This is a genomic window from Sphingobacterium anhuiense (assembly GCF_042686355.1).
GTDB lineage: Bacteria > Bacteroidota > Bacteroidia > Sphingobacteriales > Sphingobacteriaceae > Sphingobacterium > Sphingobacterium anhuiense.
Map to the genome: position 1 here is coordinate 403,701 of NZ_JBHUPE010000004.1, position 230,686 is coordinate 634,386.

Sequence of the window (230,686 nt, forward strand, 5' to 3'; positions counted from 1 at the left end):
CATATTCCCATGGTTCATTCAACACGCACCGCGCTACTGTCAATGCTGGTTATATCGGCGACAACGGATTTACCATGGAGCTAAATGCTTATCAAAATTACTCGGACAATAATTACTGGGTGGACGTAGATCTGGTTGACAAACCCACAGGACAATACATTCCGACCCGCGTACGTCGATTTCATGACAATTACAAAAATAAAATGGTCAACTTCAACATTGGCTGGTCTAATAAATCCTGGGCTGATCAATTATTGTTCGGTATTAATATTGGAGATAATAGGGCTGATATTCAAACCGGAAATCGTATGTATGAAGTATACGGTGAAAGATTCAAGAGGGGAAATTTGTTGCAACCGACCATTCAATATAAAAAGAATAATTTTTTGGTATCAGGGTTGGATATATCATTAAGAGCTAACTATGACTTTGGAGAAGAAACCCTGGTAGATACAGTTTTTAAAAGGTACTTTTGGGATGGAAGCTGGGAGTACAAAGCCAAACCTGAAGATGTAGGTGGTGAACGAAGTCGACAATTTGACAAATACAAAAACAATAGAGGCAATGCCGCACTCAATCTGAAATATACAATCAATGAACATAATCACCTCTTTTTCAACAATACGCTCAAGACAGCAAATAGAAAGACAAAAAGCGAATTAGATCCTGACAATCCGATATACGATCAATCGTCAATTACCAATAACAATATTGCTTCTCTAGGCTTTTACAATAATGCTATAGAGAAACTGGACTACAGTATTTTTGTCAAATACTTTTATCAGCAAGTAAAAGGTTATCAATCGCCTACACCAGGTGAGTATTTACCATTAAATGCCAATCGAAATCTTTTTGGCTATGGCATGGCGACTTCTTATCATCTGAAGCCCACTATACAACTCAAGCTATCATACGAAAAGGCTTACCGCATACCCGAGCTCAACGAACTCTTTGGCAATGTTGACGCTTTGGAAGGAAATCAAAATTTAAAACCGGAAAGTTCTCACAATATCAATCTCGGCATTAACTATCTGTTTACGCTGCACGAAAAAAACGCCTTTAACCTAAATGGTGGTGTGATCTATAGAAAAGCAATGGACTTCATCCGTCTTTCCAATAGCAACACAGATTTCAATGGAATAATGCGTCAGGTATCCGAAAACATTCGTGATGTAAACAATATAGGATTTGACTTTGACCTTCGTTATTCTTTCGACAAAAAGCTTTTTATCGGTGGGAATTTCACTTATCAAAATCTGCGTAATGGAACTCAACGTGAACCTGGTAAAGAGGAAATCAGTGTCTTTTATAAAGACCGTATTCCAAATATTCCTTATCTGTATGGTTCTGCGGAAATATCCTACATGATGAAGGATCTTTTCATCAAGCAGTCGGCACTAAGCATAGGTTATAGCTTATTTTACGTTAACTCCTTCTATCTGAGATGGCCTTCCGCTGGTGCTGCAGACAAGGAAGTCATACCTACCCAAGTATCTCATGATGCCAATATAACGTATTCGTTCCATAATGGGCGCTATAATATTGGACTTGATGTGCGTAACCTCACCGATGCCACACTATACGATAATTATATGTTGCAGAAACCGAGTAGAAACTTTAATGTCAAATTCAGATATGTTCTTAACAACTTAAAATAAATTATATGAAAATAACTTTACACTCCTCCATGGCAGCTCTAGGAGCAGCCATGATGTTACTGGGTTCATGCAGTAAAAGCAAAGATTCAGGTACAATCGATTTAGGAAATGGTACAAATACAGGTAAATCCAAATATGTTTTTGTCGTATTTTCAGATGGTTCTGGCGGGGAGGCATCGCGTTATATCATTAGCGCTGATGATATCAAAAGTGGAGAGATCAGTGTCAAGAACAATGGTGTAGAAACAAATGCTTATTCATTCCTTGCACAAAACAACACGCTATTCGGTATCACCTATGCTGACCAGGGCCCTACGCAACCCTATAAACTTGATGAAACGGGTGTACTTCGGAAATATGGTAATCAGGTCAATACCGAATTTACAGGAGCTTATACCAAAATTGGTACAGAAGCCTATGTCGGTATTTCTGTTGCAAGGTCTTTAGAAAGTCCAGTTGCGACGCTTTATAAATTTGATGCCAAAAAGTTGATGCTGGCTGGTAGAAATTCTGTTAATCTGGCCAAAATAACAGGAAACGGTGAGATGGCAAATTTCAACGGTCTTTTTGAAGTAAACGATAAGATCTATATGCCCTTTAATTGTTCACCAGGAGTAACGGGGCAAGTAACTAAATATGTGGACAGTACCTGGATTGCCGTATTTAATAAAGCAGATATGGCTTATCAAAAAGTAATCCGCGATGGCAGAATGGGACCAATCGGAAACTGGTTTGGTATGCAAGGTGTGCAGCAAATTGAGAATGGTGATGTATATGCATGGTCTACTTCGGCAGGAATAACAGGTAAACCTTCAACTAAACCTTCTGCAATTATCAAGATAAATGCTACAACAGATCAAGTTGATCCAAGTTACTACTTTGACGTACAAGCAAAAACCGGTAAGAAAATTGCCCGTGGTACACATATCAAAAATGGAAAATTTCTAATGAGCTTCTACCAGACTGAAGTGACTGGCGGTGTAAGTGGCGGTATTGTCAACTTGGCAATAGTAGATGTTATCAATAAATCTGTGACCAATGTTACAGGAATACCCAATCATGCTCAGATGCCTTACGAGAATAAAACTTTTATAGAAGAGGACGGAAAAACAGCTTATTATGTCTTAAAAGACGATAGTAAAGTATTATATTCTTACACAATTGATACCGAAAAAGCAACAGCTACAAGAGGTGTAAAGTTTACAGGAATACAGGATGTAACTTCTATCTCAAAATTGAAATATTAGTTTTTTAAAATTTATAGAACCGTTTGGGATCACCAAGCGGTTTTTTTTGTTTTTGTTATTTTGCACATTTTTCTTTGTAACGCTGGCAATTATATTGACATGATTTATTTAACAATTAGCGGTCTAATAGGTTCTCCAACAATGCTTATTACGCCATCAGATGAAATTGTTAAATCATTAATGTATGATGTCCTTGGAGCAACACTTGTGGAGCTGGCATGAGCATGATATATATATTTATACCCGCCATTAGCACTTACAAATGGAGCCCCATGACCTGTACCGAGCAATCCTGATGCTGAGGGATGGTCTCTCCTTAGGATGGGGTTGCCACTATATTTCTTCCAAGGACCTTTGGGTGAACTGGCTGTTGCATAGCCTACGGCGTAATCCTGGCTTTCAAAATGATTGGCAGAGTAAAGTAGATAGTACGTATTGCCTCGTTTTAAGATCGATGGCCCTTCTACGACTGTAGCTTGTTTCTTCTCCCATGGTTCACTTGCGCTTACACATTTTGTAAGCGTTTCTGCTTTTATACTTTGTAAATCATTGTTCATCTCAGCCATCCAAATGACATTTCCATCCGTAAATCTGACATAAAATAAATATGGAGTACCGTCATCATCGATAAAAAGAGAAGTGTCAATTCCTTTTTCATGGGCAATAATAGGCTTCTTTTCTTCTTGAATAAAAGGTCCTTCGGGGCTTGAGGAAGAAGCAACACAAATATGCTCATCAACGGAATAGAACATATAAAACTTTTTTTGAGCGCTTACATAATAGACTTCTGGTGCCCAGAACCATCGTGTTCCCCAAGAGTCTTTAGGGGAAAGTGCTAAATTTTTATTACGCTTCCAATGTTTTAGATCATCGGAAATATAAACTTCGAAACCATCTATGCGGGTGCCATATGCGTAGTATTTGCCATTATGGAATAACACGTAAGGATCTGCGATAGGTAGCTTGTTTTCGATCATTCTAATAGACTTATCATCATTGGCATTACAATATAATGACAGGATAAAAAATAAACATACAATGGGTATGAAGCGAGAAAGAATGTTTGTCATAATTTTCATTTTTTTGAATTCAAATCTTTTGAAGGATTGACCATAAATTCAAATACCGATGAATCTGTTGAGCATTTTGCTCATGCATGATACAAATTGGAATAATTTTGAATAAAATGGGCAATGTTATGTAAACTTTAATTTACATTTTTACGTGATATAGATTTGTAATTGGGCTTCAATACAATTATAAACAAAAAAAATAAAATTTATAAATAAAAAGAGAAATTACAGAGCCTGAGGTAAATAGTCTATCGGTAGATTTGAAAAGCGTAAACTTAGTACTTGGGCCCATTTTGGCAGATCCCACAGTTATAAGAGATGAGCAAAGCGACTATTTGTCTATGGAACTGAAGACAATTGCGGAGATGATAATGGGAATCGATTGATGCCTATCTAAAGATCGGACGATCTGGTTCATTTGGCCGAGGTGGGCACTGTATTTAAAAATTAATTGAAATATGATTACTAAAAATTTATGTTTATCCTTATTGATTGGTTGCTGGTTGTTGTTATTCTCCACCTCAAAAGCCCAGTCAAATAATCCACTTGATGTTGCTTTTGGTGACCCATTTGTACTTTATGATGAAGAAACAGATGCTTATTATATGTATGGCACTGGTGGAGTAGAGAATGGTTTTGTAGCCTACTCTTCTAAGGATCTGAAAAAATGGGAGAATAGGGGGACAGTATATACCGCTCAGCAAGATAAAAGCTGGGGGACGAAAGATTTTTGGGCCCCAGAAGTATATAAGCGTGGAGGAAAATATTATCTATTTTATAGTGCCCATTGGAAAGAAAACCCGAATGATGAATTAGAAAATTATCGTATTGGTATCGCAACCTCAACCAATCCTACAGGTCCATTTATTGATTTAACAGGTCGTCCGTTATTTGACCCGGGATACCCCATTATTGACGGTAATGTGTACTTCGCTGAAGATGGACGTTTGTACCTTTACTATTCCAGGTGTTGTTATAAAAATCCAGTTCAATCGGAGATTGCAGCTTGGGCAAAGCAACAGGGTATGTTTGATGAAATAGAAGAAAGCTGGATATATGGAGTAGAGCTAGCTTCAGATTTTTCGCATGTAATTGGAGAACCAAAATTGTTGTTACGCCCTCCTGTCTCAAGGGATGATAAACAATCAGAATGGGAGAGTAGATCTGTGACTTCAGGTGAAGTGAATAGAAGATGGACAGAAGGATCTTATCTATTTAAGCATAACAATCTCTATTACATGATGTATTCTGCAAATCATTTCGGAGGAGAGAATTATGCTGTTGGCTATGCAACAGCATCACATCCACTTGGCCCATTCGAAAAGTCTGCAACAAACCCTATATTACAAAAAAACATATCCAATGGAGGTATTGTATCAGGAACCGGTCACAACAGTCTTTTGAGAGATAAAGAAGGCAAAGTGTGGTGTGTATATCATGCCCGCACGACTAAAACAGGCAGTCAGCGCTTGGTCTTTTTAGATGAACTGAAAATTTTACCTAACGGTCAACTTATAGTGGACGGCCCAACTGTCAAACCTTAATAAAGATGATGTTTTCAGTTTTTATTCAAAAATGGCAAAATCACCACTTTATTCCGATTTATTTTTGGGTATTTGATATAACAGAACTATTGCCCAAACCTGTAATGCTGTCTGTAGTAAACTGATAATTCCTACAATTGGAGTTCGGGTGATAGTTAAAAGGATAAAGGGAATATATATTATTCCAAAAATCATACAGACTAATAAAATATATTTTGCACCATTACTTCCTTTGTTAATCATATAAGCAATTCCAAACATGAACCCCAAAACAATAATTGCAACAAAAATGGAGAAGAATGAAAAAGGTAGGTCAGGAAATAATATCATATTTACAATCCCCAGTGTCGCTGATATGTAAATTAAGTTTGCCGCTTTTTTGTGATTTTCATGAATGATAATTTTATCTTCTTCAGACTTCTTTTCAATCATCAATGTAATTCTTTCCGTATCTTCAGGAGTAAAAATCCTACCCCGTAATTTCAAAATTTCGTATGCAAATTGACTTGCTTGTGGTACAAATTTGTTGTTCTCTTGAAGATAATACTCTAATTCTTGGTCAGTTTTAGCTTCTAAAACTTTTCTTTTTACACTCATTATTAAATTATTGATACTATTTTTACCTTGTTCTATTCAATTCGTTGTTACCTTGTATTCCATCAATTGCCTCAAAAACTTCATTTTGATTTATTTCATCGGACCATCCTAAACAGGCTAATTCTGTTCTAATTTCATGCTCATCTTTTCCTTTGATAATGAGATAATATGCAAATTCTGTCACTTCTTGTGGTACTCGTTTTATGAGATAATTGATTAAGAATCTTGTCAAAAATAAGTATCCAAATATGAACGATAAATATAGTTGAATTACCCAACTTATGATAAGTCCGATGCTTCCAACATTTAAGTCTTTTATGGTAAGTCCTTGTTGCAGTCTTATTTTTACAAATTCAAAAAAACCTATTCTTTCAAAATTGTTCTCAACCAAAATGATATTATACTCAAAAATTTGCTTACCTATAAAAGTAATAAATACTGATAAAATGAGTATATTTTTCAATTTAGTTAAATTCGTATAATTTCCAAGTTTAATACCTTGTTTTATTGAAAATGCTAAAGCAAGCCCAACTAAGAATTCAAATAAAAAAATTATGTATTTACCTGATATTGAAATCTTAGCTAATAGGAAGGCCAAAATTATGGAAGCTAAAATAGCGATTGCAAATACAAATATAATAGTTTGCTTTTTTACATTCTTAGGATTAGGTAGTTCTTTTGGGATTTGGTAGTGGTCCCAATTTTCGATAGATTCTTGTTCTTTTTCTAATTGTTTTAAATCTTCTCGATTATAATTTTTTTCAATATCTTGAAATACGAGCATAAATAAATGCACCCTTTTTGAATTTCGGCCATTATCCCACATTTCGTTTCCTAGAGATTCGCTTTTGATCGTTACAGTTCCGTAGCTATAGGAGATAATTATAGATTCTGTGTATTGTGTGAATCCTAAACTTTTTACTTTTCGTTTGGCTTCAATAGCATGTTCATCAATGTATATGATATCCCATTCAAGTTTTTCGAAGACAAGATTCGTAATCGCAAAAAAAGCTTTTTCCGAAAGATATGTTTGAAAATCTGATTCATATTTGGGCGTAAATCCAAATTTATGTTTTTTGATTATCTGTCTTTCTAATTCTTTAAGTTCCGGCGTCATTATTTTGTTTCCTTTTTAGGAATATTTAAGTTGTTATATAATATAATGAAGTTTTCTGCTATTCTCTTTTTTGAACTTCGTATGGCAATTAAAGATAAATATTTTTAAGAAAACAACCATTTATTTTTTAGTGAATTATGCCCGGATTAGGTTGCCGATCTTACATATGATTTATCATACAACTTATTTTAAATAACAAAGGATTAATCATCATATTTGAGAGATAATTTTATTTTTAGCAGGAGATCACTATGTCTTTGTTATTGACAAAGGGCTACAGCAGAATAACCCCATTCCGGGTTCAACCACTTAACCTCCCAATTTCCACTATTCACCGAGTTTTTAGTGGGTTTAGTCTAATTGCTATAGGGTAGGAACGATTTACACCCTACTTTTGAATCAACAAACAAATAGAAATGTAAAGCAGGCATCAGGGTTTGAGTTGATGGATGTGGGGCTGATGCAACTTAATAACAATATAACATAAAGACATTATGAAAACTTTAGCAAAAACATTAGCAGCAGCAGCCTTGATCGCAGTATCAACATTTACGATGGCAGCAGCTAAACCAGTAGGAGACAACTCTAAGAAAGCAGTCCTTAATTTATCTACAGCAGATCTAGCCATTGACCACTACGTAGCGGTTATGACCGAAGGACAATCGGCAGGATTAGAGCAGTTGTTTACATCAGATTTTAAACAGAAAGTTCATGCGTCAGAGGATAAGACCAACAGCCGCTCAGAAGTAATTTCATTCTTGAAAAAGCAGAAAGGCGAGCAGCTGAACTGTAAAACAAGTACCACTATCGTTGAACAGTCGGGTGACTATATGATTGCAAAATTAACCCAACAATTTGAAGGATTTACCAAGACCGATTTAGTTACCTTGGTCAATGATGGTGGCAACTGGAAAGTATCCCAATCCATCAACACGTATAAGTAAGTAAAGTAAATTTCATATGTTTAGTCAAAGCCACATCGAGAGATGTGGCTTTTCTTTTTACAATCCCAAAATGATATTTGAGGCTCATTAAATGTTGATATATTTTAAAATATTAAGAGCCCATTTAGATTTAAATAGGCTCTTAATCTCAGTAGCGAAAAAATAAGGTAATTACCCTATGAAAGAGTTTTTAATTTCCTCTATATGTTGAATAACCAAAAGGAGATAGCGTAATAGGTACATGGTAATGTTCATTGTCCACAAGTTCAAAAACAACCTCTATAAATGGGTAGAATGATTTATTTCCTAGAGACTTAAAGTACGGGCTGGTATGAAATGTTAATTTATAAATACCTGTGTTATCTTTTCCGTCCTGTTTTAAAAAGTCTTTTATTCGACCATTACTATCCGTATTTTTTTCTTCTACCATAGTCCAGGTGTCATTCTTGTTCATTTTCGACAATGTAATTTTAACATTCGTAGCAGGTTTACCAGTGGTGATGTCTAAAATATGACTTGAAAGTTGAAACTTAGTTTCTTGAGCTAGACTCACTTGCATTATACCGATGAAGACTAAAATTATAAGCGTTATTTTTTTCATTTTGAATGATGTTTCGTTATTTATATTAAAATTGAGATTTTGTATTTATTGTGCAGAAAGAAGATGATTTTTATTACTCCAAACGAGCATCTAACGGTAGATCCCTATGGAACCAAAAAACTAAAAATTTAGTCTTTCTGGATAAAGGGACTATCCGTTCGGTCATGCTTTACCCATACTAATTTAGACGTGTCATAACCAATTTCTGTTGCAATTTTTAGAAACTTCGTTTTAACCGATTCAGGAATCTCTTTTGTTCTTGATAAAATCCAGAGATAATTTAAATTTTTACCTGCTACCAATGCATATTTATAGCCATCATCCATTGAAACCACATTATACCCCGAATAAAAAGGACCAAAAAAACTTACTTTTAATGCCGCTATATCTTTATTTCCTCTAAATTTTGCAATTCCTTCGGCTTTTTTCCATTCTTTCTTTATAAAATTATATCCACTGTTCAATACCTTTACATTTCCTTTTTCGTTCAAGCTGTACTGAGCCGAAACGTTGTCTAGATCTTTTTCAAAACGAAAATCAAAACGTGCTATTTCGTACCAGATTCCTAAATATTTATTGACATCAAAGTTTTCAATTGCCTTTGTATTTTTTGGAATTGAAGCACAGGAATTAAAAAGTATAGCTGTTAAAGAAAGAATAAAGATTAGAGTCTTAGTATTCATTTTCATTTTTTTTAAATTTTGTAAAAAAATAAATAACCAATAAAAACTGGGTGTAGCCATATACAGCATCTTCGATCGGTATTGTTAATATGCGTACGCCTAAAAAATCACCGGGGTTGTAATTCACAATAGGAGATTCCAATCCAAATCCAGTCAGTACTCCATTGACTGGAAGAAAGCCAAGCATCAAAATGCTGAATACGAAAGAAGCTTTGGTAATCCACTCTGCTCGTGCAATGAAATGTAGATAAATCAAGGTTATAATTGTCGCTATTGCAGTTACTAAAGTATAGATCTTATCATAATGCCGCAAAGCGATCACCGAACAAACAATAATGCTTACAAAAACGATTATATTATTAAAACCTGCAAGTCTGTCTAGATTGAAAAATTTATCAAAACAGAAATACGTAAATGCACAAGAAAACGGAATACAGATAAAGAATAACCACTCTTCGATAGGTAAGCCGGCGACGACAATTCCAAGGGTGTAATCCGTGTTGAACCACCAAACACCTTTAGAGGTAAACCAAACATCCCAAGCGATAAATGGAATAGCAACCAACAGAGCAGCCTTTAAGAATGCTCCAAAGTGGCGGTTGAACAGAATTCGCTTATCAAAAGAAGCGATCAGACAAATGATGATGGTAAAAAATAAAATTAAAGAATACGTATATGTTATCATTTTTTATCCGGATTAAAATACATTTGAAAATATTTGAAGGGCACATATAAAAAACCAAAACATTCCCCATGATGTTTCGTCGTATGCTTGTGATGTTGCTTGTGCGCTCTACGGAGAGCCAAGAAATAAGCATTTTGAGTTTTGGTCAAGAATTTAATCCGCTGATGGATAAAAATATCATGAATAAAAAAATAAGCCATACCGTACAGCATGATGCCCAATCCGATATAAAACAGATAATTAAACTCTTTTAGTGAACCATAATACATTAAAATAATCGTGGGTATCGCGAATATGACGAAGAAGTAATCATTTTTTTCAAGTGGACCATCATTGCTGTGATCGTGATGATCCTTATGTAGCACCCACAAAAAACCATGCATGATGTATTTATGGATAATCCAGGTTGCCCCCTCCATCAGTACAAAAACGATCATTGTTATTAAAAAATTCATGCTATTATTTTTTGGTGTTAAACATTTTTTCTAATACAACATATCGGAAATTAAAAATATCAGTTAATTTCTTTCTTACGAAAATCCGATGTGCGATATCCCCCAATATACCAAATGGTAATTCATAATCTACAGTGTCCTTTACCAAGACCCCGCTACTATTTGGGATAAATTCATGAAAATGGCTCCAATATTTATAAGGACCTCTTTCTTGAAAATCAGTAAAACTCTGATTTAACTCAACTTGACTGATTCTGGTTCGCCATTTTAATGGAATTTTAAATATAGGCGAAACAATATAATTTATGATCATTCCTTCAAAAATATCCTGATGATCATCCGTAGAAATGATCTCAAATCGCATATCTTCCGGTGTTATTTTCGACAAGTTAAACGGAGAAGAAAAAAAATGCCAAGCAGTTTCGATATCACAATTTAATTGTTGTTCTCTATATAATTGATGTCTCATCTTCTAGTTTTTTAAAAGCGTATCTATATTTTTTCTCAAAATCCCTAAGCTAATCATTTTTCTATGTTCCATTATTAATATTTTATCTTCCATTATTTTTGATTTATACCCTAAAAAAGACGGTATATTTTTTTGAATAGAGAGACGGATAAATCTTAATTCTATATTATTCGGTTCAAGGGATATTGCGCGCTCAATATTTTTCTTTCCTTTGTTAAATGTTCTAAGTTTATCTATTGGATTAAAAACATGATTTGCCCATATCGCTTGAAGCCCGCCCAGGTACGCCAATTGAGTAGGAGATATGTTTTTTAATGTCCTTAATTCCCTTATAGTATTTTCACATAACTTTTTATCCGCTACAGTCTTATTATAATTTTCACGTATTCCTGTCATAACAGGATTCTTAAAGCCTGTCAGAAAACATAGCGAGAGTAGAAGTAAGGAAATAGTTCTCATCATAAGTAAGCAGTTTTATATCTCACATAGCTTTTAAATGCTACATAAGCTTTTTCAGAATTTGCAATTCGCACCCTACTGTTCAATATGTCTTCAGAAGATTTTCTCTTGATCTTTTTAAATAAAGACAGATAATATTTATAGGCAAGATAAACACCAAACATAGCAGAGTTTGGAAGTTTTTTTATTCCCATCAATGCTTCATTAAATTCTTGTTCAATTTCATTTTCAATCTCAATTTTCGCTTGATTATCAAATATTTCCATGTCAATGTTGGGGAAATAAGTACGGCCTAAAATCTGATAATCATCTTTTAAATCCCTTAAGAAATTAATTTTCTGAAAAGCAGAACCCAATTTCATCGCATAAGGTTTCAGTTTTTCATAATATGCTCGATCACCATTTGTAAATACCTGCAGACACATTAATCCCACGACTTCAGCTGAGCCAAAAATGTATTCCTTATAACGTTCAGAATTATAATCAATTTTGTGAAGATCCATTTCCATACTATGTAAAAATTGGCTGATTAGTTTTCTGTCAATTGAATACTGATGAACTACCTGTTGAAAAGATTGTAAAATCGGATTTAGTGAAATTCTTTCCTCCAATGCATGATCTGTTTCTTCTTTTAATCTATTCAAAAGTTTCGCTTTATCGTATCCATGAAAACTATCTACAATTTCATCAGCCAGCCTTACGTATCCATATATAGCATAAATCGCATTGCGAATGGAAGGACTGAGCGCTAAAATGCCTAGCGAAAAACTTGTACTATACTTTTGTGTTGTAATTTTACTTACGGTGAAAGAAAGTTCGTCGAATAGTTGTTTCATATAGGTTAGTTTTTAGCGTTAATAATTTCATTAGATACAATTTTACCGGAAATAATAGATGGAGGTACTCCAGGACCGGGAACGGTCAATTGACCAGTATAGAACAAATTTTTAATTTTTTTGTTTCTTATTTTAGGTTTTAAAACAGCGGTTTGCCCCAGTGTATTTGCCAGCCCATAAGCATTACCACCATAGGCATTATAGTCTGAAATAAAATCTTGCACACAATAACTTCTTTTATATTCAATCATTGACATGAGATTACGAATGCCCAGATGATTTTCCAGTCTTGTCATCATTTCTGCTAAGTATTTTTCTCTTACTGTTTCTTCATCATTAATTCCAGTAGCCAAAGGCATCAGCAGAAATACATTCTCTTTACCATTAGGAGCGACGCCTTCGTCAGTTTTGGATGGACAGCATACATAGAATAGCGGTTTCTCTGGCCATTTTTTATCTTCGTATATACAATCAATGTGTTCGTCCAGGTCATTCTCAAAGAAAAGCGTATGATGCTTCAGATGAGGAAGAGTCTGGTTAATACCCAAATAGTAGATTAAGCTTGAAGGAGCAAATACTCTATTTTTCCAGTACTCTTCAGTATAATTTCTATCCTCTTTATTAAGGAGTGTCTCCGTATGATGATAATCTGAAGAGGCAACTACCGTGTCAAAATCGAGAATATTTCCATTGACAGTTAGAGAAATAACACTTCCGTTTTCAGTATTGATGCTTTCAACAATATTATTGAAATGAAAAGTTGCACCTTGTTTTTCAGCTACTTGCTTCATCCCTAATACCAACTGGTAAAATCCACCTACCGGATAATGTGTCCCCAGGGCATAACCGCCATAATTCATCAAACTATATAGGGCCGGAATATTTTTTGGTGAAGCACCCAAAAATATGACCGGAAATTCCATTAAAGTCCTTAGCTTTTCGTTCTTAAAATATTTAGCAACATAGTTTCGGAAATTTGATAGCAGATCTAATTTTAAGGCGCTTTTAGCTATTTTAGGAGAGATAAATTCTGCCCAGCTGTGGCACGGCTTATTCACAAAATCCTGCATCCCCACCTCATACTTAAATTTGGCAGATTTCATAAATTTTTCCAATTGCAATCCTGCACCTACTTCAATTTTTTCAAACAAGATTTTTAATTCATCTAAATTTTCAGGTACCGCAATTTTATCATCGGCGAAAATCATTTCAAACTGTGGATTCAATGAAATTAGCTCAAAGAAATCAGTAGTTTTAGATCCAAAATCAGTAAAAAAATTATCGATAATATCAGGCATCCAATACCAACTTGGTCCCATATCAAAGACATAACCTTCCTCAGTTTTAAGTTGTCGTGCCCTTCCTCCCGGCTGATCATGTTTTTCAAAAACATGAACTTCATTTCCAGCTTTTGCCAAATAAGCAGCAGCAGATAAACCTGAAAAACCCGAACCGATAACAGCTATTTTTTTCTTCATTACTTTTTTTCTTTTAAGACTTCAGTCAATAAATATTCAGATTCGATATTTTTATCGTAGATCGGCATATGAAATTCATTGAGCTTATTGAGCAATCTTATTAATTCCATTTTTTCGTTATCTGTTAAATCACCTGTCACAATCTCACTAGCTTTTCTTATCTTTTCCATTTGCTGTTCTAAAACAGCTAAGCCTTTATCGTTTATTTTCAAATATTTACTTCTTTTATCAATCTCAGAGTTTGTTTGATCTACCCAACCTTTTGTAATTAAACGGTTTATTATTTGCATGCCCGCAGGTTTATCATGAACATTTTTTTTAATTAAATCCATTTTGATCATTTCTCCGAAATCTTTCAAGTTAATCAGATAAATAAAATCTTCTTGAGTAGAAAACTCGGAACCGAAAATGGCAGACTTCGAGTAACTCTTAGCGTACCTATTTAAATGCACGATCAACGTATTAATGACACTTGCTGCACTACGGCCATTTTCTTTTCCCTCCCAATAGAGATCATTTTGTTTATCGCCATGACTATAATTAGCAGCGATCCACTTCTTAAAACCTTCAATATTAGATTCATACTTTATATATAAAGAGTTCTCTAGCTCAAATTGTTCTAGAAGTGTCAAAACATTTTTTACCATATCGTATTTCATATCCATATTTAAGGTATATAAATGTACTAATATTTATTTAATAAAGTATAGTATTATACTTGTATAATTTTTTAAAAATATTCTAAATCTCATATATATAGTTTTATCGAAAATATCGAGAGACGATCTATATAGGTTTCAACTACTTATAAATAAGATGTTTATATGTTTCGATCACCATATGTAGTCTATGATATTATTGATTTTATAGGATGGTTGGAAAAGTTATTTTGGAAACCTATTCATATTATATTAATAAAGAACATTTCTTTCCAATCAAAAAAAAGATTCACCTAGCCATTTCCGCTATTCACCGAGTTATTAGTTAGTTTAGTCCAATTGCCATAGGGTAGGAAAGATTTACACCCTACTTTTGAATCAACAAATAAATAGAACTGCAACGCAGGCATCAGGGTTTGAGTTGGTGGATGTGGTGCTGATGCAACTTAATAACAATATAACATAAAGACATTATGAATACATTAGCAAAAACATTCGCAGCAGCAGCCTTGATCGCCGTATCAATATTTACGATGGCAGCGGGAAGACCAATAGTAGAAAACTCTAAAAATGCAGTTGTCAATCTATCCACAGCAGATCTAGCCATTGATCATTACGTAGCCGTTATGACCGAAGGACAGTCGGCAGGAGTGGAGCAGTTGTTCACTTCAGATTTTAAACAAAAAGTTCATGCGTCAGAGGATAACACCAACAGTCGTTCAGAAGTAATTTCATTCTTGAAAAAGCAAAAAGGGGAGCAGTTGAACTGTAAAACAAGCACCACTATCGTTGAACAGTCGGGTGACTATATGGTAGCAAAAGTAACCCAACAATTTGAAGGATTTACCAAGACCAATTTAGTTACCTTGGTCAATGATGGTGGCAACTGGAAAGTATCCCAATCCATCAACTCGTATAAGTAATTTATTGTTTAATCATATGATTAGTAAAGGCCACATCGAGCGATGTGGCTTTTCTTTTTTCCTGGTGTATCTGGACCGATTTACCTACAATTATGGATCAGTGGATGTATCTCATGAAGCACTTGGATGCGAATGAAGCTCTCCCTAACTAATTGGATAAAAAACGTTGTCTCCTATGTTTCATCCATGAGTTTGTTTTTAAAGGTGGATGAGATAACTCAAAAATTCAATTCATATTTGAATTTTTTCTAAGTTTAAAGTAGGAGAACTGGCAAAACGAATGCCTGAGGAACGGATGTCATACATATCCATTATAAATTGCAAGCGCGATTATATCAACACATTGGCATACCCAAAAAAAGAAGGCTATTATTTACACAACAGATTTCAGTTATATTTTGCTCAATTATTTTGTTTTCCTAAAAACGATTCAAGCTCTGCTACAATCCGTTTAGATTGAGTATGATGTAGATAATGAGAACCGGGCAATAAGATTAGTTTTCCCTTATCCACGCTGTTGACTTGCTCTTGGTGCAGTTCTGTCCAGCCTTTGACAGCTGAGTTTTCGTCTGCAAATAATAGTACCGGCAAATGCTTTGGGAAAGCTGGTTTTTGAGCTTCTTTAAAACTAGTACTCAATGATGTCGCTTCTCTGTTCAAAGTATTGTTTCCGGTTACTTTCATCGTAATCATGTGTTGCTGTTCAAAACGGTGTACTTCTGATTCGTCTTGAGGTTTTTCGTCTCCAAAAAACTTTAAAAATGCACGTATTACACCTGCTTTGGCTAAAAAATCCAAAGGAGCCGAATTATAACCCGGCCACGGTTGTGTTGGCACACTGGTATCAATACCTACAAAAGCGGTTGCTTTATCTGGATATTTGTTGATGTATGCTAAGCTGTAAAGCCCGGCAATGGAATGCCCCATTAATATAAAATGATTTAGATTTAGGTGCTTCACCACTTCGTGGATTTCTTCCGTCATATTATTCAAACTGCGTTCACGATTTGTTTCACTGCTCAATCCATAACCAAAAGGTTCAATCGTGATCACTGTATATTTTTTGTCTAATTCTCTGATTAATGGTTCAAAATCCAATCTTGGGCTTGCCGTTCCAAATCCGGTGAGTAACACAATCGTGTCTGCACCGTGTCCATCTATTGTCGTATTCATTGTACCGTCAAAAACTTTTATTTTTTGACCATAATCTTCAATTTTATCAGCTTCACTCCGTAAATTGATTTGATGAATCACAAATGTCGCCATGAGTAGGATAGCGATTATCACTACAATTCCAATGATTGTTTTCAAGAATATTTTTGATATTCTCTTTATGAACGAAGGATGTTTTTTATCCATTTTTTTTTAATTTCGGTATGTGCACGATAAGATAGGTTAATTTCTGTAAATCCTTAATATCATTCAAGATTGATTATTCTTTTGCTCCCTACAAAAATCATTTCATCACTTTTATCAGTATATGGATTTAATTGCCAATCTCCATACACATGTTTAACACTTAATCCTGCTTGATCAAGTAATGAGTCGATTTCTTCTTTCTTAGGGAAAGATATCTGAGAAGAAGCCACCCATCTTTTATCAGAATGCAAAATCTCATAAAAAGTTTGGTATGTTATAATTTCACCTTTCGCTTCCCAATCATTCCATGCTTTTATGATTCCGTAATTAGGATGTTTAAAATATCGAATCGAGTCTTTTTCTCCCCACGTAGTCCATTCTTTCACTAATGGATTTCGACTATCAAAAACGAAAGTTCCATCATCTTTTAAATGATTCTCGATATTTTTCAAGAGTTTTAAACGATCATTTTCAGTTAACAGCGTCTGGAAACTATGACCCGACAAAAAAATGAAATCAAACTGCTTATCAAATGAAAATGATGAAGCACTAGCGTGAATCCAATTGACGTTTGATGTTTTTTCCTTAGCTATCGTTAACATCTCTAGAGATATATCCAACGCGTATATTTCTTTACATCTATGGATAAGCTCGCTTGCTAATGTACCTGTGCCGCAGCCTATATCTAAAACACTATCATCTATGTTTACGAAACTACTTATCACATCATAACTCTCTAACCATGGATTATCATAGTCATAGAATTGCACCAAATTTGAATCCTGGTATAATTTATCAATCATTCTATTTTAATTTACAGAGCCTAAAATCAAATTTTGAAGCAAACATAAGATATATTTACACAAATGTAGCATTAGGAAAACAAAGCCGCATCTTCGCGACTTATTCGCATGCCTTTCGGGATGACTTCCGGAAATCTCAACCAAAAGTATACCATTTGCCTACTGCTTAGGTATAGGGGACGTATAGGACGAGCTTCAAACAATATCAATTAATGCAATATAAACAAGGGAAATTCCATCTGAAAACTTTATTCTTCTATCACTTTTGATATTCGTTATTTAAAACCCGAGGAATCTTTCAAATGAATAAGTGGTTGAAAGATCTGGTTATATAGCAGGCTTTTGAATTCCGATGTAGAATAGGACCTTTTCTATCTATGTGGCATAGAGAATTGAAAGTTGTAGCATAGTTATGTTAGCCATGAATATCTATGCCAAGGTCTAACAGAAAGACGCTGGTTGAATTAATAGAAATTATAACGTTGCAATACATATTAGCGAATCCATATCGTATTTAGATCATTCCTGTTTCTTTCATTACGTACCCTTAGGGTCAACAAATAAAGATCCTCCAGGTCACTGACAAATTTAACAGGAGATACAGAAATCGTCATAATATTGCTGATATCGACAAAAGTCGTATTCGGATCAGTTTGAATTATTTTATTTTCGATCTGAAAGATAATTCGATCTGATTTCACATTTGTATAATTCTTTCTAAGATCAGCTAAAGTAATAAATTCTGGTTTATAATGAGCGGTTAATCCTATTCTTATAACTTGTTTTTCCTTATTTACTTCTACAGTCTCTATACTATCGGTAATAAGCGTTAGCATGCTTTCACTGGAATACTGCTTACCTAAAACCTCTATGTTAAGGAAGTTTCTATCTTTAAGATCTGCATAAATTACTTTCGGGACTTTGTCTGTACTACGATATTGATTTGTCGAAGTTTGGCCATAAGACAAACTTATTCCAAAAGATAACAGAAGAGTAGATAAAAATATATTTTTCATTTTTGTTTATTACAGTATAACCCTAAACTATTAAACAAGGTGTAGACTTGCAAATAAAATCGACTTTATTTCGTATGAAAATCTAATTCATATTTGGTTGTAAACACTTCACCTAGCTATTTCCACCATTCACCGAGTTTTTAGTTGGTTTAGTCTAATTGCCATAGGGTAGGGACGAATTACACCCTACTTTTGAATCAACAATTAAGAACAACTAAGAACAATAAACTAACAATATAACATAAAGACATTATGAAAACTATAGCAAAAACATTCGCAGCAGCAGCCTTGATCGTAATATCTACATTCACGATGGCAGCAGGCAAACCAGTAGGTGATAACTCTAAAAAAACGGTCGTTAATCTATCCACAGCAGATCTCGCCATTGATCATTACGTAACGCTTATGACCGAAGGGGAGTCGGCAGGAGTAGAGCAGTTGTTTACATCAGATTTTAAACAGAAAGTTCATGCGTCGGAGGATAAGACCAACAGCCGTTCAGAAGTAATTACATTTTTGAAAAAGCAAAAAGGCGAGCAGTTAAATTGTAAAACAAGCACTACAATTGTTGAACAGTCAGATGAATATATGATTGCAAAAGTAGCCCAACAATTTGAAGGTTTTACAAAGACCGATCTAATCACCTTGGTCAATGACGGAGGCAACTGGAAAGTATCTCAATCCATCATCACGTATAAGTAAGTTAAGTTAAATCATATGTTTAGTAAAAGCCACATCGTAAGATGTGGCTTTATCTGTTATTACCCTCAGTGTACATAGTCCCCAATCTGTTCGGAGTTGAGGACAATATGTTTCTACCTCCTTGTTAAGAATTTTGTTTTTGTAACCATTTTAAAATGGCTTGTGTAGTTTCCTCTGGCTTTTCTTGTTGAATCCAATGACCACAATCTAGACTGACAACATCCAGATTAGGAACGATATTTTTTAGGTTTTCAGACTTTGGAATCGTGTCCAGATCACCATATATCATAAGAGTCGGCTGATGAATGATTGGTGTTACATCCGCCATGAAGTGCCAGTTTCTATCCATGTTTCTATACCAATTTATACCTCCTGTAAATCCTGAAGATTCAAAGGCAGAAATGAACACCGAGAGTTCATTGTCGTTCATCAAAGGTTCGCCAAGCGGTTTTTCCGCCCTTGCCAGATTAATCATCAGCATTCCTGGCTCAGGTGGTGCGGGAGGTGTGTTCTTGCGGAATAGGTTACGAAGGAACTGAGCTGTGTTTTCATTCATAATCGCATCTGCTACTCCAGGTTGTCTATTGAAATGAACAAAATAGAAGTCTGCTCCAAAGATGGCTTCCATAAACTCGATCCATGGCTTTTCTCCACGATCTTGATAAGGCAAAGCCAAGTTTATGACTTTATTAACCCGATCAGGATGCAATAGTGCTAGATTCCAAACCACATTTGCCCCCCAGTCATGACCCACAAATGTAGCATCTTTATATCCATAATGGTCGAGCAGTGCAATAAGGTCACCAGTCAAATGTTCAATATCATAATCAGTAACTTCAGTCGGACGTGATGAATTACCATAGCCACGTTGATTTGGGACAATGACATGATAGCCAGCTTCGACAAGGGCCGGGATCTGATAACGCCATGAATATGCATGCTCTGGAAATCCGTGACATAGAACAATAGGTTTCGCTGAATTTTGTTGACCTACTTCAAATACTTCCAGAACTACTCCATTAACTGAAATCATAGTAGGTTTTGGAAATTCGATTGCATTAAATCCCGTATTAATTACATTTGTCATTTGTATATCTTTTTAAATATGAATTAATGACGCAAATGTATACGTGAAAAGTGACAGCGTTATGTCAGGAGTCTAAAATAAATGATAGTTATCAAAACACTCTTGTCGGATCATTTTGTGAGGTTCAAATTTGTCAATAAGCATTTAAATTTAATTGCTAAAAATATTAGTTTTAATATCTTTTATTTTGTATCTTTACTATAGTAACCTTATTATAAGTAGTTTATTATGAGTAAATCTTCCAGCCGTGTTGATGATCAGCTATGGAAGTCTATTTTAGAACAGACTTTTGCGCATTTCTTAGAATTTTTTTTTGAAAATGCCGCAGGTATATTCGATCTGAGTAAACCTTTTGATTATTTAGATAAGGAGTTTGAGTCTCTATTTCCTCCAGAGCCCAACGGCAAGGGAGTACGTTTTGTAGATAAGTTGGTCAAAGTATATCTTAAAGATGGTGGTGAGCAGTTTGTGCTATGCCATATCGAGGTGCAGTCCAGTAGAGGCAAGGGAGATCTTGCAGAACGCATGTTTCGATATTACTATAAAATATCCGATAAGTATCAAGTTCCAATCTCTGCCATTGCTATCCTTGCCGACGATAACCGAAGTTACTACCCCTCTGTTTATGTTAAGGAATTTATGGGCACCATTCTTCATTACCGTTTTAATAGTTACAAGGTATTGCATCAAGATGAGGTTGCATTACGCTCAAATAAAAACCCGTTTTCAGTTGTGGTTCTTACGACATTATTAGCTATCACGAATAAAAATATCAGTGATGATAAGTTGAAGGATATTAAGCATGATCTTTATGAACAGATGATGAGTCGTAAAATGGATAAGAGTACGCGTCAGGGTCTCTATAATTTTTTAACGTATTACGTAGGCTTTGAAAATCAGGGGACTTTAACTATATTTGAGTCAGAAATTGAAAAAAAATTAGGAAGGAGTAGTATAATGGGAACTCAAGAATATTTATTAGATAAAGCAGAGAAGCAAGGTATTGAAAAGGGTATGGAGAAAGGTGAACGTGAAAAAGCTATTTCAATTGCATTAGAATTTAAGAAAATGGGTTTACCTGTAGCAGATATTGCTAAGGGTACCGGACTTTCCATAGAAGAGATCGAAAAACTGAAATAGAACATCGTTCTAAAATATACAGAACCGCTTGGATGACCAAGCGGTTTTTTTTGCATTAATATGGACGTGCCAATTTTTCCATCTTGTTCAAAGTTATCGTTGTAAGAAATATAAATAAAACGGTTAATCCTGTTTTCGTCGCTATAAATTTAATAAACACTAGTATTAATTTGATTTAAGATTAGTAAATTTATGCTGTAAACCAATTATTTCCTTTTTATGCAAAAATTAGCATTAACATTCTTGTTGACCTTGGTAGGTTTTGCGAGCTTTTCACAGGTTCCCAAGAACATACAGGGATTCTGGCAATTCCATGTAAATAAACCTGGCGACTGGAATGGTTTTCATATCGGTGACGATTATGTAGAATACTACTATACACTGTATCAAGTTGAAAAGATAAAAGCACAAGGTGATCAGCTACATATCGATCTTGTAAATGGTCAAAATCGCCTCACATTAACGGTATTAAATTCGTTAAATTCCGACAATAGTAAGTTTTCGTTTAGCAACCGAAAAGATACTTTATCCTGTAGACACTTTGAATCGGATCCGGATATTATACCTACAGAAATCAATCAAAATACCCTATATGCTACCGGATGGGTTAGTCAAAAGAGTAACGATAAATTAGAAATTAAAGATAATCAGCTACTTTTCAACGGTAAAACCTGGGATATTGTGTGGCTAGGAAAATACCCTATAACAGGTGAATACAGAATGTTAGCTAAGTATAATGAGCAACATGGCCTGTTCTATTTAAATAAAACACAAAACAATCTTAAAATTGTATACAATGCCAAATCAGCTTTATATCATAAGGAAGGACCCCATAAATTGCTATCTACACTGTATGGTAATTGGTATAACACGACGACAAGCGACTGGGAGTATGGTTTTTATGAAGATTTTGCGATCATTAAAGGTGATTTTTTTGATTACAGTAGCGTTGACCAACAGAAGGACGAAATTAAGCTAGGCTTGATTTCAAGAAACAATAATAAAATTACTCTTACAGCAAGGCAAGAAAAAGGCGCATTATTTCTAAAGTCAGGCAAGAGTAAAGTTACAAAATTACTTCCTGTACAGGAAACACTTGTGACAAGTACCACTCCTGATCATCGTTTATTTAATGATACAGAATTCAAAAAAAGAGACACGACCGTCGTCACTGGTTATTTAAGAAATAACCTATCAAATGCTCCCTTTAAAATCAGTATTCGCAACTGGCTAAGCGGAGAAAATGAAGATTATTTTAGTGATCTGGATAGTCTCGGAAGATTTGAAGTTAAACTACCGATGTCCAATAGCGCACAAGTTTATATAGATTGGCAAAGAAGTACTATACAGACTGTACTTGAGCCAGGTAAAAAATACACGCTCTTTTATGATTTAGATACCAAACAATTGTTATTTGCTGGTGCAGATGTTCGTGTTCAGAATGAACTAACAGCATACAGTCGTTTTATAGATGCTTATTCACAGGAATTTAGAATTACATCAGCGATAGCTAGAGAAAAATACATGTATGAACGTAAACTTAAGGGGGATGAATTTCTTACTTACGAAATGAAAAAATTAGATAGTTTAAGACAAGTTGACGCTCTTTTTTTTAAAAAACAACCAGCACTTTCAGACAGAGCCAAATATTTTATTGAACAATCTTCAAATTATCAGATTGCCTTCGATCTCATGCAAAAGAAATATTCATTAGACCGCAAGACGAAGGAACAATTTTCGACACTATATATGACGAAAGTTAAAGAAAATTTTTACGATAATAATCTTAAACCTAGAAGTCTTCTTAACGATAACGGCACATTCTTAAATGATTATATCAACTATATACAAGAAACAGACTCTACTTATGAAGCTGCTGTGTACCATAATGAGGTAATTGACTATCTGATCGTTAATGAAAAAATAACGCCTAGCCCAGATATAGTCTTATATTCAAAGTTAGTCAGTAATAGAAACCGGGATAATCAAGATGAACTAATACTAAGTGAGCTTATCCAGAAAGATTCGACCATTCAGAAAAGGTATATGTTAATGGCTGATGAATATCAAGAGATCATCAACGAAAGAACTTTATTAAACCTCTATGTTACAAATCCTTTGCAATATTATGTCAAAAATTTAAGCCCAGATTTGCGGGATCTTTATCATACACAAAATATAATCAGACACTTTAAATCTACACCGGTCCCATATAGTGCAGAAACATTGTTTGAGATCACTAGTCCTATAAGCAATGCATACTTTGTTAACGAGATTAAGGAAAAAAATGATAAACTATCAAAGCTGGCAAATATTTCATTACAATATGAAGAAAATTTAAAAAGAACGGAGCATCTCAAAGCATCCAAAGATGCTGATAAATTACTGGCAGAGATTCTAGCGCCGCATAAAGGTAAAGTTGTATACATTGATTTTTGGGGAACCTGGTGTGGACCATGTGTTGCAGAGATGGAACATGCTCCAGCAGCAAAAAAGGCATTAGAGGGAAAAGATGTTGTGTTTATCTATTTTGCAAACAGAACACCAAAAGCTGCATGGCAAAACTTTATCAAACTTAAAAAACTGGAAGGCAAAAATGTATTCCACTATAACCTAGAAGATGAACAGCAATAACTGATAGAAACCAGACTGGGGATCAATAGCTTTCCTTCCTATCTATTATTGAATAAGAACGGTAATTTTGTCAATATGAAAGCACCACGACCTAGTGAGAAGAATGATTTAGTAACAGCTGTAGACAAATTATTGACAGATTGATAGTCCGTTGCCAATTGCATAATAATGTCAATAAAAAAGTGTCAAAAGGTATAAGCTTTTAAACATGCCCCAAAAATTTAGACCCCATTTGGGGCATGTCTGTTATTTAACTGCCAAGGTTATTTTTCTTCTACCACCAAACCTAAAATAGATCTTGGTATCTATTTTAGATTTGAGCACTTTGACTGCTTTCAATGCAATAAAACTCTGTTTTATAGCATTGATCAATTTCTTCATTATGCTGTAAATAGGAGAGTCCTTTAAACACTTAATCAATTTAGTTTTAGATACCTTCTTTTCAAATCCAATCTGCTCTTACTTAGCACAAGGTTTATCAATTTTTCAATCTATTCCTCTTCAATTTAGAATCACAAAAAATTGTATATTTAATAAGAAATCACACACATATGGATCGTTTATTTATCATATTAAGTTTTGTATTGGTATTTTCTACCACTGCAATAAAGGCTGAGCTCTGTCCTGAACATAACCTATTTTCTTACGGCGCTGATACCCTGAGTAATAATATGAAAAACTACCTTATAAAATCAGCAATTTCGGATGGTTTAGATAAAGACCATATAAAAATTTCAACCGATAGCTGGGGTAATATTACTGTTTCAGATCAGTGGTCTAAAAATATCAAATACAAGCAAGACTATTCTGGCAATCTTACGAAAGTGACTAATGGTTCTGAAATCCGTATTAAGGAAGATTATTCAGGCAATATCGTGGTAATAAAAGATCATGCTACTCAGACCACAGTAAGTAAAAATACAATCGGTAATTTAGAGATAAGTGACGAAAATGGGAATCGTACAACAGTATCAAAAGATATTATGGGTAATGTAAATATTCGTGACGACAAAGGGAATAATACGATAGTATCAAAAGATATCATGGGTAATATAAATATTCGTGATGACAAAGGAAATCATAAGAAAATAAGCACTGATATTTTAGGTGGAAAAACAATTTCTGATGATAAGGGTAATCGTATATCCTTAAAAAAAGATATATTCGGAAATTATGATGCTAGTGACAGTAATGGAAATAGGGCAACTATAAAAAAAGATATTTTTGGAAAGATAGTAATTGATGATCCCGAAGGGATTTTAGGTAATGTAGGACTTTTAATTATGGAAGACTTATTTAAAGATTAATTTCAATTCCCTATTGAAACGGAATACTCTAAATGAGAATTTAAAAAGAACTGCTTAACTTATACTGTTGATTTTATTTGCAAATCCAGTTTGACCTGCATTGACAAACTTTAATATCTATGCATTTTGCAAGGATAAAGCAACAAAAAACATAAATCCGAACCTTATATCAGATGAAACGAATTAAGAAGTTACTAAAGAGATCGGCAGTACTAAAGGGCAGTTTATAAACTTTTATAACATATATAACAATATGGGAGCATTTGCGAAATTCGGTGCATATATCGCGGTGAAATGGGTAATTTTTTATATCTATCTTTTTTTAGAAGGTAATTCCAAATGGGATTTTGGAAGGATTAACTGTGAAGGGTTTTTCTTGGCGGTATTTATGTTGCTTTCTCTTCCAATACTTGAAGTAGTCTTATTGTTTCTTCCTGTAAGATTGTTTTTTCGACAAAGTAAGTGGACTAGACTACTGATCTTATTTTGTGTTTTTAGCTTAGAGTTTGCTTTAGGATGGTATGCAACCAATCAAGAATTGGAAACTTGGATGCTCGTTAAAATAAGCTTGAGTATATTGTTATTTCTACTATTTTACAGGAAGCAATTCATCAGCTAATAAAGTTGGAAATCTCAAATTAAGCAGTTTCGGTAAATTTTGTCTAACCCTAAATCTACAAATGTCTTATTTTCTTGCAAATACCTGTACGAAGTATTCATTTAAAAGCCCTTTCTTTTCCGAATATTGGTCTAAAATAAGTTTAGCTACTTTTGGCTTCAAATCTTCATATTCGAGCTTTTCTTTTTGCGTCGGTTTCTCATAACTACCGAGCATAATCATTTTGAAAATTAAATTTTGAGGATTTATTTCAGTAGCTTTTTTCAGTAAATTTTTACCTACTTCTTCAAGTTCTTCATAGTCTCCAAATTCATGCGGAAAGATCGAAATTGTATAACCTGCAATAAGATTAAATTCAGCTATGTGTTCAAAATTATCAAGCCCATATTGTAATTCTTTTTTTAACTCTTTATGCAGCTCTTCGTCTTCTAAGGTTGAAAAAATTCCATCTAAATCCTCAAGCATTGACCAAAGAAAAAAGAAGTAATGTTTCCAATACTCAAAATTAAGCGGTTCTGATTTTAGAAGTGTTTTGTAAAGAGAAAATGCCTCATCAAATTTTTGATCTGATTCAAGGATGAAAATTTCTTTTAGAGGCTGTTCCATGTTCTTTTACTCCTCCTTCAATATTCTTATAAGAATTTCATGTTGTTCTTGTACTAGTTAGTCAGTTTTGTTTGAGAACGTATTTATAGAATTTAAACTGTAAAAAGCAATACCGTTATTGGGATATTCTTTCAGGATTTGTTCATAAAGATCCTTTGCTTTTTCAGCTTCATTCGTTTGCGAATAGCAGAAAGCCATATTGCAAAGAGCCATTTCTCTGTAAGACATTTTTGCGGTACTCAGTAGGGTGATCGCGCGGTACTTATCTACCCAATTATATCGTGTAAAAAAATCGACACTATTATTGAAATATTCTAATGCAGTCTTGAAATCATTTTTTTTGATAGCTTTCATTCCCTTATTTTGACTAGCGGGGATTATTTGTTGTAAGGAAATCGATAATACAAAAAAAATAATAGAACCGATATAAATGCCATTAAATTGGAATAATACAACAAATATAGCCATAAAAATAATCCATACTAAGATGATGATTAGAAACGCTAACCATGATATTGGTCTAACCAAAGGTACTTTTGCACTCATTTTATCAATTTATAATGTAGGTAATTAGTTTCATAAATCTACTAAAAACTGATCAATGATTTAAGATATTAGATCAAGAATAATTTTTAGGTCTTAATAAATGTTAGCAGCAGAGGGGTTGATTGTTTTCACCTACCCATTTCCACCATTCACCGAGTTTTTAGTTGGTTTAGTCTAATTGCCATAGGGTAGGGACGAATTACACCCTACTTTTGAATCAACAACTAAGAACAATAAACTAACAATATAACATAAAGAAATTATGAACACTTTAGCAAAAACATTCGCAGCAGCAGCTTTGATCGCCGTATCAACATTCACGATGGCAGCAGGCAAACCAGAGGTATCAAACGCTAAAAAAGCAGTAATCAATCTATCAACGGCAGATCTCGCCATTGATCATTACGTAGCGGTTATGACAGAGGGGCAGTCGGCAGGAGTAGAGCAGTTGTTCACTTCAGATTTTAAACAGAATGTTCATGCATCAGCAGATAAAACGAACAGCCGTTCAGAAGTTATTTCATTCTTGAAAAAGCAAAAAGGCGAGCAGTTAAATTGTAAAACAAGCACTACAATTGTTGAGCAATCCAATGATTATATGATTGCAAAAGTAGCCCAACAATTTGAAGGTTTTACAAAGACCGATCTAATCACCTTGGTCAATGACGGAGGCAACTGGAAAGTATCTCAATCCATCAACACGTATAAGTAAGTTAAGTTAAATCATATGTTTAGTTAAAGCCACATCGTAAGATGTGGCTTTGTCTGTTATTATCCTCAGACGCGCTGGACAATAGCACGCGATTACCATATGGAGCTACTACAAACGGGAGGTATTTTTATTTTTAACAAGGATATAATTACTGCTTGTTTCATCTCTTATGACCGTATAATTTTTATTTAATTGTAATGACCAACCGTCTCCCTCTATTAATTGGCCATTTATTTTTGTAGGAATACTGATAGATATTTTATTCCAATTAGGGAACATTAAAGCACCATTATTTACTTCAAGAACCCCCCAGTTATCTGTTACTCTCATATTCGGATAAACTGTTCCTTTATCACCGATTGGAAGTATATTGCGTGGGTCAAAAGAAATATTCATATTTTCAAAACCTATTTCAAAATGTGGTTGCTCTATAAATTTAGAGTTATATTCTGCTATTCTTATTTTTATTTTTGCCTCTCTTATTTCTTCTTCCTGAATAATTTCTTCGCCGTTATATTCTTTAAAAATTTTCACAACAGTAGCTTTTAAAGCAGTAGGTATCTTAATATTTAAATTTTCAATAAAAAAATCTGTTAGGTTATTATCAGCAGATATTTTTTGATTCCAATATTTATCCTTTTTACGTAGAAAATTACCATATATAGGAGTAGTATTATAAGCAAAAGACCGCACATAGGTAGGATTTTTGATAAAAGTATTTACACTATTGACAAAATGCTGTTTTGCCGTTTCTTTATTTCTATTGCTAATCATAAAACCTGTATATTCTGCAAGACCCTCGTTAAGTTCGAGTTGATTTTCAGTGTCATAAGATTCGGGGAAAATAGCATTTCTATACTTTCTAAAAATAAAGGCATTGGTTAAATGCTTGCTTTGCTCTTTCTGTGTATTAGAAAGAATCGCTTTCTTGAGAGCTTCCAATTCCAACCGTAAATATATTCTTCCATCTTTCAGATCCAGATGGTTACTTTCTTTGTTATATTGGGTAAATCCCAAAGAAATCTGCACTGTATGAAAAAGCTCGTGAGCTAATAAGTTGATTCTGTCATATCTATCTTTAGACAGAGGAAGCATTATCATTGCCCAAGTTTTGCCATTCCATTGCATTGAGGTATTTGCAATATTAATGCTGTCGGGTAATGTACCAACATAAATATCTTTTTGTAGCTTTAAAGTATTCTTAATATCAGGCTCATTACTGTATAGTAGGCGATTTTCAGGATTAACTAATAAAATACTTCCATATAAATCTCTATTCCATAATTTTACTCCTTGTTTTGTTACATATTTAATTTCTTTGAAATAATTGGAGATACTGTCTATATTTTCAACTTTAGACTGTTGTGCAAATGCTATTGAAATATGGATTAAACATACGATGACCGTAAACACCTTTTTCATAATCTGGCTATAATTTTATAAGATAACTAAAACAAAATTAAACAAATATTTAAACCATTTTTTGGATTGGTCTGAATTCTTATAATTATTCTTTGTTTATGCATTTCTTTTTAAGATCTGCTCCCAGAATGACAATTTTTAGCAAGAGTTCTTTCATTTCTATGCTATTTATTGGATAAAGCATAGAAGCATTGTAACGAGAAAGGTGAGCGTCAAAAAGCTATTTCAATTGCATTAGAATTTAAGAGAATGGGTGTACCTGTAGAGCAAATTGCTAAGGATACCGGACTTTCCATAGAAGAGATCGAAAAACTGAAATAGCACATTGTTCTAAAATATACAGAACCGTTTGGGATCACCAAGCGGTTTTTTTTGTGCCTTTGTTATTGACAAGTGGACGACAGCAGAATAACCCCATTCCAGGTTCAACCACTTCACCTAGCCATTTCCACCATTCACCGAGTTTTTAGTTGGTTTAGTCTAATTGTCATAGGGTAGGGACGAATTACACCCTACTTTTGAATCAACAATTAAGAACAACTAAGAACAATAAACTAACAATATAACATAAAGACATTATGAACCATCATGAGTACATTGGTAATTAGTTGCAGAATTTATACTCATGATAGCCTTATCACCTTTAAATAACAAATTATCTAGATAAAAAACTATAGCAAAAACATTCGCAGCAGCAGCCTTGATCGCAGTATCAACATTCACTATGGCAGCAGGCAAACTAGCAGGAGATGACTCTAAAAAAGCGGTCGTTAATCTATCCACAGCAGATCTAGCCATTGACCATTACGTTGCAGTTATGACCGAAGGGCAGTCGGCAGGAGTAGAGCAGTTGTTTACATCAGATTTTAAACAGAAAGTACATGCCTCAAAAAATAGGATCAATACTCGTTCAGAAGTTATCTCCTTCTTGAAAAAACAAAAAGGAGAGCAGTTGAACTGTAAAACAAGCACTACCATTGTTGAGCAGTCGGGTGACTACATGGTGGCAAAAGTAACCCAACAATTTCAAGGGTTTACCAAGACCGATCTAGTGACTTTGGTCAATGACGGTGGTAACTGGAAAGTATCCCAATCCATCAACACGTATAAGTAAGTTAAGTTTGAATGTATATGTTTAGTCAGAGCCACATCGTGAGATGTGGCTTTTCTTTTTTCTATAGCATGTCTAAAGATTGATCCAAGTTGTGCTAGCCGACAACAAACGATTACAAACGACTACAAACGTTTAATAACCGACTAATATTTTTAGTTTTTATCATATTTGGTTTATATTAATTATTAAAGTAAATCCTAAAATTATGGTAGCACATGCAGAACCCGTATTTATTGATCCGACCACCGATGAAGGATTCAAGCGGTTATTCGGAGACAAAGTCAACCTGATCAACTTTCTCAACATCATCTTTCGTGGTCGAAAGATCATCACAGATCTTACTTATCGGGATACCGAGCGTATCGGAGCAACCGAAGAGATCGGTAAAGTTATCTTTGATCTTGTAGTCCAGATCAGTACAGGAGAAGATATCATCATCGAGATGCAGACGAGTACACATACCAACCTGAAACAACGTATGCTGTACTATGCCAGCAAGGTCATTTCAGACACAGCACCCAAAGGAAACCGCAAAGCCTGGGGTTATGCCATTCCGGAGGTTTACACCATTGTCCTGATGGATGGTTTTCATATGCCGGGAGGTGATCATAAAACCTATTTTCACGATACCTGCCTGTGTAATAGAGATTCAGGCCAAATTTTTTACGAGGGTTTGGGGTTTATCTATTTAGAAATTATTAACTTTGTTAAAAGCGAAACTGAGGTTGAAGACGAACTGGACAAAGTATTCTTTATGCTCAAGAATATGTCTACTTTAAAGACCTTGCCAAGGATTATGAAATCGGAAGTATTTCAACGCTTCTTTCAGTTGGCCAGCTACGCAAAATTGACAAAGGAGGAACGGACTATGTATGATATTAGTTTAAAACGTAAATGGGATGCCGAAGCAGTGCGGATGTACCAACAGGAACAAGTTGAAGGACTAGAAAAGCAATTGGAAGAAGCTAAAAAAGAAGCTAAAAAAGCATCATTAGTAGCTAAAGCTGAAGGACTTGCTGAAGGAAAAGCTGAAGGCGAACACAATAAAGCCATTGAAACAGCTTTGAGGTTTAAAGAGATGGGTTTACCTCTAGAGCAAATCGCTAAGGGTACCGGACTTTCAATAGAAGAGATCGAAAAACTGAAGTAGAAGAGTGTTCTAAAATATACAGAACCGCTTGGGATGCCAAGCGGTTTTTTTTGGCATATTCACTCCATATCCGTTTTTTGTTGGCGAAGGCTTCGTGAAATGTCTACTCTGCGCCTAAGTAGGATCATTCCGAATAAGGGGTGAAGCAAACCCCGAATAAAGGATTAATAATACCTAGAGTCTGGGTTTTTGAATACTAAAAAATCAGTTAAAATAACTAAGTATCAGATAAACACAATTTTCACTAAATATTCTAGTGGTTCTTTAAATAAAGATTAAAAGTTATGGAAAATATTTTTGAGAAAAAAACTTTCAATTGGATTGTTATCGTATTTTGTGTCCAATTTTTTTGTTTAAATATTCTTCTGGGAGATTTTAGCGGTATAAACGATGGTATTACGAGAATTGGTTTTCCTTTTGTTTTTTTTCAGGATACAGGAGGGAAATGTGAAAATTGTGAAAATCTAAAATGGTTTAACATAATTTATCTTCTTAGTGATGTTATCCTTTGTTTAATATTAGCAATTGTTATGGTTATGGGAGTGAAACGAATTACTAAAAAATAAATAAGAGAGCTAAGAAGTAAAAAACTTTACAATGCTCCTTAAATTGCGAGGATGTTGTCTCAGTAAGTCGATAACTATTTTAATAAAGGTAGACGGGGTAAATCAAATTGGGTTATAAGAAATAATACAATTTATTACAAAGCTTAAAATTAATTGATCATGGAGTTTTTAAATTCGGACTCACATTTATCGCTACTATATCATAAAGCCAAAGAAAGCTTCGAAAAGTGTATTCGAAATGATGAAAATCAATTTTTGAAAGATGAATTAAGCATGCCTTTTGATGATATTGTGGTAATTGAGAAAGATATAAAAATTGTATTTTCGAAAAGAGTTTTCGAGGAGTATAATATTGAGGTCTGTTAACTGTTGTATGCAGGTAATAATGAAGTTGGCAGATACCTATATATTGAAAATGATAACAATGAAGCGATTGATGATAGTTTAGTTTTATATTAGATTACAATTAAGAGTAGAAATCCAAAGCGTGAAGGTTTCAGAAGGAGTTAATCAACATGAACAGTTTGAAAGTAATCGAAGAAACAGAAAACTACATTTATTTTTACAAGTTTGAAGTAGATACCTTGGCTATAGATAAAATTACTGGAAAAATTCTTGTGGAAGAATATGATACTGATCATATTTTTTATGAGTGTGCTCAAAATGACGCTCTATTTTTAAAAGCTCGGGAAAGCTACTTCGTTTTGCCGGGTAAGAAAATTTCCTGTCCAAATAATTTTAACACAGCCGTACCTGTTAAATCGCTTATAAAACTTTAGTACATATGAAGATTGGTAGAACATTATTTTGGTTTAAAGATGGAGATGAACAATTAATCAATCTTACAAATGATTTTTTTGGTTTAGGTTTTTTATTAAACAGACTTCTAAATGAAAAGTATGACGGAAAAAAAATTAAATTTATTAATATTGATTTTTTGACAAAAAATACTTTTAAACTTTACCCAATTCTTCCTAAAGAAGCACCCTATTATTACAATGGACATTTAAGATACTACGGGGTATTTGATTTGCACGTATTTGAAAGTTTTAGTTATGAGGAACAGTATAATTTTGTGTGGGAAAAAGCCCATAAATATTTGATTGAAGCGGCTAAGAGTAATAAAAACCCAAAACTATTAGAATCTGCCAATTATGCTTACAAAAAAGGATTAGAAATAGAATTGAATCCTGATTTTAGAGTGATTGATGTATTCATCCCAATAGATGGAAAAGAAGTGAGAGCTTCTATTTGGATTTTATTTCAAAAGGATGGAATGGTTGCAAAATTCACGTTACAAAGTTCTGAAAACTTAATTTTTGAAGAGGTGTTAGATAAAACGGAAAAAGGAGTGGAAATCTTCCTTGAGATGTATAAATCCATTGCGATTGAGAACGATAATATCGTAATTAAAGTGCGTAAAGATATCGCATCTTTACCAGTAAAGATACCATTATCAAAAATAATTATTTAACAACAGGAAAGTGATCAAATATTAATTTCAGGTATTATGATAAGATTTTTGAAAGAATTAAGAAATTTTAAGTTCATTAATCATTATATCTTTCATTATATTTTTTATAAGAAATTCAATTTTGCACTAGTTTTAACAGCTATTCTAACAGCAATCTTTGTCTCGTGCAATACTAAGAACCGTGGTGATTGGCAATTATCAGATATGCGTAAAGACACCCTGTTTGTTGCAGAAACTAATGTAAGTGATGCCACTACTTTGATTCTTGAAATTGATGGACATACAGATGACTCAATAAAAGTACATGGAACCTCAATCGCTGGCGGAGATATTAAAAAGGAACTGAAAGTTGATTGGTACAATCCAAAAGTTGCAGTTCAGTTTCAGGCTTATCTAGCAAAAAAGGGAAGTCTAAAGATCAAATACTATGTGCCTACAAACTACTAGTTCACAACACCTTGTTATGTGCTGTTTTTATTGTTATTCATCACTTGGTTTGGGCATATCGTCATACGGATATTCATAACCGTAATCGTCTTCCCATTCCTTTTTAACAATGTCGCCAAAAATTACTTGACGAACTTCATAGTCCTTCGTGTCCATTGTCCCAACGAAAATTCTTTGATGTTCTGGAACTGCTTCATATGCATATTTTAATTCATCTCGTAATTTTTTTGTTGGATTTTGTTTGTATTCGTCAAATATTCTCGCACATTTGGCAATACTATTTTCTCTGCCATTTAGTTCATTGAACTTGTCATTCAACTCGCTCACTTTAGATTTAATGTCGGCGCCACACCCCGAAACAACCTTAAAAGAACCTAAATTCAAAATTGTAACGATTTCTCCAATTTTCAAATCTGTTGTTAGTGTTTCATTTTCAATAAGCATATCTAAGTCTTCAAATTTGTAGATTTTCTTTTTTGGTAAATTCGTTATCTCGATGTTGCCACTCTTCTAAATAGATAATTCTGCCAAATAAGTTTTATTGTCTTCATTTCTGTAGAAGAAATCAAATTTTTCTCCATTAATCCTTTTAGGAAGAAAGGATTTCGGGTCGTCAAAATGATAAGGTTTTGGTGTAGGCAAAAAATGTTTTGCAACATTTACTTTACCTACCATTTTGGAACTATCGCCATGATAGTTGTGTAAATTTTCAAGTTTCGGATTAAGTTGTTTTACCAGTGAATAAACATAATTATACAGGGTTTCTTTAGTGTGTTTCCACTCGCCTTGTTCAATATTCCAATGACCTAAACCGTAAATAGAAATTACTTCTCCGTCCGGAATTGAAGTGACGACCCAACCTTCATTTAACTTGTCTTTGAAAATTGATAAGTCAACCATTTCCCAACAAGAAATAAGTCCGTCACTATACACTTGCAAGGCAGTAAAATGATATTGCATATTGTGTATAATTCCTGGAATAGAAAATCCTTCAATAACTTCTGTCCTTGTTATCGTTGTCAAATCGGCTGGTGCTGTCTTGTTGGACTTGAATATTTTGTCAAACAGTTTCATTTGTTGTAGGGTGTCGTTTTCAAATAGTACATAACGTTTTTCAGCTTGGCGAAATGTCGGAAATCGAAGCACAAAACTTCAGATGGATACAATTTTTCAATTGAAGAACTGAACTTAGCACTAAAACTACCATTTTGCCAAACTGATGTTAGCGGTATTTTTATTCAATTCGGTCTGTGTTGTATTTTTGTTTAAAATCTCTTATAGATTTCTTCTTATCATCATTGTTAAAGATAAGATTATCTTTATTGAAAAATTTATGTTTCAATTCGTTACGTTCTCTTGTTTTTTCATACTCAAATTCCTTATCGTAGATTTTGTCTGAACCAAAGTAAATTCTGTCTTCGTGAAAATAAAAAAGTCCCCAATTTAGTGTTTCATCAAATATTATTAAGTCGTCAGCAAAAAATAATCCTTTCCAATATTTAATTACCATCTTCCAAGTCAGTGTTACAGATCGTCCACTTCTGTCGCTGTCAATAAATACAAATTTGTTGAAGGGAATAGGTTTTGAATAAAGCCATTTTTTAATTTCATGTTCACAGTTTTCTGTTACTTCAAATTCTTCAATTTTTTTAAAGTATTTTTCATTAAGTGGTTTCCATAATGGGCCTGTAATCATTTTCGAACTGTTGATATAGTTTTCAACAAACTCGCTTGCTTCGCTATTAAGAAAGAAGATTTGGTCTTTATGTTCCTGCGGTATATTACTTGCTTCTTCTGGCGACCACAAAAAACTCCAAGCCACTGGGAAGTCACTTGAATAAGTTTTTATATTTTGAAAATTTATCATTCTTGTTTCGCTGTGGCATATTCTAAAATTACCGCTCATATTTTGTTTAACGAAACTAATATAATAAAAGATTTGTTCATCCATCTCTATATTCGAATTTCTTTTAACCGAACTATTCCCGCTTTAAGTATTTAATTTTCATTATTTCAGTCTTTTAGATTTGCTATTATTAAAAAGCACCAGATGGTTCATATTCCTAATTCTTTTAGTTAGTTATAACCTTCTTGTTAAAGATAAAAATAAAATAATTTTTACATGAGGGTAAATTTAATTAGTATCTTCCGGCAAGATAGCTACGGATTTTACCACTATCTGACATTATTATCAGTTTTATATAAAAATTAAAACATGCCATTTAAGATTATTTTTCCTGCTCCGTATCAAGTAACAGATATTTATGATGATAATCTTGATGTCAATATTGTTTTAAGTAATGGTGACGTTTATTTCGGCACGTTGTTTACATTAAAAAATATCCAAAAGCTTATGATCACCAATAATGAGATATACTTTTGGTCAACAGATATACTTATTGTAAAAGACTTATCTTACCAAAGTATTCATCAAGTCATAGAAACAGTATTAAACGATGGTTATTTTGAAATGGCATTTTCCAAGATTGGAACCATCAAAACTGTTTATTCCCATTTTAGATGGAAGGAATATGCTGATGTTGACAAAATAAGATCAATATAAAATGATTCCCCTATTATTCCCATTTAAGCAAGTCGGTGATTTTTTGATCGGTAGCCCTATTGCTCAATATTTAAGCAGTTATCCATTCGATCTAGTAGATATGAGTAATGAAGATATGGCACCATCCTTAAATTATAGTATTTCCCATCCATCCATTACATTATTTGTCAGCGATAATCGTATTGATTTTATCGGATGTTATGAGGAGTTATTATACCATGGTGTTAATCTGATAGGAATATCGATCTCTCATTTTTCTGTATTAGTTGGCCAAGACTATGTTGAAGAGGATAAACTGGATTTTGAAGAAGGAAAAGTGCCTCAATATGTTTATGAATATCCACATATAGGATTACAAGTTTGGGCTAGAGGAAAGCTTGGTTTGGTAATTTCTATTATGGTCAATGGGGAAGAACATTACTTGGATTAGGAAATATTGCTATTCAAATTTCTTTGTTTGCTCATTGTATTTTACCATCAAAGTCGATTTTTATTTTGAAGTCTATTAAAAGTAGTTAGAGATAATGGAGCTTATTTAATAGAGGAATATTTGTGAAGTCCTGCATCCATTTATTTTCTTTTTTAATAAATGCTTTCACCAAGTGTATTCTTCCGTATATGGCATGTTTTTAAGATTTTCAAAATAGCTTATTTTATAGGGGATCTTATTTTTTAGGTTCAATTGCCAGACTGATGCCTCCTTGGACCAAGGATCAATTAAAAACTCGATCATATCATCATTCTTAATGCGCATCTGGACAATATTACTTATCATGTCCAATTTAGTTATTTGATGATTATCCCAAATTAAAAGATGATCACCTCCGATTATACATACTTTGTTTACGATCAATCCACAATACGGGTTTCCATACATATCTCCAATGCATATCGCTTTCTTTTCTCCTTTATTGACTAAAATTATATTCTCATCAACATGGCCTAACGTATATTCTGGAGATTCATCTAATATTTTGAGATCATTTATCATATTGCTTTAGGTCTTTCAACTTTAATGACTATCCATTAACATGTTTGTGTCTTATACGAATTTACTAATTACAATTTGAATTCCATTTTTCAATATTACTGAATGTTTCAAAAGATAATTTGGTTTCGATAAACTCTCCCTTTAATCACAATACTTACTAAATTAAAAAAAAGTTCAACTACTTCACCTACCCATTTCCACCATTCACCGAGTTTTTAGTTGGTTTAGTCTAATTGCGATAGGGTAGGGACGATTTACCCCCTACTTTTGAATCAACAATTAAGAACAATAAACTAACAATATAACATAAAGATATTATGAAAACTATAGCAAAAACATTCGCAGCAGCAGCCTTGATCGCATTATCAACATTCACTATGGCAGCAGGCAAACCAGCAGGAGATGACTCTAAAAAAGCGGTCGTTAATCTATCCACAGCAGATCTAGCCATTGACCATTACGTTGCAGTTATGACCGAAGGGCAGTCGGCAGGAGTAGAGCAGTTGTTTACATCAGATTTTAAACAGAAAGTACATGCCTCAACAGATAGGATCAACAGCCGTTCAGAAGTTATCTCCTTCTTGAAAAAACAAAAAGGAGAGCAGTTGAACTGTAAAACAAGCACTACCATTGTTGAGCAGTCAGGTGACTACATGGTGGCAAAAGTAACCCAACAATTTGAAGGGTTTACCAAAACCGATTTAATCACCTTGGTCAATGATGGTGAGAACTGGAAAGTCTCTCAATCTATCAACTCGTATAAGTAAGTTAAGTAAATTTCATATGTTTAGTCAAAGCCACGTCGAGAGATGTGGCTTTTCTTTTTAGTATTAACAACTATTTTACCCAACAACAAACGTTTTTTCCTATTCTTTTAACAGTAAGTAGAGAAATATTTGATTTGATAAATAATTTAGTATTTTTTGCTAAATTATTTGGTTTAAAAGGTTTTGTTTTTTATTTTTACTTGATAACCAATGATATACCATTATGAGTGTAAAGATAAGTAACCTTTCGAAGTACATCGATATCTTAAGTGACTTCGGTTGGAAATTTTATTTCGGTCGAGAGGAGAATAAGGGTAACCTAATTAATTTTCTGAATAGTATTTTAGAAGGCGAACATGTTGTAGAGGATCTTACCTATAGCAATGTGGAGGAAGATGGCGATGAACCTAATGAGCGCAAAGTTATTTTTGATTTGCGATGTGTTGGTGTAGGTGGAGAAGTTTTTCTAGTAGAGATGCAATTGCAGAATCAGGATTTCTTTTTTGATCGTGCGGTGGGTTACACCTCTAGGACCATTAGTCGTCTAGCTAAAAAAGGAAAGAAAGGAGATAATTATGAGTTACCGCCAATTTATTTTATCGCTGTTTTAGGCTTTCGTTTGGATGTTGCCAATAGTGATAAGTACTTTTATAGTGGTAAGATTATTGACGAATTCGATCAGGAGGTGCTATATCCTAAGTTGAGTTACAAGATGCTTGTATTACCTAATTTTAATAAAGCTAAAGCCGATTTACCGACGATTCTGGATCAATGGATGTATCTTATGAAGCACTTGGATAAAATCGATAAGCTACCTAACTATTTGGATAAAAGAATATTCTCCCGTATCTTTGAACTAGGAGAACTGGCAAAACTAACGCCTGAGGAACAGATGTCTTACATATCCAGCTTAGATCGTAAACGCGATTATACCAACACGTTGGCATACGCAAAAAAAGAGGGCCAGAAAGAAGGTCAGAAAAAAGCCGAGGCTAAAGCCTATGCTGAGAAAATCGCTTCAGCAAGAGAGTTAAAGAAATCTGGTGTAAGCGATGAAATTATTTCAAAGAGTTTAGGCATATCTTTGGAGGTTATTAACAAACTTTAAAATCGAAAAACTGAAGTAGAACAGTGTTCTAAAATATACAGAACCGTTTGGGATGACCAAGCGGTTTTTTTGTGGCATTTTTACATTTTATTCGTCCTTTGTTTGTTACAGTTTCGGTGAACTTACCATGATAAAATATTATAAAACTGACGATAAAGAACAACTACTTTACAAAGAAACTTGGCTTGACGAAAAGAGAAAAGTAGCCATTGTTCACTATGGAAAAGTTGGTTATAAAGGAAAAGTAGAAGAGACACCGATTGAAACGAAAAATGCAAATGACGATTTTGTACATAATTTCTGTAAAGACTGTGAAAGTAATGGCTATTATCAAATCGATGAAGACAATCATCATTGGGTTGTTGTTCAGTTTCCCTTAAAGAGTGAATTAGGAAATAAAAGAGATTTATGGCTTAAAGACAAGGTGCAAGAATATCTAAAAGACCATCTAGGCTGGAATGGAGTAGGCGATGTGGATGGTTTTGATATGGGTCAAAAGAAATTAAATATTTTTTGTAAGGTTGTAGACATTGAAAAAGCGGTTAGCAGTATCAAAACCTGTTTCAAAGATTATCGACTTGACCTTAATCAAACACGAATTGCAACAAAAAAAGTAGGAGAGATAAATTATACGCTGAAGTTTTCACACAAAAAAGTAGATAATTTTGAACTATGAAAAAGTTAGCCTTACAAGAGATTAATTTCAAACAGTCGCTTGCAGACTTGATTTTCAAAAGCAGTTTAATGGAAAATAAAATATAAATTAAATCCTTTAAGAACTTTCAAATCATTTATTTCATATGAACTACTATCAGCGGCTTTTTAGCTTAACAATTGCAGCACAAATAATACGATTCTAAACCTTATCTTCCACAATCATTTTTCGATGTTCTCTACCCCAAATAATCATTTCCGAAATAATATTCCCGAAAGTCCTGCAATATTCAGTGGGTCCATATTCAATTAAAACAGGAGTATCGGGATAAACAGTTCGTTTAACCAACTTATTTAATTCCATATCTTTCAGTTCCTTTGAAAGCATTCTTGTAGTAATCCCGGGGATACTTCTTTCGATTTCGCGAAAACGTCGGTTGCCGTTGCAAAGCGAATTAATGACAGGAATTCTCCACTTTCCTCCAATGAAATAAAGGGTGTCCTGCAACGCTCTAAGTTCTTCTGTCTGATCTCTTTCCATGGTTACAAAGTTAAATGATATAATTGATGATACTGATATACTTGGTTATACTGATAACAAAAGTATACCATTTGCCCTATAACTTTGTGAAAAAAAATCAAAGAAATGAAAAAGTTTAATAACAAATTAGCCGTCGTAACAGGTGGAAACAGCGGAATAGGATATGCAACCGCAAAAGAATTAATCGCAGAAGGAGCACAAGTAATTATTACCGGAAGACGAAGAGAAGCCATTGAAAAGGCTGCCGAAGAATTAGGAGCTATTTCTTTTGTGGCGGATCAGGGAAAATTGGATGACATTGATCATTTCAAAACCGAAGTTGAAAAGCAATTTGGAAAAGTTGACATTCTGTTTATTAATGCAGGAGTCACCGGAACTTTAGGTCCGATCGAAAATATGAGTGCCGAAAATTTTGATAATGTAATGGGTATTAATTTCAAAGGAGCTTATTTTACCTTAAGCAAATTTATTCCCCTGTTGAACGCTGGTGCTTCAGTGGTATTCCTTTCATCCAACGTTGCGACCACCTCTAAAGCAAATAGTTCGATTTATCAGGCAAGCAAAGCAGCATTGAATTCCATTGCAAAAACCGCTGCTGCAGAATTAGCACCAAGAAAAATCAGAGTAAATTTAGTAAGCCCAGGGCCTACAAAAACGGAGATTATGACCAAAGCAGGATTGGACGAAAAAACATTGGAAGGTCTTGATGAATGGTTAATCAGCGGAATCCCCTTGCAAAAAATGGGAACTGCGGAAGATGTTGCCAAAGCTGTTATTTATCTGTCAGATAACAATGTGGCAAGTTTCATGACCGGAACGGAAATCCTTATGGACGGTGGAATGGTTTTATAATTGGGACTTTTTTGGATTATGAGTGCTGGAAGCTTGAAGTAATTCCAGCACTTTCTATTGATATACACCCTTAGTGGACATGATGAAACTACAATTATATTATTAAGAAATTCAACTCATTCATTTGCAATATATCTCCGATTCAATGGCGATGCGGGTTTCGCTACGCATAATTTGAAAGGCACAACTAATGAATTGAAAGACTTTATATTGACAAATTGATGAATTTCCTACGGCATTGCTTGTTGATAATAAAGAGGGTTTAGAAATACTGCAATTTTACTTATTAACAGGAAAAATGTATCCCGGGATTGAATAGCGGGAAGAGTAATTATTATTGAAATAGATTTTGCAGGATAATCGAGTTTGCTAGTATTTAAAAGGAAACAACTTACTTTGGACAATATTCAAAGGCTGATCCTCGATAGTGATCAACAATAAATGGAAGTCGACAACGACCTGCATTAAAGGATAAAAGAACTACGAAAGAGCATTTAGCGAAGTGATCATTTTTAACGTTTTTAACTTACCAGTGCCCATTCCTCAAAATGAATCTTGTCTGCATTATATTCTTCAGTAGGAACGAGCAGTGATCTAGGAACAACAATATGCATGTATTTGCTGTCGTCATCAAAAACAACCTTTATGGGCTTTCCGGCTATCTCGATATATTTTGTGACAAAATCATCCATATTTGCTTTTGTAGGGCTCGCAATCTCGACAGTCCCGTTTTTAGGCTCTTCGAGTGCAAACTTAACAATATAATCTGTCACATCTTCCAGCGCAATAGGCTGGTAGTCGATTTTTTAAACAAATACCTCGTCACCCTGTCCCTGAACGGCAATGATCGCATCGGTATGCTTATAAAACTGTGTTGAACGAATTATTGTATATGGTATTCCGGAGTTTTTAATGTCTTTTTATATAGTAAAGTAGCTTTGAATAAATTAATAGATCTATATCACTAATGTCCACTATCTAACATTAATCGTTCGATATCGGACATTACGAATCTATGTAAGATGCTCATTAAAAGCTAATTGATTGTTTGGCAAATCTATTGATAATTATCATGCGAAATATTAATTCGAAACAAGAATGAATGCTTTATATCCAATATACATGAAAACCAAAATGAAATATCTGATTATTTTTATTTTAACGATAATATTCCATTACAACTCAATAGCACAACAGGACTCTCTGCAATCCTTTATTCAATCTTATGTAACGAAGAATGGTTTTGACGGAACTATACTAGTTCAACAGGATTCTGCTATAATCTACCATGAGAGCTTTGGTATAGCGGATCGAAGATTTGATGTTGCAATAAACAATGAAACTATCTACAATATTGCATCGATAACAAAGGCTTTTACAGCAGTCCTGATCCTTCAACTGGTAGAGCAGGGAAAGCTGGAGTTAAATAAACCTTTTAAGACTTATTTGCCTGAATATCCAGATAAAGTAAGTTTAAAAGTTACCTTACATCAGCTGCTTAACCATAATTCGGGAGTTGTGCTCATTGATACCGTTTCAAGTGTAGATAATGCGATGAAATATGGTCTGGGCATATTTCAGACTCCGTACACTTCAGATCAGATTTTAAAAAGTTTTTGGGATAAACCTCTTGCAAATAAACCGGGCACGAAGTTCACTTACAATAATGCAGATTACATTATTTTAGGTAAAATCATTGAAAAGATCTATCGCAAAACTTATGAAGAGGTGCTGTATGAAAAGATATTAAGACCTTTGGACATGCACAATTCGGGCGTGATGCACGAAAAAGATATAATAAAAAATCTAGCAAGTACTTATTTTAAGGACAAAAATTCAGTTATTTTCATTAATAGTTTACCTATGTTTATAGAAAACTGGTATGCCGCTGGCGCAATGTATTGTTCACCTTCAGATCTACTGAAATTCTCAAATGCCTTGTATGGGCTAAAATTAATAAATAAAAGAAGCCTTGATTCAATGCTTACTCCCGGACTTGATGATTATGGTTATGGGGTATGGATTAAAGGTCTAGGAGATGAAAGACGAATGGAGAGATATGGACAAATAATGGGTATTAACGCAGTATGGATGAAATTTTTGAATAAGACCACTACGATTATTATTCTGAGCAATACGAATGTTGCTAACCTTGGTGAACTAGCATTAAAAATCGAGATGAACGTCCCTAAATAACCCATAATATCCAGAAAGCCGATTTCAAAAAGTAACAAATTTACAGATATCCAACTTCGTCGGTGCACAGAGTTAGCAACTTCAATAGCCACTTTTTGTTATTAAGCAACCATTCATATATTTCCGGTTTAGTTTCATATAAATCTTCAATCCCATGACCTCTATTTTTTAGTTTGGTAAATTTTATTTTTTCATTACATTTTCTCAAGCCATTGACAATTCGTTCTGTTTCATGGATAGAGATTTGATCGTCAGCAGTACCATGAAATGTCCAGATCGGTGTCTTACTAAGATTGCATACTCTCGTCGTATCACTATCGTTAATTCCACCGCACAATGGTACAATAGCCGCAAAGGTATCAGGGAAATCCAGGACAACGATTTATTTTCCATAACCACCCATGCTTATGCCAGTACAATTCTACCGTCTTTATACTATCGGTCTTCAGCGTTAGTCCAGTTTCACTTGAATATAGCTTGCCTAAAACCTCTATCTTTAAGATTTTTATAAATTACTTTCGGCAGTTTGTCTGTAATACTGTATTGATTGTTAGTGTGTTGGATATATGTTAAACTTAGTCCAAAGGACGACAGAAGCACGAATAAGAATATTTTTTTCATTTTGGATATTCCAAACTCTAAACTACTAAACACGCAGTCTACTTACAAATAAAATCAGCTTGATGATTTCTTATTTAGAGGCTAATGTAGATAAAAGAGGTATAGTAGCCATACAGAATGTTGACAGCAAGTCGAGCAGAACTTTATATAAAGCCCGATATCTCATTTTTCTGATTATCGAATTTTAATTCCAGAATAAACCGATTATTTTTTCATTATTTTATCAATTTTATTGATCATATCTTTCGCATTTGTATTCTGGGGATACAAATCAAGTGACTTCTGATAGTTCTGTCTTGCTAACTCAAATTGCTCGTTTGTAAAATATGCTTCAGCCATACAATCATAAGCATTCGCAGAATTTGGGTTTTCCTTCAGATTCAATTCAAATACTTTGATCGCATTTTTCAAATTCTGATTATTCATGAGATTATATCCGATCGAAAGTAATCTGTTTTCGAAGTTTCTTGTGGGATATTGGTTTTTTACCGAATAATAGTTTTGTATTGCTTTTTCAATGTCGACTTTATAAAAATCAGCTGTTATTTTTTCATCTGCCAGTAAATTACTATCCCTTAGGTTTTCATCAATTATTCCTGCGATGTGATCTATAACTTGTCCTTCCACATTATAGTTTTTATATCCATTTGATAGAAAAATAATAGTCAGATCATTATCAATGAATTTTCTAAAAGCCGTCATATTTCCACCACTGAACCCAAATGATTTTATCTTGTTTGTTTCATAAGTATCCCACCCATACAGAAAACTGTTTGTTGTGTCTTTAAACTGAAAGGGGCTCCACATTGCATTTTTTGTAGCAGGGCTTAGAAGTATATTTTTGTCCAGTCTTTCATTCCAAGCGATAAATTCCTTTAGTGTAATATTTAATCCACTCCCAGAATTATGAATCTTGCCATGATCAGCATTAAATCGATTGTATTTCTCAGTTTTAAAATCAAAGCGATGATGGTCAACTCTATCAGGAATAAATTCTGAGGAGTTTGCTGAAAAAACTATACCTTTTTCTACAGTAGGGAATTGACCATTCAGCACATAATCTTCAAATGTTGCTCCGGTTATTTCTTCAATTATTTTTGTAAGCAGGCAATAGTTGGTTTGATTGTAACTGAAATGATTTCCAATTTCAAATTCAATAGGCTTTTTGTATAAACGGTTCCATTTTTCGGTTTCTTCCAAAACATACGGAATATCGTCAAACTTTACAATATCCGGCAGGCCCGATGAATGCGTTAATAGATTTTTGACTCTAACATCTTGCCATCTTGTCGGAAGATTGTCCAAATATTTAGAAATTTTGTCGTCTAATGATAGCTGGTTTCTCTCTATAAGTTGAAAAACACTAACTGTTGTCATTATCTTGGTTGTGGAATACAATCTAAAAATACTATTTTCAGATATGTTCAAATTTTCAGCTAACGAACTTTTCCCATAATACATTTCGAAAATCACCTTTCCGTCTTTTATAGCAGCAAGAGCTGTACCCGGTATTTCGTTAATGTCAATTATCTCTTTTATATAATTGTCTATTTTTTGTGTTAATTCGGTTTCCGAACGGTTTGATTTTTGACTAAAGCACGAAATTGTCAAGGACAGGAAAGTTATGATTAAAGCTGATTTTTTCATTGATGGTCATTAAAATTCGAGATTTTTATATTTACGACTATTTCAACTCATGTGCCATTTGTTTATCTGTCATAATATCAGGTAATTATGTTTTTATTTTATCTGTAGATGTTCAATTTCGGACGAAATTTGTTCGGTAGTGGACGGTTAAGAAACAGAATTTAAAAAAACGACAAGGTTAATTTACTATCGAAAAGATCGAAAAACTGAAGTAGAACATCGTTCTAAAATACAGAACCGTTTGGGATGACCAAGCGGTTTTTTTATGTCTTTGTTATTGACAAATGGGCTACAGCAGAATAACCCCATTCCAGGTTCAACCACTTCACCTAGCCATTTCCACCATTTACCGAGTTTTTAATTGGTTTAGTCTAATTGCCATAGGCAAGGGACGATTAACACCCTACTTTTGAATCAACAATTAAGAACAACTAAGAACAATAAACTAACAATATAACATAAAGACATTATGAACACTTTAGCAAAAATATTCGCAGCAGCAGCCTTGATCGCAGTATCAACATTCACGATGGCAGCAGGCAAACCAACAGGAGACAACTCCAAAAAAGCAGTGGTCAAGCTACCCACAGCAGATCTAGCCATTGATCATTACGTAGCGGTTATGACAGAGGGACAGTCGGCAGGAGTAGAGCAGTTGTTCACTTCAGATTTTAAACAGAAAGTTCATGCATCAGAAGATAAGACGAACAGCCGTTCAGAAGTAATTTCATTCTTGAAAAAGCAAAAAGGCGAGCAGTTGAACTGTAAAACAAGCACCACAATCGTTGAGCAGTCCAGTGACTATATGGTTGCAAAAGTGACCCAACAATTTGAAGGATTTACTAAGACCGATTTAATCACCTTGGTCAATGATGGTGGCAACTGGAAAGTATCTCAATCTATCAACACGTATAAGTAAGTTAAGTTTGAATGCATATGTTTAGTTAAAGCCACATCGTGAGATGTGGCTTTTCTTTTTAAGATCCTTAGCTGTGTTGCCCGATAACAAGCGTTTAACATCTGGATAATATTTAGGATTTTATAAAGTCGGATTCAAAAGTGATTACAGCTTTTAGTTTCTTGATAATTCTATGAGCAAATCATCGGTCAAATTTCTACAACAACAAGACTGTGTTATAATCAATATCGCTATGTCAGTTATACAAGGTCTCTTTCATTGGTGCTGGAGACTTTTCCATTTTTACTGTCCAGTCATGGTATTCAAGAATGAGCTCCAAGCAAGACCTTCTCACTATATCTTCTCCTTATCCACACTTCTGGAACCTTTCGAATAACAATCTTCTCTCATCTGTTTTACCTAAGACAATTGTAGCACGATATGAAAAGAAAAACAAATGGTATTTATTATTAGTTGGTAAATAACGAATATTTTTATTAATTTGTAGTGTAATAATGATGTGATTATGGTAAATATATCGATAGTAAATTTCAAAGATATTCTTCGTTTCAATCAAGAAGCTATTTACGATTTTGAAGAGAGTATTCTGGTCGCAGATGTAGGTATTCGTGATTTGCATATTACTCGCATGTTTCCCATAAGAACATCTTTTTTTATGTTCGTGCTCGTTGAACAAGGCACTATGCGTATTGAGCTCGATTATAGCATTCATCATTTATCCAAACAAGATTTTCTTCTTATCCTACCCGAGCATATCTATCAAAGCATATCAGGTAGCCCAGATACCCGATATCGACTTATTTTTGTAGAACAGGCATATTTTGAGACAATGAACAGGTCAAGAAACGATGTGCTAAAAACTAGTTTTTTAAATATCCGTAAAGATCCTGTTATCCATTTTTCAGAGGAGGAATTTAAGGTACTAGCTTCTTGTCATGAAAGACTAGAGCACCGAATGCCGGCCATACATCATTTCAAGAAAGATATCATTAATGCACTCTTGCTAGAATATGTAATCGAGGCCGAAAACATGATGATAAATCATCATGAACATCAGGTAAAACAAAGTAATTTAACCAGGCAGGATATTATTTTTCATAAATTCTTAACATTATTGAAAGAAGATGTCATCCATCAGCACCATGTATCGTTTTACGCTGATAAGCTACATATCACACCCCAGTATTTAGCTTCGGTATTAAAACAGCTTACAGGTAAAGGAACTAAAGATTGGATTGCTGATGCTTTATTGGTTGAAGCAAAGATTATGCTGCAACACTCACAGCAATCTGTACAGCAGATATCCGACGCTCTTAATTTTTACGACCAATCCACATTCGGTAAATTTTTCAAAGCACGTACCGGACAAACTCCCAAAGCATATCAGAATTTATGATTTTTAACTCCAAGTGTTCAAATGCTTTCGATTATTACCAATAATGTCCTGTTAATTCACACCCATTACCGTATTGATTTGAGATTTTTGTGTTTTATATATTTCTTCACTATCAGAAGAGAAATATAGCATAATGAAAGTAAAATATGGAATTGAACGAACAGGAAGTAATTCGTCGTGGGAATCTCGAACAATTACGAGAAATGGGGATAAATCCTTATCCAGCCGCAGAATTTAAGATAAACGCTACGACATCCGATATCAAACAGAGTTTTAAAAAAGATGAGGTTAAACAAGTCACTATTGCTGGCCGTATCATGAGCCGTCGTATGATGGGAAAGGCCGCATTTGTAGAACTGCAGGATCCGTACGGTCGCATTCAGCTTTACATCAGCCGTGATGATATCTGCACAGGTGAAAATAAAGATTTATATAACATCGTGTTCAAAAAACTATTGGATCTAGGCGATATTATTGGTGTTGAGGGAAATGTGTTCAGCACCAAAACTGGTGAGATCTCCATTCATGTAGAAAAGTTGCAGATTCTTTCAAAATCACTACGTCCTTTACCCGTTGTAAAACATAAAGAGGGCGTTGCATATGACGCATTTCTTGATCCTGAACAGCGTTACCGTCAACGTTATGTTGATCTTATTGTTAACCAGGGAGTCAAAGAAGTTTTCCTTAAAAGAACGAAAATCTTTCAGTCAATGCGCCAGTTTTTCATTACGAAAGGTTATGTAGAAGTTGATACACCAGTTCTTCAGTCCATCCCTGGTGGTGCAAGTGCAAGGCCTTTTGTTTCTCATCATGAAGCATTAAATATACCCTTATATCTGCGTATTGCTAATGAATTGTACTTAAAAAGATTGATTGTCGGCGGATTTGATGGTGTATTTGAGTTTTCACGTAATTTTCGCAATGAGGGTATGGACCGTACCCATAATCCCGAATTTACCGTCATGGAGATTTATGTCCCCTATAAAGATTACAACTGGATGATGGCATTCACAGAGCAACTATTGGAAAGGATATGTCTTGAGGTTTTGGGTACAACTGAAGTATTGGTGGGAGATACTGTTATCGATTTTAAAGCACCTTATCGACGAGTAACCATGGCTGGTGCCATACAAGAAAATACGGGTGTGGATATCAGTAATATGACCGAAGAAGAATTACGTCGTACTTGTATTGCCTTCGATATCGATCAAGATGAAAGTATGGGTAAAGGCAAACTAATAGATGAAATTTTTGGAAAAACCAGTGAAAAGAAATACGTGCAACCGACCTTTATCATTGATTATCCCGTAGCGATGTCGCCACTATGCAAAAGTCATCGTGATGATGCCACATTAACAGAGAGATTTGAGCTTATCGTCAATGGAGTAGAATTATGTAATGCTTATTCAGAATTAAACGATCCGATCGAGCAGCGCTTAAGATTTGAAGAACAACTTCAGCTTCAGAAAAAAGGCGATGATGAGGCTATGTACATTGACCAAGATTTTCTACGTGCATTAGAATATGGTATGCCTCCCACATCTGGGATGGGTATTGGTATGGATAGATTAACCATGTTACTTACCGGCCAAACGACCATACAAGAAGTATTATTATTTCCGCAGATGAGGCCAGAAGTATGATGTAAACCATAGGATCCAGAGAATTATGTTTAATCTGAAATTTAAAATAGCACAGCTAAATTTGAATTTTTTTGATAAGTAGTCACGTAGTTTACCAGAGCTATTCAAAAAAGGCCCTCTGCCTTGAAGCAGAAGGCCTTTCTTATTTCCCACTCCAAACGTTTTCTTTTAAAAATTAATTAATGACGCAAATTTATACTTGAAAAGTGACGCTTTATGTCAGGAGTCTAAAAGAAATGATAGTTATCAAATTACTTTTGTAGGATCATTTTGTGTGGTACAAATTAGTAAGTAATTAAACTTGATTACTAAAAATATTAGTTTTACTATTCTTTATTTTGTATCTTTACTATAGTAACCTTATTATAAATAGTTTATTATGAGTAAATCTTGCAGCCGCGTTGATGATCAGCTATGGAAGTCTATTTTAGAACAGACTTTTGCACATTTTTTAGAGTTTTTCTTTGAAGATGCAGCAGGTATATTCGATCTGAGTAAACCTTTTGATTATTTAGATAAAGAGTTTGAATCTTTATTTCCTCCAGAGCCCAACAGCAAGGGAGTGCGTTTCGTAGATAAGTTGGTCAAAGTCTATTTGAAAGACGGCGGTGAGCAGTTTGTGCTATGCCATATTGAGGTGCAGTCCAGTCGAGGCAAGGGAGATCTTGCAGAGCGCATGTTTCGATATTACTATAAGATATCCGATAAGTATCAAGTTCCAATTTCTGCCATTGCTATCCTTACTGACGATAACCGAAGTTACCACCCATCTGCTTATATTAAGGAGTTCATGGGCACCATTCTCCATTACCGCTTTAATAGTTATAAGGTTTTACATCAAGATGAGGTAGCATTACGTTCAAATAGTAATCCCTTTTCAGTCGTAGTTTTAACTACATTATTGGCTATCACGAATAAAAATATCAGTGATGATAAGTTGAAAGATATTAAGCATGATCTTTATGAACAGATGATGAGTCGTAAAATGGATAAGAGTACGCGTCAGGGTCTCTATAATTTTTTAACGTATTACGTAGGCTTTGAAAATCAGGGGAGTTTAACTATATTTGAGTCAGAAATTAAAAAAAAATTAGGAAGGAGTAATATAATGGGCACTCAAGAATATCTATTAGATAAGGCAGAAAAAGAAGGCATTGAGAAGGGTCGTTTAGAAGAGCGTGCTAAGCTTAAGGCTGAAAAGCGTGCTATTGCATTAGAATTTAAGAAAATGGGTTTACCTGTAGCAGATATTGCTAAGGGTACCGGACTTTCCATAGAAGAGATCGAAAAACTGAAATAGAACATATTTTTAAAATATATAGAACCGCTTGGATGACCAAGCGGTTTTTTTTGTAGAATATTCATCTCTTATTCGACCTTAATCTTGGAAGGTTTCGGCAAATGTTTATTATTTCTCTGCAGTTGACCTATCTGTAACAGCAGTCGTATTCCTGACAGTAGAGTAGCTTACATCATTTTCTATATCATTAATTACGTCTTAATTTTTCTCATTCGCAATTTCTTTCACTATATTTAAAATGTATTGCCATAGTTGAATCGTAGTATTTATAAATCTTAATATTTAAAATGACAAAAACTGATCTTGACCAAGCACACGATCAAATTCTTCATATCTTTAATAGTATTTATCCAATGAGTGAAGAGCTTGAGAATGGTATACGACAACATAGTAAGATTACTACATTTAATAAAAAAGCACATCTACTTGAATTCAATGAAATAAATCAATCAATATATTTTATATTGAAAGGTTGTGTGAGGATCTATTACTTGAATGATGAGGGGGAGGAACACACCTCCTGGTTGCTTACCGAAGGAGAACTAGCTATTTCTGTTTACAGCTTTTATAGTCAGCAAAAAAGTTTTGAAGCAATTGAAGCATTGGAAAACTGTGTTACACTAGAACTTCCTTACCCCGCACTTTTCGTTCTTTATCAACAGCACTTAGAATTTAATTTTATAGGTCGATATCTAACGGAACAATACTATATACGAAGTGAAAGTAAAGCTAATTCTCTTCGTATGCTATCTGCAAAGGAACGATATGATGAATTAGTTCTGCGAAAGTCTCATCTTTTAAAACGTATTCCTTTGGGATACATTGCATCCTATTTAGGAATTACACAGTCAACCTTAAGCAGGATCCGATCGAAGAATTAAATTTAAAATTATTTCGGATATTTATATTTTTTGCCTTTTGTCAAAAGGATATAGTTTTAGTACACTTAATTTAGTGTAAGTATTTCTTGTAAGAGTTAATCACGTCTATTAAGAAGACGATAGTTACTCTTGAATGAAGAAACATTCAGTTATGTTCAATTATAAACTATAAACTATGATAAAATCGATTTGCGGAAAATTGTTCCACTTGGTAATTGCTGTCATGCTCTTACAGTCTTGCGAAAGAGAAGCGTTGAATTATCCTTTAGAGGAGGAAAACTCACTCGTGAAAAAATGGTATGCCGAAAATGGGAAACCGTTTGCGTTAGATTGGTCTAAATTAGAGACCATTAAAAGTAGCGAAGAAAATAAGACAGTTATTGTCCCATTAGAAAATGGCTTAAATCTAGGGGACGAAAATGGATCTCTACAAAATATGGTATTTACAGTTGAAAAAAACACTGTAGTAAAGGGAAACAAATTAGACTTAGTTGCGAATAGACTCACTGTTAGCACTCACTCCAAGGAGACCATATCAAATTTCATGAAAAAATTGGGTCATTCCAATCAAGAATGGGGAAAAGTATATTTCATGATGTATGACATGAATAATAATTTTATCAGTAGTCAACTTATGGATGCCACAGGACTTAAAAATATCGATGTTCAACTAACTTCAAAAGAGCCAGATAGCAAGGTCAAAATTGAGAAGGAGAGTGTACAAAAGAAATCCTCTAACTCCCCATCCCTAGCTAAAATTCCTGTTGTATGCAAGGATTGGTATTTAGTTGAGTATTTCGATGATGGTTCCGCACATTGGGATTACTTATATACCACTTGTAGTGGTACTGGAAGCAGCGGCGGTGGCGGTGGCGGTGGCGGTGGAAGTGGATCAGGAGGAGGAGGAGGAGAAGGTGGTAATTCACCTTCGGCTACAGGCTTTTACGCACATGCTCCATCGCAAAATATAGATTTATATGAAAGGTTAGATTGCTTTAATTCAGTTCTATCCAATGCTCAAACACAATATAAAATAACGGTTCATGTACACTCAGCCCACGATGGATATCCAACTCAAGAATTTTGGAACGGTGACCCTGGTCATGCATATATTACATTGGAAAAATCAAATGGCTCAAATGTTCAAAGGCTTTCATTTGGTTTTTATCCAAAAGTAGCTACCTGGGTTACACCAACAAAAAATGCTGTAGCTAGTGGAATGGGAGAAGAATCTGCAAATCCTACTAGAAGAAGTAATATCCGCATAACAAGTACAGTTAATGCTTCAGCATTTAATAATGCTGTAAGCAAGGCAAAAACAGCAAGCAGTAAGCCGTATGATCTAAACGATTACAATTGTACGGATTATGCTATCGATGTTTTTAATGCTTCCCAGAACAGTAGCGGACAACTTATCGTTCCAAATAGTAATATTGGCTTCACTACGCCTGCTGGATTGTATAAATCACTAGACCAAATGAGAATTGGTGGTAATACAAATGTGTCAAATACCAAGACTTACCCACTTGTTAGTACAAACTGCAATTAATATGAAAACTAAAAAATACTTATTAAGATTTATCTATATATATCTTCTTGTCGCCTTTATTAGTAATCTACCTTTCATAAACGGATACATACTTCATCGTGTTGATAGTGATGTTTTTAAATATTCTAATGCAGATGCATCTTTTACTTGGCACGACACCTTTAGTTTTAAATCTACGCCTATTAGTCAATCATTGATTGATCGCTATATAACAGAGGTTCATCCAGAGAAAAAGAATCAAAAAGTATATCGGCTCTACAGAATTAATCCATTGTTTTTCTGGCGTTGGTCTCATTATTTAATAACAAGTATTGATTTTGATTATAAATCATGGAGAGAGATTGAGCCTAACAGAGTTCCTTATGACCCTGAAAATAGATACCAAAATTTTTAAGATCAATTTTACATTTTAGGTTAAAACAGGCAATAATCTAAAAGCACACTGCATTTAATTAAATAATGATATATTATTAACTTTGTTAAAAGCGAAGCTGAGGTTGAAGACGAACTGGACAAAGTATTCTTTATGCTCAAGAATATGTCTACGTTAAAGACCTTGCCAAGGATTATGAATTCCGAAGTATTTCAACGCTTCTTTCAGTTGGCCAGCTACGCAAAATTGACAAAGGAGGAACGAACTATGTATGATATTAGTTTAAAACGTAAATGGGATGCCGAAGCAGTGCGGATGTATCAACAGGAACAAGTTGAAGGACTAGAAAAGCAATTGGAAGAAGCTATAAAAGAAGCTAAAAAAGCATCATTAGTAGCTAAAGCTGAAGGACTTGCTGAAGGGAAAGCTGAAGGCGAGCACAATAAAGCCATTGAGACAGCTTTGAAGCTTACAAAGATGGGTTTATTAGTAGAACAAATTGCTGAGGCTACCGGACTTTCCATAAAAGAGATCGAAAAACTGAAATAGAACAGTGTTCTAAAATATATAGAACCGCTTGGGTGACCAAGCGGTTTTTTGTGACTATGTTGTAGACTTTTAATTTATGATGATTTTTTTAAACATATTTTTCACAGTTACATGTGTTTTAGCAAGTAATATTTGTTTTGAGATCAAAACATTTTATTCTAGTGAGGAAAGCCATTACACCATAGTAGGTGATAAGAATAACAAGTATTATGGGGAAAAACATGTAGTGTCTTTTGATCCCAATATATTAAAAGTAAATTACATCAGTACGATCCGAGATATCCTGATTAATAATATAGATGAGGCTAAAATAACTGATATAGATAAAAATGCCAACATATTTGTCAAGATATACTATGATCCACATCATCTGAAGGTTAAGGAAGTCTATTTTGGGTTTTCGCATATAGATCCATTACAGATATTTTCAGTGGATCAACTTCAAAAAATAGATAATGAAGTGAAGGAAAAAGTGGTTGGTGAGAAAAATTTAAAACGTTTTGGGGAAGCTGAAATAGATGATGTTCTGTCTAAGCTAATTTATCTTGATGGACATGGCATAGGCTTCAAACTGGATCAATTAATGAAATATAAGCACGGGGAAATTTCATCGGAAAAGTTGATTCTTCTGTAACTTTTGATATTCTTTATTGAAATCAGAGGGTTGAATCCGAAGGGTTTGAGCCTCTGATTTTTAGTTTGGATATTTTCATTTTAAAAACTTTACTTGAAATCTGTAACAGATTGCTTGTTAAATATTTGCTGACTTAAGTGTTTTCACTAAGACTTGTTTTTGAAAGATTCAAAGTCAGCGAACACAGTGAAAGGAAGCTTGTTAGAAATTTTCAATGCTACGATGTCATTTTTCAAATCGTTCCAATCGGGAGTGTAACTTCAACTGTGTCATTGGAAAATTAACTTACTCCTAAAAGCCTCTGTTGAGCTTTAGTCTATCCTCAAATTTAATATAAAGTCCGGATATCGTCAAGACCCATTTTTGCACCTGCAGGTTGTTCACCCATTATGTAGCAAAGAAAACGCTCTTGCAAAAGTTTAGAGCCATAGCACGCATACCAAACTTTGTGCTGTAAATCTTCCATTTCTTTAAATTGGTTATAACTTTCGTGTTAAAGATATAAATAATATAAGGCTTTATTTTCTTCTTCAAGCAGACCTTTCAGGAATGCAGATTATGGTAATCAGTTTCGTTACTTATTCGCACGCTGTTCGGAAAGTCTTCGGGCAATGTCTACCAAAAGTATACTTTTTTCTAATTTTACGTCTCCAGAAAAGTTATCCGAAACATCCCAGACTTTATAAGTAGGTGATGTCTCGGACAGCTTTTCAATATATTGCTATAATTTGCCATCTAACCAATGTATAATATTGAGCAGGAACTGCGCATTTTGTGTAGCACCAGGATGATTCATCCCTCTTTTCTCACTTTTGATACCTTGGAGCTGTGCAGAAAATGGAGCACCATCTCCAAATATGACAACTCTGCCCTTGCCGTATTTTAGATATGCGCCGTTCACCAAGCCCCTTCCAGAGATATAAGGAAGCGTATCCGGTAGCGGTCTTTTTATTTGAGAAACTTGGCTTGGAAGATAAATATTGTAGTCATCTCCCAATACAGAAATAATGTGAGCGTGTGAAGGAACGATAAACCCCGTTCCTCCCCAGCACATGATGCTGTCGATCTCTTTTTCAGGAGCGCTGGTAATCTGATTGGAGAGAAGTGTCTTTCTTTCCTTTGAAAAAACTTCCGGTAAACCATCCTTTCTAAGTGCGAAACCATTGATTATATTTATACCAAATCTCCCTGCTAGATCATGGATAGAAGCGCCACACGGCATATGATCCGTTACAAGGAAAAGACTTCCTCCAGTAGCAACCCATGTTGATAATTCATTAATCTCCTCTTGGGAAAAAGCTGATCTTGCAGGTAGGTTCCAATCTTCCAAATCATACATGGCATTCACTGTTACATATATCCTTGCTCTTTTTAAAAGCTCCCAGCTTACTTTTTCTGCGTTGCTTATCACCTTATAACCATCATCTCGGAGCAACGTGCTGAAAGCAGTGTAGGCGCCTTTCAACGTCGATGCATTATTATGCGCCTCATCAAACAATATCAGAGGACCATTTTCTTTCGTGTATGTAGGAGCGGAAACTGGATAGTTAAATTTTTCGTCAGACACCTGTTGCGCATCCGCAGCGTTCGTCCAAAAGGCAAGCCAGCACCAGATTAGAAAAAAAACCCTAAAAAGCTTTCGGTTGATCATCATGACCTATTTTACTTTTATCCATATATCATTTTCAAAACAAGTGACCTGAATAGCTTTACCCTCCCTCAATAAAAACGTAAGCGGGAAGGTGCTGTCATCATTCAAGAAAAAAGTTTCGGACCGGGGCGTAAATGCAATCTCTTTATTATCCCACAGTTGCTTTAGCATCAATCCACTTCCCGAAGAACGGATATTTATCTTAAGATTATTGTCATCATTAAAGGTGTAATTCCCTTCCAGTCGTCCAAGTTGTTCGACAGATAACTGTTTGGTTTTTTTGGGATCAAATTCTACTTTTGTCATCGTTATCCTTCCCAGTATCTTCGCATGATTAAAATGACCAGAGCTGTCTTTGATAAATTCGATTTTGTGACCTTCCTCTTTTGATTCAAAATTCGTTTCATTAATCCGGATCAGTTGATATTCTTTGTTATCCCATAATTGTTTGGCAAAAAGAAGCTCGTCTTTTAACGTAAACTCGATAAAAGCAACCTTATTAGGAAGCTGGTAATACCCTAGCAGCTGATCCAAGGGTACTGTTTTAGATTGTCGACTCTCTTCTTGTACAATAGGACCTGAATGCTGCGCAAAACAGTAAGTTGAAAGAGATGCGCTTCCAAAAAAGAGATTCGCTACAATTACACAGATTTTTGAAGTAGTTGCAGATTTGAATAATTTCATTGTTTTCATAATTATGTTTTTTTTTATGAAGCAATGATAAACCTTTGTTGTTCAGAAGCAGTTCGGATGGATACAGCTGAACATAATTGCTATCTGGAAGCGTCTGAATTAGCTTTAATGTACTCCTTTGGAGTGAGGCCAGTAGCTTTTTTAAAGGTGGTATAAAATGTCGTTTTGGAGTTAAATCCAGCTCTGATAGCAACACCGAACATATCCAAATGCTTGGTGTCTTCCGACAATAAAAGTGATTTAGCCTCTTCCGTCCGTAACTCATTTATAAACTGATAAAAATTCTTACCAAGTCCATTATTAAGAATATAGGAAAGTTCATGTGTGCTGATGCCTATTTTCCCTGAAAGCACTGAAAGCGTCAGGCTTGGATCGAGATATAGTTTTTCGCCGACTGTTTTTCGCGTCAAGACAGATTGGAGTTCTTCAACCTGTTCTGTAGTAAGCCGTTCATTGCTTATTTTTTTTGGTATCATTTCTTCTTTTTCCGCAGGCTGATACGTTTCTAAAGCATAAATTGATTTTTGAGTAAGTGTTGCATATGCCAAAATGATTATACCCAAAAAATATAGGATAGGGGAATAATAAGTTACGTTAACGTTGGACATACTCACTATACGGATAAGAATCATGAAAAGCACGGAAAGCAACAGATAGCTCAGCCATTTCAGATCTATGTTATCGGTAAACGAAGCCAACATTTTTAAGTTCCTTTGATGACGACGGAGCAAAGAAAAACAAGCGATCCAATAATAAATCATTTGGACGAAGAAAAAATACCGGATGATAAACCCAATCCAAGGTGGCAATATAGGTAGATCGTATTGCTGATTAAAGAGTTGTGGCATTAAATATACAAAAGAAAACAGAAGGAAAAGCAGGAAAGGAACGAAATGAAGAAACCATTCCTTTTTATTTAAAGAAGGCGATACATAATGATGTACCGCCATATACAGACAGGGGAGCATAGCCCATCTAGGCAGTTCCATTAAATGAATAAGCAAGCTACCTCCAATTCTAAACTCTTCAAGGAAAAGTTGGGTAAAATTGCATGCCAGGATACCATAAAATGCCCCGAGCCATCGGTTAGCTTGGATATTCACTTTATCGAACCCGATAAAAATTAGGGAGCCTAATAGCCATAATGCTCCAGCTGAAAAGGCATTAAAAGCAGCTAAGGTGTTTATTTCAGCCATCAGATCAGTTAGATTGTTTTCATAAATTTATGATATTTCCACCAAAATTAAAATCTACATACTCCAGATCGGGATCCCAATCCAGCCATGTATTGAAAATAGTACCGCCAGATACAACAGGAATATAGTGTTGAAAGCCAAGGTAAATTTTATCCATTTTCTATCGATCTGCGACCAGCGTTTATAAAGTAGGTATGCGCCGATCACAGCACTGACTCCGAAAAAAAGCATACCGGCAAAAATGGATAAACTTGTGCCATTTAGGGTCGTATAAAGTTCCTTATGGATCGCATCAGTCACCCCCAATATACGATAGGAGATTAGGAAAGAGACTATGCCCAGGGATGGCAATAGCACCAAGCATAGATCTATGAATTTTATTTTTTTTAAAAATGCTAATGGAATTCCGATTATCGTGTAGACTATGGACAGCAAAGCCGCGAGCAGGCCAAGGTAAATAGGGATCTTTTGCAATAAAATTGTTAAATAAGGAGCTTTACTATAAAACCTGTTACCATAACCTTGAAAGAACGAGTGTCCCTCATGATCATGGCCAATAACAAATGAGGGGATTATATCACCTTTCAAGTGAAAAAGACCATTCCCTATATGAAGCAAGGAGTCTACCTGTCCATTTCCTTTATCAATTATAAGCTTATCGTTATCAATGGCCAACAGGTTAATCCCTCCGAATATTCTTCTGTAGAACTCCCACCGCTCATTCTTAGGGTTCATAAATTGATAATATCCCAGCATAGGTCCAATCTTCGACTGATCTATTTTTACAGTGCGTATTTTGGGAATCTCCATATTTTTAGTTAAAAAATCTTCAATCAGTACAGATACAGGCCATAAATTTGTATTGCAATTGGCAGAAATGGTATATGCCAATCCGGCCTCTCTATTAAAAAATATCCAGGAGCTAAAACCTTCACCTTTACCATTATGCCCTCTAAAAGTTATTTTTTTATTATTCGGGAATAAATCATTGCCCAGGGCATATCCCGTCTGTAATCCGTGTTGGCTTGCCAAGGTGCTGTGTACTTTTTCCATTTCTAGAAAATCATGTTCACGAATTAGAACGTCAGCGTAACTCTTTTCAGGATCCAGGAGGAACCGCATAAATCTGGTCATATCCGATGCGTTCGACACCAGTGCACTAGAAGCACCATTGCTACTGGCCATATAAAGCGGAAGCAGTGTATACTTGCCATTCCTAAAATCATATCCCTTAGCGTAGTGCTGTAGACTTTCACCACTTAAATCAAAGATGGTACTATTCATTGCTAAAGGTTTAAGCAATGTCTGTTGGATATATGCATTCCATGGAATACCGGAAATTTTCTCAATGATGTACCCCAAAACATTATAGCCCGGATTAGAATAAGACATCCTTTCACCAGGCTTCCAGCGGGAAGTAAGCGAATTTTTTTGCTCCTGTATGGCATTGATTCCCATTAACGGTTTACCAGTCATATTGACCATCTTGTTTAGCATAATATCTTCAAAACCTGCTGTGTGTTCTAGAAGATGTACAAGTCTTACAGGGTGAGTCGACTCCCATTTGTTCGAGTATGGGATTTCGGGAGCAATGGTCTGCAGTCGATCGCTAAGTTTCAGCTTACCCTCAGCAATTAAATTCTGGATTCCCATTGCAACAAAAAATTTTGTCACAGATGCAAGATGAAACTGTGTTGCGCTATCAACTTTTATTTTTTGCTCTAAATCGGCATATCCCAATCCACCCGAAAATAAGGTGCTGTCGTTTTTGATAATAGCAATCATCAAACCCGGCATATGTTCCTGCTGGAGTACACCTGCTATTTTTTTGAGCAATTGATCCATTGCAGGGGCTGGCACATTATGATGCTGGAGTTGCGCATTTACCACTTTACATGATAATACCATAAAATGTAGGACTGAAAATAAAATTATAAGTTTATTCATCGGTATGTTTTTTCAGCAAATTACATCTGTTATTTACTGTTTTAGTCCGATTCTATCCAGACGAACTAATCAATGCACTTGATGTAACCCACTTGGAACGACGAAGAAAAGAATAGGTAAGTTCGTGCGAAAAAAAATCACTACTTTTTAGGAAGGCAGATGCATATTAAAGCATTCAGGTTCGATACTTATTCTCACGCTGTTCGCGAAGGCTTCGGGAAATGTCTACTATGCCTCTACTGTTTGTATACTGTTTGTCTACCTTGCCTCTACAGAAACAGTATAGGCAATGTATAGGCAGAGTAGACAAACAGTAGAGGCGTTCCGAAAAAGGGGCGAAGCAGTCCCGAATAAAGACCGAATGTTTCCCGCATTTCATCTCTTTGCGATTTCTAGTGTAATGAACAAAATAAGATTACATAGCATTACGCGCTATCGCTAAGTATATCATTATTTTGCTTTTCATTTTTTAATCTTTGATTTTCAGTTTATATTGTAGATGATTTCTAAAACATCCATATCGTTTTAAAGAAATCCTGACTAAATTATGAAAAGAAACATGTACCTACTTCTGTTGGTGTTACTATCATCGCGCATCTCCAATTACTACAGGACGTGAATGGTAGAGTAAAATCCTTAAATGAAATAACCGTTGGAAGCAAATCGGCAAGCTTTTATTTAGAAGTAAAAGCTAACCTTTAAAAAGTCGTAGAATCAACTAATCAGTATAAAGAAGCTATCACAAATTATTTTAACAATTGGTTTAAGATCATAATTAACAAAAATTAAATGGAGATCAATGTTGATTTTACCACTGTAGTCTTCGTTCTGTTTATCAGTACTGTAATAGTATATGTAATGGTTTCGAGGACACAGCAGAAACGTCGATTAGAAAAGAACGGACTAAGAACAGAAGGAATTATTGTCGATTTAGAATTTGATCGCTGGAGTAGAATCAGTGTTTATTACCCAGTAGTCAGATATCAAACTTTGGATAAGGAGAACATCAGGCGCAAATATTCTGTCGGAAATTACCCTGCAAGTTATGAAATAGGAGAAAAGGTAATTGTAATTTATAATAAAGATGATACCGACGACTTCATTTTAAAGAAAATTCACTAGAATATTTCGCTTTCCGGTTATAATTCTGAAAACAGTAATAATATAACATTATTTACTTTTGACATTTAAACAGATGCCAGCATAATTTAGGTATACAAGTTGGAGCAATGTTTGTCAACAGCTATAGTTTGGTAAAGATTTTAGCATATGAAGCTGTTGTTTAATTACAATAATCAATAAAAAAATGAATAATACGTTAAATACAATTTGGGTTTTTCATGGTGAAGGAGGAAGGTTTTCAAGTGGCGTTTTTACTTCAATTGAAAAGGCAGAAATATGGATAAATAGACATAAATTATCAGGAGTATTAACAGAATATCCAGTTGATGAAGGAGTGTACGACTGGGCATTATTTAATAGTTTTTTCGATGTGAAAAAAGAATCTCAAATGACGCCAAATTTTATCCAACAATTTACATGTACAAGTCAAGATCATTATCATTATGAAAATGGAATAAGAGATAATTAGTCTTCATTCAGTTTCGTTAGCGTAATTAGTAAATTCCCTTGTAAACTGTAAATAGTAAGCAAAAAGGAAACATTCCAATTATGAATTATAAGGGATACGTTTTACACTATAGTTCGTCTCTGGCGATCGGGGAAGTACTAGTAATTCCTTTATTTACTGCCGTCTTAAGTTGTCATTTAGTGGACAGTTAAGTGATCACTATGAACCTCATATACCAACTAACAGAGATATCAAAAATTGATTAAATGATGAGTTTTAGATTCAATATATTAGCAGATTTTTATTGGGAGAGTAAAATAGATAAGGTTTTAGATACTTTGTCAGAAACAGGGTACAGACGATTTTTTTCGGAACAGTATTATGGTTCTACTCTAAATGGTATAACAGTTTTATTGATTTGTCAAGATCCTAGTCTGAATCTAAAGCAAAGAATTAGACTGTCAAAAAAGGAGAAGACTATTTACATGGATATTATGCTTGATCTAAACCAATTTTTGAAAATTGAACAGAAGGAACGAGAGAAAATCGTAGTAGAAAAGCTGATTAATGAGGTTCCTGTTATAATTAAGAAATATAGATTGGAAGATTTTGACATCCTAAAGTTTGAATCAGATTTAAAGAAGTGGATGATAAAAATCTTATAAGTAGAAGTATCGTTTATGAGTGAAGTTTTTTAAGGTTTTATATCTTATTCAATTTTTGAAAAATAGTAAGTCTACCATTATTAGGGCGTTGGTTGGAGGTGCATCTAATTTTTCCTCTCCACTTCATCGATTTAATTAACTATGAGATGATGATTATTTATCAAGGCAAATCATTACCACCACACAGATATATGCGAAGATACCTAGCGAGAAGGAGGGAAAGGATATTCAAAAGGTATCGTATAAATTTAAACGTATGGAGCAGTCTTTTGTTTCGCACCTCTGAAAGCAATTAAGAAAAGCCAATGTTTAATCACATAGGTTTTTTGTATTTTAACGGTTTAGAAAATAATTATTAACATTTGCAAACAACTAGTAACGAATAACTTTCGCCAATCTGAGAGTTAGTGACAATTTTACAAAGACCTAAAACAATCTCGATAACAAATATTATAGTACAGAAAACTTTCAACAATATGTTTAACATCAGACTTATATCCGCAGTAATTTGTTTTTTAATTTTAAGCCTATGTAAATCTTTTGCACAATCAACAGACAATTTGATTGTAGCAGGACAACGATATACAACAAATTCAAAAATACTTAATGAAAATAGAAACTACTCTGTTTATTTACCATCTTCATATAAAAACAGCCCCGATAAAAAATACATAGTAGCCTACGTTTTAGATGGAGAAAGAAGTAAGTTTTTGGAAGTTTCAGGAATTGCCCAATCAATGCACTCTGCCATTAATCTTAAATTACAAATCCCTGAACTGATTATTGTTTCCATAGAAAATACTGATAGGACGAGAGATTTTACGCCTACAAATTCATTAAATTATTTAGACAGAGAAGATATTGCCGCATTTAAAAATAGCGGAAAGGCAAATGATTTTATGAATTTTATAGAAAAGGAATTAATGCCAGAGGTTAACAAGTCTTTCCGAACTGTTCCACAAAGTATGATTATTGGACATTCAATGGGCGGGTTATTTGCTTTACATTGTTTAATAGAAAATCCGAAGTTATTTAGTTATTATTTACTTATTGATCCCTCTTGGTTTTGGGACCACAATTATATTGGGAGAAGAGGGGAGGAAATATTAAAAAATCGAACAGACTTGAAGGCACGAGTATATATTGCAATAGCCAATAATATGCTTGATGACAAAAGACATTATGAATGGGGACAAAAATTTTATAATCTTTTGAGAGAAAATAAATCTCCTGATTTGAAAGTAGATTTAAAATACTTTGAAGATGAAAAACATCTAACTATTACAATACCAGCCACTTATTATGGACTTCGCTATATTTTTCAACCGTATGAAATTGATATAAATCAAGTAACAATTGATCCCAATTTATTAACTAATTACGGTTCGAAAATCTACAAAGAACTTTTTTGGGAAACTAAACCGGACGAAAAATTTGTAAATACAATTGGATATGTTGCTCTTTATGATAGGCAAATACCAGATATTGCTATTGCTATTTTTGAAATTAACACTAAAAATTATCCTAAATCATTGAATGTATGGGATAGTCTTGCCGAAGCATATATCGTCAATGGTTACATTAAAAAAGCAATAATGTGCTATCAAAAAATCTTGGAAATTTCCCCCAATGATAGTAATGCGAAAAAGAAATTGGAAGAGTTAAGCAAAAAGTAAAATTGACAAATAGAAAACAGTCACTAACTGGACCTACACGCAAGTGGAAGTGTAGAAGCGAACCTTTAAGAAATCGTAGAATCAACTAATCAGTTTAAAGAAGCTATCACAAATTATCTAAACAATTGGTTTAAGATCATAATTTACGAAAATTAAGTGGATATGCTGGTCAAAATGACCCCAGTACAGAATAAACAAAGTGAACTTACCATGATAAAATATTATAAAGCTGACGATAAAGAACAACTACTATACAAAGAAACTTGGTTTGACGAAAACAGAAAAGTAGCCATTGTTCACTATGGAAAAGTTGGTTATAAAGGAAAAGTAGAAGAGATACCGATTGAAACGAAAAATGCAAATGACGATTTTGTACATAAATTCTGTAAAGGCTGTGAAAGTAATGGCTATTATCAAATCGATGAAGACAATCATCATTGGGTTGTTGTTCAGTTTCCTTTAAAGAGTGAATTAGGAAATAAAAGAGATTTATGGCTTAAAGACAAGGTTCAAGAATATCTAAAAGACCATCTAGGCTGGCATGGAGTAGGCGATGTGGATGGTTTTGATATGGGTCAAAAGAAATTAAATATTTTTTGTAAGGTTGTAGACATTGAAAAAGCGGTTAGCAGTATCAAAACCTGTCTCAAAGATTATCGACTTGACCTTAATCAAGCACGAATTGCAACAAAAAAAGTAGGAGAGATAAATTATACGCTGAAGTTTTCACACAAAAAAGTAGATAATTTTGAACTATGAAAAAGTTAGCCTTACAATAGATTGATTCTGCTCTGCTTGTGAATGGATTTATTAAGGTCAAAAAGTTTATCAATAAGAATTTTATTTGTTACCCAAAGTAGTCCGCCAAGAATGTATACGCCAAGTTTCCAGTTCTCTCCATTGTAAATAATGGAGTCGTGAAAAGTCTTCTCAATAATTACTTGCTCAAATGTCCAGAGTATAAAGTTCAAAATAAAACTCAAAATCGTCCAGCCAAATTTGAAGTTTGTTGTCAAGTAGTAAAAGGTGATTTGCAAAGTAAATACCGTGATATACATAACTGTCAAAAAATGCCAACCAATGTTCGGAAGTACCGCAAGCGCCCCTTCAACTAATGGAATTGTCAAAAGTGCAAGTCCTACACCAATTAAATATTGTATGGTTATTTTTTCCTGCATTCGAATAATAAGCTGTCGATTAATTTGTCCGGAATACCTCCATAGTCTTGAACTCTAAAATTGTCCCAGGAAGTGACTGCCATCATATGAAACTCATAATTCTCATTCATTGCAGTGGATCCACTAGCTGTCCCAAGTAAAAATATACCGACCTTATTTCTTGGAGGCTCATTTTTGTTCTTTTCAAGTGTGTAGTCTTCGTTAAAGTCTTGCTGTATAAGTTCCGGTATTTTTCCTATTTTGTTCCAGTTGTTATCAACAAAATAATATTCTTGGTCTATAATACCAGTCTCAAATTTGTTTGTGAGTATCATAACTCCATTATCTGGAATTTTGTAAATCAATCTTCCGTCTACTTTTGGAACAGTCTGTCCACAAGGCTCATTATAAATTAGCGTGATTTGACCTCTAAAGTCTTTAGGAATAAGAAAGGTCTCTGGTGTCATATGCTTTGAGGCTAAAAAGACGAATGCAAGCACTCCAGGATACCAAAGTAGCAGTGGTAAAAAGGTCGTTAGTAATTTTGTCTTTAGCTTGATTTTAGAGAGCCATACTATCAAAAGTCCGATTATAAAAACTGGTCCTCCAAATATTATCCAATAAGGATTTAAGCAAGCAATCCAACTTAAAATAATCAGAATAAGTCCCGTTTTATAAACTCTCATTTTGTATTTGTCGTATTTGTAAAATTACAGATGGTTTGTGGCTTGGCGAAAATGGCAGACTGAATTTTAAATTTGTATCACTGTTAGCATAAGAAATTTAGTATTTGCTAATATACTACAAAAGGAAATAAAAAAGACTTTTATCAGCGGTGAATGTAATTGATTTTGAATTAATATAAAAGGTGTAATGATCATTTTGATTCCTGAAACGAATCGAAAGACAAAGGCGCAATTGCAATCGGCAGTATAAATTATGCAGGAAGCCGAATGTATTCCTCTTTTTCCTCCTTTACGGTTTCCCGTATACTAGGTAAAATAAGATTACTTATCATTGCGGGGCAATTGCAGATTACAAAACTATTTTGCTTTTAATTTTTTAATCCTTGATTTTCAGTTTATATTGTAGTTGATTTCTGAACGGTCATATTGTTTGAAAGAGATTCGGACTAAATTATGAAAAGAATCTTATACCTAATTCTGTTGGTGTTACTATCATCGTGCACCACCAATTACAACGTCATGTATATGGTGGAGAATGCACCTATTATGGCTAGTTCCAGTGATGGGAGTGTGGTGAGAACTGTTGTACCTCAAGGTACGCAGTTTTGTATTAACCACAATAATTCAGAATTCTTCTTTAAGAGTGTAATAATTCATGACATTAAAAAATTAATATTTAATTCTTAATCATATATGTGGAAAGATAGCGAAACAGAAATAGACCTATTAGAATTTGATTACTTGATCGATATTACCAAAAATATTATAGAGAACGATAATCTTTCGCCATGCACTATTGGTGTTTATGGAGACTGGGGAAGTGGTAAGTCTAGTCTAGTAGAAATGATATTAAAAGACTATAAAGGGAATGAGGATTTTCTTTGTTTAAAGTTTAATGGATGGCTTTTTGAGGATTACGAGGATGCTAAAAATGCATTGTTAGGTAATATTTTAGATAAGATTAAGGAAGAGAGGACTCTTGGTCCAAAAGCAAAGAGTCTTATCAAAAAACTTTTTAAAAATATAGATTACTTCGGTTTAGCAAGCAAAGGTCTCAAATATGGGGCTGATCTGCTACTAACCGGAGGAATAGGTACTATAGCAGATTTAACTCTTAATACTGTTTTAGGTAAAGCAAAAAAGGCAGGTACTGATGTTTCAGAGACTGAGTTGAAAAAGATTATGGAAAGCACTTTTCAAAAAGAAGAGATGCGAAAGAATCTTAGGACTTTTCATGCCGACTTTAAAGAACTTTTAAAAGAAACAAAGATAAAAAAGATGGTTGTTTTCATTGATGAGCTCGATCGGTGCAATCATGATACCATTCTTGAAACTCTTGAGGCTATTAGACTATTCGTTTTTGCTACTGGAACAGCTTTTATTATTGGAGCCGATGAACGCCAGGTAATGTATGCTGTAAGAAAGCGTTATCCAGAAGTTCAGGGAAACCAAATTGATATAGGAAAGGAATACCTTGAAAAAATGATACAGTATCCAATTAAAATCCCTCAATTGAGTACTGCTGAAGTAGAATACTATATTACGTGTCTTTTCTTTCAAGATGTCTTTCAGGATCAATATGATGCTATTATTGCATTTATCAAAACGGAAAAAGCAAAGAATTTTTTAGATTTTAAAATTACATATGATTTGATCAAAAGTAAGTTTCCTACTTTGGATGAGAACATTTTGAGAGAGACAATCTCACTTTCACTTCAGCTCTCTTCGGTTTTATCTAAAAGCTTAAATGGTAATCCACGTCATTGTAAGAGGTTTTTAAATTCTCTTTCTATGCGTCTTAAAATGGCAGAATTCAAAAACATCAAACTTGATAAACGTATTCTTGCTAAGCTAATGTTACTAGAATATTTTAAAGACCCAGTTTTCAAGCAGCTTGGGATAATGCAAGCTGAATCAAATGGCAACTTAGCAGAATTAGAAAAGATAGAAAATGATAAATGGGATGGTGTAGAAAAACTAAAGGTTTGGAAGGATGACCAATGGTTTAATAATTGGGTAAAAAATGATCCTAAACTTTCGAGTGTTGATATGCGGCCATACTTTTATTTTTCTAGAGAAAGCCTTCATTTATCTCATTCTAGGACATCTGTAGATCTAAGCCCAGAAGCTGATAAGATTTTAAAGGCTCTGTTATCTAAATCCGATACCAGCCGTAGGGAAGCGGTGCAGAAATACGCACAGGTTAATGAATTCGAATCGGCGGAGATTTTAAAAATGATATTTTCAGCATTAGAACAAAGTACAGAAATTGATAAGGAAATATTCGCATCTTTCATTGAATGGGGTGAAACTAGAGAATTACTTTATTCGTATGTAATGAGCCAACTTGATAGCCTTCCTGCCGATAAGATTAAGGTCTCCTTCATACCTAGGCTTGGTCAATTCGCCAAGAAAACAAACAAGGTAATTGAGATGACAAGTTTAGCAAATACTTGGAAGGAAAAAAACACTAAAATATCTGAGCTTTTAATTAACGAACTAAAATAACTTATGGGAACTTCAAGTATGTATGGTGGGCCAGGTGGTGGGGCACCACGTGAAAATCCATTGTTGCCACCAGATTTTGATCCGAATTCACCTGAACAGCCTGATTTTAATCCAGATCAGGATCAAGAAGATCAAAATGACAATGATGGGAATGAAGAGGCTGGAAACCCGGATCAAGAATCAGAAATACAGACTACTTGGCAGTCAGCAAAAACATTAATGTCAAAGCTTTCTTCAGGCAACGCAGGGTCTGTAACTTCTGTCGTCTCGACCTATGTAAAAGCTCATGGGGGAGGTAAAAGCGCTTCTAGATCAATTCCTTCAGGTGTACGGGCCGCTGTAAGATTAGGTAATTTTGTAAGCAGTGTTGCTTCATCAAGTTTTCGAGAGGTCATTGAAAGCTATAAGATTGATTACCAAGGTAAGTCGGCTACAGAGATATTGACTCAGCTAATCGACGTTCTTGCTCCAGCTCCCATTACACGTGAAGACTCCGTAGCTAGAAAAGCACTCATTATTACGATGGAACAGGTTTACGAAATGGTTGAAAGAAGTGAGATGGATATAATGGAGATGGATGCTAATGGGCTAAATTTCATTGTTCCATGTTATGTTAAGGCATTCATTTATGAAAGGTTGCTAAATGATCTAGGTAGTCGAATAGAATCATCGAATATTACAACTGATCGCGCTATTGAATTAGAAACTGAACTTCGAGATTATATCGATTCGAAAGTTGATGTGGTATTCAAAGGACGAGATTTTTCTGGAAGCACTTTCACAACGGACCTAGTTGAAAGTATATTTAATCAATGTTACACAGCAATGGAAATAATGATATGAGACACATCGTTTTTAAGATAGATGAAAAAGATACGTTTGAATTTAATGAAGCGGATTACGTGGTGGATCTAACTAGTAAAGATGATTACCATCATACCTTTTACAATACTCTTCGTCCATTATACCGTATGGCCAATTTTTTCCAAGATGAGGCCCTTGATCTGTTCTACATTTCTTTAATGGTTTATTATGCTGATAGAAAAGTTCTCAGAAAGGAATTTTCAGATAATTGGACAAGAGAGTTTACGTTGTATATACCTGTAGTAGCTCTTGATAAATGGGAAAAGAATAAAACACACTTGGAGCAGATGATTTCATACTTAAGTGGAGATATCTGGCATATAAACTTTCGAAAACGCGAACTTAATATTAAAGAGAAAAAGATATCAGATACTATTAGTAATCGTTATACCGATCGAAAATTTGACCCAGATAAATTCTGTATGCTTTCTGGAGGTCTTGATTCCTTTATTGGGGCCGCAGATTTATTACTGGAAACGAAAAATATAGCATTTATTGGTCATTATGGAGGAGGTAAGGGTGTGAAGCCATTTCAAGATGCTGTAAATGAGATTTTAAAAGAAAGATTTGATTTAAATGATCACCAATTTTTCAATTTCAATGCAACACCTGTTAAAGGTGTGGAAGATTCTACCCGTACAAGATCATTAATGTTCTTTGCCCATGCTATTATTTTAGCTTCATGTAACCAAAGGGAAGTTGAATTATATATCCCAGAGAATGGCTTAATCTCGCTCAATATCCCCTTGACTAATTCAAGACTAGGAAGTAGTAGCACACGTACAACCCATCCCTACTATATGAACATGCTACAGGAGCTTTTAAATAATCTTGGTCTAAAAATTAAATTATGTAATCCATATCAATTTAAGACCAAAGGTGAGATGATGAAACTAAGTCCTAACAAAGATTTTATATCAGAGAACTATCATCTTACGATGTCATGTTCCCATCCTGATCAAGGACGGTATCAAAAACTTACTAAACCTTCACACTGTGGCACTTGTTTACCTTGTACGATTAGAAGAGCCTCAATAAATATGGCATTTGGAGGTGACAATACTGATTATAGGGATATTCAGTATAAGGAGCCAAAAGCTATTATAGAATTGCGCTCTTTTAGAATAGGTATGTTAGACTATGAAAATAAGAAGATGAATAGATTCACTATTCAGTTTGCTGGTCAGATAAATGATAATTTGGATGAATATATATCTTTATACGAACGAGGCATGAAAGAGCTAGGAGATTTTCTAAATTTGCAAAATGAATGAGTTTCTTTTTGATACACATGCGCACTTGGATCTACTACCTAATTTTGAGGAAACAGTTTCTAAGATTGAGCAGAGGAAGATTTATACTATTGCGGTAACTAATCTTCCTTCGCTCTACAGGAGGTTGAATAGTAGGGTGAATTCGAAGTATATCAAGCCAGCACTTGGGTTTCATCCCGAATTGATTGAGCAATTTGCTAAACATATTCCTGAGATGTGGGATAGTCTTCCACAAGCTAAATATATAGGAGAAGTCGGTATAGATTTAAAAAATGCTAAAAAGTCAGAGGATTTACAAATTTCTTTTTTCACAGAGCTTATTAATAGGTGTGATAAATTAGGAGGAAAAATTATTACAGTACATTCCAGAGGAGCTGCTCAACAAGTAGTTGATATCATTGGTAGCAACTTTCATGGAAAATTTATTTTGCATTGGTATTCAGGTGGTATAAAGGTATTAGAACAAGCCGTTTCAAATGGAGCATATTTTTCTATAAATTACGCTATGACTCTTTCTTCTTCAGGGCAAAGAATTATTCAATCTGTTCCAAAAGATCGGTTGTTGTTGGAGTCAGACGCCCCGTTTGTCAATGTTAATGGAAAATGCTATGATTCGTTATGTGTTGATCAAACCGTAGCAAAAATAGCAGAACTTAAAAATATCACTTATTCCGAGCTTTTGTCTCAATTGAATAAAAACTTTAAAGTTTTGTTGGGTTAGATAAACATGATATTAAAAAAATAGATCACGAAATGAGATGGTGTAATTTATTCCGAAATTCAACAAGTAGTATGACATTACCAGTAATAAGTGAGAAAATGAAACATATTTATGAAGCAGTACATAACCATGTGACAATGAAAACAAACGGGGCTTTGTTGGTCAATGGGAAATGGGGAAGCGGCAAAACTCACTATTTTAAGAACATCCTATTTCCCAAGCTTGAGGTTGAAACTAATACTCAGGCGATAATTGTATCTCTTTACGGAGCTACAGATAAAAACAGCATAGCAAACAAAGTCCTATTTGCGTACTTAGATAATAGGGCTGGAAATGGAAAGTTGATTTCATCCGCTACCATAGCTAAAAGTATTAAAAACATTACCGAGGCAGTGCCATTTTTAAATAAATACGCAGATCTCTCGAAGCTTTTTAGAACAACAGGTGAGGACTTGTTTAGATTTTTACCGAGCAAAAATCTTTTGATCTGTTTCGATGACTTAGAGCGGATGAGTGATAAAATAAGTGCCGATGATTTCATGGGACTTGTTAATGAATTAGTAGAGAATAGAGGATATAAAGTAGTAATCATTGCAAATCAGAAAAAAATTGCGGAGGGTATTAAATTCAAAGAGAAGACGATTGAAAAAACGATTGAATTTAAAAACGACTTGTCCAACATTTTTGATAGTATCATTGCTGAATATGAAAATGCGGCCTTTGTTCAATACATGAATAGCAATAAATTATTCTTTTTGCAATCTCTCAATTCAAAACATTCTGTCAAATCTAAGCAGGATCGTTTAGGGACATCTTTTGAAAATATAAGGACCATCAAATTCGCTGTTGAACACTTTCTAAAAGCATTTGAAATTATTCATAAGAATAATGATATCTCTTTGGAATTACATAATAGACAGCTAAAAGGCCTATGGCTATTTACCCTAGCAATTTCTGTAGAATTTAAGGAGTTGGATAACATTTCATTTGAGAATAAAAAACATTTAGATGAACCAACTCCATCGTTATCAGATATTGATTTTGATGATGTGATTTGGGATAAGGATCAAAATACCGAGCAGCATGAACTAGAAAAAGAAGATGAATGGGCATTTAGGGAGGATTTTATAAAAGATTACTTTGTACGTATTGACGAAAGTTATCGGTACTTTGGGCAGTTATATAATCTGATCACTGCGGGTATTACCATTGATCAGGTAGCTTTTTTAGCTGAAGTTGAAGAAAAATATCACATTCAAAATGGTGCAGTGAAACCTGCTTACGAGCATCTTGCAAAATTCTTACAATTAGGTTATTGGAATTTTACCGATGAAGAATTTCTTCAAGCTTTGACTGATCTTTTAGTATATGCAGAAACTGGTCAATTTGATGATCTAATTTCATATATTAATGCCTCATTCTATCTTTTACCTTTCCATTCACAATTAAATTTGTCTAAAGATGAAGTTCTAGAAAAAGTAAAGAATGGAGTTGATATATTTATGGTTGGGGTAGTTCCATCAATTCTAACCGAGACACAATTTGAATTTGCAACCGAATCGATTGAGATCGAGCAAATGAAACAATTGAGAGATTACATTAAAGAAAAATTAAAAACAAAAAGTATACAAAATAATACAGATGAAAAAGATCGGCTTGAACTGCTTTTCCAAAATGACCTCTCATCCTTTGTAAAGGAGATTTTTCCAAAAGACCTACATCTTCGATCCCCCGATGCACCGCTATTTGACCAATTTGATGTAAATATTATTGAAACGTCGGTAAATCAATGGAAACCAGCATCAATTGTGGATTTGGCAAGGTTATTCGAAGTCAGATATTTGGAAGCTGGATTTGCTGACAGACTGACCGAAGAAATTCCATTTCTGATGGATTTGAAAAATTATTTAGAAAATAACCCAAATGTGGATAAAGTTCTGTCTAATAGATTAATTTTCGATCAGTTACTTCCGAAATTATCTAAGTCTATTAAAAAGTTGGAAGATTACTTACCTGGTCCACTTGATGATTACGTTATACCAGCAGAACAGTCATTAGAAGAAAATGAGGAATAGGAGCCAGTATCGAATGCTAGCTTAAAAAGTAGTAATCGGAGATCTAAACCTGTTAACGAAACATAGACTAAAAGACCCTACTTTTCTTCGAGGAGAAACGGGGAAGAAATATCCAGTTGCAGCTAAATCCTGGATGGATAGTTGGACGAACTTATCTACTTTTTTTGAGTATGATGAGCAGGTTCGCAAGACTATTTATACCACTAATCCTATTGAAGGAATGCACCGTCAGATCCGTAAAATCACGAAGTCTAAAGGTGCATTCAGTTATGAGCAGGCTCTTATGAAGTTGATGTTCTTGATAATAAAGGATATCTATAAAAAGTGGACGATGCCAATGTATAATTGGGGCTTGACCATATCCCAACTTTATATTAAATTTATAGAAAAGCTCAAACTTGATAGAGGCTTTTAGGATTAGGTTAATTATCCAATGACACAGTTCGAGTTACACTCCCTCTGTTTATATTTAATACTTGGGAATTATTTACTTGGCAGCAGTTTTTTTAATTCAGTTGGTAAATCCTTATACTCACTTGAGTACTCATACTTAAGCGGATCTTCTATAAAGTTAAAATTAGGAATCCCTGAAGTAAACCCTATGACTCTTATGTACTTGCCTAGAATTTGAAATGCTGTTTTGCCTTTATTTTCAATATCAAAAATTTCAAATTTTTTACGATTCAACCTAATAATCTGTATTAGTCTCTTTAGTTCTTTATTAAATTTATTTTCTATCATGTTGTTAATGTAATTAATATAAATCTAATATAATGATGTTTTTTGTAAATTAATAACAGCCTGTAACTGGTAATTACCATTGTTGCCAAAAGTTCTGCACATATATTACGAATAGTTCTGACATGGTATTTACCAGTTACACAGCCTTATGTATTCCTATTTGTAGAGGGGATATGATATAGCAACGGTAGAAGTGTTAGCCGGAAAATTTTTATAGAGAATTCATTTGAGGGGAAGTGGAGAATTTTGTTTTCTTTAAAAAATCAAATTCTTTCTATATTTTTCTTTTCATTATATTTGATTAATTATTAATCTTAAATATGCCAATACCTGATTTTGATCATAATAATGTTCTCCCTCCTCATTTGGGAAATCCAACTGTAAGGGCGGATTTGTCACCTTATTGTGCTACTACTTTAGAACTGGTTCAAAAGTACTCAACATCTAATGCACGGATACAAATATTGCGTAACTTTATATCCTTTCGAGAGCGAATGACAACTTATAATATAGTCAATGGCTTTCAATGGTTAGATGGAAGTTTCTTGCAAAATATAGAGCAGAGCGATGGTCGTCCTCCAAATGATTTAGATTTAGTGACATTTTATAAAGATTTGAGCATTAGTGACCAAAAAGAGATTTTAGAAGGGTTTCGAGATTTTATTTCACCTGACTTGAGCAAAAGTAATTATATGTTGGATCATTATGGTGTAGACTACGCATATAGTCCTGATGTTACAGTGGAACAAACAAGATATTGGTTACAATTGTTTAGCCATAGAAGAGTTGATATGGTTTGGAAGGGGATGGTTAGAATAGAGCTTAATACAGTCGATATCGATACAGAAGCTTTAGAATATTTGAATAGCCTTGAATCATGAGCAAATATATTGAGAAGCAAAATATAATGTCGCAAATCGTAGAGTTAGAGCGATTAATTGACTTAGTTAATGGCCACCCTTTAATGATTGTCGGTCTTGAAGAAAAGTTGATCGACTTAAGAAAGAGGTTAGAAGCCTTTGACGTAAATGTTTTGGAGCCAAAAATAGCCATGTTATTTAGTGGAAATGCTGTCCTTGGTAGCCAAGGAATAAAATCTCTTTTTGTATCCAATATAATCAAACCTATTCAGGAAATGATAAAAGCTCAAACTGCTGAGATTAAGTTTAAAAAAGTAGGGAAGAGAGGGAAGACAAAAGGTTCAAGAGAGAGTAATATGTTTTTGACTGCTTTACCAGTAGGATCATTTGGGATTGAGTTGGTTCAACTAGATACTCCTGAGTTATTTTCCGAATTAGATGTCAGTAGCGCTATAGAGCAGGTCTCTGAAATAATAAAAGGTGCAACAGACAGTGATGAAAGTTTCGCTAATATTGTTGAGCAAACTCCAACAAGGACGCTTAATAATCTTAAAATATTTTTACGAGAAGTAGCGAATGAAAACTCAATTATAAAAATTCATATTAATGCAGATGAAATCTATATTGATGAAGATCATGTTAAGTTAGGATATCTTCGAGTAAAAGAAGCAGATGAATCAGAAGTATTATTAACTCTAAACGGGATATTAAGAGGGTTGCTATTGGAAGCGAATAAGTTTGAATTTCTAGATGTTGATGGTCATAAATATAGTGGGAAGATATCTGAAGAGTTGGATACTGATGATTTAGCGAACTTCGGCAAAGATTACCTAAATGAATCTTGTCGTGTTACAATTTCTGAAATTACTATAAAATTGAAAGGTTCAACTGCAAAACATTCATATACTTTAGTAGGGATAGATCAAGTTGACCAATGAGAGAGTCCCGGAACAAATGCCATTTGAAATGTTTCGTTTAATCTCCAAATGAGTCTTTTTAAATAATATTAATTGACTTCTTCTTTCATCATATTTACCTTTTCTTCAAATTATTAGTGCTAATCTTTTTGATTTAATACTCGTTTATATACGTTTGGAGTTTCATTTTCCAGTGTTCAAAGCTTTGATGTTTTATAAAACCAATGCAATCAATGTCTAAAAGATTATCAGAATTTTTCTGTCTTAGAGATAGTCGCTTAGATCTTTTGTTGGAAGATATGTAATCAAAAATTGTTTGGATGGTATCGATATAATCTTGTTTATTACTTAAAAAGACATAGGTAGCCCGACCTTGAACAGAGCTTTCCCATACAATAAGTAAGCAGCTTTTACTTTTGGATGCAATGGAGTACAAATATGTATCTTCCGAAATACCTTGCTTTCCAGTGTTTATGATTTCTACTACTGGTGCTATTTTATATTCAGTCAATTGAAGATCATTTAGATGGTCAAAATACCCCTCAATAGAATCAAGACTAGCCACACGTTTGATTGCAGCATTAGTTATGTTTTCTAGTTTCTTGATCAGTTTCTGAGCAGATGTAGGTTCAGATGTATTACTGTTATCAAAATAGTACTTTATTATGTTTAAGTATTCTATACCTTCATTAAGTTGATCAATATTTTTGACTTGTTTTATTTTATTTCCTTGCAGCACTACTTCAATTGGAGCTAATTTGAGCTTTTTAAAATATCTTTTGAGTAAAAAAAGAGACTTTCTAGATTCTTTAATATAAAAGGGCATGCTTACATGATTTCCATTTTTGATTCTAATCGCATAGTCATCAAAAAGGATGTCCTGAAAGTTTACAAAAACAATTTTAGTAATCTCATTGTCCGCCGCAATGTTAACATTGTTAACATATGTCAAGACCGGTGGCGTAGAGGGTTTAGAAAAAATAACATTAGGTTCTCTAATAATTGAAACTCTCGCTTTTTTCTGTTTTTTTTGACTTTTGACGGTCGTTGTTACTTTTCTTTTATTGAGGGGCTTTTGAGTATCTTTTTTTGCTTTCTTCGAATTAGCCGCTAGGTATTTATCAAGAATTTTTGATATGTTATCTACATTTAATTCGTAATGTATCGGTCTAAGGTTTTTACTTAGGAATAAGTACATTCCTGGTGTAATCCTAGCCTCCTCATTATTAATGTTTAAATGATAATTTCCTAGGTACAAAATATCCGCAAGTTTTTCTTTTGTAATATTAAATTCGCGACAAACAAAACCTACTTTAGAAAAAAGTCTTTTTTCTAAGACCTCAACTGCTAGTTGGACATCTTTACGTCCATGAGACTTATTTTTAATAGTCTTTTCTTTATTTTCATTTTTAAAGGAGCTTTTGTCTGTTGTAGGGAATAGCTCCTTAATTTCCTGAAGTTTGTCTTTCCAGTTCATAATTTGGCTTATTTTATTTATGATTACAGTGGTTTGTCTAAGTCTTTAAAATCTTAAACGAGTAAAAATAGCAGTGTTTAATTGTAGTAAAGTTGTTGTTGGTAAATAATTTATATTTAATTCGTTATCAGGTTAAATATAAGTGTTTTAAGTTAGGTTTTGTAGCTAACCGACAGTGAATGATTTAAGTATTTAGTTGCAGATCCAGCTTTTTGCCTTTTATGCTATTAAACCAGATTTTATCCTAGTAAAAGTTGTTTTTTTTCATACAAAATTATACTCTTTTGGGATCCTTTTCATCTGTAAGAAATGGTTACCAAATGGCTACTACGCAATGATATCGTAAAAAAATTGGATTGGCAGGATTTACTGATATATACAACATCATTTAGGATAAAGAACATTAGGTCTGATTATTCGATAATCATTTTCGATTTTCTTGATCCAATCTAATTTTTCATAAACAATTTGCAACGTAAAGAATTTATTGAGTATTTCGTCTTTCATTTCATCCTTAATAATACGCTCTCTTTCTGTACACGATAAAGAAGCAAAGTTTGGGTCTATGTCGCTTTTTTGCTTTGCATAATGATTAGTAAAGAAAACTATAATATTATCAAATATATTTTTATCATGAGTGCAAACTTTTATTGTATACAGTTTATGGTACAACCTTTTAATTATTTCGCTGTAGTTTTTAAAGACAATGTTCAGCAAGAAGCTTTTATCTTCCCACGATAACTCTGGTTTTTCAACTATCCAAATATATAATTCAAGCTCACTCGCATAATAATCTAAGAATCTTCTTGATCCATGGAGATTATAAAATAAACTTTCCTGAGATCCGTCTAATTTACTTTGAATATTTGCATATACGTCAAGCTTCTCTGAATAATTTTGTCGAGTAAATTCCAGCTGTCGATAGATATTATCCAATGCTCTGTCAAGCTCTACATTCTTATTGTTTTCATTAATCTGCTTTAGAGAGCTTTGATATGTAGCATATACAAATATTACGGTGATGATACTAAATGCGAGAGAGAGTAAGGCAATGACTGCATTAATGCTATTATAGCCTTTGTCGTCATCGATACCGCTGTTTTTCCAAAAGCTATAGATGACAAATCCGATTATACATGATAAAACTAATATTGACAGTATGATACTCGTATATACTAAAGTGGTCTTATTTTTCATTCTTAAATAATATGGTAAATTTTCATAATATTAAAAGTTAGGAAAACTATAAGTGGTCCCCATATTAATACATGATATTTTAACTTTACGAAAAAGTAATACTTCATATGCCCCATAAAGCGTTCAAACCAATTTAATCCATGATAATGATATTTGTTCAGCATTAATTTTTCACGATCGATAGGTTTGTGGTTTTCGTATTTCCGTAAAACTAAATCATATTCATTGCTGATTTCTCTGATGCGAACCCTTTTTTCCTCCTCGGTTTCGTGGCTTTTTGATAATCGTAGATCATTGTAAAGTTCTCCAATTTCTAAGGCACAGCTATGATATTTTTCAGCTTTTACACCATGATCTTCTGCGCTTTCCAATTGACTGTAGAGCAAAATAAGAACAGAGAAGGCAGTAGAAGCGAATGCTACATCGTTTGCTGTTATTTCTAGTTCCCAAAAACTGAGATTGTATATATGCACAATATTTATTACGATCAGATATGCTGATAGAAACCCTACGGATTGTGCAGATAGTTTTTTCTGAATTAGATTTCTCGTACTAGCTTCAAATCTAGCTCCTTTAGTTGACCAAAGCTTGTAATTTAGTTCTTGTTCAAAATTGTCTTTCAACAAATATGGCGGAACTTTCTTCTTATTGCGCTTTAAATTCCTGAGTCGTTTTCTAGCTCTATATTTTTGATAGAATCCATAGAATATGTAGCTGTTCTTAATGTCGCCCAGTAAATTTTTCATTGTTACATTCTGATTTTTATAACGGACATTAAAATGGCAAATCGTCTTCATCTGGATAATTTGGCGAATTTACTTGAGTTGAATCTTCAGGTTTGGGATATCTTTTCCTGTAATAAGAATCTAAAAATAGGCCTACTGTTGTAAATGAATTTACGACGAGGTAAACATATAAAGAATCATCTATTAAAATATCATCTTTTGTCTTTCCATGAAAGATTGACTTTTCACTACGTAGCTTTTCAATCATCTGTGAGATAGCTAGTAGGGAAGTAGTTAGAGTTTTCGCTTCTTTTGGGAATTTGTCAATAATTTTGAACTCATTTACTATAATGCCTGTAAGTTTATAAAGTGTTTCACCACCAGATACTTTTGATAAGAATCTTTCATCTTTTAAGATTTCTTTAATTAGGCTTTCAAATGCTGAATTCGCAAGCCCAAGTGCTAGAGCAGGATCATCTTCTATATGCTTTAACGCTTTTGTAAACGTGTCATATACTGATGTGTATTCCTCTTTGATTTTATTCTTAAATGTAGGGATGGAGGGTATAAAATCCGGAGTGTCCACATTTAAGTCAATAGCGATTTTAAGGAGAATATCACCCTTCATATTATGAAGGGTAGACTTTAAGTCTACTTTATCATCTAAATAACTAATATAGAAGTTTTCCCATGGTCGTTCATTGTGGTAATATGAAGGTTCTTCTTCTTCATGCCATTTTTTGATATAGAAGAGTACATCTTTATATATTTTGTATTCTTCCCATATTTTATCATTCACTTGTTGCACAAGTTGCATCTGATACTTTGGAGATATTAATTCGTTCATTTTCTTTTTAACTGCAAATAGAGTATGTTAACGCACTAAGAATTGTTATTACTTTTTACCCTCGATTCAAAGGAAACTATTCCTGACTTATTTAATTCTTGAAATAGAATTTGAATTTTTTTATAAGACTGCTGTTGCAGTCCGAATTTGCCTTGTCTTTTTTGACTGAATGTGAAAACAATACGTTCTTTAGCTCGTGAAAGTGCTACAAAGAAAGCACATTTGTCTTCATCTGGCTGTGCATCAAAAGACCAGAATGCACCATCTTCTAATCCTATAAAGATCACAGTATGGTATTCTAGACCTTTGCTTTTATGAATTGTCATAACAGGAATTGTATCTTTTCCCATTAGCATGTCCAAGGCTAGAATGATATCTTTAGTCGTTGACAAATAGCTCACAAGTAAATCTCCGACTTCCTTGATATGTTGATTGAGAAGTGCTTTGTTTCTGTACTGAGGAGAACAGCTTCTTATTCGATCCTTATCAGCAAACTCTACTATGTATGCTATAAGGTTTATTATTTCATCTTGATTAGCTTCTTTTTTGGAATATTCTTGCTTCCACTTACTTATGAATTTGGATAGTTTAGTATCTAGTAAAAGTAATTGGTTATCTTCCAACTCAGTATGCAGATTACTCAGAAAGTTGAAGATGTTTTTTCTAGCTTCGTTCTCCTTTTTTTTACTAAATATATTGTATAGTGTATTAATGATGTATAAGCAAACCTCTTGAGTCAATAAGTCTTGAAATTTATTTTCATCACGAGCTTTAATTCCATTTTGATTGAAATATTCAATTAAATTTCCTGCGTAATTGTTTAACTGCTGTTTTACAAGGATACATATATCCCTAGGGTCGACTCCATCTGTTTCTATCCATTTTTTTATATCTAAAAATATAGACTGCATCTCAGCTTCTGGGCTTTCAAATATCAATACTGAACATTCTCCTTCATCAGGTTTCCATTTTGACGAAGGAGTTGCAAAGTCATTTTTATGAAGCAAATGTTGGGTAAGATGGTTTAATAATGACACTAAACGAGGAGCACAGCGAAAATTCATATTTAAAGGAACGCGAGTACCTTTCGTATCTGCGATAAAATCTTCAAAGATATTGTTTTTAGCTCCAGCCCATAGCATGATGCGTTGTTTGTCATCACCGACAGCTGTAAAATAACTATTGCTCCCTAAGAAACAAGTCTTGAACAGGTCATATTGTAACCCTGTTGTATCTTGGAATTCATCAAGAAAGACAAATTGGTAAGTTTGCTGAAGGTACTTCTTTATCTTAGGGTTTGAGGCGACAATTAGTCCAGCTAACTGCATAATCATTTTGAAGGAGAGCCTTGAAGGAGAGGAGTGTAGCATGCTATTCCATACTCTATCTCGAATTTCCTCACGTTTATTCGTTATTCTATGTGGAAGTTCTGCATTATGGATGATTAATATCTTTTCTCTACCTGTAGTATTGAAATAATGTAAATCTTCCGTATAGTAATAATCTAGAACAGATTGGTCAGCTAAAATAATTTCATAGTCGCCGTTAATTTTGTATTTATCAGGCAAAGCTTGTTTAAACCTGTCCAATATTTGCTTTGCAAAGGAGTCAAATGTTAATGAATCAAATCTTCTGGATAATTCTTCTCCACAGCGTAGACGAACACGTTCTTTTAAGTTAAACGCTGCGTCTCTTTTAAAACTTATAGCTAGTATTCGATGAGGAAATGCGCATGTATTAGTCTGCAATAAAAAACTAGCTTTCTGTGCTAACAATTCCGTTTTACCTGCACCAGGACCAGCTACTACAAGGTGATTTCCGGAAGTCGTAGCAATTTCCAGAGCATTCTCTTCAAGTTGCATGCCGTCGGCAGGTTTCCAGCTTTTTTTTGCTATTTTCCTCATGCTTCGCTACCCTTAATTATTTCAGAGATTCGTTTAAATATTTCTGAAAATACTGGAGGCATATTAATCTCTAAATCATAATCAGTCATTGAAGATAATGCTTGTATATGGGTTGTTGGTTTTCCACGACCTAAAAAATGGTAGTTATACCAAATCATTAGCTCTTTTTCCTCCTCTGAATAAGTTTCACCTATAGCATTTTCTGATTTTAATGTAGCTTGAATTGCGGTATTGAGTTTTTTTGTAAAATTTTCAATTTTTTCTTCTTTATCTGGTATTTGTGGACCTCCTCCTTTTGGGACAGCCGATTTGTAAAAGTCAGGATAGTGTGTCAGCATTAAAAAGTCTAGATCAAGAGGAGAGGAGTAAAAAACATTGTATTCCTTCAATGATTCTACCCATCCTTCTAAATCAGAATCGTTCACTTCTGTTTTCCAGGTATGCATTTTATTCAAATCTTCCTCACTTAGGGTTTTATTGTCAGTATCACCATCAATCGCTAGTAGTTCTTCTCTGTTCATTCCAATTTCTAGTAGTTGTTTTAGAGCGTACTTAACTCGTCCCCATCCTCCGCCTTCCCTTTCTCTATCAAGATCAAGAAGTGTGATATAAGGTATATTTAATGTATTAAGTAGTTTCCATATATGATTTACAAAGCGATGGCCTAGCGGAGCAAATGTGATGATATTGTCATCAAAGTCGACATCCATTACATTCATCAATCTGTTAAATATAACTTCTTCACTATCCCCTTCGCCGATTACCACCAAGCGTGCAAAATAGATTTCGGGATAGTTTTGTACTGCCTCTTTAACATATTTATAAGCATCTTCAGTTTTTGCAGGTAACTGAATTTGATTTACCTCACTATTGTATTCCTTGGTTATTCTAAAATGAAGTATAGATTCCGGTTCTAACCGTTTGATTATCGCTGGTGTATGTGAAGATAATAATACTTGTGAGTTTTCTTTATCAGAAATTGTTTTTAATATCTTAATTACTCTTCCTAATAATTGAGGCGCAATGTGGTTTTCAGGCTCTTCGATAGCTAGTATTGTTAATAATGGACTGGTTTGTCCAATAACTTCGTCATCTTCTATCTCAGCTAGTTTTTCTTCAACGTCCAGTAAAGAGCAGACCAAAGTTAAATAGAATAAAGAGCGATATCCTTCACCAAGTTCATCTACTCCAAAAGGTTTATGTGTGCCCGTGGGACTAAATGAAATCTCTAGTTTTTTAAGTATAGAATCGAAATCACTTCCTCCGAACTCTAGTGAACTTTCTTTATATCTTTCATCTTTATGAAATTTCCCCCAAAAGTCAGAGATTGATTCCTGTACGGTATTAAAAACAGGCAATCCTTTAAATTGATCATTTATTCCCTTAATGTTGCTGTCGAACTCTTCCTTAAATCGATCATCCCACTTGATTTTTCTTAAAACCCTATATAAAATACTTCCCGAAGCATACTTTAATTGTTCAGCAGGTTTCCTTATTGCTGGAACATATAACACCTGTATTAAGTTTCTATAATGATTTGGGAACATTTTTTTGTTTTCATCGCTCTCTTCTTCTGCCTCCGCGACATTGATAAAATATGTTTTTACATCAATTTCGCCTAAAGGAGTGAGGGCGGATTTATTCCAAGAGGCTTCGAGTCTGATGCGTAAGTATGGATCTTTAGCTTCATCGTCAACTACCATTTCGGAAAAAAAATGAGGTACAGAATCCTGTTCTTCTTCCGAAAAATCTATCCTTACTTCAATAGAAAGGATTCTTTCACTAATAGTTTCAGAATTCTCATTCTTACCGATATGAAAATCTTGTCTAGTTAATTCTCTATCTGCTAAAGTTGCTCCGAAAAGTTTCTTTAAGGCTTCAAGAGCTGTTGTTTTTCCTGCACTATTTAAACCTATAAAAGCAGTTAGTTTATTTTCTAAGTTTAGTACAACCTCAGTGAAACCGAAAGATCTGAAGCCCTCTATTTTTAGTTTGGATATTTTCATATTTAAGTTTATATGACTTTATTAAGTTTCATATGCTCTATCAAGGATAGAAAATATTTACTGATAAATCAAGTTTTGTATACTTTATATTGAAAAATTATTAGATATTCACTTGCTTTTTAATAGTAACTTGGTTTTTTAATAAAAAAATACGAGTTTGCAATAGGTTATAGTAATTCAAGGTTAAATTATAATACGTAAATAGTATGGCTGTTGAGAAAGAAGATATAATAAAAGCATACAAACAACTTAAGGGATATTTATATCATGAGAATCTTCAGGTTTGCGCTAAGAAAATTGTTGAGTTTGAAGATTCTTTTGAAGATAAAATTATTGAGATTTTAAACTTTTTAAATTCATTATCAACTTCTCCTAGTTGGATTCACGAAGACGGATATTTTACTATAATTAAAGGATATAAAGTTAGAAATGATGGGTTAATTTTTACAGACGTCAAGCAGCGATGGAATTCTGTTAAGAACCATGTAGAAAATATCAATTTTAGAATTATGTCTGATTTATCTATCCAAACGCATTTGGTTTCCATAGTTTGGATTAATAAGGTAGCTAGACATTATGAGTCTCAGCTATCTAGATCCTGCTATGGTACTAGGTTAGATAAGGTTTCTTTCGAATCTAATGGAAATCAATTGTTCACTAATTATCTAGTAGACTATAAAAAATGGCAAAGCACAGGTATTGACGCCATGAAAAAAGAGTTTGAGAATAAAAAGGCGGTAATTGCAATTACTGCTGATATCAGGTCATTTTATCACAATGTCGATTATAGTATTTTGAAGAATGAAAGTTTTTATGGAAGCTTGGATTCAGATATGGTTTTTACTGACGAGATGAGACTGCTTTCGGATAAAATGTTTGATTTAATTGACCAGTGGAGTAAAGGTGTTTATCAAGACTTGTCAGAAACTATAAAAAAACAGTACACTTTGGGTCATGTCGGGCTCCCTATTGGTTTAGCAATGTCAAAGATACTAGCTAATCTAATTTTAAAAGAACTAGATGACAGTATGGAGGAAGAGCTATCTCCTGTATATTACGGAAGGTACGTAGACGATATGTTTTTAGTCTTGAAAAGTAATTCAAAGATTAATAGTCGAACTGCATTCTGGGATTACTTGAAAAGTCGAATAGCTTTGAAAATCGAAGATAATTATGATACAATTAATTTGTCTTTAAAAAATGCAGGTAATTCGAATTTTGGATTTAATTCAGATAAAGAAAAGTTTTTTTATTTAGATTACAAATATGGTAAAAACCTTATAAAAGATATAGAGGAAGAGCTGAATAAGAACAGTAGCGAATGGAGGTTTGTCCCTGAAAATGGCGAAGAATTAGAAAGTCTATCAGAAGAAATTCTTACAGCCTCAATCAATGCAACAGAACCTATTAACAGTTTACGCAAAGCGGATGGAGTTAGTGTCAGAAGATTAAAGTTTGCACACTACATCAGTACCATTGAGTTTTACTCTATAGACCATCCATTTGCTTTTTGGAAAGAGGGAATTAAAAAGTTGACGGAGATAGTAAATTCAGTGGTTCTTGAACCTTTAACTATTAGTGACTATATACAGTATTTGCCACGATTTTTGAAATTAGTAGTATTTTGTAATAACGATTATTTGTTGCGTAGTGTTGAAAATTCATTGAAATGGGTTTGTGTTGAATTAGAGAAGCTTAGTTGTGAAACAGATAAAGAAGGGGCTTCACATCTAGCCTCTAAGATGATAAGTTACATTAACCTTATTATTGAGGAAGCAAAGGTGGCTGGTTTCAAATTTTTTAAAGAAAAGCATTCTAAATATAATGAAGATAGTTTTAAGTACTTTTTAGCGGATGTACATTTTTTACCGCTAAATTCAGTATTTACCACACATAGCTCCTTATTAGAGTCTCTTCTTAATACAGACTCTAAAGAGTTTGTCAAATATAAAGTTGGGTGCGATAATTTGAAAAAAGCTTTAAATTATAAATTTGAACAAATAGCTAAAAATAGAGATCTTTTACTGACTAGGGCGGATGACGAACATTGTTATTTTGGTTTTTCGTTTTATACTAGAAGACTTTCTGTTTTTAGTATATCACAAGCAGTAGAAAACTTTATTAATCATAAGTATTTTTTTGAAAGTTTATGTAGAGTTTATGATAGGTATTTTGGGTATCCAGAAATTACTGATATAGAAAATGGATACAATATTAATATTTCAAATATTACTAAGGAGGATCCTAGAATAGCGTTATCAAGCTACTTGTTGGAACAGGATAGTTGGCAAAAAAGTGTTAAAGCACTACAAGAGCCGGATGCGACGCGATACAATAGATTATATTACTTAATGAATGAGATTTTGAGAAGCAAGACCAAGTCTGATGTAATTGTTTTTCCTGAATTATCTTTATCTGAATTTTCCGTACCACAGATCCATAGAATGATTAGACAGAGTTCAATTATTTTTATTTCTGGAATAGATTATAAATATGATAGAATTAATAAAACCGCTATAAATCGAATGGTTTACTTGCTTCCTATCAAAACAGGAAAGACAATTCATCATTTGCAGCTAATTCAAGAAAAGGCTATTGGTGCAATACATGAAGTTGAAGATTTAGACAAGGTAGAAGGACTGAAATTAATTTCGTCAAATCTAGATAAGTATATAATCCGTTATCCGAATTTTTCTTTTTCCACCCTTATATGTAATGAATTTTTGAATTTGGATTACAGAGCCCCATTAAGAGGTGAAATAGATGCCTTATTTTTGCTAGAGTGGAATCAGGACTTAGTATACTATAATTCGTTGGTTGAAGCAACTTCAAATGATTTGCATACGTATATCGTGCAAGTAAATAATCGATGTTATGGAGATACTCGTTTGCGTGGACCATATAAAGATGATTATAAACGAGACGTTGCTAGAGTGAGAGGTGGAGAGGTAGATTATTTTGTTATATCAAAATTGGAAACCAAAGCTTTAAGGGAATTTCAAAACAATAATATTTCACCTACTAATAGTGGAAGTAAATTTAAACCAGTACCAACAGGTTTTAAACTTTCTGATCATCGTAAACTGAGATAAACTTTTAACGTGACAATTTGGGCTTGTAGTGCCTTAACAAGGTGTCGATATCTTTTATTTTTGTTTTCATATCTCAATCACAAAGAATATGAAACAAAAAAGAAGACGTCCATTATGCCATTTGGTTCATGGATATTGCGGTTCGATCATCGAGTGCTAAACCACTAAAGTGTCATCATTTGAACCTTAATAGTTGGCACAATCGGACCGAAATCACTGGCACAAATCAAACCGTAATATTAAAGTTGCTATCATGGACAGCATCGAGACTCTTTTTTCTTGCATATTCATGATGTAAAGCTAACCCTTACAGCTACGCTATAAAATATGTACTCGGTAAGAAGGATACGTAGAAATTACCCTTATAATTATTCGGTCATAGAATGGTTTCAGAGTAAGTTTAATCTCTCCAACGCAATGGAATGGTCGAGATACTTGAACACACTGTGCTGTTTTTTTTATTAAAATTCTATCATTTGCTCAGGGTCATAGTATCAACATTAGCAACTAATCTCTTTATCATAGAAAAATATTTATAAGCGAAGAATTCATTTCTAAATTCTTAGTGCCAATTTTTAAGACCAATAATCAGGAAGCAACTTTTCATTACGAACATCAAATACCATACGGTCATACCCATAATTATATACTATTCCCCAATATATTTTATAGGATTCAATTCCTGAATAATCTGGACAGTCTTCTTTGAGAAATTCTCCTGTTTCCTCATCTTTTTGAATGGGAATATGAATTTCATAAGGTACACCCATTGTTGAGGCGCAAATAATATGTTGATTTGCCAGTAAAATATTGAAAATGGAAGGGATGATAGACTTAAAGATCTTTTCGTAACCGTAAATTATTATATCGCAATCGTCAAATCGAATGCTAACATTAGCATAGTCCCAAAATTCGGTTGTTTCTTCTACAAGCTGCATTCTTTTAAAAACCTTCTTCAAACCTTCCCATAATATTTTGTATGCGACGAAGTATTCGACACCATCTTTTAAAACTTTCAAATAATCACTTAAAGAAATATTTGAAGAAATTTCTATCATTGCATCTATTAGGCCGCCAGCCTGCGGTCCGCAATTAGGTTTTATGTGTAGAAGGAAATCATTGCCTAGATCTTCTTTTATTTCTATCAATGCTCTCTTTATAGATTCTCTTTCGCCACTTTTTTTGTAAGACAATGAGATTGCGACGGTGTTGTTTGTTCTTAAATTTGTATTTAGCATATCATTAGTTAATTTCATGTTTTTAAATATTTATTTAAGATTCGATTAGGATAATTGTACAAGTAGTTAAAGCTGATATATTCAATAGCAACTTAGAAATGGATGTTAAATGTAATTAAATGAAATCTTGTAGACTAACAGTTTTTTTTAAAAAACTGTTAGTCTACAAGATTTAGTTGTTCTATCATCTTCTCTAATTCTTGTACCTTATCTTTTTGATTGCGATTCTTCAACTGTTTTTTTTCTACTAAAAATTCTTTATCAAGCCGTTTACTTATTAATGTTTTAGAACTATCGCAAATAGGTTTTTCATTACTTGATAAAACAGATAAGAGAGAATATAAGCTATCATAATTATTAATAAGTTCTAACTCATAATATTCTTTAATATCTGGAAAAACTTGATTGGCAACTAAAAATAGCAAATGTAATGGCATTTGATAATATGCTGAATTGTCGACCTGAGAATATCTGTCTTGGATTAAAATATGACTTAATAATTCTTTGAAAAAGATTTCTTTATCATTGTTGTCATTGAATGCTGATTCATTTTCAAACAACAATGAAATACCTGAATAAATGAAAGTTTCCTTCGTTAATGGTTTAAAGTCAATTTTTGAAGGATTCCAGCCCTGATGAATTATTTTAAAATTATTGATTAACTCTTTTGCCTTTTCAATAGGTTTCTCTTGTTGACCTATTACAAATCCTAAGCCTTTTAATGCAGACCAGTATGGTTCTGCATAAGTTTTGTCCCAATAGAATTTATCAGAGGAGATATAATTTATCATTGCCCCAAGTAAAGTTGAAGCATTTTCTTTGTCTTCTTTGTCTTTGATTACTTCTACGTAGAAATTGAATTTTTGTAAATTGAATGATTGCAAATCTAAACTCGAAAATTCAACAAATTTTTCCTTATAAGCCTCCGTCAATAATTTTATTTCATCATTGTAAATGTCGTTTGCCTTGTGTTGACGATTGGTTCTTGGTTTATAACTAAAAACCCAATCTTCAATTTCCGAATTTGATAGCTTTTTCTTCAAAGATTGTATTAGAACCTCGTAGTTCTTTTTCTTTTCTTGTAGCCATTTTTTTTGTTGCGCAAATCCCATTTCAAAGAACTGTTTGTTTCTTTCATTTTTCCTTTCGGAATCTTCATAGATAGAAAAACGTTCCGTTACCTTATTTGATGTCTCAAAATAATTGCTTGCTACAATGAGCAAAAGAACTTTTAAATCAGATTTTACAACTGTTCTTTCATCTGTAAGTTTAGAAACTAATTGTAGATATTCTTGTGGGTTAAAATTCAACGAAGATATAAATACACAATCTTGAATTATCGGAAGTTTCAGATTGTCCCAAAATTTAATCCAAAGAGAAATATCTTTTCTAATCAAAACGGAAGATATAAAGCTAAACTCATCGCTTAACATCATATAATCTGAATGCCGTGTTGCTTCTTGAACAAAATTCCAAAGATTTTCTTTTGATAGGTCTGATAAAGAACTCTCATATCCATTGACAAATTCTTTGTCAAACGTCCTAATATTATCAAGCAATTTATCAGGACTAACATTTACATTTATCCATTCTTCTTTGTTACTTAAAACCCATTCAGTTGGTATGTTTTCAATTAAGTCAACATAAAAACCGTGAAGCATCTCGGTTTTGTCTAATAATGATTTTAATACTTCTAAAGAATCAAAACGTGAATCTTGAACAATGTTTAGAGCCAATTCTTTCTCTAGCCAAGAATGGATATAATTTTGAATTATGTGTGTTTCATTATTGTGTCCGTCCTTTTTGAATATTCTTCTCAGAAATTTATTGAATACAAAATCTGATAAGCTTTTTTCTGAATGAGATTTATACGACGTGTAAAGTAGATTGTCAGCTAATTTTTTTTCTAATTCTTCGTCTATGTTAGGGAAAACAACTTCTGTAACCCCTAAATTTTTATCATCTTTGATTGATCTGTATAGCAAGTCAACAACATTACTTATGAATGGCTTTATAGAGTCATTCAGCGATGAAATTTCTTCTAAAATTTCAACAAATTTGCGTTGAGGATATATTCGCTCAAGATCGTAAAAGTCATATTTATAAAAAAATTCTTTATTCATTATTTAAAGGTGTAAATAAGTCAGTGGAATTTCGTGTTTTGCAGAATTATCCCAATAGTATTTGAAAATTGATTTGATAAAATCTTTTGTTTCATTGTTAGATACCTTAAATATCCCCGTTGAAATGGCATTTTCAGACCTCAAATGATACTCAATAGAACTACCAATGAGATAAACATCCGTGTTATCAATGATTAAAAATCGGTCATGAAAAAAACGCTCTCCTTGTATATGTGGTTCACTTTTATTTATGACTCGTAGTCCAAATCTGCAATCTTTTGATGGTGAGATAACTGTTTTAAGAGCATTTTTAACATCGATCAGATATTGTTGATTTCTGCCTAACCCTCTATATGTAAGAATTTTTATAGTAATATCCTTTTTTATACTGGAGAATATATCTTGATCTCCATCAGGACTTTTAATATGAAAATACGGATCCCAAATAATTATTTCATCGTTTGCATTATCAACCAGTTCTTGATATAAAAGTGGAGTATCGTTTGGATATGAGCCTTTATGATAAAACCAATATTCATCTTGCCCACATTCATGCATTCTACGTGCACTATTTTCAGAATCAGTCATGAAAATCTTACTCATTATCTAATTCTTTAGTGTATTCAATAATGTCTTGAGAAAACTCATCTGAGTTATACCATTTTTCAATCTCTTTGATAATGAGTTTACCTGAGGAGTCTGGAATTTTAGCAATGCATGTTGCTCTATTTCCAAATTCATTGAATGAACTTCCAATGAACCAAACGTTTTTATCTGTAACTATAAATCTATCGTGAAGAATGCTGTTGCCTCTAAGAATGCGAGCTTCAATTTTTCCAAATGGTTTGTGGTTGTATTCGTTTATTACGGTTGCTATTTTTTTAGCTTCTTCTTTTGAAACAGCTTCTTTACTGTTAAGTATATTTATTTTAACTCCTGAATTTTTAATTTGAAATGCAAATTCAACAATGTCCATACTGCTAAAATATGGGTCACATAAATAGCAAGTATCGTTAGCGTTGTTTATGATTTCTCTAATTATAGATTTTGCATTTTCTTTCAGTTTTGTTTTTTCAGCTTCTTCTTTTGCTCCCGGATAAAAAATGAATTCTTTGCGTTGGGCAAGTTCTATGTGTTGCCTTTCTTTGTCTGCATTTTTGAAATAATATTCAGGATTGAACTCCTTGGTTTCACCAATAACAGAAGGTTTTTCTTTAGAAAATTTTTCTACTATAAATTCTTTATTGCCATTATCGGTTTCTACTTTGACGTGAAAATCTGCTTGTTTTATAGACATTCCAAATTGAATGCTTCGTATAAAAGTCGCAGGCTCGTGAATAGCAATCAAGTCATCATCTTGATTGTAAATTCTAAGTTCAAACAAGTGTGGTTCGTGCGGGAGTTCAATAATGTCTGCTTGTTTCTTTATTTCAAATGTTTTGTCTAATGCTATTGCATCTCCGTGTTTATCTATAATTCTGAATTTTAGTGGTTCAAAATTATTTTTACGCGTTAGTATTTTATAAAACACACCCATTGGGTCGGTAGAAAGAGACAATTCTACTTCTCTAAAATATGGATTTGGTGCAGATAGATAGATATTTCCTATGTGCTCTCTTTTTTGTAAAATGTCAAAACCTAACCACTCCATAGTTAGCTCTTGCATTGCTGACATTTCCTTTGTTACACTTGTAGAAATAAATTTATTGTCGGTTTTTCGTTCGTTGTCAATTTGACACCAAACCAATAAACCTGACTTTCTTTTGGGAAGGATTGAAGCAACGCCTTTCTCTGTATAAAAGTTAGATGTGAAAACTAGAGGATAATTTCCTGATGGTTCTTTTATAAAAGAATTATTAATAAAGGATATTTTATTTTCATCAATAGTAAAGTTGTTGATGGGATTGTTGAAAATATCTATAGCTTCATCAATAGAGTTAATTTCATCAATTGAAAGGTAAAATGAATATTCTTCTAATTTTGATTGTTTTGCTCTTATACATCCTTTTTTCCAATCACTATTTGGAATATTATAAGCATATTCATCCTCTGTTTGTAATTCTATTACAGTAAATATATGATACCATTGTTTAGAACATTTATCTTGAGCCAACAAGGATGTTCTAATCGCACTCTTATAATATGGTTTTAGTTTATGAATCATTAATTTCCTATTTTTTTTACGATAAGTAGAAATTGAAAAATTATTTATATTTATAAATTAAGTTCTATCATAATCAAAGTCAGACATTGTCTTCACTTCAAAAGCTTGGTGCCCAATCTCTTTTCCAATTATCAGTATTTGATAGTTCGGATTACCCTCTACTAAATATAGTTGATGCTTTTCACAATATTGTAATATATCTATAAAGTCCGATTGAAATTTTTTGTACTCCATATATTTCAATTTTAAAATTGTAATTGAGTCGTGTGTAAGTTTTTAGATTGTCTTAAAAAGATGTTCTATGTCCTTCGTTTTTTTTAATAGAATGTTTCTCGATATAGTCCTTCATCATTTCACCTGGTTTCTTTCCGAGGCTTTTTCAATGAGTAAGAATTAAATGGAATTATTTTTTTTGCGTCATTTGTCTATAAATTCTTTTTTATTCGCTCTTATATATTCAATTTGAGTTTGCTGTAAATTTTCCGTTTTGTAAAGGTTATAAAACTCATCGTCAAATCTGTTTAATGCATTGTCGTCATAGGATTTACTAAAACCTTCTAATCTTCCATCTTGATGTTGAGTAATTTTCGGGTTCTCTTTCTCAAATGTGTTATTAGCTCTTTTAGTCAATTCGGCAAATTTATTTGCACCAACAAGTCTCAACGCTTCTGTTAAATGTGTAGTAAACTGTCCACTTGAATTGAAGTAAAACTGGTTGTAACCTCCATTATTAACTTCTGCTTCCAATACCCAAATCATATAAATTGCTTGTCTTGACTTGTTCCAGCCCATTATGGTTTCATATTCCTTTTCATAGTCTGGTGGTATTTTTTCGGACAAGTTGTCAAAAACTACTTGCAATAAGTTCTCATCCGAAGTCGTGTCAATTATCTGTTCTGTCAATTCTTTGTGAATAGGTCTATTTTGAAACGCTTCAACAGATTGCGTTAGTTGTTCTTCTATTTCTTTTGTAAGCCCATTCTCATTTTTATTTATCTGTCCTGAACAGCCAAACAAATTTAAAATTACCGTTAATAGTCCCATAATTATAATTCATTTTATCATTGGCGTTTTGTTTTTTTAGGCTGACCACTAACATTTTGTAAAAGGAAACTAATATATAAACTCTTTCTGCAATCTAATTCTCAAAAGCGTATTTCGTTGCATAGAACTTTTTATTAATAAAATATTTATTCGCTACTTGATATCTTTATTAGTATTCTCAAATTCGACAAATAAATCAGCTAATGAAATTTTTTCAAATTTACATAGTTTAAAAAGTGTAGATAATGGGACATCATATCCTAAACCATCTGTGATTCTTGTAAGAGTAGAACTTCCAATATCGCTTTTTTCAGCATACATATTTCTTGAAACTTTTTTATTATCGATTTTGTAAGGATCACAAAATTTGTTTTTTAGAAAATTAACAAGATTTTTTTGATATTCTTCTAGCTCTTCTGATGTTTTCATTGTCAAAATTTTAAAAATTAAAATAACTGGTCGATTAGTCGACCAGTTGGTATTTTATTATTATATTTGTATAACTAATTTATATTAAGCTGACCTCTAGGAGGACAGTCGAAATAATTTACGAGACTCGATGCTTGACTAACGACCACTTTCGAGACAGTAAGAATTGCCCTTTCAAAGGAAAGTACTATCTTTGTGCTTCCCTTAAAGGGAGGGCATGCCTTACTGGAAAGCTATTGTGGTGGTCGTTATCAAGCACTTTGGTGAGTACAGTAAGGCATTGCTCTTTTTGTACTTCCAGAATGTCTTGTTCACATAACTAAAATTAATTATGATAGAACGACTATTAACCACCCAAAGAACCACTCAAGACATAATCCAGGATTATTGTCATCAGTTCGCACATTTTAATTTAAAAAAGAACATATCCTGTCCGCCAGAATAGGGCGTTTAGTAAAACATAAGTGTAAATAGGAAAGGGGAAGTTTGTTCCAAATCTAAAAGGCGCATTTTAGTAAAAGAATGGGGTAGCGACCATACTTAATATTAAAAATGACGTTCTAATAAGGTTAAAACTAGCTTGTTCCCATACTATTATGGCTTGTGTTACCGACTTTCATTTTGATATACAATTGCTTGCATAGGCTAAATTGGATCGGATTTTAACGTTTTGCAACTTAAAATTACACTTTTCTAGTCATAAAGCAAATTATTGTCATCAAGTTTTATTGAATTACATCAATAAGTGAAAGTCGGTTCTTGTTCTTTAACCCAAATAATGCAATAATGAAGACCATTATATAACCAATTGACGACGACGTAAAATTGCATTTTCTTGATTTAATATTTTTTTAACTGGTTTCCTTACGGCGCGAGCCATGTCCAAAAAGTAAGGTTTTGAGGGAGCCAATTTAAACCTTTAAAAAATGCAAAACACTTGCTATTGGGATAGCTATGCGCTAACCCTAAGAGAGGAAATGTCTTCTTATCTGCGTGAAAATCGTGTTCCTGTTATTAAAAAACGAACTATGATCACACTTTTACCCGAACGATTTTTTAAAAATGTGTCGTTACCAATTTCCGAAAACTCCGTGCAATCGGCGATGAAGTATGTCATGAAGGAAAGACCGGCACAGCGTTATTATTCGCTCATGATCCGTCTGTTAGAACCTTCGGATTCTTTCAGTATGGTTGTGCGCAATGACAATACCGATGTACTGCGGATCTCATTGATCAATATGACCGTCTATGAGATTTATCTCTTTGCTTTGGGACTACCGGCTAACTTTCCGATTAACCAAATACTGGTGTTAGGAGAGCATAAGGAGCAGTTTATACCAGTGGAGAAAGGGGAGAGTATCTGTTCATATTGTTATGAACTGGCGGTACCAGCACGGACAGAAAGGGAAGAATACCGACAGCGGATACTGAACGATCTCAACAAGCACTTTGGAATAGAAGTGACCTTAGAAAGATTGACCATCGTAAAAGATAGTCGCAAGGTATTGAGCATAGCAGGAGAGTCTGTGGAGCTGATCTGGGAGGAACAGCTTATGATGATCATTAAAGCCAAAAGAACGGTAAAAGAAAACCAAGAGTTAATCTTAGAAAAGTATTAGTAAAGTTTCACTACCTGTGATCTCCGGATGCTGCCGAGGGAAAAAGGCTTCATGATCAAGCCTCCCTTGGTAGTAAACGGAGCAGGGAAGCTTTATGTCCAAAAAATTAAAATAATGAACATAAACATACAATATATAGTCAAGTTCTGGGATTATCTCCGGAAACTATTTAAGCCTGAAAGGGAAGGTGTGCTTTTGAGCAGAAAGGATACGGAATTACCTGAATATTCTGTTGCTAAAAATGCGCTAGAAAATAAAATTGTACATGCAACTAGTGTTGATTTTATCAGGCAATATGCCTTCGGTGAAGGTTCGACAAACGTTCGGGATAACCTTGGGACTGGTTCGGGACTGATTCGGAAATCCTTCGGCAGTTCTTCGACTGCTGTTCGGCAAGTTCCCGAAGGCCACTCGAAGCGCAGTCGAACAGCACCCGAACAAGACTCGAAGGAGTGTCGAACACGCCTCGAAGCTGAGTCGAACAACAGTCGAACAGGTGTCAAACAAAAGATATTAGGCAGAGTAAATTCTGATTTTTGCCTAACCAACTTAACACCAACTTCTAAGTTTCTGCGACTGGGCTTCGACTTGGCATCGGGATTTCATCGGCGACAGTGCATGAAAAGTCGAAGCAAGGTCGAGCAAAACCTGAGTAGAAGTAGAAAAAGGGGTAAAGAAAGGGATGAGAAAGTGCGCCATGAAAAGGACTGTGCAGCTACGGTACAAGTGTGGTGCAGTTACGGGGAAACTTGCTACAAGGGGAAAAGAAGGTTAAAAGAAAGTCGTTTTTCCAGTCATGAGCAGTTAAGTTGCAAGATCTCGCTCAAAAGGGTTTGGTGTATAGCTCAAGCGTCCGTAATGCGTATGCTAAGTATTGGTAATGCATGGATAGTGCGTAAAACGGTACCCATTTACGCACTACTAACGCACTATCAACGCTTTATCTATGCTTCATCCATACTTAATCCCTACACGGAAAGCGCTTTATCTAAAATAAGAGGTTTTAAGCGTTCCAATTTCTTTTGTCAGGCATCTGAGTGGTTTTGCATTAATAATTTGTCTAATCGCTTAAAAAGCTTTTCAAATCAAATGCAAGGTCGTGTTAGAGATGTTGTGAATGAGGGTTTTGTAAAACGATCGCTAAAGTTAACATGTTCAGGAGCATTGATCTTTTTGTTGATGATGGTGTTCGGATCAGTATCCGCACAAGCTCAGAATAAGCAAAATTATGTGCTGCAGGGTACTGTTATTTCTGCTGTAGATAAGAAGCCATTACAGGCTGTATCTGTGCGTGTTGAAGCGGATAACGTGAAGATATCTACCAAGAAAGATGGTTCTTTCAGCATCGCTGTAGCTCAGCGAAATGGCAGAGTGAAGTTCACCTCTGTCGGCTACAAAACCCTAGAGCTGGATTATACTTCCGGAACGGTGTTGCATGTGCAACTATATGCTAGTGAAAACCAGCTTGACGAAGTAGAAGTGGTGTCTACAGGATACCAAAAAATACCAAAAGAAAGGGCGACTGGGAGCTTTGAGTTTGTGGATAATAAGCTATTCAACAGAAAGGTTTCAACCGACTTTGTAAGTAGGCTGGAGGATATAGTTCCGAGTATATCTACTGATAAAACGTATGGACCTAATAGAGGCAGATATCTTGGAATAAAGGTTCGGGGAGAAAGTACAATGAACTCTGAAATAAATCCGCTGGTAGTGATTGACGGTGTGCCTTACCAATGGTCATTTGATAAATATATTGGAACATTTAATAATATCAATCCCAATGATATTGAAAATATTACGGTGTTGAAAGACGCTGCTGCGGCTTCCATATGGGGTGCGCAATCTGGTAATGGAGTAATTGTGATTACGACAAAGCGAGGTAAATACAATCAGCCCTTCCAGCTTTCGGTGAATAGTAATGTGACCATCGCACAGAAACCTGATCTCTATTACTATCCGCAGATGAATACATCAGATTATATCGATCTGGAAAAAGAATTGTTTGACAAAGGCTATTGGAACAGCCGCCTGAACCGATACAGTCAATTTTTATCGCCAGTCATTCAGCTGTTAAAGAAAAACAAGGAAGGAAGTTTAGATCAGATGAATTTGAATCAACAGTTGGATGCGTTACGGGGTATCGATATGCGGGAGGATTTTCAGAAATACATCTATCGGGAGTCTGTCAATCAACAATATAATGTGCAACTGCGGGGTGGTTCTGAAAAGATGAATACTTCTTTTTCTGTTGGATACGATAAGAATCTTGCGAACCTGGTGACTTCTTCCTACAACCGTTTAACAGTTAAAAACAACACACAGCTACGACCGATCAAAGATCTGAGTTTCGATCTTGGCATTACGTACACAGAGTCGAAGAGAAAGGATGCACAGTCCAATATGGTCGGATACAATGTGATGGGGAGGGGAAAAGGTAATTACCCATATTTAAAATTGGCTGATGAAAATGGTGTCCCTTTAATTGCGGATGCAATTGGATTTAATCCCATATTCAGGGATACGGTAGCAGGTGGACGATTGCTGGATTGGAAGTATAGACCATTAAAAGAAATTAATGATACGCATATATTGACCAAAATCAGGGAAATATTTTTGAATTTAAAAGGAGCTTATCAAATTACTCCAGACCTCAATGCATCTATTTTGTACGCTTATCAAAGAGCTTCCCAACCAATTGAGAACTGGCAGGGGATCGGTGCTGTTCAATTACGGGAAACGATCAATTATCGCGCATCTTGGAATAAGGATAAAGTAATCTGGAATCTTCCTGTAGGGGACTATCTGAATACACTGCATCGAAATAATGATACGCATCAACTACGCTATCAGATGGATTTCACAAAAGCATGGGCTGAACTTCATCATTTGTCTGCAATTGCCGGAGCGGAGGTTAGACAGATACGAAGCGATATGATGTCGTCTATCTTTTGGGGTTATGATCCCGTTTTGTTGACGCATCAACCTGTACAAACGGGTAAACAGGTTCCGGCATTAAATGGAATTGCCGGAGGTACATTTCTGGATGACTATTCGCAATTGGCTGCGTATACAAATCGGTACACTTCTTATTTCGCAAATGCTTCATACACCTACAACAGCCGTTATATTGTCAGTGGTAGTGTGCGCAAAGATGCTTCGAACCTCTTTGGTGTAAAATCAAATGGTCGTGGACAGCCTTTTTGGTCTCTTGGAGGGGCATGGGTGCTATCAAAAGAATCGTTTATCAATGACCAAATATTTCCACTGCTGAAATTGCGAGCAACTTATGGATATAATGGTAACGTCAATAATAGTACAGCTGCTTATCCAATTATCAGTATTCAAACGAGTCCTGATTATATCACGGGTCAGCCTTATGCCAGTATGCAGTCACCACCTAATCCTTCCTTACGTTGGGAACGGGTGGGAATGTTGAATCTGGGATTGGATTTTTCATTTAAAGATCGCATTACGGGATCTGTTGAATATTATGTCAAAAGACCTAAAGATCTGATAGCAGGAGCAAAGATTGATCCGACTACGGGTTACAGCTCGCTTAACGTGAATTCAGCAAATTTAGACGGTCGGGGTGTCGATATTTCATTAAATAGTGTAAATATCGAGCGTGCTCATTTTAATTGGACTTCTAATTTAGTCTTCGCTTTTAATCGAACAAAAGTGATCAAATCTTATCTCACTAGTGATAGAGCAAAGGATTATATCGCAGGTCCCTATAATATGTTAATGACACCAATTGAGGGGATGCAACTTTATAGTTTGCTGACTTATAAATGGGCAGGACTTGATCCCGAGACCGGAATGCCCCGTGGTTATGTAAATGGTGAAGTTTCCGATGATTATGGAACTATTGTCAATCGAGGAACGATTGCAGATCTGGAAAATCATGGTTCATTGCAACCGGTTTATTTTGGTTCGTTCCGGAATAATTTTTCGTATAAAAATTTCGAATTATCGTTTAATATTTCCTATCAGCTTGGGCATAAATTCTTAAGGAGTTCTTTCAATAACCGTTATTTTATCGACAACGGTATCGGGCATACCGATTATAGTTTACGTTGGCAGAAGCCTGGTGATGAGAAAATAACGAATGTTCCTGCTTTTACTTATCCGAATAATTTATATGCCAGTGATCTGTATTATATATCCTCTCCACTTGTCGAATCTGCAAGTCAGGTCAAATTACGGGATATCCAATTGAGTTATGGATTCAATAGCTTAAAACGTGTAGGCTTAAAAAATGCCCGTTTGTACGCGTATATCCAGAACCCTGGTACGATTTGGCGAGCGAATAAATTAGGGCTAGATCCAGAATTTGGAGAGGCGATCCCAGATCCGATGTCCGTATCCTTGGGTATTAATTTTAACCTTTAATATGAAGATGATGAAAAGAATAAAACAATATATGTTCATGGTTATAGTAGCTTTTTTCAGTATTTCCTGTTCCAATTTTTTGGATCTGAAACCCGATCAGAAAATGGCTATTCCAGAGTCTTTGGAACATTGCGAACTTTTATTGAATGATTATACCACGATGAATACCGGTTATCCTACCTTAGGAGAAATTGCAAATGATGATTATTTCCTGAAGACAGCGGATTGGCTGTCATTGTCAGAATTTGAAGAAAAGCAAAGCTATATCTGGGCTTTAGATATGATCAATTTAAACAACCAATGGCAAAATTCCTATAAAGTAGTTTATCTCAGTAATCAAATCTTGGATGTTGTCCGTAAGCAGGATCCTAATCTGGATGCTCAAAAGTACAGTAACGTGTTAGGTGCAGCTCATTTTTTTAGAGCTTTTGCCTTTCACCAAGTGGCTACTACCTTTACGTTACCCTACCGGGAAAGTACCGCTGCTCAAGAAATGGGTATCCCACTGCGATTGAAACCTGAGATGGACTATAAATCCGTACGGACTAGTTTAAAAGAAAGTTATGATCAGATCATTTCAGACTACAAAGTAGCCATTGCAAATCTTCCTATCTCTGTTGCACTGAAGGGTAGGCCTCAGAAAGGAACTGCTTATGCTGGCTTGGCCCGTGTATACTTGGAAATACAGGATTACGCCCAAGCTTATTTATACGCAGATTCATGTTTGCAATTGCAATATGAGCTGTTGAATTATAAAGAGCTTAATGCATCTGCAGGTTTTCCTATTGCACGTTTTAATAAAGAAGTGCTTTTTCCTGCTACAGGTCTGTATACACCAATATTGTCTCAATATGTTGCTCGTGTGGATTCAAATCTATATCTGGAATATGGTCTTCATGATTATCGGAAAGGGCTGTTTTTTCAGCCTAATGATACTGATTTGGGTACTTATGGGTTTAAGGGATCTTATAATAATTCGGACGCACAGCCTTTTGTGGGCTTGACGACCAGCGAGGTCTATTTGATCCGAGCGGAGTCTGCTGTCCGTATAGGTAAAGTCAATCAAGCTTTGTCAGATATCAATATGCTTTTGAAAAACCGGATTGATGCCAATTATTTTACAGCAATTGTAGAAACAAATCCTGAAAGATTGCTTCGCATAATTTTAGCAGAACGACGTAAAGAATTAATATTCCGTGGACAGCGATGGTCTGATTTAAAGCGGTTGAATCAAGATGAGCGCTTTAAAAAGACATTGGTACGTGTTATCGATGGAAAGGAATATCGTTTAGAACCCAATAGTTTAAAATATGCACACTTGATACCAGAATTAGTGATTTCCGAGTCTGGTATGCCCCAAAATAAAAGATAATCTAATGAACAAGAAACTGATAATAATAGCAATCATGGTTTTTTTGTGCCCAATAGTCTGGGCACAAAAACAAATCGACCGTAGTCAAGAACTGAAAATAGGACAGGTGATGCCGGATATACCAGTTCAGCCTGTTATTAATTATAAACAGAGTAATATCGATATTAATTCGTTCCGTGATAAAGTAGTAATTCTGGATTTTTTTGATACTTTTTGTGTCAATTGTATTTCGGCGATGCCGAAATTACAGAAGCTCCAAAACGAATTGGGAGATAAATTGCAGGTGATTTTGGTGACTTGGCAGGATCAAAAGACAATTGAGAAGTTTTATCAAACGAACAGTTTCTTAAAGGAGAACAAAGTTAAACTGCCTACTATTTACTCCGCAGATCTTTTGCGCAGTTATTTTCCGCATATAGGTGTGCCACATACAGCATGGTTACACCGCAATAAAGTACAGGCGATAACCTATTCTGACTTTACAAAAGCAGAAAATATAACCGCTTTGTATACGAATGGAACAATTCAGCTACCTGAAAAATCTGACTTTAATGATGGATTGAATTCTGTTGTTAATGTCGTATCAAAGGATAAGGACATTGGATCTGTTCGAATTACTGGATATCAAGACGGCGTGGAGCGGACAGGTATTCAGATAAATGTCGATTCGATAACTGGCCTACAAAGGACTACTTTTTATAATATGGACATCCTGGGCGCTTATACGGCTGCCTGGAGTAAAATTAAAAAACCTACCTTTTTATTGAAAGATGAACGTATAATTTGGAAAGTACAAGATTCCAGTCGGTATAAATATTTTAAAGGTGAGGAGGGTGTCAATGAATGGCTACTGAAAAATGGTATTACCTATGAGCGATATGATAAAATTAAAAGGTCGGATTCGTTGCAGGCTAAAATTATGCTCAATGATCTTAACGCATTCTTGGGTTTGAAAGTGTATTGGACGACAAAGGTATTACCCTGCCTGGTGATTAAACCGCTGAAAAATAAGCATAAAGATCCTATGCCATTGAAAAGTGAAGGCGGTGTAGAAGGAACTGATGTACTTGCTTTTATGATTGATTATCAAGGAGCCTTTCCACCAATTATAGATGAGGCAGGTGCTAAGATGAATATACAGATTGATGATTACTCGAGTTTAGAGAATTTGAATCAACAATTGAAAGTCTATGATTTAGTAATTATAGAAGGAAAGCGGCCTATAGAAGTGTTGCTTTTTGAAGAGGCTATGTAAAAACAGTTACGGGGTAGCCAATGGTTACCCCGTTCTAAAATCTTTATATTTCGCTTCGGAACCCAGTTCCTAAGCATTTTTTGAGTGGCTGAACCTATGCAGTCCTTAACTTCACATTAGTAGACGCTGTCCTATTGTGTAATGCTGTAATCATTTCATCTTTCAATGCAGGTGATAGTACTGGCTTACCAGCATTATCAGTTGCCTGTACCGCACAGATTTGATCTGATCCATTACAGCCTGTAGGAGGCGTGCTTTCTAATTGATAGTCATTTGGATTGATAGGGCTGCCATTGGAGTCTAATGAGAACCAGGACATATCTGTTTCCGTTTTTTTAACTAATTCATTTAGGTGTAATTGGCCCCGGCTCACCCGTGAGTGTGCCTACAGTAATTATGGCTTCGGGACATTGTTTTATTCGGCCATACTGTTTTGTTTTCTTCGTACCCTGCCCAATGGGGAAGGTCGTAAATCTGCGTCCATGTGCATCTCTGACTGGACCGGCGCAACAACAGCTTCCTTTCAAAGAATGATGGTGGTGCCCAATTCGGTCAACCATCCTGCAGCATATCGCTGTGGTTGCATAGCATACACCTGCTAACCCTTTTCTGTGCGGTGGTTTTCCAAATTGTCCTTTTCTATTTGTCTGCTCTTGCATGATCGTTTATTTTAGTTTTTTCTTATTTACATTTTACATGCACCAACTCTTTTGGAGCCGATTAGTCATACTTGGTTGCATTCCCTGTATTGTTTAATAGCATATCTCAAAGGTATTGCTAACATTATATCGTGTGTTAGGTAGAATTCATTTCTTGACTTTGCAGAATTCATCATTTGATAAAAGGAAACTTTTTAGTTAATTGTAGTCCCTTGTATTAACTAAGTCATTTTCTAGCTTTAATGAACCTTTTGAATTTAATTCCTTCAGTTTTTGCAGTTCAATTTTATGCCGCCAAATTATTGCAACTATTTATTAATCAGTTATTTGTATTTGTTTATTTAATAATTGTGTTGTATCTTTATATTACCATTTATAAATTCCATTTCGTGTATATATAACTATCCCAACTATGGGAAATATACCGCCTATATTTTCATTTAATTTTTAATTAATTGACTATCAGGAGTATAATTTCACTTTTCTTGTTAGGGATAGTAGAGGAATGGACATAAAACCTAAGATATGGTAAATGAAGCATTTAGATTATTAATTGATGATCCGGATCTGGGACTCCGGCTTATCATGGAGCTATATGGCCCTCAGCTGCTGAAGCAGATAAGCCGTTGCATCCAGAACGATGATGAATTGGTAAAAGATGTTTATCAACTTACCCTGATCGCGATCTGGACGGATCATAAAAAGATTGGGAAATTGGAAGATCCTTTTGCATGGATAATGGTCATTGCCCGAAATACAGCACTTAGTACGCTTCGGTCCGAAAGAATACGACTAAAAGAACCGATTGAAGATCATGAAAACCTACGCAGTTCTGATCAGGCCGATACGGCTCTGGTCTATAAAGAGACGCTCGATGAACTGCTGCAGCACGCAAAACAGCTTACACCACGGGAAGAAGAGATTTTTATAGCCTCTAAAGTGGACGGAATGGATAATAAAGAGTTGGAAAAAGTCCATAACCTCAAGGCTCAACGAATCAGGAACTTGCTGAGTTCTGCAAAAAAGAAGATCCGGAAGTTACTAAAACGGTGAGCGCAACAGTTTAATTGAGTTATTCATGCATTAGAACTATACACAATGGGACACACAGATATAAATATAAAAGAGTTAATCAAAAAGCAGTTATTGGAACAGCTAACTGTGGAGGAAGAGAAGTTGTTGGAGCGTGAGAAGATACGGTATACTGAAGATGAATATGAGCTTATGGTTATAGAGGTGTTACGGGGACTGGGCGGACAATTGCCCAAAGGTATTCTGCAGGATTGGCAGCCGGATGTTGATGCGATCATCGAAAAAGCGAAAGCCTTAAAAGCCGAAAAGGAAAAAGTGGTTAAAGTACAAAAGGAAGAAAAAATTTACTGGGCTGTTGCCGTGGCTGCCCTCTTATTTTTTGGACTCGCTACATTAATATATTTTGCTTTAAGGCAAGAGGTTACCTATGTCCTTCCTGCTGGAAACAACAGTCTGCACTTTGCTAATGATGGAGATATTCCTTCTGAGGAGTCCTCCTGTATGCTACTTGTCGGTAAATCGACCTGGATTAAAGTTTACCCTGATCATGTCGGCAGAATCAAGCAGGTAGGGGATTTATTGATCAGCAGGACAAAAGAGGGTGTGTTGAAAATTGAAAGAAGGGCAGGGAATCATGAAGCGTCAACGATCGCAAATCTAGAGATCCACACGGAGGCGAGACAGCAATGTGTACTGGAGACTGAAGATGGTACACGTATCAGGATGAATGCACAGACATGGGTGCGCTATCCGATACAGAAAAGGGACACATCTTATATTGATTTGATCGGTGAGGCTTATGTAGTGACCAGTGAGAAAACATTTATTATTGGTACTGTTAAGGGTAAAGTGACGGCAACGGCCAGTGACTTTGTGATTAAAGCGGAAAAAGAATCGACCAAGATAGTACTCAACAATGGGAAGTTGGATCTATACGCGTACAGCCTTAAGAAAAGTAAGACAATGTATTGTCCTGGTGATCTTGGGGTACTGGTGGCAACACAGTCTTCTAAATCCAGTATGCCTAAAGATACGCTATTCCGTATGGAGAATATGGATTTTGAGATCGCTAAAATGTGGACCCGAAAAGTGCGCATCTATAAAAATATACCATTGCGTGCTTTTGTTGAAGAAATGAGCCGTTGGGAAGGATTTACAATCAAGCGGTGGGACTGTGTGCCCAAGAACAAATTAGTTACAGCATCTGTACATTATCGAAGCGATAAGCAAGAGGTATACAGTACTATACGCGATGCTGGTGTGCTTTTATACGAAGAAAGAGGAATGCTCAGTTTCTGTCCAGAAGATAAAAAGAATAAGATCGCAATGAGTGAAAGGAGGAAACATCATGAATAGTTATAAAAAGTTTGTGGACGTGTGTTTTACAGCATCGAGATCAACGAAGTGATCGAGAGGCGCAAATGCCGAGCAACTGGAAAAGTAAGGTTCAACGGTGTGGCAGAAGCGACCTTCTTTATTCATTGGCTTAAATGGCGGATTCGGAAATGGTTGGAGAAACCTGTGCGGCGGAAGCACCGAAGTAAAGGTTTCGGTGCTAAAACTGCAACTCCGCGATATGTGTACCACTGTGAATTTTGTGAGGGATATCATATTACCAAAGAGCATCCATATGACTACCAACTTAAAAAAGAAAAGTATCATCGGAAATATTTTGGATAGTTATGTTAACAGTCTTTAGGAACGAATAAGAGGTCTAGTTATAATTTGACCATTAACTTTTTCTAAAAATATGTTAATTTTAAAGTTGGTAAGGAAGCAAGGGGATATGATTAAAATTAATAAGGGGGAATATTGGCTTATTAAAAATAATAGATGTCTGGAGAAAATTTAAATGTCCATTGCTAAGCGGGAATTTTATCTTACTAATGTTGAACAAGATTAGAAACAAAATATGAAAGATAGTGAATTGAAATATATTTGGAGTGTACCTAAATACTTACCTTATGTTCAACCTGAACTTACTCCTGAAATTCTGGAGCAAGCGCAGAAGCAAATTGGTTATAATCTTCCTGATAAATTAGTAGAAATTCTAAAAATTCAGAATGGGGGATATGTTAGATACAAACTTGCAGAAACTCCTCACGAACAGATAATGGGAATCGGGCCTTATTTCCCTTCATTGACTGATTTTGATTGGACAGAATCTAAAGAATATGTGAGTTTTGAACTTGATGGGCTAGTCCCGATTGATGGTGATGGCCATTGGTATATTTGTTTGGATTATAGAGAGAATAAGGAAGAACCACAAGTTTCTTGGATTGATCTGGAGTGTGACGATGAGCAAAAAATAGCAGATTCTTTTTCTGAATTTTTAGAGCTGCTAGAATTAGACGTACAGGAAGATAAGTTAGTAATAGAAACTGTCCATTCAATTGAGGAAAATGTTAAACAAATAGAGCTGATACTCGCAATAGAATTTGAAGAGCCTGATTATTTTATGAGCGGATATGCGATCTATAGGGGGAAATATAAAGATAGTTGGATCTGGTTGACACCAAATAAAGTACCTACAGGATTTGTAAGAGAAGAGGATAAGAGGTATAATGAACTAAAAGACCAGATGAATTCCAGCTCTGTCCAATATATTGGAATTAATGAAAACTATTTATTTCTTGTACTTTCTGAAGAAAAACTCATTAGCGAAGTAATGGAAAAATTAGGAAGCCATAATATGAAAATAAAGCCCATTACAGAATTCATTTAGAAAAGTATACATACTGAAAAACATACATGAGCATAGTAAAAATACCGAAAAAATTACGAGATATTTTGGACACTTTACGAAGTGGACAAATTGAAATTGGTCTAGAGCAGTTAGAGCAAATAAAAGGCTTTGATCCTCAGAAAGCTATAGTTCATGCGGAGATAAATTACTTTAACAGCAATTACGAAAGTGCGATGACAAACGATGAAAATGGTTTGCCTTTTAATGACCAATGGTATGCTGGAAACGTTTTAAGTGAGCACTTTTCTGCATACACAAATACGGCTCTAATGACGGGCAGTATTTTAAGAGCAGAGACTTTTTACAGCAATTTCTTGACTGAAAAAGAAAAATTAAATTTACCTGAACATCAGATACGTACTTATAGGTTTCAAATTGAACGTCATTTAGCTAAACTAAAGGGTGAAAATGATTTGAGTATTTCGCGTAAACCGCTCAAAATTGTAAAAAATGGTAAATCAATTGATGAATTTATTGCACAACTGAAGCAGTATCGTCCAAAATTGACATTTGATAGTGAAAAAGGAGCAGAATACCTGCTTCACTTTATGTTAGAGTCAGGGAATACGGACGAAAGTTTAGCCTATTATGAAAAGTTTGCTGCTAAAATTTTCCTAGATGATATTCACATAAATGCCGCAAAACTTTTTTATCTGACAGGGCAAATCGATAAAGCAAAACAAGCGATAATAAGGTTTGCAAAAAATTGGTATCCTGTTGAGCACATTCAAATTGCTCCAATGGTGTTGTTCAATTATGATGACTTGTTACCGCTTTTGACAAAAGAATTTAAACAAGAGATTTTAAGTCTTCCAAAAGGAAAACAATAAAGCAATTTAGGGAGTGACAGCTGTTGTGAAAAAAGAAAACATCTCCATTGTCACTGACAATCAACCGCTAAATTATACAACAAGTAGTCTGCTAGGTGGTTGTGTAAACATTGTTAAAGCGCACGAATGGAGACTAATACCTTACGAATTGTAAACGATGACCCTCAAATATAAATTGGTCATAGATTGCCAGCGATAAAACTTGTAATTTACGGGAGTTCTTAGTATTGCTAAATGAATATAATCATGATGAGAAAATATCTTTGTATAATGCTTCTTTTTATCGCTGCAGTGGATGGTCTGCATGCGCAAACGGTGACCAGTAAATTGCTCCCAACCAAATTAAAAGCAAGTTTTGAACGTGTAAAAGATGCTATCCCAGATATGGACGGCTGGTATATTGATCAGGATATGGAGGTTAAAGCCCTGTCGCATACAGATAGTACGGCTAGCTTTGAAATCCAGGAGAAAGGTTTAAGTACTGAAATCCTTGTTGACAACGAAAAAGAGTATAACAAGTTGGTCGCAGCGGCTGCAAAAGACGTTTCCAAACCAAGTATTTATATGCTCTATAATTACAAGTTAAAAGGCAAAAAAACGCAGTTTGTGCCGATTAAAAAAAGCTTTTTATTTCCTGAGTATGGGTTTATCTGGACACTGACCATAAAAAAAATAGCAGAAAACGAAACTGAGCTTTCATTTGCATATAAATCGCTGACCCCCACATTTGCCAATAAAATAGAAAGCGAATTTAAAGGCGATACTTATTATATCAACAAAATTTTAAAAATTTCGGTCGATGATAAGCGGATGCGTCAACGGATCAACGATATATTGATCAATAAAATGCATGTCGACAGGGATTATCCGGCGCCATCATATCCAATGCGTAATTAGGTTAATACTTTGTGCCAAGCTATAATGAGTTAGATGTGATCCTGTTCAAATATTTCTACGGCGTATAGACCATATCGCCATCCTTTAAATCAGATCCAGTAAACCAGATTGGTCTTAGGAAATCTTCTTTTGTAATAGGACTAGTCATATAATCGCGAATAATTTCAAAAGGGTCTCCGTCCAGAAGATCTACTTGTTTTGTATCCGAAATTTGGAAATGAATGGTTGAATTTGCCAAGATTGCCTCGTCCTGCTCTGTTAGTTCTCTTTTTGAGTATTTTTTCTCTATCAGTGCTTTTATCGTTTCATAGTCTGCATCAGACTCCATGAAAATTGATGCAGACCTGCCAAAGGAGATTCCATCAACATACATGTAGTCCTGTGGGTCACGACCTTTCATCGCGGTATGTGCTCTTGCTTTTGCATAATCGGGTATACAATCTAAACTGTAGATAAGATTGGTGAATCTTGCAGCATATAGAGGTTTGGAATTTTTAGCTTTTGGGTTGACGGCAAGCATTATTTCTGCATTTATCTTTTGACCAAAAAATGTCCCTAACTTGTCATATGACGCTACTTTTTGGGTATTGGGCCACGATGTGCTGACTATTGTAGATAGGTCATCGTCCTCAATATCTTTCAGTATAAATTTGATCATCGCAGATTTGCTCGGAAGTACTTGCGTGATAGCTTTTATTTGTAAGAAGTCTACAGGCGGGAGGTTTGCAGCTTCGACAAATTCATAATTATCGGCATGGAGCGAACTGATCTTCATAATGGCACCCAGGTATAATTTCTCAATATTTTTATTGGTGAAAATCCTGTCTCTGTCATCGTCGACTTCTTGTGCAAGGACGTTTAAACAAAAAAGGTGCAATAATATGATGAGTATTTTTACTTTCATGACTTTACATTTTCGGGTACATAAATAACCTTGATCTTTAACCAGATCGTTTTCATAGCGGCTCTACTTTTATCACTCAATATGTCATTGATCGACGATGGATTATAAAGCTGACCCGAACGTAAAGCATTGGAATTCTCGCTTTTTAATTGGCTGTTATAGAGTGCAATATTCAATGAGATCTCATTTTTATCGTTCTTGGTGGCAAAGTGTTTCCAATCCTTGTCTTGATCCTGATAAATAAACAACTCTTCTTTTTCCCATTTTATTTTATATGACTCCTTATAGCCACCAGCTTTGGAAATGAACAGTGAATCCTTTTTGAAGGTCATAGCCTGAGGTCTGAAATATTTTGGACGGTTCTTGAAGTTCTTATCTTGATCAGTTTGTGCAAATGAAGATAGCAAGTTATTATTTTGATAAAGGCCAAATTCCAATTGGCTCTCCGAGCTGTAAACATATGTCTGATCCTTGATCGGGTCTGGACCTTTCTCAGGTTCTGGTTTAGGTATTACTTTAGGTTCTTCGGGCGTTGTTTTTGTACAGGATTGGAATACGATAGCTCCTAGAAAGAGTATAAGGATATATCGAATATTGATAGCGGGTATCTTCATTTTATTAAACTTATAAAGTTGAAAGCTCTATTTTTGCTTATATCATATTTGGTTTTCTTTGTAAATTTAGTGATTGTAAAATAGATTAACAAAATTAAATTCTCTATATAGGGAATATTTTATTTTAAAAATCTGTTGGTTGCTACCTTTGAGAAGTTTTTAGCCTTTGTTGATGGGATCAAAAGTAATGTAGAGATAGGATGCTCACTCTGACAATTCTAAAGTTCTTTTCTTTTTAAACTTCAATTCCGAGATCAGAGTTCCAATAAAAATGAGGCTTCCTCCGAGCAATAATTTTATGGATAAACTCTCATCTAAAATAAAGTAGGCCGCGACTGCCGCAAAAATAGGTTCGAACAAGTATATAATAGCTACTTTTTCAGCGGAAATATATCGCTGGGATATATTGGATATGGTATACATATAGGCTGTTGAAAATATTGAACAGTACAAAATACCTAACCAAAAACCTTCATTTTGCGGAATCCATACTGTATCGTTATCCATCACTGAAAAAGCAAACATAATAATGGTACAAAAGAAAAACATAGGAACAATCGTAGGTAAAATATTCTTCAGTAGACTATACTTTTCCACCTTTATTAAATAGACTGCAAATCCTATGGCACCGATAAATGTATACAAGTCACCTAGTCCAATGCTGAAGTTTTTATTGACGGAGATTATCATCAAACCCATCAACGCAACTGTAGCTGCCAACCAAATTTTTAATTTTACTATATGTCTAAAGAAAACCAGTTTTATAATGGGAATTATTACAACACAGATGCCAGCAATAAAAGCACATTGAGAGGCTGAGGTCATCTTGACTCCTAATGTCTGCATACTGATTCCGAACGTGAGTGGTACAGCAAGGATGAGAGCATTTTTTAATATGCTCTTATCTATTTTAGAAAAATGCTTAAATAAAAATATCGAAAGAATTATTGTGGCCAGAAAAAATCGGTAAAATAAAAATGTATACGATGACCCGCTCCCTATGGCAGTCTTTGTGACCGGAAATGAAATGCCCCAAAAAGCTGTTCCAAGAATCAGAAGCAGTATAAACAGATTTTTACTTTTCATATTAAAAGATGACTACAGCATTTTTTTCATCATGATATCAGTTTGCTCATCGTCACCTAGAACAAATATGTGTTTGTCAAACTCTATAAAACCATTTTTCTTGTAGAAGCTTATCGCTCTCGGGTTCTCTTCCCAAACACCTAACCATACATATTCAGATTTTCTTTCCAATGCGATCTGTAGTGCTTTTTCGTAAAGAATCTGACCGATTTTTTTTCCGTGATAATCCTGCAATACGTAAATCCTTTCTATTTCCAAGCTTTCGTGATGCTGCTCTTCAGTTTGAGATTCTCCAACATTTAGTTTTAAGTATCCTATCACTTCCTGATTATCTAAAGCAAAATAAAACTCTGAATACGCATTGGTCAGTTCTTCTGTCAACTTATCTACTGAAAAACCTTCCTCAAGATATTTTTTCATATTTTCTTCCGTATTGCTTTCGGAAAATGTTTCGAAAAACGTTTGTTTTCCAATTTTTTGTAAATCTTTTATATCACTTAAAGTGACCTTTTTTATATTGATTTTTTCCATGTTTTTTATTTTGAAATGTTCCACTCATAGTTTAACCATTCTGTATTCTCATTTGCACCCAGCCGTTCGTAGAATTTTTTTCCAGATTCGTTCCAAGGTGCTACGGTCCATTTTATTTGTGCACAGTTGTTATGCTCAGCTTCGATACGTAATGCGTTCATTAACTGTTCTCCGATTTTTTGACCTCTGTAATTGGTATCCACAAATAGTTCTTTTAAATAGATCGACGGTCTGTTCTGTGCCGTATACGGAAGAAAGTAATATACCAGCATACCTACGAGTGAATCACCATCTTCAGCAACGATAGCGTAAAAGTCGGGAGGACTTTTTTTAAAGCCACTTTCTAAAATGATATCTGGTGTAATCACAAATGATTCGATGTAATTTTCAAAGACTGCCAATTCTTTCATCAAAAGCCACAGCTTTTCACTGTCCGCAGCAACTGCCTTGCGTATTTTTATTTCTGGATGGTTTGCATTCATATTTTTAAAGTTGAATTGAAGTTTTTTTATATTTGAATTGATCTATGGGATAATCATATATCATGATTCTAAATACAATAGATGTGATTTTAAGTTTAGTTATTATCTAATTCTAAATATACCTTATCCTCTTTCTAAGTGTAAAAGTATCAAATGTATTAATGGAAAAAAATGCTATTTTACTATTATTTAATGCGTTTTTTGCATAAGTAATAATAGGGTGAACTGCATAATGGTGCATTAAAAGTAATTCCGCAGATGTTATCGATAATGTTGCTACGTATCTTAAATTCTGCAAATGGAAAGTTCGGGAGTATTCCAACCTGTTATTCGGAAAGTCAATTCAGAAATCTGTAATGAAGCGATGTATCATGGACTTCAATAGATGTAGGTCTTGATGCTTCCAATATCTCTGTTAGTCTTACCTTTCAAACTACTGATTCTAATGGAGGTAAAGCAAATTGGAAGGCAACAACATAAAAAAAAACATTATCTTGGAAGGATGAAAAAGCTTGTTTTTATTCCATTTATAATTTTAATATTATTCTCATGTCAGAATAGTAATAAAACAGTAGAAAATAAAAAAGTAACGGAAATTAAGAAGGATGAGCCTTATTTTAAACCAGGTTATCATTATGTACAGCAGATACCGGATAGTTTACGAACGCCTGAACAGCAAGCATTATTAAAAAAGCTTGCGATTGTTACTTATGAAAATCTTGCCGTAAAAGATAATAAGATGGTGTTTAACTTAAGTGAAAAAGAGTTTGTAGCTAAAGGAATTCCTGTTGAATATTATGAATTAATCCAAAAAGATCTGGTCAATAATAATAAATTTATCAAAGAAAGTAATATTACTAATATGGATTCTATCCTAAAGGAATCTAATAAGCAGATAAGAGATTCACTTGGGCTATAGCAGTTTAATACACTACGCATATCGTTACTAATTCAAAAAAAGCCGTTTGCAATCATGTAAACGGCTTTTTTAAATGATAAAATTTTCACAGATGATATTCATATAAATGCCTCAGGACTTTTTTATTTGAATAATCTTACCGTTTTTTTTACGTCTAACCCGGTTGATTATTTACCATTGCCCTTATGCTTTTGGAGGAGATATTGGTATAAGTTATCTACGTCTTCCTTCAAAAAAAGCCCAGTTCCTTCTGCCATTGTGGTCGCTGTACCACAAGCAATGCCCATACGCAATATTTCTTCCGCATTTCCCTCATTTACCATAACAGAAACCATACCTGCGACCATACTATCTCCTGCTCCGACAGTGCTCCTGACTTTTACAAGGGGAGCGGCTTGTTGTATCTTTCCTTTTTCAGAATACAGTACAGCACCTTTAGCACCTAAAGAAACAACAATTATTTCCGCTTTACCGTTTTGTATCAAATTTTTAGCAGCTTCATCCATTGTGGTTTCGGTCAATTCGCTTTTTCCTGAAAGAGCTGCTAACTCTCCAATATTCGGCTTCACAAGAAAAACACCCTCGTTCACAGCAATTTCCAATGCTTTACCAGAGGTGTCTACAATGACTTTGCTGTTTTTGTGCTTACATATCTGAATAATGTCCTTTATAAATTCCGGTTTAACTTGTTCAGGTAAGCTGCCGCTTATAATTGTTATTTCAGGAAAAGTACTTATGCTTTCAATAGTTCTTAAAATATTGATTTGTTCATCCTCAGATATAGGTTGCCCCGGAAAACCGAACCTGAATTGTTGATTATTTAAAGTATCTACAACAATAAAGTTTTCTCTTGTTTCATTTCCAACCGGCAAAGGCAAAATATCAAGCTCTTCCTTTTGCAAAAGCTCTTCAAGAAGTTTCCCTGTTCTGCCTCCCGATGTAAGAATTGTAGTTGATGCTATCCCTAATCTTTTTAATGCGCGTGATACATTAATACCTCCGCCACCGGGTTCATATTTTGGAGCTTCACAACGCAGTTTCTTTTCGGGTACAAGCCCTTTAACCGTACTGCTTTTATCAATGCAGGGGTTTAATGTTATGGTTAGGACTGATTTTGACATTTTGTTTATATTTAGCTGTTGGCGAATCATAAAGTTGCCACGGGGATTTTTAACATCGCCATTTAATAGAAATACCTATTCAAATATAGTTAAAAAGTTTAATTGATTTACTTCAGCCCCTCTTTTGGCAATACCTTGTTAGCTATCGTGTTTTCGGTTTTTAGTGTTTTATTTTGCCAAACGGCTGTTGTGCGTTCGCCCTTATTTCAGTTCGCTTATAAAACAAATTGTTGATAAATCTGGAACGATCAATAACTGGTAAATTACCATAAAATAAAGCCGTGACCTTCTGAAAATCACGCATCTCTAAAACTTCTTTTTTGCCATTTGATAAATAATTATATTTTTGTTGATCCAAAGTGGATCATTCATGACTTAAATCATGAATCCAGCAACAAAGGTAGAATTGAAAATTTTCAAGATGATGAATATGAAGAAAATGCTAGGTATGGCAATACTTTTGCTGGTTACTCAGCTGAGTTTTGCGCAATATTTTAAATTAACAGCCAACGGTTTTGTATCCAACGACAATAAAGATTTTGCGGTCGTAGATGTGCCTAACGTAAAACAGGCGGACTTGTACAAGAATGTACTCAATGCCATAAATTCGCTGTACAGCAATCCTCAAAAAGGTCTCAGTGTCCTGGAAGGTGAAAGTATTACCTTGACAGCATATGAAGAAAAAGCCATACCTGTGAGACATAGCAGTGGTGGTTTTGGAAAAACGAATTATAAATATGACCTGTCGTATACCTTGTCCTTTCTTTTTAAAGATGGCAAGATTCGGGTCAACAGTCCTACTTTTGAACTTAAAAGATGGTACGAAGGAACTTTCAGAGCTGGAAGAGGCTATGGCAATAGTGGCTGGAAGACGCTAAATCTTGTTAAAGGCAAGAACGATCGAGTGGCGATTTATGACCAAAATGGCAAATTGATTTTAGAGGATGCCACCAATGGATTGAATACTCATCTTAATGCAATCGTAAAACAGATTATTGATAAATCGAATACAATCAGTAATTGGTAATTAGTGTTTAAAATAGGTTTTGGTTAGGATAAGTTATGGCAGAAAAATGGATTCATTCCATGAACGGAGTTCCTTGGACAAACGTTAAAACGAGTAAATTCAGTTTTTTCTTTATCGTTCGTTTTCCTTAAGTTTGTGTTAACATAAGCAAATTATGAAAAGAATATTACCAATTTTAATCGTAGCATCGCTAACACTAACCGGCTGTAGCAAAAGTTCTTCGGATGATCCGATCAAGCAAATAGAAGAAATTGCTGTCGATAAGATAAAAGCAAAATACATTTCTGTCCTACCTGAGCTGAAAGATTATGCTCATGCATACGAAGGGATGACTAAAAACAAAAACTATAAAGTTGTCGTTGGGCGTAACGACATCGATTATATGGTCGCTTATATTGATGCGTCAGGTAAAGTATACTTAAAGAAAACGGCACAATTGGATACATCATTAAAGAATAAAATCAATTCATTTAGATTCTACCCGAGTGATGTATTAACAGAGGGAAATGCGGTTTTATTAATGTTTGAAGGACCAAATATCACGTCACCTGACCAACCAATTATTTCATTTGAAGTTATCTTTCCTAATGAAGGTAAACTGATAAATGTTGGGAGAAATCTGGCAAACGATGCGAATAAATATGTTTATACTATAACATTTACAACTAAGACAGTCTGGTTTTACAGTAATGGTAAACTGTATATGTATGATCGATCTACCGGTAAAACTATACTTGAAACAGCGGACATACCGCATGATTTGTTAAAAGGGGCGTTGACTTCTTTTTTCTTTGAGGATAACAAAATGATACTTATAGAGGGAGGCTATAGTGATTTGAAGATCTTCTGCCATTCTTTAACGAGATCTGAAGGTCATTATTCAACTTTCTGGATTGCATCTATTTCAGGAAAGGGTAATATAGCGAAAGAAGATATTGAAATTACTGACGACGCTGATTATATTTTAATAAAATTAAAAGGAATTGCGCATATTTTTAAATTGAGGAAAATCGATGGGGGCTTGAGATAGATTAAAACATATAAAGTCTATCCTTCCATTGCTTATAAGAATGATAAAAAAAACAGCTCTTCCAAATAGAAGAGCTGTTTTTTATTACTGATAGCATTTGTCTGCTTTAGCTACGTAGCTAAGTGATCGAACAATTCCATCTGGTCCAATTATTTAGTCCAGACTTGTTTCCGGTGCTTTACCGATAAGTTCCATAAACTGATCTAACTTAGGGGTAATGATGATCTGTGTTCTTCTGTTTCTTGCTTTTCCAGCTTCGTTATCGTTAGGAGCGATGGTATTATATTCGCCACGTCCCGCTGCGGTTAACCTTTTTGGATCTACTCCATAATTGTTCTGCAAAGCCATCACCACAGATGAAGCTCTTAACGTACTTAAATCCCAGTTGTTGCGAATATTAGGCATGCTGATAGGCACATTGTCGGTGTTACCTTCAATCAGTACATCGTAACTGTTGTAGTCGGTGATAATCTTCGCAATCTTCGCTAATGTTTCACCTGCTTTGTCTGAGATCTCATAGCTTCCCGATTTGTACAGCATATTATCAGCAAGGGATATATAGACGACTCCTTTTAATACCTGAATATCAACATCTCTGATTTCTTCTCTACTTAGGGAGCGGGTCAGGTTGTTGGTCAACACTAAATTTAGTGAATCACTTTTGTTTTTGCTATTGACCAACTGCTGGATGTATTTGTTGGACGAATTAATCTCATCGACAAGTTTCGAAACATTAGCATTTCCTTGCGTACTTGAGTTTAGACAGTTGTTTAATGCTGTCTGTAAAGCAGCAACATTTGCTTTTTCGGAAGCAATCTGCTCATCGAGACTCTTAATTCTGATTTTTGAACCGTTTAAATCACTTTCAGATGCCTGTAAGCGGCTACTCAGGTCCTGGTTACTTTGTTGTAGTTGGGTGTAACTTGCTTGTAGTGCGGCAAATTTTTTATTACTGGTACAACTTGATCCTAAAGTTGCCAGCGCTAGGAGAGCGCAAATAATTAACGGATATTTCATAGTTTTTAAAATTAAAAATTAATGCTTGACAGGCATCTCGGAGATATAATAAAAATAGTCGATTACCTTTTTTTATTAAGTCTCTAGCCAGACCAATAGTATAACACAAAATTGATGCCTTATTGGCTCACAAGCTGATGTTAATTCATAGATACAATCATAAACGAAGAAAATCGTTTCTTATTTTAGCAAACAAAAGTTTATAGCAAAAGTATCTTGAGCTGCTTCCCGTCAACCATAAATTAAGTGATGATCGTGGGATAATTTATTGTAGAATTGTATATTCAGATTTTGTCCAGCTTCTCCAATGCTGAAAAGGACTTCGTTCATATTTGGTTATTATTAACCATTTTCTGAAAGCATGCGAGGATGTACATTTGATACTTGTAACTGAGTCTTATTTTATTATGAATACGAAATGAAAGTCTATCTACGAACAGCTTTATTAATAGGGATCTGTTTTCTTAATTCCTGTATGCCGACAAAACGGGTGACTGATCATTCGTTCAGCCGGTCTGATGAGAAAATACTGATTCGTCCGGATTTTGGGAAATATTTTTCCAATTGCCAGGTAGAAGGATCTACGGTGATCTATGACAATACGAATAAAACATGGATATGCAGCGATATGGAGGATGCAAAAACTGAAAATCTTCCGGCATCGACTTTTAAAATCGTTAATCTGCTTATTGCATTGGAAACAAGGGTAATAATGAATGAAAATGACATTGTTAAATGGCCCGGCCAGACGGATACAGTAAAATATGGATACCGTCCGGATATCTATCACGATATGACCGTAAAAGAGGCATTTAAGCTGTCAGCGGGGTGGGTGTTTGTCGAGTTAGCAAAAAAAATAGGTAAGGAGAGATATAAACAATATTTGAGTTTTGCCAAGTATGGAAATTTAAACTTATCGCATGCGGACGATGATTTTTGGAATTTTGGTGCATTTAAAATTTCCCCCATCAATCAGGTCGATTTTCTGAGGAGACTTTATAACGAGGAACTTCCTTTTTCAAAAGAAAACCAACAAATTGTAAAAAATGTAATGGTTACAGAGCAGACAGACAGCTACATCATCCATTCAAAAACCGGTTGGACCAAGGAAAATGATATCAATACAGGATGGTGGGTCGGTTATATTGAGCGTAATAATAAGGCTTATTTTTTTGCTACCCGACTTTTGCAGGACAGGAAATTGAATTTGTCAAATTTTGGAAATTGCAGAAAGGATATCACCATGGCCATTTTCAAAGAACTAAAAATCATGGATTAAAAGCCTGTGAATTTTATGCAAAAAGAGCGTCTCCATATGGAAACGCTCTTTTTGTATCATATAGCCTTCGTCTAATTTAGCTATGCACACAGGCTGAAGCTGCCCTGTCCAATTGACTTTCTTCTTCGTTTTCTGAAATCTTATTAGGGAACCTTACAAAACTTAAGATAAATGTCACTGACAGCAACAGGATACTCACCCATAAAACATAATGAACACCAAAATGAACACTGACTACACCTCCTAGAAAAGCACCTAAGGAAATCCCAATATTAAAAGAGGAGGTCAGTAAGCTATTGACAAACTCTAAGGCATGGTGGGGGACCGATTGTGTGGTCCGGATATTGGACACCAAAAACCCGCCGGTATGGATCATTCCCCAAAGGGATACGATGATCACCATCGGAATATAATGTCCGCCAAAATAGTATGCCAGGATCTGTACCGTCACTAAGAGTATTAAAAACAGTCTAGCGGTTAAGCGTACATTGCGATTCAGGGCCAGTCCCATGAGCCAGTTTCCTAATGTTCCCATGCCACCGAATAGGAGCAGCATCATACTAATCTGTGCACCGTCCATCTTGGTAATCTCTTCCAGATAGGCGGTCAGATAGGTATAGCTGGCAAACATGGCTGCTAAAGTGGCTATGGTCGAGATGAGATTGAGCCAAAGAAGCGGACTTTTCAACACTTCGACCTGATTTTTGGTGGAGATCGCCTGGTCTGCCGGCATAGAGGGAATAAAGAGCAATAGACCTATAAAAGCGATTAAACTGATTGCGCTACTGAGGAAAAAGGAAGCCTGCCAGTTCTGGAACAGATCTGCGGCATAGGTGGTGAGGGGAATACCCAGCACCGTCGCTAAGCTTAATCCCAGCATAACGGTGGAAACACCCTTTGCACCCTTTTCCTTAAATGCAATGGCGATGGCGATATTCCAGAATAGCGGATGCAGGATCGCAGGTAAGATACGGGCGACCATCAGCATGGTGAAGTTGGTCGAAAAAGCAGAAATTAAATTTGAAAAAACAAAGATGCTCATGACCAGACAGAGCAATAGCTTTCGGTTTATCTTGGTCGTAAATGAGGTGATAAAAGGGGAGGAAACGGCGACAGTGATCGCAAAGGCACTCAACAGCCAACCTGCAGTATCGATCGATACGTCAAATTGCCGACTGATGGTCGGTAGGATGCCGACGATCCCAAATTCTGTGGTTATAATGCCAAAAGCGCCAAGTGCTAAGACGTAAATTGATGTTTTCATTATTTGTTAAAATTTATGTATGGCAAAATTGAACAGAAAAATTGTTAAAAATCAGTATATTTTCATGATAATTAGGTATTTTTGCCTTATGAAACGTGAGAACATCGATGAACTGGTGAAGGTGGAATACCATCAGGGCGCTAGCTGTCCATTACGGGATATGCATTTTTCCTTTTTTCAGATTGTATATGTCATTTCTGGAAAAGGATTTCTGAACATCAACAACAATATGGCTTCTTACAGTAAAGGGAGTCTGATTCTCCTGACTCCGAATGATCAGCATCATCTGGAAATTTTGGAAAGTACAGACCTGTTGCTCGTGAAGTTCAGTGAACGCTATGTGAAGAATTACCCTTGAAACAGCATTAATTCAATGGAATGCCTCCTGTATGGTGCTTCTTTTTTGTCGGGCTGTATTTTACAGAATAAACCTGATATTGTTCTGGTCAATTCGATTGTAGAGTCACTGCTTCATGGTATCCATCATCCGGATCTATATCAGGATGAGCTGACGTTGAATTACGTGAACGCTTTAATTGTCATCGCCGCACGGAATATCTCCAAGATGCGGGCAGAGCAGATTACGGCCAATACGGATAAAAGGGTGATTCAGATTATTGATTATATCCAAGGCAATATCCATGATCCCGCATTATTGAAAGTTGCTGTCATCGCGAAGAAATTTGGGTTTTCAGAAACTTATCTGGGCAGTTACTTTAAAAATCAGTCCGGAGAAACCATCCAGCAATATATCTTGAATTATAAAATGCGCTTGATTGAACACCGGGTGCTGTTCAGTGATATGCGGGTCAATGAGATCGTCACGGAGTTTGGTTTTTCGGATGAAAGCCACCTGAATAAGTTTTTCAAAAAACGGCATCAGATGAGCTTAACGGAATTTAAAAAGACGAAGGGTATCAAGGTTGCGGTTTAAGGAAAAGTGTACAGCAACACTATTTAATTGATCTAATTTTCATTTTAGATGAGCATCAGAAGGGCTTGGAGTTTCGAAATCTTTCAGAAGAATATTGATTTTTTAATTATTTATGCAGAACTTTAACGTTAAACTTCAATTATAATAAAAAATGAAAAGAACAGCACTTTTATTTGCTTTAAGCACCATGATGATTTCATGCAATCAAAAAACGAAAGAAAATCAGCATAGCGGAGACGCCGGAGAACAGAAAGAGCAGGTTTCAACGGGTGATCAGGCAAATAATGATGCAAATGAAAGTTTCAATATCGAAAAAGTATCTTATTCAAATGCTGATTTGGGTGATTTCCCATTTTTCACTTTACCTGAAGGGCTGACTGAACAGAATAAGCCTTTACAAAAAAAGTTTGACGTCTGTTTTTTTCCGGTTAATGGCATTATGACACCCTTTGAAGGTAAATTATATAAAGTTAATGTTGCCGCAAAACAGGGGGAGGAATATGCGCAGCGGTATTTTGAAAAAAGTATGGCGGATTATATGACTGCTATTGGTGCTGTTAAGATATTTGATGGTGAAATTACGAAAGAGGAATATGAACGCTATAACAAAAAAGACCCAAATAAAGGTGATGAGGGCGATATCGGCTATGAGGGTGAAAATATTAAGTTTTATGTTGTTCGTACAAAAGATAAGGGAAATATCTACATTCAGTTTTCTTCAAATAATGCGACCGGAAAGCTCAATATTCTTCAAGAAGAAGCTTTTAAGCAGACAATAACAAAGGTCACGGCAGATGAGATTTCGAAAGACTTATCTGAAAAGGGCAAATCGATCTTATACATTAACTTTGATGTTGATAAAGCGAATGTTTCTGCGGATGGTAAAGAGTTAGTGGATGAAATTGCTAAAGCATTAAAAAATAATACCGGTTTAAAAATTGCGATTGAAGGTCATACTGATAATACAGGTGATGCCACGCACAACAAGAAACTTTCAAACGATCGTGCCCATGCGGTATTGAGCCTGTTGACAATGCAAGGAATTGATAAATCGAGATTGTCAGCAACAGGTTTCGGAGCAGAACGACCTTTGGTAGCAAATGATTCGGAAGCTAATAAAGCTAAAAACCGACGTGTGGAGTTAGTTAAAGTAAACTAATCCTCGTCCGGGTGTAACAATAATCAGGAGCTGGTTATTTTTAATCCCTGTGTAAGTGAGGAGTAAGGAAAGCTTGCTGATGCTGATGAGATCGTAACAGAGTTTGGTTTTTCAGATGAAAGCCATCTGAATAAGTTTTTCAAAAAACGGCATCAGATGAGCTTATCAGAATTTAAAAAGACGAAGGGCAGTAAGGTCGTTGCCTAATGCCTTTTTTGATCAGAAAATTTTTAAACTTCTACAATTAAATAGGACTGACCCTCTTTCTCCCGTTTTAAGACCGGAAGTGCGACATTGTATACGGGAATTTCACTTGTGGTATGACCGCTGAGTGTGCCACCATGTGCATGCCCATGAAAGGCAATCGACACCTGTCTTCTGGTCAGTGGTTCTGCCAGGTGTGAAGAGCCAAGAAAAGGGAACAGCTGCTCGGGTTCACCTACAACGGTATCTTTTATCGGTGCATAGTGCAGCAGTACGGCTTTAGGCAGATGAGGACATTCTTGTTCTAGCCGAGTCAGTGCACGGTCAAGCTGCAAAGATTCATTGACGACTTCATGCACAAATTGCTTCATCATATCCTCTCCGAAAATAGACAGCATATATTGATCAAATCCACCTCCAAATCCTTTTACACCTGCAAATGCAACATCTGCTAAGACAATAGATTCACCATCTAAAATAGTCATATGATGTTCAGTCAGAATTTGTTTGATGATTTTCTGTCTGCCTTTTTCGTAATCATGATTGCCTAAAACGCCGACAACAGGTATGCGCAGTGCTTTTAACTCTTCACCTAATATTTTAGCTTCTTCTTCGTCTCCGGTATCAGTCAGATCACCGCATATCGCCAGCACATCGGCTTTTTCATTTAATTCTTCAAATATGCCCCTGAGCAATCCTTTGTCTGAAACACGAACATGTATATCCGCCATGGCGGCGATTCTCGTTTTTTTGCGTACTTCCATAGATTATATTGTCGTTATCGTGTATGATTTGTAATTCCATTCTTTTACATCTACCTCATATTGCGTTTGGTCGATAAGCGGACCCCGACATACTTTTTCGACGGGAGAGGGAATGTCATATTGCTCTGCAGCTCTTCTCATCAGTTCGTCAAATAACCATTTGGGGATGATCTCGCGATAGTCTGAAGGGTATACAAACTGGAAAATAAGCAATTGTGCCAAGAGGAGGTGCCAGTGTGGGTCTAAGCGTTTCAGCAGTAATTCCCAATCCACATTTTTTCCATATTTCAACAGAATATGGTTGATGTCTGCACTATCGTGACGCTCTCGGTTCTGCACATAAATTTTACACCAAAGGAGTTCCTCTACGGGAATAAATTTAACAGGTACGTCTGCAAAATGACCGCTTGGTGCCCGTTCGTACCAACTATCGTCTACTGTACAGATATTGTTTACGGTATCGAATATAATATCGATAAAATAATCCCCATGGAAGACTTTTGCAAGCCATCTTACGTCCGTCAGCTCGGTTTGATAACCCTTTTCGGCAAAGTGTTTCAGAATTTTAGGATATTCGCTGCTCTTGCAGAAGATATCTAAATCTTTGGTGTCTCTAAAGATGCCCGTATAGTGGAACATGGCAAAAGCACCGCCTAACATAAACTGACACTCACACTCCTGTAAGAGGAGTAGTGCGTCTTTATAAAAATCTCCTGATTCCCGTTTTTCTTTGTCCGTTGTGAGCATATAGTATACTTAGTAAATGATATCGTTTAGAATACAACAATTTCACAACCCCATTAGTTTGGTAGCTGACAGGTCAACAGTCAGGAATCCGCATTAGTGCCTATTGAATATACTTAATTAAATCATTCTGGAGTGTTGAAAGGAGTAAAGCCACATAATTCCTTGTGAGCAGGGCTTACAAGGAATTATGATAAAAAAGTTTTAAGCTGGAAGTTCTATCGGAAGGATCGTTGGCTCTATGGTTTGCTATTTAACAACCGTCGCTTCTAATTCAACTTTAAGGTTTTCAAATAGTTGCTGTACTTCAAGTACAGTACTTGTTTGCTTGATTTGGTTGCGATTGATCCATTCCTGGAAAAGATCAAAATTTTCAAACAATGCCGCTGAGTCTGTTGTGTAGATATTGAGCCTGACGATATTCTTGAGCTCGAAATCAGCTTCACGAATCACCTTTTCAAGATTTTCCAATGTCTTCTGCAGTTGGACGCGCATATGCTCATCACTTGAAATGCCATGCTCGTCAATCGCTGTCTGCCCAGATACATACAATGTACTTTCAACATGTTTCACTTCTACTGACTGGACATAGCTTCGGGCATCTTGCCAAGTCCATGGATTAATGATCTTTTTTTCCATTTTAATGTTTTATTAAAGTATAGTACAAAGATCAAGATGTTGCTTTATAAGAGCGTGTGACAAATATCACAGTTTTCAAATGTCTTATAAGATGCGGCTCAATGTTTCGCGGGATACGCCGAGATAGGATGCCAACAATGTTTTGGGAATGCGCTGTATCAAAGAGGGCTGGTTTTTAATGATCTGCTCGTATCTTTCCTTTGCACTGGAAGTAAGAAATGATAAAATACGTTGTTGCGAGCCAATATGCCCAGCAATTGATTTTTTAAGAAAAAAGTGCTCCATCTTTTGCATTTGCGCACATAGCTTCTCAAAATTTTCTAGGGTAAGGCAAAGCATTTGTGTGTTTTCAATGCATTTTAACGATAAGGTAGCGCGGCTCTGGGAATAAAAGGCTACGAAATCTGTTTCCCACCAGTTTTCCATCGCAAAAGAAATGAGATGTTCCTTTGCATCGCTATCAGTGTATGTTAGCTTCACTAATCCGGAGAGCACAAAGTATACATGCTTAACCGGCTGACCTGCTGCTATGATCAGTTCATTTTTCTTGAATTCCTGATATGTGAAATGATCAAATACCAATGATATTTCCTCATCCGAAAGGCTGATGATTTTTTCGATATGTGCCCGCAATGTATCTTTTATAGCATTCATGTCAGATTCTAATATTTGAAGTCAACTGCAAGTTATGCATCGTATAGGAAGTTATAAAATGATTGCGCTATTTTTTCTAAATTGCCCCGTGAGCTTTGGCAATATATATGGACTGGCACTACCGTCTGTCATTGATGGTATGGCTCAAAACTAAACCCGGTGGTATTTTGTTATCTATTGGAGTAATTCGAATGGATATTGGCAAACTGATCGGCCTCTTTTAAACCCTTTAAGATAATATTTGAACCCAGACAATGAAAGAAAAATTTAATCAGCTGATCGTAGAAGTGGTAAAACCGTTACTGAAAGAAAATGGCTTCACGAAGAAAGGGATAAATTTTTATAAAAGAAATGCTGATCTTGTTTTCCTTTTGAACGTTCAAAATAGTCATGGGAATACTTCTGAGCAGACAAAATTTTATATTAATTGTGGTATTCATTCGACCAGTATTGACAAAGTAATAGGTCGATCGGAACTTGTGGAACCGAAAGAATACGAGTGTTATTTCAAAGATCGCATTTCTTCGCTGATCAATGTCGTCGATGACGGTTACTTGATCACAAAAGATACGGACCTGGAAACGTTAAGTTTGACACTTCACCAGGATCTAAAAGCGGTGCTGTTGCTATATAATAACATCAACAAGACCAGCGATCTGACGGACTTGATGATCAACAAAAATGGGCTCAACAATTATCAGGAACTATTTGAATATTTACTGTTAACAAATAATCTGGCAGATGCAAAACGCTTTGTGAAAAATCTGCATGATACTTTTGGACAGCAACGAAGGTGGACGATATTTGAAGACAACCTGTCTGAGCTGTTAAGAAAAAATAAACGAAAAGAAACCATTGCCGATTTATTACGCTAGCGTACATGACCTTGAATTGAACTTTATGAAAAAACTTATCCTACTATTTGCTTTGCTTCCCATCCTGGTATCTTGTAAAGACCGCGACAAGATAGACCTGTCCCAATTGCGCTTGAATGAAAGCATCGAGAGCCTCATTGATTTTGGTGAACCTAAAACAATCGGTGTTGAAACGGTTGAATACCCCTTTTGCTTGATGATTGAAGTAAATGATGGTACAAACTATACTTTTGACGGTCTTGATCTGACGGGCCAAAAGGTATTTTTCCAGATCGATTCAGAATTGCTTAAAACAGACAGCCTGACGAAACAGGGTGGTGGTCATATCGACGTGCGATCTTTCAAAGACAAGAATGAGCTTGCTGAAATCCTTAAAAACTACCAAGCGGCAAATACCATCTACGGTATGCGGATCGAAATGAAAACGGAGGACTTCAAAAAACAGATACTTGCAAAATTGGAAAGCAGGTATGGAAAAGGAACTAAAAATCCGAATACCGATAATGGGCTGTATTGGAATGTCGCGAAAGAGCAAAAATACATCTTCTTTGCGCCAGATTATGACCGATTGATCGTTTTAAACAGTACAGATCTCTCCAAAACCTGTTATTGGGATATCATGAACGGAACGATTGATTTTGGCGGATGTGATCAGGAGGCGTATACGAAGGAACTGCTTAAAAATACCAGTCCTGAAAAGGAAGTGACAGAAAAGCCTGTTGTGAAAATAGACAAAGATTGGAACCTCAATCAGCTGGTCGTAGGGAAAACTACGGAACAGGAGTTCGTATCCGCAGCGACGAATAAAAATTTTGAGCGGACGGTTGTGATCGATGGCAGTACGGCTTCGACCACGGAAGTGTCTTATGACAACAAAGACAAAAACTTCTTTTTGTATTTTTCTGCGGGTCAAGGTAATGGTGAGAATCCGAAAAACAATCTTTTAAGTGGCTATAGCCTGCAGGATTTTAAACAGGTGGATATTTCATTTGACAATGGTCTTCGCCCTGGAATCTCTTTTAAGGAAGCTATCAAATTATTCAACAAAAATGACATCATCAATTTTAATGATTTAAAATTTTCGAATTATATAGAGGTCAAAAGAGGCAACGGTAAGGCTACCCTTAACTTTGATGAAGACTATTTGTTTTCGGGTATTTATATAAAATGAGGGATATGATCTGTTTAACAAGAACATGTTGCAGCAATGGAATCAACAAAAAAAGTCTTTTCAGCGATTAGCTGAAAAGACTTTTTTGATTTTGGACTAATTGTGTTACGGGTTGTATTGTAGTTGTTTAATTGCTGTTACCTTGTATAGGGCTTTATGTCTACTTGGGGGTGTTACGTCAGTAGTTTCTCAAATCATAATTTTTGGAATGATCCCAATTGGCGCATTTGAAAAGTAGGATCCGTGATATATTTCACTTTCCTTTAGGTAACTACTATCTTTTGGTTAGTGATTTTGCTGTAATTTTGTAAAGTGTAAAAGAAGTGCAGTCAGTACTTTAGAAATCTCCAGTTGAGATGGCGCATTTGCAGCTATATTATAGCTGTTATTTAATTAAATCAAAAATACAAAAACATGAAAAAACATACCGCTCATTCCATTTTAGAACTCGCCATTGTTTCAGAAGGCAGTACATTTGGACAGACATTACAGCATTCGCTGGAACTGGCTAAAGTAGCAGAAGCAAATCATTATAAACGTTACTGGTTTGCCGAACATCATAATTCTGCTTCGGTAGGCAGCAGTGCCACTTCGCTGCTCATACTTTATGTAGCTGAAAACACCAGTAAAATAAGAGTAGGATCGGGTGGTATTATGTTACCCAATCACTCGCCTTTGATTATTGCAGAGCAATTTGGAACATTGGCGCATCTTTATCCAAACCGGATTGATTTAGGTCTGGGAAGAGCTCCGGGTACAGATACACTGACAGCTCAGGAGATCCGATCGGACTTTATGAAAGCTGCGCACTCTTTTCCTGCGGAAATTGAGAAAATTGAACATTATTTTTCAAAATCTAACAGTACGGGTAAAGTCAGAGCACCGATCGCGGAAGGAGCTGATGTGCCGATTTATATTTTGGGATCAAGTACCGATAGTGCGCATCTCGCCGCTCGGAAAGGATTGCCTTATGCATTTGCAAGCCATTTTGCTACAGATCATTTAATGTCGGCATTAAAAATCTACCGGGAGGAGTTTCAGCCTTCTGAAGTACTGGAGAAACCTTATACGATTGCAGGTGTTAATGTGATTATTGCTGAAACGGATGAAGAAGCACAAAAATTGTTTACATCGGTGGTCCGAATGTTTTTGGGTATCTTGACCGGAAATTCTCAACCGCTGCATCCACCGACAGAAATGACGGAGGATTTGCAGGATATTTTCCATCATCCAAGTGTACATCAGATGCTGAAGTACTCATTTGTGGGCACTAAGGAAAGGGTGAAAGAACAAACGAAAGCGTTTCTTGAGCAAACTCAAGTGGATGAGCTGATCGTCGTATCGACAATCTATGATTTCAAGGATCGAATCAAATCGACCGAATTGTTTGCTGAAGTTATGAGTGAAATCAATGCGGATGATAGCACGGATTAACATTAACCTAATCCGCTTTTCATTATATTTAAAACTAAAACAATGGCACAAAAAAAAGTTCACTGTGACTGTCTAGAAATCATAAGACCGGTGCGCGACACGTTGGATGTGATCAATGGTAAATGGAAAATACCTATTATTATATCCATTGGTGTCGGTAATGATCGTTTCACGGATATCCAGGAGAGTATTCCTGGGATCTCGCCCAAAGTTTTGGCTAAAGAACTGAAAGATCTGGAGCAGCATAAGCTGGTCAGGAGAGTTGTTATCGAAGAATATCCGGTAAAGATCTCCTACCAGCTGGAGGAATATGCCGATACGCTGACTCCAGTTATTTATGCACTGAAGGATTGGGGCATTAATCATAAGAAAAAGGTGCTGGAGTAATATTTTCTGAAGTCAAAAATGCTACTGGCTATGATTTCCATTTTTAACTGGATTATAAAATTATAGTTTTACATTTGAAACTTGTACTTCAAACCTTACCATATGAAATCTAATTTATTGGCTTTGCTTTGTTTCTTTGCGCTGATCATCGTTACTGATCCTGTATTTTCTCAGATTTCTGACAAGGATATCAAGAAGGAACAGCAAAATAAAAGTCTGAAGATCTTAGTCATATCGGATTTAAATGATATTTATGGATCTACGACTTACAGTCAGGAAGTGTTGGATCTAGTGGGAAGTGTTTCAACATTAAAGCCAGATCTTATTTTGTGCGGTGGGGATATGGTTGCAGGACAAAAGAAGACTTTAACGAGAGAGGCTATTCAGGCTATGTGGAAGGGATTTGATCAGGCTGTACTGCAACCTATCAAGGCTTCTGGCGTACCATTTGGATTTACGATGGGTAATCACGATGCCTCTCCCAATTTTGTGCTGGACCGTGAAGTTTCGGCCTCATTTTGGGCTAATCATAAAGCTGATGTCAATCTTACTTTCATTGAGAGCAGTCATTTTCCGTATTACTTTTCTTATTTAAAAAATAATGTGTTCATTATCTCCTGGGATGCATCATCATCTCAAATCCCAGCTGAAGTGAAAAGTTGGATGAAAGATCAGCTGGATAGCCCTTTGGCTAAAGAGGCGAGATTTAAAATCGTATTAGGTCACCTGCCTTTATATGCACTCGTTGAAAGTAAAAATAAACCAGGAGAAGTTCTGGAGCATACTGATGAGACCTTGCAGTTTTTGAAAGAAAATCAGGTAGACCTGTATTTATCGGGTCATCAACATGTGTATTACCCTGCCAAAAAGGAATCCGTGATTTTATATCACAGCGGTTGCCTGGGTGGAGGGCCTCGTTCTTTATTGGGGCATCAAGAGGCTCCATATAAGTCCTATGGCTTTATTGAGATCCCGAAAAACATCAAAAATAAGGGTTCGGTAAAAGTAAGTGCGATAAGAGCGGATGATAAGCATGAAGTTAAACTGGAAGATTTACCTGCTCAAGTTTCAGGATTTAACGGGAGCTTAAACAGAATCGATCTGTCGAAGTAGTATAACAAAAAGACCATTTCAGCCCATAGCTGAAAAGGTCTTTTAAATTATGGTGTTAGCTGTTAAGTGTTCTATTATAGCTATATAATAAATATGATCTAAGGTAATAGTTCATATACACGAACGTAATCGATTTCAAAAACATTTGGAAATATCTTATCATCAACCCCATGTTTACCGCCCCAATTTCCGCCGATGGCTAAATTGAGCAGCCAGTGAAATTTTTGATCAAAGGGCCATTCGGCAAAGGTTTTATGTTCGTTTTCAACGGAAAAAATCTCTTGATCATCGATAAATCCTTTGATATATTCGGGTGTCCAATCCACACGGTACAGGTGAAAATCATCGGAAACACCTGCGACTTTTGTTGTTGCTGTTTTTTGGGTGTTGATATTATGGTTATAGGCTTTGGTATGGGTCGAGATGTGGAGCACATCCTGATCGTAACCCACGTGTTCCAGGATATCGATCTCACCTGAGTTAGGCCAATTGCCATATTTGGATGCTGTCGGCAACATCCAGATGGCAGGCCAATTGCCGCGTCCCCGCGGTAATTTGGCACGGGCTTCAAAGCGGCCGTACAGGAAATCACCTTTTTCTTTGCTTACCAGTCGGGCAGAAGTGTAAGGTTTACCGCCTTTGCTTTCTTTTAAAGCTTTGATTTTTAAGACCCCTTTACCGACAACTGAGTTTTTTAGCGAAGATGCAACATAATACTGATCCTCATTATTGCCCCAGCCGTTATATTTTGAACCTACATCATACGACCATTTGGTCGTGTCGGGTAAGCCCTCATAATTAAATTCGTCTGCCCAGACAGGCTCGCTAGAAAAACGGTAAGTGTTTTTTGCGGCTGCGGCGCTTGTGTTTGACTTATTAGCCGTTACGTAAAAAGGGATATTGGCAGTAGCCACATTGTTATGACCATCGGAAACATAGACAAACAACCGGTATGCGCCTTCTTCCGCAGGAGCTGTGAGCTGTGTGTGCTGCTGCCCCTCATCTGCCACACGTCCTGGGATAGCCTTCGGTCTTTCTTCACGGTCACCACCTTCTTTCAGGTCGGTGCTTTCGTGGAGAAGCTCCCAGCGCGTCGTTAACTTGTCGCCATCCGGATCGTTTACAGACACAGCAACAGGATAAGTTTTCCCCGGTTCGACATACACGAAGTCAGCCGCTTTTTTTCCATCTAACAGGAGGGACGATACATGTGGAGAACGGTTTTCAGGCCATTTTTTTGACCAGAGGTATTCCATCACATCGACCACTTCGTTCTCTTCACCAGCTTCGGTGAAAAGTCCGTACCAGGTTGGGGTGCGCTCTTGTTTCTGTCCCCATAAGAAAACATAAGACCCTAGGCAGTTCTTGTCTGTGCCGATAGAGGCCTCATAACGGCTTTTATAAACCGCCGCTTTTTCACTGCTGTTCTCCTCTATGGAAGCAGACCAAGGGGTCTGTGTCACCTCCCAGTGCCCTGTAGGACCCCATTCGGTCACCATATAAGGTTTAGTCCAGCCGACACTTTTAATCTGCTGTGGTACGGAAGCGAGCCCTCCATATACCTGAACAGCAATCAGATCGATCGCCGGACATTTTTCCTGGATATAATCAAATTCCTTTTGGTTGATGCCTGCCAACATGGTTGTCACCAGGTGATTAGGGTCTAGTTCATGAATCATTACTGCAATCGCATTGACGGCGTCCCAAACCTTCGGGTTACTGTAGTGCAGGTTCAGTTCGTTGCCGATTCCCCAGGCCAAGAGTGCAGGATGATTGCGGTACTGCAGTACGGTCTTGCGGATGCCCTCCAATTGTTGCGCTACCTGTTCGGGGTTGCTGTAATCAAATCCGTGTCTTTCGGCCCGTACGTCCAGTCCTAAGGTCACGGTAAGTCCCAAGCGATGCGCATCGTCCAATATTTTGCCTGCATTTTGTGGACTCCAAGTACGTATGGAGTTACCTCCATACGCTTTTAGACGATCCATATAATTGGTTCCACCAGCGCCTTTGATAAAATACGGTTGACCGTCACGCTTGATGGTATAACCACCGTTTTCTTTAGCGATGACGGTTTTGACGGGTTTGTTGTCTTGCGATACCGCCAGCTGTACGTTGAAAAGGAGCAGGGAACCTAAAATTCCTGTTTTTATATGACTCATAATTTATCTGAAATTAGGGTTAGCATCGATTTGCGTTTGCGGTATAGGCAGAGATTCACTCACACCAGGAATAAATTTAGCCCCAAATACTTCTTTTGCTTTACCGGTACGTACCAGGTCATTGAAACGCTCGCCCCACCATTCACAGGCAAATTCTGCTCTGCGCTCGTCTAAAATCTGGTTGAGCGTCACATTGGCAATAGCACCCAATTTAGCCCTTTCGCGTACCAATCGGAACGGTTCGTCGCCATTTTGTCCTTTCCGTACTTTTGCTTCCGCATTTAGAAGCAATACATCTGCATAACGTAAGATACGAACATTATTGTTGGCGCCATATTCCATACGTCCTTCAGTCATCTGTGCTTTTGGAAGATACGCTTTTCCGTTGAAATATTTGATGCCGAATGGATTGCCATAGACCACATCACCGCTCGGGGTGGTGACCGAAGTAGCAGGATTACCGTTGATGCCACAGTACTGAATTGTGTTTTTCAAACGTTCATTATCGCCACGGTTTGTCAGGAAATCGACAATATTTTGAGATGGCGGTACCCAGCCGGCTCCGGATATGGGACTTCCTTTTTGATCGCCCGAAGGTCCCTGCCACCTAAAGAACGTTCCCCAGTCTACTCCGGGACGTACAATATCGCTTGTACCTACGCCAAAATCAGAATATTGCAGTTCAAATAAGGATTCATTGGCCAGTTTTCCGGGAAGCTTAAAGAGCTCGTAGAGGTTTGGATATAAGGAGAATTTATTGCTTGCAATGATCTTATTGGTCGCATCCAAGACCTCTTCCCAATGCGGACTGCTGTTGTCATTACCGGCAAGGTCTGCAGCAGCCTTTGCTTTAAGGAGCAGTGCTGTATACTTGGTCACGGCGCCGATGTGGATGGACTGATTCGGACGTGCATCTTCCAGTGCTTCGATACATTCATTCATTTCAGCAATGATAAATTGTCTTACTTGGGCCGCAGTGCTCTTTTCGATGGTCGCCAGGCGTCCAATATTTTCACTGTCGATCAAAATAGGAACGTTTCCGAAGAGGCGGGAGGCCATCAGGTGGGCATATGCACGCAGAAAACGCACCTCCGCTTTGTACTGCTTATTGAGGTTGAGGTCTTTGCTGTTGCCGGCCGGTATTTTTGCAGCGAAATTGTCCAGTTCAATCAGGGCATTGTTGGCTGCGATGACCAGACTGTAGTAACTGATCCACGATTGGTTCAGTCCCCAGTACGACTGCACGGTTACATCATTCTGGAAGTTTTTGATGGCCATGAGTTCGGGATTATCATTGGGGCTGGGAGCAGCCTGCAGGTAATCATCATCGCGCATGCAACGGATGGAGAGATCGATCCAATGGACCAGGTTGTCATCGGCTGCTGAGCGGTATACGCCAGAAACGGGGCTGTACATCAGGGCAGGGTTGCTGTAGTCGATTTCTTCCGAACGCTGCTGGTTTTCTAATGGCTTGTCCAAAAACTTTTTACAGCTCGTCATGGATAACGGTACTGCTATACAGCTTGCTATGAGGATATATTTAAAGGTATTCATAAGATTAAAAAGTAAGGTTAAAAATTAAAAGGAAACTTTGACTCCTAGGCTGTACGTCGATGCAATTGGATACACATTGGCATCAAATCCCATTCCGGATACTTCCGGTGTAAAACCGTTGTATTTGGTGAACATAAAAGGTCGATCTGCCGTAACGAATATGCGGGTTGGCATTTTCGGGAAGTCAAAACTATATCCTAGCTGAATGTTTTGTACACGGAGGTAAGCACCACTTTCGACAAAGAATGAACTTGCCTGTAAATTCCAGGAAGCCACCGAACCTGCAGCCGATGGATGCGTGTTGCTTGTTCCTTCACCTGTCCATAGTTTATCAACAAAGGCCGCATCCACATTCATCTGATTGTATTTTCTGCGCATAGCCCGGTTGAGGTTATGGATTTTATTGCCGCTCACCCCCTGAAAGGCGACACTTAGGTCAAACTTTTTGTAATCGAATGCCAGGTTGAAACCATAGGTGATCTTTGGCAGGTAGTTTCCGAGATTGATACGGTCGTTTTCATCCAGTTCGCCATTATTATTCTGATCCTTATACTGGAGATACCCCGGTAAAATTGGGGCGTTTGGATTTTGCTCATTGTACGCCTTTGCTATTGGATCTGCATCGATCTGCGCCTGATTTTGGTACACGCCAGCGACTTCATAACCATAGTAAAAGTTGATGGGCTCGTTGATCTGGATTCTGGCCGGAAATTCTGCCGACCATTCCGGGTAACCGTTCATGATATTCTCAAGTCCGCCCAGATTTTTAACGGTATTTTTCAATGTCGTTACATTTCCTGCAATGGAATAGCCCAATGCACCGACTTTATCTTTCCATTGAAGGGAAAGCTCCCATCCGCTGTTGGCGACACTGCCCCAGTTTCCATAAACACGGTCCCACGAAAATGGAATTGGTCTGCTGAAAGCTAAATCATGCGTTGTTCTGTGGTAATAGTCTAAGGTACCGCTCAGACGGTTGTTCAACAAGGCAAAATCGATACCGCCATCCCATTCTTCCACCACTTCCCAACGGACCTGTGAAAAGAACCTGCCGACACGGTATCCGGGGATACGTGTTCCGTTTGTCGTGCCCTCACTACCAAAGATGCCTGAGAAATTGTTTCCGGAATATACGGTTGCATAACCTGCATTGGGCTGGATGCCGTCATTCCCCAGTTTACCCCAGCTTCCGCGGAGTTTCAGTTGATTGAAAAGCTTTTGGTTTTCCATAAACTTCTCTCTCGTCAGCACCCATCCTAAACCCACAGATGGGAAATAGCCCCACTTGGTCTGGTATTTTGAACTTCCGTCAGCACGGAAAGTAGCGGTCAATAGGTATTTGTTGTCATAATCGTACGTTCCTCTCGTAAAATAAGATATTCCGGCATTTCGGGAGCCATTCTCACCGTATCCTGTTGCCGAACCGATTCCCTGAGCGCCAACACCTACGTACCAGAACTCTTCCGATTCAGGTACATCATTGGCCTGCACCCAGGTTTCACGCCAGCGTTCCTCACGTGTCGACTGTCCCAACAGGACCGACCAGTGGTGTTTACCGGCTTCATCTTTGTATGTCAGTAAATTGTCTAAGATGTAGTTGTTGTTACGTGCCTGTGCCGAACGTAGGAAAGAGCGGTCGTTTCGCTGGTCGTTATCGATGTAATAGATTGGATTATACCCGATATTATGTGTCGATTGATAACGCTGGCTAAGCTGTGACTTAAAGGTAATTTTATCTTTCCATAATTCTGCCTCTACGTAAAAACTCGGCAGGATCTGAAATCCTTTTGTCTGATTGTTGTTGTAAAATGCGGTTGCGATCGGATTGTTGTACCAAAATCCCGACTGCATACCGATTGCGGTACTGGAACCGAATTTTTCAGGTTTCGAAAGTTCGATAGACGGATCGTAAACCGGGTATAAAGGCGATGCAAAATACGCCTGACGGAAAGCGGCATTATTAGGGTGGTAGGATTTAAAGTTATTTAAATGTGCCATAAACCCAACTTTCAGCCAATCTGTAACCTTAGCATCGGCCTGCATGCGCATGTTAAACTTTTGGTTGTTGTTTTTAGCATCCATGATACCTTCTTGTTTGACGTAGTTGAGACCAAAAGCATAGGTTATTTTTTCACTGCCGCCCATGATGTCGAGATTATGGTTCGTGATGAGTGCTTTTGAGCGCAATAGTTCATCGAACCAGTCGGTATCCATGGCCGGATTGGTTTCGGTACCACCATACTTTTCAACCGATTTTTTGACAAAGGCTCCATTTCCGGTTGCATTGGCGTAATTGGCATACTGCTGCGCATTGGCCATCTTTAAGATGTTGGTCGGGGTCTGGAAACCTGCAAATCCATTGTAGGTGACGCGCGATTTCATATTAAGACTTCCTTTTTTCGTGGTGACGAGGATAACCCCATTTGCGGCACGTACCCCGTAGATGGCTGCTCCGGATGCATCTTTTAAGATAGAGATATCGGCAATGTCATTGGGGTTTAGGAAATCAATGTTATCCATAAACATCCCATCCACGACATATAGCGGGCTTTCATTGTTGAACGAGCCTACACCGCGGACGCGTACGGAGGGTGTTGATCCCGGAGCTCCTGAGCTCACGACCTGTACACCCGCAACGGCACCCTGAAGGGCATCCATCGAATTGGAAACCGTACGTTTGGCCATATCCTGCATATTGACTGTTGAAATAGGTGCTGTTAAATCCCCTTTGCGCTGTGTACCGTAACCGACTACCACGACTTCATCCAGATTAAAATCGGCATTAGCCTTTAATTGGATGTTGACGGCATTGCCGGTGATGGTGACCGTTTTGGTTTCATAGCCCAAAGAAGAGACGGTCAAATAACTGGTGTTTTGGGGAATAGTGAGAGTGAAATCTCCGTTCTCGTTGCTACTTGTTCCAATTTTGGAACCTCCAGATAAGGTAATACTTGCCACTAGCGGAATCCCCAGTTCATTTGTGACCTTACCTGTAATCGTTCTGCTCTGTGCACTTACCGTATGGGTAAGACAAGACAGAAGAGCAACACTTGCCATGATGCTAACATTATTTTTCATGCTTGCTGAATTAAAAAATTTAGGAATGTTTATAATTAGCTCAAAATTAGATTTAGATGGGCATAAGTTAAATTTAAACACTACTTCATTACTACTTCATGTTGCGTTAATGTGGTTAAAATCGCTATATTTGGGGTACGTCAATTGTACGTCAACCCTTATAAACAGTTTGTATGAAGTATCTCGCAGTCCTTTATTTTTTCGTTTTTTTTATAACACCCATTTCATTACGGGCACAAAATTTATTGGGATTACCGCTGGTCAATAATTATAATAAAACCGTGTATGGCGGTGGTAGCCGGACTTGGGATATTAAACAAGATAGCAGGGGCATCCTATATTTTGGAAACAGTGAAGGGCTGATTACTTTTGATGGCCGGTACTGGAAATCGTATGCGTTGCCCAACCATACCATTATCCGTTCGCTATGGATTGACAGCCATGATCGGATCTATGTAGGCGGTCAGGGGGATTTTGGTTATTTCGAACCTGCTGAGCAGGGTGGTCTGACCTATACATCATTAAAAGCATTGATTCCGGAGGAGTACCGCAATTTTGCCGACATCTGGAATACGTTATCGTTTGGACAGTCTGTTTTCTTTAGAGCGACGAATGTCATTTTTGAACTCAAAGGCCAAAAAATAACGGTACATCCTGCTGCTGCGGAATGGTATTTTATGGGTAAGGTGGGTGAATCGCTTTTTGCGCAAGATAAAAAAAATGGCTTATTGGTCTACCGGAATAACCACTGGTCACCCGTGCTGGCAACGTTGCCTTACCGCGAAATGAAAATCGCATCAATGCTTCCGCTTGGTAAAGAGCGGATCGTGGTATCTACTTTAAATAACCAGAACTACTTGTTGAAAGACAGGGTATTATTGCAATTGAATAAGGAGCGCTGGGATGATAGTTATACACCATCTGCCGCGCGTATCGATGACTCCACCTTTGTTGTCGGCAATGCAAAAGAGGGCTGTCATATCCGAGATCGCGATGGGAAAACGATTCAACGTATCGGTATTCGGGAAGGTTTGGTGAACAAGAATATTTCAGCGGTATTTGTTGACCAGCAAAAAAATATCTGGGTGGCCAGTGACAATGGGATTTCGGTGATTTCGTACGGATCTGCGGTACGGTATCTGCGTCCCAATCTTGAAAATGAGGTGACTGGGCTATCGTCGCTGATCTTTGACCATAAGCTTTATTTATCTTCATCCAACGGAGTATATGTGGCACCTATCAGCAAAGGACTGAAAGATCAGAGCCGTTCGTTGAGTTCTTTTTCACTTTTTCCGAAAAGTGATGGTGGCGAGGCCTGGTTGCTGCAGGAGTTGAACGGACGCTTATTACTGGGGCACAATAAAGGATTGTTTCAGATTCAGGATCAAGCTTTACTGCCGTTGTCCAATCGGACAGGCACCTGGAATGTACTGCCATTGAGTTCCGTTTATCCGGTAAATCAGGCTCTGGTGGGTACTTATCAGGGTTTAGAGCTGTTAAATTATCAAAACGGTATTTTTCAGTCCGGGGGTCAGTTGCGCGGGTTTGTGGATTCATATCGCTTTTTAGAACTGGACGAGAAGAAAACGATTTGGGCCTCGCATCCTTATCGTGGCATTTACCGCATGCGACTGGCGGCAGACCGTCATGCTTACGATGCTGTTCTCTTAACGAAGAAGAACGGTTTACCGTCAGACTATCAGAATTTTGTGTTCAAGATCAAAGATCAGGTCGTTTTTGCTACAGAAAAGGGTCTGTATACCTATGATTATCGGAAAAATGCATTTGCACCGGCAACTGATTATAAGGCATTCGATGGTCTGACGATCCGCTATTTAAAGGAGGATAAAGAGGGCAATATCTGGTACTGTACAGATAAATACGTCGGGGTCGCACAATTTGATGCAAAAAATAAGAGCTATCAGCTTATCAAATTTCCAGAAATTGAAGGTATGAATACTTCGGGATTTGATCATATCAATACGTTTGATAAAAATAATATCTATATCGGTGCTGAAAAAGGGATCATCCATATCAACTATGAAAAATATATTCAGGAAGCGCGGAAACCACTTGTCCTATTATCGCAGGTAACGGCAAAATCAGCGCAGGACAGTATTCTATTTGCCGGGTATTTCACCAAAAATGCAACCGGAACTTACGAACAGCTCCGTGCGGACCAGTTGGAGATGGCTTCCAAATTCAATTCTTTTCAGTTTGCTTTCTCTTCGCCAAGTTTTGGTATCCATGAACATATGGAGTTCAGCTATCAACTTGTCGGTTATGATGAGAACTGGTCTGCATGGGAGAATATTGCTGAAAAATCATATACCAACCTGCCCAGTGGAAAGTATCGTTTTCAGGTTCGGGTTCGAAACAATTTAAATCAGATCTCCGAAACCGTTAGCTATGATTTTACGATTTTACCACCTTGGTATCTGAGCATCTGGGCAAAGCTGGTCTATATTCTATTGGGAGCATTGGGCATTTATCTCTTTTTTAAGGTGCAAAAGCAGGTCTGGAAAAAGCAACAGCTCCAATATGAGAAGAAAATGGCACAGCTCCGCTACATCCATCAGCTGGAAATTGAAAAGAGTGAAAAGGAAATTGTCAAACTCAATAATGAAAAGCTGGAACAGGAAGTACTGGTGAAGACCAAAGAACTGGCCAGTGCGAGTATGCAGCTTTTGGAAAACTCGGGAACGCTTGTCAAAGTCCGCGATGAACTGGCAAAAATAGAAGGGAGTGAGGAAGAGGCATCGGAATTAAAACGGATCAATAATTTACTGAAGGATGTGGAGAAAAATAGTGCCAACTGGGATCAGTTTGCGCTGCATTTTGATGAACTGAATGATGGCTTTTTGAATAAGCTGAAATCCAATCACGAGGGGTTATCACGGAATGATCTTAAAGTCTGTGCTTATCTGAAATTGAATTTCACCACCAAGCAGATCGCGCAGTTGCAGAATATTACGGTCAGAGGAGTTGAAATACACCGGTACCGTTTACGTAAAAAACTACCAGTAGGAAAAGATCAGTCTCTAAGTGATTTTTTAAATGAAATCTAGTGGGGTGAGGTAGATGGATTCATTTCACATTGAAAATAGTTGCTTTTATATAGCAGTTTCTAGTCGGAAGCCAAATAGCTAATGAATTGTACAGTTGAAGTTAAGCCTCAAAAAAAACGGCATGGTTTTTTAAGATTCTAAATGATTTTTCTGCTATTTTCCCCCCTTTTACTTAAACGATTTCGTAGATTTTTTAGTAGTAATTACGCAATGGATTTCGTAGTTTTTTGTAACTAATTACGAAAAGGATTTCGTGTTTAACGCAATCGTTTGCTGTGATTTGACTTTTCAGAATGTCCTTAAGTAGTTTAATATTTGTTTCGGTGCTCTAACCATCACCAACAATTATAAATCTATTTATTAACCAATTTTAAGGACTACAAAATGAGTGTTTTTCACAAGAAAAATGGTCATCTTTTTTTTCATCTTAGTGATAAAGATGACCTAAAAAGATCACCGTTTACAACGCTGTTTAAGATCACATCAAAAACGATTATTTTCCCTCTTATTTTATTCAGTAGCATCAATTATAGTCAGGCAAAGGAGTCTGAAAAACTGTTGCGAAGTAATTATAAACTCTTTCAAGCGGATATTCAAGTAACCGGAGTCGTTAAGGATTCTACGGGGACGATCTTGAGGGGTGTTTCAGTTGCATTAAAAGGAAAATCAACGGTTGGAACATCGACCGATGTCAATGGAAATTATATCTTAAAAGTTCCATCCTCAGGAATTTTAGTTTTCTCCATGGTCGGTTATAAAACTCAGGAAATTAATGTGAATGGATCCTCAAGCGTCAATGTGGTGCTGGTAGAAGCAGAAGCCAATCAGGTTGATGAAGTCGTTGTTACCGCATTTGGACAAAGGCAGAGAAAACAGGATATTATCGGTTCAGTTGCTTCACTTAGTCCTAAAGAGCTACGTGCTCCAGTCAGCAATCTGACCGCTGCCTTGCAGGGAAAAGTAGCGGGAGTTGTTTCCTTCCAGAGAAGTGGAGAGCCGGGGTCCGATAACGCCGATTTTTTCATTAGAGGTGTCGGTACTTTTGGGACAAATGCGCGACCACTCATATTAATTGATAATATGGAAGTTACGGCAGATGATCTTGCTCGGATACCGGTAGATGATATCGAAAATTTTTCCATTTTACGTGATGCAACAGCGTCTGCTGTTTACGGTTCCAGAGGTGCCAATGGTGTCGTTTTAGTAACCACCAAGACAGGAAAGGAAGGTCCTGCAAGAGTAGCTTTACGTGCCGAAAATCGAATTTCTACACCAACACAGCGATTAAAGTTAGCGGATCCTGTTACCTGGATGAAATTGAACAATGAAGCCGTGTTAACAAGAGATCCATTAGCTGTAGAACAATATGGACAGGAGAAAATAGAAAAAACATTGGCCGGAGGTGATCCTTTACTTTATCCAGCAGTAGACTGGTTAGATGCTTTGACCAATAAAACAACATCCACTCAAAATTACAACTTAGGTATTTCTGGTGGCGGTCAGATCGCCAACTATAATGTCAGCGGTAACTTTACGAATGATAATGGTCTACTCAAAATGAATGATCTGAATAATTTCAATAATAATGTGAATTTTCAGGTTATGAATTTACGGAGTAACGTGGGCATTAATTTAACGAAGAGTACGCAAGCGATGATTCGAACTGTTGTTAATTTGCAAAATTATTCAGGGCCACCTACAAGCGGAGCAGAAGCTTACAACCTTGCCTTAAGGGCAAATCCTGTATTATTCTTACCGGTTTATGAAGTTGGAGCAGCACAATCTTACATCAAACATCCGCTGTTTGGAAATGCAGGGGTAGATGGTCAATATCTTAATCCATATGCTGAAATTATGCGCGGTTATTCCGAAAGAAGAAGAAGTGATGTTCAGGTTCAGCTTGAACTGAAGCAAGATCTTTCCGAGCTCGTTACTCCTGGTTTAAACTACAGGGGTTTGATTAATATTTCAAGAAATTCATATTTCTCGCAATCCAGAACTTACAATCCATTCTATTACACTCCGATGGGAATTGATCCGGTGAGTAATACACCGATTTATAAGCAGTTAAATCCAACAACAGGAACCGAGTATCTAGATTTTAAACCCGGAAGCAGAACTCAGGCCGCAATTTTTTATATGGAAAATCAACTTTCATATTCAAAAGCCATTGAGAAGCATAATTTCTTTGGTATGTTGATCAATACAATTCGCGACAATATCAATACGCCGGTAGACAATAATATCTCATTAATTAATACTTTGCCATCACGAAATGTTTCCTTGTCAGGTAATTTTACCTACGGATATGATAGTCGTTATCATGTACAGTTCGCATTTGGGTACAATGGATCAGAAAGATTTTCATCTAAATACCGATGGGGATTTTTTCCATCCTTTGGAGCGGCTTGGAGCGTTTCTAATGAAAAGTTTTTTGAACCGCTAAAACCAGTTGTTAATAACCTTAAATTTAGATTTACACGGGGTACATTAGGTAATGACCAGATTTTAGACACCCGCTTTTTTTATCTATCCGATGTTAATTTAAACAGTAGTAATAATGGTTATACCTTTGGACCTCCTGCTGAATCCTCTCGATATACGGTTAATGGTGTGGTTGTAAACCGTTATGCAAATCCGGATATTCGTTGGGAGATTTCTACTCAAACCAATTTAGGAATAGATCTAGGTCTTTTTAATGGCGCCATTACCTTTACAGGGGATTTCTACACACAATTTAGAGATAATATCGTGCAGCAGCGTACATTACCCAATAATAATGGATTGACGGCAAATGTATATGCGAATGTGGGCGAGTATAAAAGCCGTGGATTTGATGGGGAGCTTGTTTATAATAAAACGGTAAATAGTGATTTGTGGTTCCAAGGAAGAGGAACATTTACTTATGCTACAGGGGAATATGTGTTTTATGAAGAGCCTAAATACAAAAATGATTATCGCAATCGGGTCGGAACAAGTGCCGCTCAAACCTTTGGATATATAGCAGAAAGGTTGTTTATTGATGATAATGAAGTGTATAATAGTCCTAAACAGGAGTTTGGCTCAATGGTACGCGGTGGTGATATCAAGTACTTGGATGTCAATCGTGATGGTGTCATTAATGACGATGATCGAATGCCTATTGGTCACCCAACGACACCAGAAATCAATTATGGTTTCGGTTTAAGTACAGGCTATAAAGGACTTGATCTTTCTTTCTTTTTTAGTGGTGTAGGTCGAGCTTCATTATTCATTAACCCAACTGCCGATAATACTGCAACAAGTAAAGGGATAGCACCTTTTGGTAATATCAACTCACCGAATGCTGTGCTGCAAGAGTGGGCCGACAGTCATTGGTCCGAAGATAATAAAAATATATATGCCGCCTGGCCGCGATTAAGTATCCAACCAATGGCTAATAATACGGTTTCGAGTACCTATTGGTTACGTGATGCCAGTCTATTTCGCTTAAAACAACTGGAACTGGGGTACACTTTAAATAAAGAATTTACACAAAAATTCAAGTTTAAATCTTTCCGAATTTATGCGAGTGCAACCAATCTGTTAACCTTTAGCACATTTAAATTATGGGATCCAGAGATGGGCGGAAATGCACTCAATTATCCGTTGCAGAAAGTTTTCAATATTGGTATAAATGCAAATCTATAATGATCATGAAAAATAATTTTAAGATAAGTATTTTTGGATTGGGTATGCTACTCGGGATGACTGCATCCTGTAACAAATTTCTAGATGTTGTGCCTGATAATGCTCCTGTACTCGATCAAGCATTTGCCATGCGCACCATGGCCGAACGATATTTAGTGACTTGCTACAATTCACTGCCCCTAAATTCTTCCGTTACTGCCAATACCGGGATTTTGGCAGGAGATGAGTTTTGGTTAAGTTCTCAATCCACTTATAATTCCTATAACAATTGGAAAATAGCCTTGGGAAATCAAAATTCAGATAACCCGCTTATGAATGCATGGGATGGTAATAATGGGTCGACTGGTCTCTGGATTGGTATTACAAACTGCAATACATTTTTAGATAATATTCAAAAAGTGCCCGACATGACCGATGCTGAAAAACTGCAATGGGCCGCTGAAGTCAAGTTTTTGAAAGCTTACTATCATTTTTTATTGTTAAGACAGTACGGTCCTGTTCCGATCATGGACAAAAATATTCCCATCTATGATCCTCCTGGCAATTCCCAGATACCAAGGAGCAGTGTAGACGAATGTTTTGACTATATCATAAGTACGATAGACAGTGATATGGAATATTTGATGGACGATGTTACTGCTGTTAATCAAGAAACAGGAAGGATTACGAAGCTCGTTGCAAAAGCGATGAAAGCTGAAATATTAATGTATGCGGCGAGTCCATTATTTAATGGAAATACTGGAATAGAAGCGTCGGTACGAAATAACGATGGGAAAGAATTATTTAATAAAACCTATTCTATCGAAAAATGGCAAAAGGCATCAGCAGCTTGTAAGGAAGCGATTGACTTTGCTCATGGATTAGGCAAGCATTTGCATACTTGGAATGCTGTTGGAAGCTTTACGCCACAGACAAGTACCAAGTACCAAATGAATACCAGGGAAGCATTTAGTGAATCTTCTAATAATCAGGAGATCCTGTGGCTCGATTCCCGTTCTATTGCATCTGCTTCATATCAAGGAGCTTTTATGGTTCCTCGTTTTACGGCGAATGCAACAAGTTCAAGCTTATCGGGATATATGTCTGTGACGTTAAATCTTGTGGAGAAATTTTACTCTAAAAATGGTGTTCCTATCGACGAAGATATTTCATATCCCTATAATTCCAGGTTTGATTTAGTTACTGTACCCAGTACGGATGGCTATCGCTTTAATCTGGTTGCTGGAAAGACAACTTCAAGATTACAGCTGGATCGTGAAAATCGATTTTATGCATCGTTAGTTTTTGATGCAGGTCGTTTATTTGTAAATCAAGCCGGTTCAGATGCGAATGCGTATAATATCGATTTGAAATATGCAGGGGCGTCGGGTAAAGTCGATCCAACAAATTACAATTGGACAGGTTTTGCTTCTAAAAAGCATTACAATTATCAAAATACGGTAGCTGCGAGCAATGTGTTTACGGCTCGATTATTTGGATATCCTGTGATGCGCTTAGCAAATCTTTATTTATACTATGCTGAAGCTCTCAATGAAGTTAATGGACCAACGCAAGAAGCCTACAGTTATATCGATTTGATTAGAGAAAGAACCGGTTTGGGCGGTGTCGTAGACTCCTGGCTTAACTATTCGGTTAATCCATCTAAACCAACCACTAAAGAAGGTTTTAGAGAAATTATTAAAAGTGAGCGCACAAGCGAATTTGCATTAGAAGGGATTCGTTTCTGGGATTTAAGGAGATGGAAAGATGCGGTGAAAGAATTAAATACGCCCATCTTAGGTTGGGATATTAATCAGTCTGCCGAAAGTTCTTTTTATAGACCTACAGTGCTTTATACCAGATCATTTATGGATCGGGACTACTTTTGGCCAATTAGTTTAAATGAAAGACGTAGAAATCCTAATCTTGTTCAAAGTGCGGGATGGTAAACGAAATAATAACGAAAATCATTATGAAAAATATTAAAAAATTCAGTAGTCACTTTAATGTTTGGTTGTGTTTAATGATCACCTTTACCATCATAAGCTGTAAAGAAGATAGTGGCATTCAATTCGCAAGGGAAGGTGCAAAACCAGATAAATTAACAAACATAAGTTTTGAAGAAGCAGCTGGCGGAGCGATTATATCTTATGATATGCCCGATAATGTTGACTTGCGCTACGTCCAGGCGACATATACCTTAGATAACGGTCGTACAATGGTCGCCAAATCGAGCGTGTACGATAATCATCTGAAGGTAGAAGGCTTTGCAAAAATCGGTGAATATAATATCGAGTTAAAGGCTGTTAGTGTTGGTGAAGTACAGTCAGATCCCATTATGATTAAGATTAAGACGGGTAAACCTCAGTATCAGATCTTGGCAGAATCATTTGAATCGGATAGTTACTTCTATAGCACGTTTGGCGGAATTAATTTAGTTTACAAAAATGAATCTGCTGCAAATATTATATTGCGTGTCTTTAAATTTGGGACTAATCCAACCACAAATATGACAGGCTGGAATACCATCAATGACACCTATACCAAATCGAAAGAAGGCGTAATCAGAGTGCGCGGTGAAAATCCCATAGCAGCCAAATACGGCGTAATTATTCGTGATCAGTGGGGAAATATTTCCGATACGATTGTACGCACGCTCACCCCTTTGGAGGAAGTAGAGCTGAAAGGTATTAAGGGATATAAAGGTATAGTTGCCTATTCAAATGAAAATAAGAACGGCGAATATATTCTTAATTATTCTGCTCAGGGTAATAGCGCGGATTTAGAGGTCGCTCTTTTTGATGGATTACAAACCGGATCTACTTATAATACAGGAAAACAATGGTGGGGCAGGAATGCACCAATTCCTTTACAATTTAGTTTGGACTTAGGTAAAAAAGTACAATTAAGTCGTGTGAAGTTATGGGGGCGTAATGATAATGCTTCTTTATTATTTCAGGCAACCCACCCTAAAGAGTTTGAAGTTTACGCCAGTAACAATCCTGCGACGGATGGTTCATGGGATTCTTGGACATTGGTTGGATCTTTTACTGGAACACGACCATCTGGGCTTGCTTTCGGGGTGAATGCGACACAAGAGGATCAAACGTATGCACAGGCAGGAGAAGATTTTGAAGTGGCTTGGGATACGCAGGAATCTTACCGATACTTTCGTGTAAAAGTACTCTGCACTTGGAATGGAGTCCGGGAACAACCTCTAGGAAATGCTTTGACAGTAGCCATATCTGAGATGAAATTTTTTGGTAAATATACCCAATAGCAATTTTAAATATGAAAAATAAAATATACACAATAATAGCTTTCTGCACCTTTTTAGTGGCTGTTTCAAGTTGCAAACCAGCAGACTATTATTACGGCGACTATTTGAAAAATGGAGAGATTTATTACCCAGGGCGAATAGATTCTTTGACTTTGATACCTGGAAATAAAAGAGCAATTTTACGTTTTCAGATGACAACAGATCCGAAAGTGAAACTTTTAAAAGTTTTCTTGAGGAACAGTTTGTCAGCAAAACAGACTATCATACCATTTGATGTAGCACCGAATAGTTATGGTAAAATTAGAGAGATAAATCTAGACCAACTGGAAGAAGCGACATACAGTGTTGATGTGCGTTCATATTCCGGTAAAGATAGTTCTCAAAGTGTTAATACGAATCAATATATCTATGGTGAAAGATATAATCTAACATTAATCAATAGAACCTTTTCTAGTTTTGATAAAACGAATAGTGCTTTACATAAAGCAACCTTTAATAGTGAGAGCAATCTGCCTAGAGAGGGAACATTTTTCCCGATGCAGTATACGGAAGTTGTTTATCAAAAATTGAACGGTGAGATGATGACGGTAAAAATCACCCCATATGAAACCAAGGCGAATTTACAAGATATTGTAAGTCCAAGTACGATCAAGTATCGGACAGTTTATAAGCCTCTTGTTCAGTCTATTGATTTCTTTTACACACCTTATAAAGAAATATCGTATACGAAATAAACCTTCAGACTCGTCATGTATATTGATCACGCAGTCCTAACGCTGCGTGATCAATTGTTTTTGATACCTCGTATAGATTGATAAAATGGTTTAGAAGTGATTCTCTTTGATTTTATAACAGTTATGGAATGGCGTTGACCTTATGTATGTGCTTGAAAAGAGAAATTTAAAAAGCTCCTGAACGGATCCGTTCAGGAGTTTTTTTTGTGAAATTAAAATTAATCTTGATAGGTGCCCACTTCGTTTAGCGCCGCCCATTGCGTGCCATCGGTGGCGCTGGAAATCGTCACTTTAAAGTAACGGAAGGTTAGGCTATTGGGTAAAGTCACGTAGGCAGGTCCTGCCGCATCTGGGAGCACATAACTGCCGGCATTTTGCCAGGTGCTGTTATTGGTACTGACCTGAATTTGAATATTCTTGGGTTTACTTCCTCCAGAGCGTTGTACAAAGGTAAAGCGGTTCACCGGTTTTGAGGCTCCCATATCGATGGTAAAGAAATGCGGATGGGTAGAACTCGCACCAGACCAACGGCTTACCCACTGCGTTGTTTTATCTCCGTCGATGAGATGGACAGCCTGACCGCTTTCTGCCTGAGTCTCTTCCGAGCTTACGGCAACGATAGTCCAATTTGCTTTATTGTATTCGGGTCTGTCGCCAAACTGAATATCGGGTTTACCGTTCTGCATTTGATAACTGTAGCTGCTCCAATGTCTGTAGCCATTTTCATGGATCAGGCTGATTGTAAAATCATTCTGCAGGTTGCTGCGATCTTTGAATTCGGTAATGGCGATCTCGGTATAAAAACTATCCAGACCGATCGGGGTGGTTACCCAGTTTTCAGAGTCGTAGTTACCATCTCCGGCACTGCGCTTAGCATCGTTAGTAAAGCCGATGAAGTCCACCTTTTTATTACTGCTGAACCGTCCGGATACAATTACTTTTTGTGTAGCATCGTCATAGCGGGCATTCAATTTGGTAATTTTCGCATTGGCACCCGCATACCAGTCCGAACGTGTTGTGGTACTGAACACCTGTCCACGGCTCAGTACGGCACAGTCCCAGGCATCTAAATAAGTCGGTGCTACGACAAAGGTGCCACCGTTTCCGGTGATAATCGGTGTACCGTAGAGGTTGTTCTGCGATACCAGACCGCCATTATGCGGCAGATTGAGACCGTGCATCATTTCATGCGTATTGCCTCCGATCCAGGAAGAAGCCAGCCCAGCTGTATCGGTACGGCTCATATTGGCGATTTCCATATCGGGGAAATCGATGCCGTAGCATTTGGTTCCGATGCCATAGTATGGCGCATTTTGTTCACCGAACTTATTGACCGTGGTCAGGATCAGGTAATGGTCACTGGATTTTTGATGGGTCTGAAAATACGTGGTAATTTCCTGCCACATAGCCGATTCTCCACCCTCATACGGATAGGAGGAAGTCGGGAGATTGCCCTGTACAACATGGATTTTGACCCTGTTGGAAGCATTTTTTAACAATCCGAAGGTTTTGTCGCCATGTCCCCAATGCTGCATCCAGGTTTTGACAAAGTTTTGTTGGTAGATCAGTGTTTCGCTGATACGTCTTTCGTAATCGGGATTGGGAACCATGTCGGAAGGAACAAACAAGACGACGTTGAGGTTGTAGGGATGGTCTGAAGTGTAGACGGTGTCGAGGGTGTTCGTATTGGCATCAATACGGGTGAGAATTTCTGTTCTTTTACAGGATCCGAATAGTAGGGTCACTGCAAGTACGAGATGGTAAATTTTCATAACAGTTGTTTTTGGTTAAAGGATATATGGATTATTCTAAATGATCGTATTGAAAAAATGGGTACTTGCATCTTATTCGGGACGCACCGTATATGTACGGATTTAGGCAATTGCTGTACGTGATCTTGCTCTGACTGTCACCTGTTTCGCTAAAAAATCTTCCGCTTGATTATTTGACGAAACAAATGATTAGGTTAAAAATAGGAGGTTAAAATGAATAAAAATGCAAGTTTATTACCTTTTATTAAAACTATATTACCTTTAAATTGACTCTATTAAGACTGTTGCTCAGTCTTATGTCTTCGGTCGGGGCTTCTTGCGTTGCGGATCTGCGGAAACAAATCGGACCTTAGGTTGTTACTAGTAATAGTGTCGGTCATGTGAAGGGTACCGACATGTTCTAATCTTCATCAATAACTTTATTTAAACATGGCTAAGCAACAAGAAAACAAAAAAGTGCAGCAGATTCAGGAGCATACGATTGACAATGCCAATCGGGTATTGACGACGAATGATGGAGTTCCGATCAATGATAACAACAACATGCTCAAAGCAGGAGAACGTGGTCCTGCACTTATAGAAGATTTTATTTTTCAAGATAAGCTGGCTCATTTTGACCGCGAGCGGATTCCGGAACGGGTGGTACATGCAAGAGGTTCTGGTGCTCACGGTATTTTTGAAGCGACAGCAGATGTTTCTCAATATACCAGTGCCGCTTTTTTAAAGAAAGGTACGGTAACGCCGCTGTTTATCCGTTTTTCAACTGTTGCGGGCTTTAAAGGATCGACTGATCTGGCGCGCGATGTAAGGGGATTCTCGGTAAAGTTTTATACGGAGGAGGGTAATTATGATTTAGTGGGTAACAATATTCCGGTATTTTTTATTCAGGATTCGATGAACTTTCCGGATTTGATCCACGCTGTTAAGCCAGAACCGAATAATGAGATGCCTCAGGCCGCATCCGCTCATGATACGTTCTGGGATTTTATTTCTTTGATGCCTGAATCTGCACATATGCTGATGTGGGCGATGTCCGACCGTGCTATTCCGCGTTCTTTTAGAATGATGGAAGGTTTTGGTGTTCACACGTTCAAATTTGTCAATGCAGCAGGGAAAGGCACTTTTGTGAAGTTTCATTGGAAACCTAAATTGGGCGTGCATTCGGTGGCATGGAACGAGGCGCAAAAATTATCGGGATTTGATTCGGATTTCTTACGCCGGGATCTGTGGGAGAATATCGAAAAGGGTAATTTTCCACAGTGGGATCTGGGTGTACAGCTTGTACCGGAAGAGGATGAACAGAAATATTCGTTCGATTTATTGGATGCAACGAAAATCATTCCGGAAGAATTGATTCCGGTAACGATTATCGGAACGATGACACTGAACCGTAATCCGGAAAATTTCTTTGCAGAAACCGAGCAGGTAGCCTTTGATCCAGGACGTCTGGTACCGGGTATTGACCTGACCAATGATCCTTTATTGCAGGGACGTATATTCTCTTATGCAGATACACAGAATTACCGATTGGGAGGTCCTAATTTCCATGAGCTTCCGATCAATAGACCGGTCAACGGTAAACATAACAATCAAAAAGACGGTTTCGGAAGACAGGATATCCTGAAAGGCAACGTCAGCTATTTCCCAAATAGTTTGGGTGGCGGTTGTCCCTATCAGGCGATGTTAAAAGGCGAGACCGGTTTTAAGAGCCATGAGGAAAAGGTGGATGGCTATAAAGTAAGACGCAGGTCTTCGTCATTTGCTGATCACTTTACACAAGCCCGCTTGTTTTTCAATTCGCAGACAGCACCTGAAAAGGAACATATTATCAGTGGTTATAGCTTTGAGCTATCGAAAGTCAATTCGGTAGCTATCCGTAAAAGGGAGCTGGCGATCTTAAACCAGATCGATCAAGAACTGGCAAAAAGAGTGGGTGCCAATCTGGGATTGACACCTCCGGAGCAACTGGATGAACTGACGTTACAGTTTGCGCGTCAGAACCATCCGGAATATCCGGTGAAAGCGCCTAAGCCAGAGGTAGAGAAATCTGCCGCATTGAGTATGGCTACCGCTCCGGGTGAAGGAACGATTGAAACTCGGAAAGTGGCTTTTCTAGTGGCAGATGGTGTGAGCAAAGCATCGGTCGATGTCATGAAAAAAGCATTGGAAGCGGAGGGTGCAGAGGCCGTTCTGATCTCGACACATACGGGTAACGTGAAGTTTAAGGAAGGTGGAGAAGCGGAAATCCAGCATACTTATCTGACGGAAGCTTCGGTCTGTTATGATGCATTCTATACACCCGATGGTGATTCGGTTGCAACATTGGAGGATGAGCCGGATTATATCCATTTTATCAACGAAGGATTTAGACATTGTAAGGCTTTGGCCTTTGCTAAGGGTGCTGAAAAATTAATTGCAGGATCGTATATCGCCAAGCAGGAAAAGGATGCCGGTGTGGTACTCGAATCAAAAAATAACCTGACGGCAGACTTTATCAAAGCGATGAAAGGTCACCGGGTATGGGATCGGGAGAAAGGACGGAAAGTGCCTGCTTAGTGCGGGAACTATGGATCTCATGCATATACAAAAAAAGTCATGCTTCTGATGGGAGCATGACTTTTTTTATAAGAGTATATATTGCTTATTTCGTCACAATGAACTGAAAATCTGCTTGGAATTTTACTTCGTCGCTCACCATCAATCCACCTGTTTCTAAAGCCGCGTTCCAAGTTAATCCGAAATCCTGACGGTTGATTTTACCGGTAGCGGTATAACCGATTTTTTCATTACCCCAAGGATCTTTTGCTACACCACCAAACTCCACGTCGAATGTAACGGATTTGGTAATGCCTTTGATCGTTAGATCGCCTGTTAATTTAATATCATCACCGTCTTTTTTACTGCTCGTAGCATGAAATGTAATGGTCGGGTTGGCCGCAACATCAAAAAAGTCTGCACTTTTCAAATGCTCGTCACGTTGTTCGTTTTTTGTGTTGATAGACGCTGTCTGAATGGTCAGGTCTATTTTGGCATTTTCTAAATGGTTTGAATCACTATCTACCGTAACGTCAAAATCTTGAAATTGACCTTTTACGTTAGTAATCATCATGTGTTTTACTTTAAACTCTATTTCACTGTGTGCTTTGTCTAAACTCCAATTTGCCATAACTTTAATGTTTAAATTTGTTTATAAATTTTTTATTTTCTTCTCTAATATTCTGCTACAAAATTAAGGGTTAAAACTGTTATAATTCTTGACCTAGATCAATATCGTACATGTGCTTTGCCTTCTGACATTAGGTAAACAAAGAGGCGCTGTATTGGTTTCGATTTATTTTTGCACATCTGTTCATATCTAGTAAGGAACATTGAATTTTGTCAATCTCAGTACCACTTGCTGGATTTTGGGTAGAAAGATCAGAATAATAATGACCAGTACGACTCCGGTAAGCATCAGATCATAATAATCGCGGCTTGCGCGGGCGAGGATCTGTTCTTTGAGTATGGTATTGAAAAAGGCATTGGCGGCCACCTGCGATTTTAAGCCGTCATTACCTGCATTTTGATAGGTCTGTTCAATCTGCTGCAAGGTGAGGGGCAACTGCGGATTGATCTGGTTAACCGCATGGCGTACCTGATCCTGAACCGCGGCCCGGGTAAATAATTGCAGTTCATTATTAACCGCCATACTGCTGCAAAATCCTATAAATCGAGCTAGAATACCGATCATGGAAGCATTTATCGCGATTTTGGGTGGTGCAGCAGATACAGTGAAGGTGACAATAGGTACAAATAAAACTCCGGTTGCAATGCCATAGATAAACATAGGCAGTATAAAGTCTGCTGTCGATCCGGTCACGGAAATAAAGAGCAGCATATAGGTATAATACAAGCCCATGATGATAAATCCGACGATGATCATCCGAATCAGATGGGTTCCCAATAGTATAAAGCGCGCTGTTACATACATACTCAGTACTGTTGCGGATATGACAGCCAACCAAATGGGAATGGTATGTAAAGGATCGGTTTTTAAGATTGTTTCCAGATGGCTGTAGGTCAGTCCTGTACTGCCTTTGAAGAGGTAAAATACAAAAAGCAGTAAAAGACCGATAACAAAGTTTTTCGCTTTGAAAATCCGCAGATTAATCAACGGACGTTTTAAGCGCATTTCCCTGATAATAAAAAGTATAAGGATGCATACTGCGGTCAGAACTAGCTGGCAGATCACGGTACTGCTGAACCAGCCCAGCTGCCTCCCGTAAATGAGGATATAGCCCAAGAGCAGTACAAAACTGGTATAGAAGAGGTAGCCGATCCAGTCCACCTGATAGAGCGGTATCTTTTTATGCAATCTTGCTTTGGCATCCATCGTGATCAATACGGTAGCGGTGAGCAGCAGCAGTAAGATATTGGCTCCGTAAAACAGCCAGTTGAAATCCAGATAATGAAGCACCATGCTGCAGTAGATGGAATAAAGTGGAATAGAAATCTGAATGCCGGCATAGAGAATGGTGTACCCGATGACCCTGGCCCGTGTGCTATGCAGTCTGGGGAACACCAGATGGAGTACAATACCCGATAGCAGTGCGCAGGTGATGCCCTGTGCAAATTGACAGATGAGAAAGAGGGGCCAGCTTTTACTATGGAAGCAGATCAATGTGCAGATACCATTGGTCGCTAATGCCATCAATAGGTATTTGCGTGAGGTGAAGTATTTCACAATACGGGAATCGAGCGCCAAGAATGTCACTGTGGATCCATAGATGAGTACCATGGCATATTGTACATCTGTGGGTGCTACGCCGTAATACCCCATCACGGTTACAGGACTGCTGTAGAGGGCAAAACTGAATAAGCAGGTCATCAGGATGGCGAAGATAACCGATCTGGCCAGCCACTCGGATACCCAGTGTTTAAATAAAGGAATTTTGTGTGCTTGCATCTTTAATTTTTTACCACATATACATGTGCGTTCATGCCGGCAGCGAGTTTGGCTAGCCCTTGGCTTTCGTTTAGTTTAATGCGGACAGGCATGCGCTGGATGATCTTCACGAAATTACCGGTGGCATTATCGGGAGGTAACAGGGAGTAGCGCGATCCGGTAGTGGGGGAAATGGACTGGATGGTTCCGGTGAATTGCTCTCCAGGAAAGGCATCAACTTCGATATTGACCGTATTTCCGATATGTAGGCTGCCGATCTGGGTTTCCATAAAATTGGCCACGACCCATTTCTCTTCGGTTTCATTGGTGAGAAATGCTAAGGTCTGTCCCGGTTGTACCAACTGTCCTTCCTGAATGGTTTTCTTGCCCAGTTGCCCATCAAAAGGTGCGGTAATCACAGTGTAGCGGACATCCAATTCCTGTCTTTTGAGCAGCGCTTCTTTGATCCGGATTTCGGCTTCAATCGCCGATCGCTGGGCTTTGAAATCTTGCAGTTTGGACTGCGCAACCTGCAGATTAGCTTGTGATTCATCATAATCTGCTTGATTGATGGCCAAGTTTGCCTCCACATGATCAAATTTCTGCTGTGTGGTGGATTGTTCGGCTAGCAGGTTCTGATAGCGGTTAAATTCTTTTTGTTGCTGTGTTAGTTTTGCCTTTGATCCGGAAAGATGTGCTTTGATTACTTCGATGGTCTTGAGCTGGGTATCTTCATGGGCACTGAGGATCGGGAGTTTTGCACGTGAACTCATTAGTTCGGCCAATGCGGCTTCCTGTTTCAGTCCGTATTCACTTTCCTCGATGAGCAATAAGGTATCGCCTTTTTTTACCTGTTGGTTATCCTGGAAATAAATCTTGCTGATGTATCCACCGACTTTTGCGTTTACGGGTGAGAGGTAGGCATCGATCTGCGCATCGTTCGTTTGCTCGTATTGATATCCTTTCCAGAAATAGACGACACACCAGGTGCTGATACCGACCAATAATAAGATGCCTAACCATTTGGTGATCGCGACTACAATTTTATCTGTTTTATTTTTGTCCATGGTGTTTACAATTAAAGTGCTCCTGTAATCAGCAGAAGCTTGATATGGCTTAATTTTAGATTGACCTGTGCTTGTGTTAAATTAAATTTTGATTCCAGCAGGATGTTCTCCGCATCGAGCAGATCGGTGAGCAGGGATTCCTGATTGAGGTAGCTGTTTCGAATGACCCGTACAGTTTCGGTCGTCTGGATGATATTGTCAGCTGCTGTTGCGACGCTTTCGAGTGCCTGTTGCTGCTGCAGGTATGCTTCTTTGACCCTGACCGAAATTTCCTCTTTTTTGATGTTTGCTTTTTCTTTCTGCTGTTCGCTGAGATTGCGTGCGTGTGCGATGGTATGCTTGCTTTTGTAGAGGTTGTCTAGCGCAAACTGCATCTTGATACCGGTCTGTCCATAGCCCCAGGGATTGTTGGAGTAGGGATAAAAGGATACCTGGGGATACGTGTAGTTGTAATGTGAATACAGGGAGATCTTAGGCTGCAAGGTGGATTTTGCCTGTTTGATCTGAAGCTCGCTGATTTTGATATCACTTTGGGTGATTTTAAATTCCGGCGATTGACTGAGGGCCTCTGCTTGATAGCTTGCATAAATTGCCAGGCTACCAGCATCTAAGTTCACGATTTCCTGAATAGGAATTTCCAGTGGTTCGGTTTCGTTTCTTCCGATGAGTATATTGAGACGCTGTTTGGCCAGCACTACTTTTTTCTCCACGTCCGACAAACTGAGTTCCAATTGGGAGAGCTTCACAGAAGTACGTAGGACGTCACTTTTGAGGACGACACCATTTTTATGTAGGCTTTGGATGCTGCTGAGCTGCTGTTTTTCGGTTTTGATTTCTGTCTGCAGAAATTCATGGTATCGTAGATACTTATACAGTTCGTAATAGACTAGGGCGATGGCAAACTTGATGTTGTCATGTTGCAGTTCAAATTCAACTTGCTTGCGCTGTTGCTCTTCTTGTTTGATGTGGATATTTCGTTTATCCCTACCACCATTGTAAATATTGAAATCCAGGTTGTAACCAAAGCCATAGCCATAACTGGATACGGGAACATCCTGCGGTTTTGAAAAGAGACCGTTATCATAAATTAGAAATTTGGAGTTAAGGGCGTAATTTCCGGATACTGCCAGATCGGGAAGCAGTTTGTCCCGTGCTTCCTGGATACTGGTCCTACTTTCCTGTACACTTAAATCCGCCAGATGCAGCTGCCGATTCTGCTTTGCGGCGAGATCCCATATCTTTTCCAATGTCCAGGTACTATCAGGAGCTTGTGCGAAAGAAGCCTGGGTGAGGAAAAGATTGCCGATCAATGCGATGATTAAAAAGGGGTACTGTTTCATTTTTGTATGCTGTATAATAATCTTTATGCAAAATTATTGGAAGAAAAGAGGAGGTGTTTTATATAATTAGCCTAAAGTTTGTTAAATTGGGCCATATGGATCTTTTGAAGCAGCTCATTAAGAATATCGATCAGCATCCCGATTCGATTTTGGTGATCCGTCAACAGACGGAACAGCAATTGCTCGCCCATCAGCATGATAAGGGGCAACTTTTACTGGTTTACGGTGGGATTGCTTATCTGCAGACTCAGGAAAGGGACTATTATATTCCTTCTAATCATTATATCTGGATCCCGGGCCATTTTTCCCATAATCTGATGTTCAATACCAAGGATCTACAGATTATCAATTTTTACTACCCCAGTCGGGGTGATGCTGGTTTTTACGATGAATTGGGGATTTATCCGGTGAGTAAGCTCTTGTCCGAAATGCTCGTCTTTAGTGAAAAATGGCAGGGTGATTTTTTTAAGGGTTCCTGGGAATTTGAGTTTTTGAATACGGTGAAAAACCTGTTGCCTAAGGAGCATCTGAAGAAATTTGCAATTCAGCTTCCTATTACTGATGATGAACGCCTAAATGTTATCACGAACTATTTGCGTTCGAATATCAGTGAATCTTTGGCGTTGGAGGAGATTGCCAGAACATTTGGTTATAGTGTGAGAACCCTAACGCGGTTGTTCAAAAGCAAATTGCATATTTCTATTGTGCAGTATGTGAAAATGCTCCGGGTAATCCGTGCGATGGAATTGATGAAGGACACGGATCTTACGATTACCGAAATTGCCTATGAAGTGGGATACTCGAATATTTCGGCATTCAGTAATACATTTTCCCAGCTGACCAATATGCGTCCCACTGATTTTAAAATGATGTAGGTTTCGCTCTAATATGTGGGCAACTGGGCAAATCGTTTTTTGAGGTAAGCTACAACGATATTCAGGTTAGCAGGAAACAACATCCCAAGTTAACTGTTTTATAAGAGTATGACATTAGCCGGTCGGAAAACTGAAGTGAGAAATATGATCAAGTGAATTAGATTTTAGAACATAAAATATAAAAAACAATGGAATACAGGAAATTAGGAGATAGTGATTTAGAGATTTCAGCGATTACTTTCGGTGCGTGGGCCGCTGGAGGTTGGATGTGGGGCAGTACGGATCGAAACGATGCAATCGAAGCGATCAAAGCTTCTTATGATGTCGGTGTAACGGCTATCGATACCGCACCGATCTATGGTCAGGGAACCAGTGAAGAAATCGTCGGTGAGGCGATTAAGGGAATTTCGCGAGATAAGGTCCAGCTATTGACCAAATTTGGCATGCGTTGGGATCTGGCAGAGGGGAATTTAGCAATGCATAGTAAAAACAATGCGGGTGAAGCGATCGATATCTATAAGTTTGCGGGTAAGGACAGTATTATTTACGAATGTGAACAGAGTTTACGCCGTCTAGGGACAGATTATATTGATCTGTATCAAATTCACTGGCCCGATACGACAACTGCAATAAGCGAAACGTTTGAAGCCGTAGGCCGGTTGATTGAACAGGGTAAGGTGCGCTATGCCGGTGTCTGTAATTATAGTGCCTCACAAATGGAGGAAGCTGAAAAAACGTTGAAATTGGTATCTAATCAAGTTCCGTTCAGTATGGTGAATCGAGGTATTGAAGAGGAAACCGTTTCTTACTGTGTGGTGAACAATAAATCGATTTTAGCTTATAGTCCATTACAAAGAGGGTTACTGACAGGTAAGATAACAACGGATTATCAATTTCAACCAGGAGACCACCGTGCAAATTTACCGCATTTTCAGCCTGAATTTATTGCGAAGACCAATGACTTACTGGCGAAAATAAAACCGATTGCTGATGAGCATCATGCTACCTTAGCCCAATTGGTACTGCGATGGACCATCGAAAGGGCGGGAATTACTGTTGCTTTGGCAGGAGCAAGAAATGCAGATCAAGCGGTTCAAAATGCGCAGGCAATTGCGATCCATTTAAGTCAAGAAGAAATAGATACCATTAATGAATTTGTTAGTAATTTTTAGAGAGCTATGGAAAAAAGAAATAATGCTTATCAATTAGAATTAAAAGAAGTTAGTCTGAAGAATGGGGATGCGGGAACAAAATCTTTACATTTAAATTTTGATAATCATGATGATCTGTTCAACATTTTTGAGGTGATCAGTTCGAAACAGATTTTTGATAATAAGGAAACAGCGACTGAATTTGCTTTGGGACTGAAATTGTTTACGGAAGTTATGCTGAAAAACAAAGAAAATCCTTTGTTTAAAGATTTACGTCCAGCAATTTTAGAATTTATGAAGAAATTGAAAAGTAGTTAAAAGGATAGCGGAATGGCTATAGCAAAGCAGTGATCACATGCCTTTCAGCTTGCGCGATACCAATTGTATAAAACAGGAAAAGATGTGCTTAGCACAGGTTCTTGATTTTATGGAATAGCTATTTGCTATCAGTGGAAATTAAATGTTGGAAGTTGCTTTGCTATCGCTTTTTTGCATTACGCACGGTTGTAATGCTTATTGGATCGTACTTAAACTAAAATAGATTAAAATAATGAAATGGATCAATAACATGGTCTTTGTACTGACTTTATTCGGAATTATGGATCATACTTTAGCTCAGCAATACCACAGCGATGCGCTGATAGAAGTCGCTTCTTTTGGGAAATATCGGGCCATTGGCGTAAGTGTAAACACTGCTAATCGGCTATTTGTGGCTTTTCCGAAACAAAATACCGATTATCAGTACGGATTAACAGAAATTGTGAACGGCGAGCGTGTTCCTTATCCGAATGAAGAATGGAATAAACCGGGCGAAGAAGCCGGACATTTTGTTAGCGTCCAGGATTTGTATGTTGATGCGAATGATTTTCTTTGGGTATTGGATTCGAAACCTGCGCCATCAGGTTCTATTTTTGGTGATAAAGGCGAAGCTGCAGAAGGGCAGTTCAAATTATTAAAAATCAATACCCGGAAAAATCAAGTTGAGAAGAGCTACAACTTTGATGATCTGGATAAATCGAAATCGGGTTTGAACGATGTGCGTGTTGATGTCCAAAAGAATAAAGCCTATCTATCAGACCCTGGTCAAGCGGCAATTATTGTTCTGGATTTAGCAACAGGGAAAACACGTCAAGTTTTAGAAAAGACATCTTTTACTTTAGCCGATCCTGATCTGATACTTGTGTATGATGGAGTGGAAATGCGGGATAAAAACGGTAAACCGTTTATGTCAAATGTGAATGGTATTGCTTTAACGCATGATTTTAAATATTTTTATTTTAAACCGATTAATAAAACACATTTATATCGCATCGAAACGAAATATTTGACCGATGAATCTTTGACCGAGAAAGAATTGGAGTCGAAAGTTGAAGATATGGGGGATGTGGGTGTAACACATGGACTGATTGCCGATAAAAAGGGCAATATTTATTTAACCAATTCCTTGGACTATACCATTAAGTATTTAAGTCCAGATGGTCAGTTGCATACTTTAGTACAGGATTCAAGGTTACTCTGGCCAGATTCACTAGGCATCGGAACAGATGGCTTTCTGTATTTTTCTTGTGCTCAACTTCCACAGGATCCGAATTGGAGCAATGGAAAGAACAGAACGGAATTACCGTATCGTGTCTTCAAAGTACAATTACCTTAAATCTGGATTCAATCTTATTTGAAAATCTGGCTAAATTTGCCACAACAAGATTGATTCCTGCTTTCTTGCTATAGGGTTTCAGTTTTTGCAGTTCTTTTTCAAATCGGGTACTGTATTACTTAAAAGCAACTCATACAGGGCTGTGAAATTATGCTTGAATGACAGCCTATTGCCCTTCTTATTTAATTGTGTAGTGTTTACATAAATGTATTCACAATAGAGACAAGACCGATTACGATCAGTCCGATGTACACGTATATAAAGAATTTTTTATGTTCGATCCGGTGGTTTAACCATCTGCCGATATAGATAGCCGGAATCATAACGGGTATTGATTTTAAGAAATAGAGGACAACTTCTTCTGTGATGAGATCTTTAAAATAATAGCCGACTACGCTGATGAAGCTGACAGGTAAAAAATAACCTTGTAAAGTTGCTCTAAATTCGCTGGGATTCCAGCCTTTGATTTTTCCGTATACAACGAGCGGAGGACCGTTGATGCCGAAGGCTCCACCCAATACACCTGAAGCTATACCACAGGTCCAGAGCCATAAGCTGTTATTATCTGCTGTTTTAGCCTGTGTGTTTTTAGCAGTTAAGGCATAGGCTGAATATGCAATTAGTAATATTCCCAATCCGATTTTAATCAATTTATCATTGCCATACAGCAGCATACCCAAACCGGCTGGCAGGCCGATCAATGCGGCAAGTACGAGGTATTTGGCACTTTTAACATCTATTTTTTTGTGATCCTGAACGACCACCAATAAGGCAATGGCGACAGATAACATGACGGACATGGGAACTGCGATATCGAGCGGCAGAATAAAACTTAATAACGGCACTGCGATTAAGGCTTCGCCGAATCCAAACGTCGATCTGACTAATGTTGCAATAAAATTTATACCCAGTACTTTGATCAGTATGATATCCATCTGTATGTTGTTTTTAAATTAGTGCCGTATGTGCACAGCTTATGATGTTTTATTCTTTAAGAAATGTATCCTGCGAATAGGGTCTATTGACAAGTAAGCGTTCTTATTTTTAATTTTTTGGCAGCCGTGTTCATGTACTGCTTTGGATCAAAATATATCCTTATTTTTCAGGTTACCGCAGCAGTATTTTTTTGCGTCTGCGAATAATCTACAAGGATAAAAAAAACGCAGTGAAAACAGCCTGCAAATAGGGGGTGTAGGTTGTTTAAATGTCTATTTTGAGGGCCTCAAGATGCATTATTCTTAAACGATAAATATACGAAATAATAGCCGGTTTTGAGGTGTTAATTGAGGGCTAAATGTTGTTAATTTGTTTATTTTCTTCATCTTTTCGGTTTAATAAAAAGATGAAGAAAAATGCGAACAAATCTTATTGCATAACCATGATCGAATAGCTGGATGGTGGGGTATGATGGGGGGTTAGCTCAGGTTACTTTGTTGTGGTTTATTGTCATTTTGAAAAGCATCAATCTGTTCTAAAAGTTCCATTGACTTTAATAGGGGTGTCCAATCATTGCCGTTGAAAATAAAGCGAAACCATTTCTTATCCCTATTTTCAAAATTGATATTGATGAAAAGCCAAATGGACAGATAAGTGCATGCAAGGGTTATGCTACCTTGTAAAAACCATAACAGCCAGCTTCCATTGTCCAGCATGCTATCATTCCAATAAAAGGTGGTCCAGACAGGTAACTGTAAGAAAAGTAGACGGGTGACCCATAAGGTGGTTGATTTTAAATGAGCTATTTTCTTTTGTGTCTCTAAGATGGGGCCACTGATATCGACCTGATAAATGGTGATAAGCTGGTAGCTATAGGTGATCAATGCAATGGCCGACAGTATGACTTGCACCGTAGCTGAAAATAGAAAAAAGAGATTTGTTTTAGGGAAAGCGTATAAGAATAAGTAAACGACTACTGTTCCTAAAAGACCGACCCAGACGACCCCCACTAAGATCGTGAAAAGCTTGACAGGCTTCATTGATGATAGGAAATGCGCCACTTTTATGTGCGTAATAGCTGCTGTATTTTGTGTACTGATAGCCAGGTTAGTATCCAACTTTCCTTGTGCGGTTTGCCAAAGCTTTTTTAATTCTAACTCGTTCATTCTTTATGGTTTTATTGTGAAAACTTTGTTTTTAATTTATCCTTGATGCGTCCTATTTTTGTTCCTATGTTGCTGACGGATAGCCCTAAAATCTCTGCCATCTCGTGATGGCTTTTGTCTTCCAGATACATCAATATGAGGGCTTTGTCCAATTCTCTCAATTCGCTGATAAACTGTACTAATAAGTCAAGCTGCTGTTCTGTTTCTACTTTTTCTTCATTGTATAAATCTGATGTCTCCTCATTAAGAACCGTGAATCGGTTTGCCCTCGTTGTGTTTTTCCGATAAAAGGAAATCGCGACATTGAGTGAGATACGGTATAACCAGGTTGATATTTTAAACTGCTCTTTATATCTCGGAACAGATTGCCAGATCTGTATCATCATTTCCTGCATCAGATCATCCCTATCATGCTCGTCATGGCAATACACACGGGCAACTTTGAACAAAATTCCTTTGTGCTGTTCAATTATTTGCTGAAAGAATTCTTTTTGTTCCTGCTTGTTCATGATAAGTGCGCATGCCAACTCTTAATTTTATGTAAAGTTGTTGGGTTATACCTGATGTGTTTATCTCTTGCTTTATCCATAATAAGGTTTTGCGCAGAAATGTTTGCTAAAACGAACTTTGCTATGCTCGACCAGAAAAGCTGGATGTTAGTAGCCTGAAAGTACGGTTTCCAATGATGGAAAACAGGTGCTACCCGCTTAGGTAGCATACGATTTAAAGTGGCAGCAGTTATTGAAAATTCCATTGTTAAAAATATTAATTAAACTTATTTCCTTAATTATTCGCAGTGCGTGTCAAAAAATCACAGTTGTACACCAAATATTTTTCTTTTCGGCTAGTTTTTGACTGTTTTCTGTATAAGACACTTCAATCGCAGCCTCATAGGGTGACCAATCGGGTGTTTGGGTAGTAGTGATCAGCGAATGGATTAGTTGATTTTAGGATGTTATTGCCCGCTGAAATGCTGTGATTTACGTAGGAAAATAAGCTTAAGACATTCGGAGTACTGGATGAGGAACATTGATCATGCATCTTTTTTATTGAAAAATAATATGGAATATGATTGATACTGGCATCTTAAAGATGAGTATTAACCAATTCTATCATTTAATCTAGAACATCATGGCAGAGCTAAATCAAAAACAACCGGAAGGAGGAAAAAAGAAAATCAGAAGTAAAAAACTGGCTCCTAAAGTCGATCTGACAGCAATGGTGGATCTTGCATTCTTATTGATCACTTTTTTTATGCTGACGACAACATTAAATAAACCTCATCGTCTAGATATCGCAATGCCTGATAAATCTGGGCATGAACCGATATTATTGGATGAAAGGCGTGTGGTATCGCTTTTGTTAACCGATAAAGGATTGATGTGGTATCATGGCGATTTTAACCACCCGATCTCGAAACCGGAGTTCACTGACCTCAGTAAGAATGGGATAAGAAAAGTATTGGATCGAATGAAATTGGAGATCCCTGCAAAGGCGGATGGCAAGGACATGATCGTATTGATCAAACCAAGTAAGGAAGCACGGGCGGTGGATGTGGTACAGGCGCTGGACGAAATGAAGCATGTCGATATTAAACGCTATACCATCAGTAAAATAGGGGCAGATGAAGAAAAGATGGTCTTAGCTTCTCTATAATTTATTTTTGAAATTTCCGCATAGCGCTTCGTCCGATACAGACGTAGCGCTATGTTTTTAATCCTTATCTAGTTTTTCCCAGAATTGTGCTACCTGTGTTTTGATCACTTCAGGCAACTGACTGTAATTATCCGAATAGGTCGTCTTTTGGTAGCCATCTGCTTGATCTGCTTGTAATCTGTAAAACTGTTTGTTGTAGAGTACAAGTGCGATGCAGCTAAGCTGTTTGGCCATATCACCTTTTGGGTGTCGTGAATAGACAAAAATAGCATCTAGTTTTCCATCTTTATCGGCATCAAAAAAAGCTTTGCGGGCATCCCATACGGACGTGACGATATCTTTTTCTGAAATATGGTCTTCGGCAACAACAGTCCATTTATCGTTATTTTTTTGAAACTGCTGGATATAGAGGTGATCGGGATCTGCATTCCGTTGTTCTTTAGAGAATACGATAAAATTATCTTCATTTGCTGTGGTGATATGCTCTACCTGTAGCACTCTTTTTCCTTTGAAGGGAAAACCAGATTTTTCGAAATTTGCTTTATTGGCCGAAATGCTGGTAATCTGTGCATCGGCTGTACCCATACTGAATCCTAGTATAAGGAGTATAGCTAGTTGTTTCATCATATTTTTATTGTTAACAGGCTCTATTTGATTTAATCTTTCTTGAAGGTAGTTATTTATAGTGAAATATGTTAATTTTTAAGGGAAGTTTTTGAAGGATGAACTTGCTCATAATTTTGATCTTATCTCCATTACGATATCATGTAATTTTTGAAACCAAAGTTAATTTTTATGTTAGTATGATTTGGTTTATTCGTGTTAATGTCTTTTTTAAATGCATATTCATTATGCATTTATCCATGTTAAGGGAATTTTTAATCGGTCAATTTTATCAATTTTGTAAAAACAATTATTTGTAATATTTTATTTAAATGCTAAGTAGGCAATTAAATGTTGTTAAATATGATATAATTTATTAATTTAATGCAAATTTAAATTATGAAACGAACCTCATTAGCAATTTTATTTGCTGTCTTTTTCCTGAGCTTGGGTTTTCCTGCCCGAAGTCAGGAACGTTTTAATTTTTCTTTCGAGACACCAATTGCTCGCCCTTGGTATAGACTCGGTGACAGTACTGTTTTTACAACGGTTATTGATCACGATGTGTATTATAAAGGCAAAGGCTCTTTAAGAGTGGAAAGCCTTAAAAAAAGCAATGGTTTTGGAGGTGTTATGATGGGACTTCCTTCCAATTTAAAGGGTGATTCCATTCGTTTGTCTGTCATGATTAAGCGTGAAAATGTAACCGCTAGTTCTGTGGTAAATGTTATGTTAAGAATAGATCCGGAAATCTTTTTCGACAATATGGCAAAGCGCGAAGTGAGGGGTACAAAAGATTGGGAAAACTTTACGGTGACGGCAAAGTTAAACCCGGATAAGACTGAAGGTATTTCTTTGGCATTCTTCCTTTCAGGTGAAGGGAAGGTCTGGTTCGATGATGTTATCGTTACCGTAGACGGAAAGGATATCACTAAAGAAACCGGCAAGTTTGTTCCATTTGCAGAAAAAGATCCAGTTGAATCAGGAATTACAGATTTCAATAATAGTCCTGAAATCGATCAGAGGTTAGTTGATCTGGGAAGAATTTGGGGTTTTCTGAAATACAGACATCCAGCTGTAGCACAAGGTAAGCTGGATTGGGATCAATACCTATTTAAATCTATTCATGCTGTTATTACAGCTCAGGATAATCAAACCGTGGAAGCTTACTATGCAACTCTTTTGGATAGTTTGGGTACAACACAGGACTACCCGAAAGCTAAAATGGAGCACATGATATACGAAGTAGACTATTCCTGGATCGATAAGCTATCTTTCAAAAAGGATTTGAAAGATAAGTTGAAGCGTATTCGTTACACTAATTTTGATAAGCATCACTATTTTAGTTTTGCAAATGGAATAGGTAATGTACTTTTTCAGAATGAAAAGAAATATGACAATATCCAAAGTGCAGATGCGGGTTTTCGTTTATTGACGCTCTTTCGTTTCTGGAATATGGTCGAGTATTTTTCACCGAATAAAGATCTTACCGAACCCAACTGGAATGAGGTGCTGAAAATATCTGTTCCCGAAATGATTTTGAGCCGTGATGATAAGAGCTATGGATTAGCTGTCTTGAAAATGTTGTCACGGGTTAAAGATGCTCATACGGGATTGTGGAGTAGACCAAAGGCGTTGCAAAGCTATTATGGTACATACCATCTTCCTGCACAGATTCGCATCGTGGAAGGTAAGGCTGTTGTGACCAAGTTGTTAGCCGTCAATGATGGTGTCAATGTGCTTCAAGTAGGTGATGTGTTGATGGGTAAGGAAAATAAAAAGATAGGAGAGATTAAAGATTCTGTCTGGACTTACATAGCAACACCGAATGAAGCAGTAACAAATAGGGAATTTGCAGTGCGATTAAGAATGAGTAATAGTGATCTAGTACCGATAAAGCTAATCCGTAATGGTCGAGAAATGGAAGTGAATGTACCTGCAGTACCGCTGAATCAGTTTAGAGCTCCAGAGACGGATACTGTTGCCTATAAAATGTTGGATAATAATATCCTGTATATTAAGCACAGTTTATTGACAAGTAAGATGCTAGAAGAAAATATGGATGAATGGAGCAAAATTAAAGGTGTTGTTATTGATAATAGAAACTACCCGAGAGATTTTTTGGTTTTCAAACTAGGTGCATTATTACTTCCGAAACCCACCGACTTCGTACGTTTTACAAATACAAATCTTAGTCAGCCCGGTACATTTATTATGAGTCCCGCACTTCAGGTAGGAAAGGAAACAAACGATTATTATAAAGGTAAGATAGCAGTCTTGGTTAATGAAGATACGCAAAGCTCGGCCGAATATCATGTTATGGCTTATCAAACTTCTCCAAATGTAAAGGTATTCGGATCTCAAACTGCCGGTGCAGATGGAAATGTGAGTTACATTGATTTACCGGGCAATCTGAAAACATCGATAACAGGACTTGGTGTTTATTATCCTGACCAAAGTAAAACACAACGTGTTGGAATAAAGATTGATCACTTGGTGTCACCAACGATAAAAGGAATCAAAGCGGGGCAAGATGAAGTTCTGAATGCTGCTTTGGAATATTTGAACAAGTAGGGGAGCTGAATGTTATTTGAGTTTTAGACGAGTAAATTTTTGATCTAAAGCTTTTAAAGTGAAGGTCTTTGTTGATTAATATAGTGATCATCTATTTAGACGCCATGTTTATACATGTAATACGTACAGGCATGGCGTTTTAATTATCTTTATTTTTTTATTGGGTGGTTTGATTTTAATTTTAATTGAATCTTGCTGTTGGGTGTAAATTAAGTGAGGAAATATGTTACTTTTAGCAAAGTAATTCCATGTCTATTGCTGGATACTGAAGCTAGACGTAAGAATATAAAATAGACCTCATTTAAAAAAAAGTAAAGAATTTACATGAAATATTCGAAATTAGCCACCGTATTACTTGCATTAGTGCTTTTTTCTGCCTGTAACCAGCATGGGAATGCTGGGGCATCAAAAGAAAAAGAACAGGAAACAGCACAGAAAAGTAACGTGATCGACTTGATAGGGGACTTACATAATAAGGTAAAAGAACTGTATAAATGGAATGAAATCAACAGTTCGCAAGTGGATTTTGAACCCTTACTACTAAAAGAAGCGGATAGTATTTACGCGGGACTTGATCTGGAAAGACATAAAATGAGAATCAACGAACTGCGAGAAACAAATCTATTCACGGATCAGTTTATTTCCAATTATGATAAAATAGGCTTGATCATCGACGAGAAACTCCGAAACAAATCGTGGGTATGGTATGTGGGTGAACTTCCGCCATTTGGTAACGGAGCAAATCCCTGGTGCAACTGTCAGGATAATCCAGATAATTTCTGGGAAAAGATCATATTAAGAGATGTAAATTTTGCCAACAATCTGGCCACTTTCAACTGGTCGTGGGGAGATGGCTTTAATTACAAAACGAAGGCTCTGTTAGCTAACGGTATCTGGAAAATTGATTATCTGGAAGGTTTTGATCCGAAGGTGTTTCTTCCATCAGAATAAATGGTTTACCTTTGTTAAATTATCTATTGAGATTATGCAGCTTTATCCGTCATTGATGCTTTCCGCTATTGTAAAACACTACCTCATCATCAAGCATGATCATGATGGGTATGCCGATTACCGCTTGTTTTCGGATGGCAATCCGGGTTTGGTCTTTCACTTTAAAGATCCTTTCTTACAGGTGAATGCTTGTGAATCAGGAAGTAAACAGCCGCATAGTTTTCTTTATGGACAGATGACACATTTTAATGATATCAAGTCGGTCGGAAAATTGGATATGTTGATTGTTGTTCTCCATCCACATGGTCTGCATGCGCTGACGAACTTATCGGCTTATGAATTGAACAATACCATTACACCTTTGCGTACTGTTTTTGGTCAGGAGGGAAGTGATATGGAGGAGCAGGTATTGAGTTCTAAAAGCCCTTCTGAAGCGATAAAAGCGATCGAAAAGCTGTTGATATGTCGCGTGAATCGGTTTCAAAAGCAAGATGGTCTTATGCATGGGGCTTTAGATTTGATTTATCAAGCAAACGGAATGATTGCTGTTGCTGACCTGATCCAAAAACTGCCGGTAACGGAACGGCAACTGGAGCGGAAGTTTAAGGAACAGGTCGGAATCGCTCCTAAGAAATTTATAGATGTTATCAAGTTCCAGCATTTTCTCAAATCATTGCAAAAATCTTCTTCAGATATTAACCTTTCTCAGGTTGTATATGCCTGTGGCTATTATGATCAGGCGCATCTGAATAATTGTTTCAAGCGTCAGACAGGGGTTACCCCGATGCAATATCGCCATCATGATCATCTTCTTGCAATCAACCTGATGCAGGTGCTGTAAAACGATATTGTCGGTTTTTTCCAATTTATTGCGTGTTTGTCCCGCTAATTTTGAATCATTAATGGTTTTAAAAAATTAGAAATCAATGGAAAACTTAAAAATTGCCAGTGTACAGTTTGAAAATCGAAGTGGAGATAAGGTTTATAATCTTGACCTGATCAAAAAGCTTACTGCTGAAGCGGCAGAACAGGGAGCTGATGTGGTTGCTTTTCATGAATGTTCGATTACCGGTTATACCTTTGCCCGCAACCTTTCCCGTGAGGACATGCTGGAGCTCGCGGAGCTGATCCCTGATGGCCCATCAGTAAACGCATTAACAGCAATCGCTAAAGAATATAAAATGACCATCTTGGCCGGCCTTTTTGAAAAAGATATTGCCGGTAATCTTTTTAAAGCGTATATATGTGTTGATGAAACAGGTCTGATTGCGAAACACCGAAAGCTGCATCCGTTTATCAATCCGCATCTTTCTCCGGGAACAGCTTATACCGTTTTTGAGATCAAGGGCTGGAAATGTGGGGTATTAATCTGTTATGATAATAATATAATTGAAAATGTTCGAGCGACGACTTTACTTGGTGCGCAGGTGATCTTTATGCCGCATGTAACCATGTGTACACCTTCAACTCGTCCGGGTGCTGGATTTGTAGATGCCAAATTATGGGAAAATAAAGAAGAAAATGCTACGTTACTTCGGGAAGAGTTTGACGGGTTGAAAGGCCGCAGCTGGCTGATGAAATGGTTACCTGCACGTGCCTATGACAATGCCATATATGCTGTTTTTTCAAATCCTATCGGTATGGATGACGATCAGTTGAAGAATGGCTGTGCGATGATTATCGATCCTTATGGTGATATTATGACGGAATGCCGTTCATTGGATAATGAAATCTGTGTAGCGGAACTAACTGCCGATAAGTTGGTGAAAGCGGGCGGATACCGATATATCAAGGCAAGGAAGCCTGCCCTGTACCGAGATATTTTAGGAAAAGAACATGTGAGTGAGCAAAAGGTGGTGTGGCTGGATAAGTAGCTGGGCTATTCGCAATTAAGAAATTGTCAGTGACACCTATTTTTAAGACTGGCTGATTAAGGGACGGTATCCAGGATGTTTAAAACATGCTTGGGTACTGTTTTTTGCGATTTTGAAATCAAGAGGAGTTGTGTATATTTGAGTACTGGCTATTGCCGCTAATACCAATTTATATTTAAGACTTTAATCTTTCAATACCGCTCATCAAGATAAGAATAGCATGACTTTAATACACCTCCATAAAATCCTGCTAATAGCTGGTGCGCTTACGGGCTTTGGTTTTTTGTTTTATCTCTTTCTGGGAGATGGTGTTGCATTTGAAACGCATGGTATATGGGCTAGTTTTGCCAACCTGTTAGGGGTTGTGATTCTACTGTCTCAGTTTATACTCCACTTTATTGTGCTGCTGATCATTTGTGGTACAGGTACAAAGGGCCAAGAATTGACCGTCAAGCAAATGTGGATCATCGGTATCTACTGTTTGATTGCCGTGGTTGCGAATATCGTACTTATTCTTAAGCATACGACGGTTTCCCGGTCTGAAATGACGGTTGAGCGGAAATGGCGCAATTCTGAAAAATACGAATGGGAACCTGCAATATCCAATCCTGAAGGCTATCCGGTACGTGTGGTGGAAGGTCGTTTTTTTATTGAATCGTGGAGCAGAAATAATGCTTTTCCGGATATTGACAATAAATTTTACGATAGTCGCTGGGGGATAGGTACGTCTACTTTTATGAGTTCGGATCAGGGTGCTCTGGTGATGCCGGACAGCTTGCGTCTTTCCTGGTATTCTGTTGTGGAAGATTGTTATTATAAACTCAATGTGGCCCTGGATAAAGAAAAAACAAGTGCCCTGTTTAAGAAGGGGTTTGAAGCGAAGAATCACAATGGCGTATTCCATCGGACTTATGATGAAATTATTGTCGGATTGGCACCGGGAGGAGATGCAGCGTTATGGGTTGGCGGAAATTGGGGAAATGCTGTCGAAGTGAGTTTTTATCAGGCACAAAAAATAGATAGTACGGAGATTGAACTTGGTCAACGGCAGATGATCCAGGAGGAATTGGGAAGACTTCGTGCATCAAAAGACTGGGTTGAGCAGACACATACAGCGGCTAATCCGCAGGCATACGATAAATGGCGTAAAAAATATCGCACACCCTATGCCTGGCGTCTTCAGTTTGTGAAGGATGCTGATTTGGTTAATCCGGAGGTGGAAGTTGAATTTTTTAATGGTGAGCAGGTGACCATCATCGACAGTCTATTGCCCGAAAAGGATTTTCCAGTGCATGCTTTACCTTCTTCTTTGTTTTTAACTTCGACTGGACCTGATGGTAAAACAAAGCGTGATTATGTTGCTTTAGATGAGGAAAATACGTTTAGTGTGTTTGAGAAGCTTACGATGAGTAAACAGAAAATAACAGTAGTTGTTACCTGTAAAATTAATAAGCAAGGTGAAATAGAAAAGATAACGGCTAAAAATAATTTGGAAGAGCTTCCGTTAAAATTAAAAGCGGACTAAAATTTGATCGTATTAACGGTAATGATTAAAACTAAAAAATGGACGATAAATTAATTGAACAGCTCAATCTATGGCATGAGAAAAGTAAGCACCGTCAAATTATTGAGACGCTTGAACAACTGCCGGCATCGGAATTAACCTATACGTTGAAAAACATGCTGGGACGGGCGTATAATAATATTTCGGATTATGGAAAAGCGCTTGATATTTTACTGTCGGAAAGTACGGCGGGAGCGGAAGATCCCTTGTGGAATTTTAGGGTGGGCTATGCTTACTACTACGGTAAGGAATATGAGAAGGCATTGCCTTATTTTCAAAAAAGTGCCGCGTTAGGGGATAGCACGGCTAAGAATTTTGAGGAATGGTGTGTTCAGGAGCTGAAAAATAAAATGGAGCAACCTCCAACAAATGATGGTGCTGATCTGGATAAAAAATGGTTTGATTTTACCTCACAATTTGTTGATAAGCTCAGCAATAATGAGAATGATTGGAATGCCCTTTCAGAGCACGAACAGGAATTGGCGGCGCTTTGGAAACTTGAAATGGATATGTATAATGGCGGTTTTCTGCAGTTTTTCTGTAATTGGGGAACGGCATGTTATGGCCATGCGGTAAGGGCGTTGATGCGCTTAAAAGCAACGGAGTCATTAGCTATTATACAAAAGCAATATGAAATTATTGAACATCTGGAGGATAATAAAGAAATAGAGAAGTTGTGGGATATTCCGAATTATCTAACGGATGCTGAACAGCATGAAATTTCTGAGGTCTTGGATGTACAGTACTGGGATAATAAAGATCAGATTATTGAAAAGACATTTACTGTTTACGCGGATTTAATGGATAATAATGAAGGAAATACGGAACGTAAATCGACTTTAAATCAGATTGCCTGGTCTTTTTCATCGGAAGCGTACACAGATGCAGCACTATTTGATGAGGAGGTAATGCAATACCAAAAAGATATTTTCGGGTCGGCCGAGCGATGGAATCCGAATGAGATCGTACTTGACGCCTCAGCGGTGCAGATCCAATATGAAGCCTGGATCATGAAACCATCGGACTTGCTGGAGAATGAACGTCTGATTTCGGAGGATGAGGATATTTTTGATGGGGAGGCCGATGATGAAGGATATCAGGTCGAGATTGTAGCTCAGTTTAAAGCAGATAATGGTGAGAATTTCAGTGCTTTGGAATTTTTGATGAAGGCACATAATCAACAGGCAAATAAGGAACTTGGCGACCATGTATTTTTCGAGGGTATTGCCGAAGAACCTACAGAAGTGGATGGTGTGCCAACGTATTATATTGCTTGTGGCAGCTAAGTAATCCGATAATTTTATACTTCGTAATCGTTATTAGAAATTGAAATCATGGAGCTATGTTGAGAAATATAAACTGTTTGGGACTGTTTGTTTTGTTATCTGGTATAACGTTGACGGTGTGGAGTTGCAAGAATAAAGCTGCAGATACGGCACACAATAGAACTGCGGATCAGGACAGAACTTTCGTTATACGTGATTCTCTGGTTATGCAGGCAGATAAAAGAACGGTATTGCCTGATACCATCGTAATTTCTAAAAAACATGATCCCAATGTTGTTGTCTGTGATATGGATGGCGACAGCCGGTTGGATACGGTGCATATCGTTCAAAATACGATGAACAATAAATATGGTCTTAAAGTGTCTTTCGGCAACAAAAAAACTACCTATCTAGGAATGGGACAGGATATTTTAGGTCAGGGATTTGATGATATTGACTGGGTCGGTATTTTTGAAAAAGCGCCGAGAGGAGAGATCTATTATAATAATGTTAGTGATGAAGGTGAAATTATGACAGAAGATGAGGTTGATGAAAAGGATAAAATTAAATTACCTCATGATGGTGTTTTCATCCACCAGGCAGAAGCTTGTGGTGGTGGGATCATTTACATGAATAACGGTAAATTTGAGTGGATTCAACAGGAGTAACTTTTGACCAATGTCATGTGCATAGAAAGAAAATGAATTATTTTTGATGCTCGATCAGCTGAATGTGTAGTTATCATAATGATCACTCTGACCGAATCCGTTCGGGAAAGGGTAAGAAATAAAAAGGCCAATCTCCTGTATTGAGATTGGCCTTTTTACTTTTTATAAGCTGCGATTAATTGGCTGGATAAACGAAAGGTTTACCATCAATCGTATTATTTTTGATATTGGCATTGATAACGCGCTCAAACAAAATTTCCTTTTTGTTCCAGTGAAATGCCGGATACTCCTTATTTGTCTTAATCGTATTGTTATTGAAAGTAATGCCATCTACAGATTTCGCATATAGAATCGGCTTATCAAAAGTTTCAAAATAGTTGTTTTCGATCTTAATACCGCTATGGAAGTATTTCTGCTGGTTTTTTAAGTCTGGAATCTCTGGATAGATGGAGATCACCGCATTGGTGAACTGGAACATGTTGGTCAAAGCATTGATAAACTTATTGTTTTTGATCGTGATATCACGGCATGTACCTGTTTCGTACCAGCCGTTGCTATCGCCACATAAAAGAATGGCTGTTCCTGAGGTATGATCAAATAGATTATTTTCCACTACGGTCTTTTGAGGAGTACTGAACAGTGCACCCCGTGCTCTGTTGTTTCGTACAGTATTGCCTTTAAACTCTACTTTTGGTGTCCACGTCAGGTTTTCAATACCGATGTCCAATTTGGTTGGATCGATGTAATCATCTAAGGGTTTTGTGAATACAATTTTGAAATCCTGGATCGGATCGCTATCTTTTCTACGGATGACCTCGATGGATTGAATACTGTTTTTATTGTCCCAGAGCTCCATTGTTTTGGATTGGATAAACTGTACTGAATCGGTCGCATAGCCCCAGTCAAAACCATAGGACTGTTCGTGCATGTATTTTGCAATTACGGTTTTATTGTCCAGTTTTTGTGTGATTTTGAGATAGGTACCATGAATATTGATCGCATCGTCCATCATGTTTTCATATCGTCCATTATTGGATATGATCACACCTTTACAGCCTGAGAAATGGGTTGCATCTGCCTGTGCTGTAAAATAACGGGGATCGTTTTTCCCTCTTAATGAGACATTGAATTTTTCTAAATAAATATTTTCAGTCAGTTGCGCTAAGAGACCCATTCCTTCGGAATAGTGAACTGATACATTCTCTAATCTGGTGTCTTTACCTTTGTGCACGAAAATACCGGGATTAGGTCTATGCCAGCTTCTCATGGCAACGACTGTTCCGGGTATTAATTTTGAATTCTTCCACTTGAAGGCTTTGATGATTCCTTTTGATATTTCTGCTACATGTGCTGTGCCCACTGCGATATCACTGGTATTGTACACGATATGCTTTGTTTTTTCTTCAAAAGCGATACCGGAGGTGGGTTTCATTTCCCAACCTTCACCGGTATTGTAGAAGGTGCTGTCTTTGATGGTATAAGTGACCCAGGGAGCAGTCTGGTACGTGATTGTACCTGCTTGGGTATCGTTTTCTAATATTTTAACCTGACAGATCTGGGGTTGCTCGAAGTCGATATGCAGATTTTTAAGGCTGAGGTTTTGATTTTCAACCAATGCAAGGGGTAACATACGTCCATGAAAGATCAGGTCTGATCCTTGTCCGTCTATGGTGATGTTGCTGAGGTTTTCTAATGTGATACCAACGGTCTTAGGATTGTCCTGATCATGGTTGGAGATGTAATAGGTTCTTTTTTGTGCTCCTTCTTCATGGAAATCGTAACGTCCTTTTTTGAATTTGATTACTATAGGATTACCTTTTCCAGCCTCAGTAACTATTTTCTGAATCGCTTGATTGAGGGTTGCACTGCTGTTTTTTCCCGTATTGGGGTTAATGCCATACTTTGTTAAGTCGTAGACTTTGGGCGTAGAATTTGCCTGTGCCTGAAAGCTGATGAAAGCGATCATAACGACCGACATGTTTTTTCTGAACCAATTTGTCATTTTAATAAATTAGTAAGTTCGGTTTTTAAAAGATTTAAGGTTTTATATTGGAGGCTTTATGTCCGATATATTATGTACAAACATAGTTTAATAGATCAGGATTTCAAAGCGGATATTGGTTTAAAAATGCATTTACGGCCATTGTAATCAGATTAATACGTGTTCTCAAAGCAATACAGCTGATCGACAGAGCTATCCTTATTTCTGTTTTTTTAAGTAAAACGGTCATGCAAACGTTTGTCATTGCGGATATTTTTGAGTCCTTCATCAAGAGGATATGTTTATTTCCTTACCCATTTTGATGATCGGCGAATCTCATTTTTAATAAAATTAGCGCCAGATCTATTATTCTGATTTTTGCAACTCTGGTTATTGAGATAAGAAGATAAGCATGAATTAATAGCGTGATAGTAGTTGACGTTTGTTTTTAGTTATCGAGTTTAGTATTCATGATTTTGATGGCTTTTGAAATAATGTTTAAATATCTCGATGGTAGGAAAAATAATGTTGTATATTTGGGGTCAAAATAATTATTGGAATGAATAGATACTATAAACTTTTGCCTCTGGCAATTATTTTATTAGCGAGTGCTTGTCAAAAAACAGAAACATTAGAAGAAAATAAAATCGAGGTTGATTTGTATTCGAAATCTGATAGTGTGTCATTCTATGTCAATGGAAAACACTATACCACAGAAGTAGATAGTGATATTGAAAAGTATGGATATAGGAATGGAGGTGCCAACTTGAGGTTAAGTGATACGAAGGGCAAATGGACATACGGTAGTGCAGGAAAAGATCTATACTGGGTAGGTGCACCCGATTCTATACAATATTCAACAAGTTATACGAATTATTTTCCAGGAGGTTCTATTGAATTTAATTATGTAAAAAACTATAAGGAAATAGAATTGGTGGAAGATAGTAATACACTAGTGCCACGAAAAGATAAAATATTCTATAAAGTAGGTAAATATGACTATGCTATGGATTTTAAACGTAGGAATTGGGATGAGGGGGTTGCTATTGAATTATCCTTAAAAGATTTAGGAGGACTAACGTCTTTTAGTACACTAGCTAATCGTTTTGAAACACAACTGAATGCCACTAGTCAAAATGACTCCAAGTTTGAAATACTCAAAGTGGAAGAAATAAAAGGAACTAAGCTCGTTATAATCGAAGGTAAATTTGAAGTAAATTTATTTGATGATCAAGAGCAAAAGGTGGTTCGTGTGACTGATGGTTATTTTAGAAGTAAGGTGTACAGATCTGGTAATAGATCCACTTATTAAGTTTACTGCTTTGGCAAAAGCATTTTGACAAAGCAGTAATCAATAACCACATTTTCTTAAGGCATATTCTTAACAAACATATTATTAGGGGCGATGACAGATCTATTAAAATCTTATCAAAAGATCTTTACACTTTTTGTATCCCTTATCGAAGAGGCGGACAGTTGGGTAAATGAATGAGTTTTTTTTTATTAAAGCCTATGTTTTAAGTTTTTGTTAGGAAATATTTTATATATGTAAGGTACAGACTGTTGCATGATTAGTGTGTAGAATTATACTTTTTGAGAAAAAAATGTTATCTTTTAGTTTTTAAAATTAAATATGAATAAATATTATATTCTTTTGCCGATTATGGCGCTTTTGTTGACTAGCTCATGTGAAAAAACGGAAGCAGTAGTAACTCCTGAAATCATAGAAGAGGCAAAGCCAGCTATGCTTTTAGATAGTATTTCATTTGTTCTCAATGGAAAACAGTATGGGTTTACTTCTGATGATTATATTGCTTCCGGAAGTGGACATGGTAATCAGGGCGTTAATTTGAGATTGAGTGATACAGCTGCGAATTGGTATCATTCTGCTCCAGATCATCGGTACTGGATCGGTGCACCAGATTCAGTGCAATATTATTCTGTCTCTAATTATAGTTTTGGCGATCGAGATATTACTGCTCGCTTTTATTTTATAAAAAATAATAAAATATCAGAAATGTTGGAATCAGGCGGTATGTATTATCCTCGAAAATCTGCCTTATTTTATCAGGAAAGAGATTACAATTATGCTGTAGATTTTGGACGCAGAGGTAAACAGGAGGGGGTAGCCCTTAAGATGGGAGTAAAAGGAGTTGGTTTTGGCTCAACGTTTAGCAGTAAAACCATGAACCAAGAATCAAAGCTTACAGCAGAAAGTCAGCTTGATTCGAAATTTAAGATCCTAAAAGTGGAAGAAATCAAAGACACAAATTTTGTATGGGTTGAAGGAACTTTTGATGCTAATTTATTTAACGATAATGAGGAGAAGACCTTTCGCGTTACGGGTGGATATTTTAGAATAAGGGCTCTCAAATATGGAAACGGGTTTACTTACGGATTTACATTTTAATAGTTTTTAAAATTAGATAAGTAATTTCAAACAATAAAAAAAAGCAACTTTTAAAGTTGCTTTTTTTTATTGTTTAACGATCCTTTATTCTTAATAAAGCGGTCTGTGCAAACCTCTAAGTGCGCCTTTGCACTGAAAAGCAATACATTTGGGTTTCTTCCGATTCCCTATGATTATTGATTCACAAGTTTCATGGATCCTTCGTTATAACGTTCTCCCAAGATGGGGTATCGTTGGATCAGGGAATTAATTTCTGTTAAATGTTCAGGTGTTAGCTGAACATCAATTGCACCTACATTTTCTTCCAGGTACTTTCTTTTTTTAGTTCCGGGAATCGGGATAATGTCTTCTCCCTGTGCTAAGACCCATGCTAAAGCAAGCTGTGCGGGTGTACAATTTATATGATTGGCTAATGCCGCAAATCCGGCCACCAGTTTATTGTTATTGACGATGTTTTCCTCTTGATAGCGTGGTAAAGATTTTCGAAAATCATCGGCTGCAAGGGTATCCATCTGGAGCGTATTGGTTACTAAACCACGAGCTAGAGGTGAATAGGGCACAAGTGAAATCCCAAGTTCACGTGTTGTCTGCAAAATCTCGCTTTCTACATCTCTGGTTAGCAGGGAGTATTCGCTTTGGAGTGCAGAAATGGGATGTACTGCATGTGCTTTTCTTAATGATGCCGGCGAAGCTTCACTCAGTCCAAGGTATCGTATTTTTCCTTCTTTAACGAGATCGGCCATTGCACCGACAGTTTCTTCAATAGGGATATTGGCATCGACACGATGTGCATAATACAGATCGATGGTATCAATTTTAAGTCGCTTGAGACTTTGCTCAACGGCAATTTTCATCCATGCGGGCGAAGCGTCAAAATAAGTTCCGGCGGCATTGCTTGGTCCTGCAATCCCATCTTTAAAGCGAAATCCAAATTTAGTAGCAATAAAGATCTTTTCCCGATTGGGGACTAAAATTTTAGCGATCAGTTCTTCATTTGCTCCATTTGCGTACATGTCAGCGGTATCCCAGAAATTGATGCCCAGGTCAAGGGATTTTTCTAATGTGGCTAAGCTCTCTTTATCGTCCGTAGGTCCATAAGCAAAGCTCATACCCATGCAGCCCAATCCTAATGCGGATAGCTTTTCGTTTGTTGTTCCGAGTTTTCTGTATTTCATGATGTTCTCATTTTGTTTATACAAATGTAGCGCACAGTCTCAAAATCGGACTTATAACGATCAAACAGATTGTTATAATAATCAAACAATCTACCGCAGCTGTGTGGGTGCCATGCCGGTGTGTTTTTTAAAGTATAGTGTAAAGTATGAGGGGTATTCGAAACCTAAACTGTAGGCGATATCGGAAATATTCCAATCGGTATGCTGCAGTAAAGCTTTTGCTTCTTTGATGATGCGTGCGGCGATATGTGCTGTAGTGGTTTTACCCGTTATTTCTTTGACCGACCGGTTAAGATGATTGATGTGCAGGGATAGTGCAGTGGCATAATCTGCAGGGTTCTTCAATTTGAGTACGAGTGCTGGAGAATCTATCGGAAATTGTCTTTCCAGTAGTTCAAGAAATAAGGCGGATATTCTAGAAGTAGCATTCACATACTTATGAAAATTGGTCGTCGGATTGTTTTTCATTGCCTCATGAATGATCAAGTGCAGATAACTGCGCAATACATCGTATTTATGGGCGTAGCTGGAAGACATCTCTGCCTGCATTTTCTGGAAAATAAAGGACAATTCCGCTAATTGGGCTTCGTTTGGGAAGAAAATGGGATTAGATCCGATCTGAAATAAGGGCGTGTCGTGCAACTGACTTGTGCGTTCACTATGTTGAATGAAATCTTCTGTGAAGAGGCAGTACCAACCGGACTGTTGTTCGGATTCAGCTTCCCAAGAATAGGGGACAATGGGGTTCGAAAAAAGCAATGCTGGTCGATCAATCTGGATCCATTTATCGGCATAATAAATCTTTCCTTTGCCAATGATCAGGGAAACTTTATAAAAATCACGTCTGCTATAGGGGCTTACAACTGCGCAGGTCTCTCGACTGAAAACATTGATATGACCGATGCCTGCATTGTCCAATGGCACATGAGTGGGTGCATGACTTGGCAAGCGGCTGTAAAAATCATTGACACTTTCTGCTTGTTTCATGGTGTAAATGTATAAAATTCAAACAAATTAAGTGTCATCCTTTTGTGCGGATATGAAAGGTTTAAGGAGGTGATGTGATTTACTTGTCCTATGAGAAGTAGAATAGAATTTGATTTGCTTAATTTTATAATAGATATAAAAGATAGTAGCGTATGAATCCAAAAAAGATATGGTCTAATTTGGCAGTGACCGATTTAGACCGGACAACAAAATTTTATACTGCGTTGGGTTTTCAACCGAATGGGCGATCAGCAGATCTGACAAGTTTTCTGTTTGGTGAAGATCATTTTGTAATCCATTTTTTCTTAAAGCATATCCTTCGCGAGGCGATGTTAGGGGCTATGGCAGATACATCCAAATCTAATGAAATCATTTTTACGCTTGCCGCATCAAGTATAGAAGAAGCGGATCTTTGGGCTACTGAGGTGGAAGATGCTGGTGGAACATTGATTTCTAAGCCTGCAGCTTTTGGAAAGGGATATTATGGTTTTGTATTTGCGGATCCCGATGGCCATCGGTTTAATGTTTTTCATATGTAAAAGAACATGAATTTCGATAGCCTTTATTTGAAATTATGATTATTGTATCGGACTATAAATAATTTATTTTCTTTACAGTCCGATGCTACTTATTATTTTTAGTCCGTTATTTTCTGCCTACCCACCATTGTTTAAACTGCTGTTGATCGTCTTTTAGCAACACCGCTTCCCCGATCATAGGTGTTATCAATGGAATATGCGCTTCTTTATTTAATTCGGTAATTTGAATTAATGGCGTATCCCAAGAGTGATTGGCGATATCAAACTTGGAGTTATGCACCGGAAATAGACGCTTCGTTTTCAGATCTTTTGCTGCTTTTAATACTTCCTCAGGGAGATGGTGTATGTAACGCCAAGTGCTGTCAAATTGCCCATTATCTAGAATAGCTAGATCAATAGGACCAAATTTTTCACCAATAGCAGCATAGTGGGTGTCATAGCCACTGTCTCCGCCGATAAAGATTTTCATCGTTGGTGTCTGTACTACATAGGACATCCAAAGTGTCTTGCTGCTTTGAAGAGACCGACCTGAAAAATGTCTTGCAGGAGTTGTGTATACGGTAAATCCACTGTCGAGTGAAATGCTGTCATGCCAATCTTTTTCAATTATATTTTGAGGATTGTAACCCCAGTATTCCAAATGTGAACCCACACCAAGTCCGCAGATTACTTTCTTGGTTTTTGTTTTTAATTTGATAATGGTTTCATAATCCAGGTGATCATAATGATCGTGGGTAATAAATAAATAGTCAATCTCCGGTAGGTCTCCTACTGTATAAATGTCAGTTCCTTTAAATGATTTATTGGTTCTGGGAACAGGAGAGACACTTCCGCTGAATACGGGATCGACCAACATGCGTTTTCCGTCTATTTGCATAAAATAAGAGGAGTGACCGAACCAGACCAATACGTCTTCCTTGCGGGACAAGTTCTGCAGATCTGTTTTTATGGTCGGTATATTTTCCAATGGACTCTTCCGGTCTATTTTTTTGAAAAAGTAATCATAGAGTACGCTCGCATAGCTTGCATCTTCAACGATTTGAGGGGTATGGCTAAAGTTGACAAATTTACCGTCTTTGTAATTGGGTGATTTCTTAATTAATTCAAGCCGAGCGCCACTTGGTACTTGACCAAATTTGGGCTGTTGCATGTACAGGAAGATAATCGCAACGAATACGATGATAAGGATGAGGGTGATGAGCATAGTTTTATAAAATATTTTCATGTAGGGGGTGCTGAATGGTTGGGCTTAATTACATGCTGTTGAAAGAAGCGGTATTGACCGGGCTATATCGGTTCATGATTTTTGAAGGAGCCTCGCCAAATGCTTTTTTAAAGGCAAATGAAAAATGGGAAAGGTCTTCGAATCCCAATTCCAAATAAATGTCTGAGGCTGCCTTACCTTTTTCTTTTAAAAGGTAATATGCTTCTTGTAGTCTTTTGTGCAGCAACCAGCGTCCAGGTGTGGTATTGAATGTTTTTTCAAAATCTCTTTTAAATGTTGCCAGACTTCTACCTGTTAAATAGGCAAATCGTTCTAAATGAACATTAAAGTGGTAATTTTTGTTCATAAAGTTTTCTAAGTCTATTTTATGCGGTTCGGTAAAATCAAACAATACATTTTTGAGTTCAGGATTGATCTGTAGGAGGAGTAATATCGCTTCTTTCATTTTAATCTGAACGAGTTTGGGATTGTCAAAACTGTGTGTCTGGTGATATGTCATCAAAGATTGAAAATAGCTATGCAACAGTACATGATCTTCCATATCCAATACAGGTTGATCATATTGTTTTTGTTCCGCATTAATGCCGTATTCGAGACTGAAATCTTTTAATGTCTGCTGGTCAAGAAAAATAGTCAAAGATCGGAACTCGCCATTTTCAGGCGGTTCCTTTATAAATTTTAACAATTGATTTCTCCTTACCAGACGAAATGCTCCCGCATTGGAAATGTAGGTTTGATTTCCATCATTCAGTACCAGAGAACCAGCTATCTGATAGGTGAAGGTGCATTCTTGGACGAAGTGTTCTCCTTCTCTGCTTTTTGTCGCATAACATGAATAAGCAATGCCCGATGCCTGAATGTTGTCTTTTTTTGTTTCCATCTCTGATGCAAATTTAAGATAAGGATGTTGAATTTTAGCTATTTAGCTTAAAATTGCTTTGGGTTCTAAATATGCGTCTAATCCATAAGTTCCGAACTCTCGGCCGATACCTGACTGCTTGAATCCTCCGAAAGGAGCCTGTGGATCATGTTTAAAGCCATTGATACAGATACTTCCTGCATCAATCTGTGATGCTATGCGATTGGCACGTGCAAGATCTGGTGAGCTGATATATGCCGCTAGACCGTAAGTGGTGTCATTTGCAATGGAAATAGCGTCTTCGTCATTCTGGTACGGAATGATGGAGAGGACTGGACCGAATATTTCTTCTTGTGCGATACGCATATCATTACGAACGTTTGTAAAGATGGTGGCTTGAACAAAGTTACCTTTTTCCAAACCTGCTGGCTTACCCAGACCTCCTGTTAGTAACGTTGCTCCTTCATCAAGTCCGATCTGAATGAACTGTTGAACTCTCTCATATTGCTTACGGCTTACCATGGGGCCTACATGGGTATCTGGATCTGCAGGATTACCGACTTTTACATGTGCGATGGTGGCTTGTGCTAAAGCATTGATCTGATCTAGTTTGCTTGCAGGGACTAGCAGTCGGGTAGGAGCAATACAGGCTTGACCACTATTCATATAAGCACCATAGATAGCCATTGGGATAACAGTTTCGAAATCGGCATCGTCCAAAATAATATTGGGGGATTTACCACCAAGCTCCAAAGTGACACGTTTCATGGTATCTACCGCACCTTTAGCAATCATTTTCCCAACCGCAGTTGAACCTGTGAAGGATATTTTGGCAATATCGGGGTGATTGGTTATTGCGGCGCCTACAACATTTCCTAGACCATTTACGATATTGAATAAGCCTTTAGGTAAACCCGCCTCATGGAAACATGCGGCAATAAGCTGCGTCTGTTGGGCACTCATTTCACTAGGCTTAATGACGACGGTACATCCGGCAGCAATAGCTGTGGCAAGCTTACTGCAGATAAAACCATTGCTGGCATTCCAGGGGGTGATGATGCCGACAACCCCTAATGACTCCATACGGACCTGTGATTGTCCAACAGTTTTTGCAAAGTCATAGTTTTGAAGTGTTTCGATCATCGTGGGGAATGCCGCGATGGCAATATGTACACTGGCTTGGCAAAATTGGTAAGTTCCGCCGTATTCTTCGACCATAATGGCAATCAGTTCTTCTTCGCGCTTACTGACAGCTTGATGCAGTTTTTGCAGATAAGCAATACGTTCTTCTTTACTTGTTTTAGAGAATGTTTTGAATACTTCTTTGGCGGCCTGGACCGCAATATGGGTATCCATTTCGTCCCCAAGGGTAACTTCACCCAATTTTTCATTAGTAGTAGGGCTAATGAGATCAAAAGTTTCTGTCCCATGAGGTGTGATAAAGGCACCGTTTACATAAATCTGATTTATCTTTTTCATGTTCTGCTGATTTGTTTATTCAAAGGTAGCGGGATTATAAAGAGGCTGTTTTGCTCAAAAGCTCAATGTTGCTTTGTTGAAAAGCTCATTAATAAATGTATCAAGATGACATAAAGACAACAAATATGGAGCGCTTAATTGTTATGTTTGTTTCGAGATTATTAGATATATAGATATGGTTGATATTTTTAAGATTTTAGCAAATGAACATCGGTTACAGATCTTGCAGTGGTTGAAAAATCCTCATGATCATTTTGTAGCTGAAGATATTGAACCGGAGGTAACGGATTATGGTGTTTGCATGAGCGTGATCCAAAAGAAGGCCGGTTTGTCACAATCAACGATTTCATCATATTTGACATCGATGGTGAATTGTGGTTTGTTGAAATCTGTACGGGAGGGACAATGGACTTATTATAAGAGAAATGAGGAAAAACTTCAGGAATTGGCTTCTTATATTAAGAATACGCTGTAGTTACTCATTTTTTATTTGATGGATGGAGATATAAATATCTTCATTTTTTTGTATTCAAGTACATCTATAAATCTAGATATATCGAAATACATGGTGGGTTTTAGGGATCAGTTTTTAATACAGTTACGGTGCTGTAAGGAAATCCGGATCTGAACACAATCTCTAAATAAGCTATTGACCTGATTTAGATCTGTACATACAACTCATTTTATTTGATAATCCATTTCAGAAGGTAAAAAACCTTCCTTTTTTTAATTAGGTATATCTATAAATCTAGATATATCGAAATTGTATAATTTTTTACATTAAAATTTTAGAACATGATAAGAAACTTTGAAAACCACTATGCATTTAACCGTGTATTTGCTCCAGATGTGTTGACTATTGGCCTATTTCTTCCCCTAGAAGTATATAGCGGAAAGCTTCCCCTAGTTGAGGAGCATATGGCATATATAAAACAGATCGATCGCTTAGATTTTGCGTCGATATGGGTTCGTGATATTCCGATGTTTGATCCGAGTTTTGGTGATGCTGGTCAAGTGTATGATGCTTTTAGTTATTTATCTTTTATCGCCGGACAGACAAGTAGGGTTGCATTAGGAACAGGAAGTATTGTTTTACCTTTCTGGCACCCGATTTCTTTAGCAAAGACAGCCGCTTCTTTAGATCAGCTATCCAATAACAGATTATTGCTAGGAGTAGGATCGGGGGATAGATCGATTGAATTTCCTGCATTTGGATTAGATTTTGAGCATCGAGGTGAACGTTTTAGACAGGTTTTACAGGATTTTCGAAGCTTAAATAAGGAACATTATCCAAAAATTAAGTCTGAGCTGACCCACATTGACGGATTGGATCTTATCCCCAAACCTGTTCAGGGATATATTCCGAGTTTAATAACAGGTGGCAGTCAACAGCCTCTTTCTTGGATTTCTGAACATGGGGATGGCTGGATTACTTATCCGGGAGCAACAACATCGAAATTACATGTTAGGCCTTTGGGAGAAAAGATAAAAGCTTGGCGTGACTTAATTCCCGATCAGATTTTTAAGCCTCATATGACCAATGAATGGATTGAACTAACGGAAGATCCCAATTTTCCGCGAACGCCATTGCAGGGTGGATTTGTGCTTAAAACAGGAAGGAATGGTTTATTGGAACTGTTACATGAATGGCAGGAAGCGGGTGTCAATCATGCAGCTTTAGGGATTCAATTCAGTAAGAGACCTATTGCCGATGTTATTGATGAGCTGGGAGCAGAAGTGTTGCCGTATTTTCCTTCCTTAGTGAAGGCGAGTCATATAAATATGATCCCATAGTTTAATTTCAGGAGAATAATTCTATTTTAGCCGTTCATGAAGTTGTCGTTAAATTATCTAATGGAGTTATGCAAAAAGTGACAGGTAGAAAAAAGTTTTATATCGCTTATATGCTGATCTCACTGATCATGTTGGTCGATATTACGGTTATACTGACGTGGCAGATCAGTTTGGCTGGGTATTGGAGTGACCGCTTGGTCTTTTGGATATGGCTACTCACTACGCTTCCGTTTCTAATTATTTTCTGGAAAAGTATTTATACGAAAATATACTGTATCGTATTAGTATTGGGGCTATTGTTTAGTATAGCCGCGATGATGTTGCCTTTTTTTGGTATTCTATTTTCAAGTACAGGCATGGAAAGACGATCGTACTATACACCAGATAGCGGGAAATATAGAGTACAGCTTATTCAAAGTGTGATGGCCCGTCCGCGGTTACAGATTATTAAAAATAAAGGAATTGTTGAGAAGGTGATTTTGTTTACCGATGCCGATTTCCTGAAAAATGATCATCTTAAGGTGGGATATGAAAGTGTGATCGGCCTGGATGTCTTAAAGGATACGCCAGATAGTCTGGTTTTGGAGTTTCATATGCCTGGTAAGAAAATTGTAAAAGGTTTTAAACTAAATGATGAGAAGGATTAAATTTCGTGGCACGTTTTGTCTTGAATGTACAGTTAATACTAATCCCATAGCAGATCTATCATTGGGTAGGTCTGCTATGGGATTAATCTGTCCTGTTATTTTTTATAACTGATCTGCATGCTAAACTGGTCTTTAATACGGCGTTACTTGTGTTTACATTTTTTTGCTGTCTTCGTAAGTAGGACCATACAGTCCAGGTACTTTATTGCCGGTTGCTCTTAGATAAACAATCAATTCGCCACGATGATGATAAATATGATTAAAAAGGAATCCTCGTGCCACAATGCCTCTTTCCAGTGGTCCTAAGAGTATGCGTTCACCTGCTTTCATTGTCCAGTGATCGCGTAGTTTTTCTTCTGTAAGTGTTGATAGAGCGGTTCTGGCTCGTGCTACATTTTTTTCAAATAGTTCGAGCGTGGCCTTGATATCATCAGGTGCACCGCGTTCAAGATGATCGGTGGCCATATCATATACATCTTCTGTAAATGTGCCTACGTACCAATAATAAATGGTTGCGATATGTTGTGCCAGTTCTCCCATTGTCCAGGAAATATCTGCTGGCTTGTAGTGTATGTCTTTTTCAGGCACTGCCTGCAGTAATTTACGGGTGTTGTTGACCTCTTGTTCGAATTCGGTTGTCAAATATTGAATGATCATGTCTTTGGGTTTAATGTTTTTATATCGGGTATAAAACAGATGCATGCGTGAATATGTTTGGTGTTTAGGAGGTTTTTCTGGGGTAAATAAAACAAATTTATTTAAGTTTGAAGATGCTATAAATGAAAATTCATGTTAGAAGTATTATTTTCTCATATTGAAAAAAAAGTGACGCTCTCTCGTGGTGACAAAGAGGCGATAGCTTCTTTTTTTACATTCAAAAAAATCAGAAAGAAGCAATATATCTTGGAAGAAGGGGCTATTTGTACGCATCTTTCATTTGTGAAAAAAGGTCTTATCAAATCGTACCGTTTGGATGAGAAAGGAAATGAGCATATCAGCCTGTTTGGCTGGGAAGGCTGGTGGGTGTCTGATTTTAAAAGTTTTATTAATCAGCAACCGGCAATTCTCTATATAGATGCTATTGAAGATACCGAGTTACTGCTTTTATCGCGGGCAGATTATGAACAATTGATGGAAGAGGTACCGGTGATGGAACGGTATTTTAGAATGCTCTATCAAAATAGTTTGGTTACAAAAGATGAACGCCTGATTAGTTCGAACAGCTATACTGCTGAAGAAAAATTTCAGCGTATGCTACAGGCGAACCCTGAAATTATGCAACGTGTGCCGCAACATCTGGTGGCATCTTATCTGGGATTGGCTCCTGAAACCCTGAGTAGAATCCGTAAGAAAATTGCATCTACAGATTAATTCCATTGATCTGGATCAATGGAATTTCTTGATCTGTATCATCTCTTTCAGTTTTTAATGCAGCGAACTTTGTTGTAGAAATTTAAAGAGATATAACAATGGATAAAATTGCATTAGTAGTTGGCGCAACAGGGATCACGGGAAGTCGTTTGGCTGAGGAGCTTGTTGGCCATGGATGGCAAACTTATGGTCTGGCACGTCATCCCGGTAAAACTGATAACAGCGTAATTCCGGTAAAAGCTGATCTTATGGATGTTGAAAATCTGAAGATCGCACTTGAAAATGTTTACCCAACACATGTGTTTTTTACAACATGGATGCGGAAAGACAATGAGGCAGAAAATATTATTGTAAATCGTGCTCTTGTCCGTAATCTTCTCGATGTTCTGTCTGAAAAGAAAACTGTTGCGCATGTGGCTTTGGTAACGGGGTTAAAGCATTATTTAGGTCCATTTGAGTCATATGTAGCTACGGGCGTGTTTCCCAATACACCTATCCGGGAAGAACAACCGAGATTAAATCATCCGAATTTTTATTATGCTCAGGAAGATGCGGTGTATGAAGCCGCAGCTAGGGATGGATTTACATGGAGTATCCATAGACCGCATACGGTTATTGGGCATGCGATCGGTAACTTAATGAATCTCGGGGTAACGCTTGCTGTATATGCCTGTATCTGTAAGGAGAAAGGGACGAAATTGATCTGGCCTGGTTCGGAAGCGCAATGGAACGGAATTTCGGATGTAACGGATACCGGTGTTCTGGCGAAACAGTTAATTTGGGCTTCGACTACGGAGGAAGCTAAAAATATGGCTTTTAATATTGTGAATGGCGATGTCTTTCGGTGGAGTTGGTTATGGGAGCGCATCGCGTCATATTTCGGCATTGAGGCTGAAGGATTTCATGGAGAGCCGAGGCCTCTTGCCGAACAACTTAAAAATGATGGTCAATTGTGGTCTGATATGGTAAAGGAGTATGGACTGGAACAGCATGAACTTTTTCAATTGGCTTCACCATGGCATACAGATCTTGATCTGGGCAGACCTATCGAAGTGATGGTGGATATGGCCAATAGCCGGAAACTGGGATTTACGGCATATCAGAATACTGAAGATGCCTTTATCCAATTATTTGAACGTCTCCGCTATGAAAATGTGATTCCAAAATAATTGTACTGGTACGGTAGTAATGGAGAGTAAAACCGGGCTTCTTTATTTTGTGATAGAGGTCTCGGTTTTACTGGCCTTTAATCATCAATCCCTTTGCGGTCCAGGATCTGCTGATAATATTTTTCAATTCGATTTTGCCGTGTTTTGGATTGTTTCGCCTGATTAAAATAAAATAGATATCCCTTTTGTCGGCCAGGTGTTAGCGAATAGAATGCTGTATTTAATTCTTGATCTTGTGCCAGTACCTGTTGGAATTCTTCAGGAATGGGGTAGTCATTCACTTTTTTAAGTTCCACCTTTAATCCTGCTTTTTCGATCTCAACGGCTTCTTGTATGTAAGCTTGGATAACTGGTCTTAACGTGATAATCTCTGCTATATGTTTAAATCTGATCTGTCTGCCTGCCTGTACATTTTCTGTTTGCTGGATCAGTATACCTTCAGGATCTTTGAGTAAAGCTCCCTTATGAAACAGGAGCGCGCAATATTCTTTAAAACCATGAATAAGAACGATGTTTTTTTCATCAAGCGTGTAGCATGGATGCATCCATTTGTATTCTTCTTCTAAGGATTTGTTTTCAGTAATGATATCGCGAAGTAAATTGAACTCTTCGGACCATTGTTGTGTTTTTTCAAAGAAATGTTCTACCTGTGTGTTCATAATGGTTGTTTTTTAGGTATAAGGCCTGATTTATTGTCTGGAACAACTAGACGTAATTCATAGACAAAGAAACGGTCTGTTAATAGATATTGAGTTGTCCTAATCTTGTTTCTGTGTATTTAAGATCTCCTGTAACCGGTTGTGCGCCGTATTAATGCCTTGTGCAAAAGGCATCTTGAGCAGCTGGTCTCTAAAAGCAACAGATTTAAAAATAATCTGGATAGTAAGTTTACTGCTTGCATCTGTATAGGGTTCAAATGTGAGGTATTCAAGCTGAACAGGGAATGGACTATCTTCCATCTCGAATGTTCTTGTGATTTTTTCGTTTGGTACAAATTCATGGATTGTTCCGTTTGCCCGAAATACAACAGTGCCATCGTGTGATGTCTCAAATGCATAGGCACCATGTTTCTTGTTTTCCAGTTTCAGTACTTTTGTACCCATCCATTGTTCGAAGAGATCAACTTCTTCATATGCTTTAAAAAGCAATTCTAGAGGAAGATCAAATTCGCGTGTGATGATGATTTCTTGTTTATCATCTTCGGCACTGATTTTTGTTTTCTGTTCCATGATTATTTGGCTATATAGTTTTTCATTACGGCTTCTAATTTATTGAATCTGTCATCCCACATCTGGCGGAAGGGTTCGATAAAATCTGCAATTTCTTTCATTTTTTGCGGATTGAGATGGTAATAGATTTCCCGCCCATTTTGCTCAGGTTTTAGGAGCTCACATTCGGTCAAAATCTGCAGGTGTTTAGAAACGGTGGGCCTGGATGTATCAAAATTGGAAGCAATGGCTCCAGCAGGCATCGCATGTGAGGCAACCAGTAGCAATATTGCTCTTCTTGTCGGATCGGCAAGGGCTTGAAAAACGTCTCTTCTTAAGTTCATTTTATACTTTTATTTGCTTGAGCTCTTTAATGTGTTTACGATCTGTCCTATCACTTTTTGATGTCGTTATGATCATGTTGTATTATTGTTATTTGGAACTGTATTTATCGTTTATTCCTATGCCGTTTAAAATTTGTTGTCTGTATTTTTCAATTCTTCCCATTCTAGTCTGTGCTACTTTGGGTTGTGAAAAATAAATGATGTATCCTCTTTGCCGCCCCGGTGTCAATGCGTAAAATGCTGTTTTTAACTTAGAGTCTTGTTCGAATACCTGTAGGAGTTCTTCGGGGACAGGTCCTGGATTTTTTTGAAATTTTACCTTTTGACCACTTTCTTCTATCGCTATGGCCTCGGATATATACGATTTTAAGGTATTTTCTAATCTTTTGAGTTCTGCTATATTGGTAAATTTGATGATCCTGTCCGATTGTAAATTACCTTGTTGGGTTAAGATTTTATGATCGTCGGATAATAATACACCTTTAAAAAAACCAATATTGGCGGATTGTTTTAATGCAGCAACGGAAACTATATTTTTTCCTTTGGAGGTATATACGGGTGCACCCCATTTTATTTCTTCCTTCAAACCCGTTTCCAGTACAATTTGGCGGAGCATTTCTAATTCTTCTCTCCAGTTATTGACTTTGCATAATGGTGTACCGCCATATTTGCAGCGCATACAGCCATCTATCAAATATTTGTCAACTCCTGGATTCAGTTCTATTTTCATCTGGTCTAAACTTTACGTTCAACTGGTCTGAAATACCACGAAATAATCGTGAGCAGGAGTAACAGCGCAGGACCAAAATAGGTTACTGCTTTATCAGCAACTGCAAGGTGGGTGAAAATTGCGCCCGACATTAGAAAGAAAAATCCTGCATATGCCCATTCTTTTACTACTGGGAGCTTTGGAAGGAGAATGGCAATTACTCCTAGCAGCTTCCAAATACCGATAATGGTGAGAAAATAGGAGGGATAGCCTAGATCTTTCATTTTATTAACTTCTTCATCCATGTGGATGATCTGAACAATTCCAGTTGACACCATTCCTAAACTTAGCCAAATGGTAGAAAACCAATAGATGATTTTATCTCTCTTTTTCATACTGTGTTTTTTATTCGGTACAATTCGTATGTTGATCTGTTTATACTTGAGCGGTATTACTTAATACCTTATTTATCGCATGTTAGTTTTCGATCCATTGTTTGATCTTTACGGTTCTGGTATTAAAAAAGTACATCGATATACGATTTCTTCAATTATATATCGGTTTTTTATGTTCCAAATCTCCATAGTACTGGTTAGTTTAAAATTACGAAGTCATTTGACTACAAATATAAGTGTAGTTATTTGGCTACGCAAGTTTTTTTTCAAAAATTTTAAATTATTGTGATCACGTGCGGTTGGCTATCGGTGAATTTTTATCAGTTAATGGTGTTGATCACGAGGTTGGTAGTTTTTAGAGGTTATGTAATGTTTAATAATTAGCGGATAGGGTTTAAAGTCGTTTTCTTTGGTCCGAAAGCTAAAAAGCCCAATCGAAAGATTGGGCTTTGCTGTTTATTCCTAATGATTATTTTCAAGTCAACTTTTGGGCAGTTGTTTTTAAATTTAGCTTGCTTGTATATCAATCAATATCTTAACTTCCGTAGGATCGTTAACTAAGGCTTCAAATCCGTTCGTGACGATTTCATCTAAAACAATCTTGCGTGTAACCAATTTCTCTACCGGCATCCTACCGCTATCGATCAGTGCAATGACTTGAGGGAAAATATTGCGATAGGCAATAATTCCTTTAATGGTGATCTCACGAAGTACTTGATCGAGCGCATCAGTTGTAACAGGTTTTCCAAATAGTGCTACTAATACAGCGGTTCCTCCATTTTTTAAACTCGTGATACCCGTTGTATAGGAGGCTTGTACACCTGCGCAATCAAGGAAAACATCTACTCCGAGACCTGTTATGGTCTTAATTTTTTCGGGTATACCGTCCTCTTTCGCATTGATGATATGTGTAGCTCCTATAGATTTTGCTTTTTCAAGACGTTTGTCGGCGATATCGGTTACGATAACGGTACTAGCTCCGGCTGCCAGGGCCGCCTGAACACATAATAAACCAATTGGACCGGCTCCGGAAACTAGAACAGTTCCGCCGATTTTTAGATTACTTTGCATGACCGCATAAACTGCTACTGCTGCGGGTTCTACCAATGCACCTTTCTCGAAGGACATAGTGTCTGGTATTTTGTGCACCATATAATCTTCTACTACAACGTAAGAAGCAAATCCGCCATTGCTTGATAGGCCAACAAAGCCTAATGGTTCTGACAGGTTGTACTCTCCGTTTGCAATAAAGGGGCTATCAAAGTTTTTAAAGATTGGTTCTACGACTACCCGGTCGCCAACTTTTAAATGATGTACACCTTCGCCCACGGCATCAATAATTCCGGAGAATTCATGTCCTAATGTGGTTGTGCCCTGATGTCCATTGAGCGGATAGGGGGCGGCCACCGGGATGAGCTGTGGACCGTGGACATATTCATGTAAGTCGGAGCCGCAGATTCCTGCGAACTGAACTGAAATTTTAACTTGTTTTGCTTTTGGAGCTGGGATTTCTGTTGATTCTACCCTGATATCTTTTGCTGCATACCAGCGTGCTGCTTTCATTGTATTATCCATATTGTTATGCTTTTAAATTCATACTAAGTTACTTAAATAGTGCCGGCGGGTCAAGATGTTTGATGTGATAGATGTCACATAAATTGATGAATGTCATCATTTTCATTTATTGAATAATAACTTATTCATCTGTGGCATCAGATATGCTCGGTAACATGATGATAATCTAAAAGCGATGATACTTAAAGAAACATTTGCAACACTATTGAAAAATTATACGAAAGATGAGCAGCTGATCGCTTCCTTTTGGAGGGAGGTAGAAGCCTATTATGGTGATACTCTCAGACATTACCATACTTTAGATCATCTTGAAAATCTGCTGCTTGAACTTACGGCTGTAAAAGAGAAGATCAAGAATTGGGAAGCTCTATTGTTTACACTTTATTATCATGATATTATCTACGATGCGTCAAAACAGAATAATGAAGATGAAAGTGCTCATTTTGCTGTAAAACGGATGAAAGAGATTGCGGTTCCTGAAGATTTAATAAGGCTATGCATGGAACAGATTGTAGCAACAAAATCACACTTAGCTTCAGTAGACCAGGATACAAATTATTTTACTGATGCTGATCTTTCTATTTTGGGACAACCATGGGAGAAATATGCGAAATACTATACAAATATCCGCTTGGAATATCAGATTTATCCAGATGTACAGTACCACTCTGGTCGCAAGAAAGCATTAACTCATTTTCTGTCCATGGACCGGATTTTTAAAACAGATTATTTTTATAACCGTTTTGAAGTACGGGCAAAAGAAAACTTAAATAGAGAACTTGAATTGTACCAATACTAGTGCTAAGCCACAGCGCTAGTATTGGGAAAGTGAATCTAAAATCTTATTTTCTATATTCTGATCGGAATTACTTTGGTTGTTGCTGTGTTACACAATGCACCATTCCACCATTCGCAAATAAATTTCTACAGTCTATACCGATTATCTTTCTTTGTGGATATAATTTTTGAAGGATTTCGTTTGCTATTTTATCATTAGGATCGTTGTAGTTAGGTACTAGTACGACTTGATTTGCGATGTAGTAGTTTATATAGGATGCTTTTCCAACATTTTTACCATACGTCGTTGTAACTTCATTTTTTGTTAAAGGAATTTCTACAAATTTGTAGGCAAGTGCATGTTGATTAACTGCATTTTTCAACGTCTTTATATCTGATGTTGGCACTTGCCAATACAATAGGTCTTCTTCGTGCATGGTGACAATTGTTGAACTATCGGCAAACCGTGCAAAACCATCAATATGCATATCGGTGATATCAAGTCCTGCTTTACCGTCAAGCCATATGAAATTTTGAACACCTAAGTATTTTGTAAAGATATTTTCTGCCTCCTTCTGTGTTAGACCAGGATTTCTGTTATCATTTAAAATTGAGCTTTTGCATGCTAGTAAAGTGCCATTCCCATCTATTTCAATACTACCGCCTTCATTTATCATAGTTTTATTGAGATCTACTTTTTCTATATTTTGCTTTAAGGCGATTTCCGAAGGTATTTTATTGCAATTGATATAGGTTGCTTTTTCACCCCATCCGTTAAATCCCCAATCTTCAATTAGAATTTTTCCATCTTTGTTTTTAACGTAGATCGGACCATTATCACGTACCCATACATCATCGGTTGGTTGTATTGTAAAATCAATATGATCAAGTTTTACCTGTGATTGTTCTAATAGCTTTATTACTCTCTGCTGTTCGTCTTGGTTATAGACAATTATATGCACTTTTTCATTTAATATTAGGGCTTTGGTCATAGCTATCCACGTTTTGTCTAAGCGATTGCGGTAGGTTTTTCCATACTGGTATTCATGTGGCCATTGAAGCCATGTGCCTTCATGTAAAGTAGATTCTTCTGGCATGGTGTACATAACTGCAGTATCAATTTGAGAGGGCGATTGGATGTTATGATCTGCTTTAGTGCAGGATAATACAAGTGTTGATAATAATAGGAGTGAAGTTGCCATTTTGTACATTTTTAATAGGATAAATTTTTTTAATACTGCAAAATTATAGCCAATTGAAGATAATGTGTTGTCCAAAATTGACAACTTTTTAAATTAATGGCAACCAGATATAGGTCTCCTGTTCATAAGTATTGTTACTATTGTCAGGGTGTTTTACATACTTTTCGATAATGGGAGTGCATCCAAATTCCAGTTTAGTATTTAAAATCCATTGTGAATAGATCTGTGCGTATGTTTCTTCAATTTTTTCATACGAACCGTAATGGATAAACTGAGCATATTTTCCACCCCCTATAGTTTTGGAAGGCATTTTTATGGATGATGATGGCAGAGTAGAGCAGGTGTCATATCTGCATTTTAAATTTTCTCGGATTAAAGGTTCATCTGCTATGATGCCATAATATTCATTGTCTTTTAGTGGAAAATCATAGGATAGAAATTCATCCCATAGCAATTCTATTTTATCAAATTCGTAACTCATGAAACCACCTTTGAAATAGACTTTTGTAAGTGGAACATAGACTATCGTGGGGTTTAAGTCTACTGTAGATAGATTAGGAACTATAGCTCCCTTTTCAAATAATGGAATTTTTGTTCTTTTAGCTTCAAAGGGTGTTATGCCGAAATGTAATTTAAATGCTTTTGAAAAGGATGCTGAATTAGCAAAACCAACTTTTAGGGCAATTACAGAAATTTTACAGTTGGTGTAAAGCATCATTTTGTAGGCATTTTCCAATTTGAGCCTTTTCTGATAATTGCCAATAGTCTCTCCGCAGCTGTATCTGAAGATTCGTTGGATATTTCTATAGGAATAATGAGACACTTCTTCGAGTTGCTCAATGGATATCACCTGATCGTAGTTCTTTTCAATAAAACTTAGTGTATCGTTAATGCACGTAATGTTTCGAGAATCATTATTTTTCATGTTATTGACAATTTAATAAATTGTTTTAATGAAAGTGTATGGGATAAAAGTGCTCTTTTTGTCGCATTAGATTTTACGTATATTATATCATGATATAGCTAAAGATTTGGCAATTATCAATTGTTGATCATATTACCGATTCTAGGGTCTTTATTACGAAGGTCGAGACCTCCTTCGTATACTGATTTCAAATTATGTAAATAGAATGCCCAACCATTAGAGCATCCCAGACGAATGTATTGCTTTGAGTGATCGTCCTGTGGAATATGGTGATGCCGTAATTCTACGATAACATACTCATGAAGTGTACTTAATGTCACATCAACCAAACTGGTGCCTTCAAATGTAAACTGGAGAAAATCTTTACCATTTGCTTTAAGGATTTCTCCATGCATGGGCGTCGGATCCAGGTACCAATACCAATCGTACTGCATGCCGCTTTCTTCTGGGTTGATCTGTTCAAGCTGATTTCCTGCTCCATCACGAAAAATGACACGTTCCAAAAACCATCTTTCTAAATTCGCCGCAACAGACCAAGCTTCATAAATCTCGGAAAGAGAGGCTTTAATCGCGATACGTTTTGTAAATGATGTCCAATCGAAATTATTCATGGTACTAAATTTAGATTTGAGTGACGATATGATATCGATAATAAAGATAAAATAATATATCCGTTTATTTTAACGGGTTTTCATTGATTTTATTTCTTTTAGTTTATGGTCGATTTGTTTCTATAACTTATTTCTTATTCGATTGACATAAAAAAAGCGCTATCAGGAGATAGCGCTTTTGTAATATTGTTCGTATGTAGGGTAAATCGTTCTTAATTATTCTTCGATCTGTTGTTTCGTTTTGCTGAAAATAGTAGCGCCCATACTTGCGCTTATAACGCAAGCAACGGAAATCCATTGTAACGGAGTAAGACGTTCTGATAAGAATATCATACCTGATAGGGCGGCAAATGCCGGTTGCAAACTTGTTAAAATACTAAATGTTTTTGCTGGAAGTCTTTTTAAAGCCACTAAATCTAGTGAAAATGGTACTGCGCTAGAAAGTACAGCGACGCCAAGTCCTTTTAAAAACAGCATTGGGGTAAGATTAAAAATACCACCATCCCATAGGGCAAAGGGTATAATAATTAGGGTTGCAAATAGCATTCCCGTGCTTACAGCGTCTTTTCCTGGCATAATGCCGGTCACCTTGCTGCCCATAACAATGTATACTGCCCAAAATATACCTGCTAGAAATGCGAGAAGAAGTCCTATTAGATCTATATTGTTACTTTGCCATGGAACAATAAATAGGATACCTGCACAAGCGAGCAGTCCCCAAAGGACGTCTAACCATTTTCGGGATAAAGATAAAGCTAGAAAAAGTGGACCTATAAATTCTACCGTTACAGCCAGTCCTAAGGGGATGCGTTGGATGGCTAAATAAAAAATAAGATTCATTGCGGCAATTCCTATTCCATAAATAGCGCAATATAACCATTGTTGTTTCGTGAATTGAAAGAATTTAGGACGATTTATAATATTTAGCAATACGGTAGACAGGCCAATTCTCAACATACTTGTTCCTGTTGCTCCTATGGCAGGAAAAAGATGTTTAGCGATAGAGGCACCACCTTGGACACTGACCATAGATAGTAATGCCGCTGATATGGCCTTATTTGATTTTTTCATTAGAATAAATTATTTGTCAGGTAAATTTTCACTTGTACTTAATGAATTCCTTACGCTTCGTTTGTTTTAATAATGAGCATTGGAATTACTCGTATGATTATGCACTCTTTCTCTTGATATTTAGATCTTATTTCTACATAACAGTAGTCAACAGATGACTGCATCAAGTTCATTTTTATTGTAAATGGTATAGCTGATGATCGTATCATTTATAGCATTACAAGATCCAATGATTGATTGATAAAAGCAGGGAGTGATATTCGAATTTAACCGTTTTATACAAAAGAAAAGCTAATCTTACGATTAGCTTTTCTTTTGTGATCCCGCTGGGATTCGAACCCAGGACCCATACATTAAAAGTGTATTGCTCTACCAGCTGAGCTACGGAATCTTACTCTTATGAAGTTTCCTTCGTTGTTTGGAGTGATGCAAAGCTAGAAAAATCTAGCAAAGGGAACAAATATATTTGCTGTTTTTTTTGAAATATGTTGTAACGTATTCTTTTTTAAAATCTTATTTTTTCTATTTTCTTTACTGGAGAGGGGCGGAACAAAATAAAAGGGACACTTTTTCTGAAAGCATCCCTTTTATTTTACTTGTGAATGGTGATGTTATTCAACAACTACACCCATTTTGCTAAATTTCGCAATACGTTCGTCCACTAAAACATCCTCGTCTTTGGCGGTCAGGATTGCTAGATCTTCAACCAATTTTGCTTTTAATAACTCGGCCGCTAATTCAGGGTTTTGATGTGCTCCACCTAATGGTTCTTTAATGATACCATCAATTAGACCATTACCTAACATGTCTTTTGAGGTTAATTTTAGTGCCTCTGCCGCCTTTTCTTTGTGGTCCCAGCTTCTCCATAGGATAGAGGAACAAGATTCAGGAGAGATGACAGAATACCAGGTATGCTCTAGCATGTATACACGATCACCGATACCGATACCCAATGCACCACCAGAAGCACCTTCCCCGATTACTACGCAGATAATAGGCACCTTTAGTACCGACATTTCCAGTAAGTTGCGTGCTATGGCTTCTCCTTGACCTCTTTCTTCAGCTTCCAAACCTGGGTATGCACCCATTGTATCGATCAATGTAACGACAGGTTTGTTGAATTTTTCTGCCATTTTCATTAAGCGAAGAGCTTTACGGTATCCTTCAGGGTTAGCCATACCAAAGTTGCGGTATTGACGCTCTTTGGTATTTTTTCCTTTTTGATGCCCGATAACCATAACTGATTGACCTCCGATTGATGCAAATCCACCGACGATGGCTTTATCATCTCTTACAGTACGATCTCCGTGTAATTCGATAAAATCATCACAGATCATGTTAATGTAATCAAATGTTTGAGGTCTCTCCGGATGACGCGACATCTGCACATTTTCCCAACCAGACAAATTACCGTATATCTCTTTTTCAGCGTTCGCTAGTTTTTCTTGTAGCTCTAACACAGTTGCACTCATATCGACTTTCGTCTTTACGGCAACTTGTTCCACTTTTTCTATCTGCAATTGCAAATCTGCAATTGGCTTTTCAAATTCAAATGTAGTTTTCATATAAAGTTGTTATGAAAAAATCAGATGGCTAAATTAGTGCATTTTTTCCGAAATTAAAATTACGTATGACATTTACATTGGAAATCCTTTATTACATTTGTGATTCATTAAAGTATAGATGGCTTACTTTTTGTTTGATGTTTATTATCAATTTATGCGCATGTCAAAAAAATTACTATTCATAATCGGTTTATCTATTTCTTCTGCAACAACCTTGTCTGCACAAACTTATCCTGAAGTTGTGTTTGAGAACAGTCTCTTGTCAGGTAACTATGCCAAAAGCTTGGTGGAATATTCGGGAGACAGTTGGGTACAGAATGTAAAGAAAAATTTACCGACTACAGATTCTTTATTTTTTACTCCAGGAAATTCACTTTCACTCCGTTATTTGTCATCAAATGCTGGAAATTGGAAGGTTGCTTTACTAAATGATCGCCATAAGATCAATTATCAGGTCCAGGCCAGTGATGTGCTGACAATTAAAATGTATGTGCAAACACCGCATACGAAAGAAAAAACTCTTCCGAAAATTCAATTGCTTCAAAATGGTTCTGAAACTAATATTTTAGAACTTTCCCCATTTATAGATGATTTTGATCATGATACTTGGCTTAATATAGAGATACCCTTGTCAAAATTTGGAAATTTAAAAGCAGGGGAAGCAGTTTCTGAAGTGGTTTTTCATCAAAACGGAACTGATGAGATGACGCATCAGTTGTTTTTAGATCAATTGGAGTTTTTGCCTAAAAATCCTTCACGTGTCAAGTTGTCTTCAGGAGCTATTCTGTCACAGGTAACCAGTATTGATAAGCAGGTGGAGCTTCAATGGCAACTGCCGTTAACACCAAGTATCCGGTATATAAAAATTTACAGATCGACAGATAATGTTGATTTTAAAGCGATTGCCATCCGTCCTGTCTTTATGCAAAAATGCTATGATCTTGTCGATGAATACAATAAAAAATATTACTATAAGATCGCATGGGTAGATTATGATTATCTGGAATCTCCATTTTCTTCGGTAAAAGAAGTTCAAACCAAACCTGCAAGTGATTTAGAACTGTCTAATTTGATTAAATTGACGAATGTCAATTATTTTATTGAGAACTATGACATCAACAGTGGTCTTTTTCTACCTAATAAATCAAATAAAAAGGCGATCGTTTCTATAGAAGAATCGGGTTATGCGATTCTTTCATTATTGGTTGGTGCTGAAAACAATGTTATTTCGCGTCAAGCTTTATTGTTGCGTTTGAGTAGGATGATGAAGTTTTTAAACAAGGCTCAGCATCATGAGGGTGTATTTACGGCATTTTATGATGGAAGGGAAGGCGTACCATTTTATACTGATGGCGTACAGATGTATGATGTTAAAGCGACGGCAAAACTTATGGAAGGATTGCTTGTTGCTCGGGAATACTTCTCAAAAGATGTTGCTGATGAACAGAATTTTAGAGAGGATGTAACGAAATTGTGGAAACGGGTGAATTGGCAAAAGCTAACATCAAAGTCAAATCCTGATGCACTGATGGATCGATGGTCAGCTGTAGATAGCACCTATCAGTCTAAAGTTTTAAACGGCTTGAATGATGGTTTAAGTGCTTATTTATTAGCGATGTCTTCTCCGACTTATCCATTGACGGAAGCGAGTTACCTGAATGGATATGCTAAAAAATTACCTCTAGCGGATAGTTTACTTCGTTTATCTCCATCGACAGTTGATCAAGGTGCTGCTTCGCATATGAATGGTGGGCTTATGATACCGCAGGTGCAACCAGCTACCCCCGTATCCTTTGAAGATAGTTTGATCTTTGAAAAACATATGCTGTATGGTAAAAAAATTGCAATTGGCGATTTAAATAAAAGTTTAATTGAGTTTTATAAACCATTTTTAACCTTAGATCCGAGAGGAAAATACGATGGTTATGTCGATTATGGTGAGCTAGCAAGTAATTATATTTTAGCTTATAAAAGAAGGGATAATGAATTGAACCTGGGATCTAGTTATACAGATATTTGGGGAGTACAGAATCCGAGCGATAGCGTGGGGCATTATTTAGTGAATCCAGCAATCGCAATTTCGGCTGTTGCTTTCGAACAGGAGATCGGTCAAAAATCTTTGCGCAAATTTTATGATCAATATGCTAAGGTGCTGTTTACCCAATATGGTTTTAGATCTTGGATTGATTTGAAAAATAATGATGTTTCCGATGGTTTTAATGCGAAAAATCAGGCGAGTGTGGCTGTTTTAATGGAGAATGCAAAATCTGGATTGATCTGGAAATTGTATAACCAGATACCGGAGATCAATGCAACTATTAAAAAGATCTATCATAAGAAATAAGCGAAACTGCTGAACGAATTAAAGGGATACAAGATCTTGTAGCGTTATGTCTAAGATCTGTATCCCTTTCTGTTTTTCTTGAGTTCACTTTTTTTTATATCTTTACAGTTAGTTTTTGCTTTCATAAATAATCTAAACATTCGATGATTAAAAAAATAAATAGTATTGCTGTTGCTTTGCTTTGTTCAATTTCTTTGTTTTCATGTAAACAACAAGCTGTAATTGTTAATCCAGGTGCTGTTGTTAGTATTGATGGTACTGATGATGGATTGAAAAACGTTAAACGTGATTTTGAAGATGCTACTCGTACAGATGAAGGAATTAAATTTACGATTTCATCAGATTTGCTATTTCCGACAAACTCTTCTTATTTAACAGAAAAAGCTAAAGCGGAATTGAGTAAATTGGCAACACTTTTAAAAGAAAATAAAAGTAAGATCCGTGTTGATGGGCATACAGATGCGACAGGTACTGTGGAGTATAATCAATGGTTAGCTGAAAAGAGAGCTAACTCGGTTAAAAAGTTTTTGGTAGATGCTGGAATTGCAGAGTCTAGAATCGCGGCAAAGGGTATTGGTCAGACTAAACCTGTAGCAGATAATAAAACTCCAGAAGGTCGTCAAAAGAATAGACGAGTTGAGGTTATTATTTTGGATGCAAAATAATTCTTAATTATAACAGGATATAAAGGGCTTTCATTGGAAAGCCTTTTTTGTGATATTAGTTTTTACTTTCGTCCCAATAGTGGGAGTCTGGATATATCCGCTTTCCAAATACTGCTGTCCCTATGCGTACAATTGTTGCTCCTTCGGCAATAGCAATTTCATAATCGCCACTCATACCCATGGACAATTCTGTCATTTCGACGCCAGGGATTTCAGCTTTGATAATGTCTTGCTGGAGGTTTTTCAATAATCGGAAACAGGCACGAATTTTATCTTCTTCTGCGCTGAATAGACCAATGGTCATGAGCCCTTTAATTTTTACATTTTCTAATATGGCTATCTGTCGTATCAGATCAATGGCTTTATCAGGTGATATGCCAAATTTACTTTCTTCCATGGAAGTATTCACTTGGATTAAAATGTCTATCGTTCGATTTTCAAGTTGTAATCTTTGATTTATTTTTTGGGCTAGATCAAACCGATCTATAGATTGCACACAAGTGACATCATGCTGGAGTATGTATTTGATTTTATTGGTTTGTAAATGGCCTATAAAATGATTGGTATGCGGGATATTTTTTAAATCGTCATATTTGTCCCTTAATTCTTGAACTTTATTTTCTGCAATTAATGTATATCCTGCGAGTAAAGCCGTTTTTATACGATTTGCCGGAACTGTTTTAGTCGCTAACAATAGTTTGACTTCTTTGGGGTCACGATTGTTTAGCAGGCAACATGCTTTGATTTTATCTTCAATTACTTTCAGATTCTCTAAGGTTGTGTTAGTCATATCATCGTGATTTTATTGTTTTTCCAATTTTGCTATCAGACTTGCCTTAACTTGTATGAAAGCATGATCGCGAGCTTCTGCATAGGATATCTCGTATTTTCTTTGAAACTGTTTAATATCTGCAGGGAATTTTTCGACAAGCTTATCATAATACTTGTCTAATTCTAACTGTGATGGTAAATCATAGCTGATCTGTAATTGAAATCGGCGCAGCAATGCTTTATCAATAATGGATACATGGTTCGTTGCAGCGATCAGTAATACGGTCTGTGGTAAATAATCGATGAGTTGAATCAGTGTATTTACCAGGCGTCTCATCTCCCCAACATCTTTGTCGTCATTACCTCTTGCTTTTGCAATTTGATCAAACTCATCTAGGAATAGGACAGCCTTTTCGCGGGCCGCTTTATCAAATATTTGCTTTATGTTTTGAGATGTTTCGCCAATACGGGAACAGACGATTGTACTGAGGTTTAGTGTTAAAATAGGTTTTCCCAGTGTTTGCGCGATTGCTTTGGCGGTTGTTGTTTTACCACATCCGGAACTTCCATGCAAGAGGATTTTATTGTTTACAGGTAGTCCATATTGAAGGAGCTCTTCGCTGTAGGTATATTCTTTTATTAACTGCTGTATGGAAGCATTGTTCTCTTGATTAAGAAAAATATTAGCCAGTTCAGTCTGCTCGTTCTTAGTAATAATCAGATCGGAAATATTCATGGTGGCAATTTATTAATTTTTGAGTAAAGCTTGAGTTTAATTTTTGAAGAATGACGAACGTTTTACGTTCGCCATTCCAGTATGTTTATTTCCACCAGTGATAATAATTGTGTAGTCCATCATATTCAAATCCGCATTTCGGATATAACTTATTGCCGACTATGTTTGTTTTTTCTGTTTCCAGCATTAGTCCACAAGCATTTGTTTCTTCGCACCATAATTTACTGCGATCAATAAGCGCTATCGATAGACCTTGGCCGCGATAGTCCGGGTGTACATATAAGTCACTTAATAACCATTGTTTAGCAAGTTTGGTATAATGGAAAAGTTTATAAAGCTGTACAAATCCTACTGCTTGATTATCCACATAGATTAAGAAGATCGTCGATTCGCTATTTACAAATCTTTCTTTAAGAAAAGCTTTTCCTTTTTCAAGATCTGGTTGCTGACGATAAAAAACACGGTATAAATCAAATAATACTGCTGTTTCGTCAAGGTTTGCTAATGTTGCTTGTCTAATTTCTGATTTCATATTTTCTTTTTTTAATTGTTATGACAAAATTACTCTTAAATAGGACTACCTTTGTGCTCCAGTTTTAAGTAATTAAGTAGTCCAGTATGCTTCCTTTTGAACATATTATAACCATTGATAAATCGAGTAATATTGCCCTATACAGGCAGATTTCGATTTCAATCATTAATGCGATCAGCGATGGGGTTTTAAAACCTGGGGCACATCTGCCCAGCAGTCGTGATTTGGCAAAAAATCTTGCTGTTCACCGTAAAACAGTGATCGCTGCTTACGAAGAGCTCCAGTCTCAGGACTGGATTATTGTGGAACCGCGTAAATATGTTGCTGTTTCAAACTTTATCCCAATTTTAAAGGCCCAAAAATGGAATAGGCCATTCGTGCGTACGGGGTACGGAAAAGATCTTCCCATTTCGTATAAAAAATCTCAGCCAGAAGTGTCGGTTGAAATCGCGGAAAGATTTGATAAGGTGCTTATTGATGACGGATATCCTGATATACGATTGTCACCAATTGATGATTTATTGAAGACCTATCGGACTTTTACAAACCGGAAAACAATTTCGAAGATTGCAAATATTGGTACGGGGCAAGGTGTGCTCAAGCTTCGCGAGCAATTGGCGAATCATCTGATCGAATCTCGAGGTCTCACTATGGGGGTGGAACATGTGCTGATTACTCATGGAGCGCAAATGAGTATATATTTGGCAGCACAACTTTTACTGGATAATAGTTCACATGTGCTTGTTGGTGAACCCAACTATCCGTTGGCAAATCAGGTTTTTAAAGATACCGGAGCATCGGTTATTTCGGTATCGGTTGATGAGGATGGTATTGATACGGATGCCGTGGAAGCTTGGTGTAAGTTGAAAAAAATCAGCTTGATATATGTTATACCACATCATCATTATCCCACCACAGTTACGCTTTCGGTAGAGCGTAGAATGAAATTATTAGCATTAGCTGAACAGTATGGATTTGTGATTATTGAAGATGATTATGACTATGATTATCATTATACCTCATCTCCTTATTTACCATTGGCCAGTAGTAATCATCAGGGGCATGTTATCTATATCGGTTCTTTTTCCAAAATCTTAGATCCTTCCATCCGTATTGGTTTTATGGTTGCTCCAGAAAAATTCATTGCGCAGTGTACTGCCTATAGAAAGATAATTGATGTGGGAGGAGATGGTTATATGCAACATGCTTTAGCCGAGTTAATTAAAGAGGGAGAGTTGAACAGATACTTAAAAAAAGCACGACGTTGCTATAAAATACGAAGGGATTATTTGGATCAGCTTTTACGGGATCGATTAGGTAATTATATTTATTTCTCCTTGCCTGCTGGTGGAATGGCCATTTGGGTGCGGTTAAAGCCTCCGTTTTTGGTGAATGATTTACTTTTGAACTGTTCGCTTGAAATTGTTCGTATCGATGAAACTCAAAATGCATTTCGATTTGGCTTTGCATCCTTGTCTGAAAATGAATTAGATCAGGCTGTTAGTGAATTAGTAAAAGCATTTAAAATGATGGCTTAAGTTCATTGCTTTTTTTGTACAACGCAGTTTTTGTTTGAGCAGGATAAGAGGGGTGCGAAAAGATGAAAAATGAGCTTATTTTTTTTAGTAAAATGACTTGTTTTTCAGCTTTAGTGAGGAATAAATTTGTAAATTAGTAAACTTTTAAACAGGTCTGTTTTAATCTGTTTGAAAGTCTTTTAGTTGTTGATATTTAGCTGTTTAGGAAAGAATAAAGAATTAAGGTATGTACATTATATTTGATACGGAAACAACAGGATTACCCAAACGTTGGGATGCGCCGATTACAGATACTGATAATTGGCCCAGATGTATTCAAATAGCTTGGCAGTTACATGATGAAATGGGTAATCTGCTTGAGCATGAGGATTATCTGATCAAGCCGGATGGTTACAATATTCCTTATGACTCCGAGAAAATTCATGGTATTTCGACCGAGTTAGCGACAGAACAGGGTGTTCCCATTCAAGATGTTCTGGTTAAGTTTAATGAAGCATTAGCTAAAGCCAAATTTATTGTAGGTCAAAATATTGGTTTTGATTTGAATATTATGGGTAGCGAATTCTATCGTTATGATGTTCAATCTCCTATGGGTGAAATGCCTATCTTGGATACCTGTACTGAGGTTACAGCTGCTTTGCTGCAATTGCCTGGTGGACGTGGAGGTCGTTTTAAATTACCAAATTTAACTGAACTTCATTCGTATCTATTTGGAGTTCCCTTTGCTGAAGCACATAATGCAACTGCCGATGTGGAAGCAACTACACGTTGTTTTTTTGAATTAGTTAGAAGGGAAGTTTTTACTGTTGATCAGTTACAGACTGATACAGGATATTTTGTAGATTTTAAACAGCAAAACCCATCAGTAATTCCAACTGTTGGTTTGAAGCACGTGAATCTGAAGGCTGCTTCAGATGAAATTAGAAAGCGTAGTCAGCCAGCTGGTGGTCAGGAAGTTGTGATTGATCATGATGTGCTGAATGATTTTGAAAATGCCTATTTTGCACATCTACATAATCATTCTCAGTTTTCGGTCCTGCAATCAACAATTTCTATAGCTAATTTGGTGGATACTGCTGCGAAATATCGCATGCCAGCTGTTGCATTGACCGATCATGGTAATATGATGGGTGCTTTTCATTTTGTTTCTAAAGTAGGCGATCATAATAAAGCGGCGAAAGCAAAAAATGAAGAATTAGAAGCTGCTGGAGAAAGTCCTACGGAGAAAATAATCAAACCTATTGTGGGTTGTGAGTTTTTCGTATGTGATGATCATTTTGATAAGAAAAGAAAAGATAATGGTTATCAGATTGTCTTTTTAGCGAAAAATAAAAAAGGTTATCATAACCTGGCTAAAATGGCCTCAGTAGCCTATACGGAAGGGTTTTATTATGTACCTCGTATTGACAGAAAGGTTGTTGAGCAATATAAAGAGGATTTAATTGTCCTGTCTGGGAATCTTCAAGGAGAGGTGCCCAATAAAGTGCTTAATATCGGTGAAAATCAGGCTGAAGAAGCTTTGATCTGGTGGAAAGAGCAGTTTGGGAATGATTTTTATATTGAAATGATGCGCCATGGTCAGGAGGATGAAGACCGCGTAAATACGACGCTAGTCAGTTTGGCTCGTAAACATGATGTAAAGCTGATTGCGACGAATAATACCTATTATATCAATAAGCCTGATGCTCACGCCCATGATATTTTGTTGTGCGTGAAGGATGGTGAAAAGTTGAGCACACCGAAAGGACGGGGGCGAGGTTTTAGGTTTGGATTACCTAATCAGGAATATTACTTCAAACCTGCTTCAGAAATGAAGAAGCTATTTAAGGATATACCAGATGCGATTATCAATATTCAGGAGATCGTCGATAAAATTGAAATCTTTACTTTATACCGTGACGTTCTTTTACCGGCTTTTGATATCCCTGAGGAATTTCAGGTTGCAGAAGATCAGGAAGATCATGGTAAGAGGGGTGAAAATAAGTATTTAAGACATCTAACCATAGAAGGAGCTAAGCGTCGTTACAAGCAGGGTGTAACAGACGATATCATGGAGCGCCTGGACTTTGAGTTAACTACCATTGAGAAGACCGGTTATCCTGGATATTTTTTGATTGTACAGGATTTTATTGCTGAAGCTCGTAAAATGGGCGTTTCTGTTGGCCCAGGTCGTGGTTCTGCCGCTGGATCTGCCGTAGCATACTGTTTAGGAATTACAAATTTGGATCCGATACAATACGATTTGCTATTTGAGCGTTTCTTAAATCCCGATCGTGTGTCGATGCCCGATATTGATATTGACTTTGACGATGAGGGTCGTGGTCGCGTGATGCAGTATGTAATTGATAAATATGGAGCTTCGCAAGTAGCCCAGATTATTACATATGGTACTATGGCTGCCAAATCGTCTATTAAAGATACGGCTCGTGTACTGGATCTGCCATTGCAGGAAGCCAATGAAATTGCAAAACTGATTCCAAATTTGAAGCTGGCAAAGATCTTCAATATGGATGAAAAAGCGTTGAAAGAGACTTTGCGCGCAGATGAACTGGAAGCTGTTAATCGTCTGATCGCCATATCGGAAGGTGCGGGTCTTGAAGCGGAAACGATTAAGCAGGCACGCGTATTGGAAGGTTCAATGCGTAATACAGGTATCCATGCTTGTGGGGTAATTATTACTCCTGACGATATCACGAATTTTGTTCCTGTATCATTAGCAAAAGATTCAGATCTGTATGTGACACAGTTTGATAACTCTGTTGTTGAATCTGCAGGTTTGTTGAAAATGGACTTTTTAGGGTTAAAAACATTGACCTTAATAAAGGATACGGTCGCTAACGTGAAGTTGAGTAATGGGTTGGAATTAGATCCCGATGAATTTCCTATTGATGATCAATTGACTTACGAGTTATTCCAAAGAGGAGAAACGGTTGGGGTATTCCAATATGAATCTCCGGGTATGCAGAAGCATATGAAAGATCTGAAACCAACGGTTTTTGCGGATTTAATTGCTATGAATGCCCTTTATAGACCTGGACCAATGGAGTATATACCCAGTTTTATCAAGCGTAAGCACGGGACAGAGCCTATTATTTATGATCTAGATGCTTGTGAGGAATATTTGCAGGAAACATATGGTATTACTGTATATCAAGAGCAGGTGATGCTTCTTTCTCAGAAATTGGCAGGATTCTCCAAAGGTGATGCCGATGTATTGCGTAAAGCTATGGGTAAGAAGCAAAAAGCGGTTTTGGATAAGATGAAACCTAAGTTTGTTGCTCAGGCTGCTGAAAAGGGACATAACCCGAAAGTATTAGAAAAAATTTGGACAGATTGGGAGGCTTTTGCAAGTTATGCCTTTAATAAATCGCACTCTACCTGTTATGCTTGGATTGCTTATCAAACTGCTTATCTGAAAGCGCATTTTCCAGCGGAATACATGGCAGCTGTACTTTCAAATAACATGAATGATATCAAGCAGGTCACTTTCTTTATGGAGGAGTGTAAGCGCATGGGACTTGAAGTATTGGCTCCAGATGTGAATGAGTCACATTATAAATTTACTGTGAATGATCGTGGTGCGATCCGATTTGGAATGGGAGCTGTTAAAGGTGTGGGAGCAGGAGCGGTTGATACGATTGTACAGACACGTGCAAAGGGACCCTATAAATCGGTTTTTGATTTGGCAAAACGGATTGATCTGCGTGCAGCTAATAAAAAAGCTTTTGAAAGTTTAGCTTATGCGGGTGGATTTGATGGTTTTCAAAATATGCACCGTGCTCAATATTTTCACAGTGAAGATAATTCCACGGGTTTGGAAAAAGCGATTAAGTTTGCACAGCGATTCAAGGAAAATGAAAATTCGGCTCAGGTAAGTTTATTTGGTGGAGATGGTGCGGCTGAGCTTCCAGAACCTGTATTAGCTTCTTGTCCACAATGGGGTTTGATCGAAAAATTAAAGTACGAGAAAGAGGTAATCGGTATTTATCTGACTAGTCATCCCTTGGATAACTATAAGTTTGAGATTAAGCATTTCTGTCAAAACAAAGTGAGTGATCTGCAGTTAATCAATAAGGTTAAGGCTTCTGAAGTTGAAGAAGATGTTTTGTTGGATTTTAATCGGATAAAAAATAAGGAGGTTGTTATCGGTGGTATTATTGCTCTTGCCAACCATCGTATTGCAAAATCGGGTAAGCCTTTTGGTTCTTTCATTATTGAGGATTATTCAGATTCTTATGAAATAATGGTTTTTGGTGAAGATTATGTGAAGTTCAAGGGGTATCTTGAAGAAGGCTATTTTGTGCAGCTCCGAGGTTTGGTGCAGGAAAGGTTTAAACAAGTTGGGAACTGGGGTTTTGAGATCAAGGGTATTCAGCTATTGTCGGATTTGAGAGAGAAAATGGCTAAAATTTTCACCATTAATATTGCATTGCCAGCATTAAATGATCTATTTTTGGAGGAGATGAAGCAAGTGCTGGATTCAAATGAGATCGAAGGGGTGGTCCCGAATTGTCAACTGCGTTTCAAAATTTGGGATCCGCAGGATGAAATTTCTATTGAGATGCCTGCGAAATTAAAGCGTATCAACTTGACAAATGAGTTCTTAGAGGCTATAGAGCAGTTTGAAGGTGTAAATTACCGATTGAATTAAATGGTGTCAATTTAATATTACACTTATATTACGGACATCTTTATTATATTTGTTCTTATAAATGAGTAAATAATAATTATCAAATAACTTCGGTTAAAAAAATAAAAATATGGCTTTAGAAATTACAGATAGCAACTTTGAAGAAGTTGTGTTGAAATCAGACAAACCAGTTTTAATTGACTTTTGGGCAGAGTGGTGTGGTCCATGTCGTATGGTAGGTCCAATTGTAGAAGAGTTGGCTAAGGATTATGCTGATACAGCGGTAATCGGAAAAGTAAATGTTGATGAAAACCCAGAAATTTCAGTTCGTTTTGGAATTCGTAATATTCCTGCGTTATTATTCTTCAAAAATGGTGAGATTGTCGATAAACAAATCGGTGCTGTGCCAAAATCAGTGTTAAGTGAGAAACTGGATAAGCAAATTGGTGCTTAAGTAAGTATTATTAAGATAATATCAAGTAGACAAATGTAGTTTTTTGTTATATAAGTCTTGTTAAAGGGGGTAGAATTAAGTTTCTACCCCCTTTTTCTGTTTTATGTTGAGTAAAATGCATTATATATCTGTTGTTGTTTGTGTTTTTGTATAATTTTGATGTTTTATTTGAAAATATTTGAAATAAATATTGTTTTTACTGTAATTTTTACCTTAATTTGGATATTGATTAACAAAACAATTAAAAATGATTAAAAAAACAGCGATTCCTTTCTATTTTATGGTAATAATAGTTTTAATGGCGCTATTTTTCCCTTCTTTACCTAAAAATGATGGAAATTATGAATATAATGGAGCTGATATAGCATGGATGTTGACTTCAACGGCATTAGTGCTAATTATGACACCAGGTTTAGCGTATTTTTATGGTGGAATGGTAAGAAAGAAGAATGTTATTTCAACGATGCTTCAAAGTTTCATCTGTATGGCTGTTGTTAGTGTTATTTGGGTTGTTTTTGGTTTCAGTTTAGTATTTGGAGATAGTATCGGAGGTTTCATCGGTAATCCGATGACGTATTTTATGTTTGATCATGTAATTGATGGTAAACCTTGGGTGGGTGCTCCAACGATTCCATTTGCACTGTTTGCTATGTTTCAATTGAAATTTGCGATCATTACACCGGCGCTTATTACGGGGGCTTTTGCAGAGCGCATCCGTTTTACATCTTATATTTTGTTCATCTGTTTATTTTTCGTCTTCATTTATGCTCCTTTGGCACATGCTACCTGGCATCCTGATGGCTTATTGTTTAAGCTGGGTGTTTTGGATTTTGCCGGAGGAACTGTCGTACATATGTCAGCGGGCTTAACAGCACTGGCTTCAGCGATTTACTTAAAACAGGGTAGAGAACCTGGTCATCATACACCTGCACGTGTAACCTATGTATTGCTCGGTACCGGTATGCTGTGGTTTGGCTGGTTTGGTTTTAATGCAGGTTCTGCCTTTTCTGCTTCTAGCCTTGCTTCGACGGCACTATCAACAACAATGACGGCTTCGGCAGCAGCTGCACTTACCTGGATTTTCTTTGATGCTATCCGTGGTACTAAACCATCTGCAATGGGAACCTGTATTGGTCTAGTAGTGGGTCTGGTTGCGATTACGCCGGCCGCCGGGTTTGTAACTGTTCCTCATTCATTAGTAATTGGTGCTGTAGCGGCAATTGTAAGTCGCCTTGTGGTCGATTGGCGTACCCGTTCAAAGGTCGATGATACGTTAGATGTTTTTCCTTGTCATGGTGTTGGAGGTATTGTAGGGATGATTTTGACAGGCGTATTTGCTCATAAAAAAATTAATGGTGTTGTTGAACATAACGGTTTATTTTTTGGTGAAATAACCCTATTTAAGGCGCATATAATTGGTTTGTTTGCGTCCGCTGCTTTTATTTTAATTGTTGCTTTCTTATTGTTGAAAATAACAGATCTGATTTCACCCCTTCGTGCATCTGAAGAGGAGGAGTTATTAGGTATGGATATTTCACAACATGCAGAGAAATTATAAAGATTCCTTTCAATTCCCTTTCAATTAGAAACGCACACCATCGCTCGATGGGTGCGTTTTCTTCTTATAGGACATTTTGTAACAAGGCTTCGCTTTTAGAACGGTATGCTATTTGATTTTTTTGTATTGATCCAGAAAGGGTCTGTAGCCAGTACAAATTTTTTGGTTAATGTATAAGGCCGGAAATAATATTTATTGTTAATGCAACAACAAATGTATTTAAAGCGAAAGCGAGTAATCCATGAAATAGAACCACTCTTCTAATTTTTCGTGACGAAACTTCAATATCTGAAACTTGAAATGTACAACCGAGCACAAATGAAAAGTATGCAAAGTCCATATAATCAGGTTTTTCATTTCCTGGGAAATCCAATCCTTTACCAGTGGCACCGTCTGCATAGTACAGATGTGCGTAATGGAAGACATAGGTCGTATGTACCAAAAACCAAGAGCTCATCATACTTAATACACAGATGCTGATGCTTGCGCCCTTGGGCATATCCGTCGTACTATCTGTGATAATAATGAGAAGTACAGCAAACAAACAGGCAAAACTTGCCATTAAAATGAAAATGGATACAAATAGACGGCTTCCGTCTTCGGATGCCGCTTTTCTAACAATTCGGTTTACGGGCATCTGGTAAAAGATAAACCACGACACAGCGCTGTAACTCAAACTAAAGGTAATCCAAAAAAGTATAGCACTCATTAAGAGGTTTATATTTAGACAATAGCAAATAACAGCTGTTAGGATGCTAAAGGAAAATGAAAGTATACATTTTTGAACCGGATTGAAATCCTGTATGATCGCCTTTATTTTCATCGTTAACAATCAAATTGCACATCTTGCTTATAGCTGCTTTTCTCCATATCGTTATCTCTTATTTGAGATGAAAGGATAAGCATAATGCTGTTTTCTTCGTAATCGGTCGGGGTTGAAATAATAAAATCAAGTTTTCCATCACGATCAATATCTCCTACAAATAATGTTTTGATAAAAGTGTCATTAAATTGGTCAGCTTTGAACATGTTTATTTCTGAGTTTCCGTTGAATGAACATGTTAATTTATAATTTTTAACATCATGAAAGACTTCTTCATGGTTTTGGTCATTTGTTTGAATATTGGTTCCTACAATGTCACCATATCCTTTTAACAAGTATTTCTGGTTGTTAAAATTATACTGAACAGTTTCTTTAGGCCATATTTCAGCTTTGGTGATCTTTAGATTTTCAATTTTTCCTGCTTTTAAAAAAGGGAAATTGAGAAATAGGATGGAATTTCTTTTTGAAATTACTCCTTTCGTGGGTACTCCCGCACACTCACTGAATCCATCTTCTATTTTATAATCGACCTTTGCAAGGTAATATTCTCCTTTTTCCTCATAAAGATCTAGCCATCCTTCATTTAAAATTTTGCTCGGATCTTCTGAATACTCATCCATCCGATAGGTATCTATCATAAATATGGATGCTTCTTTATTGGGAGAGGTTTTGATGCTAGACCTGCTCACTGCATTTGTGTCGCTTGTTATTTCACTAGCGGCAGTGTCATTAGGAATTGTCTTATTAACCGGGCTCTGATTTTGACAGGACTGAAAAATAAGTGTTATAAATAGTGCTGTAAGGCTTAAATATTTCATCGTGCATTATAATTTGAATAATTAAATATAGAAATTTTAATGCACGATGTAAATAAACTTTCTTAATCTGTTAATGCTTCTTTCAATATGCGGAATGAGTCAAGACATTTTTGATCATCATAAATATAAGATATGGCCATAAGTTCATCGATTTGCAGTTTTTCGATGAACGGTTCCAATTCCTTTCTGATGGTCTCTTTGTCTCCTATAAAGCTGCAGGAAAGCATATTGTTTGCGGCTTGTTCAATACTTGGAATCCCTTTGTAAATAACCTCAAATGTTGGAGGTGACAATGGTGCTCTTGTATTGGTTAGAATCCCCGCAAATAAATTTTTTACACTTGTTGACTGTAATTCGGCTTCTTCTAATGTTTTCGCGGCAATTACATTGACACAAACAATAAAATATGGTGCTGAAAGACTAGCTGACGGTTTGAAGTTCTGGTGGTAGATGGCGCTTGCTTGAGCCAGTTGTGCCGGTGCAAAATGTGCGGCAAATGCATAGGGTAGTCCAAGGCTGGCGGCTAAATAGGCACTGTCTGTACTGGATCCTAAAATATATAAAGGAACGTTTAGACCTTCGGCCGGAAAAGCTCTTACTTTGGAGTCAACATTACTGTCACTAAAATATTGTTGCAGTGCCGCAACATCCTGTGGAAATTGGTATGCTGTATTAAAATTATTGCGACGTAATGCCATTGCTGTTTCTTGGTCCGTTCCCGGAGCTCTGCCTAATCCAAGATCAATACGATTTGGATAAAGAGTCTCTAAGGTACCGAATTGCTCTGCAATGACAAGGGGCGCATGGTTCGGTAGCATAATACCTCCAGATCCAACACGAATGGTTTTGGTGTTTGCTGCAATGTGCTGAATAACGAGCGAGGTTGCTGAACTGGCAATGTATTCCATGTTGTGGTGTTCTGCTACCCAGATTCTTTTATATCCTAACTGCTCAATATGTTGCGCTATTTTTATGGTTCTGTTATATGCTTCTGACGTTGTGCAACCTTTTTTGATTGGCGCAAGATCTAAAGCTGATAAAGCTATATTTCTCATATAATAAAATTATGCTTTATTTTAGGTAAATATGTAATGGTATTGTCGCTTTACTATTTTCGTGTCGCGTGGATGACAATCAGTTCTCCTGTATGATCTGTAGTAAAAAAACTATGTAATTCACCGCCGTCCATAATTTTAAATTTCTTTTTTAGCACTTCTGTTTTTAAAGGGAAATTTCTAGCTAGAGCGTTTGTTCTTAATTTTTCTTTTGATTTTTTGAAGATGGAAAACGGAATAACTTCGATGATTTCATAAATTTTTCCTAAGAAATCTTCTTGGTAAATTTCTGAACTATATAGGTGCGTATGTTGGTGCAGTTTTTTAAGATCAAATGCTTTGGTTATACTTTTAAAAGCACCAGCTTTAGTAAGACATACATCCGGTTCATAAAGATAACGCAGCGGTGCTGAAAATGAAGTGACCGCTTCAGTTTCTTCTGCCTGTGTGAATGTGAATTGTTGTGTTTTGTCACCGAAAATACGGACAGCGGTAATCTCTGTTTGACCAGAAAAATCTCTTTCTTGAATGAAAAGTAGCTCTTTACAGTCATTTTGCAGACTAATGACATAGATTTGCTTGACATGGTTTAGCTCAGACAATGCTGCTGTGATGTCCAGAAGAGGAGCAACTTTTATCATGATATGGGCTGCTCTTTGTAGAAAGTTTTCCTGTAAGGAAACGATGTTGGGTTCGCAATCACTCAACATAAAAACTTTTTGCTGCGCCACCCTGCGGGAAGGATCTATGTATATATACCCTATATTAAGATCTTTATTTTTAGCAATATAGTCTACTCCATCTGAAGCGATAACTTCTATGTTTTTAGCTTGTAATTGCTTGGCATTGTATTGAGATATGAGTGCAAGTTGCGGATTGATCTCACAGGAAATTACTTTTTTAGCTCTTTTTGAAAAGTAAAAATCATCAATACCAAAGCCGCTCGTGATATCGATTAAAGTGATGTTTTCCGGAATTAGTGATGCTTTGAATATCGCTGTTTTTTCCGAAGAACATTGTTCTAAGTTTAATTTATCGGGGTAATATATGTTCGCAGTTTCTGCCCAGAGCGGAATTTTTTTGCGACATCGCTGTCTGCCATCTATTTGTGTTGCAAGTTCAGACGAGGTAATTCCTTCAAAAGGAGATTTTTTTAGCGCTAATTTAGCGGAAGATTCTGATTCATTTTGATTAATAAAATCTTGAACCTCCTTTTGAAGGATAAGTGTATTCATCTATATTTTTTTTACAAGAAGCTGGCAAGTATAGGTATCTTTCAGTTCGCTGATCACCTGTTTATCCACTAAAACTCTATTGATTGTTTCTTGGTTATAGTAACGGATGGTGATAAGCTCTAGGCCAGTTTCAATATTGACTTTGAATTTTTTCTTTAATTCGTCCAGCACTTCCAGGATGTTTTGACCGGTATCGTCTACAGCAACTGAAAAATTGATTGCACTGTTGTGCATCATATTGATTTTAATGCGGAATTGGTGAAACAAATTGAAAATATCGCGCAGATTATCTTCTACAATAAATGAAAAGTCACGTGGTGAAATGGATATCAAAATTTGATTGACCTTAAAAATAAACGATGGTACAGGTAAAGATACATTTGTGCTCTTGATCTTAGTTCCTGGTACTTCCGGATTTAGGAACGACCGCACATTTAACTGGATATTTTTGTTCTGAAGTGGCTTAATTGTTTTCGGATGAATAACTGTTGCTCCATAATAGGTCAATTCAATTGCATCTGTATAAGATAATTCAGGTATCAATTCAGTTTTTTCAAACCATTTTGGATCGGCATTGAGTACACCTGGTACATCCTTCCAGATTGTCACGTGTTCAGCATTTAAACATGCTGCAAAGATTGCTGCCGAATAATCTGATCCTTCACGACCTAATGTTGTCGTGAAATTTTCGGATGTCGAGCCTATAAATCCTTGTGTGACCCCGATATATTCGCTAAGGATTTTTGGGATCTCAGCTTGAATAATAGCTTCAGTCTTTTCCCAGTTAACCTGCGCTTCGGTATAGGTGTTATCGGTCATGATGTAGTTGCGGGCATCTAGCCATTGGGTTTTTACACCAATGTGATTGAGATAAGCCGCTAGAATTTTGGAAGAAACGATTTCACCCGTAGAAACGATTTGATCAAATAAATAATCAAAAGAATCTTGTGGTTCTTCTTCTAATATCCATTCGATTTCGACAAAACAATTGGCGATTTCATCAAATATGGGATGATTGGAATCTTCGAATAAATCGGATAATATGTTATAATGAAATGCTTTGGCTTTTTCAAGTATTTCAAATGCTTCACCTGTATTTTGGTGATATGCTTTTGTTACGTCTTCTAATAAGTTGGTGGTTTTACCCATGGCCGATACGACGACCAATAAAGCATCCACTTTATATTTAGAGATAATATGTGCTGAATTTTTTACACTTTCAGCATCTTTGACTGATGCGCCACCAAATTTAAAAACTTGCATCGGATAGGATTACGTTGAGGTTGATTGCTAATTAATACTATTGATATATTCTAGACCCTTGTTTGAAATCAAGTGTTTTATATCCTTATATGGCACTTTTAGTGCCGTGTTTCCCCCAGAATAGGGTTTAATTTCATATACATTGTAATAGAAAAGTAGATCTTCTTTGTCTAAAGCAAAATTGTTTGCAAGGGTAAAATTGCCAGCTTCAAAAAAGAACTTGTCATTTAAAGATTCTTTGTCAGATAGATTTTCCAGTTTGCGAAAGTATTTTTCTGCAATTTTAATCAATTCTTTCTGATTTTCTTCATTTATGATATCGTTTAATGTTATTTTTTGATCTGAATTGATATCATAATGCGTAAAAAGAGTAAAATGGTCACCATGAGCACCACCGGTATATTCGGTTTGGTTGGTTTCTATGCTGATAAACTTAGGGGTATTTTGATATACTTTTGCCTGTAAATCCCGAAACCAGGCTGCAGAAGAACTGCCACTATTTTCTTCTACATATTCATCATATGCATCGACGAATCTTTTGGCTGAAATACTGATTTCCGAATCACCTTCTAAATTAATCGATTGATTGAGTAATGTGTTGATGACGGTATCCTTGAATTGTGGATATTTAGCTCTGAAGAATGTTGTGTCTATTTTTTCACCTTCTTTCACAAAAAAGTTGCTATATCGATGCACTTCTTTCATGTCATAATGAAGCGTATCACCACTAGCTTTCTTTTGTTCTTTTGCCGTATCGTTACCAGTACATGAAGTAATGGCAATTAATGCAAAAATGATCGAGGGGTTGAAATAGTATTTTGGTTTCATGTAATTTAACCGTCCTTTTCTGTTTTAATATGTTATCGATACATTAATCCATTCGGCATCGAAGTCCGCTTTATACTTTCGGTAGAATTGAATAGCAGGTTCATTCCAATCCAAAACCTGCCAAACCATGCCTTGATATCCTTTAGATTTGCCGTAATTGATAGTTTCTTCGAAAAGTTGTTTGCCAATTCCATAGCCACGCATACTTTCTGTCACAATTAAATCCTCAAGATAGAGCCTTCTTCCTTTCCAAGTGGAATAACGAATGTAATATAGTGAAATTCCGACGATTTTCCCATCAAATTCTGCAATAAAAGCTCCCCATATTGGGTTTTGCCCAAATCCGGCGTCAATAAACTCTTCCATAGAGACCGTTACCTCATTGGGTGCTTTTTCTAATATGGCAAGTTCTTTAATTAATTCCAGCATTGCAGGACAATCTGCTTCAACAGCAGTTCTAATAATTGCTTTAGTCATTGTTTTTAAAATGTTTGATGACGCGTTTTCCAAAAATAGTACTTCCCACCCGGATCATGTTAGATCCCTTTTCTATTGCTAATTTGTAATCAGAAGACATACCCATCGACAGCGTATCGAAACTTTCGTTTTTACGATAGAAACTTGCCTTGATACCATCATATAATGATTTTAGCTCATAAAACTCCTCTTTGATCTCTTTTTCATTCTCTGTATTGGTTGCAATACCCATTAAGCCACGGATGTTGACATGTTTTAAAGCTAAAAATTCCTCATCGCGTAACATTTCAATTAATTCTGCATGGTCAAAACCAAATTTAGTATCTTCTTCAGCAATGTGTACCTGAAGTAAGCAGTCGATCACACGCTTGTTTTTAGCGGCTTGTTTATCGATTTCTTTCAGAAGTTTGAAAGAATCAACAGCATGGATTAAGGTCACAAAGGGAGCTACGTATTTAACTTTATTTGTTTGCAAGTGACCAATAAGATGCCATTCGATATCTTTTGGTAAAGATTCATATTTTTCAACAAGTTCTTGAACAAGGTTTTCACCAAAAACACGTTGCCCAGCTTCATAGGCTTCCATGATATCTTCATTCGGTTTTGTTTTTGATACAGCGACTAGTTGAACGCCGAGCGCTTTAACTTCTAAATTAATCGCTTCTAGGTTGCTTGCAATACTCATGATAATTGTATATTTAAGAATTCAAAGGGTGACAAATGTCAGGCCTTTTTATAAATTTGTACAAAATTACGAAATGCAACGATTAATACTGAATGTACTTGCTCTGATTTTTTTATTTGTTTCTTGTAAAAGTACAAATGAGAAAGATATTATTCCAAAAAAGGATTTTGTGAAGGTCCTAACGGAGATTTATATAACTGATGCTTATCTGTCAACATTAAACTCGGATAGCGCAAAGCGAGTTATATTTCCGTTATATGACAATACGTTCAAAAAGTATGATTTGGATTCCACTTCTTTTAAGAAAAATCTTTCTTTTTATGGTAGTGATGCTGAAGTGATGAACAAGATAAATGAGGAGGTCGGTAAGAATCTGAAAAATATGAATGACGGTTATATCAAAACTGACCAGGTCAGAATGGATTCTATTCGACGAAAAGATTCTATACAGAATGCACATTTTCAAGATAGTTTAACTCGCATAAATGATTTTAAAGAACTTTATGAGTCGCAGAAAAAACTAATCCTAAATTATAAACAAGATAGTGTAAAATGGGATTACAAAAAGGCCGCGCAAGAATTTTATAATAAATCGGGTTTAAAAGGTAATTTGAATCTAGGTACATTCTTACTTAAAAATATGTCTGTACCAGCTACTTCCAAAAGCGATTCGACTGCTACTAAGAAAGTTGAGGCCAAATCCATACGAAATGGCCAGGGACCTAAACTTGAATCGGTCAAGGCTTCTGAAGACATACCTCTTAAAACTGATGTAAAGGAGGTGAAAAATCCTGTTAAACAACCTCTTTTACTGGACCGAAAGGCCAAACAAAAAATGGAGATTCTTTCTCCAGAACCGGTTAAATAAATAGTAATAGAAACATGATTTATCCTAATAACGCAAGTGATAAGCTCGGTTTTGCCGAGATTAAGGAATTGATAAAACAAAAATGTATCAGTGAGTCGGGGCGTAATTTGGTTGATAAGATACAGCCACAAACCCGATTTGATCAGATAGACAAGTTTTTACGTCAAACGAATGAATTTAAAGATTTATTAACAACTGATGATGCTTTGCCAGTTGATCATTTATATCCTATTCGTGCTTTAGTTGAAAAAGCTAAAGTCGAAGGAGCCTTTTTAATGGAGGAGGAGTTTCATCGTGTGCTTCTTTCGTTGAAAACTGTTTATGCTATCATCCGATATTTCAATGATCGGGAAGGGCAGTATCCTAATTTAGAATTACTGTTTGAACATCTTCCTATTGAAAAGCAGATTATCCGTGATATTGAAATGATCATTGATGATCGGGGTAAAATGAAGCACAATGCTTCACGCCTGTTGCTTGATCTCTCTCAAAGCATCTTGAAAGCAGAACAGGAAGCACGTAAAAGAATTGATATCATTTTTAAAAGCGCGCAGAACAGCGGATGGACAGCTGACGGTAATTTGACTATTCGAGACGGCCGTCTTTGTATTCCTATCTTAGCTGAGAATAAACGTAAAGTAAAAGGACTGATTCATGATGAATCTGCTACGGGACAAACTGCTTACATAGAGCCTGAAGAAGTATTTCACCTGAACAATAAGGTTAGAGATTTGGAGTTTGAAAGACGACGTGAGATTATACGTATTTTAGTCGAGTTAACAACCAAATTGAGACCGCATATACCGTTGATGCTTTCGTATGATGGCTTACTTACTAAGGTAGATTTTGTTCGATCGAAAGCACTTTTTGCGTTAGATATTGAGGCGGAAATGCCTGAATTATCCAAAGAGGCTGAAATAAATTTAGTGAATGCGCGGCATCCTTTACTGACACTAAATGCTGGGCACGACCGCGGGACAATCGTTCCTCTAAATATCAAGATCGACGATGTACAGCGGGTTATCGTGGTGTCAGGACCTAATGCTGGAGGTAAATCTGTCTGTATGAAAACAGTAGGATTGATGCAGCTCATGTTGCAATCCGGATTATTAATACCCGCTGATACGCACTCCAAAATGGGGATTTATAAGCAAATTTTTGCAGATATTGGTGATGATCAGTCGATAGAGAGCGATTTAAGTACTTATAGTGCTCATCTTTCTAAGATGAAGTATTTTACAGAGTTTGCGAATGCTCGAACGCTTATATTAATTGATGAGTTTGGTACGGGTACTGATCCATTATTTGGAGGACCAATTGCAGAGGCTGTTTTGGAAACTTTAAATAAAAAGAACATTCGCGGTGTGGTGACGACGCACTATTCGAACCTGAAAGTATTTGCAAATCAAACACCTGGTTTAGAAAATGCTTCGATGCTTTTTGATAATGTCGCCATGAAACCGCTCTATATCTTGCAGATCGGAAAACCGGGGAGTTCTTACGCCTTTGAAATTGCGCAAAAAATTGGATTGAATAAAGAGATTATTCATTTAGCAAAACAGAAGGTTGGAAACCATCAGAAAAAAGTAGATACGCTTTTGGTAGATCTGGAGCGCGAAAAGAAGGAAATATTTGATACAAAAGCTGCTATAACAAGACGAGAAAAGGAATTGATCCGCATAAAATCTGAATACGAGGATTTACAATCTTATTTGGAGGAGAATAAAAAGACAATTCTCAAAAAAGCAAAGGAAGAAGCCCAGATACTCTTAAAAAACTCTAATAAATTAATTGAAAATACAGTAGCAGAGATTAAGTCTGCTCAGGCTGATAAAGAAAAGACTAAGGAAATTCGTGCCAATTTGGATCGTTCATTCTCGACCATACTACCTAAGGATAAAAAGATCGAGAAGAAACCTATTGCTACCGCTGATTTAACAGAGGAAATTGCTGTTGGCGATTGGGTAAAGATTATCGATTCGGAAAATGAGGCTGTTGTATTAGAGGTTGCAAAAAACAATCTTATTCTAGCAATGGGTGAACTGAGAACGGTGCAGAAGCGCAAAAATGTTATCAAGTTAGCGGGTAAAGATTTGAAGAAAGCCGCAAAAGCTGGATCTAAGACACTTTCTGCACATGCTGCAGCTGATTTCAATCCTGAGATTGATCTTCGCGGTATGCGCACCGAAGATGCGCTGTATGAGTTGGAGAAAGTATTGGATAGAGCAGTAATGATCGGTTACCCTTCTTTAAAAATTATTCATGGTAAAGGGGATGGTATTCTACGTAAGTTTATCCGTGATTATTTAAGAAAATACAGCCATATTTCCCGATTTGAAGACGAACATCAGGACCGTGGTGGTGATGGTATTACTTATGCATATTTATAATACGTTCGTCAATTATGGACTCTTTGCTGAATTTCTTTGATAATCAATACATCTGGAATGTGCTGGTTGCCATATTTTGTGGCGCTATAATAGGTTTTGAGAGGGAATATAGAAATAAAGCAGCTGGATTTAGAACGATTGTTTTGATCTGTTTTGGTTCAGCTGTTTTTACTGTTGTTTCAAAAATGATGGGTGGCAATGGGAGTGATGATCGTATTGCCGCTAATATCGTTACTGGTATTGGTTTTATCGGTGCGGGTGTTATTTTTAAAGGAAAACTGTCGGTAAAAGGTTTAACGACTTCCGCCGTGATATGGTCAACAGCAGGGTTAGGTATGATCTCGGGAATAGGAGAAACAAAATTAGCAATGTTTTTTACTTTCTTCATGGTTATTATCTTATCCTTATTTCAGGAAATTGAATTGATGCTATCGCGGTATTATTTAATTCGTACTGTGCATGTACGATTTATGGATTGTGACTTTGAACAGGTTACGAATTTCGAAAATGAGGCTCTAAAATTTAAGGTAAAATTCAATCGGAAAACTATTGAAAAGCTAGGTGGTGAATTGGCTGTGATCGATGACTTATCTGGTAAGATGGAGAACATTAATAAATTCAATGAAAGACTCATCCATTTTGAGCCGATTAAGGAATTTTATTATAATTAATCTTAATTTTTTATTTACAAATATATCTTTAATTTGTTGATATATAGGTGGTAATAGATGTGCTGTGTTGAGGGTTTTTTATTGTAGCCGAACGGATTAATTATCGTTGTAGTGAAGGGACTTTGGTTGCAAGTATTTAGGGAATGTCCTATTGAGCCATTTTCTAAATTCTGCTTCATTAAATGCCGAATCTTTTTTTAAGGTAAGTTCTAAATTTAATTCGCTTATCATCATTTCATTTTTAGATACGAGAATTCTAGTTTTGGCAACAGATTCATAACTGTTTATTTTTTCTTCTAATTCACTAAAATGAATAATTTCTCCGCCAATATTAAATGAAGAGTTTGTTCTGCCAAGATAATATAAAAATCCGTTTTTATCCTGGTGTATGCGATCTCCAGTAATTACATATTGATTTTTAGACTGATCGTGTATCCAGGGACATCTTATTTTGAGCTGCTGATCTGCTTGCAAGTGGTATTCGATACCTTTTAGAAATCGGCCAATCGTATTGTTATTGTTTGTTAAATCAGTGTGGGTAGCAATGCTGCAGATTCCCAATTCTGTGGTTCCATAGAGATTATATATGTTCGTCTCGGTATATTGATTTAGAATAAATGATACCCATGTTGCTTCTAGTTTATCTGCTCCGGAAATAATGCATCGGAACAGGCCCAGTGCATTTTGATCTATTTTAATGAATTTGGGAATCATAGAAGGTAAAAGAACCAAACAGTCTATTCTGTTGTTCGTGAATTGAGTAATGCATTTAGCGCTAAATTTTGTGGTGAAGTGTAGGTTGTGCTTTAAAAATAGTGCTAAAATCAAACTTGCAAGACCATAACCGTGATAAAATGGAACTGTAATGAAAGTAGAGGAATAGTTAAATAGCCCAAGTTTTGAAATTAATTCTGTAAATGGACTCCATATTTTTGAGATATTGAGTTTACGTTCAATGGGTTTTGGAATATTTGAAGAACCTGTACTTAAAATTGTTATTTTACCATTGTTTCGTCTTATTTTATGAGAGACTTTATTGATGACGCATGCATTAATTTCCGCAAAAGAATAGATCAAAGACTTTGTACGTAGATTTTCTAATCGGTCTTTGTTATCGGTTAGCATAAGAACCTGAGGATAATTTTCCAAAATTTTCTCTAATTGGAGATCGGATAATTGGGAACTCATGATAATTACCTCTTTTGAAAGTGCGGAAAGGGCAAATAGATAGCTAATAAAATTGAAACTGCTGTCTGCGATGAGAATGACTCGGGTAGATAGCTTGTTTTTGGGAACTATTTTTAATTTTTCAATCGTAAGACAGGTTTCATCATACAGAGCTGCGTAAGTTATGGTACGATTACCATCATTTAAGTAGGAATCTTTTGCTTTCCGAATTGATTTCAATAAAGTAAATAAATTAATACCTGATTGAAGCGTATATAGGAGGGATTTAAATACTTGAATAGCGAAATCAATTTTTTGTCGTAATCTCATAGGAATATGGTTAAAATTTATCCCATATTTTTCGAATAAAAAATCCGATTGTTATAGGAAAGGGAGACCACCATGGCCTAGAATAACTGCCAGTACCTAAGATGAGTTTTATAATACGTAAGGCTGCTTCACTACTTTGCATGGCAGGAAAGTTTTTATAACGATCGTTAGGCGCTATCATTTCTGTTTTTACCAATGGTAAGTAGACTGTTTTTAGTTTTACATTCATTTTTTTCCATTCAGATTGGTTTGATCGGCAATATTGATCAAATGCTGTTTTTGATGCTTGGTATGCAGCCCAATGTGGTGCAGGTGGGAGCAAAACATTGAGCGCAGAAATATTGATAATCTCACCTTTTTGCTGTGATAGAAGAGGAGTAAGTGCTAATGTCAATTTCACTGGGGCCAAATAATTCAGCATGTTTGTTCTTGTAAAATCATGGTAGCGCGGCAAGGATTTTGTCAAACTGCGATGAATCGATTTACCTGCATTAGAAATAAGGATATCTATCGTCATCTGTCTTGCATGAATATATTCAATAAGTTGATCTATTTGTTGTTCTTGATATAGATCTGTCACGTAGATGGACGCAGTGGAATTGTTTTGGGTAGCAATTGCTTTTACTTCTTCTAATTTTTCTTGCGATCGAGCCACTAAAATGAGGTGTACCTGGAATTTGGAAAGAATTGTTGCACAGGCTTTTCCAATACCTTCACTTGCTCCGGTGATTAAAATAGTTTTTCCTTGGAAATACTTTGTGGCTTTCCGTCTATTTAAAAATACTTTCGGGTATAAGATATTTTCGATCCAGTTTATTTTCACAATTCTTTCCTAATAAAAAAAGGTATACAATAAGCCTGCCTATTGTATACCTTTCTAAATAAGTGAGTGTAATTAATCTTCCAATTCCATAATTTCTTCAGCTAAATCTTCCCAATTTTTTTGCAATTGTTCTAATTCTGCTTTAGAGGAATTATAATTACGCGTGTGTTCTTGTAATTTGATTGCGTTGGAATAGATCTCTTCTTTTGCTAATTCTGTCTCCAGTGCTTTTAGAAGAACTTCTTTTTCAGCTACTTTAACCTCTAGTGCCGCTAGTTCTTTATTCTTTTTGCTGATCAGTTTGAATTTATCCTCAGAAGGAGCAGCTTTGACTTTTTTAGGTTCTTCTGCTACAACTTTTTTCTCGACCTTTTTTTCTTCAGGCTTGATCACACGTTTTGAATTCCACTCTTCAAATTCTTGGTATGTACCTGGGTATTCTTTAATTTCTTTATCTTCAATATACCAAATTTTGTTGGCAACATTATCCAGAAAGTAACGATCGTGAGAAACGACAATCAGGGTACCTTCAAATTGCTGAAGTGCTTGAATCAAAATATTAACCGATTGCATATCCAAGTGATTGGTAGGCTCATCTAGTGCTAAGAAGTTAGCATCAGCTGTTAATGCTTTTGCTAGAGCAACACGTGATTTTTCGCCTCCAGACAGGACTTTGATCTTTTTGAATGCGTCATCACCGGAAAATAGAAAACAGCCTAAGATTGAACGTAATTCGGTTTCTGTATGTTTGGGCGCAAAAGCTTGCATCTCTGCTATTATGCTGTTTTCCAGATGCAGGGCTTCCAATTGATGCTGTGCAAAGAACGTTTGCAATACATTGTGGCCATGTTCAGATTTCCCTTCATACTCCGTATCTGCACCTGCCACAATACGTAACAAGGTCGATTTACCTTTACCATTGGCACCGATCAAGGCAATTTTATCACCTTTTTCAATGATCCCATCCGTATTTCTTAAAATTTCGAGGTTTGGATAAGATTTCGATACATTTTCTAAGGTAACAACATGTCTTCCCGATGGTTTTGAAAATTTAAAGCTAAAGTTTACCGTTGGATTATCATCATCAACATCTTCCACTCTTTCCATTCGATCCAAAGCCTTAATACGGGATTGTGCCATCTTTGCTTTTGAGGCTTTCGCACGGAAACGTTCGATCAAACGTTCTTCCTGTTTGATCTTCGCTTGCTGATTTTTGAATTGACCAGCTTGAATTTCTCCTCTTAGTGCTTTCTCTTCCAAATAAAAACTGTAATTACCAGCGTACAGCGTTAATTTACCTTTGCGGGATTCTACCGTTTTTTTAATAATACGGTCTAAGAAGTACCTGTCGTGTGAGACGATGACGATCGCACCTTCAAACCCTTGTAAGTAATTTTCCAGCCATTTAATAGAAGGTAAATCCATATGGTTGGTAGGCTCATCCAGCAATAAAATGTCTGGAGTCTGCAATAAGATTCTTGCCAGCATGACACGCATGCGCCATCCACCGGAGAAGGTCGCTAATGGACGTTTCTGCTCATCTTCTGAAAAACCTAAACCCGCTAAAATTTCGTGAGCCCTGAATTCGATACTATAGCCATCTAGCGCTTCGAATTCCATCTGCTTGTCACTTAATTTATTTAGAATATCGTCAGAATAGTCTGTTTCTAATTTTTGGAGTAAGTTTTCTATTTCAGTATGTAATTGATTTTGGCGCTCAAACGCCTCCATTGCTACATGTAAAATACTTTTATCAGAATGATAAGATAATAAATCTTGATTTAGGTAACCAATTTTTAAGTCCTTCGCCATCGATATACTTCCTGAAGTAGGCGTATACTGCCCTACGATCAATCGCAACAAAGTAGATTTACCGGTACCGTTGGCTCCAATTAGACCGACTTTATCTCCAGGTTTAATATGCCAGTTGGCCTCATCATACAATGCGCGAGAGCCTATTTCGAATGTTAAGTTATTTATTGATATCATTTCGATTGCAAAAGTAATGAAATTTCTTCTTCTTTGCCTACCTTTGTGCATATGTACAAGTTGGTAAAACCTATTTTCTTTTCAATGGATCCTGAATCTGCTCATCATACGGTGACTGGGGGATTAAAAATGTTTTCAAAAATCTGGGGTGCTAAAAAATTATTAAGCAGTCTGTATACCTATGAAAATCCGAATTTGGCTCGCGAAGTATTTGGCCTTAAATTTAAAAATCCTGTAGGATTGGCTGCAGGCTTTGATAAAAATGCCGAATACATTACTGATATGGCCAATTTTGGTTTTGGATTTATTGAAATTGGTACTGTAACGCCACGACCTCAACCAGGAAATGATCAACCACGGATGTTTCGTTTAATTCCTGATAAGGCATTAATCAATCGTATGGGTTTTAATAACCAAGGTGCTGACGTTGCGGCTAATCGTCTTAAACATTTAGCTTCTGAAGATCGTAAAGGACTTTTAATCGGTGGAAATATCGGTAAAAATAAAATCACTCCAAATGAACAGGCGGTAGATGATTATATTTATTGTTTCAACGCACTTTTTGATTATGTTGATTATTTCGTTGTCAATGTCAGTTCTCCAAATACTCCGGGACTACGTGATCTGCAGGAAAAGGAGCCTTTGAAACATATTTTAAATACGCTCGAGGAATTGAACAAACGAAAATCAAATAAGAAACCTATTCTTCTTAAAATTGCTCCAGATTTGACAAATAGTCAATTGGATGATATTGTTGAAATTGTTCAAGAAACGGGTATTGCTGGTGTCATTGCAACAAATACTACGATATCTAGAGATGGGCTTCAAAGTGATGAAAATTTAGTTAAAGAGATGGGAGGGGTGAGTGGAGCTCCCTTAACCAAGCGCTCAACAGAAGTTATTCGCTATCTTTCAGAAAAATCAAACCGATCTTTTCCTATTATTGGTGTTGGCGGGATTCATTCTGTGGCAGATGCAATCGAAAAACTTGATGCCGGAGCTAGTCTTGTTCAAATTTATACAGGATTTATTTATGAGGGACCAGCTTTGATATCGGATATCTGTAAAGGAATTATTCAAGCAGGAAAGTAGAAACTAATGATAAAAAAAGAGAGGGTCTTAACATATGTTAAGACCCTCTCTTTTTTTTAACCTAAATTATACTAAAGGAGCTGGTGCTTCTTCTTCAAATAAAGGTAAATCTTTAATGATATTGTACCATGTAAAGATTTTTTTAATATCTGACGAATAGACGCGAGATTCATCGTGCCCTGGTGCAATTTCGCGGAAAGCATCACGTAATGCTTGACCATCTGCTTTAGGATCTACAGTTAATCCTTTTTCTTTGATTGTTTCAAAAACATTCAATAAGCGAATTTCCTCTTCTTCGCCATAAATTGTAATGTCTTCTAATGTTGCCATTTTCGTAGAAGATAAACTTACTACCGATTTAATTTTAGCGCTGTCTAGAGTCTCTAAAATAAATCCGCCTTTATTTTGTCCAACTAATTTGAACAATCCTGGTTTTCCTGTTACAGAA

The 230,686-nt window shown here is 36.6% G+C and carries 212 protein-coding genes, 1 tRNA gene and 1 pseudogene (2 of these 214 only partly in view); 107 read left to right on the top strand and 107 right to left on the bottom strand.

Annotated features, from left to right (window positions below; translation table 11 throughout):
• A protein-coding gene (locus tag ACFS6I_RS07250; protein WP_380919206.1) for a TonB-dependent receptor domain-containing protein crosses the window boundary here: on the top strand, positions 1-1,658 show its 3' portion. The gene continues 736 nt to the left of window position 1, outside the view; only the last 1,658 of its 2,394 coding nucleotides appear in the window; its start codon lies beyond the left edge, outside the window; it ends in the stop codon at positions 1,656-1,658.
• 5 nt (positions 1,659-1,663) lie between these two features.
• Complete coding sequence (locus ACFS6I_RS07255; protein WP_380919208.1) at positions 1,664-2,905, top strand: DUF4374 domain-containing protein; 1,242 nt, start codon at positions 1,664-1,666, stop codon at positions 2,903-2,905.
• A 104-nt stretch (positions 2,906-3,009) separates the two neighbouring features.
• Here ACFS6I_RS07255 and ACFS6I_RS07260 read toward each other — a convergent pair whose 3' ends face one another.
• A complete protein-coding gene (locus ACFS6I_RS07260) occupies positions 3,010-3,882 on the bottom strand; it encodes a glycoside hydrolase family 43 protein (protein WP_380919210.1) in 873 nt (290 codons plus the stop codon).
• Positions 3,883-4,436: 554 nt separating this feature from the next.
• Between ACFS6I_RS07260 and ACFS6I_RS07265 the strand changes: the two genes are divergently transcribed.
• Positions 4,437-5,522: a glycoside hydrolase family 43 protein gene (locus tag ACFS6I_RS07265; protein ID WP_380919212.1), complete on the top strand. Its 1,086-nt coding sequence runs from the start codon at positions 4,437-4,439 to the stop codon at positions 5,520-5,522.
• A 48-nt stretch (positions 5,523-5,570) separates the two neighbouring features.
• Here the strand turns inward: ACFS6I_RS07265 and ACFS6I_RS07270 are convergent, their stop codons facing one another.
• Together ACFS6I_RS07270 and ACFS6I_RS07275 are read right to left on the bottom strand one after the other, a co-directional pair.
• Complete coding sequence (locus tag ACFS6I_RS07270; protein WP_380919214.1) at positions 5,571-6,119, bottom strand: hypothetical protein; 549 nt, start codon at positions 6,117-6,119, stop codon at positions 5,571-5,573.
• Between the two features lie 22 nt (positions 6,120-6,141).
• Positions 6,142-7,236, bottom strand: coding sequence for a hypothetical protein (locus ACFS6I_RS07275; RefSeq protein ID WP_380919216.1), 1,095 nt, complete (start codon positions 7,234-7,236; stop codon positions 6,142-6,144).
• A gap of 494 nt (positions 7,237-7,730) precedes the next feature.
• Here ACFS6I_RS07275 and ACFS6I_RS07280 point away from each other — a divergent pair, with 494 nt between their 5' ends.
• Positions 7,731-8,180 (top strand): nuclear transport factor 2 family protein, encoded by a 450-nt coding sequence (locus ACFS6I_RS07280; RefSeq protein WP_380919218.1) that lies wholly within the window; start codon positions 7,731-7,733, stop codon positions 8,178-8,180.
• A 190-nt stretch (positions 8,181-8,370) separates the two neighbouring features.
• On the opposite strand, the gene uraH is transcribed toward ACFS6I_RS07280, so the two are convergent.
• The 9 genes from uraH to ACFS6I_RS07325 form a co-directional block, all read right to left on the bottom strand.
• A complete protein-coding gene (gene uraH / locus ACFS6I_RS07285) occupies positions 8,371-8,781 on the bottom strand; it encodes a hydroxyisourate hydrolase (protein WP_132773602.1) in 411 nt (136 codons plus the stop codon).
• Between the two features lie 128 nt (positions 8,782-8,909).
• Positions 8,910-9,464 (bottom strand): lipocalin family protein, encoded by a 555-nt coding sequence (locus ACFS6I_RS07290; RefSeq protein ID WP_380919220.1) that lies wholly within the window; start codon positions 9,462-9,464, stop codon positions 8,910-8,912.
• Entirely contained in the window at positions 9,454-10,149 is a 696-nt protein-coding gene (locus tag ACFS6I_RS07295) for a lycopene cyclase domain-containing protein (RefSeq protein ID WP_380919222.1), read from the bottom strand. The genes ACFS6I_RS07290 and ACFS6I_RS07295 overlap by 11 nt, the downstream gene beginning before the upstream one ends.
• Positions 10,146-10,604 (bottom strand): beta-carotene hydroxylase, encoded by a 459-nt coding sequence (locus ACFS6I_RS07300; RefSeq protein WP_346581285.1) that lies wholly within the window; start codon positions 10,602-10,604, stop codon positions 10,146-10,148. Before ACFS6I_RS07300 ends, ACFS6I_RS07295 begins: the two co-directional genes overlap by 4 nt.
• Before the next feature lie 4 nt (positions 10,605-10,608).
• Complete coding sequence (locus ACFS6I_RS07305) at positions 10,609-11,073, bottom strand: SRPBCC family protein (protein ID WP_380919224.1); 465 nt, start codon at positions 11,071-11,073, stop codon at positions 10,609-10,611.
• Positions 11,074-11,076: 3 nt separating this feature from the next.
• Entirely contained in the window at positions 11,077-11,535 is a 459-nt protein-coding gene (locus ACFS6I_RS07310) for a hypothetical protein (RefSeq protein WP_380919226.1), read from the bottom strand.
• Positions 11,532-12,368, bottom strand: coding sequence for a phytoene/squalene synthase family protein (locus tag ACFS6I_RS07315; RefSeq protein ID WP_346581288.1), 837 nt, complete (start codon positions 12,366-12,368; stop codon positions 11,532-11,534). The genes ACFS6I_RS07310 and ACFS6I_RS07315 overlap by 4 nt, the downstream gene beginning before the upstream one ends.
• Positions 12,369-12,373: 5 nt before the next feature.
• Complete coding sequence (locus ACFS6I_RS07320; RefSeq protein WP_380919228.1) at positions 12,374-13,846, bottom strand: phytoene desaturase family protein; 1,473 nt, start codon at positions 13,844-13,846, stop codon at positions 12,374-12,376.
• Complete coding sequence (locus ACFS6I_RS07325) at positions 13,846-14,505, bottom strand: MarR family winged helix-turn-helix transcriptional regulator (RefSeq protein ID WP_380919230.1); 660 nt, start codon at positions 14,503-14,505, stop codon at positions 13,846-13,848. The genes ACFS6I_RS07320 and ACFS6I_RS07325 overlap by 1 nt, the downstream gene beginning before the upstream one ends.
• A gap of 473 nt (positions 14,506-14,978) precedes the next feature.
• Between ACFS6I_RS07325 and ACFS6I_RS07330 the strand changes: the two genes are divergently transcribed.
• Positions 14,979-15,428 carry a nuclear transport factor 2 family protein gene (locus ACFS6I_RS07330; RefSeq protein WP_380919232.1) on the top strand — a complete coding sequence of 150 codons (450 nt, stop codon included), beginning with the start codon at positions 14,979-14,981 and terminating at the stop codon, positions 15,426-15,428.
• A 402-nt stretch (positions 15,429-15,830) separates the two neighbouring features.
• Here the strand turns inward: ACFS6I_RS07330 and ACFS6I_RS07335 are convergent, their stop codons facing one another.
• From ACFS6I_RS07335 to ACFS6I_RS07345, 3 genes are all read right to left on the bottom strand, one after another.
• Entirely contained in the window at positions 15,831-16,787 is a 957-nt protein-coding gene (locus ACFS6I_RS07335) for an alpha/beta fold hydrolase (RefSeq protein WP_380919234.1), read from the bottom strand.
• 59 nt (positions 16,788-16,846) lie between these two features.
• Positions 16,847-17,590, bottom strand: coding sequence for a class I SAM-dependent methyltransferase (locus ACFS6I_RS07340; protein ID WP_380919236.1), 744 nt, complete (start codon positions 17,588-17,590; stop codon positions 16,847-16,849).
• Positions 17,591-18,084: 494 nt separating this feature from the next.
• A complete protein-coding gene (locus ACFS6I_RS07345; protein ID WP_380919238.1) occupies positions 18,085-18,606 on the bottom strand; it encodes a hypothetical protein in 522 nt (173 codons plus the stop codon).
• Positions 18,607-18,858: 252 nt separating this feature from the next.
• On the opposite strand from ACFS6I_RS07345, the gene ACFS6I_RS07350 reads away from it, so the two are divergent.
• Positions 18,859-19,308 (top strand): nuclear transport factor 2 family protein, encoded by a 450-nt coding sequence (locus ACFS6I_RS07350; RefSeq protein WP_380919240.1) that lies wholly within the window; start codon positions 18,859-18,861, stop codon positions 19,306-19,308.
• A gap of 124 nt (positions 19,309-19,432) precedes the next feature.
• On the opposite strand, the gene ACFS6I_RS07355 is transcribed toward ACFS6I_RS07350, so the two are convergent.
• Positions 19,433-20,395 carry an alpha/beta fold hydrolase gene (locus tag ACFS6I_RS07355; RefSeq protein ID WP_380919242.1) on the bottom strand — a complete coding sequence of 321 codons (963 nt, stop codon included), beginning with the start codon at positions 20,393-20,395 and terminating at the stop codon, positions 19,433-19,435.
• 228 nt (positions 20,396-20,623) lie between these two features.
• Here ACFS6I_RS07355 and ACFS6I_RS07360 point away from each other — a divergent pair, with 228 nt between their 5' ends.
• From ACFS6I_RS07360 to ACFS6I_RS07375, 4 genes are all read left to right on the top strand, one after another.
• The gene (locus tag ACFS6I_RS07360) at positions 20,624-21,535 is read left to right on the top strand and encodes an Rpn family recombination-promoting nuclease/putative transposase (protein WP_380919244.1); all 912 of its coding nucleotides are present in this window, start codon (positions 20,624-20,626) and stop codon (positions 21,533-21,535) included.
• A gap of 219 nt (positions 21,536-21,754) precedes the next feature.
• Positions 21,755-24,169, top strand: coding sequence for a TlpA family protein disulfide reductase (locus ACFS6I_RS07365; RefSeq protein ID WP_380919246.1), 2,415 nt, complete (start codon positions 21,755-21,757; stop codon positions 24,167-24,169).
• A gap of 551 nt (positions 24,170-24,720) precedes the next feature.
• On the top strand, positions 24,721-25,476 hold the full coding sequence (locus ACFS6I_RS07370; RefSeq protein WP_380919248.1) for a hypothetical protein: 756 nt from the start codon (positions 24,721-24,723) through the stop codon (positions 25,474-25,476).
• 253 nt (positions 25,477-25,729) lie between these two features.
• Positions 25,730-26,095, top strand: a complete 366-nt coding sequence (locus tag ACFS6I_RS07375) for a hypothetical protein (RefSeq protein ID WP_380919250.1) — start codon at positions 25,730-25,732, stop codon at positions 26,093-26,095.
• Positions 26,096-26,161: 66 nt separating this feature from the next.
• Here the strand turns inward: ACFS6I_RS07375 and ACFS6I_RS07380 are convergent, their stop codons facing one another.
• Both ACFS6I_RS07380 and ACFS6I_RS07385 read right to left on the bottom strand, forming a co-directional pair.
• Positions 26,162-26,701, bottom strand: a complete 540-nt coding sequence (locus tag ACFS6I_RS07380; protein ID WP_380919252.1) for a hypothetical protein — start codon at positions 26,699-26,701, stop codon at positions 26,162-26,164.
• Between the two features lie 57 nt (positions 26,702-26,758).
• On the bottom strand, positions 26,759-27,247 hold the full coding sequence (locus ACFS6I_RS07385; protein ID WP_380919254.1) for a tetratricopeptide repeat protein: 489 nt from the start codon (positions 27,245-27,247) through the stop codon (positions 26,759-26,761).
• A 262-nt stretch (positions 27,248-27,509) separates the two neighbouring features.
• On the opposite strand from ACFS6I_RS07385, the gene ACFS6I_RS07390 reads away from it, so the two are divergent.
• Entirely contained in the window at positions 27,510-27,959 is a 450-nt protein-coding gene (locus ACFS6I_RS07390) for a nuclear transport factor 2 family protein (protein ID WP_380919255.1), read from the top strand.
• 108 nt (positions 27,960-28,067) lie between these two features.
• Here the strand turns inward: ACFS6I_RS07390 and ACFS6I_RS07395 are convergent, their stop codons facing one another.
• Entirely contained in the window at positions 28,068-29,381 is a 1,314-nt protein-coding gene (locus ACFS6I_RS07395) for a hypothetical protein (RefSeq protein ID WP_380919257.1), read from the bottom strand.
• Positions 29,382-30,105: 724 nt separating this feature from the next.
• Here ACFS6I_RS07395 and ACFS6I_RS07400 point away from each other — a divergent pair.
• The 7 genes from ACFS6I_RS07400 to ACFS6I_RS07430 all read left to right on the top strand — a co-directional run bounded on the left by ACFS6I_RS07400 (position 30,106) and on the right by ACFS6I_RS07430 (position 34,132).
• Positions 30,106-30,495, top strand: a complete 390-nt coding sequence (locus ACFS6I_RS07400) for a nuclear transport factor 2 family protein (RefSeq protein WP_380919259.1) — start codon at positions 30,106-30,108, stop codon at positions 30,493-30,495.
• Positions 30,496-30,700: 205 nt separating this feature from the next.
• Positions 30,701-31,645, top strand: a complete 945-nt coding sequence (locus ACFS6I_RS07405) for an Rpn family recombination-promoting nuclease/putative transposase (protein ID WP_380919261.1) — start codon at positions 30,701-30,703, stop codon at positions 31,643-31,645.
• 284 nt (positions 31,646-31,929) lie between these two features.
• A complete protein-coding gene (locus ACFS6I_RS07410) occupies positions 31,930-32,211 on the top strand; it encodes a hypothetical protein (protein WP_380919263.1) in 282 nt (93 codons plus the stop codon).
• A gap of 159 nt (positions 32,212-32,370) precedes the next feature.
• A complete protein-coding gene (locus ACFS6I_RS07415) occupies positions 32,371-32,577 on the top strand; it encodes a hypothetical protein (protein ID WP_380919265.1) in 207 nt (68 codons plus the stop codon).
• A gap of 149 nt (positions 32,578-32,726) precedes the next feature.
• Positions 32,727-32,990: a hypothetical protein gene (locus ACFS6I_RS07420; RefSeq protein WP_380919267.1), complete on the top strand. Its 264-nt coding sequence runs from the start codon at positions 32,727-32,729 to the stop codon at positions 32,988-32,990.
• 5 nt (positions 32,991-32,995) lie between these two features.
• The gene (locus ACFS6I_RS07425) at positions 32,996-33,685 is read left to right on the top strand and encodes a hypothetical protein (RefSeq protein ID WP_380919269.1); all 690 of its coding nucleotides are present in this window, start codon (positions 32,996-32,998) and stop codon (positions 33,683-33,685) included.
• Between the two features lie 36 nt (positions 33,686-33,721).
• Positions 33,722-34,132: a hypothetical protein gene (locus ACFS6I_RS07430; RefSeq protein WP_380919271.1), complete on the top strand. Its 411-nt coding sequence runs from the start codon at positions 33,722-33,724 to the stop codon at positions 34,130-34,132.
• Between the two features lie 33 nt (positions 34,133-34,165).
• On the opposite strand, the gene ACFS6I_RS07435 is transcribed toward ACFS6I_RS07430, so the two are convergent.
• The 3 genes from ACFS6I_RS07435 to ACFS6I_RS07445 form a co-directional block, all read right to left on the bottom strand.
• Complete coding sequence (locus tag ACFS6I_RS07435) at positions 34,166-34,630, bottom strand: DUF7639 domain-containing protein (protein WP_449329223.1); 465 nt, start codon at positions 34,628-34,630, stop codon at positions 34,166-34,168.
• A gap of 12 nt (positions 34,631-34,642) precedes the next feature.
• Positions 34,643-35,206 carry a DUF7638 domain-containing protein gene (locus tag ACFS6I_RS07440; RefSeq protein ID WP_380919275.1) on the bottom strand — a complete coding sequence of 188 codons (564 nt, stop codon included), beginning with the start codon at positions 35,204-35,206 and terminating at the stop codon, positions 34,643-34,645.
• A gap of 160 nt (positions 35,207-35,366) precedes the next feature.
• Positions 35,367-36,083 (bottom strand): hypothetical protein, encoded by a 717-nt coding sequence (locus tag ACFS6I_RS07445; protein ID WP_380919276.1) that lies wholly within the window; start codon positions 36,081-36,083, stop codon positions 35,367-35,369.
• Positions 36,084-36,347: 264 nt separating this feature from the next.
• Here ACFS6I_RS07445 and ACFS6I_RS07450 point away from each other — a divergent pair, with 264 nt between their 5' ends.
• Both ACFS6I_RS07450 and ACFS6I_RS07455 read left to right on the top strand, forming a co-directional pair.
• Complete coding sequence (locus ACFS6I_RS07450; protein ID WP_380919278.1) at positions 36,348-36,695, top strand: hypothetical protein; 348 nt, start codon at positions 36,348-36,350, stop codon at positions 36,693-36,695.
• A gap of 1 nt (position 36,696) precedes the next feature.
• The gene (locus ACFS6I_RS07455) at positions 36,697-37,125 is read left to right on the top strand and encodes a hypothetical protein (protein ID WP_380919280.1); all 429 of its coding nucleotides are present in this window, start codon (positions 36,697-36,699) and stop codon (positions 37,123-37,125) included.
• A 165-nt stretch (positions 37,126-37,290) separates the two neighbouring features.
• Here the strand turns inward: ACFS6I_RS07455 and ACFS6I_RS07460 are convergent, their stop codons facing one another.
• The gene (locus ACFS6I_RS07460) at positions 37,291-37,686 is read right to left on the bottom strand and encodes a hypothetical protein (protein WP_380919282.1); all 396 of its coding nucleotides are present in this window, start codon (positions 37,684-37,686) and stop codon (positions 37,291-37,293) included.
• Positions 37,687-38,003: 317 nt separating this feature from the next.
• Between ACFS6I_RS07460 and ACFS6I_RS07465 the strand changes: the two genes are divergently transcribed.
• The 3 genes from ACFS6I_RS07465 (at position 38,004) to ACFS6I_RS07475 (ending at position 40,237) form a co-directional block, all read left to right on the top strand.
• Complete coding sequence (locus ACFS6I_RS07465) at positions 38,004-38,453, top strand: nuclear transport factor 2 family protein (protein WP_380919283.1); 450 nt, start codon at positions 38,004-38,006, stop codon at positions 38,451-38,453.
• A 223-nt stretch (positions 38,454-38,676) separates the two neighbouring features.
• Positions 38,677-39,561 (top strand): Rpn family recombination-promoting nuclease/putative transposase, encoded by an 885-nt coding sequence (locus ACFS6I_RS07470; protein WP_108159680.1) that lies wholly within the window; start codon positions 38,677-38,679, stop codon positions 39,559-39,561.
• A 127-nt stretch (positions 39,562-39,688) separates the two neighbouring features.
• The gene (locus ACFS6I_RS07475) at positions 39,689-40,237 is read left to right on the top strand and encodes a hypothetical protein (protein WP_380919284.1); all 549 of its coding nucleotides are present in this window, start codon (positions 39,689-39,691) and stop codon (positions 40,235-40,237) included.
• A gap of 180 nt (positions 40,238-40,417) precedes the next feature.
• Here ACFS6I_RS07475 and ACFS6I_RS07480 read toward each other — a convergent pair whose 3' ends face one another.
• Positions 40,418-40,756 carry a winged helix-turn-helix transcriptional regulator gene (locus ACFS6I_RS07480; protein ID WP_380919285.1) on the bottom strand — a complete coding sequence of 113 codons (339 nt, stop codon included), beginning with the start codon at positions 40,754-40,756 and terminating at the stop codon, positions 40,418-40,420.
• A gap of 105 nt (positions 40,757-40,861) precedes the next feature.
• Between ACFS6I_RS07480 and ACFS6I_RS07485 the strand changes: the two genes are divergently transcribed.
• Positions 40,862-41,608, top strand: a complete 747-nt coding sequence (locus ACFS6I_RS07485; RefSeq protein ID WP_380919287.1) for an SDR family oxidoreductase — start codon at positions 40,862-40,864, stop codon at positions 41,606-41,608.
• 521 nt (positions 41,609-42,129) lie between these two features.
• Here ACFS6I_RS07485 and ACFS6I_RS07490 read toward each other — a convergent pair.
• Positions 42,130-42,381 carry a hypothetical protein gene (locus tag ACFS6I_RS07490; protein WP_380919289.1) on the bottom strand — a complete coding sequence of 84 codons (252 nt, stop codon included), beginning with the start codon at positions 42,379-42,381 and terminating at the stop codon, positions 42,130-42,132.
• A gap of 349 nt (positions 42,382-42,730) precedes the next feature.
• Here ACFS6I_RS07490 and ACFS6I_RS07495 point away from each other — a divergent pair, with 349 nt between their 5' ends.
• Positions 42,731-43,804: a serine hydrolase domain-containing protein gene (locus tag ACFS6I_RS07495; RefSeq protein WP_380919291.1), complete on the top strand. Its 1,074-nt coding sequence runs from the start codon at positions 42,731-42,733 to the stop codon at positions 43,802-43,804.
• Between the two features lie 40 nt (positions 43,805-43,844).
• On the opposite strand, the gene ACFS6I_RS07500 is transcribed toward ACFS6I_RS07495, so the two are convergent.
• Both ACFS6I_RS07500 and ACFS6I_RS07505 read right to left on the bottom strand, forming a co-directional pair.
• Positions 43,845-44,141 carry a prolyl oligopeptidase family serine peptidase gene (locus ACFS6I_RS07500; protein WP_380919293.1) on the bottom strand — a complete coding sequence of 99 codons (297 nt, stop codon included), beginning with the start codon at positions 44,139-44,141 and terminating at the stop codon, positions 43,845-43,847.
• A gap of 488 nt (positions 44,142-44,629) precedes the next feature.
• Positions 44,630-46,072: a serine hydrolase gene (locus ACFS6I_RS07505; RefSeq protein WP_380919295.1), complete on the bottom strand. Its 1,443-nt coding sequence runs from the start codon at positions 46,070-46,072 to the stop codon at positions 44,630-44,632.
• A 469-nt stretch (positions 46,073-46,541) separates the two neighbouring features.
• Between ACFS6I_RS07505 and ACFS6I_RS07510 the strand changes: the two genes are divergently transcribed.
• From ACFS6I_RS07510 to ACFS6I_RS07550, 9 genes are all read left to right on the top strand, one after another.
• The gene (locus ACFS6I_RS07510; RefSeq protein WP_380919297.1) at positions 46,542-46,991 is read left to right on the top strand and encodes a nuclear transport factor 2 family protein; all 450 of its coding nucleotides are present in this window, start codon (positions 46,542-46,544) and stop codon (positions 46,989-46,991) included.
• Between the two features lie 505 nt (positions 46,992-47,496).
• Positions 47,497-48,387, top strand: a complete 891-nt coding sequence (locus tag ACFS6I_RS07515) for a helix-turn-helix domain-containing protein (RefSeq protein ID WP_380919299.1) — start codon at positions 47,497-47,499, stop codon at positions 48,385-48,387.
• 146 nt (positions 48,388-48,533) lie between these two features.
• Positions 48,534-50,030: a lysine--tRNA ligase gene (lysS, locus tag ACFS6I_RS07520; protein ID WP_380919301.1), complete on the top strand. Its 1,497-nt coding sequence runs from the start codon at positions 48,534-48,536 to the stop codon at positions 50,028-50,030.
• A 379-nt stretch (positions 50,031-50,409) separates the two neighbouring features.
• Entirely contained in the window at positions 50,410-51,330 is a 921-nt protein-coding gene (locus ACFS6I_RS07525; protein WP_380919303.1) for a hypothetical protein, read from the top strand.
• Positions 51,331-51,617: 287 nt separating this feature from the next.
• The gene (locus ACFS6I_RS07530; protein ID WP_380919305.1) at positions 51,618-52,211 is read left to right on the top strand and encodes a Crp/Fnr family transcriptional regulator; all 594 of its coding nucleotides are present in this window, start codon (positions 51,618-51,620) and stop codon (positions 52,209-52,211) included.
• Between the two features lie 175 nt (positions 52,212-52,386).
• Positions 52,387-53,760 (top strand): hypothetical protein, encoded by a 1,374-nt coding sequence (locus ACFS6I_RS07535; RefSeq protein WP_380919307.1) that lies wholly within the window; start codon positions 52,387-52,389, stop codon positions 53,758-53,760.
• Position 53,761: 1 nt separating this feature from the next.
• On the top strand, positions 53,762-54,154 hold the full coding sequence (locus tag ACFS6I_RS07540; RefSeq protein ID WP_380919309.1) for a hypothetical protein: 393 nt from the start codon (positions 53,762-53,764) through the stop codon (positions 54,152-54,154).
• A 75-nt stretch (positions 54,155-54,229) separates the two neighbouring features.
• Positions 54,230-54,682, top strand: coding sequence for a PD-(D/E)XK nuclease family transposase (locus ACFS6I_RS07545; protein ID WP_380920897.1), 453 nt, complete (start codon positions 54,230-54,232; stop codon positions 54,680-54,682).
• 76 nt (positions 54,683-54,758) lie between these two features.
• A complete protein-coding gene (locus ACFS6I_RS07550; protein WP_380919311.1) occupies positions 54,759-55,316 on the top strand; it encodes a hypothetical protein in 558 nt (185 codons plus the stop codon).
• Positions 55,317-56,037: 721 nt separating this feature from the next.
• Here the strand turns inward: ACFS6I_RS07550 and ACFS6I_RS07555 are convergent.
• The 4 genes from ACFS6I_RS07555 to ACFS6I_RS07570 form a co-directional block, all read right to left on the bottom strand.
• Positions 56,038-56,970, bottom strand: coding sequence for a hypothetical protein (locus ACFS6I_RS07555; RefSeq protein ID WP_380919312.1), 933 nt, complete (start codon positions 56,968-56,970; stop codon positions 56,038-56,040).
• Positions 56,971-56,973: 3 nt separating this feature from the next.
• The gene (locus ACFS6I_RS07560) at positions 56,974-57,660 is read right to left on the bottom strand and encodes a hypothetical protein (protein ID WP_380919314.1); all 687 of its coding nucleotides are present in this window, start codon (positions 57,658-57,660) and stop codon (positions 56,974-56,976) included.
• Positions 57,661-57,740: 80 nt separating this feature from the next.
• Positions 57,741-58,856 carry a helix-turn-helix domain-containing protein gene (locus tag ACFS6I_RS07565; RefSeq protein ID WP_380919316.1) on the bottom strand — a complete coding sequence of 372 codons (1,116 nt, stop codon included), beginning with the start codon at positions 58,854-58,856 and terminating at the stop codon, positions 57,741-57,743.
• Between the two features lie 54 nt (positions 58,857-58,910).
• The gene (locus ACFS6I_RS07570; protein WP_380919318.1) at positions 58,911-60,803 is read right to left on the bottom strand and encodes a serine hydrolase domain-containing protein; all 1,893 of its coding nucleotides are present in this window, start codon (positions 60,801-60,803) and stop codon (positions 58,911-58,913) included.
• 789 nt (positions 60,804-61,592) lie between these two features.
• On the opposite strand from ACFS6I_RS07570, the gene ACFS6I_RS07575 reads away from it, so the two are divergent.
• The 5 genes from ACFS6I_RS07575 (at position 61,593) to ACFS6I_RS07595 (ending at position 65,473) form a co-directional block, all read left to right on the top strand.
• Positions 61,593-61,925, top strand: a complete 333-nt coding sequence (locus ACFS6I_RS07575) for a DUF3592 domain-containing protein (protein ID WP_380919320.1) — start codon at positions 61,593-61,595, stop codon at positions 61,923-61,925.
• Between the two features lie 184 nt (positions 61,926-62,109).
• Positions 62,110-62,394 (top strand): DUF7710 domain-containing protein, encoded by a 285-nt coding sequence (locus tag ACFS6I_RS07580; RefSeq protein WP_380919321.1) that lies wholly within the window; start codon positions 62,110-62,112, stop codon positions 62,392-62,394.
• Positions 62,395-62,639: 245 nt separating this feature from the next.
• Positions 62,640-63,038: a hypothetical protein gene (locus tag ACFS6I_RS07585; RefSeq protein WP_380919322.1), complete on the top strand. Its 399-nt coding sequence runs from the start codon at positions 62,640-62,642 to the stop codon at positions 63,036-63,038.
• Positions 63,039-63,514: 476 nt separating this feature from the next.
• On the top strand, positions 63,515-64,714 hold the full coding sequence (locus ACFS6I_RS07590; RefSeq protein WP_380919323.1) for an alpha/beta hydrolase-fold protein: 1,200 nt from the start codon (positions 63,515-63,517) through the stop codon (positions 64,712-64,714).
• A 210-nt stretch (positions 64,715-64,924) separates the two neighbouring features.
• A complete protein-coding gene (locus tag ACFS6I_RS07595; protein ID WP_380919325.1) occupies positions 64,925-65,473 on the top strand; it encodes a hypothetical protein in 549 nt (182 codons plus the stop codon).
• 11 nt (positions 65,474-65,484) lie between these two features.
• Here ACFS6I_RS07595 and ACFS6I_RS07600 read toward each other — a convergent pair whose 3' ends face one another.
• Both ACFS6I_RS07600 and ACFS6I_RS07605 read right to left on the bottom strand, forming a co-directional pair.
• The gene (locus ACFS6I_RS07600; RefSeq protein ID WP_380919327.1) at positions 65,485-65,892 is read right to left on the bottom strand and encodes a hypothetical protein; all 408 of its coding nucleotides are present in this window, start codon (positions 65,890-65,892) and stop codon (positions 65,485-65,487) included.
• Entirely contained in the window at positions 65,877-66,338 is a 462-nt protein-coding gene (locus ACFS6I_RS07605) for a DUF6843 domain-containing protein (protein ID WP_380919329.1), read from the bottom strand. Before ACFS6I_RS07605 ends, ACFS6I_RS07600 begins: the two co-directional genes overlap by 16 nt.
• A gap of 912 nt (positions 66,339-67,250) precedes the next feature.
• Between ACFS6I_RS07605 and ACFS6I_RS07610 the strand changes: the two genes are divergently transcribed.
• From ACFS6I_RS07610 to ACFS6I_RS07635, 6 genes and pseudogenes are all read left to right on the top strand, one after another.
• Complete coding sequence (locus ACFS6I_RS07610; RefSeq protein WP_380919331.1) at positions 67,251-69,065, top strand: KAP family P-loop NTPase fold protein; 1,815 nt, start codon at positions 67,251-67,253, stop codon at positions 69,063-69,065.
• A gap of 3 nt (positions 69,066-69,068) precedes the next feature.
• Positions 69,069-69,908, top strand: a complete 840-nt coding sequence (gene qatB / locus ACFS6I_RS07615; RefSeq protein ID WP_380919333.1) for a Qat anti-phage system associated protein QatB — start codon at positions 69,069-69,071, stop codon at positions 69,906-69,908.
• Entirely contained in the window at positions 69,878-71,203 is a 1,326-nt protein-coding gene (gene qatC, locus ACFS6I_RS07620) for a Qat anti-phage system QueC-like protein QatC (RefSeq protein WP_380919335.1), read from the top strand. Before qatB ends, qatC begins: the two co-directional genes overlap by 31 nt.
• Complete coding sequence (gene qatD / locus ACFS6I_RS07625; RefSeq protein WP_380919337.1) at positions 71,196-71,924, top strand: Qat anti-phage system TatD family nuclease QatD; 729 nt, start codon at positions 71,196-71,198, stop codon at positions 71,922-71,924. Before qatC ends, qatD begins: the two co-directional genes overlap by 8 nt.
• A 98-nt stretch (positions 71,925-72,022) precedes the next feature.
• Entirely contained in the window at positions 72,023-73,999 is a 1,977-nt protein-coding gene (locus ACFS6I_RS07630; RefSeq protein WP_380919339.1) for a P-loop NTPase fold protein, read from the top strand.
• Between the two features lie 77 nt (positions 74,000-74,076).
• Positions 74,077-74,414, top strand: a pseudogene (locus ACFS6I_RS07635) (transposase); the annotation flags it as partial.
• Positions 74,415-74,482: 68 nt separating this feature from the next.
• On the opposite strand, the gene ACFS6I_RS07640 reads toward ACFS6I_RS07635, so the two are convergent.
• Positions 74,483-74,740 (bottom strand): hypothetical protein, encoded by a 258-nt coding sequence (locus ACFS6I_RS07640; protein WP_380919341.1) that lies wholly within the window; start codon positions 74,738-74,740, stop codon positions 74,483-74,485.
• Positions 74,741-75,060: 320 nt separating this feature from the next.
• On the opposite strand from ACFS6I_RS07640, the gene ACFS6I_RS07645 reads away from it, so the two are divergent.
• Together ACFS6I_RS07645 and ACFS6I_RS07650 are read left to right on the top strand one after the other, a co-directional pair.
• Positions 75,061-75,621, top strand: coding sequence for a DUF6932 family protein (locus ACFS6I_RS07645; protein WP_380919343.1), 561 nt, complete (start codon positions 75,061-75,063; stop codon positions 75,619-75,621).
• The gene (locus ACFS6I_RS07650) at positions 75,618-76,538 is read left to right on the top strand and encodes a hypothetical protein (protein WP_380919345.1); all 921 of its coding nucleotides are present in this window, start codon (positions 75,618-75,620) and stop codon (positions 76,536-76,538) included. The genes ACFS6I_RS07645 and ACFS6I_RS07650 overlap by 4 nt, the downstream gene beginning before the upstream one ends.
• Before the next feature lie 133 nt (positions 76,539-76,671).
• Here the strand turns inward: ACFS6I_RS07650 and ACFS6I_RS07655 are convergent, their stop codons facing one another.
• The 6 genes from ACFS6I_RS07655 to ACFS6I_RS07680 all read right to left on the bottom strand — a co-directional run bounded on the left by ACFS6I_RS07655 (position 76,672) and on the right by ACFS6I_RS07680 (position 84,673).
• The gene (locus tag ACFS6I_RS07655; RefSeq protein ID WP_380919347.1) at positions 76,672-77,994 is read right to left on the bottom strand and encodes a hypothetical protein; all 1,323 of its coding nucleotides are present in this window, start codon (positions 77,992-77,994) and stop codon (positions 76,672-76,674) included.
• Positions 77,995-78,378: 384 nt separating this feature from the next.
• A complete protein-coding gene (locus ACFS6I_RS07660; protein ID WP_380919349.1) occupies positions 78,379-79,191 on the bottom strand; it encodes a hypothetical protein in 813 nt (270 codons plus the stop codon).
• Positions 79,192-79,193: 2 nt separating this feature from the next.
• The gene (locus ACFS6I_RS07665) at positions 79,194-79,937 is read right to left on the bottom strand and encodes an SLATT domain-containing protein (RefSeq protein ID WP_380919351.1); all 744 of its coding nucleotides are present in this window, start codon (positions 79,935-79,937) and stop codon (positions 79,194-79,196) included.
• 28 nt (positions 79,938-79,965) lie between these two features.
• Positions 79,966-80,763 (bottom strand): abortive infection family protein, encoded by a 798-nt coding sequence (locus tag ACFS6I_RS07670; protein WP_380919353.1) that lies wholly within the window; start codon positions 80,761-80,763, stop codon positions 79,966-79,968.
• Between the two features lie 35 nt (positions 80,764-80,798).
• Entirely contained in the window at positions 80,799-82,667 is a 1,869-nt protein-coding gene (locus ACFS6I_RS07675; RefSeq protein WP_380919355.1) for a UvrD-helicase domain-containing protein, read from the bottom strand.
• A complete protein-coding gene (locus ACFS6I_RS07680; protein WP_380919357.1) occupies positions 82,664-84,673 on the bottom strand; it encodes an ATP-dependent nuclease in 2,010 nt (669 codons plus the stop codon). The genes ACFS6I_RS07675 and ACFS6I_RS07680 overlap by 4 nt, the downstream gene beginning before the upstream one ends.
• 206 nt (positions 84,674-84,879) lie before the next feature.
• Between ACFS6I_RS07680 and ACFS6I_RS07685 the strand changes: the two genes are divergently transcribed.
• Complete coding sequence (locus tag ACFS6I_RS07685; protein ID WP_380919359.1) at positions 84,880-87,765, top strand: RNA-directed DNA polymerase; 2,886 nt, start codon at positions 84,880-84,882, stop codon at positions 87,763-87,765.
• 575 nt (positions 87,766-88,340) lie between these two features.
• Here the strand turns inward: ACFS6I_RS07685 and ACFS6I_RS07690 are convergent.
• The 6 genes from ACFS6I_RS07690 to ACFS6I_RS07715 all read right to left on the bottom strand — a co-directional run bounded on the left by ACFS6I_RS07690 (position 88,341) and on the right by ACFS6I_RS07715 (position 94,763).
• Positions 88,341-89,021, bottom strand: a complete 681-nt coding sequence (locus ACFS6I_RS07690; RefSeq protein ID WP_380919361.1) for a hypothetical protein — start codon at positions 89,019-89,021, stop codon at positions 88,341-88,343.
• Positions 89,022-89,161: 140 nt separating this feature from the next.
• On the bottom strand, positions 89,162-91,126 hold the full coding sequence (locus tag ACFS6I_RS07695) for a hypothetical protein (RefSeq protein WP_380919363.1): 1,965 nt from the start codon (positions 91,124-91,126) through the stop codon (positions 89,162-89,164).
• 3 nt (positions 91,127-91,129) lie between these two features.
• Positions 91,130-91,729 (bottom strand): hypothetical protein, encoded by a 600-nt coding sequence (locus tag ACFS6I_RS07700; RefSeq protein WP_380919365.1) that lies wholly within the window; start codon positions 91,727-91,729, stop codon positions 91,130-91,132.
• Positions 91,722-93,290: a VPA1262 family N-terminal domain-containing protein gene (locus ACFS6I_RS07705; RefSeq protein WP_380919367.1), complete on the bottom strand. Its 1,569-nt coding sequence runs from the start codon at positions 93,288-93,290 to the stop codon at positions 91,722-91,724. The genes ACFS6I_RS07700 and ACFS6I_RS07705 overlap by 8 nt, the downstream gene beginning before the upstream one ends.
• Positions 93,291-93,707: 417 nt before the next feature.
• Positions 93,708-94,334, bottom strand: coding sequence for a DMP19 family protein (locus tag ACFS6I_RS07710; protein WP_380919369.1), 627 nt, complete (start codon positions 94,332-94,334; stop codon positions 93,708-93,710).
• 153 nt (positions 94,335-94,487) lie between these two features.
• On the bottom strand, positions 94,488-94,763 hold the full coding sequence (locus tag ACFS6I_RS07715; protein ID WP_380919371.1) for a helix-turn-helix domain-containing protein: 276 nt from the start codon (positions 94,761-94,763) through the stop codon (positions 94,488-94,490).
• A gap of 926 nt (positions 94,764-95,689) precedes the next feature.
• Between ACFS6I_RS07715 and ACFS6I_RS07720 the strand changes: the two genes are divergently transcribed.
• The 4 genes from ACFS6I_RS07720 (at position 95,690) to ACFS6I_RS07735 (ending at position 103,401) form a co-directional block, all read left to right on the top strand.
• Entirely contained in the window at positions 95,690-96,382 is a 693-nt protein-coding gene (locus tag ACFS6I_RS07720; RefSeq protein WP_380919373.1) for a hypothetical protein, read from the top strand.
• A gap of 114 nt (positions 96,383-96,496) precedes the next feature.
• Positions 96,497-100,774, top strand: coding sequence for a SusC/RagA family TonB-linked outer membrane protein (locus ACFS6I_RS07725; protein ID WP_380919375.1), 4,278 nt, complete (start codon positions 96,497-96,499; stop codon positions 100,772-100,774).
• A 7-nt stretch (positions 100,775-100,781) separates the two neighbouring features.
• Positions 100,782-102,146 carry a RagB/SusD family nutrient uptake outer membrane protein gene (locus ACFS6I_RS07730; RefSeq protein WP_380919377.1) on the top strand — a complete coding sequence of 455 codons (1,365 nt, stop codon included), beginning with the start codon at positions 100,782-100,784 and terminating at the stop codon, positions 102,144-102,146.
• Positions 102,147-102,150: 4 nt separating this feature from the next.
• Positions 102,151-103,401, top strand: coding sequence for a TlpA family protein disulfide reductase (locus ACFS6I_RS07735; RefSeq protein WP_380919379.1), 1,251 nt, complete (start codon positions 102,151-102,153; stop codon positions 103,399-103,401).
• Positions 103,402-103,495: 94 nt separating this feature from the next.
• Here ACFS6I_RS07735 and ACFS6I_RS07740 read toward each other — a convergent pair whose 3' ends face one another.
• Together ACFS6I_RS07740 and ACFS6I_RS07745 are read right to left on the bottom strand one after the other, a co-directional pair.
• The gene (locus ACFS6I_RS07740) at positions 103,496-103,720 is read right to left on the bottom strand and encodes a hypothetical protein (protein ID WP_380919381.1); all 225 of its coding nucleotides are present in this window, start codon (positions 103,718-103,720) and stop codon (positions 103,496-103,498) included.
• Between the two features lie 25 nt (positions 103,721-103,745).
• Positions 103,746-104,060: a hypothetical protein gene (locus tag ACFS6I_RS07745; protein ID WP_380919383.1), complete on the bottom strand. Its 315-nt coding sequence runs from the start codon at positions 104,058-104,060 to the stop codon at positions 103,746-103,748.
• A 525-nt stretch (positions 104,061-104,585) separates the two neighbouring features.
• On the opposite strand from ACFS6I_RS07745, the gene ACFS6I_RS07750 reads away from it, so the two are divergent.
• From ACFS6I_RS07750 to ACFS6I_RS07775, 6 genes are all read left to right on the top strand, one after another.
• Positions 104,586-105,113 (top strand): sigma-70 family RNA polymerase sigma factor, encoded by a 528-nt coding sequence (locus ACFS6I_RS07750; protein ID WP_380919385.1) that lies wholly within the window; start codon positions 104,586-104,588, stop codon positions 105,111-105,113.
• 45 nt (positions 105,114-105,158) lie between these two features.
• Positions 105,159-106,448 (top strand): FecR domain-containing protein, encoded by a 1,290-nt coding sequence (locus tag ACFS6I_RS07755; protein ID WP_380919387.1) that lies wholly within the window; start codon positions 105,159-105,161, stop codon positions 106,446-106,448.
• A 21-nt stretch (positions 106,449-106,469) separates the two neighbouring features.
• Positions 106,470-106,772 carry a hypothetical protein gene (locus ACFS6I_RS07760; RefSeq protein ID WP_380919389.1) on the top strand — a complete coding sequence of 101 codons (303 nt, stop codon included), beginning with the start codon at positions 106,470-106,472 and terminating at the stop codon, positions 106,770-106,772.
• 232 nt (positions 106,773-107,004) lie between these two features.
• Positions 107,005-107,817: an SMI1/KNR4 family protein gene (locus tag ACFS6I_RS07765; protein WP_380919391.1), complete on the top strand. Its 813-nt coding sequence runs from the start codon at positions 107,005-107,007 to the stop codon at positions 107,815-107,817.
• 26 nt (positions 107,818-107,843) lie between these two features.
• Positions 107,844-108,668, top strand: a complete 825-nt coding sequence (locus ACFS6I_RS07770) for a hypothetical protein (RefSeq protein WP_380919393.1) — start codon at positions 107,844-107,846, stop codon at positions 108,666-108,668.
• Between the two features lie 246 nt (positions 108,669-108,914).
• A complete protein-coding gene (locus tag ACFS6I_RS07775; RefSeq protein ID WP_380919395.1) occupies positions 108,915-109,565 on the top strand; it encodes a transcriptional regulator in 651 nt (216 codons plus the stop codon).
• A 55-nt stretch (positions 109,566-109,620) separates the two neighbouring features.
• Here ACFS6I_RS07775 and ACFS6I_RS07780 read toward each other — a convergent pair whose 3' ends face one another.
• The 5 genes from ACFS6I_RS07780 to ACFS6I_RS07800 form a co-directional block, all read right to left on the bottom strand.
• The gene (locus ACFS6I_RS07780; protein ID WP_380919397.1) at positions 109,621-110,469 is read right to left on the bottom strand and encodes a hypothetical protein; all 849 of its coding nucleotides are present in this window, start codon (positions 110,467-110,469) and stop codon (positions 109,621-109,623) included.
• On the bottom strand, positions 110,466-111,083 hold the full coding sequence (locus ACFS6I_RS07785; RefSeq protein WP_380919399.1) for a hypothetical protein: 618 nt from the start codon (positions 111,081-111,083) through the stop codon (positions 110,466-110,468). Before ACFS6I_RS07785 ends, ACFS6I_RS07780 begins: the two co-directional genes overlap by 4 nt.
• Positions 111,084-111,287: 204 nt before the next feature.
• Positions 111,288-112,169, bottom strand: coding sequence for a DMT family transporter (locus ACFS6I_RS07790; RefSeq protein ID WP_380919401.1), 882 nt, complete (start codon positions 112,167-112,169; stop codon positions 111,288-111,290).
• 12 nt (positions 112,170-112,181) lie between these two features.
• The gene (locus tag ACFS6I_RS07795) at positions 112,182-112,700 is read right to left on the bottom strand and encodes a GNAT family N-acetyltransferase (RefSeq protein WP_380919403.1); all 519 of its coding nucleotides are present in this window, start codon (positions 112,698-112,700) and stop codon (positions 112,182-112,184) included.
• A gap of 5 nt (positions 112,701-112,705) precedes the next feature.
• Positions 112,706-113,182, bottom strand: coding sequence for a GNAT family N-acetyltransferase (locus ACFS6I_RS07800; RefSeq protein ID WP_380919405.1), 477 nt, complete (start codon positions 113,180-113,182; stop codon positions 112,706-112,708).
• Between the two features lie 445 nt (positions 113,183-113,627).
• Here ACFS6I_RS07800 and ACFS6I_RS07805 point away from each other — a divergent pair, with 445 nt between their 5' ends.
• Entirely contained in the window at positions 113,628-114,101 is a 474-nt protein-coding gene (locus ACFS6I_RS07805; RefSeq protein WP_380919407.1) for a hypothetical protein, read from the top strand.
• Positions 114,102-114,268: 167 nt separating this feature from the next.
• Here ACFS6I_RS07805 and ACFS6I_RS07810 read toward each other — a convergent pair whose 3' ends face one another.
• Positions 114,269-115,222, bottom strand: coding sequence for a 1-phosphofructokinase family hexose kinase (locus tag ACFS6I_RS07810; protein WP_380919409.1), 954 nt, complete (start codon positions 115,220-115,222; stop codon positions 114,269-114,271).
• A gap of 382 nt (positions 115,223-115,604) precedes the next feature.
• Here ACFS6I_RS07810 and ACFS6I_RS07815 point away from each other — a divergent pair, with 382 nt between their 5' ends.
• Together ACFS6I_RS07815 and ACFS6I_RS07820 are read left to right on the top strand one after the other, a co-directional pair.
• Positions 115,605-116,249 carry a hypothetical protein gene (locus ACFS6I_RS07815; RefSeq protein ID WP_380919411.1) on the top strand — a complete coding sequence of 215 codons (645 nt, stop codon included), beginning with the start codon at positions 115,605-115,607 and terminating at the stop codon, positions 116,247-116,249.
• Between the two features lie 154 nt (positions 116,250-116,403).
• A complete protein-coding gene (locus ACFS6I_RS07820) occupies positions 116,404-117,279 on the top strand; it encodes a hypothetical protein (protein ID WP_380919413.1) in 876 nt (291 codons plus the stop codon).
• A 153-nt stretch (positions 117,280-117,432) separates the two neighbouring features.
• On the opposite strand, the gene ACFS6I_RS07825 is transcribed toward ACFS6I_RS07820, so the two are convergent.
• Complete coding sequence (locus tag ACFS6I_RS07825) at positions 117,433-118,296, bottom strand: OmpA/MotB family protein (protein ID WP_132768623.1); 864 nt, start codon at positions 118,294-118,296, stop codon at positions 117,433-117,435.
• Between the two features lie 418 nt (positions 118,297-118,714).
• On the opposite strand from ACFS6I_RS07825, the gene ACFS6I_RS07830 reads away from it, so the two are divergent.
• Entirely contained in the window at positions 118,715-119,575 is an 861-nt protein-coding gene (locus tag ACFS6I_RS07830; protein ID WP_380919415.1) for a penicillin-binding transpeptidase domain-containing protein, read from the top strand.
• 76 nt (positions 119,576-119,651) lie between these two features.
• Here ACFS6I_RS07830 and ACFS6I_RS07835 read toward each other — a convergent pair whose 3' ends face one another.
• Complete coding sequence (locus tag ACFS6I_RS07835; RefSeq protein WP_380919417.1) at positions 119,652-120,839, bottom strand: MFS transporter; 1,188 nt, start codon at positions 120,837-120,839, stop codon at positions 119,652-119,654.
• Positions 120,840-120,927: 88 nt separating this feature from the next.
• On the opposite strand from ACFS6I_RS07835, the gene ACFS6I_RS07840 reads away from it, so the two are divergent.
• The 3 genes from ACFS6I_RS07840 to ACFS6I_RS07850 all read left to right on the top strand — a co-directional run bounded on the left by ACFS6I_RS07840 (position 120,928) and on the right by ACFS6I_RS07850 (position 122,932).
• Positions 120,928-121,197, top strand: a complete 270-nt coding sequence (locus ACFS6I_RS07840) for a cupin domain-containing protein (RefSeq protein WP_380919419.1) — start codon at positions 120,928-120,930, stop codon at positions 121,195-121,197.
• Between the two features lie 15 nt (positions 121,198-121,212).
• On the top strand, positions 121,213-121,773 hold the full coding sequence (locus ACFS6I_RS07845) for a helix-turn-helix domain-containing protein (RefSeq protein WP_380919421.1): 561 nt from the start codon (positions 121,213-121,215) through the stop codon (positions 121,771-121,773).
• Positions 121,774-121,924: 151 nt separating this feature from the next.
• Positions 121,925-122,932, top strand: a complete 1,008-nt coding sequence (locus tag ACFS6I_RS07850) for an OmpA family protein (protein ID WP_380919423.1) — start codon at positions 121,925-121,927, stop codon at positions 122,930-122,932.
• 230 nt (positions 122,933-123,162) lie between these two features.
• Here ACFS6I_RS07850 and ACFS6I_RS07855 read toward each other — a convergent pair whose 3' ends face one another.
• The 4 genes from ACFS6I_RS07855 to ACFS6I_RS07870 all read right to left on the bottom strand — a co-directional run bounded on the left by ACFS6I_RS07855 (position 123,163) and on the right by ACFS6I_RS07870 (position 125,937).
• Positions 123,163-123,867, bottom strand: a complete 705-nt coding sequence (locus ACFS6I_RS07855) for a metallophosphoesterase family protein (RefSeq protein ID WP_262887337.1) — start codon at positions 123,865-123,867, stop codon at positions 123,163-123,165.
• A gap of 36 nt (positions 123,868-123,903) precedes the next feature.
• Positions 123,904-124,647, bottom strand: coding sequence for a nucleotidyltransferase (locus ACFS6I_RS07860; protein WP_132845302.1), 744 nt, complete (start codon positions 124,645-124,647; stop codon positions 123,904-123,906).
• A gap of 246 nt (positions 124,648-124,893) precedes the next feature.
• Positions 124,894-125,283 (bottom strand): RidA family protein, encoded by a 390-nt coding sequence (locus ACFS6I_RS07865; RefSeq protein WP_380919426.1) that lies wholly within the window; start codon positions 125,281-125,283, stop codon positions 124,894-124,896.
• Positions 125,284-125,367: 84 nt separating this feature from the next.
• Positions 125,368-125,937: a Crp/Fnr family transcriptional regulator gene (locus tag ACFS6I_RS07870; protein ID WP_380919428.1), complete on the bottom strand. Its 570-nt coding sequence runs from the start codon at positions 125,935-125,937 to the stop codon at positions 125,368-125,370.
• 254 nt (positions 125,938-126,191) lie between these two features.
• Here ACFS6I_RS07870 and ACFS6I_RS07875 point away from each other — a divergent pair, with 254 nt between their 5' ends.
• From ACFS6I_RS07875 to ACFS6I_RS07895, 5 genes are all read left to right on the top strand, one after another.
• Positions 126,192-126,812, top strand: a complete 621-nt coding sequence (locus tag ACFS6I_RS07875) for a DUF4304 domain-containing protein (protein ID WP_380919430.1) — start codon at positions 126,192-126,194, stop codon at positions 126,810-126,812.
• Positions 126,813-126,837: 25 nt separating this feature from the next.
• On the top strand, positions 126,838-127,983 hold the full coding sequence (locus tag ACFS6I_RS07880) for a hypothetical protein (RefSeq protein ID WP_380919432.1): 1,146 nt from the start codon (positions 126,838-126,840) through the stop codon (positions 127,981-127,983).
• 414 nt (positions 127,984-128,397) lie between these two features.
• A complete protein-coding gene (locus ACFS6I_RS07885) occupies positions 128,398-129,417 on the top strand; it encodes an LLM class flavin-dependent oxidoreductase (RefSeq protein WP_380919434.1) in 1,020 nt (339 codons plus the stop codon).
• A gap of 42 nt (positions 129,418-129,459) precedes the next feature.
• Entirely contained in the window at positions 129,460-129,804 is a 345-nt protein-coding gene (locus ACFS6I_RS07890) for a winged helix-turn-helix transcriptional regulator (protein ID WP_380919436.1), read from the top strand.
• 102 nt (positions 129,805-129,906) lie between these two features.
• Positions 129,907-130,917, top strand: coding sequence for a metallophosphoesterase family protein (locus ACFS6I_RS07895; RefSeq protein WP_380919438.1), 1,011 nt, complete (start codon positions 129,907-129,909; stop codon positions 130,915-130,917).
• 98 nt (positions 130,918-131,015) lie between these two features.
• Here ACFS6I_RS07895 and ACFS6I_RS07900 read toward each other — a convergent pair whose 3' ends face one another.
• Genes ACFS6I_RS07900 through ACFS6I_RS07910 form a run of 3 tightly spaced genes read right to left on the bottom strand, consistent with a single transcriptional unit; the run spans position 131,016 to position 137,708 of the window.
• Entirely contained in the window at positions 131,016-133,076 is a 2,061-nt protein-coding gene (locus ACFS6I_RS07900; protein ID WP_380919440.1) for a family 16 glycosylhydrolase, read from the bottom strand.
• Between the two features lie 3 nt (positions 133,077-133,079).
• The gene (locus ACFS6I_RS07905) at positions 133,080-134,630 is read right to left on the bottom strand and encodes a RagB/SusD family nutrient uptake outer membrane protein (protein WP_380919442.1); all 1,551 of its coding nucleotides are present in this window, start codon (positions 134,628-134,630) and stop codon (positions 133,080-133,082) included.
• A 24-nt stretch (positions 134,631-134,654) separates the two neighbouring features.
• Positions 134,655-137,708, bottom strand: a complete 3,054-nt coding sequence (locus ACFS6I_RS07910; RefSeq protein ID WP_380919444.1) for a SusC/RagA family TonB-linked outer membrane protein — start codon at positions 137,706-137,708, stop codon at positions 134,655-134,657.
• Between the two features lie 173 nt (positions 137,709-137,881).
• Between ACFS6I_RS07910 and ACFS6I_RS07915 the strand changes: the two genes are divergently transcribed.
• The 5 genes from ACFS6I_RS07915 to ACFS6I_RS07935 all read left to right on the top strand — a co-directional run bounded on the left by ACFS6I_RS07915 (position 137,882) and on the right by ACFS6I_RS07935 (position 148,438).
• Positions 137,882-140,776, top strand: coding sequence for a triple tyrosine motif-containing protein (locus tag ACFS6I_RS07915; protein WP_380919446.1), 2,895 nt, complete (start codon positions 137,882-137,884; stop codon positions 140,774-140,776).
• A 384-nt stretch (positions 140,777-141,160) separates the two neighbouring features.
• Positions 141,161-144,445: a SusC/RagA family TonB-linked outer membrane protein gene (locus ACFS6I_RS07920; protein ID WP_380919448.1), complete on the top strand. Its 3,285-nt coding sequence runs from the start codon at positions 141,161-141,163 to the stop codon at positions 144,443-144,445.
• 5 nt (positions 144,446-144,450) lie between these two features.
• On the top strand, positions 144,451-146,373 hold the full coding sequence (locus tag ACFS6I_RS07925) for a RagB/SusD family nutrient uptake outer membrane protein (protein WP_380919450.1): 1,923 nt from the start codon (positions 144,451-144,453) through the stop codon (positions 146,371-146,373).
• A 23-nt stretch (positions 146,374-146,396) separates the two neighbouring features.
• Complete coding sequence (locus ACFS6I_RS07930) at positions 146,397-147,704, top strand: DUF5000 domain-containing lipoprotein (protein ID WP_380919452.1); 1,308 nt, start codon at positions 146,397-146,399, stop codon at positions 147,702-147,704.
• Positions 147,705-147,715: 11 nt separating this feature from the next.
• Positions 147,716-148,438 carry a DUF4998 domain-containing protein gene (locus ACFS6I_RS07935; RefSeq protein ID WP_380919454.1) on the top strand — a complete coding sequence of 241 codons (723 nt, stop codon included), beginning with the start codon at positions 147,716-147,718 and terminating at the stop codon, positions 148,436-148,438.
• A 218-nt stretch (positions 148,439-148,656) separates the two neighbouring features.
• Here ACFS6I_RS07935 and ACFS6I_RS07940 read toward each other — a convergent pair whose 3' ends face one another.
• Positions 148,657-150,210, bottom strand: coding sequence for a discoidin domain-containing protein (locus ACFS6I_RS07940; RefSeq protein ID WP_380919456.1), 1,554 nt, complete (start codon positions 150,208-150,210; stop codon positions 148,657-148,659).
• Between the two features lie 429 nt (positions 150,211-150,639).
• Here ACFS6I_RS07940 and ACFS6I_RS07945 point away from each other — a divergent pair, with 429 nt between their 5' ends.
• A complete protein-coding gene (locus ACFS6I_RS07945; protein ID WP_380919458.1) occupies positions 150,640-152,766 on the top strand; it encodes a catalase in 2,127 nt (708 codons plus the stop codon).
• 85 nt (positions 152,767-152,851) lie between these two features.
• Here the strand turns inward: ACFS6I_RS07945 and ACFS6I_RS07950 are convergent, their stop codons facing one another.
• The 4 genes from ACFS6I_RS07950 to ACFS6I_RS07965 all read right to left on the bottom strand — a co-directional run bounded on the left by ACFS6I_RS07950 (position 152,852) and on the right by ACFS6I_RS07965 (position 157,541).
• Entirely contained in the window at positions 152,852-153,376 is a 525-nt protein-coding gene (locus ACFS6I_RS07950; protein ID WP_021191618.1) for a YceI family protein, read from the bottom strand.
• A 189-nt stretch (positions 153,377-153,565) separates the two neighbouring features.
• A complete protein-coding gene (locus ACFS6I_RS07955; RefSeq protein WP_380919460.1) occupies positions 153,566-155,155 on the bottom strand; it encodes an MFS transporter in 1,590 nt (529 codons plus the stop codon).
• 2 nt (positions 155,156-155,157) lie between these two features.
• Complete coding sequence (locus ACFS6I_RS07960) at positions 155,158-156,201, bottom strand: HlyD family secretion protein (protein WP_380919462.1); 1,044 nt, start codon at positions 156,199-156,201, stop codon at positions 155,158-155,160.
• An 11-nt stretch (positions 156,202-156,212) separates the two neighbouring features.
• Positions 156,213-157,541: a TolC family protein gene (locus ACFS6I_RS07965; RefSeq protein WP_380919464.1), complete on the bottom strand. Its 1,329-nt coding sequence runs from the start codon at positions 157,539-157,541 to the stop codon at positions 156,213-156,215.
• A 95-nt stretch (positions 157,542-157,636) separates the two neighbouring features.
• On the opposite strand from ACFS6I_RS07965, the gene ACFS6I_RS07970 reads away from it, so the two are divergent.
• The 4 genes from ACFS6I_RS07970 (at position 157,637) to ACFS6I_RS07985 (ending at position 161,221) form a co-directional block, all read left to right on the top strand.
• A complete protein-coding gene (locus ACFS6I_RS07970; RefSeq protein WP_380919466.1) occupies positions 157,637-158,416 on the top strand; it encodes a helix-turn-helix domain-containing protein in 780 nt (259 codons plus the stop codon).
• A 188-nt stretch (positions 158,417-158,604) separates the two neighbouring features.
• Entirely contained in the window at positions 158,605-159,588 is a 984-nt protein-coding gene (locus ACFS6I_RS07975; RefSeq protein ID WP_132845333.1) for an aldo/keto reductase, read from the top strand.
• Positions 159,589-159,594: 6 nt separating this feature from the next.
• Positions 159,595-159,885 carry a DUF3861 domain-containing protein gene (locus ACFS6I_RS07980; protein WP_380919468.1) on the top strand — a complete coding sequence of 97 codons (291 nt, stop codon included), beginning with the start codon at positions 159,595-159,597 and terminating at the stop codon, positions 159,883-159,885.
• Positions 159,886-160,117: 232 nt separating this feature from the next.
• Positions 160,118-161,221, top strand: a complete 1,104-nt coding sequence (locus ACFS6I_RS07985; RefSeq protein ID WP_380919470.1) for an L-dopachrome tautomerase-related protein — start codon at positions 160,118-160,120, stop codon at positions 161,219-161,221.
• Positions 161,222-161,418: 197 nt separating this feature from the next.
• Here ACFS6I_RS07985 and ACFS6I_RS07990 read toward each other — a convergent pair whose 3' ends face one another.
• From ACFS6I_RS07990 to ACFS6I_RS08005, 4 genes are all read right to left on the bottom strand, one after another.
• Complete coding sequence (locus ACFS6I_RS07990) at positions 161,419-162,156, bottom strand: sulfite exporter TauE/SafE family protein (protein ID WP_380919472.1); 738 nt, start codon at positions 162,154-162,156, stop codon at positions 161,419-161,421.
• A 480-nt stretch (positions 162,157-162,636) separates the two neighbouring features.
• Positions 162,637-163,323, bottom strand: coding sequence for a hypothetical protein (locus tag ACFS6I_RS07995; protein WP_380919474.1), 687 nt, complete (start codon positions 163,321-163,323; stop codon positions 162,637-162,639).
• A gap of 11 nt (positions 163,324-163,334) precedes the next feature.
• Positions 163,335-163,832 carry an RNA polymerase sigma factor gene (locus tag ACFS6I_RS08000; protein ID WP_380919476.1) on the bottom strand — a complete coding sequence of 166 codons (498 nt, stop codon included), beginning with the start codon at positions 163,830-163,832 and terminating at the stop codon, positions 163,335-163,337.
• Positions 163,829-164,077 (bottom strand): hypothetical protein, encoded by a 249-nt coding sequence (locus ACFS6I_RS08005; RefSeq protein ID WP_380919478.1) that lies wholly within the window; start codon positions 164,075-164,077, stop codon positions 163,829-163,831. The genes ACFS6I_RS08000 and ACFS6I_RS08005 overlap by 4 nt, the downstream gene beginning before the upstream one ends.
• A gap of 377 nt (positions 164,078-164,454) precedes the next feature.
• On the opposite strand from ACFS6I_RS08005, the gene ACFS6I_RS08010 reads away from it, so the two are divergent.
• Entirely contained in the window at positions 164,455-164,979 is a 525-nt protein-coding gene (locus ACFS6I_RS08010; RefSeq protein ID WP_380919480.1) for an ExbD/TolR family protein, read from the top strand.
• Positions 164,980-165,036: 57 nt separating this feature from the next.
• Here ACFS6I_RS08010 and ACFS6I_RS08015 read toward each other — a convergent pair whose 3' ends face one another.
• On the bottom strand, positions 165,037-165,606 hold the full coding sequence (locus tag ACFS6I_RS08015; RefSeq protein WP_380919482.1) for a hypothetical protein: 570 nt from the start codon (positions 165,604-165,606) through the stop codon (positions 165,037-165,039).
• Positions 165,607-165,981: 375 nt separating this feature from the next.
• On the opposite strand from ACFS6I_RS08015, the gene ACFS6I_RS08020 reads away from it, so the two are divergent.
• The 7 genes from ACFS6I_RS08020 to ACFS6I_RS08050 all read left to right on the top strand — a co-directional run bounded on the left by ACFS6I_RS08020 (position 165,982) and on the right by ACFS6I_RS08050 (position 174,478).
• Entirely contained in the window at positions 165,982-168,156 is a 2,175-nt protein-coding gene (locus tag ACFS6I_RS08020; protein WP_380919484.1) for a S41 family peptidase, read from the top strand.
• Between the two features lie 324 nt (positions 168,157-168,480).
• A complete protein-coding gene (locus tag ACFS6I_RS08025; protein ID WP_380919486.1) occupies positions 168,481-169,107 on the top strand; it encodes a hypothetical protein in 627 nt (208 codons plus the stop codon).
• Between the two features lie 34 nt (positions 169,108-169,141).
• On the top strand, positions 169,142-169,948 hold the full coding sequence (locus ACFS6I_RS08030; RefSeq protein WP_380919488.1) for a DUF6597 domain-containing transcriptional factor: 807 nt from the start codon (positions 169,142-169,144) through the stop codon (positions 169,946-169,948).
• A gap of 85 nt (positions 169,949-170,033) precedes the next feature.
• Entirely contained in the window at positions 170,034-170,981 is a 948-nt protein-coding gene (locus tag ACFS6I_RS08035) for a nitrilase family protein (RefSeq protein WP_380919489.1), read from the top strand.
• Positions 170,982-171,201: 220 nt separating this feature from the next.
• Positions 171,202-172,506, top strand: coding sequence for a DUF2931 family protein (locus ACFS6I_RS08040; RefSeq protein ID WP_380919491.1), 1,305 nt, complete (start codon positions 171,202-171,204; stop codon positions 172,504-172,506).
• A 38-nt stretch (positions 172,507-172,544) separates the two neighbouring features.
• Positions 172,545-173,831 (top strand): DMP19 family protein, encoded by a 1,287-nt coding sequence (locus ACFS6I_RS08045; RefSeq protein ID WP_380919493.1) that lies wholly within the window; start codon positions 172,545-172,547, stop codon positions 173,829-173,831.
• 56 nt (positions 173,832-173,887) lie between these two features.
• The gene (locus ACFS6I_RS08050) at positions 173,888-174,478 is read left to right on the top strand and encodes a hypothetical protein (protein WP_380919495.1); all 591 of its coding nucleotides are present in this window, start codon (positions 173,888-173,890) and stop codon (positions 174,476-174,478) included.
• Positions 174,479-174,653: 175 nt separating this feature from the next.
• Here ACFS6I_RS08050 and ACFS6I_RS08055 read toward each other — a convergent pair whose 3' ends face one another.
• On the bottom strand, positions 174,654-176,456 hold the full coding sequence (locus tag ACFS6I_RS08055; RefSeq protein WP_380919497.1) for a right-handed parallel beta-helix repeat-containing protein: 1,803 nt from the start codon (positions 176,454-176,456) through the stop codon (positions 174,654-174,656).
• A gap of 562 nt (positions 176,457-177,018) precedes the next feature.
• Here ACFS6I_RS08055 and ACFS6I_RS08060 point away from each other — a divergent pair.
• The gene (locus tag ACFS6I_RS08060) at positions 177,019-177,771 is read left to right on the top strand and encodes a hypothetical protein (protein ID WP_380919499.1); all 753 of its coding nucleotides are present in this window, start codon (positions 177,019-177,021) and stop codon (positions 177,769-177,771) included.
• A 321-nt stretch (positions 177,772-178,092) separates the two neighbouring features.
• Positions 178,093-178,869 carry a hypothetical protein gene (locus tag ACFS6I_RS08065; RefSeq protein WP_132768544.1) on the top strand — a complete coding sequence of 259 codons (777 nt, stop codon included), beginning with the start codon at positions 178,093-178,095 and terminating at the stop codon, positions 178,867-178,869.
• A gap of 173 nt (positions 178,870-179,042) precedes the next feature.
• Here the strand turns inward: ACFS6I_RS08065 and ACFS6I_RS08070 are convergent, their stop codons facing one another.
• Together ACFS6I_RS08070 and ACFS6I_RS08075 are read right to left on the bottom strand one after the other, a co-directional pair.
• Complete coding sequence (locus tag ACFS6I_RS08070; RefSeq protein WP_380919501.1) at positions 179,043-180,044, bottom strand: aldo/keto reductase; 1,002 nt, start codon at positions 180,042-180,044, stop codon at positions 179,043-179,045.
• 90 nt (positions 180,045-180,134) lie between these two features.
• Positions 180,135-181,031: a helix-turn-helix domain-containing protein gene (locus ACFS6I_RS08075; RefSeq protein ID WP_380919503.1), complete on the bottom strand. Its 897-nt coding sequence runs from the start codon at positions 181,029-181,031 to the stop codon at positions 180,135-180,137.
• Positions 181,032-181,183: 152 nt separating this feature from the next.
• Between ACFS6I_RS08075 and ACFS6I_RS08080 the strand changes: the two genes are divergently transcribed.
• Entirely contained in the window at positions 181,184-181,570 is a 387-nt protein-coding gene (locus tag ACFS6I_RS08080) for a VOC family protein (protein ID WP_380919505.1), read from the top strand.
• A 106-nt stretch (positions 181,571-181,676) separates the two neighbouring features.
• Here the strand turns inward: ACFS6I_RS08080 and ACFS6I_RS08085 are convergent, their stop codons facing one another.
• The 3 genes from ACFS6I_RS08085 to ACFS6I_RS08095 are packed head-to-tail and all read right to left on the bottom strand — an operon-like array spanning position 181,677 to position 185,133.
• Positions 181,677-182,795: an MBL fold metallo-hydrolase gene (locus ACFS6I_RS08085; protein WP_380919507.1), complete on the bottom strand. Its 1,119-nt coding sequence runs from the start codon at positions 182,793-182,795 to the stop codon at positions 181,677-181,679.
• 28 nt (positions 182,796-182,823) lie between these two features.
• Positions 182,824-183,675, bottom strand: coding sequence for a helix-turn-helix domain-containing protein (locus ACFS6I_RS08090; RefSeq protein ID WP_380919509.1), 852 nt, complete (start codon positions 183,673-183,675; stop codon positions 182,824-182,826).
• Between the two features lie 42 nt (positions 183,676-183,717).
• A complete protein-coding gene (locus ACFS6I_RS08095; RefSeq protein ID WP_380919511.1) occupies positions 183,718-185,133 on the bottom strand; it encodes an aldehyde dehydrogenase family protein in 1,416 nt (471 codons plus the stop codon).
• A gap of 175 nt (positions 185,134-185,308) precedes the next feature.
• On the opposite strand from ACFS6I_RS08095, the gene ACFS6I_RS08100 reads away from it, so the two are divergent.
• From ACFS6I_RS08100 to ACFS6I_RS08110, 3 genes are all read left to right on the top strand, one after another.
• Positions 185,309-185,608, top strand: coding sequence for an ArsR/SmtB family transcription factor (locus ACFS6I_RS08100; protein WP_380919513.1), 300 nt, complete (start codon positions 185,309-185,311; stop codon positions 185,606-185,608).
• Between the two features lie 320 nt (positions 185,609-185,928).
• Positions 185,929-186,927, top strand: a complete 999-nt coding sequence (locus ACFS6I_RS08105) for an LLM class oxidoreductase (RefSeq protein ID WP_380919515.1) — start codon at positions 185,929-185,931, stop codon at positions 186,925-186,927.
• A 68-nt stretch (positions 186,928-186,995) separates the two neighbouring features.
• The gene (locus tag ACFS6I_RS08110; RefSeq protein WP_380919517.1) at positions 186,996-187,574 is read left to right on the top strand and encodes a hypothetical protein; all 579 of its coding nucleotides are present in this window, start codon (positions 186,996-186,998) and stop codon (positions 187,572-187,574) included.
• A 153-nt stretch (positions 187,575-187,727) separates the two neighbouring features.
• Here ACFS6I_RS08110 and ACFS6I_RS08115 read toward each other — a convergent pair whose 3' ends face one another.
• Complete coding sequence (locus tag ACFS6I_RS08115) at positions 187,728-188,276, bottom strand: DinB family protein (protein WP_380919519.1); 549 nt, start codon at positions 188,274-188,276, stop codon at positions 187,728-187,730.
• A gap of 87 nt (positions 188,277-188,363) precedes the next feature.
• Between ACFS6I_RS08115 and ACFS6I_RS08120 the strand changes: the two genes are divergently transcribed.
• Positions 188,364-188,945: a Crp/Fnr family transcriptional regulator gene (locus ACFS6I_RS08120; RefSeq protein ID WP_380919521.1), complete on the top strand. Its 582-nt coding sequence runs from the start codon at positions 188,364-188,366 to the stop codon at positions 188,943-188,945.
• 98 nt (positions 188,946-189,043) lie between these two features.
• On the top strand, positions 189,044-190,114 hold the full coding sequence (locus ACFS6I_RS08125; protein WP_380919523.1) for an SDR family oxidoreductase: 1,071 nt from the start codon (positions 189,044-189,046) through the stop codon (positions 190,112-190,114).
• A 77-nt stretch (positions 190,115-190,191) separates the two neighbouring features.
• Here ACFS6I_RS08125 and ACFS6I_RS08130 read toward each other — a convergent pair whose 3' ends face one another.
• From ACFS6I_RS08130 to ACFS6I_RS08155, 6 genes are all read right to left on the bottom strand, one after another.
• On the bottom strand, positions 190,192-190,773 hold the full coding sequence (locus ACFS6I_RS08130) for a YdeI/OmpD-associated family protein (protein ID WP_380919525.1): 582 nt from the start codon (positions 190,771-190,773) through the stop codon (positions 190,192-190,194).
• Between the two features lie 99 nt (positions 190,774-190,872).
• Entirely contained in the window at positions 190,873-191,343 is a 471-nt protein-coding gene (locus ACFS6I_RS08135) for an SRPBCC family protein (protein ID WP_380919527.1), read from the bottom strand.
• A gap of 2 nt (positions 191,344-191,345) precedes the next feature.
• Positions 191,346-191,666 (bottom strand): ArsR/SmtB family transcription factor, encoded by a 321-nt coding sequence (locus ACFS6I_RS08140; protein WP_132768519.1) that lies wholly within the window; start codon positions 191,664-191,666, stop codon positions 191,346-191,348.
• 88 nt (positions 191,667-191,754) lie between these two features.
• A complete protein-coding gene (locus ACFS6I_RS08145) occupies positions 191,755-192,396 on the bottom strand; it encodes a YdeI/OmpD-associated family protein (protein WP_380919529.1) in 642 nt (213 codons plus the stop codon).
• 5 nt (positions 192,397-192,401) lie between these two features.
• Positions 192,402-192,770: a DoxX family protein gene (locus tag ACFS6I_RS08150; protein ID WP_021191581.1), complete on the bottom strand. Its 369-nt coding sequence runs from the start codon at positions 192,768-192,770 to the stop codon at positions 192,402-192,404.
• A gap of 507 nt (positions 192,771-193,277) precedes the next feature.
• The gene (locus ACFS6I_RS08155) at positions 193,278-194,345 is read right to left on the bottom strand and encodes a 2,3-butanediol dehydrogenase (RefSeq protein ID WP_168126691.1); all 1,068 of its coding nucleotides are present in this window, start codon (positions 194,343-194,345) and stop codon (positions 193,278-193,280) included.
• A 175-nt stretch (positions 194,346-194,520) separates the two neighbouring features.
• Between ACFS6I_RS08155 and ACFS6I_RS08160 the strand changes: the two genes are divergently transcribed.
• Positions 194,521-195,144 (top strand): HD domain-containing protein, encoded by a 624-nt coding sequence (locus ACFS6I_RS08160; RefSeq protein WP_380919532.1) that lies wholly within the window; start codon positions 194,521-194,523, stop codon positions 195,142-195,144.
• Positions 195,145-195,211: 67 nt separating this feature from the next.
• Here the strand turns inward: ACFS6I_RS08160 and ACFS6I_RS08165 are convergent, their stop codons facing one another.
• The 6 genes from ACFS6I_RS08165 to ACFS6I_RS08190 all read right to left on the bottom strand — a co-directional run bounded on the left by ACFS6I_RS08165 (position 195,212) and on the right by ACFS6I_RS08190 (position 200,496).
• A complete protein-coding gene (locus ACFS6I_RS08165; RefSeq protein ID WP_380919534.1) occupies positions 195,212-196,324 on the bottom strand; it encodes an agmatine deiminase family protein in 1,113 nt (370 codons plus the stop codon).
• Between the two features lie 88 nt (positions 196,325-196,412).
• Entirely contained in the window at positions 196,413-197,249 is an 837-nt protein-coding gene (locus ACFS6I_RS08170) for an AraC family transcriptional regulator (protein WP_380919536.1), read from the bottom strand.
• A gap of 116 nt (positions 197,250-197,365) precedes the next feature.
• On the bottom strand, positions 197,366-197,860 hold the full coding sequence (locus ACFS6I_RS08175) for an SRPBCC family protein (RefSeq protein ID WP_380919538.1): 495 nt from the start codon (positions 197,858-197,860) through the stop codon (positions 197,366-197,368).
• 216 nt (positions 197,861-198,076) lie between these two features.
• Entirely contained in the window at positions 198,077-198,931 is an 855-nt protein-coding gene (locus ACFS6I_RS08180; protein WP_380919540.1) for an EamA family transporter, read from the bottom strand.
• A 318-nt stretch (positions 198,932-199,249) separates the two neighbouring features.
• Positions 199,250-199,322, bottom strand: a tRNA-Lys gene (locus ACFS6I_RS08185).
• 220 nt (positions 199,323-199,542) lie between these two features.
• On the bottom strand, positions 199,543-200,496 hold the full coding sequence (locus tag ACFS6I_RS08190) for an acetyl-CoA carboxylase carboxyltransferase subunit alpha (RefSeq protein ID WP_380919542.1): 954 nt from the start codon (positions 200,494-200,496) through the stop codon (positions 199,543-199,545).
• A 160-nt stretch (positions 200,497-200,656) separates the two neighbouring features.
• Between ACFS6I_RS08190 and ACFS6I_RS08195 the strand changes: the two genes are divergently transcribed.
• Together ACFS6I_RS08195 and ACFS6I_RS08200 are read left to right on the top strand one after the other, a co-directional pair.
• The gene (locus ACFS6I_RS08195) at positions 200,657-202,840 is read left to right on the top strand and encodes a glucoamylase family protein (RefSeq protein WP_380919544.1); all 2,184 of its coding nucleotides are present in this window, start codon (positions 200,657-200,659) and stop codon (positions 202,838-202,840) included.
• Positions 202,841-202,983: 143 nt separating this feature from the next.
• Positions 202,984-203,505, top strand: a complete 522-nt coding sequence (locus ACFS6I_RS08200) for an OmpA family protein (RefSeq protein ID WP_206368298.1) — start codon at positions 202,984-202,986, stop codon at positions 203,503-203,505.
• Positions 203,506-203,560: 55 nt separating this feature from the next.
• Here ACFS6I_RS08200 and ACFS6I_RS08205 read toward each other — a convergent pair whose 3' ends face one another.
• The 3 genes from ACFS6I_RS08205 to ACFS6I_RS08215 form a co-directional block, all read right to left on the bottom strand.
• A complete protein-coding gene (locus ACFS6I_RS08205) occupies positions 203,561-204,295 on the bottom strand; it encodes a YggS family pyridoxal phosphate-dependent enzyme (RefSeq protein WP_380919546.1) in 735 nt (244 codons plus the stop codon).
• Between the two features lie 12 nt (positions 204,296-204,307).
• Entirely contained in the window at positions 204,308-205,012 is a 705-nt protein-coding gene (locus ACFS6I_RS08210; protein ID WP_380919548.1) for an AAA family ATPase, read from the bottom strand.
• An 85-nt stretch (positions 205,013-205,097) separates the two neighbouring features.
• The gene (locus ACFS6I_RS08215; RefSeq protein ID WP_021190484.1) at positions 205,098-205,544 is read right to left on the bottom strand and encodes a GNAT family N-acetyltransferase; all 447 of its coding nucleotides are present in this window, start codon (positions 205,542-205,544) and stop codon (positions 205,098-205,100) included.
• A gap of 86 nt (positions 205,545-205,630) precedes the next feature.
• Between ACFS6I_RS08215 and pdxR the strand changes: the two genes are divergently transcribed.
• The 4 genes from pdxR (at position 205,631) to ACFS6I_RS08235 (ending at position 213,724) form a co-directional block, all read left to right on the top strand.
• A complete protein-coding gene (pdxR, locus tag ACFS6I_RS08220; protein WP_380919550.1) occupies positions 205,631-207,082 on the top strand; it encodes a MocR-like pyridoxine biosynthesis transcription factor PdxR in 1,452 nt (483 codons plus the stop codon).
• Between the two features lie 226 nt (positions 207,083-207,308).
• On the top strand, positions 207,309-211,733 hold the full coding sequence (dnaE, locus tag ACFS6I_RS08225) for a DNA polymerase III subunit alpha (RefSeq protein ID WP_380919552.1): 4,425 nt from the start codon (positions 207,309-207,311) through the stop codon (positions 211,731-211,733).
• 109 nt (positions 211,734-211,842) lie between these two features.
• Positions 211,843-212,166 carry a thioredoxin gene (gene trxA, locus ACFS6I_RS08230; RefSeq protein WP_021190487.1) on the top strand — a complete coding sequence of 108 codons (324 nt, stop codon included), beginning with the start codon at positions 211,843-211,845 and terminating at the stop codon, positions 212,164-212,166.
• A gap of 247 nt (positions 212,167-212,413) precedes the next feature.
• Positions 212,414-213,724 (top strand): ammonium transporter, encoded by a 1,311-nt coding sequence (locus tag ACFS6I_RS08235; protein WP_380919555.1) that lies wholly within the window; start codon positions 212,414-212,416, stop codon positions 213,722-213,724.
• A 166-nt stretch (positions 213,725-213,890) separates the two neighbouring features.
• Here ACFS6I_RS08235 and ACFS6I_RS08240 read toward each other — a convergent pair whose 3' ends face one another.
• The 8 genes from ACFS6I_RS08240 to ACFS6I_RS08275 form a co-directional block, all read right to left on the bottom strand.
• Positions 213,891-214,433 carry a DUF1345 domain-containing protein gene (locus ACFS6I_RS08240; protein ID WP_237682739.1) on the bottom strand — a complete coding sequence of 181 codons (543 nt, stop codon included), beginning with the start codon at positions 214,431-214,433 and terminating at the stop codon, positions 213,891-213,893.
• Positions 214,434-214,549: 116 nt separating this feature from the next.
• Complete coding sequence (locus ACFS6I_RS08245) at positions 214,550-215,365, bottom strand: hypothetical protein (protein ID WP_380919557.1); 816 nt, start codon at positions 215,363-215,365, stop codon at positions 214,550-214,552.
• Positions 215,366-215,427: 62 nt separating this feature from the next.
• On the bottom strand, positions 215,428-216,420 hold the full coding sequence (locus tag ACFS6I_RS08250; protein WP_380919559.1) for an LLM class flavin-dependent oxidoreductase: 993 nt from the start codon (positions 216,418-216,420) through the stop codon (positions 215,428-215,430).
• 53 nt (positions 216,421-216,473) lie between these two features.
• Positions 216,474-217,655, bottom strand: a complete 1,182-nt coding sequence (locus tag ACFS6I_RS08255; RefSeq protein WP_380919561.1) for a class I SAM-dependent methyltransferase — start codon at positions 217,653-217,655, stop codon at positions 216,474-216,476.
• Complete coding sequence (locus tag ACFS6I_RS08260; protein WP_380919563.1) at positions 217,656-218,918, bottom strand: aspartate kinase; 1,263 nt, start codon at positions 218,916-218,918, stop codon at positions 217,656-217,658.
• A 27-nt stretch (positions 218,919-218,945) separates the two neighbouring features.
• Positions 218,946-219,746 carry a DUF3298 and DUF4163 domain-containing protein gene (locus ACFS6I_RS08265; protein WP_380919565.1) on the bottom strand — a complete coding sequence of 267 codons (801 nt, stop codon included), beginning with the start codon at positions 219,744-219,746 and terminating at the stop codon, positions 218,946-218,948.
• 24 nt (positions 219,747-219,770) lie between these two features.
• Complete coding sequence (locus ACFS6I_RS08270) at positions 219,771-220,223, bottom strand: GNAT family N-acetyltransferase (protein WP_132845499.1); 453 nt, start codon at positions 220,221-220,223, stop codon at positions 219,771-219,773.
• Entirely contained in the window at positions 220,216-220,908 is a 693-nt protein-coding gene (locus ACFS6I_RS08275; protein WP_132845497.1) for a YggS family pyridoxal phosphate-dependent enzyme, read from the bottom strand. Before ACFS6I_RS08275 ends, ACFS6I_RS08270 begins: the two co-directional genes overlap by 8 nt.
• Positions 220,909-220,981: 73 nt before the next feature.
• On the opposite strand from ACFS6I_RS08275, the gene ACFS6I_RS08280 reads away from it, so the two are divergent.
• From ACFS6I_RS08280 to ACFS6I_RS08290, 3 genes are read left to right on the top strand one after another with little or no spacing between them, the layout of a single operon-like run.
• A complete protein-coding gene (locus ACFS6I_RS08280; RefSeq protein WP_380919568.1) occupies positions 220,982-221,776 on the top strand; it encodes a DUF4296 domain-containing protein in 795 nt (264 codons plus the stop codon).
• A gap of 14 nt (positions 221,777-221,790) precedes the next feature.
• Entirely contained in the window at positions 221,791-224,166 is a 2,376-nt protein-coding gene (locus tag ACFS6I_RS08285; protein ID WP_380919570.1) for an endonuclease MutS2, read from the top strand.
• A 14-nt stretch (positions 224,167-224,180) separates the two neighbouring features.
• The gene (locus tag ACFS6I_RS08290; RefSeq protein WP_380919572.1) at positions 224,181-224,837 is read left to right on the top strand and encodes an MgtC/SapB family protein; all 657 of its coding nucleotides are present in this window, start codon (positions 224,181-224,183) and stop codon (positions 224,835-224,837) included.
• A gap of 96 nt (positions 224,838-224,933) precedes the next feature.
• Here the strand turns inward: ACFS6I_RS08290 and ACFS6I_RS08295 are convergent, their stop codons facing one another.
• The 3 genes from ACFS6I_RS08295 to ACFS6I_RS08305 form a co-directional block, all read right to left on the bottom strand.
• Positions 224,934-226,334, bottom strand: coding sequence for an AMP-binding protein (locus ACFS6I_RS08295; RefSeq protein ID WP_380919574.1), 1,401 nt, complete (start codon positions 226,332-226,334; stop codon positions 224,934-224,936).
• Between the two features lie 10 nt (positions 226,335-226,344).
• Entirely contained in the window at positions 226,345-227,157 is an 813-nt protein-coding gene (locus tag ACFS6I_RS08300) for an SDR family NAD(P)-dependent oxidoreductase (protein WP_380919576.1), read from the bottom strand.
• 72 nt (positions 227,158-227,229) lie between these two features.
• Positions 227,230-229,146: an ABC-F family ATP-binding cassette domain-containing protein gene (locus ACFS6I_RS08305; RefSeq protein WP_380920901.1), complete on the bottom strand. Its 1,917-nt coding sequence runs from the start codon at positions 229,144-229,146 to the stop codon at positions 227,230-227,232.
• Positions 229,147-229,197: 51 nt separating this feature from the next.
• Between ACFS6I_RS08305 and ACFS6I_RS08310 the strand changes: the two genes are divergently transcribed.
• Positions 229,198-230,238 carry a quinone-dependent dihydroorotate dehydrogenase gene (locus ACFS6I_RS08310; RefSeq protein ID WP_380919578.1) on the top strand — a complete coding sequence of 347 codons (1,041 nt, stop codon included), beginning with the start codon at positions 229,198-229,200 and terminating at the stop codon, positions 230,236-230,238.
• Positions 230,239-230,304: 66 nt separating this feature from the next.
• On the opposite strand, the gene ACFS6I_RS08315 is transcribed toward ACFS6I_RS08310, so the two are convergent.
• A protein-coding gene (locus tag ACFS6I_RS08315) for a DUF5606 family protein (RefSeq protein WP_132768468.1) crosses the window boundary here: on the bottom strand, positions 230,305-230,686 show its 3' portion. It continues 20 nt past the right edge of the window; only the last 382 of its 402 coding nucleotides appear in the window; its start codon lies beyond the right edge, outside the window; it ends in the stop codon at positions 230,305-230,307.

Coding starts and splice junctions, on each gene's coding strand:
- ACFS6I_RS07900 (WP_380919440.1), bottom strand. CDS start 133,076: ATGAGTCATATAAAAACAGGAATTTTAGGTTCCCTGCTCCTTTTCAAC.
- ACFS6I_RS07405 (WP_380919261.1), top strand. CDS start 30,701: ATGGTAGCACATGCAGAACCCGTATTTATTGATCCGACCACCGATGAA.
- ACFS6I_RS08055 (WP_380919497.1), bottom strand. CDS start 176,456: ATGTCGGTCGTTATGATCGCTTTCATCAGCTTTCAGGCACAGGCAAAT.
- ACFS6I_RS08175 (WP_380919538.1), bottom strand. CDS start 197,860: ATGAATAATTTCGATTGGACATCATTTACAAAACGTATCGCGATTAAA.
- ACFS6I_RS07310 (WP_380919226.1), bottom strand. CDS start 11,535: ATGATGAGAACTATTTCCTTACTTCTACTCTCGCTATGTTTTCTGACA.
- ACFS6I_RS07320 (WP_380919228.1), bottom strand. CDS start 13,846: ATGAAGAAAAAAATAGCTGTTATCGGTTCGGGTTTTTCAGGTTTATCT.
- ACFS6I_RS07780 (WP_380919397.1), bottom strand. CDS start 110,469: ATGAAAGTAAAAATACTCATCATATTATTGCACCTTTTTTGTTTAAAC.
- ACFS6I_RS07995 (WP_380919474.1), bottom strand. CDS start 163,323: ATGAACGAGTTAGAATTAAAAAAGCTTTGGCAAACCGCACAAGGAAAG.
- ACFS6I_RS08045 (WP_380919493.1), top strand. CDS start 172,545: ATGGACGATAAATTAATTGAACAGCTCAATCTATGGCATGAGAAAAGT.
- ACFS6I_RS07510 (WP_380919297.1), top strand. CDS start 46,542: ATGAACACTTTAGCAAAAATATTCGCAGCAGCAGCCTTGATCGCAGTA.
- ACFS6I_RS08270 (WP_132845499.1), bottom strand. CDS start 220,223: ATGACTAAAGCAATTATTAGAACTGCTGTTGAAGCAGATTGTCCTGCA.
- ACFS6I_RS07765 (WP_380919391.1), top strand. CDS start 107,005: ATGAAAGATAGTGAATTGAAATATATTTGGAGTGTACCTAAATACTTA.
- ACFS6I_RS07525 (WP_380919303.1), top strand. CDS start 50,410: ATGAGTAAATCTTGCAGCCGCGTTGATGATCAGCTATGGAAGTCTATT.
- ACFS6I_RS08100 (WP_380919513.1), top strand. CDS start 185,309: ATGGTTGATATTTTTAAGATTTTAGCAAATGAACATCGGTTACAGATC.
- ACFS6I_RS07280 (WP_380919218.1), top strand. CDS start 7,731: ATGAAAACTTTAGCAAAAACATTAGCAGCAGCAGCCTTGATCGCAGTA.
- ACFS6I_RS07665 (WP_380919351.1), bottom strand. CDS start 79,937: ATGAAAAATTTACTGGGCGACATTAAGAACAGCTACATATTCTATGGA.
- ACFS6I_RS07725 (WP_380919375.1), top strand. CDS start 96,497: ATGAACATAAACATACAATATATAGTCAAGTTCTGGGATTATCTCCGG.
- ACFS6I_RS07670 (WP_380919353.1), bottom strand. CDS start 80,763: ATGAACGAATTAATATCTCCAAAGTATCAGATGCAACTTGTGCAACAA.
- ACFS6I_RS08120 (WP_380919521.1), top strand. CDS start 188,364: ATGTTAGAAGTATTATTTTCTCATATTGAAAAAAAAGTGACGCTCTCT.
- ACFS6I_RS07870 (WP_380919428.1), bottom strand. CDS start 125,937: ATGAATGCTATAAAAGATACATTGCGGGCACATATCGAAAAAATCATC.
- ACFS6I_RS07705 (WP_380919367.1), bottom strand. CDS start 93,290: ATGATTCATAAACTAAAACCATATTATAAGAGTGCGATTAGAACATCC.
- ACFS6I_RS08095 (WP_380919511.1), bottom strand. CDS start 185,133: ATGAAAAAGATAAATCAGATTTATGTAAACGGTGCCTTTATCACACCT.
- ACFS6I_RS07925 (WP_380919450.1), top strand. CDS start 144,451: ATGAAAAATAATTTTAAGATAAGTATTTTTGGATTGGGTATGCTACTC.
- ACFS6I_RS07810 (WP_380919409.1), bottom strand. CDS start 115,222: ATGTCAAAATCAGTCCTAACCATAACATTAAACCCCTGCATTGATAAA.
- ACFS6I_RS08065 (WP_132768544.1), top strand. CDS start 178,093: ATGAATAAATATTATATTCTTTTGCCGATTATGGCGCTTTTGTTGACT.
- ACFS6I_RS07380 (WP_380919252.1), bottom strand. CDS start 26,701: ATGGAACAGCCTCTAAAAGAAATTTTCATCCTTGAATCAGATCAAAAA.
- ACFS6I_RS07690 (WP_380919361.1), bottom strand. CDS start 89,021: ATGAAATTAACTAATGATATGCTAAATACAAATTTAAGAACAAACAAC.
- ACFS6I_RS07930 (WP_380919452.1), top strand. CDS start 146,397: ATGAAAAATATTAAAAAATTCAGTAGTCACTTTAATGTTTGGTTGTGT.
- ACFS6I_RS07485 (WP_380919287.1), top strand. CDS start 40,862: ATGAAAAAGTTTAATAACAAATTAGCCGTCGTAACAGGTGGAAACAGC.
- ACFS6I_RS08200 (WP_206368298.1), top strand. CDS start 202,984: ATGATTAAAAAAATAAATAGTATTGCTGTTGCTTTGCTTTGTTCAATT.
- ACFS6I_RS08290 (WP_380919572.1), top strand. CDS start 224,181: ATGGACTCTTTGCTGAATTTCTTTGATAATCAATACATCTGGAATGTG.
- ACFS6I_RS07770 (WP_380919393.1), top strand. CDS start 107,844: ATGAGCATAGTAAAAATACCGAAAAAATTACGAGATATTTTGGACACT.
- ACFS6I_RS07495 (WP_380919291.1), top strand. CDS start 42,731: ATGAAAACCAAAATGAAATATCTGATTATTTTTATTTTAACGATAATA.
- ACFS6I_RS08285 (WP_380919570.1), top strand. CDS start 221,791: ATGATTTATCCTAATAACGCAAGTGATAAGCTCGGTTTTGCCGAGATT.
- ACFS6I_RS07265 (WP_380919212.1), top strand. CDS start 4,437: ATGATTACTAAAAATTTATGTTTATCCTTATTGATTGGTTGCTGGTTG.
- ACFS6I_RS08195 (WP_380919544.1), top strand. CDS start 200,657: ATGTCAAAAAAATTACTATTCATAATCGGTTTATCTATTTCTTCTGCA.
- ACFS6I_RS07865 (WP_380919426.1), bottom strand. CDS start 125,283: ATGGAAAAAAAGATCATTAATCCATGGACTTGGCAAGATGCCCGAAGC.
- ACFS6I_RS07275 (WP_380919216.1), bottom strand. CDS start 7,236: ATGACGCCGGAACTTAAAGAATTAGAAAGACAGATAATCAAAAAACAT.
- ACFS6I_RS07390 (WP_380919255.1), top strand. CDS start 27,510: ATGAACACTTTAGCAAAAACATTCGCAGCAGCAGCTTTGATCGCCGTA.
- ACFS6I_RS07300 (WP_346581285.1), bottom strand. CDS start 10,604: ATGAATTTTTTAATAACAATGATCGTTTTTGTACTGATGGAGGGGGCA.
- ACFS6I_RS07355 (WP_380919242.1), bottom strand. CDS start 20,395: ATGACAAATGTAATTAATACGGGATTTAATGCAATCGAATTTCCAAAA.
- ACFS6I_RS08205 (WP_380919546.1), bottom strand. CDS start 204,295: ATGACTAACACAACCTTAGAGAATCTGAAAGTAATTGAAGATAAAATC.
- ACFS6I_RS07855 (WP_262887337.1), bottom strand. CDS start 123,867: ATGGCGGATATACATGTTCGTGTTTCAGACAAAGGATTGCTCAGGGGC.
- ACFS6I_RS08235 (WP_380919555.1), top strand. CDS start 212,414: ATGATTAAAAAAACAGCGATTCCTTTCTATTTTATGGTAATAATAGTT.
- ACFS6I_RS07345 (WP_380919238.1), bottom strand. CDS start 18,606: ATGAAAAATATATTTTTATCTACTCTTCTGTTATCTTTTGGAATAAGT.
- ACFS6I_RS07905 (WP_380919442.1), bottom strand. CDS start 134,630: ATGAATACCTTTAAATATATCCTCATAGCAAGCTGTATAGCAGTACCG.
- ACFS6I_RS07600 (WP_380919327.1), bottom strand. CDS start 65,892: ATGCAGGAAAAAATAACCATACAATATTTAATTGGTGTAGGACTTGCA.
- ACFS6I_RS07790 (WP_380919401.1), bottom strand. CDS start 112,169: ATGAAAAGTAAAAATCTGTTTATACTGCTTCTGATTCTTGGAACAGCT.
- ACFS6I_RS08255 (WP_380919561.1), bottom strand. CDS start 217,655: ATGAATACACTTATCCTTCAAAAGGAGGTTCAAGATTTTATTAATCAA.
- ACFS6I_RS07640 (WP_380919341.1), bottom strand. CDS start 74,740: ATGATAGAAAATAAATTTAATAAAGAACTAAAGAGACTAATACAGATT.
- ACFS6I_RS07570 (WP_380919318.1), bottom strand. CDS start 60,803: ATGAATAAACTTATAATTTTATTTTCAGTCCTACATTTTATGGTATTA.
- ACFS6I_RS07825 (WP_132768623.1), bottom strand. CDS start 118,296: ATGAAATATCCGTTAATTATTTGCGCTCTCCTAGCGCTGGCAACTTTA.
- ACFS6I_RS07885 (WP_380919434.1), top strand. CDS start 128,398: ATGAAAAAACATACCGCTCATTCCATTTTAGAACTCGCCATTGTTTCA.
- ACFS6I_RS07795 (WP_380919403.1), bottom strand. CDS start 112,700: ATGGAAAAAATCAATATAAAAAAGGTCACTTTAAGTGATATAAAAGAT.
- ACFS6I_RS08190 (WP_380919542.1), bottom strand. CDS start 200,496: ATGAAAACTACATTTGAATTTGAAAAGCCAATTGCAGATTTGCAATTG.
- ACFS6I_RS07920 (WP_380919448.1), top strand. CDS start 141,161: ATGAGTGTTTTTCACAAGAAAAATGGTCATCTTTTTTTTCATCTTAGT.
- ACFS6I_RS08210 (WP_380919548.1), bottom strand. CDS start 205,012: ATGAATATTTCCGATCTGATTATTACTAAGAACGAGCAGACTGAACTG.
- ACFS6I_RS08025 (WP_380919486.1), top strand. CDS start 168,481: ATGAAATATTCGAAATTAGCCACCGTATTACTTGCATTAGTGCTTTTT.
- ACFS6I_RS08000 (WP_380919476.1), bottom strand. CDS start 163,832: ATGAACAAGCAGGAACAAAAAGAATTCTTTCAGCAAATAATTGAACAG.
- ACFS6I_RS07945 (WP_380919458.1), top strand. CDS start 150,640: ATGGCTAAGCAACAAGAAAACAAAAAAGTGCAGCAGATTCAGGAGCAT.
- ACFS6I_RS07565 (WP_380919316.1), bottom strand. CDS start 58,856: ATGGCTGAAATAAACACCTTAGCTGCTTTTAATGCCTTTTCAGCTGGA.
- ACFS6I_RS07740 (WP_380919381.1), bottom strand. CDS start 103,720: ATGTCCTGGTTCTCATTAGACTCCAATGGCAGCCCTATCAATCCAAAT.
- ACFS6I_RS07595 (WP_380919325.1), top strand. CDS start 64,925: ATGATAAAATATTATAAAGCTGACGATAAAGAACAACTACTATACAAA.
- ACFS6I_RS07860 (WP_132845302.1), bottom strand. CDS start 124,647: ATGCTCACAACGGACAAAGAAAAACGGGAATCAGGAGATTTTTATAAA.
- ACFS6I_RS08180 (WP_380919540.1), bottom strand. CDS start 198,931: ATGAAAAAATCAAATAAGGCCATATCAGCGGCATTACTATCTATGGTC.
- ACFS6I_RS07420 (WP_380919267.1), top strand. CDS start 32,727: ATGAACAGTTTGAAAGTAATCGAAGAAACAGAAAACTACATTTATTTT.
- ACFS6I_RS08215 (WP_021190484.1), bottom strand. CDS start 205,544: ATGAAATCAGAAATTAGACAAGCAACATTAGCAAACCTTGACGAAACA.
- ACFS6I_RS07445 (WP_380919276.1), bottom strand. CDS start 36,083: ATGGATGAACAAATCTTTTATTATATTAGTTTCGTTAAACAAAATATG.
- ACFS6I_RS07830 (WP_380919415.1), top strand. CDS start 118,715: ATGAAAGTCTATCTACGAACAGCTTTATTAATAGGGATCTGTTTTCTT.
- ACFS6I_RS08310 (WP_380919578.1), top strand. CDS start 229,198: ATGTACAAGTTGGTAAAACCTATTTTCTTTTCAATGGATCCTGAATCT.
- ACFS6I_RS07605 (WP_380919329.1), bottom strand. CDS start 66,338: ATGACACCAGAGACCTTTCTTATTCCTAAAGACTTTAGAGGTCAAATC.
- ACFS6I_RS08275 (WP_132845497.1), bottom strand. CDS start 220,908: ATGAGTATTGCAAGCAACCTAGAAGCGATTAATTTAGAAGTTAAAGCG.
- ACFS6I_RS08145 (WP_380919529.1), bottom strand. CDS start 192,396: ATGAAAATAGAACTGAATCCAGGAGTTGACAAATATTTGATAGATGGC.
- ACFS6I_RS07715 (WP_380919371.1), bottom strand. CDS start 94,763: ATGAAAACATCAGAAGAGCTAGAAGAATATCAAAAAAATCTTGTTAAT.
- ACFS6I_RS07425 (WP_380919269.1), top strand. CDS start 32,996: ATGAAGATTGGTAGAACATTATTTTGGTTTAAAGATGGAGATGAACAA.
- ACFS6I_RS08155 (WP_168126691.1), bottom strand. CDS start 194,345: ATGGATAATACAATGAAAGCAGCACGCTGGTATGCAGCAAAAGATATC.
- qatB (WP_380919333.1), top strand. CDS start 69,069: ATGGGAACTTCAAGTATGTATGGTGGGCCAGGTGGTGGGGCACCACGT.
- ACFS6I_RS07315 (WP_346581288.1), bottom strand. CDS start 12,368: ATGAAACAACTATTCGACGAACTTTCTTTCACCGTAAGTAAAATTACA.
- ACFS6I_RS07550 (WP_380919311.1), top strand. CDS start 54,759: ATGATGATTTTTTTAAACATATTTTTCACAGTTACATGTGTTTTAGCA.
- ACFS6I_RS07305 (WP_380919224.1), bottom strand. CDS start 11,073: ATGAGACATCAATTATATAGAGAACAACAATTAAATTGTGATATCGAA.
- ACFS6I_RS07395 (WP_380919257.1), bottom strand. CDS start 29,381: ATGAAAAAGGTGTTTACGGTCATCGTATGTTTAATCCATATTTCAATA.
- ACFS6I_RS08050 (WP_380919495.1), top strand. CDS start 173,888: ATGTTGAGAAATATAAACTGTTTGGGACTGTTTGTTTTGTTATCTGGT.
- ACFS6I_RS07880 (WP_380919432.1), top strand. CDS start 126,838: ATGAAAAAACTTATCCTACTATTTGCTTTGCTTCCCATCCTGGTATCT.
- ACFS6I_RS07580 (WP_380919321.1), top strand. CDS start 62,110: ATGAATAATACGTTAAATACAATTTGGGTTTTTCATGGTGAAGGAGGA.
- ACFS6I_RS07785 (WP_380919399.1), bottom strand. CDS start 111,083: ATGAAGATACCCGCTATCAATATTCGATATATCCTTATACTCTTTCTA.
- ACFS6I_RS07460 (WP_380919282.1), bottom strand. CDS start 37,686: ATGATAAATGATCTCAAAATATTAGATGAATCTCCAGAATATACGTTA.
- ACFS6I_RS08240 (WP_237682739.1), bottom strand. CDS start 214,433: ATGAGTGCTATACTTTTTTGGATTACCTTTAGTTTGAGTTACAGCGCT.
- ACFS6I_RS07555 (WP_380919312.1), bottom strand. CDS start 56,970: ATGATGATCAACCGAAAGCTTTTTAGGGTTTTTTTTCTAATCTGGTGC.
- ACFS6I_RS07960 (WP_380919462.1), bottom strand. CDS start 156,201: ATGGACAAAAATAAAACAGATAAAATTGTAGTCGCGATCACCAAATGG.
- ACFS6I_RS07915 (WP_380919446.1), top strand. CDS start 137,882: ATGAAGTATCTCGCAGTCCTTTATTTTTTCGTTTTTTTTATAACACCC.
- ACFS6I_RS07895 (WP_380919438.1), top strand. CDS start 129,907: ATGAAATCTAATTTATTGGCTTTGCTTTGTTTCTTTGCGCTGATCATC.
- ACFS6I_RS08160 (WP_380919532.1), top strand. CDS start 194,521: ATGATACTTAAAGAAACATTTGCAACACTATTGAAAAATTATACGAAA.
- ACFS6I_RS07350 (WP_380919240.1), top strand. CDS start 18,859: ATGAAAACTATAGCAAAAACATTCGCAGCAGCAGCCTTGATCGTAATA.
- ACFS6I_RS07450 (WP_380919278.1), top strand. CDS start 36,348: ATGCCATTTAAGATTATTTTTCCTGCTCCGTATCAAGTAACAGATATT.
- ACFS6I_RS07505 (WP_380919295.1), bottom strand. CDS start 46,072: ATGAAAAAATCAGCTTTAATCATAACTTTCCTGTCCTTGACAATTTCG.
- ACFS6I_RS08080 (WP_380919505.1), top strand. CDS start 181,184: ATGAATCCAAAAAAGATATGGTCTAATTTGGCAGTGACCGATTTAGAC.
- ACFS6I_RS07410 (WP_380919263.1), top strand. CDS start 31,930: ATGGAAAATATTTTTGAGAAAAAAACTTTCAATTGGATTGTTATCGTA.
- ACFS6I_RS07330 (WP_380919232.1), top strand. CDS start 14,979: ATGAATACATTAGCAAAAACATTCGCAGCAGCAGCCTTGATCGCCGTA.
- ACFS6I_RS07875 (WP_380919430.1), top strand. CDS start 126,192: ATGAAAGAAAAATTTAATCAGCTGATCGTAGAAGTGGTAAAACCGTTA.
- ACFS6I_RS07695 (WP_380919363.1), bottom strand. CDS start 91,126: ATGAATAAAGAATTTTTTTATAAATATGACTTTTACGATCTTGAGCGA.
- ACFS6I_RS07820 (WP_380919413.1), top strand. CDS start 116,404: ATGAAAAGAATATTACCAATTTTAATCGTAGCATCGCTAACACTAACC.
- ACFS6I_RS08030 (WP_380919488.1), top strand. CDS start 169,142: ATGCAGCTTTATCCGTCATTGATGCTTTCCGCTATTGTAAAACACTAC.
- ACFS6I_RS07365 (WP_380919246.1), top strand. CDS start 21,755: ATGCAAAAATTAGCATTAACATTCTTGTTGACCTTGGTAGGTTTTGCG.
- ACFS6I_RS07845 (WP_380919421.1), top strand. CDS start 121,213: ATGGAATGCCTCCTGTATGGTGCTTCTTTTTTGTCGGGCTGTATTTTA.
- ACFS6I_RS07800 (WP_380919405.1), bottom strand. CDS start 113,182: ATGAATGCAAACCATCCAGAAATAAAAATACGCAAGGCAGTTGCTGCG.
- ACFS6I_RS08115 (WP_380919519.1), bottom strand. CDS start 188,276: ATGCATCTGTTTTATACCCGATATAAAAACATTAAACCCAAAGACATG.
- ACFS6I_RS07935 (WP_380919454.1), top strand. CDS start 147,716: ATGAAAAATAAAATATACACAATAATAGCTTTCTGCACCTTTTTAGTG.
- ACFS6I_RS07835 (WP_380919417.1), bottom strand. CDS start 120,839: ATGAAAACATCAATTTACGTCTTAGCACTTGGCGCTTTTGGCATTATA.
- ACFS6I_RS07950 (WP_021191618.1), bottom strand. CDS start 153,376: ATGGCAAATTGGAGTTTAGACAAAGCACACAGTGAAATAGAGTTTAAA.
- ACFS6I_RS07540 (WP_380919309.1), top strand. CDS start 53,762: ATGAAAACTAAAAAATACTTATTAAGATTTATCTATATATATCTTCTT.
- ACFS6I_RS08265 (WP_380919565.1), bottom strand. CDS start 219,746: ATGAAACCAAAATACTATTTCAACCCCTCGATCATTTTTGCATTAATT.
- ACFS6I_RS07750 (WP_380919385.1), top strand. CDS start 104,586: ATGGTAAATGAAGCATTTAGATTATTAATTGATGATCCGGATCTGGGA.
- ACFS6I_RS07630 (WP_380919339.1), top strand. CDS start 72,023: ATGAAACATATTTATGAAGCAGTACATAACCATGTGACAATGAAAACA.
- ACFS6I_RS08260 (WP_380919563.1), bottom strand. CDS start 218,918: ATGCAAGTTTTTAAATTTGGTGGCGCATCAGTCAAAGATGCTGAAAGT.
- ACFS6I_RS07775 (WP_380919395.1), top strand. CDS start 108,915: ATGATGAGAAAATATCTTTGTATAATGCTTCTTTTTATCGCTGCAGTG.
- ACFS6I_RS07940 (WP_380919456.1), bottom strand. CDS start 150,210: ATGAAAATTTACCATCTCGTACTTGCAGTGACCCTACTATTCGGATCC.
- ACFS6I_RS07340 (WP_380919236.1), bottom strand. CDS start 17,590: ATGATTGATAAATTATACCAGGATTCAAATTTGGTGCAATTCTATGAC.
- ACFS6I_RS07465 (WP_380919283.1), top strand. CDS start 38,004: ATGAAAACTATAGCAAAAACATTCGCAGCAGCAGCCTTGATCGCATTA.
- ACFS6I_RS08010 (WP_380919480.1), top strand. CDS start 164,455: ATGGCAGAGCTAAATCAAAAACAACCGGAAGGAGGAAAAAAGAAAATC.
- ACFS6I_RS07840 (WP_380919419.1), top strand. CDS start 120,928: ATGAAACGTGAGAACATCGATGAACTGGTGAAGGTGGAATACCATCAG.
- ACFS6I_RS07805 (WP_380919407.1), top strand. CDS start 113,628: ATGGAGGTAAAGCAAATTGGAAGGCAACAACATAAAAAAAAACATTAT.
- ACFS6I_RS08105 (WP_380919515.1), top strand. CDS start 185,929: ATGATAAGAAACTTTGAAAACCACTATGCATTTAACCGTGTATTTGCT.
- ACFS6I_RS07735 (WP_380919379.1), top strand. CDS start 102,151: ATGAACAAGAAACTGATAATAATAGCAATCATGGTTTTTTTGTGCCCA.
- ACFS6I_RS07685 (WP_380919359.1), top strand. CDS start 84,880: ATGGCTGTTGAGAAAGAAGATATAATAAAAGCATACAAACAACTTAAG.
- ACFS6I_RS07470 (WP_108159680.1), top strand. CDS start 38,677: ATGAGTGTAAAGATAAGTAACCTTTCGAAGTACATCGATATCTTAAGT.
- ACFS6I_RS07680 (WP_380919357.1), bottom strand. CDS start 84,673: ATGAAAATATCCAAACTAAAAATAGAGGGCTTCAGATCTTTCGGTTTC.
- ACFS6I_RS07650 (WP_380919345.1), top strand. CDS start 75,618: ATGAGCAAATATATTGAGAAGCAAAATATAATGTCGCAAATCGTAGAG.
- ACFS6I_RS08015 (WP_380919482.1), bottom strand. CDS start 165,606: ATGATGAAACAACTAGCTATACTCCTTATACTAGGATTCAGTATGGGT.
- ACFS6I_RS08005 (WP_380919478.1), bottom strand. CDS start 164,077: ATGGAATTTTCAATAACTGCTGCCACTTTAAATCGTATGCTACCTAAG.
- qatD (WP_380919337.1), top strand. CDS start 71,196: ATGAATGAGTTTCTTTTTGATACACATGCGCACTTGGATCTACTACCT.
- ACFS6I_RS07965 (WP_380919464.1), bottom strand. CDS start 157,541: ATGAAACAGTACCCCTTTTTAATCATCGCATTGATCGGCAATCTTTTC.
- ACFS6I_RS07660 (WP_380919349.1), bottom strand. CDS start 79,191: ATGAAAAATAAGACCACTTTAGTATATACGAGTATCATACTGTCAATA.
- ACFS6I_RS07575 (WP_380919320.1), top strand. CDS start 61,593: ATGGAGATCAATGTTGATTTTACCACTGTAGTCTTCGTTCTGTTTATC.
- ACFS6I_RS08170 (WP_380919536.1), bottom strand. CDS start 197,249: ATGAAAAATAATGATTCTCGAAACATTACGTGCATTAACGATACACTA.
- ACFS6I_RS07645 (WP_380919343.1), top strand. CDS start 75,061: ATGCCAATACCTGATTTTGATCATAATAATGTTCTCCCTCCTCATTTG.
- ACFS6I_RS07335 (WP_380919234.1), bottom strand. CDS start 16,787: ATGGATAAAAAACATCCTTCGTTCATAAAGAGAATATCAAAAATATTC.
- ACFS6I_RS07375 (WP_380919250.1), top strand. CDS start 25,730: ATGGGAGCATTTGCGAAATTCGGTGCATATATCGCGGTGAAATGGGTA.
- ACFS6I_RS07910 (WP_380919444.1), bottom strand. CDS start 137,708: ATGAAAAATAATGTTAGCATCATGGCAAGTGTTGCTCTTCTGTCTTGT.
- ACFS6I_RS07675 (WP_380919355.1), bottom strand. CDS start 82,667: ATGAGGAAAATAGCAAAAAAAAGCTGGAAACCTGCCGACGGCATGCAA.
- ACFS6I_RS08245 (WP_380919557.1), bottom strand. CDS start 215,365: ATGAAATATTTAAGCCTTACAGCACTATTTATAACACTTATTTTTCAG.
- ACFS6I_RS07755 (WP_380919387.1), top strand. CDS start 105,159: ATGGGACACACAGATATAAATATAAAAGAGTTAATCAAAAAGCAGTTA.
- ACFS6I_RS07975 (WP_132845333.1), top strand. CDS start 158,605: ATGGAATACAGGAAATTAGGAGATAGTGATTTAGAGATTTCAGCGATT.
- ACFS6I_RS07990 (WP_380919472.1), bottom strand. CDS start 162,156: ATGGATATCATACTGATCAAAGTACTGGGTATAAATTTTATTGCAACA.
- ACFS6I_RS08040 (WP_380919491.1), top strand. CDS start 171,202: ATGACTTTAATACACCTCCATAAAATCCTGCTAATAGCTGGTGCGCTT.
- ACFS6I_RS07480 (WP_380919285.1), bottom strand. CDS start 40,756: ATGGAAAGAGATCAGACAGAAGAACTTAGAGCGTTGCAGGACACCCTT.
- ACFS6I_RS08125 (WP_380919523.1), top strand. CDS start 189,044: ATGGATAAAATTGCATTAGTAGTTGGCGCAACAGGGATCACGGGAAGT.
- ACFS6I_RS07815 (WP_380919411.1), top strand. CDS start 115,605: ATGAATCCAGCAACAAAGGTAGAATTGAAAATTTTCAAGATGATGAAT.
- ACFS6I_RS08110 (WP_380919517.1), top strand. CDS start 186,996: ATGCAAAAAGTGACAGGTAGAAAAAAGTTTTATATCGCTTATATGCTG.
- ACFS6I_RS07585 (WP_380919322.1), top strand. CDS start 62,640: ATGATGAGTTTTAGATTCAATATATTAGCAGATTTTTATTGGGAGAGT.
- ACFS6I_RS07370 (WP_380919248.1), top strand. CDS start 24,721: ATGGATCGTTTATTTATCATATTAAGTTTTGTATTGGTATTTTCTACC.
- ACFS6I_RS07730 (WP_380919377.1), top strand. CDS start 100,782: ATGATGAAAAGAATAAAACAATATATGTTCATGGTTATAGTAGCTTTT.
- ACFS6I_RS08090 (WP_380919509.1), bottom strand. CDS start 183,675: ATGGAAACAAAAAAAGACAACATTCAGGCATCGGGCATTGCTTATTCA.
- ACFS6I_RS07360 (WP_380919244.1), top strand. CDS start 20,624: ATGAGTAAATCTTCCAGCCGTGTTGATGATCAGCTATGGAAGTCTATT.
- ACFS6I_RS08250 (WP_380919559.1), bottom strand. CDS start 216,420: ATGAGAAATATAGCTTTATCAGCTTTAGATCTTGCGCCAATCAAAAAA.
- ACFS6I_RS08075 (WP_380919503.1), bottom strand. CDS start 181,031: ATGAAACAAGCAGAAAGTGTCAATGATTTTTACAGCCGCTTGCCAAGT.
- dnaE (WP_380919552.1), top strand. CDS start 207,309: ATGTACATTATATTTGATACGGAAACAACAGGATTACCCAAACGTTGG.
- ACFS6I_RS08020 (WP_380919484.1), top strand. CDS start 165,982: ATGAAACGAACCTCATTAGCAATTTTATTTGCTGTCTTTTTCCTGAGC.
- ACFS6I_RS07955 (WP_380919460.1), bottom strand. CDS start 155,155: ATGCAAGCACACAAAATTCCTTTATTTAAACACTGGGTATCCGAGTGG.
- ACFS6I_RS07295 (WP_380919222.1), bottom strand. CDS start 10,149: ATGATAACATATACGTATTCTTTAATTTTATTTTTTACCATCATCATT.
- uraH (WP_132773602.1), bottom strand. CDS start 8,781: ATGAAAAAAATAACGCTTATAATTTTAGTCTTCATCGGTATAATGCAA.
- ACFS6I_RS07515 (WP_380919299.1), top strand. CDS start 47,497: ATGGTAAATATATCGATAGTAAATTTCAAAGATATTCTTCGTTTCAAT.
- ACFS6I_RS07590 (WP_380919323.1), top strand. CDS start 63,515: ATGTTTAACATCAGACTTATATCCGCAGTAATTTGTTTTTTAATTTTA.
- ACFS6I_RS07970 (WP_380919466.1), top strand. CDS start 157,637: ATGGATCTTTTGAAGCAGCTCATTAAGAATATCGATCAGCATCCCGAT.
- ACFS6I_RS07745 (WP_380919383.1), bottom strand. CDS start 104,060: ATGCAAGAGCAGACAAATAGAAAAGGACAATTTGGAAAACCACCGCAC.
- ACFS6I_RS08165 (WP_380919534.1), bottom strand. CDS start 196,324: ATGGCAACTTCACTCCTATTATTATCAACACTTGTATTATCCTGCACT.
- ACFS6I_RS07455 (WP_380919280.1), top strand. CDS start 36,697: ATGATTCCCCTATTATTCCCATTTAAGCAAGTCGGTGATTTTTTGATC.
- pdxR (WP_380919550.1), top strand. CDS start 205,631: ATGCTTCCTTTTGAACATATTATAACCATTGATAAATCGAGTAATATT.
- ACFS6I_RS07290 (WP_380919220.1), bottom strand. CDS start 9,464: ATGAATACTAAGACTCTAATCTTTATTCTTTCTTTAACAGCTATACTT.
- ACFS6I_RS07560 (WP_380919314.1), bottom strand. CDS start 57,660: ATGAAAACAATGAAATTATTCAAATCTGCAACTACTTCAAAAATCTGT.
- lysS (WP_380919301.1), top strand. CDS start 48,534: ATGGAATTGAACGAACAGGAAGTAATTCGTCGTGGGAATCTCGAACAA.
- ACFS6I_RS07440 (WP_380919275.1), bottom strand. CDS start 35,206: ATGAAACTGTTTGACAAAATATTCAAGTCCAACAAGACAGCACCAGCC.
- ACFS6I_RS07985 (WP_380919470.1), top strand. CDS start 160,118: ATGAAATGGATCAATAACATGGTCTTTGTACTGACTTTATTCGGAATT.
- ACFS6I_RS07655 (WP_380919347.1), bottom strand. CDS start 77,994: ATGAACTGGAAAGACAAACTTCAGGAAATTAAGGAGCTATTCCCTACA.
- ACFS6I_RS07475 (WP_380919284.1), top strand. CDS start 39,689: ATGATAAAATATTATAAAACTGACGATAAAGAACAACTACTTTACAAA.
- ACFS6I_RS08035 (WP_380919489.1), top strand. CDS start 170,034: ATGGAAAACTTAAAAATTGCCAGTGTACAGTTTGAAAATCGAAGTGGA.
- ACFS6I_RS07415 (WP_380919265.1), top strand. CDS start 32,371: ATGGAGTTTTTAAATTCGGACTCACATTTATCGCTACTATATCATAAA.
- ACFS6I_RS08150 (WP_021191581.1), bottom strand. CDS start 192,770: ATGAAAAAGAGAGATAAAATCATCTATTGGTTTTCTACCATTTGGCTA.
- ACFS6I_RS07850 (WP_380919423.1), top strand. CDS start 121,925: ATGAAAAGAACAGCACTTTTATTTGCTTTAAGCACCATGATGATTTCA.
- ACFS6I_RS07400 (WP_380919259.1), top strand. CDS start 30,106: ATGGCAGCAGGCAAACTAGCAGGAGATGACTCTAAAAAAGCGGTCGTT.
- ACFS6I_RS08305 (WP_380920901.1), bottom strand. CDS start 229,146: ATGATATCAATAAATAACTTAACATTCGAAATAGGCTCTCGCGCATTG.
- ACFS6I_RS08085 (WP_380919507.1), bottom strand. CDS start 182,795: ATGAAAATATTTTATAAAACTATGCTCATCACCCTCATCCTTATCATC.
- ACFS6I_RS08135 (WP_380919527.1), bottom strand. CDS start 191,343: ATGGAACAGAAAACAAAAATCAGTGCCGAAGATGATAAACAAGAAATC.
- ACFS6I_RS08295 (WP_380919574.1), bottom strand. CDS start 226,334: ATGAGATTACGACAAAAAATTGATTTCGCTATTCAAGTATTTAAATCC.
- ACFS6I_RS08070 (WP_380919501.1), bottom strand. CDS start 180,044: ATGAAATACAGAAAACTCGGAACAACAAACGAAAAGCTATCCGCATTA.
- ACFS6I_RS07980 (WP_380919468.1), top strand. CDS start 159,595: ATGGAAAAAAGAAATAATGCTTATCAATTAGAATTAAAAGAAGTTAGT.
- ACFS6I_RS07610 (WP_380919331.1), top strand. CDS start 67,251: ATGTGGAAAGATAGCGAAACAGAAATAGACCTATTAGAATTTGATTAC.
- ACFS6I_RS07700 (WP_380919365.1), bottom strand. CDS start 91,729: ATGAGTAAGATTTTCATGACTGATTCTGAAAATAGTGCACGTAGAATG.
- ACFS6I_RS07255 (WP_380919208.1), top strand. CDS start 1,664: ATGAAAATAACTTTACACTCCTCCATGGCAGCTCTAGGAGCAGCCATG.
- qatC (WP_380919335.1), top strand. CDS start 69,878: ATGTTACACAGCAATGGAAATAATGATATGAGACACATCGTTTTTAAG.
- ACFS6I_RS07720 (WP_380919373.1), top strand. CDS start 95,690: ATGCAAAACACTTGCTATTGGGATAGCTATGCGCTAACCCTAAGAGAG.
- ACFS6I_RS07270 (WP_380919214.1), bottom strand. CDS start 6,119: ATGAGTGTAAAAAGAAAAGTTTTAGAAGCTAAAACTGACCAAGAATTA.
- ACFS6I_RS07535 (WP_380919307.1), top strand. CDS start 52,387: ATGATAAAATCGATTTGCGGAAAATTGTTCCACTTGGTAATTGCTGTC.
- ACFS6I_RS08060 (WP_380919499.1), top strand. CDS start 177,019: ATGAATAGATACTATAAACTTTTGCCTCTGGCAATTATTTTATTAGCG.
- ACFS6I_RS07385 (WP_380919254.1), bottom strand. CDS start 27,247: ATGAGTGCAAAAGTACCTTTGGTTAGACCAATATCATGGTTAGCGTTT.
- ACFS6I_RS08140 (WP_132768519.1), bottom strand. CDS start 191,666: ATGAACTTAAGAAGAGACGTTTTTCAAGCCCTTGCCGATCCGACAAGA.
- ACFS6I_RS07430 (WP_380919271.1), top strand. CDS start 33,722: ATGATAAGATTTTTGAAAGAATTAAGAAATTTTAAGTTCATTAATCAT.
- ACFS6I_RS08130 (WP_380919525.1), bottom strand. CDS start 190,773: ATGAACACACAGGTAGAACATTTCTTTGAAAAAACACAACAATGGTCC.
- trxA (WP_021190487.1), top strand. CDS start 211,843: ATGGCTTTAGAAATTACAGATAGCAACTTTGAAGAAGTTGTGTTGAAA.
- ACFS6I_RS07260 (WP_380919210.1), bottom strand. CDS start 3,882: ATGATCGAAAACAAGCTACCTATCGCAGATCCTTACGTGTTATTCCAT.
- ACFS6I_RS07325 (WP_380919230.1), bottom strand. CDS start 14,505: ATGAAATACGATATGGTAAAAAATGTTTTGACACTTCTAGAACAATTT.
- ACFS6I_RS08280 (WP_380919568.1), top strand. CDS start 220,982: ATGCAACGATTAATACTGAATGTACTTGCTCTGATTTTTTTATTTGTT.
- ACFS6I_RS07530 (WP_380919305.1), top strand. CDS start 51,618: ATGACAAAAACTGATCTTGACCAAGCACACGATCAAATTCTTCATATC.
- ACFS6I_RS07890 (WP_380919436.1), top strand. CDS start 129,460: ATGGCACAAAAAAAAGTTCACTGTGACTGTCTAGAAATCATAAGACCG.
- ACFS6I_RS07710 (WP_380919369.1), bottom strand. CDS start 94,334: ATGGGACTATTAACGGTAATTTTAAATTTGTTTGGCTGTTCAGGACAG.